This is a genomic window from Streptomyces sp. NPDC046122 (assembly GCF_056429965.1).
This window is the reverse complement of the sequence record NZ_JBWKLQ010000003.1, coordinates 163628-394313: the sequence shown is the minus strand read 5'-3', so window position 1 is coordinate 394313 and position 230686 is coordinate 163628. Positions and strand designations below refer to the sequence as shown.

At 73.1% G+C, this 230686-nt stretch carries 197 protein-coding genes, 6 pseudogenes and 1 riboswitch (2 of these 204 cut by a window edge); of the genes and pseudogenes, 93 read left to right on the top strand and 110 right to left on the bottom strand.

What is annotated here, in order from left to right:
• From AC07FK_RS11050 to AC07FK_RS10965, 18 genes are all read left to right on the top strand, one after another.
• A protein-coding gene (locus AC07FK_RS11050) for an aspartate aminotransferase family protein (protein WP_479104527.1) crosses the window boundary here: on the top strand, nt 1–1083 show its 3' portion. 186 nt of this gene lie to the left of the window's left edge; 1083 of the gene's 1269 nt are visible here — the last part of the coding sequence; its start codon lies beyond the left edge, outside the window; its stop codon occupies nt 1081–1083.
• Nucleotides 1080–2051: an inositol monophosphatase family protein gene (locus AC07FK_RS11045; RefSeq protein ID WP_479104525.1), complete on the top strand. Its 972-nt coding sequence runs from the start codon at nt 1080–1082 to the stop codon at nt 2049–2051. Before AC07FK_RS11050 ends, AC07FK_RS11045 begins: the two co-directional genes overlap by 4 nt.
• On the top strand, nt 2048–3085 hold the full coding sequence (locus tag AC07FK_RS11040; RefSeq protein ID WP_479104523.1) for a zinc-dependent alcohol dehydrogenase: 1038 nt from the start codon (nt 2048–2050) through the stop codon (nt 3083–3085). Before AC07FK_RS11045 ends, AC07FK_RS11040 begins: the two co-directional genes overlap by 4 nt.
• A complete protein-coding gene (locus tag AC07FK_RS11035) occupies nt 3082–4992 on the top strand; it encodes a beta-galactosidase (RefSeq protein WP_479104521.1) in 1911 nt (636 codons plus the stop codon). Before AC07FK_RS11040 ends, AC07FK_RS11035 begins: the two co-directional genes overlap by 4 nt.
• A 120-nt stretch (nt 4993–5112) precedes the next feature.
• Entirely contained in the window at nt 5113–7350 is a 2238-nt protein-coding gene (locus AC07FK_RS11030; RefSeq protein ID WP_479104519.1) for an aminotransferase class III-fold pyridoxal phosphate-dependent enzyme, read from the top strand.
• Nucleotides 7347–7772: a nuclear transport factor 2 family protein gene (locus AC07FK_RS11025; protein ID WP_479104517.1), complete on the top strand. Its 426-nt coding sequence runs from the start codon at nt 7347–7349 to the stop codon at nt 7770–7772. The genes AC07FK_RS11030 and AC07FK_RS11025 overlap by 4 nt, the downstream gene beginning before the upstream one ends.
• Nucleotides 7769–14080 (top strand): non-ribosomal peptide synthetase, encoded by a 6312-nt coding sequence (locus tag AC07FK_RS11020; RefSeq protein ID WP_479104516.1) that lies wholly within the window; start codon nt 7769–7771, stop codon nt 14078–14080. The genes AC07FK_RS11025 and AC07FK_RS11020 overlap by 4 nt, the downstream gene beginning before the upstream one ends.
• A complete protein-coding gene (locus tag AC07FK_RS11015) occupies nt 14073–15275 on the top strand; it encodes a cytochrome P450 (RefSeq protein WP_479104514.1) in 1203 nt (400 codons plus the stop codon). The genes AC07FK_RS11020 and AC07FK_RS11015 overlap by 8 nt, the downstream gene beginning before the upstream one ends.
• 50 nt (nt 15276–15325) lie before the next feature.
• Nucleotides 15326–15538 (top strand): ferredoxin, encoded by a 213-nt coding sequence (locus AC07FK_RS11010; RefSeq protein ID WP_479104512.1) that lies wholly within the window; start codon nt 15326–15328, stop codon nt 15536–15538.
• Nucleotides 15535–16941: an FAD-binding oxidoreductase gene (locus AC07FK_RS11005; protein ID WP_479104511.1), complete on the top strand. Its 1407-nt coding sequence runs from the start codon at nt 15535–15537 to the stop codon at nt 16939–16941. The genes AC07FK_RS11010 and AC07FK_RS11005 overlap by 4 nt, the downstream gene beginning before the upstream one ends.
• Nucleotides 16938–18164 carry an MFS transporter gene (locus tag AC07FK_RS11000; RefSeq protein WP_479104509.1) on the top strand — a complete coding sequence of 409 codons (1227 nt, stop codon included), beginning with the start codon at nt 16938–16940 and terminating at the stop codon, nt 18162–18164. The genes AC07FK_RS11005 and AC07FK_RS11000 overlap by 4 nt, the downstream gene beginning before the upstream one ends.
• On the top strand, nt 18146–18982 hold the full coding sequence (locus tag AC07FK_RS10995) for a TauD/TfdA dioxygenase family protein (RefSeq protein ID WP_479104507.1): 837 nt from the start codon (nt 18146–18148) through the stop codon (nt 18980–18982). The genes AC07FK_RS11000 and AC07FK_RS10995 overlap by 19 nt, the downstream gene beginning before the upstream one ends.
• Before the next feature lie 33 nt (nt 18983–19015).
• On the top strand, nt 19016–20290 hold the full coding sequence (locus AC07FK_RS10990; RefSeq protein ID WP_479104506.1) for an ATP-grasp domain-containing protein: 1275 nt from the start codon (nt 19016–19018) through the stop codon (nt 20288–20290).
• A 31-nt stretch (nt 20291–20321) separates the two neighbouring features.
• Nucleotides 20322–21413 carry a histidinol-phosphate transaminase gene (gene hisC / locus AC07FK_RS10985; RefSeq protein WP_479104504.1) on the top strand — a complete coding sequence of 364 codons (1092 nt, stop codon included), beginning with the start codon at nt 20322–20324 and terminating at the stop codon, nt 21411–21413.
• Between the two features lie 90 nt (nt 21414–21503).
• The gene (locus tag AC07FK_RS10980) at nt 21504–22286 is read left to right on the top strand and encodes an LppU/SCO3897 family protein (RefSeq protein ID WP_479104502.1); all 783 of its coding nucleotides are present in this window, start codon (nt 21504–21506) and stop codon (nt 22284–22286) included.
• Nucleotides 22287–22426: 140 nt separating this feature from the next.
• Nucleotides 22427–23419 (top strand): dihydroxyacetone kinase subunit DhaK, encoded by a 993-nt coding sequence (gene dhaK, locus AC07FK_RS10975; protein WP_479104500.1) that lies wholly within the window; start codon nt 22427–22429, stop codon nt 23417–23419.
• Nucleotides 23420–23526: 107 nt separating this feature from the next.
• The gene (dhaL, locus tag AC07FK_RS10970; RefSeq protein ID WP_479104960.1) at nt 23527–24108 is read left to right on the top strand and encodes a dihydroxyacetone kinase subunit DhaL; all 582 of its coding nucleotides are present in this window, start codon (nt 23527–23529) and stop codon (nt 24106–24108) included.
• Complete coding sequence (locus tag AC07FK_RS10965) at nt 24105–24515, top strand: PTS-dependent dihydroxyacetone kinase phosphotransferase subunit DhaM (RefSeq protein WP_479104499.1); 411 nt, start codon at nt 24105–24107, stop codon at nt 24513–24515. The genes dhaL and AC07FK_RS10965 overlap by 4 nt, the downstream gene beginning before the upstream one ends.
• Nucleotides 24516–24655: 140 nt before the next feature.
• Here the strand turns inward: AC07FK_RS10965 and AC07FK_RS10960 are convergent, their stop codons facing one another.
• Nucleotides 24656–28180 carry a phosphodiester glycosidase family protein gene (locus tag AC07FK_RS10960; RefSeq protein WP_479104498.1) on the bottom strand — a complete coding sequence of 1175 codons (3525 nt, stop codon included), beginning with the start codon at nt 28178–28180 and terminating at the stop codon, nt 24656–24658.
• A gap of 528 nt (nt 28181–28708) precedes the next feature.
• On the opposite strand from AC07FK_RS10960, the gene AC07FK_RS10955 reads away from it, so the two are divergent.
• Nucleotides 28709–30493, top strand: coding sequence for a bifunctional sugar phosphate isomerase/epimerase/4-hydroxyphenylpyruvate dioxygenase family protein (locus tag AC07FK_RS10955; RefSeq protein WP_479104497.1), 1785 nt, complete (start codon nt 28709–28711; stop codon nt 30491–30493).
• Here AC07FK_RS10955 and AC07FK_RS10950 read toward each other — a convergent pair.
• Nucleotides 30490–31455: a DUF4331 family protein gene (locus tag AC07FK_RS10950; protein ID WP_479104495.1), complete on the bottom strand. Its 966-nt coding sequence runs from the start codon at nt 31453–31455 to the stop codon at nt 30490–30492. The genes AC07FK_RS10955 and AC07FK_RS10950 overlap by 4 nt on opposite strands.
• Before the next feature lie 185 nt (nt 31456–31640).
• Here AC07FK_RS10950 and AC07FK_RS10945 point away from each other — a divergent pair, with 185 nt between their 5' ends.
• On the top strand, nt 31641–32600 hold the full coding sequence (locus tag AC07FK_RS10945; RefSeq protein WP_479104493.1) for a glycoside hydrolase family 16 protein: 960 nt from the start codon (nt 31641–31643) through the stop codon (nt 32598–32600).
• A 47-nt stretch (nt 32601–32647) separates the two neighbouring features.
• On the opposite strand, the gene AC07FK_RS10940 is transcribed toward AC07FK_RS10945, so the two are convergent.
• On the bottom strand, nt 32648–34120 hold the full coding sequence (locus AC07FK_RS10940; protein WP_479104491.1) for a UDP-N-acetylmuramoyl-L-alanyl-D-glutamate--2,6-diaminopimelate ligase: 1473 nt from the start codon (nt 34118–34120) through the stop codon (nt 32648–32650).
• Between the two features lie 389 nt (nt 34121–34509).
• On the opposite strand from AC07FK_RS10940, the gene AC07FK_RS10935 reads away from it, so the two are divergent.
• Complete coding sequence (locus AC07FK_RS10935) at nt 34510–35598, top strand: magnesium and cobalt transport protein CorA (protein WP_479104489.1); 1089 nt, start codon at nt 34510–34512, stop codon at nt 35596–35598.
• Here the strand turns inward: AC07FK_RS10935 and AC07FK_RS10930 are convergent.
• On the bottom strand, nt 35593–37245 hold the full coding sequence (locus AC07FK_RS10930; protein WP_479104487.1) for an amidohydrolase: 1653 nt from the start codon (nt 37243–37245) through the stop codon (nt 35593–35595). The genes AC07FK_RS10935 and AC07FK_RS10930 overlap by 6 nt on opposite strands.
• A gap of 53 nt (nt 37246–37298) precedes the next feature.
• A complete protein-coding gene (locus AC07FK_RS10925; RefSeq protein ID WP_479104485.1) occupies nt 37299–38690 on the bottom strand; it encodes a purine-cytosine permease family protein in 1392 nt (463 codons plus the stop codon).
• Nucleotides 38691–38841: 151 nt separating this feature from the next.
• On the opposite strand from AC07FK_RS10925, the gene AC07FK_RS10920 reads away from it, so the two are divergent.
• Complete coding sequence (locus AC07FK_RS10920) at nt 38842–39450, top strand: TetR/AcrR family transcriptional regulator (protein WP_479104959.1); 609 nt, start codon at nt 38842–38844, stop codon at nt 39448–39450.
• 69 nt (nt 39451–39519) lie between these two features.
• Here the strand turns inward: AC07FK_RS10920 and AC07FK_RS10915 are convergent, their stop codons facing one another.
• From AC07FK_RS10915 to AC07FK_RS10895, 5 genes are all read right to left on the bottom strand, one after another.
• Nucleotides 39520–40188, bottom strand: coding sequence for a response regulator (locus AC07FK_RS10915; RefSeq protein WP_479104483.1), 669 nt, complete (start codon nt 40186–40188; stop codon nt 39520–39522).
• Nucleotides 40185–41552, bottom strand: coding sequence for a sensor histidine kinase (locus AC07FK_RS10910; RefSeq protein WP_479104481.1), 1368 nt, complete (start codon nt 41550–41552; stop codon nt 40185–40187). The genes AC07FK_RS10915 and AC07FK_RS10910 overlap by 4 nt, the downstream gene beginning before the upstream one ends.
• Nucleotide 41553: 1 nt before the next feature.
• A complete protein-coding gene (locus AC07FK_RS10905) occupies nt 41554–42723 on the bottom strand; it encodes an acyltransferase family protein (RefSeq protein WP_479104479.1) in 1170 nt (389 codons plus the stop codon).
• Complete coding sequence (locus tag AC07FK_RS10900; RefSeq protein WP_479104477.1) at nt 42716–43702, bottom strand: alpha/beta hydrolase; 987 nt, start codon at nt 43700–43702, stop codon at nt 42716–42718. The genes AC07FK_RS10905 and AC07FK_RS10900 overlap by 8 nt, the downstream gene beginning before the upstream one ends.
• A gap of 151 nt (nt 43703–43853) precedes the next feature.
• The gene (locus AC07FK_RS10895) at nt 43854–45422 is read right to left on the bottom strand and encodes an MFS transporter (protein WP_479104475.1); all 1569 of its coding nucleotides are present in this window, start codon (nt 45420–45422) and stop codon (nt 43854–43856) included.
• A 314-nt stretch (nt 45423–45736) separates the two neighbouring features.
• Here AC07FK_RS10895 and AC07FK_RS10890 point away from each other — a divergent pair, with 314 nt between their 5' ends.
• Complete coding sequence (locus AC07FK_RS10890) at nt 45737–46432, top strand: type 1 glutamine amidotransferase domain-containing protein (protein ID WP_479104473.1); 696 nt, start codon at nt 45737–45739, stop codon at nt 46430–46432.
• An 84-nt stretch (nt 46433–46516) separates the two neighbouring features.
• Here the strand turns inward: AC07FK_RS10890 and AC07FK_RS10885 are convergent, their stop codons facing one another.
• The 4 genes from AC07FK_RS10885 to AC07FK_RS10870 form a co-directional block, all read right to left on the bottom strand.
• On the bottom strand, nt 46517–49366 hold the full coding sequence (locus AC07FK_RS10885) for an NHLP bacteriocin export ABC transporter permease/ATPase subunit (RefSeq protein WP_479104471.1): 2850 nt from the start codon (nt 49364–49366) through the stop codon (nt 46517–46519).
• A 1-nt stretch (nt 49367) separates the two neighbouring features.
• A complete protein-coding gene (locus AC07FK_RS10880) occupies nt 49368–51644 on the bottom strand; it encodes an NHLP family bacteriocin export ABC transporter peptidase/permease/ATPase subunit (protein ID WP_479104470.1) in 2277 nt (758 codons plus the stop codon).
• The gene (locus AC07FK_RS10875) at nt 51641–52447 is read right to left on the bottom strand and encodes a hypothetical protein (protein ID WP_479104468.1); all 807 of its coding nucleotides are present in this window, start codon (nt 52445–52447) and stop codon (nt 51641–51643) included. The genes AC07FK_RS10880 and AC07FK_RS10875 overlap by 4 nt, the downstream gene beginning before the upstream one ends.
• A 194-nt stretch (nt 52448–52641) precedes the next feature.
• Nucleotides 52642–52866 (bottom strand): type A2 lantipeptide, encoded by a 225-nt coding sequence (locus AC07FK_RS10870; protein WP_138895529.1) that lies wholly within the window; start codon nt 52864–52866, stop codon nt 52642–52644.
• Nucleotides 52867–53361: 495 nt separating this feature from the next.
• Between AC07FK_RS10870 and AC07FK_RS10865 the strand changes: the two genes are divergently transcribed.
• Nucleotides 53362–53802, top strand: coding sequence for a hypothetical protein (locus AC07FK_RS10865; RefSeq protein ID WP_479104466.1), 441 nt, complete (start codon nt 53362–53364; stop codon nt 53800–53802).
• A gap of 18 nt (nt 53803–53820) precedes the next feature.
• Here the strand turns inward: AC07FK_RS10865 and AC07FK_RS10860 are convergent, their stop codons facing one another.
• On the bottom strand, nt 53821–54546 hold the full coding sequence (locus AC07FK_RS10860; RefSeq protein WP_479104464.1) for a class I SAM-dependent methyltransferase: 726 nt from the start codon (nt 54544–54546) through the stop codon (nt 53821–53823).
• Between the two features lie 121 nt (nt 54547–54667).
• On the opposite strand from AC07FK_RS10860, the gene AC07FK_RS10855 reads away from it, so the two are divergent.
• From AC07FK_RS10855 to AC07FK_RS10840, 4 genes are all read left to right on the top strand, one after another.
• Nucleotides 54668–55156: an SPW repeat protein gene (locus AC07FK_RS10855; protein WP_479104462.1), complete on the top strand. Its 489-nt coding sequence runs from the start codon at nt 54668–54670 to the stop codon at nt 55154–55156.
• 150 nt (nt 55157–55306) lie between these two features.
• Nucleotides 55307–57658, top strand: a complete 2352-nt coding sequence (locus AC07FK_RS10850; protein ID WP_479104460.1) for an FHA domain-containing protein — start codon at nt 55307–55309, stop codon at nt 57656–57658.
• 11 nt (nt 57659–57669) lie between these two features.
• Nucleotides 57670–59007 carry a hypothetical protein gene (locus tag AC07FK_RS10845; RefSeq protein ID WP_479104458.1) on the top strand — a complete coding sequence of 446 codons (1338 nt, stop codon included), beginning with the start codon at nt 57670–57672 and terminating at the stop codon, nt 59005–59007.
• Nucleotides 59007–60014, top strand: coding sequence for a serine/threonine-protein kinase (locus AC07FK_RS10840; RefSeq protein WP_479104457.1), 1008 nt, complete (start codon nt 59007–59009; stop codon nt 60012–60014). Before AC07FK_RS10845 ends, AC07FK_RS10840 begins: the two co-directional genes overlap by 1 nt.
• Here AC07FK_RS10840 and AC07FK_RS10835 read toward each other — a convergent pair.
• Nucleotides 59985–61313, bottom strand: a complete 1329-nt coding sequence (locus AC07FK_RS10835; protein ID WP_479104455.1) for a streptophobe family protein — start codon at nt 61311–61313, stop codon at nt 59985–59987. The two genes, AC07FK_RS10840 and AC07FK_RS10835, sit on opposite strands and share 30 nt — an antisense overlap.
• A gap of 152 nt (nt 61314–61465) precedes the next feature.
• Here AC07FK_RS10835 and AC07FK_RS10830 point away from each other — a divergent pair, with 152 nt between their 5' ends.
• The 5 genes from AC07FK_RS10830 to AC07FK_RS10810 all read left to right on the top strand — a co-directional run bounded on the left by AC07FK_RS10830 (nt 61466) and on the right by AC07FK_RS10810 (nt 67256).
• A complete protein-coding gene (locus AC07FK_RS10830; RefSeq protein ID WP_479104453.1) occupies nt 61466–62710 on the top strand; it encodes a DUF6777 domain-containing protein in 1245 nt (414 codons plus the stop codon).
• 124 nt (nt 62711–62834) lie between these two features.
• Nucleotides 62835–64559 (top strand): aa3-type cytochrome oxidase subunit I, encoded by a 1725-nt coding sequence (ctaD, locus tag AC07FK_RS10825; protein ID WP_479104958.1) that lies wholly within the window; start codon nt 62835–62837, stop codon nt 64557–64559.
• Between the two features lie 33 nt (nt 64560–64592).
• Nucleotides 64593–64934: a hypothetical protein gene (locus AC07FK_RS10820; RefSeq protein ID WP_479104957.1), complete on the top strand. Its 342-nt coding sequence runs from the start codon at nt 64593–64595 to the stop codon at nt 64932–64934.
• Between the two features lie 114 nt (nt 64935–65048).
• Nucleotides 65049–66086, top strand: coding sequence for an NAD-dependent epimerase/dehydratase family protein (locus AC07FK_RS10815; RefSeq protein ID WP_479104451.1), 1038 nt, complete (start codon nt 65049–65051; stop codon nt 66084–66086).
• Nucleotides 66087–66191: 105 nt separating this feature from the next.
• Nucleotides 66192–67256 carry a SigB/SigF/SigG family RNA polymerase sigma factor gene (locus AC07FK_RS10810; RefSeq protein ID WP_479104449.1) on the top strand — a complete coding sequence of 355 codons (1065 nt, stop codon included), beginning with the start codon at nt 66192–66194 and terminating at the stop codon, nt 67254–67256.
• Here the strand turns inward: AC07FK_RS10810 and AC07FK_RS10805 are convergent.
• From AC07FK_RS10805 to AC07FK_RS10780, 6 genes and pseudogenes are all read right to left on the bottom strand, one after another.
• A pseudogene (locus tag AC07FK_RS10805) lies at nt 67177–67518 on the bottom strand (ATP-binding protein); the annotation flags it as partial. The gene AC07FK_RS10810 and the pseudogene AC07FK_RS10805 sit on opposite strands and share 80 nt — an antisense overlap.
• A gap of 98 nt (nt 67519–67616) precedes the next feature.
• A complete protein-coding gene (locus AC07FK_RS10800; protein ID WP_479104448.1) occupies nt 67617–68825 on the bottom strand; it encodes an FUSC family protein in 1209 nt (402 codons plus the stop codon).
• A 26-nt stretch (nt 68826–68851) separates the two neighbouring features.
• Nucleotides 68852–69559, bottom strand: a complete 708-nt coding sequence (locus AC07FK_RS10795) for an HAD family hydrolase (protein ID WP_479104446.1) — start codon at nt 69557–69559, stop codon at nt 68852–68854.
• Between the two features lie 233 nt (nt 69560–69792).
• Nucleotides 69793–69969: a CsbD family protein gene (locus AC07FK_RS10790; protein WP_479104444.1), complete on the bottom strand. Its 177-nt coding sequence runs from the start codon at nt 69967–69969 to the stop codon at nt 69793–69795.
• 107 nt (nt 69970–70076) lie between these two features.
• Nucleotides 70077–70271, bottom strand: coding sequence for a hypothetical protein (locus AC07FK_RS10785; protein WP_479104442.1), 195 nt, complete (start codon nt 70269–70271; stop codon nt 70077–70079).
• Nucleotides 70268–70657 carry a VOC family protein gene (locus AC07FK_RS10780; RefSeq protein ID WP_479104440.1) on the bottom strand — a complete coding sequence of 130 codons (390 nt, stop codon included), beginning with the start codon at nt 70655–70657 and terminating at the stop codon, nt 70268–70270. The genes AC07FK_RS10785 and AC07FK_RS10780 overlap by 4 nt, the downstream gene beginning before the upstream one ends.
• A 103-nt stretch (nt 70658–70760) precedes the next feature.
• On the opposite strand from AC07FK_RS10780, the gene AC07FK_RS10775 reads away from it, so the two are divergent.
• The 4 genes from AC07FK_RS10775 to AC07FK_RS10760 all read left to right on the top strand — a co-directional run bounded on the left by AC07FK_RS10775 (nt 70761) and on the right by AC07FK_RS10760 (nt 74763).
• Nucleotides 70761–71333 carry a 2Fe-2S iron-sulfur cluster-binding protein gene (locus AC07FK_RS10775; protein WP_479104438.1) on the top strand — a complete coding sequence of 191 codons (573 nt, stop codon included), beginning with the start codon at nt 70761–70763 and terminating at the stop codon, nt 71331–71333.
• Entirely contained in the window at nt 71330–72316 is a 987-nt protein-coding gene (locus tag AC07FK_RS10770; protein WP_479104436.1) for an FAD binding domain-containing protein, read from the top strand. Before AC07FK_RS10775 ends, AC07FK_RS10770 begins: the two co-directional genes overlap by 4 nt.
• Before the next feature lie 17 nt (nt 72317–72333).
• Nucleotides 72334–74439, top strand: coding sequence for a xanthine dehydrogenase family protein molybdopterin-binding subunit (locus AC07FK_RS10765; protein ID WP_479104435.1), 2106 nt, complete (start codon nt 72334–72336; stop codon nt 74437–74439).
• A gap of 147 nt (nt 74440–74586) precedes the next feature.
• Nucleotides 74587–74763 carry a hypothetical protein gene (locus AC07FK_RS10760; RefSeq protein ID WP_479104433.1) on the top strand — a complete coding sequence of 59 codons (177 nt, stop codon included), beginning with the start codon at nt 74587–74589 and terminating at the stop codon, nt 74761–74763.
• Between the two features lie 672 nt (nt 74764–75435).
• On the opposite strand, the gene AC07FK_RS10755 is transcribed toward AC07FK_RS10760, so the two are convergent.
• Nucleotides 75436–75855, bottom strand: coding sequence for a CBS domain-containing protein (locus tag AC07FK_RS10755; RefSeq protein WP_479104432.1), 420 nt, complete (start codon nt 75853–75855; stop codon nt 75436–75438).
• Between the two features lie 156 nt (nt 75856–76011).
• Between AC07FK_RS10755 and AC07FK_RS10750 the strand changes: the two genes are divergently transcribed.
• A complete protein-coding gene (locus tag AC07FK_RS10750; protein WP_479104430.1) occupies nt 76012–76239 on the top strand; it encodes a DUF6480 family protein in 228 nt (75 codons plus the stop codon).
• Nucleotides 76240–76254: 15 nt separating this feature from the next.
• On the opposite strand, the gene AC07FK_RS10745 is transcribed toward AC07FK_RS10750, so the two are convergent.
• Nucleotides 76255–77064: an SDR family oxidoreductase gene (locus AC07FK_RS10745; RefSeq protein ID WP_479104429.1), complete on the bottom strand. Its 810-nt coding sequence runs from the start codon at nt 77062–77064 to the stop codon at nt 76255–76257.
• Nucleotides 77065–77101: 37 nt separating this feature from the next.
• Entirely contained in the window at nt 77102–77851 is a 750-nt protein-coding gene (locus AC07FK_RS10740) for an SDR family oxidoreductase (protein WP_479104428.1), read from the bottom strand.
• A 614-nt stretch (nt 77852–78465) separates the two neighbouring features.
• Here AC07FK_RS10740 and AC07FK_RS10735 point away from each other — a divergent pair.
• The gene (locus tag AC07FK_RS10735; RefSeq protein WP_479104956.1) at nt 78466–79740 is read left to right on the top strand and encodes an MFS transporter; all 1275 of its coding nucleotides are present in this window, start codon (nt 78466–78468) and stop codon (nt 79738–79740) included.
• A gap of 83 nt (nt 79741–79823) precedes the next feature.
• On the opposite strand, the gene AC07FK_RS10730 is transcribed toward AC07FK_RS10735, so the two are convergent.
• From AC07FK_RS10730 to AC07FK_RS10680, 11 genes are all read right to left on the bottom strand, one after another.
• Nucleotides 79824–80744, bottom strand: coding sequence for a glycosyltransferase family 2 protein (locus AC07FK_RS10730; protein ID WP_479104426.1), 921 nt, complete (start codon nt 80742–80744; stop codon nt 79824–79826).
• A complete protein-coding gene (locus AC07FK_RS10725; RefSeq protein ID WP_479104424.1) occupies nt 80741–81823 on the bottom strand; it encodes a glycosyltransferase family 9 protein in 1083 nt (360 codons plus the stop codon). The genes AC07FK_RS10730 and AC07FK_RS10725 overlap by 4 nt, the downstream gene beginning before the upstream one ends.
• A 51-nt stretch (nt 81824–81874) precedes the next feature.
• The gene (gene rfaE2, locus AC07FK_RS10720; RefSeq protein ID WP_479104422.1) at nt 81875–83278 is read right to left on the bottom strand and encodes a D-glycero-beta-D-manno-heptose 1-phosphate adenylyltransferase; all 1404 of its coding nucleotides are present in this window, start codon (nt 83276–83278) and stop codon (nt 81875–81877) included.
• Nucleotides 83275–83943: a D-sedoheptulose-7-phosphate isomerase gene (locus AC07FK_RS10715; protein ID WP_479104420.1), complete on the bottom strand. Its 669-nt coding sequence runs from the start codon at nt 83941–83943 to the stop codon at nt 83275–83277. The genes rfaE2 and AC07FK_RS10715 overlap by 4 nt, the downstream gene beginning before the upstream one ends.
• 120 nt (nt 83944–84063) lie before the next feature.
• Complete coding sequence (locus AC07FK_RS10710; protein WP_479104418.1) at nt 84064–85326, bottom strand: glycosyltransferase; 1263 nt, start codon at nt 85324–85326, stop codon at nt 84064–84066.
• Nucleotides 85323–86288: a glycosyltransferase gene (locus tag AC07FK_RS10705; protein WP_479104417.1), complete on the bottom strand. Its 966-nt coding sequence runs from the start codon at nt 86286–86288 to the stop codon at nt 85323–85325. Before AC07FK_RS10705 ends, AC07FK_RS10710 begins: the two co-directional genes overlap by 4 nt.
• Complete coding sequence (locus tag AC07FK_RS10700; protein WP_479104415.1) at nt 86285–87367, bottom strand: glycosyltransferase family 9 protein; 1083 nt, start codon at nt 87365–87367, stop codon at nt 86285–86287. The genes AC07FK_RS10705 and AC07FK_RS10700 overlap by 4 nt, the downstream gene beginning before the upstream one ends.
• Complete coding sequence (locus AC07FK_RS10695) at nt 87364–88143, bottom strand: D-glycero-alpha-D-manno-heptose-1,7-bisphosphate 7-phosphatase (protein WP_479104413.1); 780 nt, start codon at nt 88141–88143, stop codon at nt 87364–87366. Before AC07FK_RS10695 ends, AC07FK_RS10700 begins: the two co-directional genes overlap by 4 nt.
• A complete protein-coding gene (locus AC07FK_RS10690; protein ID WP_479104411.1) occupies nt 88140–89213 on the bottom strand; it encodes a glycosyltransferase family 2 protein in 1074 nt (357 codons plus the stop codon). Before AC07FK_RS10690 ends, AC07FK_RS10695 begins: the two co-directional genes overlap by 4 nt.
• The gene (locus AC07FK_RS10685) at nt 89210–90883 is read right to left on the bottom strand and encodes a carbamoyltransferase family protein (RefSeq protein ID WP_479104409.1); all 1674 of its coding nucleotides are present in this window, start codon (nt 90881–90883) and stop codon (nt 89210–89212) included. The genes AC07FK_RS10690 and AC07FK_RS10685 overlap by 4 nt, the downstream gene beginning before the upstream one ends.
• A gap of 79 nt (nt 90884–90962) precedes the next feature.
• Nucleotides 90963–91925: a UDP-glucuronic acid decarboxylase family protein gene (locus AC07FK_RS10680; protein ID WP_479104407.1), complete on the bottom strand. Its 963-nt coding sequence runs from the start codon at nt 91923–91925 to the stop codon at nt 90963–90965.
• A 200-nt stretch (nt 91926–92125) separates the two neighbouring features.
• Here AC07FK_RS10680 and AC07FK_RS10675 point away from each other — a divergent pair, with 200 nt between their 5' ends.
• Both AC07FK_RS10675 and AC07FK_RS10670 read left to right on the top strand, forming a co-directional pair.
• Nucleotides 92126–92572: a DUF6098 family protein gene (locus AC07FK_RS10675; RefSeq protein ID WP_479104405.1), complete on the top strand. Its 447-nt coding sequence runs from the start codon at nt 92126–92128 to the stop codon at nt 92570–92572.
• Nucleotides 92573–92660: 88 nt separating this feature from the next.
• The gene (locus tag AC07FK_RS10670) at nt 92661–92846 is read left to right on the top strand and encodes a DUF2795 domain-containing protein (RefSeq protein ID WP_479104403.1); all 186 of its coding nucleotides are present in this window, start codon (nt 92661–92663) and stop codon (nt 92844–92846) included.
• Between the two features lie 49 nt (nt 92847–92895).
• Here AC07FK_RS10670 and AC07FK_RS10665 read toward each other — a convergent pair whose 3' ends face one another.
• A complete protein-coding gene (locus AC07FK_RS10665) occupies nt 92896–93420 on the bottom strand; it encodes a hypothetical protein (RefSeq protein WP_479104401.1) in 525 nt (174 codons plus the stop codon).
• A 128-nt stretch (nt 93421–93548) separates the two neighbouring features.
• Here AC07FK_RS10665 and AC07FK_RS10660 point away from each other — a divergent pair, with 128 nt between their 5' ends.
• Entirely contained in the window at nt 93549–94112 is a 564-nt protein-coding gene (locus tag AC07FK_RS10660; RefSeq protein ID WP_479104400.1) for a hemerythrin domain-containing protein, read from the top strand.
• A 91-nt stretch (nt 94113–94203) separates the two neighbouring features.
• Here the strand turns inward: AC07FK_RS10660 and AC07FK_RS10655 are convergent, their stop codons facing one another.
• Nucleotides 94204–94620, bottom strand: a complete 417-nt coding sequence (locus AC07FK_RS10655; protein ID WP_453405256.1) for a CBS domain-containing protein — start codon at nt 94618–94620, stop codon at nt 94204–94206.
• Between the two features lie 294 nt (nt 94621–94914).
• Between AC07FK_RS10655 and AC07FK_RS10650 the strand changes: the two genes are divergently transcribed.
• Complete coding sequence (locus AC07FK_RS10650) at nt 94915–95895, top strand: TIGR03557 family F420-dependent LLM class oxidoreductase (protein ID WP_479104955.1); 981 nt, start codon at nt 94915–94917, stop codon at nt 95893–95895.
• Nucleotides 95896–95991: 96 nt separating this feature from the next.
• Here the strand turns inward: AC07FK_RS10650 and AC07FK_RS10645 are convergent, their stop codons facing one another.
• The 3 genes from AC07FK_RS10645 to AC07FK_RS10635 form a co-directional block, all read right to left on the bottom strand.
• The gene (locus AC07FK_RS10645) at nt 95992–98211 is read right to left on the bottom strand and encodes an NADP-dependent isocitrate dehydrogenase (RefSeq protein ID WP_479104398.1); all 2220 of its coding nucleotides are present in this window, start codon (nt 98209–98211) and stop codon (nt 95992–95994) included.
• A 78-nt stretch (nt 98212–98289) separates the two neighbouring features.
• Complete coding sequence (gene pgm / locus AC07FK_RS10640; protein WP_479104396.1) at nt 98290–99930, bottom strand: phosphoglucomutase (alpha-D-glucose-1,6-bisphosphate-dependent); 1641 nt, start codon at nt 99928–99930, stop codon at nt 98290–98292.
• A 67-nt stretch (nt 99931–99997) separates the two neighbouring features.
• The gene (locus AC07FK_RS10635; RefSeq protein ID WP_479104394.1) at nt 99998–101209 is read right to left on the bottom strand and encodes a glycosyltransferase; all 1212 of its coding nucleotides are present in this window, start codon (nt 101207–101209) and stop codon (nt 99998–100000) included.
• Between the two features lie 203 nt (nt 101210–101412).
• Between AC07FK_RS10635 and AC07FK_RS10630 the strand changes: the two genes are divergently transcribed.
• Nucleotides 101413–102303 (top strand): SDR family oxidoreductase, encoded by an 891-nt coding sequence (locus AC07FK_RS10630; RefSeq protein WP_479104393.1) that lies wholly within the window; start codon nt 101413–101415, stop codon nt 102301–102303.
• A 15-nt stretch (nt 102304–102318) separates the two neighbouring features.
• On the opposite strand, the gene AC07FK_RS10625 is transcribed toward AC07FK_RS10630, so the two are convergent.
• Entirely contained in the window at nt 102319–103122 is an 804-nt protein-coding gene (locus AC07FK_RS10625) for an SDR family NAD(P)-dependent oxidoreductase (protein ID WP_479104391.1), read from the bottom strand.
• Between the two features lie 460 nt (nt 103123–103582).
• A riboswitch (cyclic di-AMP (ydaO/yuaA leader) is annotated at nt 103583–103744 on the top strand.
• A gap of 4 nt (nt 103745–103748) precedes the next feature.
• Between AC07FK_RS10625 and AC07FK_RS10620 the strand changes: the two genes are divergently transcribed.
• From AC07FK_RS10620 to AC07FK_RS10610, 3 genes are all read left to right on the top strand, one after another.
• Entirely contained in the window at nt 103749–104489 is a 741-nt protein-coding gene (locus AC07FK_RS10620; protein ID WP_479104390.1) for a LysM peptidoglycan-binding domain-containing protein, read from the top strand.
• Between the two features lie 103 nt (nt 104490–104592).
• Nucleotides 104593–107343, top strand: coding sequence for a SpoIIE family protein phosphatase (locus AC07FK_RS10615; RefSeq protein WP_479104388.1), 2751 nt, complete (start codon nt 104593–104595; stop codon nt 107341–107343).
• Nucleotides 107344–107436: 93 nt separating this feature from the next.
• Nucleotides 107437–108033, top strand: coding sequence for a Type-2Aa cytolytic delta-endotoxin (locus AC07FK_RS10610; RefSeq protein WP_479104386.1), 597 nt, complete (start codon nt 107437–107439; stop codon nt 108031–108033).
• Here the strand turns inward: AC07FK_RS10610 and AC07FK_RS10605 are convergent.
• The 13 genes from AC07FK_RS10605 to AC07FK_RS10545 all read right to left on the bottom strand — a co-directional run bounded on the left by AC07FK_RS10605 (nt 107999) and on the right by AC07FK_RS10545 (nt 123120).
• Nucleotides 107999–109318 (bottom strand): cytochrome P450, encoded by a 1320-nt coding sequence (locus AC07FK_RS10605; RefSeq protein WP_479104385.1) that lies wholly within the window; start codon nt 109316–109318, stop codon nt 107999–108001. The two genes, AC07FK_RS10610 and AC07FK_RS10605, sit on opposite strands and share 35 nt — an antisense overlap.
• An 83-nt stretch (nt 109319–109401) precedes the next feature.
• Nucleotides 109402–110148, bottom strand: a complete 747-nt coding sequence (locus AC07FK_RS10600; RefSeq protein ID WP_479104384.1) for a type 1 glutamine amidotransferase — start codon at nt 110146–110148, stop codon at nt 109402–109404.
• A gap of 34 nt (nt 110149–110182) precedes the next feature.
• The gene (locus AC07FK_RS10595) at nt 110183–111097 is read right to left on the bottom strand and encodes an amino acid ABC transporter permease (protein WP_479104382.1); all 915 of its coding nucleotides are present in this window, start codon (nt 111095–111097) and stop codon (nt 110183–110185) included.
• Complete coding sequence (locus tag AC07FK_RS10590) at nt 111094–111759, bottom strand: amino acid ABC transporter permease (protein WP_479104381.1); 666 nt, start codon at nt 111757–111759, stop codon at nt 111094–111096. Before AC07FK_RS10590 ends, AC07FK_RS10595 begins: the two co-directional genes overlap by 4 nt.
• Nucleotides 111760–111844: 85 nt before the next feature.
• The gene (locus AC07FK_RS10585) at nt 111845–112684 is read right to left on the bottom strand and encodes a glutamate ABC transporter substrate-binding protein (protein ID WP_479104380.1); all 840 of its coding nucleotides are present in this window, start codon (nt 112682–112684) and stop codon (nt 111845–111847) included.
• Nucleotides 112685–112742: 58 nt separating this feature from the next.
• Nucleotides 112743–113525, bottom strand: a complete 783-nt coding sequence (locus AC07FK_RS10580) for an amino acid ABC transporter ATP-binding protein (RefSeq protein ID WP_479104378.1) — start codon at nt 113523–113525, stop codon at nt 112743–112745.
• A 102-nt stretch (nt 113526–113627) separates the two neighbouring features.
• On the bottom strand, nt 113628–114233 hold the full coding sequence (locus tag AC07FK_RS10575; RefSeq protein WP_479104377.1) for a GTP-binding protein: 606 nt from the start codon (nt 114231–114233) through the stop codon (nt 113628–113630).
• Nucleotides 114220–114585 (bottom strand): DUF742 domain-containing protein, encoded by a 366-nt coding sequence (locus AC07FK_RS10570; RefSeq protein ID WP_479104375.1) that lies wholly within the window; start codon nt 114583–114585, stop codon nt 114220–114222. Before AC07FK_RS10570 ends, AC07FK_RS10575 begins: the two co-directional genes overlap by 14 nt.
• Nucleotides 114585–114989 (bottom strand): roadblock/LC7 domain-containing protein, encoded by a 405-nt coding sequence (locus AC07FK_RS10565; RefSeq protein WP_479104374.1) that lies wholly within the window; start codon nt 114987–114989, stop codon nt 114585–114587. The genes AC07FK_RS10570 and AC07FK_RS10565 overlap by 1 nt, the downstream gene beginning before the upstream one ends.
• Entirely contained in the window at nt 114986–117364 is a 2379-nt protein-coding gene (locus tag AC07FK_RS10560) for a sensor histidine kinase (RefSeq protein WP_479104373.1), read from the bottom strand. Before AC07FK_RS10560 ends, AC07FK_RS10565 begins: the two co-directional genes overlap by 4 nt.
• Before the next feature lie 246 nt (nt 117365–117610).
• The gene (locus tag AC07FK_RS10555; protein WP_479104372.1) at nt 117611–120427 is read right to left on the bottom strand and encodes a helix-turn-helix transcriptional regulator; all 2817 of its coding nucleotides are present in this window, start codon (nt 120425–120427) and stop codon (nt 117611–117613) included.
• 248 nt (nt 120428–120675) lie between these two features.
• Nucleotides 120676–121608, bottom strand: coding sequence for a bis(hydroxyethyl) terephthalate hydrolase (gene bdeA, locus AC07FK_RS10550; RefSeq protein ID WP_479104954.1), 933 nt, complete (start codon nt 121606–121608; stop codon nt 120676–120678).
• 282 nt (nt 121609–121890) lie between these two features.
• Nucleotides 121891–123120 carry a cytochrome P450 family protein gene (locus AC07FK_RS10545; protein ID WP_479104370.1) on the bottom strand — a complete coding sequence of 410 codons (1230 nt, stop codon included), beginning with the start codon at nt 123118–123120 and terminating at the stop codon, nt 121891–121893.
• A gap of 313 nt (nt 123121–123433) precedes the next feature.
• Between AC07FK_RS10545 and AC07FK_RS10540 the strand changes: the two genes are divergently transcribed.
• Nucleotides 123434–126169, top strand: a complete 2736-nt coding sequence (locus AC07FK_RS10540) for an AfsR/SARP family transcriptional regulator (protein WP_479104953.1) — start codon at nt 123434–123436, stop codon at nt 126167–126169.
• A 125-nt stretch (nt 126170–126294) separates the two neighbouring features.
• A complete protein-coding gene (locus tag AC07FK_RS10535) occupies nt 126295–126489 on the top strand; it encodes a hypothetical protein (protein WP_479104369.1) in 195 nt (64 codons plus the stop codon).
• Nucleotides 126490–126514: 25 nt separating this feature from the next.
• Here the strand turns inward: AC07FK_RS10535 and AC07FK_RS10530 are convergent, their stop codons facing one another.
• From AC07FK_RS10530 to AC07FK_RS10515, 4 genes are all read right to left on the bottom strand, one after another.
• Nucleotides 126515–126928: a response regulator gene (locus AC07FK_RS10530; RefSeq protein ID WP_479104367.1), complete on the bottom strand. Its 414-nt coding sequence runs from the start codon at nt 126926–126928 to the stop codon at nt 126515–126517.
• Nucleotides 126925–128025: a PAS domain-containing sensor histidine kinase gene (locus AC07FK_RS10525; protein WP_479104366.1), complete on the bottom strand. Its 1101-nt coding sequence runs from the start codon at nt 128023–128025 to the stop codon at nt 126925–126927. Before AC07FK_RS10525 ends, AC07FK_RS10530 begins: the two co-directional genes overlap by 4 nt.
• Nucleotides 128022–128678 (bottom strand): response regulator, encoded by a 657-nt coding sequence (locus tag AC07FK_RS10520; protein ID WP_479104365.1) that lies wholly within the window; start codon nt 128676–128678, stop codon nt 128022–128024. The genes AC07FK_RS10525 and AC07FK_RS10520 overlap by 4 nt, the downstream gene beginning before the upstream one ends.
• A gap of 84 nt (nt 128679–128762) precedes the next feature.
• Entirely contained in the window at nt 128763–129143 is a 381-nt protein-coding gene (locus AC07FK_RS10515) for an STAS domain-containing protein (RefSeq protein ID WP_479104363.1), read from the bottom strand.
• A gap of 464 nt (nt 129144–129607) precedes the next feature.
• Here AC07FK_RS10515 and AC07FK_RS10510 point away from each other — a divergent pair, with 464 nt between their 5' ends.
• Together AC07FK_RS10510 and AC07FK_RS10505 are read left to right on the top strand one after the other, a co-directional pair.
• The gene (locus AC07FK_RS10510) at nt 129608–132046 is read left to right on the top strand and encodes a glycoside hydrolase family 3 C-terminal domain-containing protein (RefSeq protein WP_479104361.1); all 2439 of its coding nucleotides are present in this window, start codon (nt 129608–129610) and stop codon (nt 132044–132046) included.
• A gap of 101 nt (nt 132047–132147) precedes the next feature.
• Nucleotides 132148–133191 (top strand): LacI family DNA-binding transcriptional regulator, encoded by a 1044-nt coding sequence (locus AC07FK_RS10505; RefSeq protein ID WP_479104359.1) that lies wholly within the window; start codon nt 132148–132150, stop codon nt 133189–133191.
• 129 nt (nt 133192–133320) lie between these two features.
• On the opposite strand, the pseudogene AC07FK_RS10500 reads toward AC07FK_RS10505, so the two are convergent.
• From AC07FK_RS10500 to AC07FK_RS10470, 7 genes and pseudogenes are all read right to left on the bottom strand, one after another.
• Nucleotides 133321–134378, bottom strand: a pseudogene (locus AC07FK_RS10500) (DUF1996 domain-containing protein).
• Nucleotides 134379–134521: 143 nt separating this feature from the next.
• A pseudogene (locus AC07FK_RS10495) lies at nt 134522–136424 on the bottom strand (discoidin domain-containing protein).
• Nucleotides 136425–136713: 289 nt separating this feature from the next.
• The gene (locus AC07FK_RS10490; RefSeq protein WP_479104357.1) at nt 136714–138912 is read right to left on the bottom strand and encodes a discoidin domain-containing protein; all 2199 of its coding nucleotides are present in this window, start codon (nt 138910–138912) and stop codon (nt 136714–136716) included.
• A gap of 166 nt (nt 138913–139078) precedes the next feature.
• Nucleotides 139079–140434: a GH1 family beta-glucosidase gene (locus AC07FK_RS10485; protein WP_479104355.1), complete on the bottom strand. Its 1356-nt coding sequence runs from the start codon at nt 140432–140434 to the stop codon at nt 139079–139081.
• 31 nt (nt 140435–140465) lie between these two features.
• Nucleotides 140466–141305, bottom strand: a complete 840-nt coding sequence (locus tag AC07FK_RS10480) for a carbohydrate ABC transporter permease (protein WP_479104952.1) — start codon at nt 141303–141305, stop codon at nt 140466–140468.
• A gap of 28 nt (nt 141306–141333) precedes the next feature.
• On the bottom strand, nt 141334–142332 hold the full coding sequence (locus AC07FK_RS10475; RefSeq protein ID WP_479104353.1) for a carbohydrate ABC transporter permease: 999 nt from the start codon (nt 142330–142332) through the stop codon (nt 141334–141336).
• A gap of 14 nt (nt 142333–142346) precedes the next feature.
• Nucleotides 142347–143666: an ABC transporter substrate-binding protein gene (locus tag AC07FK_RS10470; protein ID WP_479104351.1), complete on the bottom strand. Its 1320-nt coding sequence runs from the start codon at nt 143664–143666 to the stop codon at nt 142347–142349.
• 183 nt (nt 143667–143849) lie between these two features.
• Between AC07FK_RS10470 and AC07FK_RS10465 the strand changes: the two genes are divergently transcribed.
• Both AC07FK_RS10465 and AC07FK_RS10460 read left to right on the top strand, forming a co-directional pair.
• Nucleotides 143850–145172, top strand: coding sequence for an ROK family transcriptional regulator (locus tag AC07FK_RS10465; protein WP_479104349.1), 1323 nt, complete (start codon nt 143850–143852; stop codon nt 145170–145172).
• Nucleotides 145173–145499: 327 nt separating this feature from the next.
• On the top strand, nt 145500–146888 hold the full coding sequence (locus AC07FK_RS10460; protein WP_479104951.1) for an MFS transporter: 1389 nt from the start codon (nt 145500–145502) through the stop codon (nt 146886–146888).
• A gap of 63 nt (nt 146889–146951) precedes the next feature.
• Here the strand turns inward: AC07FK_RS10460 and AC07FK_RS10455 are convergent, their stop codons facing one another.
• From AC07FK_RS10455 to lnt, 4 genes are read right to left on the bottom strand one after another with little or no spacing between them, the layout of a single operon-like run.
• Nucleotides 146952–148862: a helix-turn-helix domain-containing protein gene (locus AC07FK_RS10455; protein ID WP_479104347.1), complete on the bottom strand. Its 1911-nt coding sequence runs from the start codon at nt 148860–148862 to the stop codon at nt 146952–146954.
• A 16-nt stretch (nt 148863–148878) separates the two neighbouring features.
• The gene (locus tag AC07FK_RS10450) at nt 148879–149676 is read right to left on the bottom strand and encodes a 3-hydroxybutyrate dehydrogenase (protein ID WP_479104345.1); all 798 of its coding nucleotides are present in this window, start codon (nt 149674–149676) and stop codon (nt 148879–148881) included.
• A gap of 55 nt (nt 149677–149731) precedes the next feature.
• Nucleotides 149732–150211 (bottom strand): NUDIX hydrolase, encoded by a 480-nt coding sequence (locus tag AC07FK_RS10445; protein WP_479104343.1) that lies wholly within the window; start codon nt 150209–150211, stop codon nt 149732–149734.
• Nucleotides 150212–150268: 57 nt separating this feature from the next.
• Nucleotides 150269–151885 (bottom strand): apolipoprotein N-acyltransferase, encoded by a 1617-nt coding sequence (gene lnt / locus AC07FK_RS10440; protein ID WP_479104341.1) that lies wholly within the window; start codon nt 151883–151885, stop codon nt 150269–150271.
• Between the two features lie 184 nt (nt 151886–152069).
• Here lnt and AC07FK_RS10435 point away from each other — a divergent pair, with 184 nt between their 5' ends.
• Nucleotides 152070–153179, top strand: a complete 1110-nt coding sequence (locus tag AC07FK_RS10435) for an O-antigen ligase family protein (protein WP_479104339.1) — start codon at nt 152070–152072, stop codon at nt 153177–153179.
• 198 nt (nt 153180–153377) lie between these two features.
• Here AC07FK_RS10435 and AC07FK_RS10430 read toward each other — a convergent pair whose 3' ends face one another.
• Entirely contained in the window at nt 153378–153947 is a 570-nt protein-coding gene (locus AC07FK_RS10430; protein WP_479104337.1) for a hypothetical protein, read from the bottom strand.
• A 69-nt stretch (nt 153948–154016) separates the two neighbouring features.
• Complete coding sequence (locus AC07FK_RS10425) at nt 154017–154802, bottom strand: glutamate racemase (protein ID WP_479104335.1); 786 nt, start codon at nt 154800–154802, stop codon at nt 154017–154019.
• 58 nt (nt 154803–154860) lie between these two features.
• Between AC07FK_RS10425 and AC07FK_RS10420 the strand changes: the two genes are divergently transcribed.
• Entirely contained in the window at nt 154861–156054 is a 1194-nt protein-coding gene (locus tag AC07FK_RS10420) for a glycosyltransferase (protein WP_479104334.1), read from the top strand.
• A gap of 17 nt (nt 156055–156071) precedes the next feature.
• Here the strand turns inward: AC07FK_RS10420 and AC07FK_RS10415 are convergent, their stop codons facing one another.
• A complete protein-coding gene (locus AC07FK_RS10415) occupies nt 156072–157373 on the bottom strand; it encodes a TerD family protein (protein WP_479104332.1) in 1302 nt (433 codons plus the stop codon).
• Nucleotides 157374–157631: 258 nt separating this feature from the next.
• Between AC07FK_RS10415 and AC07FK_RS10410 the strand changes: the two genes are divergently transcribed.
• From AC07FK_RS10410 to AC07FK_RS10395, 4 genes are all read left to right on the top strand, one after another.
• Nucleotides 157632–158099, top strand: coding sequence for a DUF6643 family protein (locus AC07FK_RS10410; protein WP_479104330.1), 468 nt, complete (start codon nt 157632–157634; stop codon nt 158097–158099).
• A 42-nt stretch (nt 158100–158141) separates the two neighbouring features.
• Nucleotides 158142–158972 carry an MOSC domain-containing protein gene (locus AC07FK_RS10405; RefSeq protein ID WP_479104328.1) on the top strand — a complete coding sequence of 277 codons (831 nt, stop codon included), beginning with the start codon at nt 158142–158144 and terminating at the stop codon, nt 158970–158972.
• A gap of 124 nt (nt 158973–159096) precedes the next feature.
• Entirely contained in the window at nt 159097–159699 is a 603-nt protein-coding gene (locus AC07FK_RS10400; RefSeq protein ID WP_479104326.1) for an Rv1733c family protein, read from the top strand.
• A gap of 132 nt (nt 159700–159831) precedes the next feature.
• Entirely contained in the window at nt 159832–162237 is a 2406-nt protein-coding gene (locus tag AC07FK_RS10395; protein WP_479104324.1) for a right-handed parallel beta-helix repeat-containing protein, read from the top strand.
• On the opposite strand, the gene AC07FK_RS10390 is transcribed toward AC07FK_RS10395, so the two are convergent.
• Complete coding sequence (locus AC07FK_RS10390) at nt 162207–164606, bottom strand: hypothetical protein (RefSeq protein ID WP_479104950.1); 2400 nt, start codon at nt 164604–164606, stop codon at nt 162207–162209. The two genes, AC07FK_RS10395 and AC07FK_RS10390, sit on opposite strands and share 31 nt — an antisense overlap.
• A gap of 169 nt (nt 164607–164775) precedes the next feature.
• Between AC07FK_RS10390 and AC07FK_RS10385 the strand changes: the two genes are divergently transcribed.
• Nucleotides 164776–165633, top strand: a complete 858-nt coding sequence (locus AC07FK_RS10385) for a DeoR/GlpR family DNA-binding transcription regulator (RefSeq protein WP_479104322.1) — start codon at nt 164776–164778, stop codon at nt 165631–165633.
• A gap of 113 nt (nt 165634–165746) precedes the next feature.
• The gene (locus AC07FK_RS10380; protein ID WP_479104321.1) at nt 165747–166226 is read left to right on the top strand and encodes an SRPBCC family protein; all 480 of its coding nucleotides are present in this window, start codon (nt 165747–165749) and stop codon (nt 166224–166226) included.
• Nucleotides 166227–166253: 27 nt separating this feature from the next.
• Here the strand turns inward: AC07FK_RS10380 and cds1 are convergent, their stop codons facing one another.
• Nucleotides 166254–167390, bottom strand: a complete 1137-nt coding sequence (gene cds1, locus AC07FK_RS10375; RefSeq protein ID WP_479104319.1) for an L-cysteine desulfhydrase Cds1 — start codon at nt 167388–167390, stop codon at nt 166254–166256.
• A 323-nt stretch (nt 167391–167713) separates the two neighbouring features.
• Here cds1 and AC07FK_RS10370 point away from each other — a divergent pair, with 323 nt between their 5' ends.
• Nucleotides 167714–168058: a hypothetical protein gene (locus tag AC07FK_RS10370; protein WP_479104318.1), complete on the top strand. Its 345-nt coding sequence runs from the start codon at nt 167714–167716 to the stop codon at nt 168056–168058.
• Between the two features lie 166 nt (nt 168059–168224).
• Nucleotides 168225–168755: an ATP-binding protein gene (locus tag AC07FK_RS10365; RefSeq protein WP_479104316.1), complete on the top strand. Its 531-nt coding sequence runs from the start codon at nt 168225–168227 to the stop codon at nt 168753–168755.
• A gap of 210 nt (nt 168756–168965) precedes the next feature.
• Here the strand turns inward: AC07FK_RS10365 and pip are convergent, their stop codons facing one another.
• Both pip and AC07FK_RS10355 read right to left on the bottom strand, forming a co-directional pair.
• On the bottom strand, nt 168966–169934 hold the full coding sequence (gene pip, locus AC07FK_RS10360; RefSeq protein WP_479104314.1) for a prolyl aminopeptidase: 969 nt from the start codon (nt 169932–169934) through the stop codon (nt 168966–168968).
• Nucleotides 169931–171163, bottom strand: coding sequence for an ROK family protein (locus AC07FK_RS10355; protein ID WP_479104312.1), 1233 nt, complete (start codon nt 171161–171163; stop codon nt 169931–169933). Before AC07FK_RS10355 ends, pip begins: the two co-directional genes overlap by 4 nt.
• Nucleotides 171164–171273: 110 nt before the next feature.
• Here AC07FK_RS10355 and AC07FK_RS10350 point away from each other — a divergent pair, with 110 nt between their 5' ends.
• The 4 genes from AC07FK_RS10350 (at nt 171274) to AC07FK_RS10335 (ending at nt 174138) form a co-directional block, all read left to right on the top strand.
• Entirely contained in the window at nt 171274–172536 is a 1263-nt protein-coding gene (locus tag AC07FK_RS10350; RefSeq protein ID WP_479104310.1) for an MFS transporter, read from the top strand.
• Nucleotides 172537–172724: 188 nt separating this feature from the next.
• On the top strand, nt 172725–172949 hold the full coding sequence (locus AC07FK_RS10345; protein WP_479104309.1) for an SCO4225 family membrane protein: 225 nt from the start codon (nt 172725–172727) through the stop codon (nt 172947–172949).
• 33 nt (nt 172950–172982) lie between these two features.
• A complete protein-coding gene (locus tag AC07FK_RS10340; protein WP_479104308.1) occupies nt 172983–173732 on the top strand; it encodes a maleylpyruvate isomerase family mycothiol-dependent enzyme in 750 nt (249 codons plus the stop codon).
• A gap of 133 nt (nt 173733–173865) precedes the next feature.
• Entirely contained in the window at nt 173866–174138 is a 273-nt protein-coding gene (locus AC07FK_RS10335; protein ID WP_479104307.1) for a DUF6332 family protein, read from the top strand.
• Here the strand turns inward: AC07FK_RS10335 and AC07FK_RS10330 are convergent.
• Nucleotides 174099–174329: pseudogene (locus AC07FK_RS10330) on the bottom strand (response regulator transcription factor); the annotation flags it as partial. The gene AC07FK_RS10335 and the pseudogene AC07FK_RS10330 overlap by 40 nt on opposite strands.
• Nucleotides 174330–174396: 67 nt before the next feature.
• Nucleotides 174397–175122, bottom strand: a complete 726-nt coding sequence (locus AC07FK_RS10325) for a TetR/AcrR family transcriptional regulator (RefSeq protein WP_479104305.1) — start codon at nt 175120–175122, stop codon at nt 174397–174399.
• Nucleotides 175123–175248: 126 nt separating this feature from the next.
• Between AC07FK_RS10325 and AC07FK_RS10320 the strand changes: the two genes are divergently transcribed.
• The gene (locus AC07FK_RS10320) at nt 175249–175698 is read left to right on the top strand and encodes a nitroreductase family deazaflavin-dependent oxidoreductase (protein ID WP_479104304.1); all 450 of its coding nucleotides are present in this window, start codon (nt 175249–175251) and stop codon (nt 175696–175698) included.
• Between the two features lie 92 nt (nt 175699–175790).
• Here AC07FK_RS10320 and AC07FK_RS10315 read toward each other — a convergent pair whose 3' ends face one another.
• Nucleotides 175791–177005, bottom strand: a complete 1215-nt coding sequence (locus AC07FK_RS10315) for a geranylgeranyl reductase family protein (protein ID WP_479104303.1) — start codon at nt 177003–177005, stop codon at nt 175791–175793.
• A gap of 162 nt (nt 177006–177167) precedes the next feature.
• Between AC07FK_RS10315 and AC07FK_RS10310 the strand changes: the two genes are divergently transcribed.
• Both AC07FK_RS10310 and AC07FK_RS10305 read left to right on the top strand, forming a co-directional pair.
• A complete protein-coding gene (locus AC07FK_RS10310) occupies nt 177168–178532 on the top strand; it encodes a M20/M25/M40 family metallo-hydrolase (protein ID WP_479104301.1) in 1365 nt (454 codons plus the stop codon).
• A gap of 93 nt (nt 178533–178625) precedes the next feature.
• Nucleotides 178626–179339 (top strand): MBL fold metallo-hydrolase, encoded by a 714-nt coding sequence (locus tag AC07FK_RS10305; RefSeq protein ID WP_479104300.1) that lies wholly within the window; start codon nt 178626–178628, stop codon nt 179337–179339.
• Here the strand turns inward: AC07FK_RS10305 and AC07FK_RS10300 are convergent.
• Complete coding sequence (locus AC07FK_RS10300) at nt 179298–180335, bottom strand: NUDIX hydrolase (RefSeq protein ID WP_479104298.1); 1038 nt, start codon at nt 180333–180335, stop codon at nt 179298–179300. The two genes, AC07FK_RS10305 and AC07FK_RS10300, sit on opposite strands and share 42 nt — an antisense overlap.
• Nucleotides 180336–180597: 262 nt before the next feature.
• Here AC07FK_RS10300 and AC07FK_RS10295 point away from each other — a divergent pair, with 262 nt between their 5' ends.
• Nucleotides 180598–180786, top strand: coding sequence for a hypothetical protein (locus tag AC07FK_RS10295; protein WP_479104297.1), 189 nt, complete (start codon nt 180598–180600; stop codon nt 180784–180786).
• 107 nt (nt 180787–180893) lie between these two features.
• Here AC07FK_RS10295 and AC07FK_RS10290 read toward each other — a convergent pair whose 3' ends face one another.
• Nucleotides 180894–181412, bottom strand: a complete 519-nt coding sequence (locus AC07FK_RS10290; RefSeq protein WP_479104295.1) for a tetratricopeptide repeat protein — start codon at nt 181410–181412, stop codon at nt 180894–180896.
• Between the two features lie 74 nt (nt 181413–181486).
• The gene (locus AC07FK_RS10285; RefSeq protein WP_479104294.1) at nt 181487–182443 is read right to left on the bottom strand and encodes an ROK family protein; all 957 of its coding nucleotides are present in this window, start codon (nt 182441–182443) and stop codon (nt 181487–181489) included.
• A 192-nt stretch (nt 182444–182635) separates the two neighbouring features.
• Between AC07FK_RS10285 and AC07FK_RS10280 the strand changes: the two genes are divergently transcribed.
• Nucleotides 182636–183625, top strand: coding sequence for a LacI family DNA-binding transcriptional regulator (locus AC07FK_RS10280; RefSeq protein WP_479104949.1), 990 nt, complete (start codon nt 182636–182638; stop codon nt 183623–183625).
• Nucleotides 183626–183691: 66 nt separating this feature from the next.
• On the opposite strand, the gene AC07FK_RS10275 is transcribed toward AC07FK_RS10280, so the two are convergent.
• The 6 genes from AC07FK_RS10275 to AC07FK_RS10250 form a co-directional block, all read right to left on the bottom strand.
• A complete protein-coding gene (locus AC07FK_RS10275; protein ID WP_479104292.1) occupies nt 183692–185503 on the bottom strand; it encodes a serine/threonine-protein kinase in 1812 nt (603 codons plus the stop codon).
• Nucleotides 185504–185586: 83 nt separating this feature from the next.
• Nucleotides 185587–186876, bottom strand: coding sequence for a DUF6986 family protein (locus AC07FK_RS10270; RefSeq protein WP_479104290.1), 1290 nt, complete (start codon nt 186874–186876; stop codon nt 185587–185589).
• A gap of 163 nt (nt 186877–187039) precedes the next feature.
• Nucleotides 187040–188002, bottom strand: a complete 963-nt coding sequence (locus AC07FK_RS10265; RefSeq protein ID WP_479104288.1) for an electron transfer flavoprotein subunit alpha/FixB family protein — start codon at nt 188000–188002, stop codon at nt 187040–187042.
• A 61-nt stretch (nt 188003–188063) separates the two neighbouring features.
• The gene (locus tag AC07FK_RS10260) at nt 188064–188849 is read right to left on the bottom strand and encodes an electron transfer flavoprotein subunit beta/FixA family protein (RefSeq protein ID WP_479104287.1); all 786 of its coding nucleotides are present in this window, start codon (nt 188847–188849) and stop codon (nt 188064–188066) included.
• Nucleotides 188850–189050: 201 nt separating this feature from the next.
• Nucleotides 189051–189590, bottom strand: a complete 540-nt coding sequence (locus AC07FK_RS10255; RefSeq protein WP_479104285.1) for a flavin reductase family protein — start codon at nt 189588–189590, stop codon at nt 189051–189053.
• A gap of 204 nt (nt 189591–189794) precedes the next feature.
• Complete coding sequence (locus AC07FK_RS10250) at nt 189795–190208, bottom strand: TlpA family protein disulfide reductase (protein ID WP_479104283.1); 414 nt, start codon at nt 190206–190208, stop codon at nt 189795–189797.
• 153 nt (nt 190209–190361) lie between these two features.
• On the opposite strand from AC07FK_RS10250, the gene AC07FK_RS10245 reads away from it, so the two are divergent.
• Entirely contained in the window at nt 190362–191084 is a 723-nt protein-coding gene (locus AC07FK_RS10245) for a lysophospholipid acyltransferase family protein (RefSeq protein ID WP_479104281.1), read from the top strand.
• An 8-nt stretch (nt 191085–191092) separates the two neighbouring features.
• Here AC07FK_RS10245 and AC07FK_RS10240 read toward each other — a convergent pair whose 3' ends face one another.
• The 5 genes and pseudogenes from AC07FK_RS10240 to AC07FK_RS10220 form a co-directional block, all read right to left on the bottom strand.
• Nucleotides 191093–191692 (bottom strand): transglutaminase domain-containing protein, encoded by a 600-nt coding sequence (locus AC07FK_RS10240; protein WP_479104279.1) that lies wholly within the window; start codon nt 191690–191692, stop codon nt 191093–191095.
• Nucleotides 191693–191767: 75 nt separating this feature from the next.
• Nucleotides 191768–192853 (bottom strand): threonine aldolase family protein, encoded by a 1086-nt coding sequence (locus tag AC07FK_RS10235; RefSeq protein WP_479104948.1) that lies wholly within the window; start codon nt 192851–192853, stop codon nt 191768–191770.
• Complete coding sequence (locus tag AC07FK_RS10230) at nt 192850–193611, bottom strand: SDR family NAD(P)-dependent oxidoreductase (protein WP_479104277.1); 762 nt, start codon at nt 193609–193611, stop codon at nt 192850–192852. The genes AC07FK_RS10235 and AC07FK_RS10230 overlap by 4 nt, the downstream gene beginning before the upstream one ends.
• Before the next feature lie 26 nt (nt 193612–193637).
• Entirely contained in the window at nt 193638–195035 is a 1398-nt protein-coding gene (locus tag AC07FK_RS10225; protein WP_479104275.1) for a DUF6421 family protein, read from the bottom strand.
• Nucleotides 195032–195364, bottom strand: a pseudogene (locus AC07FK_RS10220) (alpha/beta hydrolase fold domain-containing protein); the annotation flags it as partial. The gene AC07FK_RS10225 and the pseudogene AC07FK_RS10220, both read right to left, overlap by 4 nt.
• 499 nt (nt 195365–195863) lie before the next feature.
• On the opposite strand from AC07FK_RS10220, the gene AC07FK_RS10215 reads away from it, so the two are divergent.
• Entirely contained in the window at nt 195864–195989 is a 126-nt protein-coding gene (locus AC07FK_RS10215; protein ID WP_479104273.1) for a hypothetical protein, read from the top strand.
• 38 nt (nt 195990–196027) lie between these two features.
• Nucleotides 196028–196711 (top strand): glycerophosphodiester phosphodiesterase, encoded by a 684-nt coding sequence (locus AC07FK_RS10210; protein ID WP_479104271.1) that lies wholly within the window; start codon nt 196028–196030, stop codon nt 196709–196711.
• A 44-nt stretch (nt 196712–196755) separates the two neighbouring features.
• Here AC07FK_RS10210 and AC07FK_RS10205 read toward each other — a convergent pair whose 3' ends face one another.
• Nucleotides 196756–197307: a GNAT family N-acetyltransferase gene (locus tag AC07FK_RS10205; protein ID WP_479104269.1), complete on the bottom strand. Its 552-nt coding sequence runs from the start codon at nt 197305–197307 to the stop codon at nt 196756–196758.
• Between the two features lie 71 nt (nt 197308–197378).
• Here AC07FK_RS10205 and AC07FK_RS10200 point away from each other — a divergent pair, with 71 nt between their 5' ends.
• The 6 genes and pseudogenes from AC07FK_RS10200 (at nt 197379) to AC07FK_RS10175 (ending at nt 201157) form a co-directional block, all read left to right on the top strand.
• Complete coding sequence (locus AC07FK_RS10200) at nt 197379–197765, top strand: VOC family protein (protein ID WP_479104267.1); 387 nt, start codon at nt 197379–197381, stop codon at nt 197763–197765.
• 96 nt (nt 197766–197861) lie between these two features.
• Nucleotides 197862–198425: a DUF5134 domain-containing protein gene (locus AC07FK_RS10195; RefSeq protein WP_479104265.1), complete on the top strand. Its 564-nt coding sequence runs from the start codon at nt 197862–197864 to the stop codon at nt 198423–198425.
• 86 nt (nt 198426–198511) lie between these two features.
• A complete protein-coding gene (locus AC07FK_RS10190) occupies nt 198512–199447 on the top strand; it encodes a M56 family metallopeptidase (protein WP_479104263.1) in 936 nt (311 codons plus the stop codon).
• Nucleotides 199448–199505: 58 nt separating this feature from the next.
• Entirely contained in the window at nt 199506–200192 is a 687-nt protein-coding gene (locus AC07FK_RS10185; RefSeq protein WP_479104260.1) for a phosphatase PAP2 family protein, read from the top strand.
• 2 nt (nt 200193–200194) lie between these two features.
• Nucleotides 200195–200347, top strand: a pseudogene (locus AC07FK_RS10180) (hydrolase); the annotation flags it as partial.
• A gap of 168 nt (nt 200348–200515) precedes the next feature.
• Nucleotides 200516–201157: a TetR/AcrR family transcriptional regulator gene (locus tag AC07FK_RS10175; protein WP_479104258.1), complete on the top strand. Its 642-nt coding sequence runs from the start codon at nt 200516–200518 to the stop codon at nt 201155–201157.
• Here AC07FK_RS10175 and AC07FK_RS10170 read toward each other — a convergent pair.
• The gene (locus AC07FK_RS10170; protein WP_479104256.1) at nt 201145–202632 is read right to left on the bottom strand and encodes an LVIVD repeat-containing protein; all 1488 of its coding nucleotides are present in this window, start codon (nt 202630–202632) and stop codon (nt 201145–201147) included. The two genes, AC07FK_RS10175 and AC07FK_RS10170, sit on opposite strands and share 13 nt — an antisense overlap.
• 180 nt (nt 202633–202812) lie before the next feature.
• On the opposite strand from AC07FK_RS10170, the gene AC07FK_RS10165 reads away from it, so the two are divergent.
• Complete coding sequence (locus AC07FK_RS10165) at nt 202813–203493, top strand: DUF305 domain-containing protein (RefSeq protein WP_479104947.1); 681 nt, start codon at nt 202813–202815, stop codon at nt 203491–203493.
• An 8-nt stretch (nt 203494–203501) separates the two neighbouring features.
• On the opposite strand, the gene AC07FK_RS10160 is transcribed toward AC07FK_RS10165, so the two are convergent.
• Nucleotides 203502–203948: a DUF6214 family protein gene (locus tag AC07FK_RS10160; protein WP_479104254.1), complete on the bottom strand. Its 447-nt coding sequence runs from the start codon at nt 203946–203948 to the stop codon at nt 203502–203504.
• 189 nt (nt 203949–204137) lie between these two features.
• Here AC07FK_RS10160 and AC07FK_RS10155 point away from each other — a divergent pair, with 189 nt between their 5' ends.
• A complete protein-coding gene (locus AC07FK_RS10155; RefSeq protein WP_479104252.1) occupies nt 204138–205499 on the top strand; it encodes an FAD-dependent oxidoreductase in 1362 nt (453 codons plus the stop codon).
• Between the two features lie 99 nt (nt 205500–205598).
• On the opposite strand, the gene AC07FK_RS10150 is transcribed toward AC07FK_RS10155, so the two are convergent.
• The 4 genes from AC07FK_RS10150 to AC07FK_RS10135 all read right to left on the bottom strand — a co-directional run bounded on the left by AC07FK_RS10150 (nt 205599) and on the right by AC07FK_RS10135 (nt 208932).
• Nucleotides 205599–205952 (bottom strand): ArsR/SmtB family transcription factor, encoded by a 354-nt coding sequence (locus AC07FK_RS10150; RefSeq protein WP_479104250.1) that lies wholly within the window; start codon nt 205950–205952, stop codon nt 205599–205601.
• 131 nt (nt 205953–206083) lie between these two features.
• Nucleotides 206084–207181, bottom strand: coding sequence for an NADH:flavin oxidoreductase/NADH oxidase (locus AC07FK_RS10145; RefSeq protein ID WP_479104248.1), 1098 nt, complete (start codon nt 207179–207181; stop codon nt 206084–206086).
• Between the two features lie 135 nt (nt 207182–207316).
• Complete coding sequence (locus AC07FK_RS10140) at nt 207317–208165, bottom strand: SMP-30/gluconolactonase/LRE family protein (protein ID WP_479104246.1); 849 nt, start codon at nt 208163–208165, stop codon at nt 207317–207319.
• Entirely contained in the window at nt 208162–208932 is a 771-nt protein-coding gene (locus AC07FK_RS10135) for an IclR family transcriptional regulator (protein ID WP_479104244.1), read from the bottom strand. The genes AC07FK_RS10140 and AC07FK_RS10135 overlap by 4 nt, the downstream gene beginning before the upstream one ends.
• A 203-nt stretch (nt 208933–209135) precedes the next feature.
• Here AC07FK_RS10135 and AC07FK_RS10130 point away from each other — a divergent pair, with 203 nt between their 5' ends.
• From AC07FK_RS10130 to AC07FK_RS10100, 7 genes are all read left to right on the top strand, one after another.
• Nucleotides 209136–210284: a mandelate racemase/muconate lactonizing enzyme family protein gene (locus AC07FK_RS10130; RefSeq protein ID WP_479104242.1), complete on the top strand. Its 1149-nt coding sequence runs from the start codon at nt 209136–209138 to the stop codon at nt 210282–210284.
• Entirely contained in the window at nt 210281–211294 is a 1014-nt protein-coding gene (locus AC07FK_RS10125; RefSeq protein ID WP_479104240.1) for a zinc-dependent alcohol dehydrogenase, read from the top strand. The genes AC07FK_RS10130 and AC07FK_RS10125 overlap by 4 nt, the downstream gene beginning before the upstream one ends.
• Nucleotides 211295–211429: 135 nt before the next feature.
• Complete coding sequence (locus tag AC07FK_RS10120; protein WP_479104238.1) at nt 211430–212428, top strand: hypothetical protein; 999 nt, start codon at nt 211430–211432, stop codon at nt 212426–212428.
• A gap of 6 nt (nt 212429–212434) precedes the next feature.
• Nucleotides 212435–213538, top strand: a complete 1104-nt coding sequence (gene chvE, locus AC07FK_RS10115; protein ID WP_479104236.1) for a multiple monosaccharide ABC transporter substrate-binding protein — start codon at nt 212435–212437, stop codon at nt 213536–213538.
• Between the two features lie 35 nt (nt 213539–213573).
• Entirely contained in the window at nt 213574–215094 is a 1521-nt protein-coding gene (gene mmsA, locus AC07FK_RS10110; RefSeq protein WP_479104234.1) for a multiple monosaccharide ABC transporter ATP-binding protein, read from the top strand.
• A 5-nt stretch (nt 215095–215099) separates the two neighbouring features.
• Nucleotides 215100–216338, top strand: a complete 1239-nt coding sequence (gene mmsB, locus AC07FK_RS10105; protein ID WP_479104232.1) for a multiple monosaccharide ABC transporter permease — start codon at nt 215100–215102, stop codon at nt 216336–216338.
• Between the two features lie 21 nt (nt 216339–216359).
• Complete coding sequence (locus tag AC07FK_RS10100) at nt 216360–217508, top strand: aldose epimerase family protein (protein ID WP_479104231.1); 1149 nt, start codon at nt 216360–216362, stop codon at nt 217506–217508.
• A gap of 58 nt (nt 217509–217566) precedes the next feature.
• On the opposite strand, the gene AC07FK_RS10095 is transcribed toward AC07FK_RS10100, so the two are convergent.
• From AC07FK_RS10095 to AC07FK_RS10085, 3 genes are all read right to left on the bottom strand, one after another.
• Nucleotides 217567–220161 carry an alpha-L-arabinofuranosidase C-terminal domain-containing protein gene (locus tag AC07FK_RS10095; protein ID WP_479104229.1) on the bottom strand — a complete coding sequence of 865 codons (2595 nt, stop codon included), beginning with the start codon at nt 220159–220161 and terminating at the stop codon, nt 217567–217569.
• Nucleotides 220162–220283: 122 nt separating this feature from the next.
• Nucleotides 220284–220682 carry a hypothetical protein gene (locus tag AC07FK_RS10090; RefSeq protein ID WP_479104227.1) on the bottom strand — a complete coding sequence of 133 codons (399 nt, stop codon included), beginning with the start codon at nt 220680–220682 and terminating at the stop codon, nt 220284–220286.
• Between the two features lie 276 nt (nt 220683–220958).
• Nucleotides 220959–222020, bottom strand: a complete 1062-nt coding sequence (locus AC07FK_RS10085) for a hypothetical protein (RefSeq protein WP_479104225.1) — start codon at nt 222018–222020, stop codon at nt 220959–220961.
• A 268-nt stretch (nt 222021–222288) separates the two neighbouring features.
• Between AC07FK_RS10085 and AC07FK_RS10080 the strand changes: the two genes are divergently transcribed.
• The gene (locus tag AC07FK_RS10080; RefSeq protein ID WP_479104224.1) at nt 222289–223374 is read left to right on the top strand and encodes a WD40/YVTN/BNR-like repeat-containing protein; all 1086 of its coding nucleotides are present in this window, start codon (nt 222289–222291) and stop codon (nt 223372–223374) included.
• A gap of 62 nt (nt 223375–223436) precedes the next feature.
• Here AC07FK_RS10080 and AC07FK_RS10075 read toward each other — a convergent pair whose 3' ends face one another.
• Nucleotides 223437–224114, bottom strand: a complete 678-nt coding sequence (locus AC07FK_RS10075; protein ID WP_479104222.1) for a uracil-DNA glycosylase — start codon at nt 224112–224114, stop codon at nt 223437–223439.
• 487 nt (nt 224115–224601) lie between these two features.
• On the opposite strand from AC07FK_RS10075, the gene AC07FK_RS10070 reads away from it, so the two are divergent.
• Nucleotides 224602–225639: an N-acetylglucosamine kinase gene (locus AC07FK_RS10070; protein ID WP_479104220.1), complete on the top strand. Its 1038-nt coding sequence runs from the start codon at nt 224602–224604 to the stop codon at nt 225637–225639.
• A gap of 95 nt (nt 225640–225734) precedes the next feature.
• Nucleotides 225735–226658, top strand: coding sequence for a sirohydrochlorin chelatase (locus tag AC07FK_RS10065; protein ID WP_479104218.1), 924 nt, complete (start codon nt 225735–225737; stop codon nt 226656–226658).
• Between the two features lie 135 nt (nt 226659–226793).
• On the opposite strand, the gene AC07FK_RS10060 is transcribed toward AC07FK_RS10065, so the two are convergent.
• The 5 genes from AC07FK_RS10060 to AC07FK_RS10040 form a co-directional block, all read right to left on the bottom strand.
• A complete protein-coding gene (locus tag AC07FK_RS10060) occupies nt 226794–227882 on the bottom strand; it encodes a lactonase family protein (RefSeq protein WP_479104217.1) in 1089 nt (362 codons plus the stop codon).
• A gap of 121 nt (nt 227883–228003) precedes the next feature.
• On the bottom strand, nt 228004–229527 hold the full coding sequence (locus tag AC07FK_RS10055; RefSeq protein ID WP_479104215.1) for an FUSC family protein: 1524 nt from the start codon (nt 229525–229527) through the stop codon (nt 228004–228006).
• Nucleotides 229528–229810: 283 nt separating this feature from the next.
• Nucleotides 229811–230263, bottom strand: coding sequence for a gas vesicle protein K (locus AC07FK_RS10050; RefSeq protein ID WP_479104213.1), 453 nt, complete (start codon nt 230261–230263; stop codon nt 229811–229813).
• Entirely contained in the window at nt 230260–230544 is a 285-nt protein-coding gene (locus tag AC07FK_RS10045; RefSeq protein ID WP_479104211.1) for a gas vesicle protein, read from the bottom strand. The genes AC07FK_RS10050 and AC07FK_RS10045 overlap by 4 nt, the downstream gene beginning before the upstream one ends.
• Nucleotides 230541–230686, bottom strand: the 3' portion of a protein-coding gene (locus AC07FK_RS10040; protein WP_479104210.1) for a GvpL/GvpF family gas vesicle protein. The gene runs 709 nt beyond the window's last position; 146 of the gene's 855 nt are visible here — the last part of the coding sequence; its start codon lies off the right edge, out of view; its stop codon occupies nt 230541–230543. Before AC07FK_RS10040 ends, AC07FK_RS10045 begins: the two co-directional genes overlap by 4 nt.

The following is a 230686-nucleotide window of genomic DNA, read 5'->3' as shown; positions in this document are numbered from 1 at the left end:
GACAAGGTGGTCCACCTGACCTCCTCGTACCAGAGCGACCCGATCAACGGCCTGGCCCGGCGGCTGGTGGAGGTCTCCCCCGACAGCCTGACCAAGGTGCACCCCAAGGTGTCCGGCGGCTCGGCCGCGAACGAGGGGGCCATCAAGATGGCCCAGATGGCGACCGGGAAGTCCGAGGTCATCACGCTGTTCCGCAGCCACGTCGGGCAGACGATGATGATGACCTCGATGTCGGGCAACTCCTTCCGCCGCGAGCCGTTCCCCAACCTCTTCCCCGGCAGCCTCCAGGTGCCCGACCCGTACTGCTTCCGCTGCTTCTACGGGCAGCAGAAGGAGACCTGCGGGACGATGTGCGTGGACCGCCTCGAGGACTTCGTCGACTACGCGAGCTCGGGCCGCGTCGCCGCCGTCCTCATCGAGCCGATCTCCGGGAACGGCGGCAATATCGTGCCGCCCGACGGCTATATGCAAAAACTGCGGGCTTTCTGCGACGAGCAGAACATCGCCCTTATTTTCGACGAGATCCAGACAGGCATCGGCCGCACCGGCCACATGTTCGCCGCCCAGTACTTCGACGTCGAGCCGGATGCCATCACCACGGCCAAGGGACTCGGCGGATCAGGCGCGCAGGTCGCCGCGATCATTACGAATGAACGGCTCGCCGGCCTTCCCGCGAACCACCACTCCTTTACGTACGGTTCGAATCTCCTCGCCGCAGCGGCTGCGAATGTCACCCTCGATATCGTGCGCCAGCCCGAATTCCTGGCGAACGTCACGCGAACCGGCGACTACATCATGGAACGCCTCGAGGACATGAAGAGCCGCTATCCGGCCATCGTGGATGTCCGCGGTGTCGGCCTCATGATCGGGTTCGAGATCGCCGAGCCGGACGGCAAGCCGGCCGTGAAGCTCACCAACCACCTGGCCGAGAAGGCCATGGAGCACGGCCTGATCCTGCGCACCTCGCGCTACGGCTACGGCAACGTCCTCAAGATCCGTCCGCCGCTGATCCTCACCATGGACCAGGCCGAGGAGATCTGCGACAAGCTGGAGAACCTCTTCCTCGCGGAGCTGGCCCGATGAGCACACCCCATGCGATGAAGCAGCTCCTCACGTCACTCGGCGAGCACGTTCGCTCCGAGCTGCTGGCCTACGCGGACCAGGGCCGGGCCCGCCAGGTCCACGGCGACTCGCCCGGCGGCGACGCCCAGTTCGACGTCGACGAGGTGGCGGAGAAGGCCGTACTGGACTACCTGCGCGCCCACGCCGACGTTCCGCTGGCCCTCTACACCGAGGACGGGTCGTACGTCGAGCTCGCGCCCGACCCGCAGCTCCTGCTCGTCGTCGACCCGATCGACGGCACCCGCCCCACGTCGGCCGGCCTGGAGATGGGCATGGTGTCCATCGCCGCCGCCCCCTACGGCGACGGCGCGCCCACGCTCGCCGACGTCAGCGCCGCGTACCTGCTGGAGATCAAGAGCGGGGCGTGGATCTACGGGGACGACACCGAGGGGCTGACCAGCGGTGGCTTCACCACGCCGGTTCCCCGCCTGAGCCGCAACACCGACCTGACGCGGATGTTCTGGTCGATCGAGTTCAACGGCCACCCCATGCGCCTGATGGCCGACGCCTACGACCACCTCGTGGACCGGTCGGCCAACACCGGCGGCATCTTCGTCTTCAACAGCAGCACCTTCTCCATCTCCCGCATCATCACCGGCCAGCTCGACGCCTACGCCGACATCGGCAACCGCGTCCTGCGCGACCACCCGGACACCGAGGAGCAGTTCCTGAGCGTGGGGCGCGGGTCGATCCTGCACCTGTTCCCGTACGACATCGCCGCCGTCGTCTACCTCGCCCGGCTGGCCGGCGTCGTCATCACCGACGCCTACGGCGACGACCTCGGCACCACCTCCCTCGTGGACCTCGGCCCCATGAACCAGAAGTCGTGCATCGCCGCGGCCACCCCCGAGCTCCACAAGCAGCTCCTCGACTCGATTCGCTGGGACCTCGGCCGCGGCACCGCCGCGGCCGCAACGGAGGCATCATGAAGGCCCTGACGCTCACCGCCGACCGCATGCTCGCCCTCGTCGAGCACCCCAAGCCCGAGCCCCGCGCCGCGGACGACGTCATCATCCGCGTGACCCAGAGCGGGATCTGCGGCACCGACCGCAGCGTGCTCGTCGGCAAGTTCCCCGCCGAGACGGGTGTGGTCATGGGCCACGAGGCCGTCGGCGTGGTCGACTCCGTCGGTGACGGCGTCACCCGCTTCGCCGTCGGTGACCGGGTCATCGTCAACCCCACCCTGTACTGCGGGAACTGCCCCACCTGCCTGGAAGGCCACTGGAACTTCTGCGGCCGCAAGGCCGGCACCGAGGTCGGTCTGGACTACGACGGCTCCTTCGCGGAGTTCATCCGCCTCCCCGAGCTCTTCTGCCACGCCATACCCGACGGCATGAGCTTCGACCGCGCCGTCGTCGTCGAACCGCTCGCCTGCGCCCTCAACAACATCGAGGCCGGCCGGCTGGCCGCCGGTGAGACCGTGGTCGTCGTCGGCGGCGGCCCCATGGGCGTCGTCACCGCCATGGCCGCCCAGTTCTACGGGGCCCGGGTGCTGCTGGTCGAGCCCGACCCGGTCCGCCGGGACCTGGGGGGGGAGGTGTTCGAAGCCCCTGAGTTCGGTGGCCGCGTCACCCTGCACACCCCGGACGACCCCGCGCTCGTCGAGAGCGGCGACCTGGTCGTCGACTCCGTCGGCAACCTCCTGGAGCAGAGCATCGGTTACGCCGCGCTGCGCGGGCGCGTCGTCGTCATGGGCTTCAACAGCAACGCCTCGGCCACCGTCCGTCCGCTGACACTGCTTCAGCGGGGGCTGCAGATCATCGGCGCCGGGGACTACAACAGCATGATCTTCCCCAAGGCGGTGGAGCTGGCCCGCCGGCTGCCGCTGGAGCGGGTGGTCACCCACCGGTTCGACCTGGCCGACCACGAGGAGGCGTTCAAGGCCCTCGCCGCCGTCCCGGGCGCCGAGTACGCCGCGCTGAAGGTCGTCCTCGTACCGCCGCGCTCGGGGGCGGACGCGTGAACCACTCCCCACACGCCGGCCTGGCGCGGGCACTGGTGCCCGGCACGTCCCGTCCCGTGGTGGTCGGCGAGTACCCGTACTACCGGGCCGATCCGTCCAACTGGGCCTCCAACCTGCGGGAGCTGCGCCGACTCGGCGTCGACGTGGTCTCCTGCTACCTTCCCTGGCGCTTCCACGAAACCGGCGAGGGCGCCGAGCGCTCCTTCGACTTCACGGGGGAGACCGACCCCCAGCGCGACGTGGTCGGGCTGCTGGACCTGGCCGCCCGCGCAGGACTGGGCGTGCTCCTCAAGCCCGGGCCCTTCATCCACGCCGAGGTCCAGCTCGGCGGACTCCCCGACCGGTTGTGCGGGCCGCCGTACACCGCGTACCGGGGCCTGGACGGAAGTGTGCTCACCTCCCAGGGCAAGCCGCTGCCGAGCCTCCTCGACCCCGACGTGCGCAAGGAGACCGAGATCTGGCTGCGCGCCGTGGCCGACGAGGTCGTGGCCGGGGCCGCCGCTCCCGGCGGGCCGGTGGTCGCCCTCCAGCTCGGCAACGAGGGCACCGCCGGGGACGCCCACCTGCCCGTGGACGCCCAGGACGCCTCACCGGCCGCCCGCGAGTCGTTCGCCCGCTGGCTCACCGGACGCGGTCTGCCCGACGAGGCCGCCCGCGCCGCCGAGGACGTCGGCGGGTGGAGCAGCGCCCAGCGCCTGCTGTGGTCCGAGTGGTGCGGTCACGCCATCGTGGGGATGTGGGACGACATGTCCGCGCTGTTCCCCGACGGCCCGGCCCGGCTGGCCAACGTACCGCTCGCAAGCCTGGACTCCCCGGGCGCGGCGCTCGACGCCTGGGCCTCCCGGCAGCGCGCCGTCCGGAGCTCCGGGCACCTGATCGGCCACACCGAGTGGGTCGGCAACCCGGCCCGCGACACGACCGCCTTCGGTTCCCATCTGACCGGGATCCTGCTCGGCGGAACGGACGTGGTCGAGGCCAACTGGGGCTTCACCTGGACCGACGCCTCCTTCGCCCGGCCGGGCACCCCGGTGTTCAACGCGCTGCTGGCCCTGCTCCTCGGCTCCAGCACCGTCAGCGTCTACACCGCCTGCGCGACGGCCAGTTGGGGTCCCCTGGTGGACATGGACCCCGACGGGCTGCGTTCCGACGGCGTGGACCCCGCCCTGCACGCCCCGCCGTACACCCCGGGAGCGCCGCTGGCCGAAGGCGGCACGCACCAGGCCAACGCGGAGGGACTGCGACTGCTGGCCGCGTTCCTCGACCGCTTCGGCGACCTGCTGCTGGCCAGTACCCTCGACCGCGACGCGGTGGTCCTCCTCGACCGGGCGCTGCCCGAGGCCGGCGCCTGGCAGCGGACCAGCCGTACGGTCCTCGCGGAGCTCGCCGACGCCGTGCACGGGCAACTGGCCTCGTCGGGGCGGCTGATCGGCCTGGAGTGGCTGGACGAGCACTCGACCACCCCGGACGGCGGCGCCGCCGTCCCCGTCGCGGTGCTGCGCGCCGGGCACCCCGAGGGGCCGAGGCCGGCCGCCGAGCTGGCGGTCGTGGCCGGAGCCCCGGCCGACGGGGCGGTCGCGGACTTCGTCGCCTCCTTCGCCGCCGGGCTCCCGGCCCCGGACGGCCCGCGCTGGACGGCGGAGCACCGCCGGGCGCGCGTCCTGAGCCGCACCGGCCCGGGGGGCGTCCGCATCGTCGGCGCCTTCAACCCCACCGAAGGTGACGACCGGATCACCGGTGACGACGGCGCCTGGACGCTGGACCTGCCCGCGGGCAGCGCCGCCGTGACCGTCACCCGCGACGGCGCGCTCCTGGGGTGGCTGGCCACTCCGGAGGAGCCGTCCGGCACCCCCGTCGCCCTCACCTGGGGCGGCGGCGAGGCCGACGCGCGACGCGTCCTGGCCTCCTGAGAACGCGGGCGGCGGGAGCGCGTACCTGACAGCGCGCTCTCCCGCCGCCCGTCCCCCGCCCCTCCGCGTCCCGGCGGACCAGCTGCCCGCCGGGAGCCCTCCCACGAGCGAGACGGCGTCATGCACCGGAACTCCCCTCCCGCACCCGAAATCGAGCCGCACCTGCGACCTGCCGGTCCTCGGACCCTCGGCATACTGGACGACCTCATCGCGCAGGAGCGGCCGGTCTTCGCGATGCCGTCCTGGTTCGTGACGGCCGAGTCGGCCCAAGCGGGCCTCCTGATCAGCGAGTTCGTCCGTGAGCTGGCCGCCCTGCCGCCCGGCACCCACTACCGCAGTTTCTTCGCCAACTCCCGTTACGAAGCCCTGCACGGCGCGGTGAAGCTGCTGCGCCACCGCGCCGCCGCGACCTCGGCCGCCCACCGCGGCCGCGTTCTGGTCCTCGATCCCGACGGCACGCTCACCCGCCGCGCCGACCCGCTCGGCGAGGGCCCCGAACGCGCCCTGGCCCCCGGCCTCCTGGCGCACACCACCGTGGCGGCCGTCCGCGCGGCCCTGCCCGGAACCGCCGTGTGCGGCCTCCTCGTACGCGCCCCCGAGCTGCTCGACGAGAGCGCTCTGGCGGAGGTCGAGGCGCTGGCCCGCGCGGCCCGGTCGGCCGGCGCGCGGATCGCGCTGGACCTCAGCGACGTCGGGCCCGGCCACGCGCCGGCCCACCCGGTCGTCACGGCCCTGCGCCCGGACCTCGTCGTCCTCGGCGAGTCCCTGACCGGTGGGGAGGTCCCGTTCGGGGCGTTCACCGGCAGCGCGGACATGTTCGCGCCGTGGTCGACACCGCGGACCGGCTTCCTGCACTCGAACACCTACGGCGGCAACACCGTCGCCATGCGCGCCGTCGTCTCCCGGCTGGCGCCGCGCCGGCCGGGCACGAGCCCCGTGCACCGGGAGCTGGCCGCGGCCGCCGCCGACCGGCAGGCCGCCCTCGACCTGTACGCCCGTCACGTCAACCCCATGGCGGCCCGGATGCAGCGCAAGCTGCACGGCGCGCTGAACGTCGTCCGCGCCAAGGGCTCGCGCCTCACCGTGCGCCTCGACTCCGGCCGCGAGCTCGAACTCGTCGACGGCCTGTGCGGAGCGGGCCTCGGCGTGGCCGGCCACAACCCCGCCGACGCGCTGACCGAGGTCGCACGCGGCCACGACCCCGCCCGGGACTACGTCCGCGAGCTGGAGACGGTCCTGGCCGGGGAGACCGGACTCGACCGCGCGTTTCCCGCCGTCAGCGGGGCCTCGGCGGTGGAGAGCGCCCTCACGCTCGCCCGGCTGGCCCGCCCCCGCCGGCGCCGCATCGTCGTCTTCAAGCACAACTACGGCGGCAAGACGCTCGTCTCCCTGCTCGCCACCGCCGCCGACCGCACCCGGGCGCCCTTCGGCCCCCTGTACGACGACATCCGCTACATCGACCCCTTCACCCCGCACGCGGCGGACGAGTTCCGCGCGGAGGTGGCGGGCGGCGAGGTCGGACTCGTGTGGATCGAGCTGGTGCACGGCAGTTCCGACGCGTACGGCCCGATCCCCGCCGCGCTGCTCGACGCCGTCACCGAGGGCCGGGACGCACACGGTTATCTGATCGGCGTGGACGAGGTCCTGACGTCGTACTACCGCTGCGGCACCCGCTTCGCCCACCACGGGCGGCTGCCGCACATCGACCTCATGAGCCTGTCCAAGGCCCTGAGCTACGGGTGCTTCCCCACCGGCGCGGCGCTCGTGTCCCAGGAGGTGTACGACGCCGCCCGGCGCGCCAACCCGCGTCTGGTCGAGGAGCTGCGCACCCACCACGCCCACGGGCTGGGCGCCCACTTCGCCCTCCGGGCCGTCACGCAGGTCGACGCGCTGGGGCTCGCCGAGCGCGTGGCCGCCCTGTCGGAGGTGGTGCGCGACGGGATCGCCGCCCTGGACGCCGGCCCGCGCGGCGTGGTCGGCCGCCGCTTCGCCGAAGGGCTCCTGGGGCGGCTCGAACCGCGGGTGCCCGGAGTGCTGGGCCGCATCCTGGACCCCGAGGGCGAGCGGATGACGTACGCGCTGATCCTCTGGTGGATCACGCGCGCCCGGGCCTTCGTGGTCTACGACGTCTTCCTGCTGCCCCTGACAGCCACCGAACGCGAGATCGGACACGTGATGCGCGGCGCCCGGCGGCTGTCGCGCACCGGACCCGTGCGGCTGCTGGCGCAGGCGGCGGTCTTCCGCCTCGGGCAGCGGCTGTCCCGGGCCGTTTCCCTGCGCAACCCCACGACGAGGCGCGACGCCACCACGCACAAGGCCCCCACGCGCGCCGCCACCGACCAGAGGAGCACGACATGAGCGCGCAGAGCGTCGAAGTGGTCCGCCGCTTCTTCCAGTTGTTCGACGAGGGCCGGCTGGCCGACATCGAGGCGCTGCTCGCCCCGGACTTCGAGTGGGTGTACCACGGCCCCGCGTCACTGCCGTGGGCCGGGACCTACCGGGGCGTCGAGGGTTTCCGCGCGTTCTTCGACATCGTCCGCGAGCTGATCCAGGTGCAGGAGTGCGACGCGTACGACTACCTCGACGCCGGCGACCGGGTGGTCGTGCTGGGCGTGAGCCGGACCCGGGTGCTGGCCAACGACGCGCGCTACGAGGCGCGGTGGATGAACGTCTTCACCGTCCGCGACGGGCTCATATCCCGCTACCTCGACCTCTACGACACCGCGAGCGTCGTCGAGGCCCTGGGACGCGGCCGGCAGGAGGGGACCCCGGCGCCGTGAACGCTCCCGCCACCACCACGCTCGGCGCGGCCTTCACCGCCGTCGCCCGCGCCCACGCGCACCGCACGGCGCTCGTCCAGGGCGGGCTGAGCATCGGTTACGGCGAACTGGCCGCCCGCGCCGCCGCGGCCGCCGGCCTGCTCGGCCGGCTGGAGCCCGAGGAGCCGGTCGGGATCTGCGCCCACCGCTCCCCGGGCGTGATCGCCGCCGTGCTGGGCACGGTGCTGGCCGGGGGCGCGTACGTACCGCTGGACCCGGGGGCTCCCGCGGCGCGCCTGCGCGCGCTCGTCGGCGACAGCGGCGTGCGCACGGTGTTCGCCGCCGCCGGCGACGCGCAGCGGCTGCGCGGCGTGCTGCCCCCGGGCGTCGCGGTCCTGACGGTCGAGGAACGCGCGCCGGGCACCGGCGAGCCGCCCGCAGCGCCCGTGGCCGCACCGCCCGGGCAGGGGCCGGGCTCCCTCGCGTACGTGATGCACACCTCGGGCAGCACCGGTGCGCCGAAGGGCGTGGAGGTGGAGCACCGCTCGGTGCTCGACCTGGCGCACGCCCCCGATGCCGCTCTGGGGCCCGGCGACGCCGTCCTCCAGCTCGCCCCGCTGCACGTGGACCCCTCCGTCTTCGAGATCTGGGGAGCCCTGCTCAACGGGGCCCGGCTGGTGCTGCCGGAAGCGGTCCGGCCCGGCGTGTACGACATCGGCCGGGAGTGCGCCCGGCACGGCGTGACCGTACTGCGGCTGGCCGCGCCGCTGTTCCGGCTGGCGACCGAGCACATCACCGCCGACCTGCGCGGGCTGCGGCTGTTCATTTCGGGAGGCGACCGGGCGGACGCGGAAGCGGTACGGACCGCGCTGCGCGAGCTGCCCGGCTGCCGGGTCGTCAACGGTTACGGCCCCACGGAGGCCACGGTCTACGCGTGCTGGCAGGTGCTGGACGGGCCGCGGGCGTACGACACCGGCCGGCGGGACGTACCGATCGGCCGCCCCTTCGCCGGGGCCACCGTCCATGTCCTGCGTCCCGACGGCACACCGGCGGCGCCGGGCGAGGAGGGGGAGCTCTGCGTCGGCGGCACCGGCGTCGCCCGGGGGTACCGGGGGCAGGCGCGGCTGACCGCTGAACGCTTCGTTCCCGAGCCGGGGCGTCGGGAGCGCACCGCCTATCTGACCGGTGACCGCGTGCGGTCGCTGCCGGGAGGGGCGCTGGCCTTCCTCGGGCGCCTCGACGACCAGGTCAAGATCCGCGGCCATCGCGTCGAACCCGCCGAGACGGAACGGGCGTTGCTCGCGCATCCCGCGGTCGCGGAGGCGGCGGTCGTCCCGTACGGCGCGCCCGGCAGCCGCCGGCTGGCGGCGTTCGTGGTCCTGGCGCCGGACACCGCCGTCGGCGACCGGGACCTCGTCGACCACGCCGCCGCGATCCTGCCGGCGCCGGCGGTCCCGGCGACCGTCACCGCCCTGCCGGCGCTCCCCGCCACCCCCAACGGCAAGACCGACCGCCGGCTGCTCGCCGCACACGCCTCCGCCGCCGCTTCCGGCACCCGTCCGGCGTCCGCCGACGCGGGTACGGACGTGGCGGGCACGCAGCGGGAAGCCACGGGCGTCGGGCGGGACGCCGAACGTGAGGGCGGCGGGCCGCGGGAGCACCCCTCGGGGCACATCGGCGCGGCAGACGTCGTCCGCACGGTGGACTCCGGCACTCCGGCCGGTCGCGACGGCGCGCGTGCGCACGTCGCGCCGGGAAAGGCCGGGGCGGCCGGCGCCCTGCGGGCGGTCGCCGCGCACTGGGAGGCCGTCCTCGGCCGGCCCGTCGGCCCGGACACCGACTTCTTCACCGCGGGCGGGGACTCGCTGGCCGCCATGGCGGTCCTGGCGCGGCTCGAACGCGACGAGGGCGCGGCCCTCACGGTCGCGGACCTCTTCCGCGCGCCCACGGTCCGTGCCCTCGCGGCCCGCGTGGCCGCCGCCGCCGCGGTTCCCGCCGCGGCGGTGCCCCCGTACGAGGGCGCCGGGTGGACGCGGCTGACGCCCGGCCAGGAGGGCATCTGGTTCGAGCAGGAGGCCGCGGGGAGCAGGGAACGCTATGTCATCGGACGCGGTTTCCTCGTGCGCGGGCCGCTGCACCTGCCCCGGCTGCGGGCGGCCCTGACCCGGCTGGGCCGACGCCAGAGCGCCCTGCGGACCGTCGTACGGCGCGACGCGGACGGCTGGCGGCAGAGTCTCACCGCCGACCCGGGCGCCGCACTGCGCCACGTCGACCTGTCCGCCGGTCCGGCCGCGGACCGCGAGAGGCGGGTCCGGGAGCTGGTCGCCGAACAGGTCGCGGCGGGCCCGGACGCCGGCGGCACCCCGCTGCTGCGCACCCTGGCGCTCACGCTCGGCCCGTCCCGCACGCTCGTCCACTTCGCCGTCCACCACGCCGTGGCCGACGACTGGTCCCTGGACGTCTTCCTCACCGAGCTCTCCGCCCTCTACAGGGACCCGGACGCCGCTCTGCCGCCGTTGCGGCTGTCCTACCCGGACCACCTGCGCCACGCCCTGTCGCCCGACCCCGAACGCCTGGCCGCGGCGAGCGCGTTCTGGCGCCGCGCGCTCGACGGCGGGGCCGCCGCCCTCGACCTCGTCACCGACCACCCGCGCCCCGCCGTCCTCAGCGGAGCCGGCGACCGGGTGCGGCTGCGGATCGGCCGCCGGCAGACCGCGCGGCAGGCCGACGCCGCCCGCCGGCACGGCGTCAGCCCGTACATGCTCTGCCTGGCAGGCGTCCACACGGTCCTCGCCGCCCACTCGGAACGCGACACCGTCTGCCTGGGAACCCTCGCCGCCGGCCGCGACCGGGCGGGGAGCCAGGATCTCGTCGGCTGCTTCGTCAACCTCCTGCCCGTACGCGTCGAGGCGGACGCCGGCACGCGGGTCGGGGCACTGCTGGCCCGCATCCGGGCCGCCACGGCCGAGGCGCTGCGCCACCAGGACGTGCCGTTCCAGGCGGTGGGGCGCGAACTGGCCCCGGCCACCGCGGCCCGTGCGGCGGTGCCGTTCCAGGCCGTCGTCAACTACCGGCAGCGGCCGCCCGCGGCGCTGGACATCGGCGACGCGCGGGCCACACCCTGGACGGCCGGGGACCGCGCCACCGCCACCTTCGAGCTCGCCTTCACCTTCCAGGAGTCGGACGGCGCTCTCGACGTGGAGGTCGAGTTCAGCACCGACCTGTACAGCCGGGCCACGGCGCGCCGGCTGGCCGGCCAGCTGGTCGCCGTACTGGGCCGCCTGACGGACGGCGACCCGCCGCTGCGGGACGTGGAGCTGTACGAGCCCGGGGAGTACGAGCAGCTGCTCCGCGCCCCGGAGCCCTCTCCCGGCGGCACGGAGACCACCCTGCCCGCGCTCGTCGCCCGGCAGGCCGCCGCCCGGCCGCACAAGACCGCCGTGGCCGGCGCGCACTCCAGCCTCACCTACGCGGAACTCGACCGCCTGGCCGACACCGTGGCCGCCCGGCTCGCGGCGCGCGGGATCAGGCCCGGCGACCGGGTCGCCGTGTGCCTGGAGCGCTCCCCTCTTCTCGTCACGGCCCTCCTCGGCGTGCTCAAGACCGGCGCCGCCTACGTGCCGCTCGACTCCGCCTACCCGTCCGAGCGGTTGCGGCACTGCGTGGCGGACTCCGGGGCCGCCGCGCTGGTGTGCGGCAAGGAGGTCTCCGACACGCTGGTGCGGCACGTCCGGGGCCTGCCGTCCGGACCGCCGGTCCTGGACATCGACGCCCTCACCGCCCCCTCCGGGGACCCCGGCCCGCGCCCCGCGGGTCCGGCCGGCCCCGGCGCCCCCGCGTACGTCATCTACACCTCCGGCAGCACCGGCCGCCCGCGCGGTGTGACGGTCCCCCACCGGGCGGTCGTCAACACCCTCCTGGCGTGCCTCGCCCGGCATCCCTTCACCGAGGACGACGTCTGGCTGCAGCTGACGTCGCCCGGGTTCGACGTGGCCGCCTTCGAGCAGTTCACGCCGCTGGTCCACGGGGCCACCCTGGTGTACGCGGACGACGCCACCCGCGCCGACGGGCACGCCCTGACCCGCACCCTGCGCACCGCCGGTGTGACGGTCGTGGTGACCGTGCCCTCGCTCCTGCGCGCCCTGGACCGACCCGACCTGGCGGGCGTACGGGTACTGCTCGTGGCCGGGGAGCCCGCGGACGTGCACGACACCCGCTACTTCGCCCGGGACCGGGTCGTCCTGAACGGCTACGGTCCGACCGAGGCCGCCGTCCTGGCCACGACGCACCGGGCGGAGCCCGAGGACCGCCGGGCCCGGGTGCCGGTGGGGACGCCGCTGCCGGGCACGGCCGCGCACGTGGTGGACCGCCACGGACGCCTCGCCGCCACCGGTGTGCCGGGTGAGCTGTGGCTCTCCGGCGCGGGGCTCGGCGACGGCTACTGGAACGACCCCGAGCAGACCCGCAGGCTGTTCACCACCCACCCCGCTCTCGGCGCGGCCGGCCGCTGCTACCGGACCGGGGACCGGGTACGGCGGCTGCCGGGCGGGAGCATCGACTACCTGGGCCGTCTCGACCACCAGGTGAAGATCCGGGGCTTCCGCGTCGAACTCGGCGAGATCGAGGCCGCGTTGGCGGAGCACCCCGGGGTCCGGGAGGCCGTGGCGGTCCTGCTGGGCCCGGCGGCCGAAGGCGAACTCGCCGTCGGATACGTCGGGCGCGCCACCCCGGAGGAGGCCCGCGAGCACCTGGCGCGGCTGCTGCCGGCGCACATGGTGCCGCGCCTGGCCGTACCCGTGGACGCCGTCCCCACCGGAAGCCACGGCAAGGCGGACCGGCCGGCGCTCGCCGCCCGGCTGGCCGAGGGCCGGCGGCCGTCCCCCTCGGCCGGGGGCGGCGGTGCGCCGAGCCCGGCGAACGAAACCGAGCGGCGACTGCTCTCCCTGTGGCAGGACGTCCTCGACGGCCCGGCGGGCTCACCCGAGGACGACTTCTTCGCGCTCGGCGGGCACTCGCTGCGCGTGATCCGGCTCCTCGGCCGCATCGAGCGGGAGTACGGCGTCCGGATCGCCCTGCAAGACTTCCTGGCCGCCCCGACCGTACGGGCCGTGGCCCGCCGGCTGGTCGCGGCGGGGCCGGCGGTCACCGCCGCCGTGGTCGGGCCCGAGGACGCCAGGCTGGCCGGGGACGTGGTCTTCCCCGCCCGGCCCGCGCCCGCCGGCCCGCGGGACGCCGTGCTGCTGACCGGCGGCACCGGCTTCGTCGGCGCCCATGTGCTGGCCGAACTGCTGGAGCGCCGTCCGGGCCCCATTCTGTGCCTGGTGCGCGCCGCGGACGAGGACGCGGCCCGCCGGCGTCTTGCCGCCGCGCTGCGCCGGTACGGGCTCGGCCCCGGCGCGGACGACGCGCGCCTCGTGCCCGTCCCCGGCGACCTGGCCCTCCCCGGTCTCGGGCTCGCCGGCACCCGCTGGGAGGCGGCGGTGCGCGAGGCGGCCGAGGTGTTCCACCTGGGCGCCCAGGTGCACCACCTGTCGGGGTTCCAGCACCTGGCGGCCGCCAACGTCGGCGGCACCGCCGAACTGCTGCGGATCGCCTCGCGCGGGCGGCCCGCCCGCTTCCACCACGTCTCCACCCTCGGCGTGTTCACGGACGGCCCCGACGGCGCACCCCCGCGCACCGTCACCGAGGCCACCCCGACGGCCCGCGAACGCCACCCGCGCGGGCGCGGTTACGCGGCGGGGAAGTGGGCGGCGGAACAACTCGTCGTCCAGGCCCTCGAACGGGGCGCCGACGCGCGGATCTACCGGCTCGGCCGGGCGGGCGGGAGCACGACGGGCGCGATCAGCGAGGACGACTTCCTCAGCCGTCTGCTGATCACCTCCGCCGCTCTCGGCTGCCACCCCGACGACCCCCGGCTCGCCACCGACGCGCTCCCCGTGGACACCATGGCCCGTGCGCTGGTGGCCCTGGCCGGGGCCGGCGGCGAACCGGGCGCGGTCCACCACCTGCACCACCCCCGCAGGACCCCGCTGGCCGAGCTGGTCGCCGTACACGACCGGCGTACCGGCCGTACCACCGCACCGGTCCCGCTGGAGACCTGGCTGCGCCGCCTGGACGAAGCCGAGGCCGCCGGTGACGTCCTGCCCGCCCTGGCCTACCGCGAGCACCTGCGCGACCTGCTCGGCGGCCCGGCCCCGGGCCGCCTCGACCACCGCAACGACGCCACCCTCGCCGCCCTGCGCGGCCTCGGCGTCACCCCGCCGGTCCTGGACGACGCGCTCGTCGGCCGCTGGTGGGAGAACCTCGACCGGAGCACCCGCCATGACTGAACCCGCCGGCCTCCACTACCCCATGGCCCGCCAGTGCCCCTTCGCCCCGCCCCGGGAGGTCACGGACGTCCGCGACGCGGGCGCCGTGCCCCGGGTGACGCTGTGGAACGGGGTGCGGCCCTGGCTGTTCACCCGGTACGAGGACGCCCGTACGGTCCTGTCCGACCCGCGTTTCAGCGCCGACAAGAGCCGCCCCGGCTACCCGGTGTCCAGTGCCGTCGCCCTGGCCGAGACCGCCGTGGAACCGACTCTGCTCGTCATGGACAACCCCCGTCACGACGCCGTACGGCGCCTGGTGCTCGGCGAGTTCACCGTCAGGCGGGCCGAGCGGTGGCGGCCCGCCGTGCGCGCGGTGGTCGAGGACTGCCTGGACCGGATGCTCGAGGGCGACGAGGCCGAACTGGTCGACGACCTGGCGCTGCCCGTCGCCCTCACGTTCATCTGCGAGTTCCTCGGTGTGCCCGTCGAGGACCGTGCGCTCTTCCGGGACCTGACGCACACCATGAACCTCGTTTCCGGCAGCACGGACAGCGCCGCCGCCGCTCGCCAGTCCCTCCAGGACTACCTGGAGGACCTGGTGGCCGCCCGCGAGGTGCGCCCCCGGGACGACTTCATCAGCCGGACGGCGGCCCGGCACCTGGCCGACGGGACCATGGACCGCCGCCAACTGGCCGCGATGGCCCTGCTGTTGCTCACCGCCGGGCACGACACCACCGCCAACATGATCTCGCTGGGCGTGCTGACCCTCCTGCGCCATCCCCGGCACTTCGCGGCCCTCGGCGCCGGCGAGGACCCCGTACTGGTGGCCGACACCGTGGAGGAACTGCTGCGCCACCTCACCGTCGTACAGCGCGGCATCCGCCGGATCGCCGTCGAGGACGTGGAGGTCGGCGGGCACCTCGTCCGGGCCGGTGAGGGCGTGATCGCCGCGATCAACGCCGCGAACCGGGACCCGGAGCGCTTCCCCGCCGGGGAGGACTTCGACCCCCGCGCCCGCGCGCACGGCCACCTCGCGTTCGGATACGGCCCCCACCAGTGCATGGGCCAGTCACTGGCCCGGGTGGAACTCCAGGAGGTCTACGCCGCTGTGGCGCGCCGGATCCCGACGCTGCGCACGACGGTGCCGGTGGAGGAGATCCACTTCAAGTCCGACATGGCCGTCTACGGGGTGCACGCCCTGCCCGTGACCTGGTGAGCGACTCCCCGCCGCCCGCCCCCGCCCCGCGCTCAAGGAGCCGATCCCCCATGAAGGTCACGCTGGAAACCGACCGCTGCGTCGGCGCCGGCCACTGCGTGCTGTCCGCCCCCGAGGTCTTCGACCAGGACGACACCGACGGCGTCGTCCTGCTGCTCGACCCCGCACCGGTCGAAGCCCTGGCGGACGCCGTCCACGAGGCCGCCGACCTCTGCCCCGCCCGGGCGATCCTCGTCGCCCCGTCCGACGGGCGGCCGGCATGACGGCCGCTCTGCTGGCGGCCCTGCGGGCGGCGGTGGGCCCCGGCGGCCTGCTCACCGATCCGGAGGTCACCGCCGGGTACGCCCATGACATGATGCCGCTGGCCCCATACGGCCGGCCGCTCGCCGTGGTCGTGCCCACGGGGACGGACCAGGTGCGGGCGTGCGTGCGCGCCTGCGCGGCGGCCGGCGTCCCGGTCGTCGCGCGCGGCGCCGGGACCGGGCTGACCGGCGCGGCCAACGCCCTCGACGGCTGCGTCGTCCTGGTCACCACGCGGATGAACCGGATCGTGGAACTCGACGCGGACAACCGGCTCGCGGTCGTGGAACCGGGTGTGATCAACCAGGACCTGAAAACCGCCGCGGCGGCCCGGGGGCTCTTCTACCCGCCGGACCCGTCGAGTCTCGACACCTGCACCATCGGCGGCAATCTGGCGACCAACGCCGGCGGCCTGTGCTGCGGGAAGTACGGCGTCACCGGGGACTACGTCCTGGGCGTGGAGGCGGTGCTCGCCGACGGCTCGCTGCTGCGGACCGGCCGGCGCACCGTCAAGGGCGTCGCGGGCTACGACCTCACGCGGCTGCTCGTCGGCAGCGAGGGCACGCTCGGCATCATCACCCGGGCCACGCTGGCCCTGCGGCCACTGCCCGCGGCACCCGGCACCGTCGTCGCCGCCTTCGACTCCGTGAAGGCCGCCGGGGAGAGCGTCAACCGGGTGGTCCGGGCGGGCCTGGTGCCCTCCCTGATGGAGATCATGGACGCCACCTCGCTGCGGGCGTCGTCGGCCTTCCTGCGCACCGACCTGGCGGGCGCCGGAGACCAGGCGCTCCTGTTGTGCCAGTCGGACACCGGCGGCGTGGCCGGCGAAGCCGAACTCGACCGGATGGAGAAGCTGTTCCGGCAGGCCGGCGCGGTGTACACGCACGCCACCCAGGACCCGGCGGAGGGCGGCCTGCTGCTGCGGGCCCGCCGGGTGAGCCTCACCGCCCTGGAGGCGCAGGGCGCGTGCATGACCGAGGACGTGGCCGTGCCCCGGACCCGTATCGCCGAACTCGTCGACGGCTGCGCGCAGATCGGCGCACGGGCGTCGCTGACGGTCGCGGTCGTCGGCCACGCGGGCGACGGCAACATGCACCCCACCGTGCTGTACGACCGGTCGAGCCCGCGGGAGTACGCCCGCGCCCGCGTCGCCTTCGACGCGATCCTGGCCCTGGCGCTCGAACTCGGCGGCACCATCACCGGCGAGCACGGTGTCGGAAAGCTCAAACAGGAGTGGCTGGAGCGGGAAGTGGGGCCCGTAGGCATGCGTGTCCACCGGGCGGTCAAGGACGCGCTGGACCCGGCGGGCCTGTTCAACCCGGGCGGCATGCTCACCGTACGGCCGGACGCGCGGGACGCCCCGTGATCGCGACGACCTGGCGGACGGTGGCCGGGCTGCCGGCGCCCCTGCGGACGCTGTTCTCGACGACGCTGATCTTCCGCGCCGGCACCATGGCCTATCCCTTCCTCGCTCCGCATCTGCTGCTCGAAGGAGGGCTGGACGCGTCCGCGGCCGGACTGACCGTCGCCGGGTTCGGCATCGGCGCGCTGGCCGCCGATGTGGCGGCCGGGCCGCTGCTGGGGCGGCTGCGCCCGTACACCGTGATGCTGGGCGGCTTCCTGCTCGGGGCCGTCGTGGTCGCCGCGGTCCCTCTGCTGAGCGGCCTGCCGGCGCTCGCCGCCGGGGTCCTGGTGTGGGGGTTCGCGTACGAGATCGTCACCCCGGCGGCGTACGCGGCCACCCTCGCGCAGTCGCGGCCGGAGGAACGCAAGGTCGCCTTCTCCTGCTACCGCCTCGCCATCAATCTCGGCATGGCGGTGGGGCCCCTGATCGGCGCCCTGATCTTCGCGTTCGACCCGTACGCGGTGTTCTGGGCCAACGCGCTGGGCGTCGCGGCGGCCGCCGCGCACCTGTACGCGCGCCGCGACCGCACCGCGCGGGGAAGCGCGGCGCGCACGGGCCTCCGTACGAAGCCCCGGCGGCGGGCCAGGGCGACGCTGCCCGAAAGCACCCGGTTCTGGGCGGCCTTCGGCCTCTCGCTGCCCATTCAGCTGGCGTACGCGCTGCCGTCCGTCTTCGTCAGCACGTACGTCATCGTCGGGCTCGGCCTGCCCGGCTACTGGGCCGGCGTCGTGTTCACCGTCAACGCTCTCGGGATCGTCCTGTTCGAGGTCCCCCTGAACGTCCGGACCGCCGGCGTCGGCGACCTTCCCGCGCTGCTGATCGGATACATCCTGGCCGGCGCCGGCTTCCTGCTCATGGCGGTCGCCGAGACGGGTCCGGCGATGGTGCTCGCCACCGTCGTCTGGACAGCCGGGGAGATCGTCGTCTTCCCCGCGCTGCTCGACTACGTCAGCCGGCTCTCCGGGCCGGCGGCCGACCGCCGCATGGGCCTGTACTCCGGCGGCGTCAATTTGGCGTTCATCGCGGCCCCGCAGGTGGCCCTGCACCTCAGCGGCCCCGGCCACCCGGGCGCCCCGTGGGCCGTCGCGGGAGCGGCCGTCTGCGCCGCATGCCTGCTGCTGCTCGCCGCCCGCACCCACCCCTACACCTGGCACAAGGAGGAACCGTGCGAAAGCGCGACCTGACCCCCTTCATCGGCGTCGAATACACCGGACTGACACACGACGAGCTGACCCGACCCGAGGTGTTCGACGACATCGCCGCCTCGCTGCACCGGCGCGACCTGGTCGTCGTCCGGGGCGTCGACCTCACCCCGGGCCAGCAGATCGGCTTCGCCGCCCGGCTGGGCAGTCCGGTGCCCTTCGTGCTGGCCGACTGGCGCCACCCCGAGTACCCCGAGATCCTCGTCTCCTCCAACGAGCGCGAGGGCGGCCGGCCCGTCGGCATCGAGCGGGTCGGCCACTTCTGGCACCAGGACTCCTCCTTCGACGCCGACCCGTCCGCCTACACCGTGCTCCACGGCGTCAACGTGCCGCGGGACTGCGGCCACACCCTCTTCGCAAGCGCCGCCGACGTGTACGACCGGCTGCCGCCCGGGTGGCAGGCCCGCCTCGAAGGACTCACGGCGCTGCACACCCTCACCAAGCAGCAGCGCGTCGCCCCGGAGCACGTGGGCCTGTCGATCGCCGAGGTCCAGGAGCTGGTCGCCCGCCAGTACCCGCCCGTCGAGCACCCCGTCGTGCGCCGCGACCCGCACACCGGGCGCCGCTTCCTGTACGGCGCCCGCGCCTACACGGACCGGGTCGTCGGCCTCGACGCCAACGGCAACGAGGAGTTCTTCGACCTGGTGGACTCCCTCCTGGCCGACCCCGACCACACGTACACCCACCGCTGGACCCCCAACGACCTGCTGTTGTGGAAGACGGCGACCACCTATCACCTGGCGACCGGCCTGCCGCCCGGCGTCTCCCGGACCGTCCACCGGGTCAGCGTCGCCGCCTGAGGGCACCCCACCCTCCCGAGGAAAGGAACCGCTGTGCCCGTCACCGGCAACGGCGCCCCCGTCGGCGTGATCGTCGACGGCTACTCCGTCGGCGCGTACCTGCCCGCCGCCTTCCGGCGGCTGGGCGCCGACGTCGTCCATCTGCAGAGCACCCCGGCGTTCCTGGACTCCGTTCCGCCGCCGGACCTGCGCCCCTACCTGTCCAACACGGTGCTGGACGCGGCCGATCCCGCCCGCACCGCCAAGGAGCTGGCGGCGTACGGCCCCTGCGGAGTGCTGCCCGGCCAGGAGACCGGAGTCCCGCCTGCCGACGCGATGGCCGAGCTGCTGGGCCTGCCCGGCAACCCGTCCGCCACCTCCGCCCTGCGGCGCGACAAGTACCGCATGATCGAGGCGCTGCGCGCGGCCGGGATCCGCTGCGCCGACCAGCTGAAGTCCGCCGACGCCGACGAGGTGCTCGCCTGGGCGCAGACCACCGGCTACCCGGTGGTCGTCAAGCCGCTCAGCTCGGCCTCCACCGACAAGGTCTCCGTCTGCCGCGGCCCCGGCGGTGTCCGCGCGGCGGTCGCCGAGATCCTCGGCAGCCACGACATCTTCGGCCGTCACAACACCGAGGTCCTGGTCCAGTCGTTCCTGGACGGCACGGAGTACGTCGTCGACGTGGTCAGGGGGCCGGGCGGCGGCCGGCACGTGTGCGGCGTCTGGCGGTACGAGAAGACGTTCGTCGGGCCGCGGCCGGTCTACGACCGGGACGTGCTGCTCGATCCCGGCGCGCCGCCCGTCGCCGGGCTGGTCGCCTACCTGGACACCGTCCTCGACGCGCTGGACATCCGGTTCGGCGCCGCTCACGCCGAGATCATGCTGACCGCCGCCGGGCCGGTCCTGGTGGAAGTGGGCGCGCGGCTCAACGGGCTCATGAACCCCGGCCACCACGACTCCTGCCTCGACGGCAACCAGGCGGACCTGCTGGCACTGGCCTGCGTACGGCCGCGGGAGTACGACCGGGCGCACGCGGGCGACACGCTGTACCGCAAGCACCGGGAAGCGATGGTCGTGCACGTGCGGACCGGGCGCGAGGGTGTGGTCGAGGCCGTCGACGAGGACGCGCTCGCCCGGATCGCCGCCCTGGACACCGTGCACCTGGCCGTGCCGAGGTTGGCCCCCGGCGACCGGATGCGGCCCACCACCGACCTGCTGTCCAGCCCGCTGCGGGTCTTCCTGACCGGTGACAGCCAGGAGCAGCTCCTCGCCGACCATCGCCGGATCGGGCAGTGGGCGGACGACGTGTTCCGCCTGGCCCCGCACTGACCCGCCGCCCGCCCGCTCCCCGAGGAAACCCATGGCTGTCGCTGCCCGGGCCGACCTGGCCGCCGTTCCCGACTACAACATCCCGGGGCACGCCCCCGGCGCGATCCTGCTCAACTCCAACGAGGCGCCGCTGCCGCCCCCGCCATCGGTGGTGGAGGCGATCGCCCGCGCCGCCGCCGAGAGCCACCGCTACCCCGAGTGGTTCTCCGACACCCTCGTCGGCCGGCTGGCGGCGGACCTCGCCGTCCCCGGGGAGCGGATCGCCGTGGGCTGCGGGTCGGTCAGTCTCTGCCGCGACCTGATCCAGGCGTTCTGCGGTCCGGGCGACGAAGTCCTCTGCGCCTGGCGCTCCTTCGACGCCTACCCGGTCTTCGCCCGGGTCGCCGGGGTCCGGGCGCGTACGGTCCCGCTCGACGCGCAGCACCGGCACGACCTCGCAGCGATGCTCGACGCGGTCACCCCCGACACCCGGGTCGTGTTCCTGTGCACCCCGAACAACCCCACCGGCACCGCGGTGGGCGAAGCGGAGCTGCGGGCGTTCCTCCGCAGGCTGCCCGACCGGGTCCTGGTCGTACTGGACGAGGCGTACCGGGAGTTCGCCACCGGTCCCGGGGTGCCGGACGGGGTGGCGCTGGCCCGGGAGCACGGGAACGTCGCGGTGCTGCGTACGTTCTCCAAGGCGTACGGGCTGGCCGGGGTGCGCGTCGGCTACTGCGTCGCCGCGCCCGCCGTGGTGTCGGCGCTGCACAAGGTGGCGGTCCCGTTCGCGGTCAGCCGGCTCGCGCAGGCGGCGGCGCTCGCCGTCCTCGACCATCCCGGGGACGTACGGGAGCGCTGCGCGGCGGTGGTCCGGGAACGGGAGAGGCTGCGCGGCCGGCTGCTGGGGGACGGCTACCCGGTGCCGCGCTCACAGGCCAACTTCCTGTGGCTGCCGCTGGCGGGGCGCGCCGCCGGTTTCGCCGACTTCTGCGCCCGCCACGGCGTGCTGGTGCGCCCCTTCCCCGGGGAGGGCGTGCGGGTCACGGTCGGACTGCCTCGGGAGAACGACGTGTTCCTCCGCGCGGCCGGCCGGTTCGCCGCCGGTGACGGACCCGGAACGCCACCGGCCGTTGGGCCTGCCTGAGGCGGGGCCCCGGCGGCCGGTCCGCCCCGTACCGGGCCCGGCCGCCGGCGCTGGTTAGGGTGATCCGTCGTCAACTGCCAGGAGATCGCCGTGTCCACCCCGCCGCCACCCGGCTCGTACCCCTCCGCACCGTACGGCGCCCCGGCGCCACATGGGGGCGGCGCACCGTACGGCGCCCCGGCGCCGCCGTGGGGCGGCGCCCCCTACGGAGGCCCTTCGCCGTACGCGGACCCGGCGCCCCACTGGGGTGCTCCGCCCGGCGGCCCCGCCGGGCCCTCCTGCCAGGTGTGCGGTGCGCGGCCGGCCGCGCACGCGGTCATACGCGGCCACCAGGGCTTCCTGGTGATCATGCGCTTCCTCAAGCGGGAAGGCGACTTCTGCCGCGACTGCGGAACGTCGTTCTACCGGAGCATGACCGCCGCCACGCTGTGGCAGGGCTGGTGGGGTCCCCTGTCGGCCGTCATCACGCCCTTCACGGTGCTCCTCAACCTCGGCCCCCGCGCCGTGCTGCGCCGCCTTCCCGAACCGGTCGGCGCCGTGCGCCGCCCCCTGGATCCCGGCAAGCGGGTCCTGGCCAGGCCGCCGGCGCTCGTCCCCCTGGTCGCCGTCGGGCTGTCGCTCGCCCTGGTGACCGTGCTGATCGCCGTCGGCCTGGTGGCGGGCGCTGAGAACGCGACGGCGCGGGTGTCGGTCGGCGACTGCGTCCGCAACGACGCCGACTGGCCCGAGCAGGACATCGAACAGGTGGGCTGTTCCGGCGACGACAGCCAGTACCGCGTGGCGCCGAACGCGGACTGCGCCCCCGGCGCGTACATCCTCTCCCCGGAGTACAGCAGGGACGGCTCCGCCCTGTGCCTGGAGCCGGTGCGCTGACGGGCCGCCGCGCCTACCCTGGGCACCGTCGGCCGTCGCGGCTCCTCGGGCGCACGACAGTCCGTCATGATGCCCGCGAACGCGTCCTCCGAGCCCAGCCCCTGCCGGTATGCCCACGCCCACCTCGTCAGGAGATCCCGTTGAGAATGCTCATCAACGTCGCCGAGACGGTCGTCGCCGACGCGCTGCGCGGGATGGCCGCCGCGCATCCCCGGCTGACGGTCGACGTGGAGAACCGTGTCGTCGTGCGGTCCGACGCGCCCGTGGCGGGCCGGGTGGGCCTGGTCTCGGGCGGCGGCAGCGGGCACGAGCCGCTGCACGGCGGTTTCGTCGGGCCCGGAATGCTGTCCGCCGCGTGTCCCGGCGAGGTCTTCACCTCGCCCGTTCCGGACCAGATGGTGCGGGCCGCCGCCGCCGTCGACAGCGGGCAGGGAGTCCTCTTCGTCGTCAAGAACTACACCGGCGACGTGCTCAACTTCGACATGGCCGCCGAACTGGCCGAGGACGAGGGCATCCAGGTCGCCACGGTCCTCGTCGACGACGACGTCGCCGTGGCCGACAGCACCTTCACGGCGGGCCGGCGCGGTACGGGTGCGACGCTCTTCGTCGAGAAGATCGCGGGCGCCGCCGCCGAGGAGGGCGCGCCGCTGGAGCGGGTCGAAGCCGTCGCGCGCCGGGTGAACGCGTCGTCCCGGAGCTTCGGGGTCGCCCTCAGCGCGGTCACCACGCCCGCGAAGGGCACGCCGACGTTCGATCTTCCGCCCGGCGAACTGGAGTTGGGCATCGGCATCCACGGCGAGCCGGGGCGGGAGCGGCGGCCGATGATGACCTCGGGCGAGATCGCGGACTTCGCGGTCGACGCGGTGCTGGAGGACCTGCGGCCGACGCGGCCCGTGCTCGCACTCGTCAACGGCATGGGCGCCACCCCGCTGCTGGAGCTGTACGGGTTCAACGCCGAGGTGCAGCGCGTGCTGTCCGAGCGGGGCGTCGCCGTCGCCCGTACGCTCGTCGGGAACTACGTCACCTCCCTGGACATGGCGGGCTGCTCGGTGACGCTGTGCCAGGTCGACGAGGAGCTGCTGCGCCTGTGGGACGCGCCGGTCGAGACCCCGGCGCTCCGCTGGGGCCGCTGAGACGACGTACGCCCCTCATCCAGACCCCCTCATCCAGACCCCCTCAGCACGATCGCGCGCAAGGAGACCCCGTGCCTGTACTCGACACCGCGTTCTTCCGCCGCTGGATGTCGGCCATGGCCGCAGCCGTGGACCGTGAGGCCGGCCGGCTCACCGAGCTGGACTCGGCCATCGGCGACGCCGATCACGGCAGCAACCTGCAACGCGGCTTCGCGGCCGTCGCCGCCGCGCTGGAGAAGGAGCCGCCCGCCACGCCCGGCGCCGTGCTGGTGCTCGCCGGACGGCAGCTGATCTCGACGGTGGGCGGAGCCTCCGGGCCGCTGTTCGGGACACTGCTGCGGCGTACGGGCAAGGCGCTCGGCGAGGACGCCGAGGTCACGCCCGAGCGGCTCGCCTCGGCGCTGGGCGCGGGCGTCGACGCGGTGGCGCAGCTCGGCGGGGCGAAGGCCGGGGACAAGACGATGCTGGACGCGCTGATCCCGGCGGCCGGCGCGCTCACGGAGTCGCTCTCGCTCGACGCCGCGCGGCGCGCGGCCGACGAGGGGGCGCTCGCGACCGTGCCGATGCGGGCGCTCAAGGGCCGCGCGAGCTACCTGGGCGAACGCAGCGTGGGCCACCAGGACCCGGGGGCGACGTCGTCGGCCCTGCTGATCGGCGCGCTCGCCGGGGCGGCGGAGGCGGCGGCGTGAACGCCGGGAAGCTCGTCGGCGTCGTGCTCGTGTCGCACAGCGCGTCGGTCGCCTCCTCCGTCGCCGAGCTGGCGAAGGGGCTCGCCGGCGGCAGGGAGACCGCGCCGGTGGCCGCCGCGGGCGGCACGCCCGACGGGGGCCTCGGGACGAGTGCGGAGCTGATCTCCGAGGCGGCCCGGTCGGTCGACTCGGGGGCGGGGGTGGCCGTCCTGGCCGACCTCGGCAGCGCGGTGCTCACGGTGAAGGCGCTGCTGGCCGAGGGCGACGAACTGCCGGACGGGACGCGGCTGGTGGACGCGCCGTTCGTCGAGGGAGCGGTCGCCGCGGTGGTCACCGCGTCGGCGGGCGCGGACCTGGCGGCGGTGGAGGCGGCGGCCGGAGAGGCGTACGACTACCGCAAGACGTGAGCGGGCACGGCGTTGGCCCGCGCGCCAGGGCCCCGTCCCGGTCGCAACCGTCGTACGGACAGCGCACCGTCCGAGCGGGCCGCCCGTGCGGCAGGCCGGGGATCCCGCGTTTCGGAAGGGGCCCGGCCTGCCGCCGCGGGTCACCGTGAAGGTGCGGCCCCGGCCCGGTGCGCCGTCACCTCCCCGGCATCCGCCGGGGCGACGCGGACCTCGGCGCGCTGTGTCGTGCCGTTGACCGTCACCGCGAGGGTGACCGTGCCGGGGCGCAGGGCCGTCAGGGTCCCCGTCGCCGGGTCGAAGGCCGCGGTGTGGCGGGGGCGCGCGTCCCGCGCCGGACCGATGTGAAGGTTCGGGGAGCCCGTCCAGTCCGCGCTCAGCGGGAAGGCGACCGGCACCCGGCGCGTGCCCTGGGTGACGGTGGCCCGCACCGCCGCGTCGCGGCCGGGAGGCAGCGCCGACGGGGCGTCCAGCGCCAGCGCGTCCACGTGGGCGCGGGTCTGGACCGAGGCCCAGTCCGGGCCGCCTTCCCAGGGGCGCTGTCGGGCGGCCGCCTGTTCGGCGCGCGAGACCGCGTCGACGCCCACCAGCGACCAGCCGGTGAAGCCGCCCCGGTCCGGCGGGCCGGCCGGCGTCTTCCCGGTGTTGCCGTTGACCAGGTGGGGCACGCCGTCCACGCGGGCGGCGTGGAAGACCCCGACGTGGCTGCCGATCAGCCCCGCCCCCTTCCCGGTCGTACGGCGGAAGTCGGCCAGCCAGCGTTCGATCAGCGCCGCCTCCTTGCGGTCTGTCAGCCGGCTTCCCTGCTGCGGGGTCGGGTCGCGCGGCGGGACGTGCTGGATCAGCACGACCGAGCCGACACTGTCGTCGCCGGACGCCGCGTCGAGCTGCGCGCGCAGGTTCTTGATCTGTGCGAAGCCGCCGCCGCGCAGGCTCAGGCTCGACGTGTCCAGGGTGATGAACCGGGTGCCCCGGTGGTCGAACGTCCGGTGGGCGGGGCCGAATTCGGCGATGAAGTGGTCGATCTTCCCGCCCATCACCTCGTGGTTTCCCGGTACGTAGTACCAGGGCAGGGCGTCCCCGAGCTCCTCGGTCAGGATGCGGCGGGCGAAGGCGAGGTCGGCCGGTGAGCCCTCGTCGACGAGGTCTCCGTTGACGACGAGGAAGTCGGGGCCTGCCGCTCTGATCTCGCGCAGGGTGCGGCGCGTCCGCGTCACGATCGCGCTGTCCGGGTCGCGGGCGACGAACTGGGCGTCGGACATCACCGCGAACTGCCAGTCCCTCGCCTCCGTCCGGGCCGCCGGGCCGATGAGCGGATCGACGGGCACGGGCTGGTCCGGCAGGTCGACGGCGGGCGGCACCTGCGCGCCGAGCGTGTCGATGACGATCTCACCGGTGTACTGCTTGTCGGCCGCCGTCTCGGCGAGGTAGAAGCGCTGGACCGCCAGCGGCTGGGCCGCGCCCGGCGGTACGGCGAAGGTGACCTGCCGCCAGCCGGTCCAGGTGAGGAACGGCCCGCGCAGGAGCTGGTCGGAGCCCTCCGCGTCCTTCAGGTGCAGGGTCGGCCAGGCTCCCTTGCCGTCGCCCTTGATCCACAGAGTGAAGGACTGGGGCCGGCCGGCCACGGCGACCGGTGGCCGGGGCGGGTAGGCGTAGGCGGCGCGGGTCGCCGTCGACTGCGTGAAGTCGTACGTGAGTCTCAGTCCGGTGCCGGTGCGGCCTTCGGGGGTGGCCGCGACAGAGCCGCTCGCGCGCGCCTGGCCGAACGTCCAGGACGCGGCGTCGTCGAGCGCGGACACCGCCTGCTCGGTGAGCCCGACGCCGACGGCGAGCGAGGTGACCGCGCCGTCCACGGTGGCCGTGATCCGTCCGGCGCCCCCGCCCGTGCGGGAGGCGACGGTGAAGCTGCCCCGGCCGTCGTCGCGGATGTCGAAGAGTGAACGGTCGTAGTCGAGTCGTACGTCGCGCGGCTCGACGGGGGCGGTGGAGCCGTGGGTGTCGTAACCAACGATGCCGAACGTGCCGGTCGCCGCCGCGTCGGCGAGCCCGACGCGCCGGGTGGTCGGTTCGATGCGGGCGAGGTCGTCGAGGACGGTGAGCCGGATGGCGCCGTCGGCGGGTCCGCGGTGTGCGCGCACCCGCGTGGTCCCGCCGCGGCGGGCCGTGAACAGCCCGTTCCCGTCGACCGTGCCCACGGACGCGCGGGAGCTGCGCCAGCGCGGGTCGCCCTGGGCCGGACCGTACGTCTCGTCGTGGCCGTCGGCGGTGAGCTGCCGTGTCAGGCCCGGGAAGACCCGGTCGGGGTGGCCGCCCCTGACGGGGTCGGCGGTCGGTGCGCCGAGGGCGGGCGTACGCGTGCCGACCCAGTAGCCGCGCAGGTCTCCGCTGCCGTCGGGGGCGGTCAGGGCGAGGCCGTTGGGTACGGTGCGCTCGCTGCCGTCGGACGGGCTGTTCTCCACCCGCAGCGCGTCGCTGCCGGGGGCGCGGGCGGTCAGGGTCGACGAGCCGCCGCCATCGAGGTTCAGCGCGCTGTGCGATCCGGCGCGCTTCATCATCAGGGCGAGTTCGGTCAGTGTGACTCCGCCGCTGTCGGCCTGGCGGCCGTCGACGGTGATGACCTGCATCTCGCCGCCGTCCCTGGAGAAGCCGACGGCGGTGCGGGGAGCTGCGGCGTTGTTGCCCTGGCCGTCGTGGTTCTGCGGTACGCCGTCCACGACCAGCAGTTCGCGGCCGCCGACGGCGGTGCGCGGCACGGGGCCGCCGTCGGTGCGCGCCCGGTACTCCATCGCCACCGGGTCACCCGGCTTCAGCGCGCTCAGGACCGCTGCCCCGGCTTCCCGGCCGACGAGGACCGTGGTGCCCTCCGGGACGGGGCCGGTGCCGGGCCGGTCGTCGACCGCGACGACTCTGCCGTCCCGTACGGCCGCTTCGGCGACGGGGGTCGCGGCGTCCACGGTCAGCGCCCGGTCGGCGGCGCCCCAGCCGGAGGTGTACGCCCCCACTCCCCCGGCGGGCACGTTGGCCGCGTTGTACGCGGCCAGGGGGTGCGTCCCGGCGGGCAGGGTGAGCGTGCCCTCGAAGTACACCTGGAGCACGCGGCCCGCGCCGCCGGGGCCGATGCCGACGGCGCGGTGGGCGCCGGGGGCCGGTGAGTGGACGGGCCGGCCGGCCCTGACGCCGGGCCCCTGGGGAGCCCCGGTCTGGTTGATGTCGAAGAAGTCGGCGTTGAACGCGGCGACGGTACGGCGGCCCGCGCCGGGGTCGTGCGCGGCGGCGAGCGCGGAGACCGTGCGGCGGTCGGAGACCTTGCCCGAGTGGAGGTAGTCGGCCTGTACGCCGCCGCCGTCGAGGTCGACGGAGAGCGCGTCCACGCGGAGCCACTTGTCGGACTCGAGGCGGTCGTACGAGGTGAGGCGGACGCCCGGGGCGACCGGGCGGACGCTGCGGGCGGTCTCGATGCCGTCGCCGTCGACGACGGAACGGGGGCTCGTGTCCGGGGCGCTCGCGGGAGGCGGCGCGACGGGCCGGAGGATTTCGGCGGCGTCGCGGGGGCGGGGGTCGGGGGTCGTGCCGGCGGCGGCGGGGGCGGTCGCCCCGGCGGTCAGGGCGGCCACGGTCGTGAGGAGCACGACGGACCGTCCGAGGGGGCCGGCTGTGCCAAGTCCCACAAGTCCTCCCGGGTAACGGCATGTTGGAGGGGCGGCGGGCGGTGAGGGCCGCCGCCCACAGCATCGCCGCGCGCGCACCGGGGCACCAGGGGTCGCGGAGGCCCTTGGGGAAAACACGCGGCACCGCTGAGGTGACGGCGCATCAAGTGCCCACCGGGGTCCGCACGGTGACGGCCCCGTCCACGTTACGGCGACGGGCGCCCCCAGGACGGCAGCCGACGCGCCGGGGCTCCGGGCTCCGGGCTCCGGGGAACACCCGCGCAGCGGCGCCCCCGCTCCGCCCGACTGCTGCATCCGGGGTGCCGGGGCGCCGATGTGGTCGACCGGGCGCCCGACACGGGGCTGCCGCGCGGGCCGAGGGCGGCGGCTGTCGCACGCTGGACGGCGGACGGGCCGGCCGTCCGACGGCGGTGCACGCGTTTCCGGAGCGCGCGCGGACATGAGCCGGGGTCGGGCGCCCGCCCGCACGCGAGCCGCTGCGACCGGGCGGCCCGCCCGCCCCCGACGCCGCCCAGGCAGGAGCACCTCATGCGCAAGTCCATCGCCACCGTCTCCGTCAGCGGTTCCCTGACCGAGAAGCTGGAAGCCGTCGCCCGGGCCGGGTTCGACGGCGTGGAGATCTTCGAGACCGACCTGCTCGGCTGCCCGCTGCCACCGGAGCGGATCCGGGAGCGGGCCGAGGAGCTCGGCCTCGGCATCGACCTCTATCAGCCCTTCCGCGACTTCGAGGCGGTCGCCCCCGAGCGGCTCGCGGACAATCTGCGGCGGGCCGAGCACAAGTTCCGGCTGATGGAACGGCTCGGCGCGGACATGATGCTCGTGAGCTCGAACGTCTCCCCCGACTGCGCCGACGACGACGAACTCGCCGCCGAGCAGTTGCGCCTGCTGGCCGACCGGGCCGCCGCGCACGGCATCAGGATCGCGTACGAGGCGCTGGCCTGGGGCCGGCATGTCGCCACGTACCCGCATGCCTGGCGGATCGTCCGGGCGGCCGCCCGGCCGAACCTCGGCCTGTGCCTGGACAGCTTCCACATCCTGTCGCGCGGAACGGATCCGGGAGGCATCGAGGCGATCCCCGGCGACAAGATCTTCTTCCTCCAGCTCGCCGATGCGCCGCTGCTCGCCATGGACGTACTCCAGTGGAGCCGCCACTACCGCTGCTTCCCCGGCCAGGGCGGCTTCGACCTCGCCGGGCTGCTCGCCCGTGTGCTGCGCACCGGCTACACGGGCCCGCTGTCACTGGAGATCTTCAACGACGCGTTCCGGCAGGCGGACACCGGGCGGACGGCCCTCGACGGGATGCGGTCCCTGATCGCGCTGGAGGAGTCGGTGACGCAGGTGCTCGGCGCCCCTTCTCCCCTTCCCCCGCCCGTGCGGCCCGAAGGGTTCGCCTTCGTCGAGCTGGCGACCCGTGACCACAAGCGCCTGGGCGGCCTGCTCACCGCCCTGGGATTCGCCCGTACGGGACAGCACGAGACGAAACCGGTCGAGCTGTGGGAGCAGGGCGTGGCCAGGATCCTCCTCAGCCGCGTGCACCCCGAAAGCCCCACCGACACCTCCCTGGTGGCCATCGGGCTGGAGTCCGCGGACCCGGCGCTGTCCGCGGAGCGCGCCACGGCCCTGCTGGCGCCCGTGCTCGCCCGTCACCGTGGACCCGCCGAGGCGCCGCTTGACGCCGTCGTCGCGCCGGACGGCACCGAACTGTTCTTCTGCGGCGCCGATCCCACGGCGTGGCGCGAGCGCTTCGACGCCGTGACGCCGCCCGGTGGCCATGTGTCGCGCATCGACCACGTGGCGCTCGGCCATCCCTGGGAACGCTTCGACGAGGCGGCGCTGTTCTACCGCACGGTGCTCGGGCTGCGGCCGCACGAGAGCGTCGAAGTGGCCGACCCGTACGGTCTGGCGCGCAGCCGCGCCATGTCCGACGTCACCGGTGCGGTCCGCCTCGTCCTCGACATCGCGCGCGGGGGCGCGCGGGAACTGCCGGGGCAGCACATCGCGCTCGCCGACGACGACATCACCGCAACCGCGCGCCGGCTCCGGGCTCTGCCCGACGACGTGCTGCTGCCCGTCCCGGGCAACTACTACGACGACCTGCGGGCCCGCTACGACCTGGGCGAGGAGCGGCACCGCGAACTGCGCGAGCTGGGGCTGATGTACGACAGGGACGAGGACGGCGAGTACCTGCGCCTGTGCACGGTCACCGTCGGCCGGGTCTTCTTCGAGATCGTCCAGCGCGTCGGCGGCTACCGCGGCTTCGGCCTGGCCGACGCCCCCGTACGGCTCGCCGCCCAGCACGCCGCGCGGGGCTAGGGGGCCACGGGACCGGGGTGGGGCGGCCCCAGGTAGGGGAACTCGGGGAGCAGGTCCGTGTGCGGGCCGATGTGGTCGCCGGCGACCTTGCCGCCGGAGATCATGGCCAGGCGCGCGGACGTGACGTCGTCGGTCAGGGTACGGCCGTTCGGGTACGCGGCCGTGCGCCCCCGGTCGTAGATCAGGATGTCCGGCAGGACCGTGCGCAGCACCTCCTCGGCGGTGCGGGCGTCGTAGCCGCCGGTGTGCCGGAGCACCTCCGTCCACGCCTCGCGGTACGTGTCCCAGTCCGCCGCGGGCTCCCCCTCGTTGTAGGCGGTCTTCGTCTCCTCGGCGTTGAAGTACGCCGTCAGGGAGGGGTGGGCGCCCCGGTCGACGGACCTCAGCTGCCCGTCCTGACGCACGCTCACCCGCGCCCAGACGCCGATGGGGTCGGCGTCCAGTTCCTCGCTGGGGATCTCCAGCACGATGCCGAGGACGTTCTTGTCGGCTCCCCAGTCGACGCCGGTCCACTGGAAGTCCTTGACGATCCCGTCGAGGTCGGCGAAGAAGGGGTCGCTGCGCAGACCGGCGGAGAAGAGGTAGGGCCCGGCTTCGATCACGTTCGGCCGCACGCCGAAGGAGACCGGCGCCTCGGCGATGATCTGCTGTCCGCCCGGCTCCCGGCTGCGGGCCTGCGCCCCCGTCGCCCAGTACACACTCGCCGTCTGCTGACCGCCGGAGGGCGGGGAGAAGACGAAGCTGAACGCCGCGTCGGCCCGTTCGTCACCGTCGATGTCGACATCGATGCGGTAGACCGCGTCCGGATGGAACGCCGCACCCGTGGCCGGGGCGATCGGGTGGACGTTCATGATCAGGACGGTGCGGTCGCCGGGCACGGTGAACACGAACAGATCCGTCAGGTCCAGCCGGGCGTCGTCCATGGGCGACCGCAGGTTCGGTCCGCTGAGGTGATGAGACATGGACTCAGCGTCGGCCCCGTGCCCCTCGCGCGCACGCGCTGCCCGCCAAACGCGCCCCCGGTTCACTCGCCCGGCCACCGGTCCGCGCCGCGAATCCGCTCCGGCCGGTGTACGGCGCGGCGCGGCCCCCGTACGGTATGGGGCGCACCGTCCGGAACAGGTGTCGGCATCTGGAGGACCGGGCCATGACCGTACCCACGCACCGCCGTCCCCGGCGGCGTCCGCTGCCGGCCGCACTGGCTCTGGCTCTGGCCTCGGTGTCCTTCCTGTTCGCGTGGCTGATGCCCGCGTCGGGGGCGGCCGCGCCCTCGCAGGACGCCTGCCGCACGGTCGGCGACAGCATGCCGCGCGGCGACTGCGGACCCTTCCGCCAGGTCTTCGCGGAGGATTTCAACGGCGACACGGTGCCGCTCGGCTCGTTCAGCGACTGCGACCACCACGCCGACACGAAGGACGCGTACTGCGCCGGCCTGAAGGGCTCCTACCGCGAAGACTGGTGGGCGTACCCGAGCAGGTGGCAGGACACCGCGATGTCGGGCGCCGACGGCAACACGGGCAGGTCCGTGGGCGGCGCCTACCACCCCGAGGACACTGTCGGCGTCGGGCCCGCCGAGAACGGCGACGGGCGGATGAGCATCCGGATGTGGCGGCCTGCGGACGGCGGGCCGGTGCACGCCGCGGCCGTGGTGCCGAAGAAGCTGATGGAGCAGACGTACGGGAAGTTCAGCGAACGCTTCCGGGTCGTGAAGGCCGCGCCCGGCTACAAGTCGGCACACCTCTGGTACGGCGACGGGTGCGAGATGGACTTCCCCGAGCAGAACTGGACCGACACCATCACGGCGTTCACGCACCCGTGCGACGGCGGCCGGCAGGACATGTTCCCCACCGGCGCGCGCTGGACCGACTGGCACACCACGTCCGTCGAGTGGACGCCGCAGGAGGTCCGGTACTACCTGGACGGCGTGCTCGTCGGATCGAGCACGCGCGGCATACCGTCCGAGCCGCTGTCGTGGGTCCTGCAGAACGAGAGCTCGCTGTACGGCCCGCCCGCCGCGCCCGGCTCGTCGGCGCAGCTCGACATCACGTGGGTGACGGGTTACGTGTACGAGGAGCAGCCCGGGGCCGCGTACGGAAGTGCGGACTGACGGCGGGCCGGACTCCCGCCGGACGGGCCGTGGATGCCCGAGCGCACCTACGCCTCGCTCAGTTCGCGCACCGTGGCCATGTCGCTGAACGGGATCAGCCGCTCACCGACGATCTGGAACGGCTCGCTGCCCTTCCCCGCGACCAGCACGGTGTCGCCCGGGCCGGCGGCGGCCAGGGCGTAGGCGATGGCGGTGCGCCGGTCGGCGCAGCGCTCGAACGGGGTGCCGGTCGCGACGAGCCCCGGGGTGATCTGGTCCAGGATCTCCTCCGGGTCCTCGTTCCTGGGGTTGTCCGAGGTCACCACGCACAGGTCGGAGTGGGTGCCGGCGATCTCGCCCATCTCCGCGCGCTTGGTGCTGTCACGGTCGCCTCCGCAGCCGAAGACGGTGATGACCCGGCCCTCGGCGTAACCCCGGATGGTGGTGAGCACCTTCTCCAGCGAGTCCGGCGAGTGGGCGTAGTCCACGATCACGGACGTACCGCCCGGGGTCTCGAAGCGTTCGAAGCGGCCCGGGGCCGTCGGCATGCGGTCCAGCGCGCCGACCAGGCCGGCCAGGTCATGGCCCAGGACGTGGCAGGCCGCCACGGTGGCGAGGGCGTTGGCCACGGAGAAGCGGCCGGGCACGGGAATCGCCGCCGGGTACGTGCGGCCCGCGTGGTGGAGCGTGAACCGCGTTCCGCGGCTGTCCATGTCGAGACCGGTGGCCCGGTAGTCCGCTTCCGCGTCGAGGGCGTACGTCGTCACGCTGCCCGGCATCATCGCCACGATCGAGGCGCCGACGGCGTCGTCCACGTTGACGACCGCGCGACGGCAGAGCCCTTCGAACAGGCGCAGTTTGGCGTCGCGGTAGTTCGCCATCGTGCCGTGGTCGTCCAGGTGGTCCTGCGTCAGGTTGGTGAAGATGCCGACGTCGAGGAACGAGTCGTCCACCCGGTTGGTGAGCAGCCCCATCGACGTGGCCTCCAGGACCACGGTGGAGACCTCACGGTCGCGCATGCGCCCCAGCAGGTACTGGAAGTCGGGTGACTCCGGCGTGGTCAGCACCGACCTCGGCATGGGGATCACCTCGTCACCGATGCGGCTGCCGCCCGTTCCGATGACGCCGACCACGGCTCCCTCGGCGATCCGCAGCAGCGACTCGACCATGTACGAGACCGAGGTCTTCCCGTTGGTGCCGGTGACGGCCACCATGTCCATGGCCCGCCCGGGCTCCCCGTAGTACCGGGAGGCGACGGCCGCCGCGGCCTTCCTGGTGTCCGGCACGCGCACGACGCAGACGCCCGGGGCGGGCGCCTGGGCGGGCGGGTTCGCGGCGTCGACGAGCACGGCCACCGCGCCGCGCGCGAGCGCGGGTCCCACCGCCTCGGGTCCGCCGCCCACGTGCCCGGGTACGGCGATGAACAGGATGCCCGGGGTGGCCCGGTGAGCGTCGAAGCAGGTGCCGGCGGTGATCGGCGTGTCCGGATCTCCCGCGAGGACCTCGTGGTCGTGGCCGGCCAGCAACTCGCTCAACTTCACAGGGGTCCTCTCGGGCAGGGTGCGCCGACACCGGTCGTCCGGCGTCGGTCGGGGACGCTCGCGGCACGGCCGGGAGCGGGAAACGGGGAAGGCGGAGCACGCCGGAACGGCGGGAAGCAGGGCGTGCGCGCACGGGAAGGGAAGACGGGGGAACGCGGGGAGAAGGCCGGTGCGCGGGCCGGCGCCCAGCGGTGACGACCGCTAGCCGTGACCGTGCAGGGCGCGGCACAGGGCGTGGGGAGCCCGGTACGGGCATCCCCCTGCTTCACCTGCGCCGCGACGACCCATGCTCGGAGTGTACGGCCCCCTCGGAGCCCTCCGTACCCCTCCTGGACCGGCCCCGGGCGCCCAGTGGCACACTGGCCGCCGATTCGCCGAAGGAGCACTCCATGCCGTTGATCCGCACTCTCAGCCGGGCGGTTCGCCGCGCCTACCGCCCGAACGTGGATCTGAGCCACCCCACCCGCTCGCCGCTCGGAAGCGCGGTGGTGAACTGCGTGGTCTACGAGGCCGGCGCGCGCCGGCCCGGCGACTGCCCGGCGGAGGAGGCCATGCGGCGGGTCCGCAAAGCCGGCCAGGGGTTCGTCTGGATCGGGCTGCACGAGCCGTCCGAGGAGGAGTTCGCCGGTCTCGCCGAGCTCTTCGGGCTGCACCCGCTGGCCGTGGAGGACGCCGTGCAGGCGCATCAGCGGCCGAAGGTGGAGCGGTACGACGACGTGCTGTTCGCGGTCTTCAAGACCGTCCACTACGTCGAGCACACCGAGGTGACCACCACCAGCGAGATCGTGGACACCGGCGACCTCATGGTGTTCACGGGCCCCGACTTCGTCATCACCGTCCGGCACGGCGGCCGGGGCACACTGGGCCCGCTGCGCGAGGACCTGGAGTCGACGCCCGAGCGGCTGGCCATGGGTCCGGCCGCCGTGCTGCACGCCGTCGCCGACCACGTGGTCGGCGACTACCTCGTGGTGGCTCAGGCCGTGCAGCACGACATGGACGCCGTCGAGTCCGCCGTGTTCAGCGAGCCGGCGGGGCGCGGCGACGCCGGCCGGATCTACCAGCTCAAGCGGGAACTGCTCGAACTGAAGCGGGCCGTGGCTCCGCTGGCCGGGCCCCTGCGCCTGCTGGCCACCGAGCCCGTGCCGGCCGTAGGCCCGGAGATCCGTACGTACTTCCGCGACGTGGCCGGGCACCTGGCCAGGACGGCCGAGCAGATCGCGGCCTTCGAGGGGCTGCTCGACTCGATCCTGCAGGCCCATCTGGCGCAGGTGACGATCACGCAGAACGAGGACATGCGGAAGATCACCTCGTGGGCCGCGATCATCGCCGTACCGACCATGATCTGCGGTGTCTACGGCATGAACTTCGACCACATGCCCGAACTGCGGTGGACGTACGGCTACCCCCTCGCCCTCGTCGTCATGGCCGTCTCCTGCTTCGCCATCCACCGCGCGTTCCGCCGCAACGGCTGGCTATGACGCCGTGACCACCACCCGGCCGCCCACCACGACCGTCTCGGCGACGGTGCCGGGGATGTCCTCGGGCGCGACGCTCAGGATGTCGCGGGACAGGACGACGAAGTCGGCGAGCTTGCCCACGGTCAGCGAACCGCGCTCGTGCTCCAGGAAGTTGGCGTACGCCGATCCCATCGTGTAGCCGTGCACGGCGGTCGCCACGTCGACGGTCTCACCCGGCATCCACGGCTCCCCGCCGCCGAGCGGGCGCCGGGTCACGGCGGTGTAGATGCCCACCATCGGGTCCATCTCGGCGACGTTCCAGTCGCTGGAGAAGGCGAGCACCGCCCCGGCCTCGTGCAGGCTGCGCATCGGCCACGCCTTGTGCCAGCGGTCCTCACCGACGTTCGCCGCCCAGTCCTTGCCCGGCCCGGCGATCTCCGGAGCGCTGTGGCGCGGCTGCATGCAGGCGACCACACCGAGCTCCCGGAAGCGGGGGGTGTCGTCGGGGTCGAGGCACTCGACGTGCACGACCTGGTGGCGGGCGTCGCGCGGACCGTTGGCCTCGCGGGCGCGCTCGACAGCGTCGAGGACGGTGCGGATGCCCCGGTCGCCGGTGGCGTGCACGAAGCACTGGAAGCCGCGCGCGTCCAGCCGGGTCAGCAGTTCGGCGAACTCCTCGGGCGGGTAGAAGGTCTCGCCCCGGTGGTGGCCGCAGCCGGCGTAGGGCTCGAGCAGGGCGGCGGTGCGGGGCTCGACGACGTCGTCGATGTAGAGCTTGAGCGGGCCGACGTTCAGCAGGTCGTCGTCGAAGCGGCGCGCGGCCTCGGCGAAGTCGTCGAGATCGGCGCCGGTGGTGCCGCGCGGGTGGAAGAGGGCCGCGACGATGCGCGAGCGGAGCCGGCCCTCGGCGCGGGCCCGCTCGTACAGGGCGAGGTCGTCGAGCGAGTTCTGCGGCTCGACGATGGTGGTGATGCCGTACGCGATCGCGTCGTCGAGGCTGCGCGCGAGACGCCCGTACTGCCGGTCGGGCGACGCCCACGGCACGCCGAGCGCGCGCAGGGCGCGGTGGCCGTCGCGGGAGAGGCCCTTGACGGCGAAGTCCTTGACGAAGCCGGTGGGTTCGCCGGTCGCCGGGTCGGTCTCGGCCTCGCCGAAGGGCGGACTCGTACGGCCCCTGGCGATGCCGAGGCGGTGCATGGCCGCCGTGTTGAACCAGGCGGTGTGCACGTCGTAGCTGAGGACGAAGGCGGGGGTGTCGCCGGTTACGGGGTCGAGGTCTTCGGCGCGGGGCATCCGGCCGTCCGGGATCGCCGAGTAGTCGAAGGCCTCGGCCTCGATCCACTCGGCGTCGGGGTGGGCGGCGCGCCAGGTACGGATGCGCTCGTGGATGCCGTCGAGCGTCCGGACGCCGGCGAGCTGGACGCAGGCGTCGTCGGAGCCGAGCCTGACGTGGTTGTGGGCGTCGATGAAGCCGGGCAGCACCAGCCGGCCGCCCGCGTCGAGGACCTCGGTGTCCGGTCCGGTCCACCGCGCGGCGCCGGCGTCCTCACCGAGCCAGGCGATGCGCCCGTCCCGGACGGCCAGCGCCCGGGCGTGCGGCAGCCGGGCGTCCACGGTGTGGATGCGGGCGTTGACGAGGACCAGATCGGCCGGGGCGGTGCGGGTCATGAGGGATGCGCTCCTGTGCGTGCGGTGTGGGTGGTACGGGCTGGGCGGGCGGGTCAGCGGGCGGGACGAAGGGACGTGCGGGCGACCAGCGCCCCGTACGTGAGCGCGGAGACGACCGAGCCGAGGAGCGTGAGGTCCGCGCCGCCGAGGGGTGCGACCAGGGGGCCGGTCCACAGTTCGGAGTCGCAGGTGAGGGCGGCGAAGGCGATGCCGGTGAGGAGCGCGGCCATGCCCGCCGGGTGGTAGCCCGCCCGGTATCCGTACGCGCCGCCCGGTCCCGCGTGCAGGGCCTCGGCGTCGTACCGGCAGCGGCGCAGCACCATGTCGGCCAGGAAGACGCCGCTCCACGGGGCGAAGACGATGATCAGCAGGGAGAGGAAGGACAGCAGCGACTCGGTGAAGTCGGCGAAGAAGAGGGCCCAGAGCGAGCCGACGGCGGTGACGGCGGCGCTGATGAGGATGGCCCGCGACCGGCTCCAGGGGATGCCGAGCACCTGGAGGTTCAGGCTGGACGAGTAGAGCGTGATGATCGAGTTGGTGACGGACCCGAGGAGCACCAGGGCCAGGAACACCGGCTGGAACCAGCCGGGCAGGAGCTTCTCCGTCCCGGCGACCGCGTCCGTCATGTCCGTCTGGGTGGCGGCGGCGACACCGGCCACACCGAGCGCCACCGACGACAGGAAGCCGCCGAGCGCTCCGTACCAGGTGAGGGAGCGCAGTGAGGTGGTCCTCGGGAGATAACGGGTGTAGTCGGCGGGCATCGGCACGTACGAGAACGGGCTCGACAGCATGACGACGAACGCCAGGCTCCAGCCGGCCGCGCCGGGCCCGGCGGCGGGGGCGGCGGTGTCGGCGCCGGGCAGGACGAAGACGAGCAGGGCGGCGAAGCCGGCGGCCAGGGCGTACGCCATCCAGCGTTCGGCGAACTGCACGGTGGCGTGCCCCCACATGGCGACCGCGAAGGTGAGGGTCAGGGTCACCAGGAGGGCGAGGGCGCGGGCGGTGTCGCCGCCCTGCCAGCCGATCTCGGCGAAGAAGAGCTCGAGGGCCAGTGTGCCGACCACCGTGTTGACGATGGTGTAGCCGATGCTGACGATCCAGTTGAGCACTCCGGCGGGCCAGTTGCCGCGCGTGCCGAAGGCGGCGCGGGAGATGACGAGCGTGGCGGTGCCGGTACGGACTCCGCTGAGGCCCGCGGCGCTGATGACGAAGAAGGCCAGGCCGCCGACGACCACGACGGCGGTCGCCTGCCAGAAGGACAGTCCGAAGGCGACGGCGAGCGCGCCGTTGATGACATAGGTGAAGGTCAGGTTCGAGCCGAACCAGAGCCAGAAGAGGTCCTTCGCGCTGCCGTGCCGTTCGTCGTCCGGGATGCGGTCGATGCCGTGGGTCTCGACCCGGAACACCTCGTCGGTCTGCTGCTGCCCGGCCATGTGCGTCGCCATGCCACTCCCACCAGATCTTGAATGCCGTTCTAAGAGTTAGAACGGCATTCAAGATGCGGTGCCGCTCCCCCACCCGTCAAGACCCCCGCGCGAATCCGCGGCTAAGGTCGTGACATCGGTAGGAACGGCGGAGTCGGTGGAGGGGAATCGGGTGGCGGGAGCGGCGCGACGACGCGACGGGCACATCGCCCAGGAGCGGATGCTCGAGGAGGCCATGGCACTCATCGCCGAGCACGGCCTGGCTGCGCTCACCATGTCGGCGCTCGCCGAGCGGCTGGAGACCAGCGGCGGCCACATCCTGTACTACTTCGGCAGCAAGGACCGGCTGCTGCTGGAAGCGCTGCGCTGGAGCGAGAGCGACCTCGCCGGGGAACGCCGGCTCCTGCTGGGCCGCCGGACGACGGCGGAGCGCAAGCTCGACCAGTTCCTGGAGCTGTACCTGCCGCGCGGACCGCGCGACCCGCGCTGGATGCTGTGGATCGAGCTCTGGGCCCGTACGCCCGCGAACGAAACCCTGCGCCAGGCACAGGAGGAGATGGACCGGGGCTGGCAGGAGGATCTGGAGGCCCTGCTCACCAAGGGCGTGGAGCGCGCACGCTTCGCGCCGATGGACATACCGGCGCACGCCTCGCAGCTGCTGGCCCTCCTGGACGGCCTGAGCACCCGCGTCGTTCTGGGCCAGCCCGGCGGCGAACGCGGCCGGGCGCTGACGGCGGCGAGGTCGGCCGCGGGGCTGCTGATTCCCCGGGCGGCCGGGTAGCGGGACCACCGGCCCGGCGAGCAGGGCCTGGGGCGGTCATGGGGGCGAGTGGCGAGCGCCCTGCGGCTCTCAGTGTCCCGCCGGGCGCACCAGCCCCGTCTCGTAGGCGAAGACGGCGGCCTGGGTCCGGTCGCGCAGGCCCAGCTTGACCAGGATGCGGCTCACATGGGTCTTTACGGTCTGCTCCGCCACCACGAGCCGCACGGCGATCTCCGCGTTCGACAGCCCCTGCGCGATGAGCGACAGCACCTCCGTCTCCCGTTCCGTCAGGTCGCCCACCCGCTCCTTGCGCGGGGCGCGCGGCCCGTCGCTCAGCCGGGAGAACTCGGCTATCAGGCGCTTGGTGATGTTCGGCGCGAGCAGCGCGTCGCCGCCCGCCACCACCCTTACGGCCTGGGCGAGTTCGGCGGCGGAGGCGTCCTTGAGGAGGAATCCGGAGGCGCCGGCGCGCAGCGCCTCGTACACGTACTCGTCGAGGTCGAAGGTGGTCAGGACCAGGACCTTGACGGTGGCGCCGGGCGGTTCGGTGATGCGGCGGGTCGCGTCGATGCCGCCGAGCACGGGCATCCGGATGTCCATCAGGACGACGTCCGGGGCGAGTTCGGCGACCTTGGAGACGGCGTCGAGGCCGTCCACGGCCTGGCCGACGACCTCGATGCCGGGTTCGGCGTCGAGCAGCACCGTGAAGCCCTGGCGGACCATCATCTGGTCGTCGGCGATCAGCACGCGGATGGTCATGGACTGCCCTCCAGGGGAAGCGTCGCCAGAACTTCGTAACCGCCTCCGGGCATCGGCCCGTTGGCGAACTCACCGCCCAGCATGGCGGTGCGTTCCCGCATGCCGAGCAGGCCGTGGCCGGCGCCCTGCGAGGGGACGGCCGGCCCGACGGGCGCGGTGTTGGTGACCCGTACGGTGAGACCGGTCGCGTGGTGTCCGATCTCGACCCGCGCGTCGGCTCCGGGCGCGTGCCGCATCACGTTGCTCAGCGCCTCCTGCACGATACGGAACGCCGACAGCTCGACGCCCGGCGGGAGCGGGTGCGGCTCTCCGGTGGTCCGGAAGGTGACCGTGAGCCCGGCGCCGCGCACATTGCCGACCATCTCGTCCAGCAGGTCGAGGGTGGGCTGCGGGGCGTGCCGTACCTCCTGCGACACGGCGTCCTCGGAGCGCAGTACGCCGAGCACGCGGCGCAGTTCGGTGAGCGCCCCGACGGCGTTCTCGCGTATGCCCGCGAGGTTCTCCCTGAGCTCGTCGGACGGGTTCTCGACCAGGTGCGGGGCGACCTGCGCCTGGATGGAGATGACCGACATGTGGTGGGCGACGACGTCGTGCAGCTCGCGGGCGATCCGGTTGCGCTCCTCCAGGAGGGTGCGCCGGGACCGCTCCTCGGCGGTCATTTCCTCCTGGACGACCAGCTCCGTGCGGGCCACCTGGCGGCCGCGCAGCGAGCCGCCGACCACCACCGCGGCGGTGAGAATTCCGATGGCGCGGCCGACGCCGGCGAAGTGGCCCAGGGGAAGGAGCGTGCTGCAGGCCAGACCCGCCAGGAGGCTGATCGTCAGGGCCTCGACCGCGACGCGCGGGCGGACCCGCAGCGCCAGCATGAAGAGCACGCCGGCCTGCGCGGCGATCCCGGGGCCGGTCCAGGGGAACAACGGGTCCCAGGGGAACTGCGAGCCCGGGATCCCCTCGGCGATCCCGGAGGCGGTCCAGGGGAACGCCTCGTCACGGGAGGACGACCCCGAGAGCCACGCGACGACGACCATGGCGACGGTCACCATCCACCACGCCGGCAGCGGCCGGAACGCCGCGACGACGAGCGCCACCGACTGGGCCCCGCCGAGCAGCAGGGCGTACCTGGTGCCCAGTCCGTGGCCCCAGTCGAAGGCGAGATCGTTCACGTTGACCACGCCGAGGAGCGCCGCGCACGTCACCAGCAGCAACACGATGACCGGCTGCCACATCACCCAGCCGGGCCGTCCGCCGGGCGGCAGCGGGGCAGCGGCCCCGGTCCACAGGTCCTCGCGCAGGTTGCGCGGCACCGCCCGCACAGCCTTCAGCAGCCGCTCCACCACCATGCTCTCCCCCGTCAGAAGATCCACCCTAGGCACGCCGCACCACCGCCTCCCGGGCGGGATGCCCCTCGCGCACGATCCGGCTGCTCTTCGGCGGCCTCGGCCTTCCCTGTTCGTACGTGTGGAACGCCGCCCAGCACACCGCCAACGCCGCCACGAACACCGGCAGCCAGGTCAGCCGGGCGAGGACCCAGCCGGGGCCGTCGGGCACCGTGTGGAGGCCGGGCAGCGCCTCGTCCGTCAGCAGGCCGATCGCGGTGACCGCCATCATCGCGGTCTGGTGCCAGAGGAACACCGTCATCGCGGAGAGGTTGACCAGCGCGACCGCCGCCCAGGCGCCGGGCCGCCGCAGCATCCGCCGCAGCGGTCCGAGCAGCAGGACCGCCGCACCGCACTGGGCGAGGCCGAAGGTGACGGCGGCGAGAGTGGGCGGGTCGAGGTTGGAGATCTCGGCGCCGGGCACCCCGACCATGGCCGCCGGGTAGCCCGCGAACAGAACCAGGAGAGCGGTCACGATCGCGCCCCCGCCCAGCAGCACCCAGCCCGTCGCACGGCCCTTCAGGCCGCCCCGGGCCCAGGCCGCGCCCAGGCAGTACGGGACCAGCCACCCGGCGGCCACATTGATCCAGCCGAGCCACGAAGGCCCGCCCAGGCCGAACCGCACCAGATCGACGTGCAGTACGACAGCGAGCGGCCACAGCGGGTGAAGCCTGGCGACCAGCGGCGTCGCGGCCGTCAGCACCACGAAGACCAGCAGGAACCAGAGCGGCGACCACACCAGCTTCAGCATTGTTCGTACGGTCTCCAGCCCCGCCCCGGACCCGAGCATCACGCCCGCCGCCACGGCCCACACCACCAGCACGGCGGCGACCGGCCGGCTCAGCCGGGCCGTCCGGGCGGACAGCCACTGCCCGTACGTGGCGCCCCGGGCGCGGGCGGCGGCGTAACTCCTCGCGCCCACCAGCCCGCCCACCAGGAAGAAGACCGCCAGGGTCTGGAACACCCAGGACACGGGCGTGAGGTGCGGCAGGTAACGAAGCGGGCTCACGGCCCGCACCGTGCCGCTGTCCGCGACCAGTGCGGTCACCAGCCAGTGGCCGAGCACGACGCCGAGGACGGCGAGGGCGCGCAGCGCGTCGACGGCGCGGTCACGGCCGGGCGGAGTCGCGGAGTCGATCCGCCGGACGAGGTCACGCACGACGCTCCCCCTCCTCGGAACCGGAAGGGGCCCGGCCCGAGACGATCCGGGCGATGTTCTCCAGGGCTGTGGAACCGGGCTTGAGGTAGTCGCTGTGGCCGCCGTCGCCCGTCTCGAGAACCCGGGCGCCGAACTCCGGCGACATGGGATCCGCCCCCAATCCGATCGCCGCGAACGGGAGTTGCAGACTCGCATGCGGTACGTCGGCGATCCAGTCGGCGGCGCCCCGGCCCGCCCAGACGGTGGCCCGGGTGCCGAGCGCGGCGGCGGTGTCGCCCCCGGCGCCGGGGCTGCCGTACAGGATGACGTCCTGGACGTCACCCGCTGCCAGTCCGGGCGCGGCCCGGCCGCAGACCACGGAGCCGTAGGAGTGGCAGAGGAGGGAGGTACGGGCGTCCGGCCCGGCCACGCGCAGCTCCGCCAGGAAGCCGCGCAGGGCGGGGGCGGCGTCTTCCGCGCGGCCGGGTGTCAGCACCTCGGGGCTCACCGTGCCGGGCGTCCTGTACCCGAGCCAGGCGACGACGGCGGACCGGGCCCCCAGCTCCTCCTGGAGCGCCGCCGCGCCGGCCCGGAGCCTCCCGTACCGGTCGAGGCTGGTGTCCGCGCCGGGGACCAGTACGGCGATCCGCTCGGCACCGGACAGGTCACCGAATACTTCGGCGGTACGCCCGCCGTCGCGGCCGTCGAAGGTGAGGAAGTGGCGCGCCGGGTCCGCCATGGCCCGCAGCGCGGCTGCCCGCCCGTGGTCCCCGTGGCCGGTGGCCGCGCGCTCGGCGGCCCGGATGCCGTCCCGGTTGGCGGCGTACCGCTCGGCGAGGATCTCGGGGGTGGCCGCGTCCAACGGGGCCAGCGCCGCGGGGGCGGGCGCCGGGACGGCCGACGGACGGGCCGCTCCCGACACCGGCACGGCCACCGAGGCGACGACGAGTGCGGCGAGCAGGGCGCGGCGCGGGCGGCTGCTGCGTGGGCGGGACGCCATGGAGGGTGGTCCTTCCTTACCGGATGTCCTTCGTGCTTCCGGTAAGGAAGTTATGGATCACGCCTCGTGGTCGGCGTCCCACCAGGGAGGGCACTTCACGCGTAGCTCTGAAGTATTACCGGTAGGGGGTCGCCCTCCCCAGGGACACCGGTCAGTGCGCGTTCTCGGTCGGGCGGAGGTCCCCCGGGATCTTCGCCCAGGTGAGCGCCGCCGCCGCGAGGGGCAGTGCGGCGGCGAGCAGGAACGTCGGCGTCATGCCCGCGGTGAAGGCCTCGGAGACCTTCTCGAGCAGTGCGGCGCCGGCCGGTCCGCCGGTCTCTGCGGCCAGGTGCGCGGCCTCACCCACGGAGTCGCGTACCGCCGCTGTCTGCGCGCCGTCCAGGCCGAGTTCGGGCAGGTGCGCCCGGTACAGCGCGGCGGCCACGCTGCCCAGGATGGCGACGCCCATGGCCGCGCCGAGTTCGTAGCAGGTCTCCTCGATGGCGGCGGCGCCGCTGACGTCGCGCGCCGGGGCGGCCGCCATCAGGGTGACCGAGGCGACCGTGGTGGCGATGCCGACGCCGCAGCCGAGCACGGCCAGGGCGAACGCGACGGACGGGTAGTCGAGGGCGCCGGTCCGCTGGAACGTCCAGGGCAGGGCGAGACCTGCGGTCATCATCAGCAGTCCGCCGCCCAGGACGTGGCGGATCGGGAGCCTGTGCATCAGGGCAGGCGTCACCAATGAGGTGACGACCAGGCCGAGGGGCGCGGGAAGCAGCCGGACACCGGCCTCCAGCGGCGTGTAGCCCTCTCCGTACTGGAACCACTGCGTGATCAGGAACAGCGCCGAACCGAGCGCGATCATCCCGAGGAAGATCGCGGCGGCGGCGATGCTGAAGGACCGGTTCGCGAAGAGCCGTACCTGCAACAGGGGCTGTTCCAGCCTCAGCTGACGGCGTACGAACACGGTCATCGCCACCGCTGCGAGGACGAGCAGCGCCCAGGCGACCGGGTCGGCGGGGCCGCCCTTGCCGAGCTGCTTGATGCCACCCGCGAGGGCGAGCATGCCGACGATCGACTGGCCGACGCCCCACCAGTCCCAGCGTCCCTCCCTCGGCTGACGCGATTCGGGCAGCAGCCACAGGCCGAAGGCGATGACGGCCAGCGCGACGGGCACATTGAGCAGGAACGCGGACTGCCAGCCGTTCTTCTCGACGAGCAGACCGCCCACCACCGGACCGAGCGCCATGCCGCCGCCGAAGACCGCCGCCCAGACGGCGTACGCGAAGGCGCGCTCGCGGGCGTCGCTGAAGACGTGTCGCAGGATCGACAGCGTCGACGGCATGATGGCCGCGCCGCCGACGCCGAGCAGCGCGCGGGCGGCGATGACCTGCCACGGCGCGGTGGCGAACACGGCGATCAGCGAGGCCAGCGCGAAGACGCCGAAGCCGAGGAGCAGCATGCGCTTGCGTCCCCAGCGGTCGCCGAGCGCGCCGGCGGTGACCAGCACACCGGAGAGCGCCAGCGCGTACACGTCGATGATCCACAGCTGCTGGACGGAGCTGGGCGCCAGATCGGCGACGAGGGAGGGGAAGGCGACGTTGAGGATCGTGGTGTCCATCGCGATCAGCAGCAGGCTGCCGGAGAGGATCGTGAGGACGGCCCAGCGCCGGGGATCGAGCTGAGCCCGGGGGTCGTGCCGGGCGGGGGCGGGGTGCATGGGTTTCCTGTTTCTACTCATGGCAAGGGTGTCTGGTGACACCACACGGTCTCGCCTGAGACATCAGTGTCTCAAACAAGACGCCAATGCGCACATCCGTTGCACCGATGCGCCCCTATGCCCACTTATGGGCACTGCGCTGCGCCGGGCGGTGCACCCGTCAGGGGGCCTCGCTCGGGCCGGTGCGTAGAACCGGCGCCGCCGGGCTCCGCGACAGGACCTCGTGTCACGCTCCGCAGGGCAGGCCGGACTGACATAGCTTGAGCAACCGTCGAGGGCGCCGACGGGTGGAGCACGGCGGGTGCACTCGAGATCGACCGACAAGGGAGTGCTGCATGTCGAAAATCCTCTTCGTGGTGACCGGCGCCGACCACTGGACGCTGGCCGACGGCACACGCCACCCCACCGGCTTCTGGGCCGAGGAGGTCGTCGCCCCTCATGAGGTGTTCACCGCCGCCGGGCACGAGGTCGTCGTGGCGACGCCGGGCGGCGTCGTGCCCACGGTGGACCGGGCCAGCCTGGCGCCGGAGGTGAACGGCGGCCCGGAGGGCGCCGACCGGATGGTGCGGGCTCTGGCGTCCTTCGAGGGACTTCAGCGGCCGTTGAAGCTGGAGGAGGTGGACGCGGCCGACTACGACGCCGTGTTCTACCCCGGCGGCCACGGCCCGATGGAGGACCTGGCGGTCAGTGAGGAGTCCGCCAGGGTGCTGACCGACACGCTCGCCTCGGGCAGGCCACTGGGCATCGTGTGCCACGCGCCGGCGGCCCTGCTGGCCACGGAGAGCGGTCCGGGCGGCTCCCCGTTCGCGGGCTACCGGCTGACCGGGTTCACCAACGCGGAGGAGACGCAGGCGGGCTTCGGCGACAAGGCCCAGTGGCTGCTCCAGGACCGGCTCGTGCGGCTCGGCGCGGACTTCCGCGAGGGCGAGCCGTGGGCCCCGTACACCGTCGTGGACCGCAACCTGCACACCGGTCAGAACCCGGCGTCGTCCGGTCCCCTGGCGCGCGAGATGCTCAAGACGCTGGGCTGAGAGCCGCCCGCGCCGACTGCCCCGCCCGGCTGCTGGCCGACCCGGGCCGGCGTCCGGACCGGTTCGGGCGGGCGCCGGCCCGGTTCACGCCAGCTGGCGCCGCACCAGTTCGTGCAGCCGCCCGCCCGGGTCGGCCAGCAGCCGGGCGGGCGGCCCCTGTTCGACGATCCGGCCGTCCGCCATGACGAGCACCCGGTCGGCGTCCATGACGGTGGACAGCCGGTGGGCGATCACCAGGCGGCCGGCGCTCAGCCTGCGCGTGCTCTCCATGACGATGCGCTGCGTCTCGTTGTCCAGTGCGCTGGTGGCCTCGTCGAAGAAGAGGATGCGCGGGCGCCGCACCAGCGCCTGAGCGATCATCAGGCGCTGGCGCTGTCCGCCCGAGATGGCGCCGCCGCCGGAGATCATCGTGTGCAGCCCCATCGGCATGCGCCTGATGTCCTCGGCCAGGCCCGCCATCTCGGCGGCATCCCACACCTCCTCCTGGGAGAAGACCCCCGCGCCGCTGATGCACTCCAGGATCGACCCGTTGAGCGGCTGGGCGTTCTGGAGGACGACACCGCACTGGCGGCGTACGGCGGCCTGGTCGAGCGCCGCCAGGTCCTGGCCGTCGTACAGCACACTGCCCGAGACCGGCTTGTCGAAGCCGATGAGCAGCCGCAGCAGGGTCGATTTGCCGCAGCCGCTGGGGCCGACGATCGCCACGAACTCGCCGGGCCGCACGTCGAGCGACACGTCGTCGAGGACCAGGGGACCCTCGTCGGTGTAGCGGAACGAAAGCTTCCTGGCCTCGACTGCGCCGGACAGCGCGCCGGGCTGCGCGCTCGCGCCGCGCACCTCGGGAGCCTCGTCGAGGACCGGCTTGATCTGTTCGAACATCGGCAGGACGGCGGCGACCGAGATGAGCGCGCCGGTCAGCTGGGTGACCGACGTGAGCAGCATGGTGACGGCCGTGCTGAAGGTCAGGAAGGCGCCGGCCGACATGCTGCCCCGGGCGGGCCCCGCCAGCAGCATGAACATGATCAGCGAGCAGAGCGGGAGGTAGACGGCGTCGAGGACCGTGGTGAGGTTCTTGATGCGTCCCGCGCGCTGCTGGAGTTCGCGGGAGCGGGCGAACTCGCGGGCCCAGGCGGCGTACGCGAAGCTCTCGGCGGCGGCGACCCGCAGCTTGGGCAGTCCGCGCAAGGTCTGGAACGCCTGGTTGTTGAGCTTGTTGCCGAGCTCGACCAGCCGCCGCTGCCAGCGCACCTGCCACAGGCCCATCCCGAGGAAGACCGCGCCGATGACCACCAGCATCGCGAGCGCCGCGAGCGCCAGCGGCACGCTGAACCAGAACAGCAGCACGACGTTCATCGCGCCCACCGTGCCGGCCTGTACGACCACCGGGCCGAGCCCCGACAGCACCCGGCGGATGGCGCTGATCCCCATGGCGGCGCTCGCCAGCTCGCCGGTGGAGCGTTCGGTGAAGAATCTCGTCGGCAGCCGCAGCAGCCGGTCCCAGACGGCCGGCTGGAGAGTGGCCTCGATACGGCCCTCCATCCGCAGGATGGTGAGGTTCTGGAGCAGCATGAACGACGCCGTGACGATGCTGGTGATCATGACGGCGAGCGAGACCTGGGCGATGAGCCCGCTCTGGGCGTTCGGCACGTACACCCCGAGCACCTGGCCGGTCGCGATCGGCACCAGCCCGCCGAGGCCGACCGTCACCAGCCCGCTCAGCAGTAGGTTGCACAGGTCGAACCGGGTGTCGCGGAGGCTGAAACGCAGCAGCCCCCACGGGGTCGCCGGGCGGTCGGGCAGGGGGCGGTAGAACATGACCGCGCGCGGCTCGAAGTCCTGCGCGTTGTCCTTGCCGACGCGGATGCGCAGGCCCGAGGCAGGGTTCACCGCCTCGTACCGTCCGCGGCGCCACACCAGCGCGACGGGCGCGCCGGACTTGGCGCGGTGTCCGACCAGGGGGCCGGAGTTCGCCCGCCACCAGCGTCCGACGAGCCGGACGTCGCGGGTGCGGATCCGGGAGTGCAGCGCGATGCGTTCGACGGGGGTGACGCGGTCGTCGGCCGCGCCGCCCCTCGGTGGCTCGGTGAGGGTGATGCCCGCGGCCTCCGCGACCCGGCGGCAGACGGCGAACGTGGCGTCGTCGCTCGCGCGGTCGGCGGCCGTCGTGCCGCGCCCGGACCGGTCGGGGCGGCCGATGGAGGCGACCAGGGCCTGGTCGGCCCGCTCGCGGACGGCCGCGCCGGCCTTGATGCCGGCGGCCGTACGGTCCTCGTGGGCGCGCTCCAGCTCCTCGATCCAGTGGTCGACGGCCGACAGCAGCCGGTACTGCTGGTTCACCAGCTGCTGCCACATCGCCGTCTCGATCAGCAGATCGCCCGCGGCCTCGTGGCCGTAGGAGGCGCCGTACTGCACGCTGCCGGGCGACACCGGCATCCACAGCACGTCGTCGTCGGCCACCGCCCCCTCGATGTCCGGCCGGCCGTCCAGCGGGGCCTGGAAGAGCACGCCGAGGCCGCGTCCGACGCCGAGGGCGAAGGCGTGGTCCAGGGGGCTCTCGTACGCCGCCCCGGCGTCGCCGCAGCCGTAGCCGTCGGCCGCGGGCTGCCGGCAGAGCTCGCGCAGCGGGATCCGACGCAGCACGCAGTCCTGCGACGGCCGGCCGAGCAGGGTGTGCTGCGGGCCTTCCACGGGGCCGAGCAGCAGCGTGCCGGCTTCGAGGCGGCCGAGGAAGTGCCAGTGGCCCTGCTGCACGGCGTCGACCGCGAACAGGTCGAGCGCTCCGCCCACGACGAGCCACAGCACCTGCGGCCCCTCGAGAGGGAGGCTGCGCAGTCCGGAGCAGTCGACGGGCGCGCCGAGGCCGCCCAGCGCGTAGGTCACCGCGTCGTATCCGGCGGGAGCGCCCACGACGGCGCTCGGGTGTGCGGACGACATGTCAGTGCTCCTTGACGAGCTCGGCGTACGCCCCGCCGGCGGCGACCAGGTCTTCGTGGCGGCCGCGCTCGACGACCGAGCCGTGGTCGAGCACGACGATCTCGTCGCTGTCGCGCACGGTGCTCAGCCGGTGGGCGATGACGACACAGGCGCAGCCGCGCCGCCGCAGGTTGTCGATGATGATCCGCTCGGTCTCGGCGTCGAGGGCGCTCGTGACCTCGTCGAGTACGAGGATGCTGGGCCGCCTGACCAGCGCCCGGGCGATTTCGAGTCGCTGGCGCTGGCCGCCGGAGAAGTTCCGGCCGTCCTGCTCGACGCGGCTGTGGATGCCGTCGGGGCGCCGGGCGATCACGTCGTACAGCGCGGCGTCCCGGAGGGCGGCGACGACGGCCTCGTCCGGGATCGAGGGGTCCCACAGTGCCACGTTGTCCCGGACCGTGCCCTCGAAGAGGAAGACCTCCTGGTCGACGAAGGAGACCGAGGCGGCCAGCGCGCTGCGGGAGATGTCCTCCAGCCGCTGTCCGTCGATGCGGATCGTCCCCTCCCACGGGGTGTAGAGCCCCGAGATCAGGCGGGAGACGGTCGACTTGCCGCTGCCCGACCCGCCGACGAGGGCGACCTGCTGCCCGGGGCCGACCGCCAGCGAGAAGCCGGTGAGCAGGGGCTTGTCCAGAGGGCTGTAACCGAAGGTGACGTCGTCGAGCGTCACGTGCCCGGTGAGCCTGCGGGTGCTCTCGTCCGGCTCGCGGCGCGAGTACACCACGTCGACCGGGAAGCTCTCGACGTCCTTCAGCCGGGCCACGTCGGCGGCGAAGTCCTGGATGCGCCCCGCCACGCCGTTGAGCCGGCTGATGGGCGCGGTGAAGCGGGCCACCAGCGCCTGGAAGGCGACGAGAAGACCGATGGAGATGTGGCCCTCGACGGCCCGCAGGCCGCCGATCCACAGGATCAGCGCACTGTTGAGAGTCGCGAGCGTGGGCGCGACGACGGCGAGGAACGCGCTCGGCACGCCGAGGCGCTGCTGCACGTCCAGCGTGGTCGCGTGCTGTCCGGCCCAGCGGCGGAAGAACCCGTTCTCGCCGCCGGTGGCCTTCATCGTCTCGATCAGCTGGAGCCCGGTGTACGACGTGTTGGTCAGCCGGGCGCTGTCCGCGCGCAGCTTCTGCGTGTGGGTGGCCCGCAGCCGGATCACGACGCGCATGGCGACGACGTTGAGCAGCGCCACCACGACGCCGACGAGCGTCAGTTGCGGGTCGTACGTCCACATCAGGACGGCGTAGAGGATGACGACGACCCCGTCGACCCCCGCGGCGGCGAGGTCGCGCGCCAGCGTCTCGGCGACCGCGTCGTTGGACTGGAGGCGCTGGACGAGGTCGGCGGGGCTGCGCTGGGCGAAGAAGGTGACGGGCAGTCGCAGCAGGTGCCGCAGGAAGCGGGCGCTGCTGAGCGTGGAGGAGATGATGCGTCCGCGCAGCAGGTTCGCCTGTTGCAGCCCCGTCAGTACGGCGGTCAGCGCCACCATGGCCGCCATCGAGGTGAACAGCGGCCCCAGCATCGACGTCTGCTCGCCGATCAGGAACATGTCGATGTACGTACGGCTCAGCGCGGGCACCGCGGCGCCGACGGCGACCAGCAGGAGGCTGGCGAGCAGCGCGGCGAGCAGGGTTCCCGTCGTTCCGCGCATGCGGGCGGGGACGGCGCTCATCACGCCGGGCCTGCGGCCGCCGCGGCGGAACGACTCGCCGGGCTCGAAGACGAGGACGACCCCGGTGAAGCTGGTGTCGAAGTCCTCCGACGGGACGAAACGGCGGCCCTTGTCGGGGTCGTTGATGTGGACGCCGCGACGGCCGAACCTGCGCCCCGTGCCGTCGTAGACGACGTAGTGGTTGAACTCCCAGAAGAGGATGGCGGGCGCCTGGACCTCGGCGAGGGCCGCCGATTCCATCTGCATGCCCTTGGCCTGGAGGCCGTAACCGCGGGCGGCCTTGAGCAGGTTGCTGGCCCGCGAGCCGTCGCGCGAGACGCCGCAGGCGATGCGGAGCTCTTCGAGCGGCACGTGGCGGCCGTAGTGGGCGAGCACCATGGCCAGCGCGGCGGCGCCGCACTCCACCGCCTCCATCTGGAGGACGGTGGGCGTGCGGACGGCCCTGCGCTTCTTGACCTGGACGGGCCGTGCGCGGCGGCGCCCGCCGGCGGCCGGCTCGGGGCGGTGCCTGCGGCGGCCCGCCGGCGGCAGCTGCGGCTGGGGCGGGGCGGCGGACGGCTGGGGTGGGGTCACGGAAGCAGCCAATCGATCGGACGCTGCTCGGCGAGGTGGATGGCGCCGGTGGCGAGGGTCATGGACTCGACGGCGTACGGCGGTCCCTGGGAGGTCGACCAGGAGTAGCCGGAGCGGGAATCGGCCGACCGGTCCAGCGTCACGAGCACGGACACGGGCTGGCCCTGCTTCGAGAACTCCTCGCCGAGCTGGCTGCTGCCGAGGAAGCCGGTGATGCGCTGGCGGGTCTGGGCGGTCCTGCCGACGGCCTGGACCCGGCCGCGCAGGACGCCGTACCGCTGTGTCGCGACGGACTGGACCGTGAGGTCGACGGCCGCGCCGACGGGCACGGTGGAGCCGCGTTCGGCCGGTACGTACAGCATGGCCATGAGGGGATCGCCCGCGTTCTTCACGCGTTCCACGGCAGCCACGTCCGCTCCGGTGGTCACCACGGAACCGATCGCGGTGACGAGCGTCGTCACCCGTCCCGCCGCGATGGTGCGCACGACGGTGTCGCCCCGCGCGGTGCGGACCTTCAGAAGCGGCGCGTTCGCGGAGACCCGCTCGCCCTCGTCGGCGAGCACGGCGGTGACCTGGCCGGCGACGGGGCTCTGGAGGACGTAACTTCCCTGGGCGTGCGTGAGGATGCCGGGGGCGGCGACCGTGGCCGACACGGTCCCCTTCACGGCCCAGACGGCCGAGGCGATCATGACGACGACCGTGACGATCAGAACAAGCCGGCCCTGGGGCCGGGCGAATCGCACCGGCAGATCAATTTCTTCGGGCGATTGCAGCTTGGAAAGCGCCTGTTGGCGAAACTGCACGACACTCTTCCCTCAACCGCAATGGGCCGACTGCAATGATCCGGCAGCGCTCGGGCTGCCGGGAATTCGAGGCGGCCGTACGCCCCGGGCCCTGGGCGGGTCCGGGGCGGTACGGCCCGGCCGGTCGGCAGGGAGGGGACGCCGACGAGCCGTAGTCACCGCTGGTGACCGCGCCGCTCGGCGGCGCGGGCGGATCAGACGCCGGCGACCGTGGCGGTGGCGATGCCCGTGACCGCGCCCGTGTTGAGGCCGGTGACGCCCTCGACGGTGCCGAGGGCGGAGCCGACGGTGCCCGAGACGGGGACGACGGAGTTCAGGACGCCGGTGGCGTTGCCGACCACGCCGCCGAGGAGGCCGCCGGACACGTTGTCCAGGTCGTTGTCGGAGATTTCCTGGGTCGCAACCTGGGAGAAGTTCATGATGCGAGTTTCCCTTCGCGGTGAATATTCGAAATAACCGGGACCGCCCCTGACGGATAGGCCTCAGTGCGAAGGATCAAAGCACGTAAGCATGTTGGGCAGCCAGTCGGGCCATTGCCCGTCCGGTCACATCCCTGCGCGAAATTGCCGCGACGTGCACAGGCGTCCATGACTTGGTGACAGGTTCTTCACGGGATCGCCCGAGCTGAATACCGGGCGGGCTTCGAACATCGCGCGACCGATGGGGACATTCCCGCGCAGACAGCCATAACTGCAGGTCAGAGCGGGTGTCGCTATTTGAAGACGATGTGCCCCCTGCGCATTCGATGTGCAGATTCGCTGGTGTGACACGGTCATTACCGAAAGCCACTTCACAACGAGGGGAGAAACTGAGCGACTTCCTGCCGGAACGGGCCGCCTAGGTCATCGGCGACATGGGTAGGAAACCGGTCAGGAGAGAACGTCCGCCGCGAACGGCGGCAAGAGGGGACACCCATGGACCTGAGTGAGGTCACCTACCAGGATCCCGACGACGAATCCGGCGAGGCCGCCATGCGCACGTATGCGGAGCGGGCCTGCGAACTGACCGGCATGGACCCCGAGTTCGGCGTGCCCGCGCTCGCCACCATCGCGCTGCGCGAATCCGCGTCCAACCACCCGCGCTGGCGGGTGAACACCGGGGACTCCAACGCCCACGGCCCCGTCGTGGCGGACGGCCACCCCCGGAACTGCTCGCGCGGCGCGACACAGTGCATCCCGCCGACGTTCGCGCGGTACCACCAGGAGGGCACCGCCACCACGCCCTACGACGTGGTGGCCTGCATGTGCGCCACGATCAACTACGTCCGCGCCCGGTACGGCGTCAACCAGTCCGGCTCCAACTTCGCGGAGCGGGTCCAACAGGCCGACCCGGGCCGGCCGCCCAAGGGATACTGAACCCCCGCACCGGCCCGGTCACGCCTTCCGGGCGACCAGCAGCCGCCAGTGGGGGCTCCCGTCGGCACGCCGGCCGAACTCCTCCAGGGGCTGCGACCGCACCTCGAACCCGGCCCCCGCCAGGTCGTCCAGCACCCCTCGCAGCGGGAACGTCCGGTAGTACATGACGAACCTCGGCCGCCACAGCGCGTTGCGCACGCGCATCGCGGAGTCGAAGCCGAGCAGCGTCCAGTACAGCGGCGAACCGACGCGCGGGGGCGCACCGATGGGGAAGGCGAAGAGTCCGCCCGGCCGCAGCGCCCGGTGGACTCCGGCGAACAGTGCGGGCCGCTCGGCCGGCAGGAAGTGCCCGAACGCCCCGAAGCTCACCGCCAGGTCGAAGGCACCGCTGAACGGCAGCGCGCGGGCGTCGGCCCGCACCCACTGCACCGCGGGCCCGCCGCCCTCGCCGTACGCCTCCCGGGCGGCGGCCAGCATGCCCGCGCTGAAGTCGACCCCGGTCACCCGGCGGCGGCACAGCGGACGCAGCACGCGCGCGCCGGCTCCGGTGCCGCAGCAGACGTCGAGGCCCGCGTCGAACGGACCGAGGGGCTCCAGGGCCGCGGCGACCGCGTCCAGGAAACGGTCGGGGGTGCGGAAGGGAGTGTGGTCGAACTTCGGGGCCAGCAGGTCGTAGCCGCGCTCGATGGAGGACAGCGCCTGCACGGTCAGCTCGCGGAGGGTGGGGCCCTGGGAGGTGAACACGGCCCCAGCGTAGTCAGGGCCCTGTTTCCGGCCTCTCCGGCCCGTTGACCAAAATGGACGAATAAGCGTTAATTGTGACGTAAAGGGCAGATAAAGGCTCTCTTAGTGGAGGCAGCCTGTCATGACCACTCACCCCAGCATTGAGCAGCACCCCGACGTCGCCGAGATGCGCTCCCGGTTCGAGCGGGCCACCGCCACGCCGCGCGCCCAGGCGATCGAGACACTCGCCCTCCTCACGGGTCTGTACCTCGCGGCGTCGCCCTGGATCGCCGGGTTCAACGGCCTCACGACCCTGGCCGTGTGCAACCTGATCACCGGTGTTGCCTACGCCCTGTGCATGGGCGGGTTCGGCTCGGCGTACGAGCGGACCCACGCCATGGCCTGGGCTGCCGCCGCCATCGGCGCGTGGACGATCGTCTCCCCGTGGGTCGTGTCGGGCAATGTCGACACCACGCGCAGCGTCGTCAGCAACGTGATCGTCGGCTGCGTCGCCCTGCTGCTCGCCGTGGCCATGGCGGCCATGAAGAGCGACAGCCCCGGCGCGTCCCGCTCACGCGGCCGCGGCCGTGGCCGTGGCCGCCGCGACGCGGACGTCGGCGCGATGGGCTGACACCACCGAGGAACCCGACCCTCCGGGCCCCGGTCGCGGCGCGACCGGGGCCCGCCACGTCCATGGGTCCCGGTTCACGCGCCCGCCCGGCGAGCTCCGCCGACTCTCTCCGAGCGGCGGAAACCGGGACCCGTCGCTAGAATTTTGGACATGGGTGAACGGCCTGTCGCGCCGACGCCGCCCGAGCTCGTCCTCGAAACAGAGGCGGGCTCGACGCTGATCAGTCCGAGCAGGGACTACCACGTCGGGCGCGACCCACTGAGCGACATCGTCATCGACGACGCGCGCGTGTCATGGCATCACGCGGTGCTCCGGCCCGAGGCGGACCACTGGACCCTCGAGGACGAGCACAGCACCAACGGCACGTACGCCGAAGGCAGACGGATCCACGAATGGGACGTCGGCCCCGGCAGCGTCATCCGCTTCGGCAGCCCGGCGGACGGGCCGCGCGCGGTCCTTCTGGGCCACGGGCCGCCACCATCGGCGCGAGAACGCCCCTCCCGGGTGTCCATGCCGTCCGCGACGGGCACCTTCCGGCAGCCCACCACCGTACGGCCATTGCCGGCCCGTACCGTGCGCATCGGCCGCGCCGCCGACAACGACCTGGTCGTCGACGACCTGATCGTCTCGCGCCGGCACGCCGAGCTGCGGGCCCGCCCCGACGGCACGTACGAGATCGCCGACCTCGGCAGTCACAACGGCACCTACCTCAACGGCCAGCCCGTCTCCGTGGCCCGGGTCTCCGCCGGTGACATCGTCGGCATCGGGCACTCCGCGTTCTGCCTCGTCGGCGACACGCTGCAGGAGTTCGTCGACACCGGTGAGGTGTCGCTCGACGTGCAGAACCTCGCGGTCTCCGTGGACAAGGGCCGCAAGACACTTCTCGACCACGTCACCTTCCCCGTCGGCGAGAAGTGCCTGCTCGCCGTCGTGGGGCCGAGCGGCGCGGGCAAGTCGACCCTCCTCAACGCGCTGACCGGCCTGCGGCCCGCCGACCGGGGCACGGTCCTGTACGACGGCCGCGACCTCTACCGGGACTACGCCGAGCTGCGCCAGCGCATCGGCCTCGTACCGCAGGACGACATCCTGCACTCACAGCTGACCGTGCGGCGGGCACTCGGTTACGCCGCCGAGCTGCGCTTCCCGGAGGACACCGCGAAGAAGGAACGGCAGGCGCGGGTGACCGAGGTCATCGGCGAACTCGGGCTCGAACAGCGGGCCTCCCAGCCGATCCACAGCCTGTCCGGCGGCCAGCGCAAGCGGGTCAGCGTGGCCCTCGAGCTGATGACGAAGCCGTCGCTCCTGTTCCTCGACGAGCCGACGTCGGGGCTGGACCCCGGCATGGACCGCTCGGTGATGCACATGCTGCGGGGCCTCGCGGACGACGGCCGTACGGTCATCGTCGTCACGCACAGCGTGCTCAGCCTCGACGTGTGCGACCGGCTGCTGATGCTCGCCCCCGGTGGGAAGATCGCCTACTACGGGCCGCCGGAGGACGCGCTCGCCTTCTTCGGCTTCGAGCAGTGGCCGGAGGCGTTCGAGGCCTTCGAGAACGACCGCGAGCGCGACTGGGCGGGCCAGTACCGTGACTCCCCGTTCCACCGCCAGTACGTCACGAACGCCACCGCGCAGCCGCATCTGCCGCCGGAGACCTCGGCGCCCGCGGCCGTCGCGCCGCCGCCGCGCACCCGGAGCCGCGGTGCGCAGCTGCGGACGCTGGTGCGGCGGTACACGGCCGCGCTGAGCGCCGACCGGACCTTCCTGGCGATCATGATCGCCCTGCCGTTCGTCATGGGCGCGATGGCCCGGGCGCTGGCCGGATCGCGTCTGACGCAGGAGACGGCGATGAACGCCCTGCTCATCCTGTGCGTCGGCGGCGTCCTGACCGGTGCGGCGAACGCGGTGCGGGAACTGGTCAAGGAACGGGTGATCTACCAGCGGGAGCGTGCGGTCGGCCTGTCCAGATCGGCGTACCTGATGTCCAAGATCGTCGTACTGGGCGCCATCACGATCCTCCAGGCCGTCGTCCTGACGCTGGTCGCCCTGGTCGGCGTCGACCTCGGCGCGCCCGGCGGCGAGGGGGTGCTCATGCCGCCACTGGCGGAGATCACGGTGGCCGTCGCGATGCTGGCGTTCACGGCGATGATGCTGGGACTCCTGGTGTCGGCCCTGGTGCGCAAGGAGGAGGTCACCATGCCCTTGCTGGTCCTCCTCGCCATCGTCCAGGTCGTCTTCTGCGGCGCGCTGCTGAAGCTGAACGGGGTCGCCGGAATCGAGCAACTGGCGTGGCTGGTCCCCTCGCGGTGGGCGCTCGGCGCGATGGCCGGAACCATTGGCCTGGGCGACATCGTCCCCGGGGAACTGACCTCCGACCCCCTGTTCCAGCACTCCTTGGGCGTGTGGCTGCTCAACATGGCGATGCTGGTGGTGCTGTCGGTGCTCTTCGGATTCATCGTCTCGAGGCTGCTGCGCCGGCGCGAACCCGCCGTCATGCGGAAGTAGGAACGGGCCCCATGACGACTCCGGACTTCCGTCCCACGCATGTCGTCCCCCAGTTCGGGCTGCCCGCCTGGGAGGAACCGGACGTGAGCCGGCCGACCGAGCCGCTCGACCCGCTGCTGCCGGTGCGGCTGATCGGCCGGCGCGGGGACTGGGGGCAGGTTCTCTGCGCCAACGGCTGGTCGGCCTGGGTCGACGGCCGGCTGCTGGTGTCCGTCCCGCAGGAACCCCCGGCGGCCGGGCAGCCGATGGCCCGCACGGCGGACCCGCGGCCGCTGCTGGCACGGGTGGAGGAATCCTTGAGCCAGTACCGGCGCGCCGCGGAGGACCTGACCGCGGGCCGCACGGACGGAGAGGGCTTCCACCGCCGCACGCGCGGACTGCGGGTGGGGATGGTGGTCGACGGTGAGGCGGTGTGGCTGTACGACGCGGAGCACGAGCGGTGGGTGTACTGCGACGGAACGCGTCTCGCCACGTACGCGGCCTCCTCGTCACCCGCCGCCGATCAGCCGCCCCGCGAACCGACCCAGGTGACGGGGCGGCCGCCCGCCGCCCCGGCGCGGGCCCCCGAGCCGACACAGGTGGTCGCGCCGGGAGCCGCGGACGGCCCACGCCCGTCTCCGCCCGACCCCCCGCAGGTGGTCGCCCCGCTCGGTTCGGACCCCGTCGGGCCGCCGGACAGCGACGCGCCGGAGCCGGCCCCACCGGCGGACCGTACGCCGGTCGCCGCCGCCCGGCCGGAACCGACCCGGATCGCAGACCCGCCGGTGGGCACGGGAGCAACCGGACCCGAGGGCACGGGAGCGCCCGGGCAGCCCGGCCAGGGCCCCGGCGGCGCGCCCCCACCGGAACCGGAACCCACCCGCATCGTCACGCCGCCCGACGAGGGCCCCGCCGGCGGACGCGGCTCCCGCCACGACGACGCACCGCCCCCCGGACCGGACCGCCCGGCGGCCGCGGGACCGACGCAGATCGTCACTCCACCCGTCGCCGGGAACCCTGCCGGACGACGAGCGGGGAGCGGCGACGCGCCGGAACCGGAACCGGGCCCGGACCGACCCGCCCCGCCCGAACCCACACGCGTAGCCGCCCGGCCACCGGCCGGGCCGGGCGCGGACAGGAGCCCCGCCGGCGAGCGGGGGCCCGGTGACGGCCACGAGCCGCGCGGCGAGGCGTCGCCGGAGCCCACCCGGGTGGTCGCCTCCCCACCCGAGCCGACCCGCGCGCGAGCGGGCGAGGAGCGGCGGCCGCAGAACGACGGGGACGACGGCCGCGACCGCGAGGCCACCCGCGTCGTCCGGCCCGGCGACGGGGCCGCCCCGCATCCGCCCGCCCGGCCCGGTGACGGGTGATGGCGCGCACGCCGCACGAGAGCGGCCTGGCCGGCAGGCCGTCCGAACTGGTCGGCACCCAGATCGCCGGATACCGCGTGGAGAGCGAGATCGGCCGGGGCGGCATGGCCGTCGTCTACCGCGCCAAGGATCTGCGTCTGGACCGTACGGTCGCCCTGAAGCTGCTCGCACCGGAACTCGCGCGCAACGACACCTTCCGCCGCCGGTTCACCCACGAGTCGCGGGTGGCCGCCGCGATCGACCATCCGCACATCGTGCCGGTCTTCGAGGCCGGCGAGACCGACGGCGTCCTCTACATCGCCATGCGCTTCGTCGCGGGTCAGGACCTGCGCCATCTGCTCGACCGCCAGGGCCCGCTGCCGATCGCCACCGCGTCGCGGATCGCCGCGCAGGTGGCGTCCGCGCTCGACGCCGCCCACAGCCACGACCTGGTGCACCGGGACGTGAAGCCGGGCAACATCCTGGTGGCGGAGGGCACGGACAGCGACCACCCGGAGCACGTGTACCTCACCGACTTCGGGCTGACGAAGAAGTCGCTGTCGCTCACCGGCTTCACCACCGTCGGACAGTTCGTCGGCACCCTCGACTACGTGGCGCCTGAGCAGATCTCGGGACGCCCGGTGGACGGCAGGTGCGACGTCTACAGCCTCGCCTGCGTCGTCCACGAGACGATGGCCGGAGGTCCGCCGTTCCAGCGCGACGACGACATGGCGCTGCTGTGGGCCCATCAGTTCGACCCGCCGCCGCCCCTGACGGAGCGGCGCCCCGACCTCCCGGACGCTGTGGACGGCGTACTGGCGAAGGCGCTCGCCAAGAGCCCGGACGACCGGTACGGCTCCTGCCTGCAGTTCGTGGCCGCGCTGCGCGCTGCGGCGGCAGGCATCGGCCCGGGCGACAACGGCGCGGCGTACGCGGCGGCCCGCGCCGGCGGGCGGTCCTTCGCCCCCGAGGCTCCCCCCGCCCCGCCGCGCTGGGCGCTACCGGTGTTCCCGGGGCACGCGGGCTAAAGGGGTTTTCGGCGGGACCTCGCCGCGCCGGTGGACCCGGCGGGCGAGGAGGCCGCCCAGGAAGCCCGCCACCAGCCCCCAGAGGAGGGCGAGGCCGAGCGCCGTCCACAGGCGCGGCTGGAGCGACACCTCTCCGCCGAGACCGCCGCCGCCGTCGTCGAAGAGGTCACCGAGGCCGAGCAGCGAGAGTCCGAGCCGCGCGGAGACGCCGGCGACCAGACAGATCATCAGCACCGTGAGGGTGAGGGCCACGGCCATGTGCACGGCGTGCTGCCAGTGCCGCATCCGCGCGGGTGAGCGCACCGCCATCAGGAACGCGGCGGCGGGCACCAGGACCGCGGCGGCGACCAGCAGCCACCACGCCCGTCCGTCGTGCTCGGTGAGCGTGCCGAGGCTGAGGGTGGAGATGTCCTTCGTACGGAGCACCTCGTCCAGCACCTGCGGCATGGGCAGCCCGAACGGGCCGTTCACCTTCCCCTCCCAGGACGCCCCCAGGCCCAGGGTGAGGGCGATCCAGGCGAGGTTCGGCAGGCCGAGGAGGATCACGGCGAGCGTCTCGGCGCGGTGGTCGTGCGTCACCAGGACGACGAGCGCGATGAGGAGCACCACGGCGACGTACGCGAGCAGCAGCGCGACCATGGCGAAGGCCGCCGGCCGTACGGGCTCCTGGAAGCGCACCAGCCGGGCGGGGAGCGGGGCCCTGCGGGATACGAGGAGGGCGACGAACAGGAGCCCCGCCAGCCACAGGAGCCCGAACAGCACGGTGAGGGGGATGTCGGCCCGGAAGCCCACCTTGGGCGCCCCGTCGTCTCCCAGCAAGTCGTCGAGGAGGCCGCCCGTCGGGTCCTCCAGGGGGATGGTGAAGGTGTGCCGCGCGAGGAGCGCGAGGACGACGAGCCCCACCACCCACAGAACCGCCAGCCGGCCCGCCCGGCCGGCCAGTTCGCGGGTGCCGGCGACGGCCCGGTGCCGCAGCGGCCGCACGAAGAGCGTGGCGGTCACCAGGGCCCCGACGAGGGTCACCGAGAGCGGCATGACCGAGAGGTCGGCCTTGGTCTCGGCGAGCACGCCGGCGGCCCCGGACACGTCGACCGACCCGCCGACCGCCATCACGACGACGGCCGCGACGACGCGGGGGAAGGCGCCCGAGGGCAGTTCGGCCGCACCCGCGGCCCACAGTCCGAGGGCGGCCGTGGCGGCCATGGCCACCAGGCCGGCGAGCACCGCCACGAGGGCGTCCCGCCAGACGTGTGCGGCGCGCCCGGCACGGCTTCGGTCGCTGAATTTCTGCTGGCTCACCCTGCCACGCTAAGCACGGCAGCCGGTGTCCGCCGCCGGAGAGGGCCGACCGCGTCAGCTTGCGAGCCGTCCGGGTACGAGGCACACAATAAGCACGCAAGGCAGGCAAAGCGTACGCATAGCGACCGATCCCTAGCTGGGGAGTACCGCCCGTGAGTGCTGAACCGCCGCAGTCGTCCGGCCGCCCCACAGGTCCCCCCTCCGGCCCGCTCTCGGGTCCCACCCAACCGGGCCAGGGGGGCCGTCCCGCGCCCCCGCCCGAAACGCCTTCCGGTCCGCCGTCCGGCCCGCCGGGCAGCGGCGGCGGCACGGCGGGCGGGCCCGGCGGGCCGGGACAGCCCGAGGGCCCCGGCCACCCCTGGTGGCGGTCCGTGCCGAGGGTCGCGGCCATCGCCACCGTGCTCGTCGCCGCGGTGGTGGTGACCGTGGTCCTCACCCGGCCCGACGGCGGATCGGTGGCCGGCGGTGAGGTCTTCCTGGAGGCCGCGGGCTCGTCCGGACCCGATCCGTACACCGAGTCGACGGCGCGCAACACCTCGGCGGCGACGGCCGAGCCGACCTCGCCCCAGGAAGTGCAACCGAGCGTGTCGCCGACCCGGACGGGCGTCACCCAGGCGGTGGAGGGCTCCGAGCCCGGCGTGTACGGCGGCACCCAAAAGGTCGCCAGTTGCAACGTGGAGAAGCAGATCTCGGCGCTCACCGCCCAGAAGGACAAGAACCGGGCCTTCGCATCCGTCCTCGGGATCGAGCCGACGGGCGTCCCCGCGTACCTGCGGTCACTGACCCCCGTTCAGCTGCGGATGGACACCCGGGTCACCAACCACGGTTACCGCAACGGCTCCCCGACGCCCTACCAGTCGGTGCTCCAGGCCGGTACCGCCGTCCTGATCGACGACCGCGGGGTGCCGCGGGTGCGCTGCGCGTGCGGCAATCCGCTGCGTCCGCCGGTCGCGGTCAAGGGCGCGGCCAAACGCACGGGCAAGCCGTGGCCCGGCTTCCGCTCCTCGGACGTCGTGACGGTGAAGCCGGCGCCGAAGCCGGTCGACGAATTCCTCCTGTTCGACCCGGAGAGCGACGACTGGTTCAAGCGCGACGCGGGCGACACCGGCGCCGACGACGAGCGGACCGAGCCACCCGCCAAGGAGACGAAGTCCCCGTCCCCCGGCCGGACGTCGAAGTCGCCGCACACCGAGTCGCCCGACACGGATTCCCCTCCGGTGGACCCGCCGTCCGAGCAGGACCCCGACTCCCCGGCCCCCGACTCGCCCGCACCCGACCCCCCCGCGCCGGACTCGCCCGCCCCCGACTCCCCCGCGCCCGACTCGCCGGATCCGGGCTCCCCCGCGCCCGTGTCCCCGGCCCCCGAGGTCCCGGCCCCCGCGGGGCCGACCGGGTGAATTCGACGGCGTACCAGCCTTCTGGCTCACATCCTGCCCGCGTGACTGGTTTGCTCGCGGGCAGGGGGCCGGCGGGCCGCCACCGCACGCGATTTTCAACCGGAGGAACGTCGTAATGACGACGATGAACACCGCAGGACCGCCCGGATCGGAACCGGAGAGCTACGAGGACGAACTTCCGGTCCACCCGCACCAGCGGGGCAACGTCGTCATCAAGTGGCTGACCACCACCGACCACAAGACGATCGGTTCGCTGTATCTGACCACGTCGTTCATGTTCTTCATCATCGGCGGGGTGATGGCGCTGCTCATGCGGGCCGAACTGGCCCGTCCCGGCATCCAGATCGTGTCGAACGAGCAGTTCAACCAGGCTTTCACGATGCACGGCACGATCATGCTGCTGATGTTCGCGACGCCGCTGTTCGCCGGATTCGCGAACTGGATCATGCCGCTGCAGATCGGCGCACCCGACGTGGCGTTCCCCCGGCTGAACATGTTCGCGTACTGGCTCTACCTCTTCGGCTCGCTCATCGCGGTGGGCGGCCTGCTCACCCCGGACGGCACCCCGGACTTCGGCTGGTTCGCCTACTCCCCGCTGAACGACGCGGTGCATTCGCCGGGTGTCGGCGCCGACATGTGGATCATGGGTCTGGCCTTCTCCGGCTTCGGCACGATCCTCGGCTCGGTCAACTTCATCACCACGATCATCTGCATGCGCGCACCCGGCATGACGATGTTCCGCATGCCGATCTTCACCTGGAACATCCTGCTGACCGGTGTCCTCGTGCTGCTCGCCTTCCCGGTGCTCGCGGCGGCGCTCCTCGCGCTGGAGGCGGACCGCAAGTTCGGCGCGCACATCTTCGACCCGGCCATCGGCGGATCGATCCTGTGGCAGCACCTGTTCTGGTTCTTCGGGCACCCCGAGGTCTACATCATCGCGCTGCCGTTCTTCGGCATCGTCACGGAGATCATCCCGGTCTTCAGCCGCAAGCCGATCTTCGGCTACATCGGTCTGGTGGGCGCCACCATCGCGATCGCGGGCCTGTCCGCGACGGTGTGGGCGCACCACATGTTCCCGACGGGCGCGGTGCTGCTGCCGTTCTTCTCGTTCATGACCTTCCTGATCGCGGTGCCGACCGGAGTGAAGTTCTTCAACTGGATCGGCACCATGTGGAAGGGATCGCTCAGCTTCGAGACGCCGATGCTGTGGGCGACCGGCTTCCTCGTCACGTTCCTCTTCGGCGGCCTGACCGGCATCATCCTGGCGTCGCCGCCGCTGGACTTCCACGTCACCGACACATACTTCGTCGTCGCGCACTTCCACTATGTCGTCTTCGGCACCGTGGTCTTCGCGATGTTCGCCGGATTCCACTTCTGGTGGCCCAAGTTCACGGGCAAGATGCTGGACGAGCGCCTGGGCAAGATGACCTTCTGGACGCTGTTCGTGGGCTTCCACGGCACGTTCCTGGTGCAGCACTGGCTCGGCGCCGAGGGCATGCCGCGCCGTTACGCCGACTACCTGGCCGCTGACGGTTTCACCGCGCTGAACACGGTCTCGTCGATCGCCTCGTTCCTGCTGGGCATGTCGCTCCTTCCGTTCTTCTACAACGTCTGGAAGACCGCGAAGTACGGCAAGCCGGTCGCGGTCGACGACCCCTGGGGATTCGGCCGTTCGCTGGAGTGGGCGACCTCCTGTCCGCCGCCCCGGCACAACTTCGTCACCCTCCCCCGGATCCGCTCCGAGTCACCGGCCTTCGACCTGCACCATCCGCTGATCGCCGCGCTCGACCAGGCCCACAACCGCCCCGACGTCTCCGAGACCGTGGCGCCCGGGGACAAGCAGAGGTAAGTACGCCGCCAGGGAAGGAAATGAGGCGTGAGCGTGGAGCCCGAGAAGGAGAGCGCCCGCGGTCTGGCCCAGCTGGAGGGTTACCTCCTGTGGAGTTCGGAGGTGGCGGACGCGCGCCACCACGCCGCCCGTTTCGCCGAGCGGCTGCCGTGGCTGACCAGCGCGCAGCGCGAGGACGTCGAGCGGGTCTACACGGACGAGCGGCTGGCCGCCTCCAAGGCCATGCTGGTCCGCGTGGCGGCGCGGGCCACCTCCCTGCGTGCGGAGTACACCGAGCGCTACCGCCGCCTGCGGGCGCGGTGTGTGGCGGTGACCGTCGTGTGCGCGGGCGTCGCGGGCGGGGGGTGCGCGGCGTTCGCCCTGCTCGTCAGGTGACGGCCGTTTCACCCGGTCCGTTGTGGGGACCCGCAGGACGTCCGCCCGGTGCGGCAGCGGTGCGCAGGCTGGTTCGGAAGCACAGTCAGGACGAGCAAGGTCACGGAGTGCCTCATGAGCGAGAGAACAGGACTGCGAGTGGTCGTCACGGGCGCCACCGGGAACGTCGGCACCAGCGTGGTGCGCGCCCTCGCGGAGGATCCGCGGGTCGGATCCGTCCTGGGCCTGGCGCGCAGGGTGCCCGACCTGGCCTTCCCCCGGACCGAGTGGGCGGCAGTGGACCTGGGCGAGAATGCGGAGGGTGACGGGCTCGCCGGCTGGTTCGCCGGTGCGGACGCCGTGGTCCACCTCGCCTGGCGTTTCCAGCCGACCCACGACCCGGTGATCACCTGGCAGACCAACGTGCTGGGGTCGATCAGGGTCTTCACGGCGGTCGCGGCCGCCGGTGTGCCCGCGCTGGTCCACGCCTCGTCGGTCGGCGCGTACGCGCCGGGGCCGAAGGAGGCTCCGGGCGTCGACGAGTCCTGGCCCACCCACGGCTGGCCGGACGCGGCGTACTGCCGCGAGAAGGCGTATCTGGAACGGGTGCTGGACACCTTCGAGCTGGAGCACCCGCACGTCCGCGTCGTCCGCATGCGCCCGGCGTTCCTGTTCAAGGAGACGTCGGCGAGCGAGCAGCGGCGGATCTTCGCCGGGCGCTTCCTGCCCGGTCCGCTGGTACGGCCGGACCTGCTGCCCTGGGTGCCGGACCTGAAGGGGCTCGTGTTCCAGGCCATGCACACCGACGACGCCGCGCGGGCGTACCGGCAGGCCGTGCTGCGGGACGTGAGCGGAGCGTTCAACCTGGCCGCGGACCCCGTGGTGGACGCGAAGGTGCTGGGCGAGCTGCTGGGCGCGAAGGTGGTGAAGGTGCCCACCGGCGTGGTGCGCGCCGCGCTGGCGGCGGCCTGGAACGCGCGCCTCGCTCCCGCCTCGCCGCACCTGTTCGACGCGGTGCTCCGGCTGCCCGTGCTGGACTCGTCCCGCGCGCGCCGGGAACTCGACTGGGAGCCGGAGCGTACGTCCACCGACGCGATCCGGGAGTTCCTGGAGGGCGTGCGCAAGGGGAGCGGCGAGCAGACGGCGCCGCTGGCGGGCCGCAAGGCGAGCTAGTCGCGCACGGCGGAAGCGCCTGATAAAGCACTAAAACGCCCGTTTGGGTAAGATGTCGGCAGGACGCTCGAACGACGGTTTCTCCCAGCGCGTCGAAGGAGCCTCATGTCCAGCCGCCTGCGTACCCGTGAAACCGAATCCGGAGCCACCGAACCCGGCGCACCACGGCCGGGAGCGGCCGGCCTCCCGGACATCCCGGATCCCGCCACCCTCTGCACACTGGACGCGCGCACCCTCTCCGACTCCCTGTTCGAGCGGCTGGCGACGCTGAAGGAGGGCACGCCCGACTACGCGTACGTCCGCAACACCCTGGTGGAGATCAACCTCAGCCTGGTCAAATACGCCGCGGCGCGGTTCCGCAACCGGAACCAGCCCATGGAGGACATCGTCCAGGTCGGGACCATCGGCCTGATCAAGGCCATCGACCGCTTCGACCTCGGACGCGAGGTGGAGTTCCCCTCCTTCGCACTGCCGACGATCGAGGGCGAGATCAAGCGCTTCTTCCGCGACAACAGCTGGGACGTCCGCGTACCGCGCCGCCTCCAGGAACTGCGGATCGACATCGCCCGCGCCTGCGACACGTTGGAACAGGGGCTGGGCCGTGAGCCCACGGGCGCCGAGCTGGCCGCCCACCTGGGCGTGGACGAGGACGAGGTCCGGGAGGGACGGCGGGCCGCGAACGGCTACAACGCCCGCTCCCTGGACGTGGTCTTCGAGGACGCTCCCGCGGGCTTCACCCAGTGCTGTCTCGGCCAGGAGGTCCGCGCTTACGACACCGTCGAATGCGTCGTGGCGCTGAAGCCGCTGGTGACCGCGCTGACCGAGCGCGACCGGATGATCCTCACCATGCGGTTCGTGGAGGAGCTCACCCAGCGGGAGATCGGCGAGCGGATGGGCATCTCCCAGATGCAGGTGTCCCGGCTGCTCACGCGCATCCTGGCGACCCTGCGCGACGCGCTTCTCGCGGACGACGACGGCAGGCCCGCTACTCCGGCCGCCGCTCCCGGTGGCCGCGCGGCGCCGTCACCTCCACCCACACCGTCTTGCCGCCTCCCCGGGGCAGCGACCCCCAGCTCCGGGCGAGGCGCCGCAGCACCGTCAGACCGTGCCCGCCGGGCACGGCGACGCCGGACGGCCGGGGCCGCGGATGCACGGGGCTGCCGTCGCTGACCTCGATGCGCAGCCGGTCGGCCGTGCAGTGAAGTACGAACTCCCGCGGCCCGCCCGCGTGGAGACAGGCGTTGGTGACCACCTCGGACACGAGCAGGAGCACGTCGTCGACGACGGCCTGGTCCTCCTCGTCCGCGGCCGGCGTCCAGCGCCAGTCCGCCAGCGCCTCCCGGGTGAAGTCGCGACAGCGACCCACCACGTCCTCGGTGCCGCACAGGGTCAGGCGTCGGATCTGACCATGCGACTGGAGGACGTCGGCCATGACGCACCCCCTCGTCTCGATTGGGTCTCGGTACCCCGGACCCCGACAGCCTTCGGAACATTGAGGCTATGGCCACCGGGTGCCCCAAAAGTTGGGTTTTACCCCCTGTTCCGTTCGCCGCGTGCCGCGCGGTCGCCGTCGTCCACCGGGGCCAGCTCGTGCAGGAGTTGCTGGGCCTGGGCCACCAGGCCCCCCAGCGACGTGGCCGTCTCGCCGTCCTGCTCAGCCAGTTGCCGCTTCAGCCGCCGGTGCGCGGCCCAGGCGGCCTCCAGCTTGAGCGCCCGCTCCTCCCCGCAGCCGCCGCGCCCCTCGAGGTGGTCCCGGTCCTCCGCGCACACGTCGCCGGCCGCCCGCAGGAGATCCGACAGGGGTGCCACGGCGGCCTCGGGAAGCGGCGTGAGCGGGGGCCCGTCACTGGTCGTACTGGCGAGGGTGCGCATCAGGGCCGTCAGCGGGTCGGCGATCCGCTCCCATGCCTGGTCCCACGCGGGCGGGGGCAGCGCGGGTCCGGTACGGCGCAGCCGGCGGCCGGGGTTGAGACGGTAGCTCTCGCGGCTCCACCGCCGGGCGTCGCGCAGGTCGGCCAGGATGCCCCCGACCCGCCGCGCGCGGTCGTGCCAGCCCTCGGCCTCCTGGCGCCCGTACCCCTCCCGCAGGCCGTCGGCGACCGTGCGCAGCAGCTCGGCGCACTCCTCGGGCAGCCGGCGCAGGGAGTCGCGGACGCTGCGCAGGTGGACGGGCGGGAGGATCAGCGCGTTCACCGCGATGCCGATGACCGCGCCGACGGCCGATTCGAAGAGCCGGTGCAGGATGTCCAGGCCCGAGTACGAACCGTAGGCGAGCACGAAAACCGCAGTGGTGGGCGCGTACAGGCCGTGCTCGCCGAAGCGCGCGTAGTTGCCGATCAGGACCGCGACCGGCAGCACCAGGACCATCGCGGTCATGGTGTCGCCCGTCAGGTTGGCCGCCCCGGCCGCCAGGACGGTGCCCAGCGCGATCACGACGAGCTGTTGTGCCCCGGACCGCAGCGACCGGTAGACGGTGCTCTGTACGAGGACGACGGCCGTCCAGGGGGCCATCAGCGCCATCGGCGCGTTCCACCACCAGCCGGTCAGCGCCCAGGCCGCCGCCGCGGCCCCGGCGGCCTTCAGCGACTGGGTGACGACGTCCCGCTCCGGCCCCGGGCCCGCCGCCGCGCGGCGGGCGGAGCGGCCGATCGCGGCCACCTCCCCGGCCGCCCACCACCACGTACGGCCGAGTGCGGCGCCGCTCGTGCGCGAGCGCCGCCCGCTCTCCCCCACTGCCACTGCCGCCCCTCCGGAACCTTGCCTGCCTACGACGGGGGCCGGGTGCCCCCACGCGCGCCGCCCAATCGCTCCCGCAGCCGGGCGAAGGGGCTGTCGTCTAGGTGCGCGAGGAGATCGGCCGGGTCCTCGTAGACGGCCACCGCCCCGGCCTCCTCCAGGTCCCGGTGCGGGATGCCGCCGCACCGCAGCGCCACGCCGAGCACACCGGCCCGGGAGGCGGCCTCCATGTCCCACACCGTGTCGCCGACGAACACGGCGCGTTCGGCGGGCACGCCTGCCAGTTCCAGCGCCCGTTCGACCGGCTCGGGGGCCGGCTTGCCCTCGTCGACGTCCTCGGAACTCGCGGTGGCTGTGATCGCGTCGTCGGCGTCGAGGGCGCGGCGCAGTGCGTCGAGTTCGCCGCCGCTCGCCGACGTGGCGAGTACGACGGTCCAGCCCTCTTCCGCGAGGGTCCGCAGCAGCCGGCCGGCCTGCGGCAGCGCGGGCAGGCGGTCCGCGTACGTCGCGTACAGGGTCTTGTGCGCGGCGCTGACGGCGTCGTCCCGGACGGTGTCGCGGTCGTCGCCGAGCAGCCGGGCGACGAGGTCGTGGCCCGGCAGGCCGACGGCCCGGTGGATGTCGTGCATCACGACGTCGTGCCCGGCCTGGCGGAACGCCTCCCACCAGGACGTGACGTGCAGATGGTTCGTGTCGACGAGGGTTCCGTCGACGTCGAAGACGGCCGCGTGCTCCATGTCGCCGTTTCCTCCCTGATGGCTCGTGCCCGGGCCCCGTGCGTGGCGGCCGGTGCGGGGTGCTTCGCCTCCGGCTTCGTGACCGGTGCTGTGTCTCCGGTGCTGGGTGACCGGTGGTGTGTCTCCGGTGCTTCGTGACCGGTGGCGCGTGACCGGTGCTGTGTCCGTGCAGGACGACGGGCCGCGCCCGTCGTAGCGGCGCGGCCCGTTCTCCGTACCTGTGCGGTACCGGGTTACTTCTGGGGCGACTTCCTGACCCGCTCGCCGGTCTTGGCGACCGTCTCCTGGGCCTTGCCCCTCAGCTGCTCACCGCGGCCTTCGGCCTCCATCGACGGATTGTCGGTGGTCCTGCCGGCGGATTCCTTCAGCTTGCCCTTGACCTGCTTCGCCTTCGCCTTCGCCTTGCTCACGAGGGTGTTCCTTCCAGAGAGATCAGAGGTGACTGGTCCTGGCTCATCCACCTTGCGCCGGTCACCGTCCGCCTGCAATCCGGGACGCCGCGTCACGCCGGCCGCGTTCAGCCGGACGGCTCCTCCGGGACCGGCTCCTGCCCGGCGGCGGACGCCTCGTCGCCGCCGTCGCGACTGTCGTCCGGCGTACGGCCGCCGACCTCGTCCGCCGGGTCCTCGCCGGCCTCCGCCTGCTGGTCGGGCAGGTCGCGCGGGACAGGCGTCCCGTTGTCTTCCTGGTTCTGCGTACGGGGGTCGTTCATGATCCTTGTTCCTCCTGGGCGCGGCAGAGGCAGAACGGGTGGCCCGCCGGATCGGCGTACACGCGAAAGCCCCGACGGCCGCCCTCGTCCTCGAGGTCGAGCGGGGTGGCGCCGAGTGCGAGCACCTGCGCCTGGGCCGCCTCGATGTCGGGCACGTCGAAGTCCAGATGCATCTGCTGCGAGTCGGCGTCGGCACGCGGCCAGTCGGGCGGCCGGAAACCGGGCGCGCGCTGGAAGGCGATACGGGCCCCGCCGGGCACGTACAGGTCGTACCAGTCCTCGCTGTCCTTCTTCACGTCGCCGTCCAGCACGGCGGCGTAGAAGCCGGCCAGCGCCTGCGGGTCCGGACAGTCCACGGCCACGAGGCAGTACGTCGCGATGGCCATGCCTACCTCCTTGCTCGGGATGGCGTCCCACCCCAGTACCCCGCCCGGGGCCGCTGAACCGGAACGCGAACGGCTGAACATTTTGATAGGAAGAGGCGAAGCGATGCCTCCGGACCTGAAAGGCGGCGACGGAGTGGAGCCCACCGTCCAGCAGGAGAACGCGCACAGTTCGGTCCTCACTCTGCACGTCAACGGGACGCCGCACACCCTGACGCTCGACCACCGCACGACCCTTCTCGACGCCCTGCGCGAGCACCTGCGCCTGACGGGGGCCAAGAAGGGGTGCGACCACGGCCAGTGCGGCGCGTGCACCGTGATCGTCGACGGCCGGCGCGCCAACAGCTGTCTGCTGCTGGCCGCCGCCCACGACGGGGCGCGCGTCACCACCGTCGAGGGACTCGCCGAGGGCGACCGGCTCCATCCGCTCCAGGAGGCGTTCGTCGAGCGGGACGCCCTGCAGTGCGGCTACTGCACACCGGGGCAGATCTGTTCGGCCGTCGGGATGCTGGCCGAGGCCGTGGAGGGGCACCCCTCGTACGTCACGTCGCCCCGGCACTCCCCAGGCGGTCCCGCCGCCCTGACCCCGGACGAGATCCGCGAGCGCATGAGCGGCAACATCTGCCGCTGCGGCGCCTATCCGAACATCGTCGACGCGATCGGGGACGTGGCGCCGTGAAGCCGTTCGCGTACTTCCGGGCCGACAGCGCCGAGGAGGCGGTCGACGCCTTCGACACCCGTCGGCGCACGCAGTACCTCGGCGGCGGAACCAACCTCGTCGATCTGATGAAACTCGGGGTCGCGGCGCCCGATCTGCTCATCGACGTCAGCCGGCTGCCGCTGGACCGGATCGGCGAGACGCCCGACGGCGGACTGCACATCGGCGCGACCGTGCGCAACAGCGACCTGGCCGCCCACCCGGCCGTGCGCACGCGCTACCCCGTCCTGTCGCAGGCCCTGCTCTCCGGCGCGTCGGGTCAGCTGCGCAACGTGGCGACGACCGGGGGGAACCTGCTCCAGCGCACCCGCTGCACGTACTTCCAGGACACGTCGAAGCCCTGCAACAAGCGGGCCCCCGGCACCGGTTGCCCCGCCCGCGAAGGCGTCCACCGCGATCTCGCGGTGCTCGGGCACTCCGAGCACTGCGTCGCCACCCACCCCTCCGACATGGCCGTCGCGCTGGCCGCCCTCGACGCCGCCGTCCACCTCCTCGGCCCGCAGGGCGCGCGCACGGTCGCCGTCACCGACTTCCACCGGCTGCCGGGCGACCGCCCCGACCAGGACACCGTCGTCCGCACGGGCGAGCTGGTCACCGGCGTCACCCTCCCGCCCGCGCTGCCCGGCACGCGGTGCGGCTACCGCAAGGCACGCGACCGCGCCTCGTACGCCTTCGCCCTCGCCTCCGTCGCCGCCGTCCTGCGCGTCGAGGGCGGCATCGTGCGGGACGCCGCCCTCGCCTTCGGCGGCCTCGCGCACGTGCCCTGGCGGGCCCGCACGGCCGAGGAGGTACTGCGCGGAGCGCCGGCCACCGAGGAGACCTACGCCCGGGCTGCCGACGCCGAACTCGCCGCGGCCGAGCCGCTGCGCGACAACGGCTTCAAGGTGCCGCTCGCCCGCAACCTCGCCGTCAGCGTGCTGGCCGAACTCGCCTCCCGTACCTGAGGACGTGACACCCCGTCATGACGCACGCACACAGCCCCCTCGGCGCCCCCGCCGTCCGCGCGGAGGCCCGCGACAAGGTCACCGGCGCCGCACGCTACGCAGCCGAGCACACCCCGCCCGGCTGCGCCTACGCGTGGCCCGTCCCCGCCACCGTCGCGCGCGGCCGGGTCACCGCCGTGCACGCCGACGAGGTACTGGCCCTGCCCGGCGTGCTCGCCGTGCTCAGCCACGAGAACGCGCCCCGCCTCAAGGAACCGGACGACCCGATCCTGGCCGTCCTCCAGAACGAGCGGGTGCCGCACCGCGGCTGGTACGTCGCCCTGGTGGTCGCCGACACGCCGGAGAACGCCGTGTCGGCGGCCGGGGCGCTGCGGATCGAGTACGTGTCCGAGGAGCACGACGTACGGCTGACCACGGACCACCCGGGTCTCTACACGCCGGACGAGGCGAACAGCGGGGTGCCCGCCGTCAGGGAGCGCGGCGACTTCGACGCGGCGTACCCGGCGGCCGCCGTGCGCGTCGACGCGACGTACACGATGAGCGCGCTGCACAACCACCCCATGGAGCCGCACGCGTCGACCGCCTGGTGGGACGACGGGTGTCTGACCGTGCACGACTCCAGTCAGGGTTCGGGCAAGGTGCGCGACGCCCTCGCCCAGATCTTCGGGCTGGAGAAGCGCCGGATCACCGTGCTCTCCGAGCACGTCGGCGGCGGGTTCGGTTCCAAGGGCACTCCCCGGCCGCAGGTGGTGCTGGCCGCCATGGCCGCTCGGCACACCGGGCGGCCGGTCAGACTGGTGCTCCCCCGCCGCCAGCTCGCGGCCGTCGTCGGGCACCGCGCGCCGACGGTGCAGCGCGTACGGCTGGGGGCCGGCGCCGACGGCGTCGTCACCGCGCTGGCCCACGAGGTCGTCACGCAGACGTCGACGGTCAAGGAGTTCGTGGAGCAGGCGGCCGTGCCGGCCCGCGTCATGTACACCTCGCCGAACAGCCGCACCGGCCACCGCGTCGCCGCGCTGGACGTGCCGTCGCCGTCCTGGATGCGGGCTCCGGGCGAGGCGTCCGGGATGTACGCCCTGGAGTCGGCCATGGACGAACTGGCCGTCGCGGCCGACCTCGACCCGGTGGAGCTGCGGCTGCGCAACGAACCGGACACCGAACCCGACAGCGGCAGACCGTTCAGCAGCCGGCACCTGGCCGAGTGCCTGCGGGAGGGGGCGCGGCGCTTCGGCTGGGAGGGGCGCGATCCGCGGCCCGGTATCCGCCGGGAGGGCGATCTGCTGCTCGGCACGGGCGTCGCGGCGGCCACCTATCCCGTCCTGGTGAGCCCATCCGGCGCCACCGCGCACGCCGCCCCCTACGGCAGGTACGTCGTCCGGATCAACGCCACCGACATCGGCACCGGGGCCCGTACCGTGCTGGCGCAGATCGCCGCCGACGTGCTGGACGCGCCGCTGGAGTCGGTGCGCGTCGAGATCGGCAGCAGCGACCTGCCGGTGGCGCCGCTCGCGGGCGGTTCGTCGGGAACGGCCTCGTGGGGCTGGTCGGTGCACAAGGCGTGCACGCTCCTGGCCGAGCGGCTGCGGGAGGGCGGGGGCGGCGTACCGGCCGGGGGAATCACGGCGACGGCGGACACGGAGCGGGAGCTGGCGGAGGAACCGCCGTACGCGCGGCACGCGTTCGGCGCCCACTTCGCGGAGGTGCAGGCCGACACGGTGACGGGTGAGGTGCGCGTACGCCGCCTCCTCGGCGTGTACGCCGCGGGGCGCATCCTCAACCCGCGTACCGCGCGCTCCCAGTTCATCGGCGGGATGACGATGGGCATCGGGATGGCGCTGACGGAGCACAGCACCATGGATCCCGGCTTCGGGGACTTCGCGGAGCACGACCTGGCGTCGTACCACGTGCCGGCGTGCGCGGACGTCCGGTCGATCGAGGCGCACTGGGTCGACGAGGACGATCCGCACCTCAACCCGATGGGGAGCAAGGGCATCGGTGAGATCGGCATCGTCGGCACGGCGGCGGCCATCGGCAACGCCGTCCACCACGCGACGGGAGCGCGGCTGCGGGATCTGCCGCTGACGCCGGACAAGGTGCTGCCGCACGTCGGCCGGGCGAACTGAACGCGCCCGCCCGGGGGCGGGCGCGCCGCACGGCCGGCCGGCCCTCCGCGGGCGGGGCATGAGCGGTGGGCGGCGGGGCACAAGGCTGTCAGCGGCGCCCCACCACCCCCTGCGCGTGGCGCGCTGTCGAGCGGCAGGAGAAGAACAATGCTGGCAATCGCGGCGGCGGTGGTCTTCGTCATCGCCTTCCTCCTTCACGTGACCGAGACGTCGACGGAAACGATCTTCGGTACGACGAGCCTCATGCTCGTCGGCCTCGCCCTTCTCGCCCTGCACGTGGCGGGCCTGGGCGCCGGGTGGTCGGCCCGGGGACGGAGGCGCTGACGCCGAGGAGGCGAAACGGCCCGGGGCGGGACGCCATCCCCCGCCCCGGGCCGACCCGCGCGACCGCTGAGCGGCTGCGCGCACGGGCGTCCCCGCTGCGGTGGGACCGCTCCCCCACGTGACGGGTCGCCTCGACGGGGACGGTTCCGTTTGCCGCATGATCTCCGGGGCACCCGCCGGGAGGACGGACGACTCCCGCACGAATGGGTTTTCTCATGGGCACACCTCCGAACGACCCCGTCCCTCCCAACCCGACCCCCGCCCCGGGTCCCGGGCCCGCGCCGGGCCCCGCGCCCGGGCCGGTGCCTGCGCCGGGGCCCGATCCGGTGCCCCCGGCTCCGCCTCAGCCCGAACCGGATCCGCCGGCGCCGGTTCCTCCGCCGGAACCGAAGCCCGCGCCGGGCCCGCTGCCGGGCCCCGGTCCGGCGCCGGCGCCCGTGACCTGAGCACGACCGGCACGCGGCCCCGGGGGCCCGGCGGTCCAGGTCCGGACAAGCCGGAGCCCCCGGTGGCGTCCGGGGGCTCGGCTCGGCAACTCCGCTTCGGGGGCGCTCACTGAGTCAACGGGCCCAGCCTGCCCGAACCGGGCGGACAGGGCCCGTCACCGACGCTCGTACGGGGCAGAGCGCCACCCGTTCGGGCCCCTGCCGCGGACACGCGCCTGCGGACCCGTCAGATGTTGGGCGCGGCGGCGCTCACGTCCCCGAGGGCGGAGCCGGGATCGCGCTCGATCACCAGATCACCCAGGGACACGATGCCCACCGCGGCCGAGCCCTCGACCACGGGGAGCCGGCGCAGCGCCTTCTCCCGCATCAGGCGGATGGCGTGGTCGACCTCGTCGTCGGGGGCGACCGTGACGAGATCCGCACTGCACACGTCCCGGACCGTCGTCTCCCCCGGGTCCTTGCCCTCGGCTAGCACGCGCACCACCAGGTCCCGGTCGGTGACCAGTCCGCGCAGTTCGTCGCCCTCCGCGACCAGGACCACGCCGATGTCCTCCTCGCGCATGCGGTGCGCGACCTCGCTCACCGCCGTGAGCAGGCCCACGGTGACCGGGGTGCTCGTCATGATTTCGCGTACCTGCTGACCCATCGGGTCCTCCACTCGGACGTGCGGCGGTAGCCGCGGCCCCCACCGCCGCACGGGTACCCGCGCACGCCCCGGTTACGCGCCGGGATCCCTTACCGCCACACCGGACGTAATTCGTCGCATATATGTGATTCTGCCGAAATCGGGCACTCGCTCGGTATGAACACACCACTCAACCCAGATCCCGATCCGGACCGCACCACCGGTCTCGAACCGGGCGGCTCGGTGCCTCCCGGTGAAACGCCTCCCGGCGAGGCCAGTACCAGCTCCGGCACCGGCCCCCGCGTCGACCCGCCGCGCGGCTGGGCCAAGGGCCCGCTGATCGCCATCGGCGTGCTCGTGGTGCTGATCGCGGCCTTCTTCCTGGTCTACGCGATCCTCATCTGACCCCGGCCGCCGGGCTCAGGGGCGGCGCCAGGAGTCGTCGTCCAGGTGGGAGCCCGCCATGGGCCCCATGCGCAGCATGCCGCCGTCCACCTGCCACGAGGCGCCCGTGACGTACGAGGCGTCCGGGCTCGCCAGGAAGGCGATGACGGCGGCCACCTCCCGTGCGTCGCCGGGACGCCCCAGGGGGACGCCGCGGCGCACCTCGGTGGTGACGTCCGTGTCCTCCTGGCCGGTCATCGGCGTGGCGATCTCGCCGGGGGCGACGGCGTTGACCGTGATGCCGTACTCCGCGAGTTCGAGGGCCATCACCTGGGTGAGCAGGCCGAGACCGCCCTTCGCCGCGCAGTACGGCGCGGCGCCGACGCGGGGGGCCGTCTCGTGGACCGAGGTGACGTTGACGATCCTTCCGCCGTCGCCCTGCCGGATCATGCGCCGCGCCGCCCGCTGACCGCACAGGAAGGGGCCGATCAGGTCCACGTCGAGGACCTGGCGGACCGTGTCGAGGCCGAGTTCGAGGTACGGGGTGGCAGTGCCGGTCCCCGCGTTGTTGATCAGGACGTCGACACGGCCCAGCTCGTCCGCGAGCCGGTCGACCACGTCGGCGGCCTCGGGCAGGCGCGTCAGGTCCATGGCGGCCACGGCCGCCCGGCGCCCGTGCCCGCGCACCTCCCGGGCCGTCTCCTCGGCGCCCTCCCGGTCGGTGTGGAAGGTGATGCCGACGTCCATGCCCCGTGCGGCGAGACGGACGGCCGTGGCGCGCCCGATTCCCGAGTCCGCGCCGGTGACGACGGCGACTGGCGATGCTGCGTTCCCAGGGCTGGGCATACGGAAGGTCCTCCTCGTGGGACGGGCTGACGGGGGCTCAGGGCCAGGACGGTTCCTTGCGCGGAACGACGACCAGCTCGGACACCGCGCTGCCGGCCGGAACGGAGAGGGCGTACAGCACCGTGTCGGCCACGATGTCCGGGCTCTGCAGCATCGAGGTGTCGGCGTCGGGGAAGCGCTCCATGATGAACGGTGTCTCCATTCCGCCCGCGATGATGCCGGTGACGCCGATTCCCGGGCAGTCCCGCTGCGCCTCCTGGAACAGGGTGTGGGTGAACGCGCGCAGGCCGGACTTGCCCGCCGCGTAGGGTCCGGCCTCGGTCCAGGTGCGGTTCGCCGCCGTGGAGAGGATGTTGACGATGTGGCCGCCGCCGCGGGCGACCATGCGGCGGTAGGTCTCCAGGCACAGGTAGATCGGCCCGAGCAGGTTGGTGGTGACGACCCGCGTCACCTCGTCGGCCGTCAGGTGCTCGATGGGCTTGGAGACGTCCACGGCCGCATTGTTGACCAGGATGTCCACCGCCTGGCCCTCCGCCTCCAGGTCCTTGAAGACCTCCGCGACGGCCTCGGGGTCGCGGACGTCCATCTCCACGAACCGCGCGTCGCCGGGGCCCGTGGCGCCCAGCTCGCTGCAGAGGTCCCGTGCCAGGTCCTTGCGTATGTCCGCCACCAGTACGGAAGCCCCGGCCCCCGCCAGGCTCCGCGCGATCGAGGCCCCCAGCCCCCGCGCGCCGCCGGTGACCAGCGCCTGCCTGCCGTGAAGATCGACCCGCACTCCGCTTTCCATGCCGCTGCCTTCCGTTGCCTTCCGCGCCTGCCGGACGGGAGCGGTGTGCGCTCCGCGACCGCTCCGTCTCCCACTGTGAGCCCCGGGGGCGGGTGCGGCACGCCGGACTAGGCCGCCCCGCCCGGCCCGCCGCTGTGGTCGCGCTCACGCGTCCGGGCGGGCGGGCGGGAGCACGGCCCGGACCTGTGAGCAAGCCCACCAGAAGTGTCGGATCCCGTACGGGACAAGGGATCCCGGCTGCCGGGGACCACCGCGCGGGACGTTCCCGCCCGCAGGCGCCGAACCCTTCTGCCACGATGGTCCAGGCCGTGCCCGGCAGGACTCCCCCGCCGCCGACAGGCGTCCCGGGTCCGCAGCCGAGCGGAACGGCCCAGACCAGATCCGGTGGAGCGGCCGCGCAGAGCAGCCGGTGTTGTGAGCTCCCGCCGTTCCGCCACTTGAGCCCCGGCTCGTCTCCCGAGTAACTCACTGTGTCTTCCTTGCCTGCGGGCCTCGCGCCCTCCCCTGCCCCTGCCCCCGACGCCGCCTTGCCCGCCCGCCGCGGGCGGTTCGGCCGTCCCGCGAAGAGCGGGGCCGGCGACCACGCGCCGTGGCGTTCCCTGAAGTACCGCAGCATGCGCTGGTGGTCGGTCGCGAACTTCGTGTCCAACGCCGGTACCTGGATGCAGCTGACGGTCCAGAACCTGCTGGTGCTCCAGATCACCGGGTCCGCCGCCGCGACCGGGCTCTCGATGTCCGTCCAGGCCGCGCCAGGCCTGCTGATGAGCCTCGCGGGCGGCGCGGCGGTCGACCGCTGGCCCCGGAAGCTGACGGCGGCCGTCAGCCAAGGCCTGCTCGGCGCCGTCGCGTTCCTGACCGCGGTCCTGGTGGTGACGGACCAGCTCAACCTCGCGATCCTGATGGCGCTGGCCGCCGTGACGGGTCTCATCGCCACCGTCGACGGGCCGGCCTGCTCGCTGCTGGGCAACGATCTCGTCCGTACGGAGGACGTCCCCTCGGCCATCGGCGTGGGGTCGCTCGTCCACAACGCGGGGCGCCTCGCCGGCGCCGCGCTGGCCGGTGTCACCGTCGGATTCCTCGGCACGGCCGCCGCCTACGCGGCCAACGGCTTCTCCTTCCTGTTCGTCGCCGCCGTCATCCCCTTCCTGCGTCCCGTGCACAAGGCCGTACGGGCCGCCGCGACCGCCCCGGCGGCCGAGGAGCGTCCCCGGGAGACCGGCGGGCCGGAGGCCGGCCACGACATGACCGTGCGGCAGGGCGTCGTGTTCTTCCTGCGGCGGCCCCGGCTGGTCGCGCTCGCCGGCATCACGGGGATCAGCGCGGTCTTCGGACGCAACTACGGGCTCACCCTGGCCGTACTCGTCACCGGACCGCTCGCGGGCGGCGCGGGGGCTTTCGGCACCGTGTCCACCGTGCTCGCCGTGGGCGGCATCGTGGGCGCGGTCCTCGGGGCCCGGCTGCGCAAGCCGTCCGTGCGGCTCGTGGGAACGCTCGCGGCCGCCGGGGCCCTGCTCCAGGTGGTGGCGGGGTTCTCGCCGTCGCTCGCCGTACTGCTGGTGCTCGTCCTGCCGATGGCCGTGGTCGAGTCGGTATCCGACACGGCGGGGACGACCCTCCTCCAGACGGACCCGCCGGCCCACCTGCGGGGCCGGGTGCTCGGCGTCTGGGGCACCGTCAAGACGTCGTGGGGTCTCGCGGGCCCGCCGGCGCTCGGTCTCCTGATGGAGCTGGCGGGGGCGCGGGGCGCGCTGGTGTCCGGCGGCCTGATCATCGCCGGTGCGATCGGAGCGGGCTTCCTGCTGCGCCGCCGCCGTACGACCGGGGCCGTGATCGTGCGGACGGCGCAGCCGGTGCCCGCCGGTCGGCCGGCCCTGGGCACGGCCGCCTGACTCCGCCTCCGCACGCCGACCGCCGTCGCCCGTTCCACCGGGCGGCGGCGGTTTCGTCGTCACCGGCTCACGTCGTCACCGGCTCACGACGACCTCTCCAGCAGGCGCAGACGGCGTTCCACCCGGGCCGGCGTCCGGTGCCGGCGGGCCAGGGCGGCGGGCAGCCGGCGGCCGGTCTCGGCCAGCGCGCGCCGGGCCTGCGGGTCGTCGAGGCTGTCGAGGGCCAGCCGCGCCGACTGGGCGAGGGCCTGGCGCAGGGGCCGCCGCAGCCAGGCGGTGAGCAGTTCGTTGCGGCGCATCCGGGCCGCCCGGCCGGGGCGCGGGCCCGCGTCGGGGTCGTGGCGGGCGACGACGCCGGGACAGTGCGCCACTCCCCAGCCGTGCGCGTCGAGGTCGATGGCGAGCAGCTGCTCCTCACCGCCGACCCCGAGCAGCGGGTGGAAGCCGCCCACTTGGAGGTACGCCGCCCGGCGCACCACGGACGCGCAGGCGAGGAAGCCGAGGACGGAACGCCCGGGCAGGTCCGGCTCCTGGCCCAGCGGCGATTCGCGCAGTGCCCGGTTGAGCGGATCGGGGGACGCCTCCGGGCCGACGAGCGTGGTGGCGGCCACAAGCCCCAGCCGGGGGTGGCTGTCGAGCACGTCGGCGGCCCGGTCGAGGGCGCCCGGTTCCCACCACGAGTCGTCGTCGCTGAAGGCGATGTACGGCGTGTCGAGCACGGCGGCGCCGTGCGTGCGGCCGGCGGCGGCGAGGTTGCGGCCGGGGGTGAGCAGCCGAACGGCCGGGTGCCGGGCCCGCACGGCCTCCGCCGTGCCGTCCGTTGAACCGTTGTCGACCACCGCGACCGGTGGCCGTTCCGGCAGTGCGGCCAGGCGGTCCAGGGTGCGCAGCAGGCTCGTGCGCCGGTTCATGGTGATCACCACGATGCCGGTCCGCGGCGGGCCGGCCGGCCGCTCGCCGGCCGGGAGGCGGGTCCCGGCACGGTGCACGGTCTCCCCGCTCACCACGAGCCTCCGACCAGCGGCAGGTCCCTCTCCTTGCGGAGGTCCGGCTCAGGCAGTTCCCGTACCGCCTCGACGACCTCGTCGACGGTGATCCGCAGCAGCCGTTCGTCCGGCAGCGGGCCGTGGGCGTCGCCGGGGCGCGCCGAGTAGTCGCCGTCGGGGTGCCACAGCACCCGGTGGCGCGCGCGGGCTGGCGGCCCCCACAGGCGCGGGGCGACGGGGCCGAACAGGACGACGGAGGGGGTGGCGAGCGCCGACGCCAGGTGGGCGAGACCGGTGTCGCCGACGATCACGCAGCGGGCCCGGTCCACGAGCGCGGCGAGCCGGGCGAACGGCACGTCGCCCGCGCCGCCCAGGACCGCCTCCGGGGCGAGCCCCGCCTCCGCCGCCACCTGCCGGGCCGACGGGCCCTCCCCCGCACCGGCGGTCACCACGACCCGGTGACCCGCGCGGTGCAGCGCCTGGGCCACGGCCGCGAACCGCTCACGCGGCCAGCGGCGGGCGGCGGCGTCGGCGCCCGGGTGCACCACGACCGCGCCCGGCGCCGGTGAGGCGACGGCGGGCGGCGGGATGCGCAGGTCCTCCGGGTCCGCCGGGATGCCGTACCAGTCGAGCAGCCGGCACCAGCGGTGCCGTTCGTGTTCGTCGGGCCGCCACGTGGGGCCCGCGACGCCGGGCGTCCCGGGGTGGGCGTACGCGAAGAGCCGCTGCGGCCCGAGCCGCTGGAGCAGCAGGTGGCTCGGCGGGCCGTTGCCGTGCAGGTCCACGGCGACGTCGGGTGCGGGGCCGTCCCAGGCCAGTTCGGCGGGCACCGCCCGGCCGGGGGCGGACGCGGGCAGCAGCCGGTCCACCAGACCCGTCGCGGCCGCCGCCTCCGCCAGCCGCTCGGGGGCGGCCAGCACCACCTCGTGTTCCGGCAGGCCGCGCCGCAGCGCGCGCAGGGCGGGCACGGCGGTCAGCAGGTCGCCGAGCCCGAGGGCCCTCAGGACCAGGACTCGCGGCCGGGGTGCCGGGTCCGGGATCCGGTCCGTGGCCTCGCCGCCGCCCGTGAGCGGCGGTGTCCGCTTGTCGGCGCTCATGTCGCTGGGTGCCTCTCCTCGTTGGCGTGGGTGCGCGGGGCCGGGTCCGGCTCAGGGCGGGGACGGCTTCACCGGCACGGCGGCCTGCGCCGCGCGGTGGGCCAGCCGCGTGGTGGAGCGGCCGACCAGGTACGGGAGGACTACCGCCTGTCCGCCCCACGCGCGCAGCACCTCCGCCTCGGGGAGGTCCTCGACGGAGTAGTCGCCGCCCTTGACCCAGACATCGGGGCGCAGCCGGCTCAGCAGGGCCTCCGGGGTGTCCTCCTCGAAGACGGCGACGGCGTCGACGCTGCCGAGTGCCGCGAGCACCCGCAGCCGGTCCTCGACCGGATTGAGCGGGCGGCCCGGTCCCTTGCGGCGGGTGAGCGACGCGTCGGAGTTGAGGCAGACGATGAGGCAGTCGCCGATCCGGCGGGCGCTCTCCAGCAGCCCGACGTGACCGGCGTGCAGCAGGTCGAAGCAGCCGCCGGTGGCGACGACCGTGCCGCCGCGCGCCCTGACCCTCTCCGCGAGGGCGAAGGGGTCGGTCTCCGGGGCCTCCTCCTGCGCGCCGGGCCCGGCCGCAGTCCGCCACAGGGCCGGGTTGCCCGCACCGCCCGCCGCCACGAAGGCGGCGGCCTCGGCGGCGGCGCGCTGCACGGCCTCCTCGGGGAGCGCCCCGTCCGCGAGCGCCGCCGCCGTGGCGGCGGCGAAGCAGTCGCCCGCGCCGCACGGGTCGCCCTGGGCGCGGTACGGCGCCGGGACGAGCATCGGCGTACCGGCCCCGGGCCGGGTCAGCAGGACGCCGCGCTCGCCGAGGGTCACGGCGACGGCGGCGGCGCGCCAGCGCTCGGCCAGGTCGCCGCCACGCTCGGCGTAGGCCCGTAGGGACTGGCCGTCGGCGGAGCTGAGGGCGCAGGTCTCGGCGCCGTTGGGGGTGACGATCCTGGCCCCCGGCACCGGGTCGTCGCCGTGGGGGTGCGGGTCCCACACCAGGGGCGTGCGGCGGGCCACGGCCTCCAGATGGGGCCGCACGGCGCTCGCGGTGCCACGTCCGTAGTCGGCCACCAGTACGGCGTGGGCCTGCGCCAGCGCCTCGCGCACCGCGTCGTCGGGTTCGCCGGGCGTCCCGCCGCCCCGGTCGATCCGCACCAGGGGCCGGCCGCCGGCCAGCACCCGGGTCTTCACCGGCAGGGTGCCCTCCAGGGGGATCTCCAGCAGCCGCACCCGGCCGCGCAGGGCGCGGCGGACGGCTTCGCTCGCCGGATCGTCGCCGAGAGCGGTCACCAGCGTCACCTCGCGCCCGCCGCGGGCGGCGAGGACCGCGGCGAGCCCCGCCCCGCCGGGACGGCTCCGGCCGCCGGTGACGTCGACGACGGGGGCGGGCGCGTCCGGGGACAGCCGGGTGGAGACGCCTTCGATGTCCTCGTCGAGCAGGACGTCCCCGACGACCACCAGGGGCTTGCGCGCGGTCATGACATCCTCCGCTCGACGACGACCGGCCGGACCTCGGTCCTGGCCCTGGCCTCGCCCTCGGCCCCGGAGACGGCGGGAGCGGGCGCGCCGCCCGCCGCGTCGAAGCACTCGCACAGCACGTGCACGGCGACCAGATGGGCCTCCTGCACGGTCGCCGTGCTGTCGGCGTCGACGCACAGCGCCTCGTCCGCCGCCTCCGCCAGAGGGTTGGGGCCCGGTCCCGTCAGCGCCCAGACGCGCAGTCCGGCGGCCCGGCCCGTCACCGCGGCCGTGATGAGGTTGGCGCTGCGGCCGGAGGTGGACAGGAGGACGAGGACGTCGCCGGGGCGGCCGTGCGCCGACACCTGGCGGGCGTAGACCTGGTCGAACCCGTAGTCGTTGCCGATGGCCGTCACGCTGGACGTCTCGGCGTGCAGGGCGATGGCGGAGTAGGCGGGGCGCTCCTCGCGGTAGCGGCCGACCAGTTCGGCCGTCAGGTGCTGGGCCTGGGCGGCGCTGCCGCCGTTGCCTGCGGCCAGCAGCCGGCCGCCGACGGGCAGCACGGCGGCGAGTTCGGCGCCCCAGGCGGCGAGCCGGCCGAGGTTCTCCCGGCGGAAGCCGGTGAGCGCGTCCCGCAGCGACTGGCAGTGCCGGTGCGCGGCGTCGAGTACAAGGGATTCGTTCATGCTGGTCGGGCGTGCCGCGTCCGGGGGACGACGGCCGGACCCGCACCTCCTTCGGACATCGGTGCTGCGCGGATGACGGTCGGATACGCGACGGTCGCTGTGCGCCGGTGGGCTCACGGGTCAGACGGCCCCCGTCACGGCGGGCAGCGTCGCGAGCACCTCGCCGTACACGGACTCGGTGGACGCCGCGACGCGCGGCCAGCCGTAGCGGCTCAGCACCCGGCGGCGGCCCGCCTCCCCGCACGCCTCCCGCAGCGCGGGGTCGTCGAGCAGTTCTCCGACCGCGCGGGCGAGGGCCTCGGGGTCGCCGGGCGGCACCAGCCGGCCGGTGGCGGGGTCGCAGACAGTGTCGAGCTGCCCGCCGACGCCGCTGGCGACGACCGGCCTGCCGCAGGCCATCGCCTCCAGCGGCACGATGCCGAACGGCTCGTAGTCGCCGGGGCACAGCACCACGTCGGCGGTCCGCAGCAGCGGCGCGACCTTGTCGCCGGGCACCCCGCCGGTGAAGCGGACACGGTCGGCGACTCCGGCCTCGCGGGCGAGGGCGCGCAGCCGGCGTACCTCGGGGTCGTCGTCGAGCCGGTCCGCCGGCGGTCCGCCGACGACCAGGAGCTCGGTGCCGGGCAGGCTGCTCAGCGCGGCGATGGAGATCCCGGCGCCCTTGCGGGGCACCAGGCGGCCGAGCTGGATCAGCCGGTGCCGGTACGCCCCGTCGCGGTCGGCGACCGGTCCGCACGGGGTGAACTCGGCGGTGTCGACGCCGCACGGGACGACGCCGACCTTGTCGGCGGGGATGCCCATCCGGCCCAGCTCGGCGACCTCGTCGTGGCAGGTGGCGATGATGCGGTCGCAGCCGAGGCCCACCTCCCGTTCGCACGCGATCCGCGCGGGCGGGCTGGTGTCGGCGCGCCTCTGGTGCCGGCGCTTCACCGTTCCGAGCGCGTGGAAGGTGTGCACGAGCGGCAGCCGCAGTTCGCGTGTGGCGTGGAGCGCGGCGAGGCCCGACATCCAGAAGTGCGAGTGGACGAGGTCCGGGGGCCGGATCTGCCATTCGCGGGCCAGGTAGCGGCCGAAGGAGAGCATGTGGGGCAGCAGTTCGTCCTTGGGGATCTGTTCCGGCGGGCCGGCGGGCACGTGGTGCACCTCGACGCCCGCTCGCAGTGGCACCCTGTCCGGCAGGTCCCGCGCGTCCCGCCGGGTGAAGACGGTGACGCTGTGACCTCGGTCGGCGAGTGCGCCCGCAAGGCGCGCGACATGGACGTTCTGGCCGCCGGCGTCCACTCCGCCGAGGACCGCGAGGGGGCTGGCGTGCTCCGATACGAGCGCGATCGACAAGGCGCCGGCCTGGCCGACGCCCGCGCCGAGGGGGGCGAGGGATGTCATGAACGCACCTCCGTCATCACGCGCTCCCAGTCACCCAGGAAGCGCTTGAGCCCGTACCGTTCGAGTACGGCCTGGCGGCCGCGCGCGCCGTCCTCGGCCGCGGCCTCCGGTTCCTCCAGGTAGTGCCGGGCCGCGCGTGCGAGCACCTCGGGCCGGGTGGACAGCGTTCCGGCGCCGGGCGGGACCGCCTCGACCGCCTCGGTGGTGGCGAGTGCCACGACGGGCATGCCAAGGTGCATGGCCTCCAGCAGCGACAGCCCGAGCGACGTCCAGCGCACCGGGTGCACGTACAGGCGGCGTTCGGCGAGGGCGGCGTGCAGGTCGCTCTGCGGAAGGTCGGCGGTGTGGCACCGGTCGTCGGATATGCCGAGGTGTGCGGCCAGGCCCTCGGTGCGCATGCCGAAGACGTCCAGCGGCGTCGCCTCGGACAGGGCCGGCAGCAGGTCCGTCCCGGTGTAACGGCCGCGTCGGACCGGGTCGTTGACGACGACGGCGGCGCGCGGGAGCCAGCCGGTGTACTGGTGCCCGGGGTCGACGATGCCGTGCTCGATCACCTCGGTGCGCGTGGAGCCGTTGTCCCAGAACAGCCGGTTGAAGTGGGTGACGTGGACGAGCGTGAGGTCGTCGCGGTCCGCGAACGGGTGCCGGGTATTCGGAACGTCGCCGTCCGGGGCGTTGTGCTCCAGGTACACGGCGGGTACGTCACGGCCCGGGCGGCGCCCGCCCAGCCAGCGTTCGGCGAGTTCCAGCTCGTGCGGCCGCTGGAGGACGACGAGGTCGACCTGCGCGTCCCGCAGCTCCTCGGGTGTCAGCTCGCGCACGGAGTCGGGCCAGGTGAAGGTGCGGGCCCGGCCGAGGCCGTCGGGATCCCGGGCGGGGGTCACGGGAACGAGATAGGTGTGCGGTCCCTGGACGAACGCCGTGGTCCAGGAACCGTGTACGTGCCACAGCAGGATGTTCATGCGGTCGCTCCTCCTCGTTCCTTCTCGGATACGCCGCCCGGCACCGCCGGGCGGCCCGCTTCGGGCGGTGTCCCGCCGCCGAGTGCGGCCACGGCGGCGAGCACCTCCGCGTCGGCGACCCCGTCGAGGCAGGGGTGTCCCGGCGCCGGGCAGCGCCGGGCCCTGGTCCCGGCGCACGGCGCGCCCTGGTCGCCGAGCAGTACGTGGGGCACGCCGTACGGGCCCCACCGTTCGGCCGGCACGACCGGCGCGAACAGGGAGGCCACGGGCGTGCCGACGGCGGCGGCCAGGTGGGCGGGGCCGGTGTTGCCGACCACCGCGACGCGGGCTCCGGCGAGCACCCCGGCCAGCTGGTGCAGGTCGGTGACCCCGCCGAGGTCGAGGGCGTGCCGCCCCGCCACTTCGGCGGTCAGGTCCTTCTCCGCGCGGCCGCCGGTCACCACGACGCGGTGGCCCGCGGCGGAGAGGGCGGCGGCGGCCCGTGCGGCCCGCGCGGCGCTCCAGGCGCGGGCCGGGACGGCGGCGCCGGGGTGGAGCACGACGTACGGGCCGGGTCCGGTCAGGTGGGCGGTGGGCGGCGGGGGGCTGATGCGCAGGGTCCCGTCGTCGCCGGGCGGCAGGGGGAAGCCGGCGTCCCGCGCCAGGTCGAGGGCGGCCTCGGCCTCGTGGCGGTGGGGCAGCCGGTGGTGCCTCAGGTCGAGGAGCGCGCCGGGGTAGTCCTCGCTGTCGGCGGCGATCCGGCCCACGCCCGCGAGTTTCAGCAGCAGGGCGGCCGGGAGGGGGCTCTGGTGGTACGAGACGAGCACGAGGGCGCGGTCGAAGCGGCGGGCCGTCAGCTCCTCCAGCAGCGCGCCGGTGTCCTCGCGCGTCACGGGCGCGGGATCCAGCCCGACCCAGGGCGCGTCGTACACCAGCACCTCGTCGACGCCCGGGAGCAGCCCCGCCGCCTGTACGCCCAGCGGCCCGCAGAGCAGGGCGGTGTACGAGGATCCGGCCGCGACGGCCCGGACGGCCGGTCCGGCGAGCAGCACGTCGCCGGCGCTGTCCAGGCGGACGACCAGCGTTCGGGGCGCGGTCATCGCGGGCCTCCCGTCCGGCCGGCCGCGTCGGTGGCCAGTACGAGCCGCACGGCCGCCGGCAGGTCGGCGGCCGTCTCGGCGGCCGCGGCGGTCTCCTCGGGACGGGTGACGGGGGTCGGCACCAGCACGCCGCGCGCGCCGGCGGCGGCGGCCGCGCCCATGTCGGCCCCGATGTCCCCGACGACGACCGCGCGCGCGGGGGACACGCCGAGCCGGGCGCAGGCGGCCAGCACCAGGCCGGGCGCGGGCTTGCGGCAGCCGCAGCCGTCCTCAGGCCCGTGCGGGCAGACCGCCCAGACCGCGAACGGCCCGAGGAGCGCCTCCACCCGCTGCCGCACGGCTTCCACCTGACGCCTGGTCAGCAGTCCGCGGGCGACCCCCGACTGGTTGCTCACCACGCCCACCGGGATCCCGAGCGCCCGCACGGCGTCGACGGCCTCCCGCGCCGACGGCATGAGCTCCACCCGGGCCGGGTCCCCGTTGTACGGCACGTCGACGACGAGCGTGCCGTCCCGGTCGAAGAGCACCGCCTCGAGAAGCCCGCCGCCCTCGCCTCCCGGCAGCGGCGGACGCGGGGGCCCGGCGGCGGGAGCCGCCGCGCGATCGGAGCCCGGCGCGGCCCGGGGGGCGTCGCCGGGGCCGTCCGCGCGCGGATCCGGGAGCCCGCCGGCGCCGGGCCGGCCCGGCGCGGGGCGCCGGCCGGCGGACGGCGGGCCGTCGAACAGCCAGGGGCCGCTCGCGGGTTCCGGCGGAGCCGCCGTGGGGTGGCGGGTCACGGCCCCACCCGTACCTGTACCGGCTCGCGCGGGGCGCGCGGCGGGGCCGCCGCCTCGTGGGGGCCGAGCGGCAGGGCCCGGTGGTACTTGGCGTGGCCGCGCAGCCAGTGCCAGGTGGCGGCCGGCGGGATGAGGAGGCTGGTCAGGACCATCGTGGCGACCTCGTCGCGGGTGCGCGGCCCCGGTGCGATCCGGGCCCGGGCGAACTCCGCCGTACCGGCCAGCCACCCGGCGGCGCACAGGGCGGCCGCGCCCCGCCGTCCGGCGACGGCGCAGGACAGGGCCGTCAGCGCGGCGCCCGTCACCGCGAGGTGGCGGGGCAGGCGCCCCCGCGGCGCGTCCGCGCGCGTCCACCAGTCGCGGCCGTGCCGCCGGTTCATCAGGACGTCGTCGGCGTTGCCCCGCTGGAGGCGTACGGAGATCATGCGGTCGGCACGGCGGACCGGGTGGACCGTGGTGCGCTTTCCCGCGTCCACCGTCCAGCCCGCCGCCAGGACCCGCAGGGCGAGGTCCGCGTCCTCGCGGAAGGCCCTGCGGAACCGTTCGTCGAAGCCGCCGACGGCTTCGAGCGCCTCCCTGCGGTACGCCATGTCCGCGGTGATCCACCGCGCCGTGGCCAGCCCCGCCGTGTTGCGTTCCCAGTCGGTGGGCCGGCGGTCCGGCGGCAGCGGGACCTCGATGCGCGCGGTGACCGCGGCCGTCCGGTACGTCGCCGCCGCCAAATCCGCCGCGAGGTCCTCGGCCCACGTCGGGCCCGGCACGACGTCGTCGTCCAGGAAGACCGCCCACGGCACGGGTCCAGCCTCGCGCCAGCCCCTGTTGCGCGCCGCCGCCGGCCCGCGCGCCCGGCCGGCCACCACGGTGGTGACGGGCCGCAGCGCCTCGGGGACGACGACCGGCAGGGGCAGGCCGCCGGTCTCGCGGCGGTCGTCGACCAGGACCACCTGCGCGGGCTTCGGGCCCGTCCCGGCGGCGAGGGCCCGCAGGCACGCGTTCAGGCTGCGGCGTCCGATCGTCGGGATCACCACCGCGTACGCCGTGGCCGCCGTCTCCTCTCCGTACGCCGTCATCGCACCGCCCCGTCGTCGTACGTGTCCGACGAGTGGAAGAACTCGCCGCGCCGGATCGCGTACGGGCCGATGGCCAGGAGGTCCACCGGCGAGGAGCCGAAGCACTCCAGCGCGTCGCGCGGGTCGTCGACCATGGGCCTGCCCGCCGTGTTGAGGCTGGTGTTGACGACCACGGGCAGACCGGTGAGCCGTTCGAACTCGCCGAGCATCCGGGCGACCAGCGGCTCGGTCGCCGGGTCCACGGTCTGGATGCGGGCGGTGCCGTCCACGTGCACGACGGCCGGGATGCGCCCGCGCCACTCCTGCACCACGTCGTGGACGAACAGCATGTACGGGCTCGGCACGGGGCCGTCGAAGATCTCGGCGGCGCGGTCGGCCAGCACCATGGGGGCGACCGGCCGGAACTGCTCGCGCCCCTTGACGTCGTTCAGCCGCTCCAGGTTGCCCGCGTGGCCGGGGTGGGCCAGCAGCGAACGGTGGCCCAGCGCCCTGGGGCCGTACTCCGAGCGGCCCTGGAACCAGGCGACGATCGCGTTGTCCGCGAGGGCCCGGGCCACGGTCGCGGCGATGTCCGGCGGCCGGTCGAACGGCACTGCCGCCGTCTTCAGCCAGGCCAGGAGTTCCGCGTCCGACCAGTCCCGGCCGAGGTCCGCGCCGGCCATCGGCTCCGGGTCGTCCCCGGCGCCGGCGGCGAGCAGCAGGGCGCTGCCCAGCGCGGTGCCGGCGTCGCCGGCGGCGGGCTGCACCCACACGCGGGAGAAGGGGCCCTCGCGGGCGATCCGGGAGTTGGCGACGCAGTTGAGCGCGACGCCGCCGGCGAGGGTCAGCAGGCTGTCGTGCGTCTTGCCGTGCAGCCAGCGCACGAGGTCCAGCAGGGTCTCCTCCAGGACGGCCTGCGCGCTGGCCGCGACGTCCGCGTGGTCCTGCGTCCACGCCTCGTCGGCGCCGCGCGGCGCGCACAGTTCGCTCCAGGGGACCCCGGTGGCGTGGAAGCCGCCGTCGCCGGTGGGATACACGTAGCGGCGCAGCTCGGGCAGCATGCGCGGGGTGCCGTGCGAGGCGAGCGCCATGACCTTGAACTCGTCGGAGGAGCGCAGGAAGCCGAGGTGCTCGGTCAGCTCCTCGTAGACCAGTCCGAGCGAGTGCGGCAGGTCCTGCGCGTGCAGCGCCTCCAGGCGCCCCTTGATCCGGCGGGCCGCGAGGTGGGAGGCGCGCTCCCCCCGGCCGTCGAGGACCAGCACCGACGACGTCTGCGCGTCCGAGGCGGCGAACGCGCTCGACGCGGCGTGTGCCATGTGGTGCGGTACGAACCGGACGACGGCGGGGTCGAGACCGGGCAGGGCGGCCTTGAGGAACGCCGGGGCCTGCCGGGCGTACGTCAGCCGCAGGTGGTCCCAGGGGTCGTCCAGGCCCATCGCCTCGGCGGCCCTGGCGAGTTCCGGGTCGAAGGAGTAGGCCACCGCGTCGAGGTCCTGCGGGCGCAGGTTCGCGCGCTTCAGGCACCAGGCGGCGGCCTGCTCCGGCAGTTCCCAGGCGGAGAAGGGCACCGGTCGTTTGCCGTGCTTGCGCCGGGAGAACCGCTCCTCCTCCGCCGCGGCTACGGTCCGGCCGTCGATGACCAGGGCGGCGGCGGGGTCGTGGAAGAGAGCGTTGATTCCGAGGATGCGCATGGGGGTCCCAGGCCTTTCGGCGAATCGGGGCGAAGGCGGGCCGCGCCGGGGCGCGCGGCGGGGAGGGCGTTCGGCCGGATCAGCTGTCCGGGTGGGCGCGGTACCAGGCGATGGTGCGTCGCAGCCCTTCTTCGGCGGGAACCCGCGGCTCCCATTCGAGCTTGTCGTGGGCCAGGGTGATGTCCGGGCAGCGCACGGCGGGGTCGTCCGTCGGCCGTTCGATGAAGGAGATCTCGGAGCGGGATCCGGTGAGCTCGATGACGAGCCGCGCCAGTTCGAGCATGGTGATCTCGGTGGGGTTGCCGATGTTGACGGGGCCGCGCATGCCGTGGGCCGCCGCCGCGAGGATGCCGCGCACGGTGTCGTCGACGTAGCACAGCGACCGGGTCTGCAGTCCGTCACCGGTGACGGTGAGCGGCTCGCCGGCGAGCGCCTGGCGGATGAACGTCGGCACGGCGCGGCCGTCGTAGCCGCGCATGCGGGGCCCGTAGGTGTTGAACAGCCGCACGATGCCGGTGTCGGTGCCCTGGGCGTCGGCCTCGGCGGTGGTCAGGGCCTCGCCGAACCGCTTGGCCTCGTCGTACACGCTGCGCGGGCCGACCGGGTTGACGTTGCCCCAGTACCGCTCGTTCTGCGGGTGCTGCTGGGGGTCGCCGTAGACCTCGGACGTGGAGGCGAGCAGGAAGCGGGCTCCGGCGCGGTGCGCGAGGGCCAGGGCGTTGCGGGTGCCGAGGCTGCCGACCTCCATGGTGTGCAGCGGCAGCCGCAGGTAGTCGGCGGGCGAGGCGGGGGAAGCGAAGTGCAGGACCAGGTCGGGCTGCCGGGCGACGTCGAACGGTTCCGAGACGTTCTGCTCGACCAGCGTGAAGCCGGGTCGGTCGAGCAGCTCGGATATGTTCTCGGGCCGGCCGGTGCTGAAGTCGTCCACACAGGTGACTGCCGCGCCCGCGTCCAGCAGTGCGGTGCACAGATGCGAACCGACGAAACCGGCACCGCCGGTGACGACGGCGTGTTCCCAGTCGCGCGAGAAAGCGGCGTTCATTTCGATCTCCTCCGACCCGAGGGGCTGAACCTCCGATCAGCGTCGGCCCTCGTGGGGCGGACGGCGCGGTGATGTAGTGCAGCCGGGTGAGCCACGGAACGTGAGGAGCGCGGAGGCGGGCGCCCGTTTCCCCGCCGCCCACGGGAGTGCCCGCGCTTCTCTGCCGTGACAAGCGCGCGTGGTGAGGAATGTGTACGGACATGAGCACTCCGGAGGATCTGCCCCTGCTGCGCACCCTCGACGACCTGGCCCGACTCGTCGAGCGCGGCGATCACCTGTACGTGCGCTGGTCGCGCGGCCCCGCGGCGGACCTGCCGTCGGTGTCCAGCAGGGACGAACTGACGGGCGTGCCCATGCCGGGCCTGAGCGCGAACCCGCTCGACGTGGAGGCGTGGTGGGAGGACCGGCCGGTGCACGTGTGGGTGGCCCGCCGGCTCCACGACTACTCGCACCTGCCGCGCGAGAAGGGCCCGGACGTGCACCCCTGGGTGCTGCGCGGGCGTGAGAGGGGCCGCGGTCCGGACAACGAGCCGCTGGTCGGGGACGTGGAGCCGGTCGGCCGGATCGACCGCCGGGTGATCGAGGAGGCCGCCGCGGAGGTCGCCCGGCAGGAGGGCGTCTGGGGCCCGCTGCGGCGCCGGGACTGACGGGCGGCCCCCGGCGGCTGTGCTCCATAGCGGTGACAGGACCGGTGGGAGGCATGCGTGCCCGGCGGGGCGTGGCATGTATCGGCCCATGAAGGTGAACCCGATCGAAATGCAGAAGTCCCTCGGCGGCGTCAGCTACCCCGCCTCGAAGGAGCAGATCCTCGAGAAGGCGGAGAAGAACGGTGCCGGCCGCGAGGTCAAGGAGGCCCTCAAGTCCCTGCCGGAGAAGGAGTACGACTCCCCCGCTGCGATCAACAAGGAAGTCGGCAAGTAGACCGCCCCCACCGGGCCGGCGTGCCCGCCGGTCCGCGTCGGCCCGGGTCTCAGGCGATCAGCGCCGGCCCGGGCTTCAGGCGGTCGAGGAGCAGGCCGTGGTGGAGGTCGGCCACGGGCGCGAGCAGGTCGGGGTGGCGCAGCAGCACCGCGGCCCGCCGGTCGCGGGCGCCGGGGGTGAGCAGGCGCCGGAACCCGACCGGCGTACCGGACGTGTGCGGTGACTGTGCGAGCGCGCTCACCGCGGCCTCGGCCAGCGCGGGGGCGCCGAGCAGGCACGCCGCCCAGCTCGCCACGATTTCGTCGACCCAGGTGCGCCACGCGTACGAGTCGGGGTCGTCACCGGCGCCTTCGGACCCGGTGACCCAGTCGAGCCGGTCCGATCCCCCGGGGCCGGCCACCGCGACGAGCGCGGCGTCCATCGGGGTCGGATAGCGCAGCCACGCGGCGACCGTCACCGCCTGCCGGGCCTGCGCCTCGCAGAGAGCGGAGTCCATCGCGCCGCCGCCCGACGGGTAGGCGCGGGTGAGCCACTGCGCGGTCGCCGCTATCAGCGGGGAGAGATCTGCGGGCATGTCCGGGCCGTCCGAATACGTCGGGTTCGAAGACCGGAACGCTACCCCCCGCTTTCCGGCGGGGAAAGGGCACGGGTCACGACGAGGCCGTGGCCCGGGTCACACCAAACACAGCGAGGAGCGACACCATGGGACACGGCGGAGACGTCATCACGGAACTGACCACGGACCATCAGGAGGTGGAGGAGCTGTTCACCAACATCGAGGAGCTTCCGGCCGGCGACAGCCAACGGAAGGTGTACGCGGACCAGGCGACGATGGAACTGGTCCGCCACTCGGTCGCGGAGGAGGCGTACCTCTACCCGGCGGTCCGCGAGCACGTCCCGGGCGGTGACGCGCTGGCCGACAAGGAGCTGGAGGACCACGCCGAGGCCGAGCGGACCATGAAGGACCTGGAGAACTACGAGGCGGACGATCCGCAGTTCGACATGCTGGTGGGCAAGCTGATGACGGAGATCAGGACGCACGTCCTGGACGAGGAGAACAACCTCTTCCCCCGGCTCCGCGAGGCGTGCACGCCCGAGATGCTGAACGAGCTGGGCGAGAAGGTGCGGCAGGCCAAGAAGACGGCGCCGACTCGTCCGCACCCCTCCGCTCCCGACAAGCCGCCGGCGAACAAGCTGCTGGCTCCGGGGGCGGGACTCGTGGACCGGATGCGCGACGCCCTGTCGGGCCGGGGCAAGCAGTCCTGAGACCGCGCCGTGCGGGCCGCACACGACCGGGCCGGACGCGAGGCGACGCGTCCGGCCCGGTCGTGTGCGGGCCCGTGCGGGCGGCCGCCGGTCAGTCCGTGGACAGCGCCTGGAGGAGGTCGCCCACCTGCGGGTCGGGAAGCGCGCGGGCGACGTCGGCCTGCGCGACGATGCCGACCAGGTCGTGCCCGTCGATGACGGGCAGCCGGCGGACCTTGTGCGAGGTCATGGTCCGCAGGATCTCGTCGGCGTCGTCGTCGGCGCCGATGGTCACCGCCTCGCCCTGCGCGAGTTCGCCTGCGTTGGTCTGCGCGGGGTCCTTGCCGGCGCCCAGGACCTTCACGACGATGTCGCGGTCGGTCAGCATGCCCTTGAGCTTGTTGTCGGTGCCGCAGATGGGCAGGGCGCCCACGCCCAGTTCCGTCATCTTCCGGGCGGCGACCAGCACCGTCTCGTCCGCTCCGATGCACTCGGTGCCGGGGGTCATGATCTCTCTGGCTGTTGTCACGTCTCGTCTTCCCATCCTCGTGCCTCATGGCGAAGAGAGCCGCCCGGGGCTTCGCCACCCCGGGCCGGCTCCCTCCCACTTCCTACGCCCGCCCGGGGACGGCGGCCAACGCGCCACGGCGTCACCGGACCGGCGTCATCCGATTGCCCGGCCGCCGCCGGGCCGCGCTCCGCTTCCCGGGAGAGGACCGACCGGGTGAAAGCCGGGGCGCACCCCCGACGGAGGGGGTACCTCTGCGCGGACGACCGGTTGGTGCGCGAGGACAGCGCGAGGACACGTGAGGAAGGGGAGCAGATGCAGATCGGCTACAAGCTCGCCGCCGAGGCCTTCGGCCCGGCGGAGCTGGTGCGGCAGGCGGTGCTGGCGGAGCAGGCGGGTTTCGACTTCGTCGAGATCAGCGACCACTACCATCCCTGGCTCGACAACCAGGGCCATTCGCCGTTCGCCTGGAGCGTCCTGGGAAGCATCGCGGCGAAGACCTCGCGAATCGGCCTGGCGACCGGTGTGACGTGCCCGACCGTGCGCTACCACCCGGCGATCGTCGCGCAGGCCGCGGCGACGCTCGCCCTGCTGTCGGACGGGCGGTTCGTCCTCGGCGTCGGCTCCGGCGAGCGGCTCAACGAGCACGTCGTCGGCGTGGGGTTCCCCGACGCCGTCAGCACGCGCCACGAGATGCTCCGCGAGGCCCTGGAGATCATCCGGCTGCTGTGGCGCGGCGGCTACCAGTCGTACGACGGCAAGCACCTGCGGCTGGCGGACGCCCGGGTGTTCGACCTGCCCGAGGAACTGCCGCTGATCGCGGTGGCGGCGAGCGGCCCGGCATCGACGCGGATCGCCGCGGAGCTCGGCGACGGCCTGTTCGCCACCGAGGACAAGCCGGACATCGTGCGGCAGTACCGCGAGGCGGGCGGCGACGGCCCGCGCTACGCGGAGGTCCCGATGGCCTGGGCGGCCGACGAGCGCACCGCCGCCAAGGCCGCACTGGAGACCTCGCGCTGGGCGGTGACCGGGTGGAAGGTCATGAGCGAGCTGCCCAACCCGGTCAACTTCGACGCGGCGACCACGACGGTGCGGGAGGAGGACATCCTCCAGAAGTTCGCCTGCGGCACGGATCCGGCCCGGTACGTCGAGGTGGCGCAGCCGTTCGTCGACGCGGGCTTCGACCGGCTGGTCATGCAGAACGCGGGCCCCGACCCGGACGGTTTCATGGACTTCTTCCAGCGGGAACTGGCTGGCCGCGTACGCGAGTTGACGCCGGGCGACACCCAGGTCTGAGGCCGGTGGACACGGGTCCGCCCCGGCCCGCGCGAAGGCGGACCGGGGCGGCCCGTACGCCGGGGCGTACGGCGGGACGCGTCAGGCGCTACCGCGTCAGCCGAGCGTCGCGACGGCCTCGTTGAACGTCGCCGACGGACGCATGACGGCCGCGGCCTTCGCGGCGTCGGGACGGTAGTAGCCGCCGATGTCGGCCGGCGAGCCCTGCACCGCGATCAGCTCGCCGACGATGGTCTGCTCCTGCTCGGCCAGCGTCTTGGCGAGCGGCGCGAACGCCTCCGCGAGCTTGGCGTCTGCGGTCTGCCGCGCCAGCTCCTGGGCCCAGTACAGCGCCAGGTAGAAGTGGCTGCCGCGGTTGTCGATGCCGCCGAGGCGACGGCTCGGCGACTTGTCCTCCTCCAGGAAGGTCGCGGTCGCGCGGTCGAGGGTGTCGGCGAGCACCTGGGCGCGCGCGTTGTCCGTCGTCTGCGCGAGGTGCTCGAAGCTCACCGCGAGGGCGAGGAACTCACCCAGGCTGTCCCAGCGCAGGTAGTTCTCCTTGACGAGCTGCTGCACGTGCTTGGGCGCGGAGCCGCCGGCGCCGGTCTCGAACAGTCCGCCGCCGTTCATGAGCGGGACGACCGACAGCATCTTCGCGCTTGTGCCGAGTTCGAGGATCGGGAACAGGTCGGTCAGGTAGTCGCGCAGGACGTTGCCGGTCACCGAGATGGTGTCCTCGCCGCGGCGGATGCGCTCCAGGGAGAACGCGGTCGCCTCGACCGGGGACATGATCTCGATCTGCAGGCCCTCGGTGTCGTGCTCGGCGAGGTACGTGCGGACCTTGGCGATGAGCTGCGCGTCGTGCGCGCGGGTCTCGTCGAGCCAGAACACGGCCGGGACGCCGGTCGCGCGGGCGCGGGTGACGGCCAGCTTGACCCAGTCCTGGATCGGCAGGTCCTTGGTCTGGCACATGCGGAAGATGTCGCCCGCCCCGACGGCCTGCTCCAGGACGGCGTTGCCGGCCGCGTCGACGACCCGGACCGTGCCGGTGGCCGGGATCTCGAAGGTCTTGTCGTGGCTGCCGTACTCCTCGGCCTTCTGGGCCATGAGGCCGACGTTCGGCACCGAGCCCATCGTGGCCGGGTCGAACGCGCCGTTCGCGCGGCAGTCGTCGATGACGACCTGGTAGATGCCGGCGTAGCTGCTGTCCGGCAGGACCGCGAGGGTGTCGGCCTCCTGGCCGTCCGGGCCCCACATGTGGCCGGAGGTGCGGATCATGGCCGGCATCGAGGCGTCGACGATGACGTCGCTCGGTACGTGCAGGTTGGTGATGCCCTTGTCCGAGTCGACCATCGCGAGGGCCGGGCCCTCGGCGAGCTCGGCCTCGAAGGACGCCTTGATCTCGGCACCGGCCGGCAGCGAGTCCAGGCCCTTGAGGATGCCGCCGAGGCCGTCGTTGGGCGACAGGCCGGCGCCGGCGAGCGCCTCGCCGTACTGCGCGAAGGTCTTCGGGAAGAACGCGCGCACCACGTGGCCGAAGATGATCGGGTCGGAGACCTTCATCATCGTGGCCTTCAGGTGCACGGAGAACAGCACGCCCTCGGCCTTGGCGCGGGCCACCTGCGCGGTGAAGAACTCGCGCAGCGCCGCGACGCGCATGACGGCCGCGTCGACGACCTCGCCCGCGAGGACGGGCACCGACTCACGCAGGACGGTGGTCGTGCCGTCGTCGCCCACGAGCTCGATGCGCAGGGCGCCGGCCTCGGAGATGACGGCGGACTTCTCGGTGGAGCGGAAGTCGTCGGTGTCCATGTGCGCGACGTTGGTCTTGGAGTCGGCCGACCAGGCGCCCATGCGGTGCGGGTGCTTCTTGGCGTAGTTCTTGACCGACGCGGGGGCGCGGCGGTCGGAATTGCCCTCGCGCAGCACGGGGTTGACGGCGCTGCCCTTGACCTTGTCGTAGCGCGCGCGGACGTCCTTGTCCGCGTCGGTCTTCGGGTCGTCCGGGTAGTCCGGCAGCGCGTAGCCCTGCTCCTGGAGCTCGGCGATCGCCGCCTTCAGCTGCGGGATCGAGGCCGAGATGTTCGGAAGCTTGATGATGTTCGCACCGGGCGTCTTGGCCAGCTCGCCGAGCTCGGCGAGCGCGTCCTCGATGCGCTGGTTCTCCTGAAGGTGCTCCGGGAAGCTGGCGATGATGCGCCCCGCGAGCGAGATGTCGCGGCTCTCCACCGTGACACCGGCCGTCGAGGCGTAGGCCTCGACCACAGGCAAGAACGAATACGTCGCCAGGGCCGGGGCCTCGTCGGTGTGTGTGTAGATGATGGTCGAGTCAGTCACCGGGTGCTCCGCTCCACGTCTGCAACATTGCTTGACATCAAGATATCTCTAGACCGTACCTCTCTCGACAGGGGCCGGTCAGCCCGCCAGCGCCGTCGACACCACGGCCTTGGCCTCCTCCTGGACCCGCGCGAGGTGGTCGGGGCCGAGGAAGGACTCGGCGTAGACCTTGTAGACGTCCTCGGTGCCGGACGGGCGGGCGGCGAACCAGGCGTTCTCGGTGGTGACCTTGATCCCGCCGATGGGAGCGCCGTTCCCGGGGGCCTCGGTGAGTACGGCGGCGATCGGCTCCCCGGCCAGGGTGTCCGCGGTGACCTGCTGGGGCGAGAGGCGTGCCAGTACCGCCTTCTCCTCCCGCGTCGCCGGGGCGTCGACGCGGGCGTAGGCGGGCTCGCCGAAGCGGGCGGTGAGCGCCGCGTAGTGCTCGGAGGGCGACTTTCCGGTGACGGCGAGGATCTCCGAGGCGAGCAGGGCCAGGATGATGCCGTCCTTGTCGGTGGTCCACACCGAGCCGTCACGGCGCAGGAAGGACGCGCCGGCGGACTCCTCGCCGCCGAAGCCGAGCGCGCCCTTCGACAGCCCGTCGACGAACCACTTGAAGCCCACGGGCACTTCGACGAGTGCGCGCCCGAGGTCGGCGGCGACCCGGTCGATCATGCCGGACGACACCAGCGTCTTGCCGATCCCGGCGCCCGCGGGCCACTGGTCGCGGTGGGCGTAGAGGTAGCCGATGGCGGTGGCGAGGTAGTGGTTGGGGTTCATCAGGCCGGCGTCCGGCGTGACGATGCCGTGGCGGTCGGCGTCGGCGTCGTTGCCCGTGGCGATCTGGTAGCGGTCGCGCGCGTCGATCAGCGAGGCCATGGCGTGCGGCGAGGAGCAGTCCATACGGATCTTTCCGTCCCAGTCCAGCGTCATGAAACGCCAGGTCGGGTCGGTCCGCGGGTTGACCACGGTCAGATCCAGACGGTGCTGCTCCGCGATGCGGCCCCAGTACGCGACCGACGCCCCGCCCAGCGGATCGGCGCCGATGCGCACGCCCGCCGCGCGTACGGCGTCGAGGTCGAGGACGGAGGGCAGGTCGCTGACGTACTGGCCGAGGAAGTCGTGGCGGCCGGTGGTGGGCGCGGCGAGGGCGCTGGTGTACGGCAGCCGCCGTACGCCCTTCAGACCGTCCGCGATGATGGCGTTGGCCCGGTCCTGGATCCAGCCGGTCGCCTCGGATCCGGCCGGACCGCCGCTCGGCGGGTTGTACTTGAAGCCGCCGTCCACGGGCGGGTTGTGCGACGGGGTGACGACCACGCCGTCGGCGAGGCCGGACGTGCGCCCGCGGTTGTGGACGAGGATGGCGTGGGACACCGCCGGGGTGGGGGTGTAGCCGTCGGCCGAGTCGATGAGCACGGTCACGTCGTTGGCGGCGAAGACCTCGACGGCCGTCACCCGGGCCGGCTCGGACAGCGCGTGGGTGTCGGCGCCGAGGAACAGCGGCCCGTCGACGCCCTGTTGGCTCCGGTACTCGCAGATCGCCTGGCTGGTCGCGGCGATGTGGTCCTCGTTGAAGGCCGTGGCCAGCGAGGATCCGCGGTGCCCCGAGGTGCCGAAGGCGACCCGCTGGTCCGGCTCGCGTACGTCCGGGTGCAGGGCGTAGTACGCCGTCACCAGCCGGGCCACGTCCGTGAGATCGTCCGGTCCGGCCGGTTGTCCCGCTCGTTCGTGCGCCATCTGCCCACTCCTCCAGATCGTCGGTGCCGTCTCGGCTTCGGTCACCCGTACGTACCACACGCGCGTTTCATTGTGCGGCCGTGTGGTGGTTGACCAGGCTTTCCAGGTCACCGACGGCCGTCTCGACGGTGGGCAGAGCGAGGGAGGCCAGACGGGCCTGCTTCACCCGCCGCAGGACCGAGTCGTCCTGGAGCAGGCGGCGGCACGCCGACGCGATCCCGCCGGGGGTGGGATCCGTGACCTCGTGGCCGATGCCGAGCTCCGTGACGCGCCGGGCGTTCATGGGCTGGTCGGCCGTGCGGGGCAGCACCGCCATGGGGGTCGCGGTGCTGATCGACTCCCGTACGCCCGCGTAGCCGCCGTGGGTGAGGAAGAGGTCCGCCGCCTCCAGCAGGAGCGGCTGCGGCACGGAGTCGACGACGTGCACGTGGGGCGCGGAGTCGACGGCGCCGACGGCCACGCCGCTGGTCGACACGACGGCGTTGCAGTCGAGCCGGGAGAGTCCCTCGATCATCGACCGCAGGACGGTCGCCGGGTCCGGCCGCCCGGGCGGTGGGCGGTGCCCGTCCGTGGCGGGCAGGAAGAGCGGCATGGTGCAGCCGATCCCGGCGTACACCAGGGGCCGGTCGGTGGGCAGGCCGACGATCCAGCTGGGGAGCTTCGCGCGGGGCTCGGCGTAGGCGGGCTGCCGGTAGGCGAGCGGCCGCGGGAGATGCGGGGCGAACGTCCAGGCCGGCGGGAGGTAGTCGAGGTGCCCGTACGCCGTCAGGGATCCGGGGTCGCCCTGCGGCGGCAGACCCGCCGCGAAACGCCACTGGTCGAGAAGGGGGAGCAGGGCGACCGGGTCGGTGAAGCCCTTCGCGCCGGACGGCATCGCCACATGGGGCACGGCCAGTTTCTCGGCGACGAGGCAGGCGGCGACGTCCATCGCGTCGCGCAGCAGCAGATCCGGCTTGAAGTCGTGGGCCACCGCGTCCAGCGCCTTGAAGTGGCCGAGCAGGTGGGGGCCCGCCAGTACGAGCGCCGCCGTCCCGGCGGACGCGGTGCCGCTGTGGAGCAGGTCGACGGCCTCCCGGGTCTCCTCCCCGGCGGCCGTCGCGTCCCCGAAGAGGCTCGGCAGGCAGGCGGTCGCGCTCACGCCCTCGTCGAGGAACAGGCCGAGCAGGTGCTCCTCGGTGGCGACGTGCACGTGATGCCCCGCGCCGGACAGCAGGAGCGCGAAGCGCAGGGCCTCGCGGGTCTGGGAGGGGGAGAGCATCGCCGTACACAGGACGCGCATACCGAAGATCACCGTTTCGCCCGCTCGACAGCAGTTTCCCGTTCGAATCATCCCCGTGAACGCGCGCGCCCCCGGCCGCGCCGCGCCGGTGCGGAACGACCCCGCGGCACCCGCCGCCCGGCGGACGGGCGTTGCTCTGATTCGAGTCCGCGGCTTCGGGGAACCCAAGGTGGGTCACACCCCCGACCAGGCAGGAGAGCTGCATGAACGACGAGAACCGCGAGGTGAAGAACCCCGTCACGAAGCACCCGCGGCCGAAGCTGCCGGACCAGGAGCAGGAGCACCCGGGATGGACCGGTCCGATGGATCCGCCGCCGGACCACGGAGAGGAGTCGTACCGGGGGAACGGGCTGCTGCGCGGCCTCGCCGCGGTGGTGACCGGCGGCGACTCGGGGATCGGCCGGGCGGTGTGTCTGGCCTTCGCGCGCGAGGGCGCCGACGTGCTGTTCACGCATCTGCCGGAGGAGGACAAGGACGCGGCCGAGACCTCACGGCTGATCGAGGACGCGGGTCGCGAAGCCGTCGCGGTGGCCTGTGACATCCGGGAAGAGGAACAGTGCCGGTCGCTCGTCGAGCGGGCCGTCTCGGAATTCGGCCGCATCGACATCCTGGTGAACAACGCCGCCTATCAGATGTCCCAGCCGGACGGTATCGGATCCATTTCCACCGAGCAATTCGACCGCGTCATGAAGACGAATCTCTACGGCATGTTCTGGCTGTCGAAGATGGCGCTCCCTCATATTCCGGAGGGGGGCAGCATCATCAACTCCTCCTCCGTCCAGGCGTACAAGCCGAGCCCGCATCTGCTCGACTACGCCATGACGAAGTCCGCCATTGTCGCCTTCACCCAGGGGCTCGCGCAGATGGTGGCGTCCAGCGGAATCCGCGTCAACGCGGTCGCCCCGGGTCCGGTGTGGACGCCGCTTATCCCGGCGACCATGCCGGACACCACGGAGTTCGGAAAGCAGGCGCCGCTGGGGCGGCCCGCGCAACCGGCGGAAATGGCCCCGGCGTACGTGTTCCTCGCCTCCCCGCAGGCGAGTTACATCACGGCCGAGATCGTCAACGCCACCGGCGGCACGCCACTTCCGTGACGCCCGCCGGGGCGCTCACTTCGACGCGCCGGAACCGGGTTGCGCCGTCCTGCGGTGCGCGGCCGCCTTGAGGCTGTCGGGGACGAACCTGCTCACGAGCCCCTGCGCCTTGGTCTTCACGGATCCGGCGACGATCTTCCTCCGGCCGGCCATCAGCGCCTCGAAGCCCTGACGGGCCACCTCTTCGGGGTCGTCCTTCTTCTGCCGCCCGACCCGGGTGTCGTCCATGCCGGCGCGGTGGAAGAAGGGCGTCTCCGTGGCCCCGGGCATCAGGGAGGTGACCGTCACACCGGTGCCCCTGAGTTCGTCCCCCAGCGCCTGGGCAAACGACTGCACGAAGGACTTGGTGGCGTTGTAGACGGCGTGGAAGGACCCGGGCGCGGTCGCGGCGATGGACGACGTGAACAGCAGGCGGCCCCGGTCACGCGCCACCATGTCCGGCAGCAGGCCCTTCGCCAGCCGCACGGTGGCGGTGATGTTGAGGTCGATCACGCGCGCCTCGTCCTCGACGTCGGTGTCGAGGAAGGCTCCGCCCTGGCCGACGCCGGCGTTGAGCGCGGCGGCGTCGACGGGCCGCCCGGTCGCCGCGACGGCGCCGAGCAGGTGTTCGACACCTTCCCGGGTGGCCAGATCGGTCCGCACGGCGTGGACACCGGCTCCGAGGGCCCGCACCCCGTCCGCCGCCGCACCGATCTCCGAATTCTCGGCAGCCAGTACGAGATCGAATCCGTTTTCCGCAAATTGCTTGGCCAGCTCGAAACCGATTCCACTGGAGGCACCGGTGACGACGGCCAGCGGCCTATTCCTGTTCTCAGTCATGATCAGCGGGTACCCTCCCCGAGATTTTTATATCCATCTGCTCCTTTTTGCCCCACTTCTGGCGCGACCGATTCGGCCGAACCGAGTGCGGCGCACCCCGCGACGCCACCAGAGGGACACCAACTCCCTTCCACAGGAGGGTCCTTCACCTCACTGGACCGACAAGATGCCCGTTTCGGACAGGAAATGACCCACGTGGGTGGTTTGCCTGAAAGGCCGTCGCGTGCCATCGCTCGTGATACCAGTCACGTCCGCGAAGGAAAGCGGAAGTTCGGCCGATCGTCAGTTCCTGTCCGCAGAAAGAAAGTTGGGTTTTCCGCCCACGCACAGTGACAGGAGTTCCCACGCCCCCGATACGCGCTGCGATTGCTCCGGCGAATGCGGGGCTTGTTCTTCCCGGCCCCTCTCGCTTACGGTCACCCCCAATCCGGGTGGACCGCCGAATCCTGCCGCCGTCCGGAATCCAAACCCACTCACACTCACGTACGGCAGGAGCGGGGGACCCAGGTAAGCCGCCGATCCGGGAATCCGGAACGGCTCGGGGTGAAGTCGCACGGACTGTGCGACCGGGCATCTCCAGCCCGAACCCGACAGCTCACCTCGCAGGCGACGGAGAGGAATTCGTCATGCCCTCGAAGGGTAAGCACCGCCGTTCCCAGGTCAGATCGCTCCGCCGCGGCTTCATCGCCGCCGGCACCGGTGGCGCCGCGCTGATCCTGCCCCTGCTGGGCGCGACCACCGCGGGCGCGGCGCAGCCCGCCGCCGCCCCGGCCGCCGCGAAGGCCGCCCCCAAGACCTACACCGTGGTCGCGGGTGACTCCCTTTCCAAGATCGCCGACGCCCACTCGCTGAGCGGCTGGAAAGAGCTGTACGAGGACAACCGCTCGGTCATCGGCGACAAGCCCTCGCTGATCCACCCCGGCCTCGAGCTGACGATCGGCGCGAAGGCCAAGGCGCCCGCGAAGCCCAAGGCCAAGCCCACTCCGGCCGCCGAGCGCGCCGACCGCTCGCAGGCCCGTGCCGCCGTGGCCGAGACCACGGCGTACACGAACGACCTGGACGGCTGGATCAAGGAGTCGCTGGCCATCATGGCCAAGCACGGCATCCCCGGCACGTACGAGGGCATCCACCGCAACATCATGCGCGAGTCGTCGGGCAACCCGAGGGCCATCAACAACTGGGACTCCAACGCCGTGGCCGGTACGCCGTCCAAGGGCCTGCTCCAGGTCATCGCGCCCACCTTCGCGGCCTACCACGTGCCCGGCACCTCGATGGACAGCTACGACCCGGTCGCCAACATCACCGCCGCGTGCAACTACGCCGCCGACCGGTACGGCTCGATCGACAACGTGAACGGCCCGTACTAGAAGAACCCGCTGCCTGCCCCGGCGAGACCCTTGCGGGCGCCTCGCCGGGGCAGGCAGACCAATTGCACGCCCGACAATTCGCACAAAATGCTAAAAATGGGTCATGAGCGGACGTCCCGGACGACCCAGGGGTGTCGGGTCACCGCGCTCGTCTCGGCGAGGGGTGCGTTCCCGGCTGGAGGTACGCAGCGCCGCCGGTCAGGTGCTCGTCCTCCAGATCGTCGTCGCCGTGCTGCTCATCACGGCCGCCGTGGTCGCGCTCGCGTTCCAGACGCGCAACGACAGCGAGCAGGACGCCCGTAACCGCTCGCTCGCCACCGCGGAGGCCTTCGCGGACGCCCCCGGCACCGTCGAGGCGCTGCGCTCCCCCGATCCCACGTCCGCGCTGCGCGCACACGTGGAAGCAGCCCAGCGGGGTTCGGGGGTGGACTTCATAGCGGTGATGAGCCCGGACGGCACCCGGCTGGCCGACACCGACCCGACGCTGGTCGGCGGGCGCGCCGAGGGCGTCGACCGGGCCACGGCCGGAAAGCCCTTCACGGAGATCTTCGAGGGCGCCCCCAACGACGCGGCGCGGGCCGTCGTCCCCGTCACCGACACCGCCGGCACCGTCGTCGGGCTGGTCGCAGCCGGTGTGACGATCGACAACGTCGGGGACGCCGTCGACCGCCATCTGCCGATGCTCCTCGGTTCCGGGGCCGCCGCCCTCGCTCTGGCCACCGGCAGCGCCGTCCTGGTGAGCAGGCGTCTGCGGCGACAGACGCACGGCCTCGGGCCGACCGAGATGACCCGGATGTACGAGCACCATGACGCCGTTCTGCACGCCGTCCGGGAGGGCGTGCTCATCGTCGACGACGACGGACGGCTGACGCTGGCCAACGACGAGGCGCGCAGGCTCCTCGAACTGCCCCCCGGCGCGGAGGGGCGCCACATCACCGACCTGGGCCTCGACGACTCCATCACCAGGCTCCTGGTCTCCGGCCGCAGCGTCACCGACGCGGTCCATCTGGCCGGGGACCGGCTGCTGGCCGTCAACACCCGGCCGACCGCCCCGTACGGCGGATTCCCCGGCACCGCCGCCACGCTCCGGGACACGACGGACCTGCGGGCGCTGACCGGCGCGGCGGAGGTCGCCCGGGAGCGCCTGAAGCTGCTGTACGAGGCGGGAGTGCGGATCGGCACCACGCTGGACGTGGTGCGCACCGCCGAGGAACTGGCGGAGGTGGCCGTCCCCGGGTTCTCGAATTTCGCCACGGTGGAGCTGCTGGACCCCGTACTGCGCGGCGAGGAGCCGGACGGCGCCCACACCGAGATGCGCCGCGCCGCGGTGGTCGGCGGGCCCGCCGACCGCCCCTTCCAGCCGGTGGGCGACCTGATCAGGTTCGTGGTTCCCACGACGCCGATGGCGGCGGCTCTGTCGAGCGGACACGCGGTGCTGGAGGCCGATCTGACCGTCGCCCACGGCTGGCGGTCGCAGGACCCGGAGGGGGCCGACCGGGCCCTGGCCTTCGGCATCCGTTCCCTGGTCTCGGTGCCGCTGCAGGCCCGCGGGGTCGTCCTGGGCATGGCGAACTTCTGGCGCTCGGAATCCACCGAGCGGTTCGGTGAGGAGGACCTGGCCTTCGCCGAGGAACTCGCCGCCCGGGCCGCGGTCGCCATCGACAACGCCCGCCGCTTCAGTCGCGAGCACGCCATGGCCGTGACCCTCCAGCGCAGCCTGCTGCCGCGCGTCCTGCCCGAGCAGGACGCCCTGGACGTGGCCTACCGCTATCTGCCCGCGCAGGCCGGGGTGGGCGGCGACTGGTTCGACGTCATCCCGCTGCCCGGAGCCCGGGTGGCCCTGGTGGTGGGCGACGTCGTGGGACACGGTCTGCACGCCGCCGCCACCATGGGCCGGCTGCGGACCGCGGTCCACAACTTCTCCGCCCTCGACCTGGCGCCGGACGAGCTCCTGGGCCACCTCGACGAGCTGGTCTCGCGCATCGACGACGAGGAGGGGGACGACGGCGGCGACGGCATCTCGGGCGCCACCTGCCTGTACGCGATCTACGACCCGGTCTCCGGGGTGTGCTCGGTGGCCACGGCGGGGCACTTCGCGCCCGCCCTGGTCCGCCCCGACGGCACGGTGGAGTTCCTCGACGTACCGGTCTTCCCGCCCCTGGGCCTGCACGGCCTGCCGTTCGAGACCGCCGAAGTACGGCTGCCGGAGGGCAGCCGGCTCGTGCTCTACACCGACGGCCTGATCGAGCACCGCGAGCGCGACATCGACTCCGGCCTGCGCCTGCTGCGCCGGACCCTCGCGGACCCGTCGGACCCGACGCCCGAGGAGACCTGCCAGGCCGTTTTCGACGCGATGCTGCCGGCGCACCGCAGGGACGACATCGCGCTGCTGGTGGCCCGCACGCAGCTGCTGGACCGTACCCGGGTCGCCGACTGGGACGTCCCGGCCGACCCGGCGGCCGTCGCGCCGGTACGCGCCGCGTGCGGCCGTCAGCTGGAGACGTGGGGGCTCGAGGACATCGGGTTCACGACCGAACTCATGCTGAGCGAGCTGATCACCAACGCGATCCGCTACGGCTCGGAACCCATCCATGTGCGGCTGATGTACGAGCGCGGGCTGATCTGCGAGGTGTCCGACGGCAGCAGCACCGCGCCGCATCTGCGCCGGGCCGCCACGACGGACGAGGGCGGCCGCGGGCTGTTCCTCGTCTCGCAGTTCGCCGGCCGGTGGGGAACCAGGTACACGCCGACCGGCAAGGTCATGTGGGTGGAGCAGCCCCTGACCGACGGTCAGCAGCCCGCTCCCGAGCTGGATCTGGACGATCTGTCCTGGTTGCCCGGCGACCCCCTGTGACGGACCGGGACGAACCCTGCCCCGTGCGGCGGGCGGAAGGGCTCACGGCATACTTGCGCCGGGCGCGATCACTTCCGACTCACAGGAGCAACAATGGCTGACCAGATCGCCGCCGAGAAGACGACGTTCAAGACGGTCTTCGAGGTGGGGTCGTCTTACACGGACCGGGTGCGGAGCATCGAGGCCGGGTTCCAGCACGCGATCGCGCCGGCGACGGTGGACTTCGACTTCGGTGAGATCAGCCGGGCGGCGAGCGGAATTCCGGACTGCTCGACGGTGAAGATCGTCCGGGGCTGGGGGCTCCAGGAGACCGCCCCGGTCAGCGTCATGATCCTGTCCCTGAAGGAGGCCGTACGCCAGGCTCTTCCCCTGCCGTCGGCCGGTGACGCCTTCTGGGAGGCGGTCGAGGGGGCGCTCACTGGAGCGTTCGTGGGTCTCGGCCGGCAGGAGGGCACCCACCTCTCCTTCTACCGGGAGGACGCGGACCGCACGAGCTACTACTACAACCTGCTGTTCGCCCTCCAGGACGAGGAGAGCGGGGACGCGCTCCACGCCGTCGCCTTCTGCGCCAACATCACGGTGGCGCTGGGCCCCGAGGAGGTCCGGGCGCTCACGGTCGGGGACACCGCGCGGTACACGATCCGCCTCAACGCGATCACCGTGCGGCAGGACCCGCCGGCCGCCGTCTGATCCGGGCCGCCGCGTCCCACCCTCCGCCGGGGTGGGACGGGGCGCGCTCCACCGGAACGTGCAGCGGCGCGCGGAAGGACAGCAGCCCGAGCATCGGGGGCGGCGACGAGGGGTGCGCGAGCCGCAGGCCGGGCAGTCGCGCCGCGGTCATCCGCAGCACCACTTCGGCCTCGGCCCTGGCCAGTTCGGCCCCGGAGCACCTGTGCCGCCCGACGCCGAAAGCGAGGTGCTCGCGCCGGTTGGGGCGGTGCGGGCAGAGCTGTTCGGGGTCGTCGAACACCTCGGGGTCCGAGCCGGTCGAGGCCAGCATCAGCAGCAGGGGCGCGCCGGCCGGGAGGTCCACGCCGGACAGCGTGACGGGCCGGCCGGTGACGCGCCGCCAGGTGGTGATGGGGGGCTCCCGCCGGAGCACCTCCTCGGTCCAGGGCGCCACGTCGGCCGGCCGGTCCGCGAAGCGCCGCCACAGCCCGGGCTCCCCCAGTGCGCGCCGGTACATGATGCTCAGCATCTGCCGGGTGGTCGCCTGGCCCGCGATGACGATGAAGTAGAGGACCGCGGCCCTCTCGGCCGTGCTCAGCGGCGCGCCGTCCGGGAGCCGGTGCGCGGCCAGCGCTTCGAGCAGCGTGCCGGGCCCGGCGTCCGGCCCGGTCACCAGGTCCCGGAGCCAGGCGTAGAAGTCGGCCGCTTCGCCGGCGAGCTCGATCTGCCGGGCGCCGTCCGGCCGCCCCCAGAAGAGTTCGAGCGAGGCGTCGCTCCACCGGGTCAGTGTGTCCATGCCCACCCCGTCGCCCGCTCGGAGTCCGAGCAGGTTCAGCAGGACCCGCAGCGGAACGTCCCGCGCGAGCGTGGTGGCCAGGTCGCAGACCCCGTCGGCGTCGAGCCGTCGTTCGACCTCGTCCAGGCACTCCCCCGTCACCCGCTCGATCATCGGCACGGCCGCGGCGACGGCCCGGGCACTGAGGAACCGGGTCATGACGCGCCGATACCCCGCGTGGCTCTCGCCGCCGTTGCTGGCGAGGGTGGGCGGCAGGGCGAACCGGACGCCGGCCAGGACGCGCAGCGTCGCCACCGAGAAGCGGCCGATCGCGTCCATGGCGTTGTCCACCAGGAAGGTGTCCGTGTCGAGCAGTACGGCGCGTACGTCGTCGTACCGGCTCACCAGCCACAGACCGGTGTCCGGTTCGTAGCGCACCGGCGCGTTCTCCCGCAGGCCGTCCCACACCGGGAAGGGGTCGAGTACGTACTCCTGGTCGAAAAGATCCACGGTGCCCATGGGTGTCGCCATGACGGAACCCACCCCCCTTCCTCGCGCCGGCCCTGCTCAGCCGCCTCTCGGCCGCAGAATATAGCCCGCCGGGACGGCGCCGCTCACGAGGGCGGCGGGCCGCCCGCGCACCCGCCGACGAGGGTGGCCCAGCGCAGGGCGACGGGACGCCAGGTCCGTTCCGTCTCGGCCCGGGCGACGGCGAGCTGTGCGACGATCTCGTCCGCACCGGCCCCCGCCCTGCGCAGGACGTCGCTCTCCCCGGCCCACTCGGCGACGATCCCGGGTGTGGCCTCGGGATGGAACTGGGTTCCCCACGCGTGCGCGCCGACCCGGAAAGCCTGGTGCGGGGATCCGGTGCCGCCGATCAGCGGGACCGCTCCCGGCGGCAGTACGGTCATCTCCTCCAGGTGCCAGAGCATGGCCGGCGGGCCGTCCGCCAGACCCCCGAAGACGGGGTCGCCGGCCGCCGCGGGCAGCACCTTCAGCTCGTACACGCCGACCTGGGGCGTGCGGCGGCGGCCGACACGACCGCCCAGCTCCACGGTCATCAGCTCGGCGCCGAGGCAGATGCCGAACGTGGGAACGCCGCGCTCGAACGCCGCCCGCAGGAGAGCGCGGGTGGCCGGCAGCCACGGGTGGCGCTCGTCGTCCAGCGGCCCGGGCGACCCCCCAAGGACGAGCAGGCCGTCGTACGGACGGATGTCCTCGGGCAGCGCATCGCCCCGGTAGGGCCGTACGACGTGCAGCCGCAGACCGGCTCCGGTCAGCCAGCCGCCCCAGAGTCCCGGCGGGCACTCGGCCTCGTGCTCGACGACCAGGACCCGGGGCGGTTCGGGGATCTCGACCATGGCGGCATTGTCGCCGCCGTGCCCGGCCGTTCGCTCAGCTTTTCGGGCGATCGGGGCCGTGCGGGGCGATGTGCTCGCCCGGCGTCGCGAGGTCCGCGACCGCGTCGGCGCCGACCACCGCGCCCGTGGACTTCCTGCCGCGCCGCAGCCGGCCTTCGAGCCAGGCGGCGAAGGTGGTGAGCGCGAAGTTGAGCAGGACGAAGATCACGGCGACGACGGTGAAGCTGGCGATGGTGTTCGCGCCGTAGTTCGCGCTCATCGGGCGTACCGAAGCCAGCAGCTCGGAGAAGCCGAGCAGCGCGCCGCCGAGCGCGGTGTCCTTGACGATGACGACGAGCTGGCTGACGAGCGCGGGAAGCATCGCGGTGACCGACTGCGGCAGCAGGACGAACCGCATCATCTGGCCCTTGCGCATGCCGACGGCCTTGGCGGCGTCGGTCTGCCCGGCCGGCAGGGAGAGGATTCCGGCGCGCACCACCTCGGCGAGCACCGAGGCGTTGTAGAGGACCAGGCCGGTGACCACGGCGTACAGGGGCCGGTTGTCGGGGCTGACGTCGGTGAACTCCGAGTAGGCCTCGTTGGCGAAGAGCATGAGGATCAGCACCGGGATGGCGCGGAAGAACTCCACGACCGTGCCGGCCACGCCGCGCATCCACCAGTGGTCGGAGAGCCGGGCGATCCCGAAGAGCGCTCCGAGGGGCAGCGCGATGACCATGGCGAGGGCGGAGGCGATCAGGGTGTTCTTGAGCCCCGGCAGGATGTACGTCGTCCAGGCCCGGCCGTCGGTGAAGAACGGCTCCCACTTGATCCATTCCAGCTGCTGCTTGTCGAGGAGGCTGCGCACCACCCACCAGATCAGCACCGCGAGCGCGACCAGGAAGACGAGGGTGAACAGGAGGTTGCGCCGCCTGGCGCGGGGTCCGGGGAGGTCGTACAGGACGGACGTCATCGCCTCACCGCCACCTTCTTGCTCACCCAGCCGAGGAAGAGTCCGGTCGGGAGGGTGAGGCAGATGAATCCGAACGCGAAGATGGCCGAGATGAGGATGAGCTGCGCCTCGTTCTCGATCATCTCCCGCATCAGGGTCGCTGCCTCGGCGACGCCGATGGCGGCGGCCACCGTGGTGTTCTTCGTCAGGGCGATCAGTACGTTCGCGAGCGGGCCCACGACGGAACGGAACGCCTGCGGAAGAACGATGAGCGACAGCACCTGCGGGAAGCTCAGGCCGATGGCGCGCGCCGCCTCCGACTGACCGACAGGCACCGTGTTGATGCCGGAGCGCAGCGCCTCGCAGACGAACGCGGAGGTGTAGGCGATCAGGCCCAGCACGGCGAGCCTGAAGTTGATGGTTTCGAAGTCGTCGGCGCCGAGGCTGACTCCGAGCGTCTGGAAGAGACCCAGCGAGGTGAAGACGATGATCACCGTCAGCGGGATGTTCCGCACCACGTTGACGTAGCCGGTTCCGAAGCCGCGCATCAGGGGGACGGGGCTGGCCCGCATGGCGGCCAGGAGCGTTCCCCAGATCAGGGAGCCGACGGCCGAATAGACGGCGAGCTGCACCGTGACCCAGAAGGCTCCCAGCAGGTCGTAACCTTCGAGAAAGTCGAACACGGGTCTCCCGCACTTTCGCGTGGGTGAGGGCGCGGCGCGCCGCGAGGTGGTGCGGCGCGCCGGGCGTTCCGGTCGGTGAACTGCGTCAGCTGACGACGTTCCCGATCTCCGGGGCGGGCTCGTTCTTGTAGTCGGCGGGGCCGAAGTTCTTCTCCACGTACTTCTGCCAGGAGCCGTCCGACACCATCTTTTCGAGCGCGGTGTTGATCCGGTCCTTGAGGTCGCTGCCCTTCTGGACACCGATGCCGTAGTTCTCGTTGCTCATCTTGAAGCCGCCGAGCTTGAACTTGCCCTGGTGCTCCGGCTGGGAGGCGTAACCGGCGAGGATCGAGTCGTCGGTGGTCAGGGCGTCGATGACCTTGTTCTCCAGGCCGGTCAGGCACTCGGAGTAGCCGCCGTACTCCTGGAGCTGCGCCTTCGGCGCGAGCTTCGTCTTGACGTTCTGCGCGGAGGTGGAGCCGGTGACGGAACAGAGCTTCTTGTTGTTCAGGTCCTCGGGCTTCTTGATGGAGTCGTCGTCCGCGCGAACGAGGACGTCCTGGTGGGCCAGGAGGTAGGGACCGGCGAAGTCGACCTTCTTCTGCCGCTCCTCGTTGATCGAGTAGGTGGCCGCGATGAAGTCGACGTCGCCGCGCTCCAGGAGCGTCTCGCGGTCGGCGCTCTTGGCTTCCTTCCACTCGATGTCGCCGGGTTCGTGGCCGAGTTCCTTCGCGACGTACGTCGCGACGTCGACGTCGAAGCCGGTGTACTTGCCGTCCGGGGTCTTCAGGCCGAGGCCTGGCTGGTCGAACTTGATGCCGACGGTGATCTTGTCGCCGCCACTGCCCGAACCGCTTTCGTCGCCGTCGCCGGAACCACAGCCCGCGGCGGTCAGGGACAGCGCGAGCGCCGTGGCGGCCGCGGCGGTGACCTTGAGCATCTTCATGGTGATCATCCCTGGGGATTTGGTGTGGGGGGAGTCGGTGGATCCCGTGCGGGCGGCCTCAGTGGTGAAGGATCTTCGACAGGAAGTCCTTGGCCCGGTCGCTGCGGGGGTTGGTGAAGAACTGGTCGGGGGTCGTCTCCTCGACGATCCGGCCGTCCGCCATGAAGACCACACGGTTGGCGGCCGACCGGGCGAAGCCCATCTCGTGGGTGACGACGACCATGGTCATGCCGTCGCGGGCGAGCTGCTGCATCACCTCCAGCACCTCGTTGATCATCTCGGGGTCGAGGGCGGAGGTCGGCTCGTCGAAGAGCATGACCTTCGGTTCCATGGCCAGCGCCCGGGCGATCGCCACGCGCTGCTGCTGGCCGCCGGAGAGCTGGGCGGGGTACTTGTCCGCCTGGGTGGTCACGCCCACCCGTTCGAGGAGCGCGCGCGCCCGGTCCTCGGCTTCCTTCTTGTCCTTCTTGCGGACCTTGATCTGGCCCAGCGTCACGTTCTGCAGCACGGTCTTGTGGGCGAAGAGGTTGAACGACTGGAAGACCATGCCCACGTCGGCCCGCAGCGCGGCGAGCTCGCGTCCCTCGGCCGGCAGCGGTTTGCCGTCGATGGCGATCTCGCCGGAGTCGATGGCCTCCAGCCGGTTGACGGCGCGGCACAGGGTGGACTTGCCCGACCCGGACGGCCCGATGACGACGACGACCTCGCCCCGGCGGATGGTCAGGTCGATGTCCTGGAGCACGTGCAGCGCACCGAAGTGCTTGTTGACGTTCTTCAGTACGACGAGGGCATCGTCCGTGCCCGGCGCCGTGTTTCCCTTGGTCACAGCTACTCCGCTCATCGGCTTCATCGTCCGTCCGACTCCGGCCGGGCGCACGCCGGGAGGGCCAAGCGGGAAGGGACGCCCGCAGGGCCGGAGGAACGGTGATGCCGGACGGCGGGGTTAGAGCGCCGTGGCCTCCCGCGCCTTGGCGATGAGCAGGTCGAGGAGCGAGAGCAGAGCGTCGCGGACGTCCTCGCGCGAGCGGGCGTCGAGCATGAGGACGGGCGTCTCCGGGTCGCGCAGGTGCAGCGCCGCCCGGATCTCCCCGGCGGTGTACGGCTGCTCGCCGTGGAAGCAGTTCGCGCCTACGACGAACGGAAGCCCGCGGCTCTCGAAGAAGTCGACGGCCGCGAAGCTGCGGTCCAGGCGCCGGGTGTCGACCAGGACGACGGCGCCGAACGCGCCGTTCAGCAGGTCGTCCCACATGAACCAGAAGCGCTCCTGGCCGGGGGTGCCGAAGAGGTAGAGGACGACGCCGGCGTCGGCGAGGGTGATGCGCCCGAAGTCCATCGCCACGGTGGTGACCGTCTTGGACTCGATGCCGTCGAGGTCGTCGACGCCCACCCCCGCGGCCGTGAGGCGTTCCTCCGTCCGCAGCGGCTCGATCTCGGAGACCGTCTCGACGAGGGTCGTCTTGCCCACGCCGAAGCCGCCCGCGACGAGGATCTTGACGGGGGACGCCTCGGTCGCGGCCGCTTCCCGGGCAGGGGTGTCATAGGTGGGCAAGGCTGTCCCTGATTCTCATGAGCAGGTGGACATTGCTGGTCTCGGCGCCCGACAGGGGCGGCCGGTGGTGGATCAGCCCGCGGTCCACGAGTTCTCCGAGCAGGACCGTCATGGGGGTGAGGCGCATGTGCATCCGGGCCGCGATCTCCGCGACCGCCCGGCCGTCCGGGGACGGGCACATGGTGAGGATGGCCTGCCATTCGGTGGGCAGACCGCCGAGCGCTTCCCCGGCCACCGCCGCTGTGATCATCGTGTCCATGGTCAGGACGGTGTGCGGAGCGGCTGTACGGCCGTCGGTCAGGGCGTACAGCCGCGTCCGGCGGCGGCCGCGGGGCAGCGGGTCGTCCGGCATTACGACGGCAGTGCCTGGGTGCGCTCGGGTGTGCCCAGCCATTCGCCGAGGGCCTGGGCGGTCCGTACCGCCTCGCCGCCCAGCTCGCCCAGCCGCGCCTTGCGTGAGGTCACGACGATCAGCGTGCTGCCCTCGCCGCAGCCCACGATGCAGAGATAACGGTCGTCCATCTCGACGAGCTGGCGGATCACCCCGCCGCCTCCGATCTCGCGGGATATCGCCTTCATCGTGGCCGCGATGCCCGAGGACGCGGCGGCGATGCGCTCGGCCCGGTCGCGGTCCAGGAGGTAGGCGCTGAGCCTGATCCCGTCGTTGGACAGGAGTACGGCCCCCTCGATGCCCGCGATCCTGCTCAGGTTGTTGTCCAGGATGCTGTAGATCATGTCGTTCGGTGTGGTGGTCATGCCTGATCCTGTCGGAGCTCTGCTTCCACTTTCTGGGTCCCTTGTTCGTAGTCGGCCCAGGCGTCGGCCACCTCTTCGGGTGTCGCCGCGTCCTGGCCGGCCGGTGCCTCCGCCGCACGCGGCTCGCGGAGCTGCTCGGCGATGTGGGTGTGCGGTACGCGCTCGGGCAGGGCGGGGCGCGAGTCGCCGGCCGGCGCCGCGAGCGGGGTGACCGGCGCGTCCTCGGGGGCGGCCCCGGGCGGGCGCTCGGGCCTGCGCCGGCTCGGCAGCTCCGGTTTTCCCTCCGGGAGAGCCCCGGGCCCCTGCCCGGCGGGGCGGCCGGACGCGGCGGGCCGCGGGGCGGCCGGGGCGGGAACAGCCGCCGCGACGGCGGGCTGCTCCGGCTCGAGCGCCGGTTCCCGCTCCGTCGGTACGAGCAGCTCGCCGGGGATGATCACCACGGCCGACGTACCTCCGTAGACCGAGCGGCGCAGGGTGACCGTGGCCGGGAGCCGGTCCGCGAGGTGGCCGACCACGAAGAGGCCGAGCCGGTGCGCGTTCTGCGCCAGGACGGCGTACGGCGGCGCCGAGTGCAGCCGCCGGTTCATCTCCTCGTAGCTGGCCGGTGTCACCCGGGGGCCCCGGTCCTCGATCTCCACCGAGAGGCCGTCGGCGACCAGTTCGGCCCGGATGACCACCTTGGACCTGGGCGGGGAGAACCGGGTCGCGTTGTCCAGGAGCTCCGCCAGGAGGTGGCTGATCTGGCTGATCACGCGCGGTTCCACGCTGATCTCGTCCAGGGCCTGGCGCTCGATGCGCCGGAAGTCCTCGACCTCGGCGGCGGCCTCGCGCAGCAGGTCGGCGACGCGCATGGGCGCGGTGTGCGGGTCGGGGATCTCGCCGCCCGCCAGGATGAGCAGGTTCTCGATCTGCCGCCGCATGCCCACCGTCAACTGGTCGGAGCGCATCAACTGGGCCAGCAGCGCCTCGTCGTGGCCGAACGTGTCCTGGAGGTCCTCGGTCAGGCTCAGCTGGCGGCTGACCAGGTTCCCGGTGCGCGAAGCGATGCCCGCGGCGAACAGGCCGAAGCCGTGGCGCTCGTCCGAGAGCTGCCGGTGCCCGTCGACGGACACGGCGACGACACGCGCGAACGCGTCGCTGATCCGTCCGACTTCGTCCTGGGCGCCGGTGGCCCGGGGCAGCGCGTCGGCGTCGACGGGCTGCCCGCGCTGCAGCCGTGCCACGACGTCCGGCAGCGTCTCCTCGGCGACGGCCACCGTGCGCTCGTGCAGGCCGTGCAGGCGGCGCAGGACCGAGCGCGTGGCGAACACGACGACGCCCGCGACGACCAGCAGCGCCCCTCCGCTGCCCCCGATCAGCCAGGCGACCTCCGTCTCCAGCTCCGCCGCCTTGGCGTCGGCGCGTGCCAGCACGCCGTGCGAGCGGGCGGAGTTGAGCGAGGCCAGTCGGTCGCCCAGCGTGTCGTGCGCGGTCCGCCAGCCGGCGGCCTTCAGCGGCAGCTTCACGCCGGACGCGATGTCCTCGTGGTCGGACATCACGGCGTTCTCGACACGGGTCTTCGCCTGCCACGCGCCCGAGCCGGTGATCTCCTCGTACGCCGCCCGGTCCCCGGCGGGCAGATACGGCACGATCGACGTGTCGTACAGATAGCGGTGGGCCCCGACGGCGTTGACGTACGCGGCGAACCGCGAGGCCGTCAGCTCCCTGGCCGGACCGGCCGACGCGAGGATCGTCTCCTCCAGGGCGACCAGCTCCGACGCCGCGAACATGGTGGCGACCAGCCGGCTCTCCTGGGTCAGCTCGGCGTCCTGCGTGTGGCTGAACTCCTGCTGGTAGACCTGGATCGTGCTGCCGATCACGTCGGTGTAGTAGCCGATCGTGCGGTCGGCGCCGCCGCTGCGGGCGTCCGCGCGTTCACGGTGGGCGTCCAGGTCTTCGAGGCTGTCGCTCACCTCGGCGAGATGGTGGTTGTGCTTCCCGGGGGCGTCGGAACCGGTGGACGTCGCCCTGCGGAACGCGTCGGCCGCCCGGTCCGTCGCCGCGCGGCGGGCGCGCAGATCATTTCCGGACACTTCGGAGCCCGCCCACCGCGCGGCCGTCGTCGTCCGCTCGGCCTGCAGCCGGAGCATGAGCTCGTACGCGGGTACGCCGATGCGCTCACCGGCCGCCACATCGCCGCGCAGGTGCCTCGACTGTTCCAGCAGCCGTTCCGCGGTCACGGCGACCTGGGCGCCCATCGCGACGGTGGGGACGACCGCCAGGCAGATGAGCAGGGTGCGCAGACGGACGGTACGCCGACGTCGACTTCGCGGCGCCCCGGACTCGGGTGACGCGGGCGGCGTGTCGCGTGCGTCTTCGGGTTCGGTGGGAGACATCGGTCCTCGGGGACGGAGGGGAGAGCGGGGGCAGGCCGGCGGCCGGGCCGGCGCAGGGCGGGGAGCGGAACGTGGGAAGGCCGGACCGACGGGGTGAGACGGACGTGGGGGATGCAGATCATAACCAGCCACGCCGTGAAATGGAGTAGTTGCCTCCATGATCAGTACGTGGTAATTGCGGCGGACGACGTTGCGGACCGGAAGCCGTATCGGAGTTGAACCGATACGCACCGCACTCCGCCGCCCCTAGGACGGCGTCTCCCCGGCCCCGGCCCGGTCCACCAGCCGGGACAGCTCCACCCGGGAGCGCACCCCCAGCTGTGCGAAGACGTTGCGCAGGTGGTGGTCCACCGTGCGGTGGCTCACGGACAGGCGCTGCGCCACCTCGCGGTTGGTCGCCCCCTCCGCGACGCAGTGCGCGATCCGCAGCTGCTGCGGCGTCAGGCAGGACAGCGCCCCGGCCGGTTCGCCGCCGGCCACGTCCCCGGTGGCCCGCAGCTCCGCGCGCGTCTGGTCCACCCAGGCGAGTGCCTCGGACCGTTCGAAGGCCACCAGCGCGTCCCTCAGCCGCCCCCGCGCCTCGAGCGGACGGCGCCGGCGCCGCAGCCACTTCCCGTACAGCAACTGGGTGCGGGCCCACTCGAAGTCGCCGTCGGCCAGGGCGTGCCGGGTCAGCGCGTGGGAGTACAGGGCGTCGGCCTCGTCGGGGTCCGCGAGCAGCGCCCGGCAGCGGGCGAGCAGCGCGGGCGCCTGCGGGTCGCCGCCGTGAGCGGCCCAGGCCGCGAACTCCTCGACGACGTCGCGCGCTTCGCACGGCTGCCCGGCCAGCGCGGCGGCCTCGACGAAGCAGGGAACGGCCAGCATGCGGAGGGCGAAGTGCCCCCGGCGCGGTCCCACCCGGACCAGCGGGCCGAGCCGCGCGGCGGCCTCGGCGGCCCGGCCGCGTCCCAGGTCGGCTCTCGCCGAGGCCCATTCGGCCAGGGTGGCCGCCTGGGCCAGGCCGTGCGGTCCGGCGATCGCCATCGCGGCGCCCACGTGGCCGCCGACGGCCGCGGCGTCGCTCTCGACCGAGGCGACGAGGGCGAGGATCGCGTGCAGATGGGCGGCGGCGTTGCGCTGGCCGGCGCGGTGGGCGGCGCGCAGCCCCGCGCGGGCGTGCGCTCCGGCCCTGGCGTGCCTCCCGGCCCGTAACTCGGCGTACGCCAGGTGCTCCAGGAGCCGGGGCACGAGGGCGACGAGGTCCCGGGCCCGGCCGAGGGCCAGGCCCCGCGCGGTGACGCGGCAGGCCGCCGCGATGTCGCCGAGGACGAGCGCGGCTGCCCCTGCGCGCAGCAGCCGCTGCGGTTCGTCGTCGTCCGCGGCCCGTTCCACCACCCGCCGCAGCGGGCCCCGCGCGTCGTCGGGCCGTGCCCGCAGGGCGGCGAGCAGGCCGGCCCGGTAGTCGTCGTACGCCCCGTCGGTCCCGCCTGGGACGCCCGACGCGGTGCGCACCGGCGGCGCGTGCGGGCACGAGGTCTGCCCGCCGGGGTGTGCCGGGGTTCCGGCCAGCGCCGGGTCGTCCGCGCCGAGCGCGGCCAGGCATCCCGCGGCGTCACCGGCGGCCCAGGCCGCGTCCATGGCGGCGAGGCGGGCGGCACGGGCGTGGTGCGGGTCGTACGGACCGAGCAGGCCGGCGGCCACCAGCAGCGCCCCGTGGGCGTCGGCGGCGGGACCGTCACCCATCGCCAGGAGGCCGGAGACGAATTCGGCCCGCCCGCGTACGGCGTCTGGGGCGCGGCCCGTACGGGCGGCGGTCAGCAGCTCCCGCGCCCGGTGCGGATGGCCCGCCAGCCGGGCGAGTTCGGCGGCGGCGGTCAGGCGTGCGGTCCGCGCGCCGTCGTCCGCCGTGGCCAGTTCGGCGGCTGCGGCCAGGGCCGCGGAACGCTGGAGGCCCGGCACCCCCGGGTCCGCCGCGGCCGCCGCCAGGCCGGCGGCGAGTCCAGGATCGGGGGCGTCGGCGGCCAGGGCGCGGTGCAGGAGGCGGGGCAGGCGGCGCCGGTCGCCGGCGAGGGCGGTCGCGAGCAGGTGGTGGGCGGCCCGCCGCCGGGCCGCCGGGGCGCCGGCGTGGACGGCGCGACGCAGCAGCGGGCTCTCGAAGCGGATCAGGTCGCCGTCGGCGCGCGCCACTCCCGCCCACGCGTCGGCGTCCAGGGCCCGCGCGCCGATGCCGGCGGCGCGGGCGGCGCGCGCCACCAGCGCCGCGTCCGCTCCCCCGGATCCGGGCGTCTGTTCCTGCGCGGCCGCCGCGAGGAGCAGCACGAACGCGGCGTCCGGCGGCAGCGCGGCCGGCCGGTCGCCGGCCGTGCGCAGCAGGGTCTCGCCGTCGGCGAGCGGCCGGGGCAGCGGCGCGTGCCCGGAGAGCTGGGACGGTGAGAGACGGCCGGCCAGTGCCGTCAGCAGGGCCGGATTGCCCTCGGACTCGTGCAGCAGCGCCTGCCGTACGGCCGGGTCCGTCCCCTCCCCCGCCAGCTCGTCCAGCAGTTCCCCCGCGGCCCGTTCACCGAGCGGGCCGAGGCGGACGACGGGCAGCCCCGCGAAGTCGGGGTCGTACGCCCGGTGCGCGGCCGTGGTCAGCAGCAGCCCGACGCCGCGCAGGGCCTCGGGGCGGCGGGCGGCGAAGCCGAGGGCGGCGCGCGACCGGTCGTCCCACAGGTGCGCGTCGTCGACGCAGACGAGCAGGGGCCGCCCGTCGGCGCGTGCGCGCAGGGCCTCCAGCAGGCCGCCCGGCGGGAGCCCGGACCGCAGGACGCGGGAGGGCGCGGGGTCGCCCGGCGCGTCGCCGGCGGCGCACAGCAGCGCGTGCGCCCCACTGTGAGGGAGGCCGCTCTCGGCCGGTACGGCCCGGGTGTGCAGCACCCGTCCGTCGAAGTCCGCCGCGGCGCGGCACACAAGCGCGGTGCGGCCGAGTCCCGGCTCGGCGGCGAACAGCACGGCGCCCCCGCTGCCGGAGCGCATCCGGTCCCACAGCGCTGCCACGGCTGCCAGTTCGGTGCGCCGGCCGTGCAGCCGGACGGCGGCGCTCACGGTCGTCCTCCGCTCACACCCGTCACGTTACTTCCGCGTAAGCGGTTACGGAAGCCTCGCGTCCAGTACCGCACGGGGTCTGGACAACTCATCTGACCTGCAATAACGACGAGTTGCGAGGACGACGCTGGGCGCGTGAACAGCGTCGGCGGGTGAAATCTGTGCGCACGCACACGGCCCGGGGAAAGCGGCGTGCCGGTGCCTGGCCGCGAGCGCGCGACCGGCACCGGCACGGAGGGGGGTGAACGTCAGGAGGCGTGCGGACAGTTGCCCCGGTACTCCTCGATGGTCAGGCTCGGACGGGGCAGCGGGCACAGGAACTGCTCGTAGCGGGTGTCGTTGTCGATGAACCGCTTGAGCCAGGAAATGCTGTACTTCGCGATGGTGGTGTTGGAGGTGTTGGGCGTGAAGTGCGACGCGCCGTTGAGTTCCAGGTACGCCTTGTCCAGGGTGGACGGCAGGCTCTCGTAGAAGGGCTCGGAGTGCGAGCCGACCGGCGCGACGGTGTCACCGTCGGCCCCCACGACCAGCGTCGGCGTGCGGAGTTCGGGCCACGTCTTGTCGGTGTTCCACCCGGTGAGCGGGATCGCCGCCTGGAGGGACGGACGGCTCTTGGCCGCTTCCAGCGTGCCGCCGCCGCCCATCGAGTGGCCCATCACACCGAGTCTGCTGCTGTCGATCCTGCCGCGGACGGTGCTGCGCTCGGTCAGGTGGTCGAGCGCGGAAAGGAGCTGGCGGCCCCGGCTGTCGGGCTGGTCGTACCGCGTGAGGGTGTCGATGGTGAAGACGACGAAGCCCTGGGAGGCGAGCCGGGGGCCGAGCCAGGCGATGGACGACTGGTCGGCGGTGAAGCCGGGCGAGACCACCACCGCGCCGAAGGTGCCGTCGCTGGTGGAGGTCGGGTAGTAGACGGTTCCGCCGCCGAAGCCGGTGACGGCCAGGGAGGAGACGGTGGTCCGCGAGACCGCGTAGGGGCCGGTGGCCGCCTCGATGCTCGCGGTGGTGGGCGCCGGGCCGCGCTCGTACGGGTTGTCCGCCGCCTGGGCGGCGGGGGTCAGGGCGGTGCCGAGTCCGCCGACGGCCAGGAGCGCCGCCAAACCGGCCACGAACGACCGCACGCGGCCGTGGCCACGCCGGCGGTGGGCCGGGGCCGCGAGGTGCGCGCCGGTGTTCTCACTGATGTTCTGCTGCACGACTGAGTCGTCCTCTCGGTCGTGACGGAGCCACCGGGCAGGCCGGACGCCGCACTCGTCTCCGAGGGCCGCGGCCGGCCGTACGCCCGGCGGGCACCGCCGTTCGCTGGGAGGTGTCACTGTCGCGGTACGCCCCGCGCGGGGGCATCGGTGGAATCACCTGCCTCCCCCGCCGCCGCCCGCCGCGCGGCCGCGTGCGCCGGCACGGCCGCAGGGGGAGGGCGCTCGGCTCCCGGCGGCCCTCCTCCGCGGGCGGGCCGCCGGCCGGGGTCAGCCGGTCAGGCGGGCGGGAAGGCTGCGGTGGCCGTTGGAGATGAAGGACTCCACCGGCAGCAGGCCCTGCGACGGCACGGCCGGCGCCAGAGCGGGGAAGCGCTCGAAGAGCGCGGGGAGCGCGATCTGCGCTTCGAGCCGGGCCAGGGGCGCCCCGAGGCAGAAGTGGACGCCGTGTCCGAACGCGAGGTGCTCCTTGTTCGGCCGGGTGACGTCGAACCGGTCCGCGTCCTCACCGTGGTGGGCGGGGTCGCGTCCGGCGGCGGCGTAGGCGGCGAGGATCGCGTCGCCCCGCCCTATGGTCACGCCCCCGGCCTCGATGTCCTCCACCGCGTAACGCAGCGGCAGGCTCGCCACCGGTGCCTGGACGCGCAGCGTCTCCTCGATCACGTCGTTCCAGCCGGCCCTGCCGGCCCTGACGAGTTCCAGCTGCTCGGGGTGGGTCAGCAGGGCGTGGATCGCGTTGTCCAGCAGATTGACCGTGGTCTCGTGCCCGGCGCTGATCACCAGGAGCAGCGTGTCGACCAGTTCGGCCTCGGTGAGCCGCTCGCCGTCCTCCTCGCGGGCGGCGATCAGGACGCTGGTCATGTCGTCGCCCGGGGTTTCGCGCTTGCGGGCGACGAGTTCGGACAGCACCCGGTGGATGCCCTGGAACGTGGCCGATGCCTCCTCGGGCGTGATGGCGGTGTTGAAGATGCTGTCCACCAGGCGGCGCAGCTCCTTGCGGGTACGGTCGTCGTCGACCCCGAACAGCTCGCAGATCACCTGGATCGGTATCGGGTAGCAGTACTCCTCACGCAGGTCCACGACCTGCCCCGCAGGAGCCGCCGCCAGGTCGTCGAGGAGGTCGGCGGTCATCCGCGCGATGCGCGGCCGCAGGGCCTCGGTGGCGCGCGGGGTGAACGCCGTCGAGACCAGTTTCCGCAGGCGCCGGTGGTCGCTTCCGTACGCGGTGAACATGTTGGTCACGGCGACCCAGGTGAACAGCGGCCAGTCCGGCGTGATGTCCCCGTTGATCCACGCGGACCAGTGCCGGCGGGGGTCCTTCGACACGCGGGGGTCGGTGAGAAGTTCCTTGAGTAACGCGTGATCGCTCACTGCCCAGGCCCTCACCCGGCCGGGGAGCTCCACCAGCGCCACCGGCCCCCGTTCCCGGATCCGGGCTGCCTCTCCGTGGATGTCGGCACCGGCCGGGTCGATGACGACAGGACAGGTTTCGTGTTTCATCTGCTTGCTCCAGAGGGTTCGTTCACGGTGACCGGCCGGTGGCCGGTGAAGAGCACACGGGGAAGGCGGCCGACACCCGGTGGAATGGGCCCTTCCGCCCTCGACCGGCCTACCCCGACGGCCCGTCCGATATCCGGGTGGCGGCCGGGCAGTTCGGTCGGACGCGCCGCGGCCGGCGGTCCGCGCCTGCCCCCGGCCCGCCCACGGGGGCCGTGCGGGCGTTTCCCCTACGCCCGTACGCCCGGACGTCCGGCCGCCGGAGGTCCGAAACCGTCCGGTAACCTGGCTCCTTCGCCCAAAAGGAGTTGTGTCAGTGGAATTCCGGCTGCTCGGAGCGGTTTCCGTCGCCACCGAGGCCGGCGAACTGCCCCTCGGTCCCGCCAAGCGGCGCAGCCTTCTCGCCGCACTCCTGCTGCGGCCCAACTGCCCTGTGCCGGTCGACCGGTTGACGGACACCCTGTGGGACCGCGAACCGCCGCGGCATGCCCGCAGCGTCATCCAGGGCCATGTGTCGCGCCTGCGCGTGCTGCTCTCCGGTGCGGACGCCGGCATGTACGGTGTCGAGCTCGTCACGCAGGGCACGGCGTACGTCCTGCGCATGCCGGAGACGCTGCTGGACGCCCACCGCTTCGAAGAGCTGGTGACGCTGGCCCGTGGGCAGCGCGCCGCGGGCGACGCCGTGGCGATGTACCAGGAGGCGCTGTCGCTGTGGCAGGGGCCCGCACTGACCGGCGCGTATCCGAGTCCGCCGCTCCAAGCCGCCGCCCACGCGCTGGAGGAACTGCGGCTGGCCTCCGTGGAGTCGCTGGCGGCGGCGTACTCCCGGCTGGGCGAGCACGCGCGCGCCGCCGCGGTGCTGCGCGCCGAGGCCGGGAACCATCCGCTGCGCGAATCGCTGTCCGCCGCGCTCATGCGGGCACTGCGGCGCGCGGGTCGCCGCTCCGAGGCGCTCGACTGGTTCCACCGCACCCGGCGCCTGCTCGCGGACGAACTGGGCGTCGACCCCGGCCGGGAGCTCGCCGACGCCTACGCCCTGGCGCTGCGCGGCGAGGACGACGAGGCGGAGGAGACCCCTGCTCCGGCTCCGCCGGCCGCGCCCGCCGCCGTCCACGGGCCGGCTGCCGCCGTGCCCGCGAACACGGTCGATCTGCTGCCGCGTGTGCCGCGCGGGTTCCACGGGCGGGCCGCCGAACTCACCGCGCTGTCCCGGGCGGCGGCCGGTGAAGCGCCCGTCTGCCTGGTCACCGGGCCCGCCGGCGTGGGCAAGACGGCGCTCGTGGTGCACTGGGCCCATCGCAACCGCGCCGCGTTCGCCGGCGGCCTCCTCTACGCCGACCTGCGCGGTTTCAGCGACACGGGCGAACCGTCCCACCTGGAGGTGCTGCGCGAGTTCCTGCTGGCCCTGGGCGTCGCGCCGCGCCGTGTCCCCGAGACGACGACCGGCGCCGCCGCGCTGTTCCGGTCCCTCGCCGCCGACCGCCAGCTGCTCGTCGTGCTCGACAACGCCCGCGGTTCCGACCAGGTCAGAGAACTGCTGCCGGGCGGCGCGCGGTGCGTCACCGTGGTCACCAGCCGGTACCGGCTGCGCGGCCTGATCGCCTCCGACGCCGCCCGTCCGGTGCCCGTGGACGTCCTGGAACCGGAGGACAGCACGGCGCTGCTGGCCGCGGTGCTCGGCAAGGAGCGGGTGCTGGCGGAGACGGTGGCCGCCCGGCGCCTCGCCCAGCTGTGCGGGGGGCTTCCCCTGGCGCTGCGGGTGGCCGCCGCGAGGCTGGCGGACCAGCCCGACTGGTCGCTGAGCGCGATGAGCGGCGAACTGTCCGACGAGTCACGCCGGCTGAGCCTGCTGGACGTGGAGGACACCGGCGTACGGGCGGCGCTGCGGCTCACCGTGCGCCGGCTGCCCGAGGAGGTCGCACACCACTTCGCGTACCTGGGACGCCACCCCGGAACGCACGTCGACCGGTACACCGCGGCGGCCCTGGCGGGCACGGACCCGGTCGCCGCAGAGGCCGCGCTGGACCGGCTGACCGCCGCGCACCTCGTCACCCGGACCGCCCCGGACCGCTGGACTCTGCACGATCTCGTACGGCTGTACGCGCGTGACCTGGAGGCCGGGCCCGACGCCCTGGTCCGGGTGCTCGACCACAGCGTGGCCACCGCGCTCGCCGCGGCCGGCGCGGCGGAGCCCGGCGACGAGTCGTGCTTCGCGCTTCCCGCCGACTTCCGTCCGCCGCGGGCGACTCGGAAGTTCGCGGACCGGGACCGGGCCATGGCCTGGTACGCGGCCGAACGGGACGACCTGGCCCTGGCGGCGGCCGCGGCCGGCGCCGCCGGCCTGCACGGCAGGACCTGGCGCATCGTCCTCGCGCAGTGGCCGCAGGTGGTGTGGCGCGTCCTGGACGGATGGACGCCTCTGCTGGAGACGGCACTCGACGCGGCGGTGGCCGACGCCGACGAGCGCGCCGAGTCGCGGGTGAGGGCGCTGCTCGGCTGGGTGCTGACCGAAGAGGGCCGCACGGACGAGGCGTTGCTCCACCTGGAGGCCGCCCCGGCGCTCGCCGCCCGGGCCGGTGACCGGAGCGGTGAAGCGACCGCGCTGGTGAACCTCTCGCTGGCCCAGGCGTCGCTCGGCAGCCCGGAGGAGGCGGCCGAAGGGTGCGTACGGGCCGCGCGGCTGGCGCGCGAGGCCGATTCCCCGCACACCGAGCGGCTCGCCTTGTACCACCTCGCCCGGCACCGGCTGGAGGCGCGGCAGTGGCAGCCGGCCCTCGACACCTCCGTCACCGCCCTCGCCCTGGACGGCGGCTCGGACGCGTCGGCGGCGTCGCGGGTGCTGTTGCTCACGGTGGCCGGGGAGGCGCTGCTGGGGATGGGCCAGGAGGCCGAGGGCATCCGCCGCCTGGAGGGCGCGGCGCGCGAGGCGGAGTCGTCCGGCTACGACGAGGGCGCCGTACGGGCGCTGGGCGCGCTGCTCCGGGTCTCGGCGGACGTGGGCCTGCGGGCCCGGTACGACACGGCGATGCTGCGCCTCATGGCCCGGACGTGAGCTGCGCTCCCCGCCGGGCGGCGCCCGGCGCCGGGCCGGCTCGGAGGGCCACCCGGCGGCAGGGCGACGTACGTTCGAACGGTCCATCGTCGTGACGTCCGGCCGGACCTGCAGTTGAGCAGGGCATGAAGAAGCGCAGCATGCTCGCCGTCGCGTCCCTCGCCGTCGGAGCGGCCATCACCGCCCTCAGCCCCGCGCCGCCGTCCGCCGAAGGGTCGGCGGCCACGGACGGCGCGCTCAACAGCGTCGACGTCGTCGATGTCGTGGACTCCGGCGGCAACGGGGAAGACCGGGACGAGAACGCCTCAGCGAGGGCGTAGTCCCGTCCCGTACAGGTGTCGCAGTTCAGGAATCGTCCGGCGCGGCCCTGCCGACACGGCGCAGGGCCGCGAGGAACTCCCGGTTGGTGACGCCCTTGAGCACGTACGCGCGGACACCCGCACGCCGCATCTCCTCGACGGAGCCCTTGTCGTCGTACGCGGAGAACGCCACGATGCGACTGCCCGGCGACCATCGCGCGATCTCTCTCGCGACGTGGCAGCCGCCTCCCGGGAACCGGACGTCCAGTACGACGAGGTCCGGTTCATGACGGCGAGCCAGTCGGATCGCCGGCTCGGCGCTGACCGCGGTGCCCACGACCTCGAAGTCGGGCTGCGCCTGGACGACCTCGCCCAGGGCGTCGAGGAGCATCAGGTTGTCGTCGCACAGGAGCACGCTCAGCGGTGCGCCGGCGGAGTCGCCGGTCCCCGTCGCGGTCACGCCGGATCGTCCGTGGGCGCCGGGACCGGTTCCGGGTTCGGCACCCAGAACTCGACCGTCGTCCCCACTCCCGGTTTGCCGTGCATGGACCACCAGCCTCCCGCCGTCTCGGCTCTTTCGCGCATCTCGATGACTCCGAAGTGCTCGTGCACGCCGTCCACGGCCATCGACGCCCCGACGCCGTCGTCCTCGACCCGTGTCAGGATGCCCGAGTCGGCCGACACCACGCGGAGCGCGACCGCGCTCGCCTGCGCGTGCTTGCGTACGTTCAGAAGGGCCTCCTGAACGATGCGGAATACCGTGATGGCCGTCTCGGGCGTGGGCTCGCGGTCCAGCGAGTGGTCGAACGAGCAACCGATCCCCCAGGCACCCGCCACGTCCTCCAGGTGGTTGGAGAGCGCCTCGACGAGGCCGTGCCGGTCGATGCCGGGCGGATGCAGGCGGAACGTCAGGTTGCGGAGGCGGCTGATCGCCCCGCGCACCGACGTGTCGAGCCGCTGCAGTTCCTCGGCGCACGACTGCGGCACCCGCTCCGCGAGCAGCTCGAGCCGCATGCCCACGGCCACCATGGCCTGGATGGTGTCGTCGTGGACGTCCCACGCGATGCGACGGCGTTCCGTCTCCTGCGCCTGGACCAGGTGGTCGAACAAGCGGCGCCGCTCGCTGAGGGCGTGCTGCGCGGCGCGCCGTTCGGACATGTCACGGGTGACCTTGCCGAATCCGCGCAGCCGGCCCTCGTCGTCCCACAGGGCGGTGATGACGACGTTGGCCCAGAACCGGGAGCCGTCCTTGCGGATGCGCCAGCCCTCGTCCTCCAGCCGGCCGTCGGCGATGGCCGTCTCCAGTTCCCACTCCGGCTTGCCCGCCGACTTGTCCTCCGTCGGGTAGAAGACGGAGAAGTGCTGTCCCAGGATCTCCGCGGCGCTGTACCCCTTGATCCGCTCGGCTCCCGCGTTCCAGCTGATGATGTAGCCCTGCGGATCGAGCATGAAGATGCCGTAGTCCAGCACTCCCTGCACCAGCAGGGTGAAGGCGGCCTCGGACAGGGGCTCCGCCTGCTTGCGCGCGTACTCCTGCGGTTTCTTTTCGGGCCTCACTTCAGGAGTCCCTCACGGCGTGCGATCGTCACGGCCTCCAGCTGGGACCTCGCCCCCAGCTTCTCCAGCACCCGCTGGACATGGTTGCGTCCCGTGTTGAGAGCGACCCCCAGCCGGTCGCTGAGCTCCGCCGTGGTGAAGCCCTCTCCCAACAGATCGAGCGTCTCGCGCTCCCTTGGCGTCAGCTTGGCGCCGGGCCCGGGGGTCCGGCCGGTCAGCTGCCCGAGCACGTCGCCCAGCAGGTCCTGGCTGAACACCACCTCGCCCGCGGCGACGCGGCGTACGGCGTCCTCCAGCTCGCTCAGGCCGCTGGCCTTGAGGATCAGCCCGGCTCCGCCCGCCTCCGCCACGCGGGCCGCCACCGACGCGCTGCCCTCGCCCGCCAGGACGAGGACGCGCACATGGGGCACGAGCGCCGCCAGATCGGAGATGGCGGCGACCCCGTCACCGTCCGGCAGCCGCCGGTCCATCACGACGACGTCGGGCTCGTACCGGCCGGCGTCGTCCAGCGCCGACGCCACCGTCGCCGACCGTCCCACGATCTCCAGACCGGGTGAACGCTCGAGGGCCAGGCATATCGCCTCGGCCACCATGTCGTGGTCCTCGACCAGCAGGATCCGGACCGGTCGACTGCGCGGGAGCGTTGAAGGCATCAGAGCATCCTTGCTGGTGGCGGACGGCACGATCATGCCAGAGGACCCCGGCGCGGCGGGACGGCGGTGGCCGCTGCCCGCGCCTCATTCGCGGCGGGTCGATACCGCGCCCACCTCTTCGGTCCCGCCTGCCCTGCTGGTCCCGCCCGTCCCGCCGGTCAGGACGTCGTCGGCCCCGATCATGGCAAGCAGCCGGGCCGGCTGGGGTCCGACGCCTTCAACGACCAGATCGACACCCGCCACCAGGGCGGAGATCCGGGCGCGCAGAAGGGCGTTGACGCCGGCGCAGTCGCAGAACGAGATGCCGGTCAGATCGAGGCACAGGCTCTTCGGCTGCTCCGCCAGACAGGCGGCGACCGCCTTCCGCAGGTACGGAGCGGTGTCCAGATCGAGTTCGCCGACGAGGGTCACCCGGGCGGCGCCCGACTGGGCGAAGGCGTACGACTCGAACGCGCGCAGGCTCACGGCGACGCACACCTCCCCCCGCCAGGCCGCACCGCACACCGCGGATTCCTGTCGGGTGCCCCTTCTGCCGACGGGCACCCTGTGACCAGCTGTCGCATCCCAACCTCAAGATAGTGCGAGGACACCAGTGTCCATCTAGTGAATCTGCACTAGGTGGGCAAGTCAACGCGCACGTTGCCACTTTCGGCCGCGCTACGGGAGCCGCCCGGCCGGGACTCCGCCGGAACACACCGGGCGTCGGCGTCGGCGCGGCGACCCCAACAGGCTCGCCGCCCTCACGCGGGCCATCACCTCCCTGCGCGGACATGGCTCGATCATGTTCACCCTTCGGCGTGAACCTCCGGTCGCAGAGCCCCGTCGCGGCCGTGAGCCGCCCGGACGCCCTCTGCGCATTGACAGGAGCCGGGTCACGTCACCATGCTTGGAGAGCGCTCTCCCACGGTGCGCACCGAGGAGGCAGCAGGATGAACGAAGCGGAACGCGCGCGGCTGCTCGACAAGTTGGATCCGGCGCAGAAGGTACGGCTCCTCACCGGGTCCACCACCTGGCGCACCTCACCGGAGCCCGCGATCGGCCTGGAGGCGATGACGGCCTCGGACGGCCCCGTCGGGGTGCGCGGGGAGTCCTGGGACGAGCGGAGCACCTCCGTACTGCTTCCCTCGCCGTCCGCTCTCGCGGCAATGTGGAGCGACGAACTGGTGGAGCGGCTCGGGGGTCTGCTCGCGACCGAGGCACGGCGCAAGGGGGTCGACGTGCTGCTCGCGCCCAATCTCAATCTGCACCGCTCACCGCTGGGCGGCCGCCACTTCGAGTGCTTCGCGGAGGATCCGGAGCTGACCGGGCGTACCGGAGCCGCGCTGATCCGCGGCATCCAGGCCCGAGGCGTCGCCGCCACCGCCAAGCACTACGTCGCCAACGACTCCGAGACCGAGCGGCTCACCGTGGACGTCCGGGTGCCCGAACGCGTGCTGCGCGAGGTCTACCTGGCGCCGTTCGAGGCCGCCGTCGCGGCCGGGGTGTGGCTCGTCATGGCCGGCTACAACGGCGTCAACGGGGTCACGATGACCGAGAGCCCGCTGCTCGCCGAGCCGCTCAAGGGCGAGTGGGGGTTCGACGGGGTCGTCGTGTCCGACTGGGGGGCGGTGCGCTCCACCGCGGCCGCCGCGCTCGCAGCCCACGACCTCGCCATGCCGGGACCGGAGAGCAGCTGGGGAGACGCGCTGGTACGGACCGTGCGCCGGGAAGCCGTGCCGCTGGAGGCCGTCGACGACAAGGTCCGCCGGATGCTCCGGCTCGCCGGCCGGGTGGGGGCGCTCGGTGCGCCCGGGGCGGCCCGTACGAAGCCGGCGCCTCCTGGCGACGAGCGGCCGCTGCTGCGCCGGGCCGTCGCCGCGGGATCGGTCCTGCTGCGCAACGACGGCGTGCTGCCCCTGGAGCCCGCCGACCTGCGGACGCTCGCGGTGATCGGGGAGTACGCCACACGGCCGAGGGTCCAGGGCGGCGGCAGCGCCGGGGTGTTCCCGCAGCGTGTCGTCCCGCCGCTGGAGGGGATCCGCGAAGCGTTGGGCGACGGTGCGCGGGTGCTGCACGTCCCCGGTCCCGCTCTCGCCGCGGCTCCCCCTCCGCTCGACCCGGCGCTGTGCCGCGACCCGCGCGACGGCGCGCCCGGCGTGCTGGTCCGGGCGCTCGACGCGGACGGCCGCGAACTCCACGCCGAACACCGCCTGTCCGGGCGTCAGGCGGAACCGTACGTGCCACCGGGCGCGCGCAGTGTCGAGATCAGCGCTCTGCTGACACCGGGAACGGGCGGTGAGTGGACCTTCGGCGTGGGTGGCTTCGGCCGTACGACCCTCACGGTGGACGGGCGTGCCGTCGTCGACGGTACGTTCCCCCGGCTGACCGACGACCCTGCCGTCGTCCATGTGAACCCGCCGTGCCACTACGGCCGTGCACGGCTGACGGGCGCTCGCCCCGTGCACGTGGTGGCGCGCCGTGAACTGACGCCCGGCACGGGCCGCGCCGTCGTGGTGAGCGCCGCCCCGCCCGCACCGGATCCCGTCCCGGCGATCGCCGAGGCCGCCGAGGCCGCGCGGAACGCCGACGCGGCGGTCGTGTTCGTCGGCACCACGCAGGACAGCGAGTCCGAGGGCCGCGACCGGACCGGTCTGGCTCTCCCCGGCCGCCAGGACGAGCTCGTGCGGGCCATGGCGGCCGCGAACCCCCGTACCGTCGTGGTCGTCAACGCCGGCGGGCCGGTGGAACTGCCGTGGCACGAGGAGCCGGGGGCGGTCCTGCTCTCCTGGTTCCCCGGCCAGGAGGCGGGGACCGGCCTGGCCGACGTGCTGTTCGGCCGGGCGGAACCGGGCGGACGGCTGCCGACCACCTGGGGCGCGGCCCTCGGCGACGTGCCGGTCGCCGGCACCCGGCCCGATGCCGGCGTACTGGAGTACTCCGAGGGGCTGCACATCGGCTATCGGGCGTGGCTGCGTGCGGGGCGTACGCCGGCCTACTGGTTCGGGCACGGCCTCGGCTACACCACGTGGGAGTACGAGCGGCTGGACGTCCCCGCGTCCGTGCCCGGCGGCGCCTCCCTCACCGTGCGCGTCCAGGTGCGGAACACGGGGGGCCGGCCCGGCCGCGAAATAGTGCAGGTGTACCTGGCGAAGCCGGACTCGGCGGTGGAGCGTCCGCGGCGCTGGCTCGCCGGGTACGCCGCCGTCGGGGCGGGCCCCGGCGACCGGGTGACCGCGACGGTTCAGGTGTCCGCCCGGGCCCTGCGGCACTGGTCCGAGACACAACGCGGATGGTGCGCCGAGCCCGGCGCGTGGCGGGTGCTCGCCGGCCGGTCGGCCGGTGAGCTGCCGCTGACCGCGGCGCTGCACGTAGGTGAGCGCGGGATGTGAACCTGGCCCTCAAGAGGGGACGCGGGCGCCGGACGTGCGCACGCGACAGGACGGCGGAGAGCGCTCTACCGGCTCCGTGACCACCCGATAGGGTGCGGGGCATGACCAGACACCTGCCGACTCTGGAGGACGTCGCCCGGGAGGCGGGCGTCTCGCGGGCGACCGTCTCCCGGGTCATCAACGGCATACGGAACGTCGATCCCGCCATCCAGGAGGTGGTGCGCGGTGCGATCGAGCGGACGGGCTACACGCCGAACCGCGCCGCGCGGTCGTTGGTGACCAGGCGCGCTGAGACGATCGCCCTCGTCGTATCCGGCGCGGGCGACGACGACTCCGGGAGCGAGAACCCCTCGTTCGCGACGCGGGTGTTCGCCGACCCGTTCTTCGGACGGGTGGTCGGCGGAGTGGTCAACTACCTGCGGCCGAGGTCGATGCACCCGGTACTGATGTTCGCCGAGTCGGAGGCCGCCCGCCGTCAGGTCCTCGCGTACCTGAGGCAGGGCAGCGCGGACGGGGCGCTGATCTTCTCCACGCACGCCGAGGACCCGCTTCCGGCGCTCCTCGCGGCGGAGAGACTGCCGTGCGTACTGTTCGCCCGGCCGGCCCTGGCGGCGCCGGTCAGCTACGTCGATCTCGCCCACCAGGACGGCGGGCGGCTGGCCGCCGAGCACCTGCTCGCGCGCGGCTGCCGGCGGATCGCGACGGTGACGGGGCCGTTGGGCCTGCCCGCCGCACAGGACCGGCTGGCCGGCTTCCGCGACACCATGGCGCGCCACGGTCACCCGTACCTCCCCATAGCCGAGGGAGGCTTCACACTCGACAGCGGCGCGACGGCGATGGCGCGGCTGCTGGGGGAACACCCCGCCGTCGACGGGGTGTTCGCGGCGAACGACCTGATGGCGCAGGGGGCCTGCCAGGCGCTGCGGGAGCACGGCAAGCGGGTGCCGGACGACGTGGCGGTGATCGGCTTCGACGACTCCGTCACGGCGACCACGTGCCGTCCGCCACTGACGACGGTCCGCCAGCCGATGGAGGAGATGGCCGCGACGATGGCGCGCCTCCTCCAGGAGCACATCGAGGGGACCCGGCCCGAGCCCACTTCGGTGATCTTCGAACCGGAGCTGGTGGTGCGCGAGTCGGCGTAGCGGGCCGCCGTGCCCTGGGACCGAGCCGCCCGGAGGAGCGGAACGCAACCGGAAGCCGCCGGGGGCCCGTCCCGCCCTCCCCGGTGCGGGGACGGCGGGGCGGGCCCGGGGAGCGGGTGGAACGCAAGGTCAGGGCAGCCGGTGGTCGGGGCCCAGGGCGGCGCCCTCCTGCGGGTGGTTCTGGTCGTAGCCGCGAGTGTCGCACTGCAGGCCGCCGACGACGCAGTGGTCGACCAGGGCCTTGAGCGTCGGCTCGTTCCACGCGTTGAAGAAGTCGTAGTGGAACGAGTATCCGCGCCCGCTGGCGAGCTTGACCTGCGACATGTCGCCGTCCACGGGGAACGCCATCTTGAACTCGATCATGGGCAGCGCCACGGGGTGGCTCGCCGGGCAGACGTTGTCGTTGGTGCCCGGCTTGACGACCGGATAGGCCATGTGGCTCTGGTGGTCGGGGGTGTCCAGGTGCAGACCGGTCCAGCAACTCGGGGCCTGCATACGGAGATTGAGCTGGGATCCGGCCGGGCAGCTCTGCGGGAAGTCGACGTTCTTGAAGCTCTCACCGCACTCCCACCCTTCCACCCAGCCCGGGTGGTTCCGGAAGTCCTGGGCGCTTTGGGCGGGGTTGCCGACGACGTAGCGCAGACCCTTGGGGAAGGGGCGCACGCTGGTGTAGTCGGTGACGCCCGCCTTGTAGTAGATGACCTGGGGGCCGGCCGGCAGGATCTTCTTGTCGCCCTTGTAGAGGGAGGGCATCCAGTAGGCACTGGCGTCGCCGGGGGCCTTGCACGCGGTGGCGCCGCCGTACAGCGTCGCAGTGGTGCTCGTCGCGTTCGTCGACGTATTGCCCATGAACGTGTGGTCGTGGGACCTGCCGGGCTGCGCCGGGTAGACGTGTGGGTGACCGCGCAGTTGGCCTGGAACTCATGGAAGTAGCGCGGCGCCGGTTCCCTGTCGGACGGGGTCACGCCGGTCACCGGCGGGTTCGCGGGGATGTAGCCGTCACCGTCCGGGTCGTCTCCCGACGGCAGCGCGGACACCGCCGCGGTGTGGCCCGCGTGCGCCGAGGCCGGTGCGCCGGTGGCGGGGACGGCATCGGCGGCCGCCGTGATCGATCCGATGCCGAAGACCGTGGTGGCGAGAGCGGTGCAGACGAGTAGCGCGGAAAAGCCTCTGGAACTCCGTTTCACGGGGACCTCCTGGTGGGGGTGGACGATCGTCTCGCGGGGGGACATCCGGCTTGGGGCGGACGCGGCGAGGAAGAGCGCTCTCCGTATCGGGATGGCGGGGCCCGCCCGGTGCCGGGGAGGCCCTCCCTCGCCGTACGCGCGGATCAGCTGTAGACGCCGAACTCGTGGAGCGAGTAACCCCAGCCGGTGCCGCGTGCGGCGAGGTGCAGCCGCACGTGGCGGGCGGTCGCCGTCACGTCGATGGTGTCGATGTCGCCGTTGCCGGTGGTGGTGGAGTACACCGGCCGCCAGGTCCGGCCGTCGTCGGACACCTGCACCTCGTAGGACTTGGCGTAGGCCGGGTCCCAGGCCAGCTGGAGTTTGCGGACGGCGGTCGGCGCGCCCAGGTCGACCTGGATCCACTGCGGGTCGCTCCAGTCGCTGGCCCAGCGGGTGCCCGGGTCACCGTCCGTCGCCTTGGCGGGCGTGCAGGGGCAGTCGCCGTACTGGGCCTGGTAGGAGGAGGCGGTGGTGGGCTTGTTCAGCGCCACGTTCGTCCCGGTGACGGGAGGGGCGACGACCTTGACCGACTTGGTCTCGACACCGGCGTTGCCGCGCCCGTCCGTCGCCTCGATGTAGACCTTCCAGACCCCGGGCTTCTCAAGCGCGGTGACGGCGAACACGCCGTTGCCGGTGGCCCGCCACTTGGCCTCGACCAGACCCTTGTCGCCGTTGGCGTAGTTGCCGCTGAGGAAGATCTTGTACGTGAGCGGATCGCCGTCCGGGTCGCGCACGTCGGCCCGTACGGTGAACTCACCGCCGGCCGGTGCGGCCGAGGCCGGGGAGACGGCCATGTTCGTGATCACCGGCGGCGTGTTGTCCCCCGCCGTCGAGCCCGCGTACGCCTGCTTGACGGAGTAGTACGACAGCCTCTTGAGCCCGCCGGACAGGAGGTTGAACCAGATTCCGCCGAAGTCGTGCTCGGTGCCGTAGTGGAAGAGGGTGGCGCCGAGCGCGACGCCCTTGTGGCCGGTGACGCAGTCCCATGCCTTCGTGTAGCCGTCGCGCTTCTGTACGTCGGTGGGCTCGTCCGGGATGCCGTTCGCGTCGTCCGGGACCTCCCACTCACCGGCCGGCCCGCCCTCGGTGATGATGTAGGGCTTGGTGTAGCCGCCCTCCTCCCAGTCCTCCTGGACGCCGCAGATGTCGCCGTAGGAGTTCATCGCGTACAGGTCCAGGTCCGGCGCGTTGCGCTTGTAGTACGGCCAGGCGCCCGTCCAGGCGTCGGTCGAGGTGACCGGGTGGTCCGGATCAATGGAGTGGATCTTCTTCGCGGCGTCGTTGACGAAGGCAGCAGCGGCTTGGTGGAACCGTCGGTGCCCCAGGTGCGGATGGTGTTGACGCCCATCGACTTCAGATCGGGCAGGTACTTCGGGGCGTCCGCGACGGACGGGCCCCAGGTGAGGCCCCGGTGTACGGCTGGCCGCCCGCCCGCAGTTGCCAGTCGCCCGCGGAGCCGGTGACCTCGACCGCTCCGCCGGTGGGCGGCGTGGTGCCGTCGGCGGAGCCGTAGACCTGGAACTCCCACAGGCAGTAGCCGTAGCCACTGGAACGCGCCGTGCCGAGCATGCGCACGTAACGGCCGGACCCCGTGACGGAGAGGTCGTCGGTGCCGCCATCGCCGCCCGTGACGGTCTTCAGGGTTCTCCAGTCCGTGCCGTTGTCGGACGCCTGGATCTCGTACGACGTGCCGTAGGCGGTCTCCCAGGTGAGCACGACCCGGCTGAGGTCGGAGGTCTTGCCCAGGTCGACCCTGAGCCACTGGGGGTCGCTCCACCGGCTGGCCCACCGGGTTCCGGCCAGGTCGCCGTCCACAGCCGCGGAGACGGCGGTCCCGTCCCCTTCCTGCGAGGAGGCGGTGGCCGGCTTGCCCTGCGACAGCAGCGCGTCGGCGGCGTCGGCCTCGGGCGCCGCGGCGAGGGAGAGGGACGACGCGAGCAGGGCGCCGAGGGTGACGAGCAGCGTTGCGGGCCGCGAGCGGCCGGAGAGGACAGCGGGTCTGAACACGGGGGCTCCTGGCGGAAGGGTGTAGGGAGGGGCGGGGGCCGGCGTGCCGCGCCGAACGGGAACCGGGAGAGCGCTCTCCAAGGAGATTGGGCGGTGGGCGTGGGCCTGTCAACGCTTCCGGTGCCAACTCTTCCGGCGGCCGGGGCTGTTGGGGGCTGGCAGCCGGCCGCTGCCGCCGGTCGTACACGCCTCGGACGAACGCACGGAGCCCGGCGTCCTCGTGAGGAGAACGCCCGGGCCCCGGGACCAGCAGGTCACGCCCATGAGGGCGGACCGCCGAGTCAGCGCGTCAGGGGAAGGAGACCACCGTGGAGGGGACGGTGGACGTGCCGCCGGGCACCGTGGAGGCGCCGGTGTCGTTGATGACGTGGTTGTAGTGGCCCATGCCGCCGAGGGACACCACCAGCAGGCTGTGGAACTTCACCCCGGGTTTGACGGGGGTCTTGAAGCCGTGGTCCTGCCGGATCGCCGGGTCCACGTTGTAGTTGCAGTAGCTGCCGAGTCCCCACGCCTCGTGGGTGTCCACCGAGTCGTCCACCCGGTAGGCGGCGTAGCCCTTGGTGTCACCGTTCTGGATCGCGGCCTGGCTGGGGGCGTCGTACGCCTTCTCGTTCTGGTAGAAGATCGTCCGGCCCCGCTCGCCGTACCACTCCACGTCGTACTTGTTGAAGTGCTCGACGAACAGACCGGTGGCCAGGACGTCGTCACCGTTGACCCGCACGCCGTAGTCGGCGCGGTTCGTCTCCCAGCCCACGCCTTCGCCGTGGTCGGCGCGCCAGACCCAGGTGTGGTCGATGATCGTGTCGTCGCTGTTGACCACCATGCTGGTGGTGGCCTTGCCGGGGCCGGCGCCGCCGATGCGGATGTAGACGTCCTGGACGGTGGTGGGGTTGGCGGCGTGGTCCGCCGACGCCCCCTGCGGGCCCACTTCGAGCAGCGTCGTGGAGTTCACGGGACCGGCGTCGATGAGGAACCCGGCGAGCTTCACACCGTCGACGTCGGCGACCTTCATGGCCGTGACCCCGTTGTCGGGGATGATCGTGGCGAGGCCGAGGCCCAGCACGACCGTGTTCACGCGGTTGACCTCGATCGTCCGGTCCACGTGGTAGACGCCGGGCGTGAACAGCAGGTGCAGGCCCTGTGCGAGCGCGGCGTTGATGGTGGCGGCCGTGGCACCGGGCTTGACGACGTAGAACCTGCTCAGCGGGATCGACTCGCCCTGCGGGGTGCCGCTCGACCAGGTGGTGCCGCGCGCGTTGGTGCGCTTGGCCGGGGCGAACACCTTGTACTCGTTGCCGTCGAGGTACAGGAACGGCTTCTCGCGGGAGACCGGCGTCGTGGCGAGCGTGGTGTAGCGGGGCTCGGGGAAGCTGGTGGCCGGGGCGCCCTCGACGCCGGAGAAGACCTGGTTCCAGACGGAGTTGGACCAGCCGCCGATGGCGCTGTCCCGGGTGTACCACTGCTGTTGCGAGTAGTTGCCGATCTGGCCGTCGACCTTGCTGTCGGCGATGTAGCCGCCGCTCGCCCAGCCGTAGCCGTTCGGCGCCAGGTTCAGGCCGCCCTTGACGTGCATGCGGCGGAAGGACGCGGCCTGGGACACGGCCCAGCGGTTGGTCCCGCTGACCGGGTTGAGGGCGAGGTTCTCCGCCGAACGCCAGAAGTTCTGGGTCGCGTTGCCGTTGAACCAGCCGGCGTCGACCGTCACGTCCCCGTTGATGGTGGTGTCGTCGGGCCGCAGGCCGAGGCCGGAGATCGAGGTGTAGAAGCCGATCTGCGCGTTGAGGTTGTCGTACGTGCCCGGCTTGAAGAAGAAGGCGTGCCGGTCGTTGCCGAACTGGGCCGATTCCTGCTCCTTGAACACCTCGTCCAGCTTGGCCTGGATGCCCGGCGAGGAGGGGTCGAAGACGTGCACGTTCGGGCCGAGGTCTCCCCCGCCCGGCAGGGTCGGGCCGCCGCCGTCACCGGTGGTGCCGTACACCTGGAACTCCCAGAGCGAGTAGCCGTAGCCGGTGGCGCGGGCCGTCCCGTGCATGCGCACGTAGCGGGCGGTGCCGGACGCGTTCAGCGTCTCGGTGCCGCCGCTGCCCGCGGTGGTCGTGTGCGCGGTCGACCAGGTGGTGCCGTCGGTCGAGAATTCGATGCGGTACGCCTTCGCGTACGCGGTCTCCCAGCGCAGCACGATCTGGCTGACGGCCGCGGACGCGCCGAGGTCGATCCGTATCCACTGCGGGTCGGAGGCGGCGCTGGACCAGCGGGTGCCGGTGTCGCCGTCGACGGCGGCGGTGGCGGGTGTGCCGTAGTGCTCCTGACTGGACGCGGTCACCGGCTTGCCCTGCGACAGCAGGACGGGGGCGGCCTGGGCGGCGCCGGCGGGGACGAAGAGCAGAAGCGTCGCGACGAGGGCGGTGACGAGGGCGCCGGCCGTGGTCCGCCCGTAGGAGGGCGAGCGTCTGCGCGACGCCGGTGGACCGGTGGGGGGAGCGAGCATGGTGTGTCTCCTGGGTTGGGGGCGAAGAGAGCTGGAGAGCGCTCTCCCACGCAGGAGATGCTCGCGTGCTCTCATGGGAGGGTCAAGGGGGGTGCACGGCCTGGCCGTTGGGCACATCGGCCGGACGGGGGGCCGCCCGCGGGCCGCGGCCCGGGGGGCGGCGGGGTCAGAGAGTGTGGTGCCGGTGGTCGCGCAGGAGTCGCGCGAACCAGTGACCGCTGGCCTTGACGGTGCGCCTCTGGGTGGCGTAGTCGACGTGGACCAGGCCGAACCGCTTGTCGTAGCCGTACGCCCACTCGAAGTTGTCCAGGAGCGACCAGGCGTAGTACCCGGCGAGCGGAACGCCCTTGCGGATGGCGCGGGCGCACGCCGCCAGGTGCTCCTCCAGGTAGCGGGTCCGCTCCAGGTCGTCCACGGCGCCGTCGGGACCCACCGCGTCGGGGAAGGCGGAGCCGTTCTCGGTGACGTACAGCCTGCGGATTCCGTAGTCGTCGGTGAGGCGCAGCAACAGCGCTTCGAGCCCGCCGGCGTCGATCTGCCAGCCCATGGCGGTGCGCGGGACGTCGGGGACGACGACTTCCCGGGCGTACGGAACGGGCCCGGCGGGGTCGTCGGTGACCGTCGCCGGGAAGTAGTAGTTGAGGCCGTGCCATTCCAGGGGCGCGGCGATGACGTCCGCGTCACCGCTGCGTTCGGGCAGTTCGACGCCGTAGAGCTCGCGCATGTCGGCGGGGAAGCCGCGCCCGTAGAGGGGGTCGAGCCACCAGCGGTTGGTGTGGCCGTCCATGCGCGCCGCCGCCGCGATGTCCTCGGGACTGGTACTGGCCGCTTCGACGGTGGAGTGGTTGGTCACGATGCCGACCTGGGCGCCGGGCGCCGCCGCGCGAATGGCCTGGGCGGCGAGGCCGTGGCCGAGCAGCAGGTGGTACGAGGCCCGTACCGCGGCGGTCAGATCGGTGAGTCCGGGAGCCATGCGCCCTTCGAGGTGGCCGATCCATCCGGAGCACAGGGGTTCGTTCAGCGTGGCCCACTGCGTGACGCGGTCGCCGAGGCGCCCGGCCACGGCGCTCGCGTACGCGGCAAGGTGTTCGGCCGTGTCGCGCTCGGTCCACCCGCCCCGGTCCTGGAGGACCTGCGGGAGGTCCCAGTGGTACACGGTGATCGAAGGAGCGATGCCGGCGTCGAGCAGTGCGTCGACCAACCGGTCGTAGAAGGCGAGTCCCTCGGCGTTGACCGGACCGTCGCCGCCCGGGACGACGCGGGGCCAGGCGATCGACATCCGGTACGCGTTGGTGCCCAGACGCCGCATCAGGGCGATGTCCTCGGGCCAGCGGTGGTAGTGGTCGCACGCCTCGTCACCGTGATCGCCGTTGTCGGTCTTGCCGGGCGTGTGGGAGAACGTGTCCCAGATCGACGGCGACCGGCCGTCCTCGGCGACGGCTCCCTCGATCTGGTAGGCCGACGTGGCGGTGCCCCAGGCGAAGTCACGCGGAAAGGCGGCGAGGTCTATCGGTTCGGACACAGGGATCCTCTCGGGAACGGGCGGCAGGGGTTCACTTGACCGCACCGGCCGTCAGACCGGTGACGAGGTAGCGCTGGAGGAGGAGGAATCCGGCGACGACGGGCACGCTCACGACGAGCGAGGCGGCCATGACCTGGTTCCAGTAGACGTCGTTCTGGCTGGCGTAGCTCTGGAGGCCGACGGCGAGCGTGCGGGTCGTGTCGTTGGTCATGACGGAGGCGAAGAGGACCTCGCCCCAGGCGGTCATGAAGGCGTACACGGCGACGGCCACGATGCCGGGGATCGCGGCCGGCACCACGACCCGGAAGAGCGCGCCGAGCGGGCCGCAGCCGTCGACCTTGGCGGCTTCGTCCAGGTCTCTGGGGACCGAGTCGAAGTAGCCGATCAGCATCCAGATGGAGAACGGCAGGGAGAAGGTGAGGTAGGTGAGGATCAGGCCGCCGCGCGAACCGAAGAGGGCGATGCCGGTGGCGTTGCCGATGTTGACGTAGATGAGGAACAGCGGCAGTAGGAACAGGATGCCGGGGAACATCTGCGTCGACAGGACCGTCACGGTGAAGACGCGTTTGCCGCGGAAGGCGTAGCGGCTCACCGCGTAGGCCGCGAAGACGGCGATGACGACCGAGCAGACGGTCGCCGCCCCCGCCACGATCAGCGAGTTCACGAAGTAGTCCGCGAGCGGGACCGTCTCCCAGATGTCGAGGTACGGGCGGAAGGTCAGCCCGGACGGGACCCACTGGAACTTCCCCGACACGTCCTCCAGCGGCTTGAGGGAGCTGGAGACCATCACGACGACCGGAAGCAGGACGAACGCGGTGAGCAGGGTCAGGAAGATCCGCCGGCTCCAGACGAACGAGCGGGGAGCGGCCATGGGCGAGCGGGGCCGCGGCCGCTGCGGGTCAGTGGGCATCGGTGGCCCGCCTTCCACGGGAGGTGAACAGGAGGTAGCCGCCGGTCACGACGAGCAGGAACAGGAGCAGCAGGACCGACATGGCCGACCCGGTGCCGAAGTTCCACGTCTGGAACGAGGACTGGTAAATGTGGACGGAGATCAGGTCCGCCGCCTCCGGCGCCGCCTTGCCGAACAGGACGAACGGCGTGTTGAAGTCGTTGAACGTCCACAGGAACAGCACCAGGACCAGGACCTGGTTCACCGGCCGCAGCGACGGCAGGGTGATGCGGCGTATCTGCTGCCACATCCCGGCGCCCTCCAGGGCGGCGGCTTCGTACATCTCGCGGGGGATGTTCTGCAGCCCGGCCATCATGATGAGGAAGGCGAAGGGCCAGCCCTTCCACACGGACACGACGAGCAGGGCGATGAAGCTGTTGTCCCCGAGCAGCCAGAAGGGCGGGCTGTCGGTGAGACCGAGCTGGTCGTGCAGCACGTGGTTGATCAGGCCGTTGTCCCGCTGGAACATGAAGGCCCAGGTGATGACGGCGGCGTAGACGGGCAGTGCGTACGGGATGAGGAAGACCGTGCGCAGGAATCCCCGGCCCCGGAACGTCTCCTGCATGAAGATCGCGGCGGCCGTGCCGAGCAGCCAGCAGAGGCCGACCGACAGGACGGTGAACCAGCAGGTGGTGAAGAACGACCGCAGCAGCGCGTCGCCCACCGGGGCGTCGAAGTCGACAACGAGCGCGTAGTTGTCCGCGCCGGCCCAGGGGGCGGCGCCCCAGTCGCGGATGTAGAACTGGGTGAGCTCCTTGAAGCTCATGACGATGCCGATCAGCATCGGTATCAGGTGGACCAGGAGTTCCAGGACCAGGGCGGGGAGCAGCAGCAGATACGGCAGGCCGATACGGCGCAGGCGCCCGGAGCGGCGCGGGCCGCGCGCCGCTCCGGGGCCGGTCTTCACTGCTGTCCGCCTCCCGGTGGCCGGGGCAGCGGTGGTGGTCATCGTGACGTCCGTGCTCACTTCTTCGGCATCTGCTGCTGGGCCTTTTCGAGCTCGGCTCTGACCGAGGCGGTGGTCACCGGGCGGCCGCCGGCCGCGTCGGCGAAGAGATCCTTCACGGCGGTGCCCACGACGGTCTCGAACTGGGATTCCTCGGGGACCTGGGGCAGCGCTTCGGCGCTGGACGCGAGGGTCTGCAGCAACGGGGCGAGCGCGGGGGTGTTGAAGGCCGGGTCCTGCTGGGCCGACTTGACGGGCGGTATGGAGCCGTAGGCCTTGTTCAGGGTCTTCTGCTCCTCGTCGCTGGTCATGAACTTCACGAATTTCATGGCCCCGTCGACGTTCTTGGAGTTCTTGAACACGGCCAGGTTGATGCCGGCGACCATGGAGTTCGTCGCCCTGCCCTTGCCCGGCGCTCCCGACTGGACGGGCGCCGGGGCGATGCCCCACTCGTCCTCGCTCATGCCCTGGCTCTTGAAGGTGGCGGCGGCGGTCTGCCACAGCACCATGCCCGTCTTGTCCTTGGCGAAGTCGCTGAGGGACTGGTTCTGGGCGTATTCGGCGTTGCCCTTGGCGACGATGCCGTGCTTGGCCATGAGGTCGACGTACTGCTTGACGGCGGCGACGGCGCCGTCGGAGGTGAAGTCCGGCTTCCCGTCGGCGGTGAAGAAGTCCGCGCCGTGCTGCTTGCCGAGGACGAAGACCTGGTGGATGTTGTTGGAGAGGTTCGAGCCCTCGACGCCGAGCCCCGCCTTGCCGTCCTTGGTCAGCTTCTTGCCGGCCGCGACGACCTCGTCCCACGTCGCCGGCGGCTTCTCGATGCCGGCGTCCGCGAACATCTTCTTGTTGTAGTAGAGCGCGTACGCCATCGAGTACAGCGGTACGGCGCCCGGCTCCTGGCCCTGGACACCGGTCGAGCCCAGGGCGGACTCGACGAACCGGTCCTTGCCGCCGATCTTCCCGAAGTTCTCGGCGTCCCACGGCAGGAGGGCTCCGCTCGACTGGAGCGAGGCGGTCCAGGTGTTGCCGATGTTGAGGACGTCCGGCCCCTGACCGGAGGTCGTCGCGGTGAGGATGCGGTTGAGCAGGTCGGACCAGGGGACGACCTCCAGCTCGACCTTGATGCCGGTCCGCTTCTCGAACCTGTCGAGTTCCGGCTGGAGGACCTTCTTGTCCACCTCGATGTTCGCGCCCTGGTTCGAGGCCCAGTACGTCAGGGTCTTCGGCTGCGCGTCGGATGATCCGCCGCCACCCGACGAGCCGCCTCCGCAGGCGGCCGCGGTCAGGACGAGGGAGAGGGTGACGGCGCCGACGGCTGCGGCTCTGCTTCTGCGCATGACTCCAGGGGCCTTTCGTGGAGTTACGGATCGCCGGGAAGGGAGGGCCGGAGCAGCGCCCACGTGCGGCCCCGGACTCCCTCATGGCTTAATTTAGGATGTGAGTTAAACCTCGAGCCAAGTGCGCGTCAAGAGGTGTCGCAGAGGTATGTTGCGGGCAAGGACTTCAGGAAGAGGTGCAGGGTGAGCATGCGCGGCGGCCGTACAGTGCGTGACCTGCGGCGGGAGAACCGCACCGCTGTTTTGCGACGGTTGTACTTCGACGGGCCGCTGAGCCGGTTCTCGCTCGGGCCCGCCACGGGCCTCAGCTCCGGCTCGGTGAGCAATGTGGTGGCCGAGCTGGTCGCCGAAGGGCTGGTCGAGGAGGCGGGCAGCGTCGACTCCGCGGGCGGACGCCCCCGTACCCTGCTGCGCATCCGGCCGCAGAGCGGTTACATGATCGGCGTGGACGTCGGCGAGACCCGGATCCGCATCGAGCTCTTCGACCTCGTACTCACCGAGCTGGCGAGGGTGGAGAAACCGCTGGCGGCGGAGACGCGGCGACGCGTCGACCGGTACGACGTCGCCACCGTCGTCGGGCATCTGCGGGACGGTATCGCGGAGGTGCTCGCCACCGCCGGCGTTCCGCCCGAGCGGCTCCTCGGTGTCGGGATCGGCGTGCCGGGCATCGTCGCGCGGACCGCCGAGGACGGCGCCGTCGTGCACGGCCAGACCATCGGCTGGGACGCGGTGCCGCTCGAACGGCTGGTGCGCGCCACGGGTCTCCTGCCCGAGGAGGTGCCCTGTTTCATCGACAACGGCGCGAAGACGCTCGGGCAGGCGGAGATGTGGTTCGGGGCGGGTCGCGGCGCCCGCAGCGCCGCGGTCGTGCTCTTCGGGTCGGGAGTCGGCGCGTGCGTCGTCGCCGACGACATGGGACCCGGCCGGGCCGTCGAGTGGGGCCACCTCACCGTGCGGGTGCGGGGGCGCCGGTGCCGGTGCGGCGCGCTGGGGTGCCTGGAGGCGTACGCGGGGGCCGAAGCCCTGCTGGAGCGCTGGCAGGAGGCCGGCGGGCGGCCGCCGGCCGACGCGGACGAGGAGGCCGCCCTCACGGCCATGCTCGCCGCCGCGTATCCCGCGCCCGGCGCCGACGGCGGCCTGCCCGAAGCCGACGCGACCGCGGTGGCCGTGCTGGAGGAGACGGCCGAGTACCTCGGCGCCGGCTTCTCCGACCTGATCAACCTCTTCCAGCCCGAACGCATCCTCGTGGGCGGTTGGGCGGGACTGCAGCTCGGCAACCGGTTCCTGGAGTCGGTGCGCGCGCACGCCACGTCGTACGCGCTGGCCTATCCGGCCGCCCGGGTCGAGATCGGCCTCGGCACCCTGGGGCCGGACGCCGTCACCGTGGGCGCGGGCATCCTCCCGCTCGCCGAGTTCTTCGCGCGCGGCGGGCGCCGCCCGGAGCGGGACGCGCAGGAGCCGCCGCCCGCCTGGCAGACGGCCCTGCGGGACCGCGCCGTGCAGTGAACGGGGGCGCGGCGGATGAGGGGGAGCGGTGAGTGAGAGGGCGCGCCTCGAAACTCGCCGCTCCCGTGAACTCGCCGTCCCCGTGAACTCGCCGTCGTGACCGGGCGCGGGACGGGTCGTGTCCGGGTGCGGAACGGGTCGTGACCCGGCGTTGAAAGGGGCGCGGCCCGGCGTGGAAGGGGGTCGTGGCCGCCGTCAGCCGCATGGTGGTCGCGCGCACCTGCGCGCCCCGAACTATGGTGTCCCGCCACATGTGCCGGTGACCTGCGGATTTCTACGGTGTGGCGACACGTGAACGTCCCCGTCGACCGCCAGGAAGTGGTACCGATGTCCTCCCCCGCGACCGCTCCACCAGCCCCGTCAACTCTCAAGCGCATCGTCGCCGCCAGCCTCATCGGGACCACTATCGAGTGGTACGACTTCTTTCTGTACGGATCCGCCGCCGCGCTGGTCTTCAACCAGCTCTTCTTCCCCGAATCCGACCCCCTCGTCGGAACCCTGCTCGCCTTCCTGACGTACGCGGTCGGCTTCGCCGCCAGGCCGCTCGGGGCGCTCGTCTTCGGGCACTACGGTGACCGGCTGGGCCGCAAGAAACTCCTGGTGCTGAGCCTGCTGCTGATGGGCGGCGCCACCTTCGCCATCGGTCTGCTGCCGACGCATGCCAGCATCGGCTTCGCCGCGCCCGCGCTGCTCACCCTGCTGCGGCTCGTCCAGGGCTTCGCACTCGGCGGCGAGTGGGGCGGGGCGGTCCTGCTTGTCTCCGAGCACGGTGACGCCGAGCGGCGTGGTTTCTGGGCCTCCTGGCCGCAGACCGGTGCGCCTGCCGGGCAGTTGCTCGCGACCGGTGTGCTGTCCGCCCTGACCGCGCTGCTGTCGGACTCCGCGTTCGTGGCGTGGGGCTGGCGCATACCGTTCCTGCTGTCCGGTGTGCTGGTGCTCGTCGGACTGTGGATTCGTCTGTCCGTCGACGAATCGCCTGTCTTCAAGGCCGCGTTGGCCCAAGCCGAGGCTCGCAAGAGCGTCTCCACCGTCGCCGAGAAGATGCCGCTGGTGGCCGTCCTTCGTCACCACTGGCGCGATGTGCTCGTCGCGATGGGCGCCCGTATGGCCGAGAACATCAGCTACTACGTCATCACCGCCTTCATCCTCGTCTACGCCACGACGGAGGTGGAGTTGAGCAAGCAGACGGCGCTCAACGCCGTGCTGATCGCGTCGGCCGTCCACTTCGCGGTGATCCCCGCGTGGGGCGCCCTGTCGGACCGGCTCGGGCGACGGCCGGTCTACCTGCTGGGCGCGGTCGGCGTCGGTCTGTGGATGTTCCCGTTCTTCATGCTCATCGACACCGGGACCTTCGGGAACCTGCTGCTCGCCGTGACGGTCGGACTGGTCTTCCACGGGGCGATGTACGCACCGCAGGCGGCCTTCTTCTCCGAGATGTTCGCGACCCGTATGCGCTATTCCGGCGCTTCGATCGGCGCGCAGTTCTCGTCCGTCGCGGCCGGCGCCCCGGCGCCGCTGATCGCCACGGCCCTCCTGGCGAACTACGGCAGCGCCACTCCCATCGCCCTGTACGTCATCGCAGCCGCGCTCGTCACGGTGCTCGCCGTCGTGTGCGCGAAGGAGACGCGGCACCGGGACCTGGGGGACATCGCGGCGGAGCCGGGTGAGAAGGAGGACGCTGTCGTACGGGCCGGCGGCGGCGCCCGTACCGTCTGAGCGGACACACGGAAGAGCCGTTCCCGGGAACGTCCGCGGACGTTCCCGGGAACGGCTCTTGTCTCAGTGCCTCATCGCCGACGACAGCCCGTGCAGCCGCAGCGCGAGCTGCAGCTCCAGGGCCCGCTCCGGCGACTGCCAGTCGGCGCCCAGCAGCCTGCCGATGCGCTCCAGGCGCTGCGCCACCGTGTTGACGTGGACGTGCAGCGCGTCCTTCGTACGGGCGGGGCTCATCCCGCACGCGAAGTACGCGTCCAGGGTGCGCACCAGATCGGTCCCTCTGCGCCGGTCGTACGCGACGACCTCGCCGATCGTGCGCTGGACGAACGCTTCGATGGCGCCCCCGGAACGGCCGTCCCGGCTGTCCGCGAGCAGCAGGCCCAGGAACCCGAAGTCCTCCGCCGCCGCTCCTTCCCCGGAGCGCCCCAGCAGCCGCAGGGTGTCGACGCAGCGGCGTGCCTCCTCGTACGCCCCCGCCACAGCGCCGGGCCGGGCGGCGGGGGCGTCCACGGGCCCCGAGGCGCCGACCGTGACGGGCTCGCGCAGGGCGCCGCCCAGGTGTTTCGCCGTCCGGCGGGCGAGCGCTGCGGCGCTGTCGCCGCTGCCGCACGGCAGCAGCAGCACCGTGCCGCCGTCGCGCGCCGCCGCCAGGCCGTGCCCGGTCGCCGCCAGATGCGACGCGGCGGACCACAGCCGCCCGCGGTCCGCGCTCTCCCGCTCGACGGTGGCGGCCCGGGGAGCCTCGATGCGGGCGGCCAGCACCACGTGGGGCGCGTCGAGGTCGGCGCGCAGCCGGGCGGCGCGTTCGCGCAGCAGGCGGGGGTCGCGGTCGGGGGCGTCGAGGAGATCGTCGAGGAGTTCGCCGCGCACCCGCTGCTCGGCCTCGCCGGCCGAGCGCCGGGCCAGCAGCAGCAGCGACGTCACCATGGCGGCGCGTTCGAGCGTGCGCTGGTCGACGGGGTCGAGCTCCGGCTGTCCGTGCAGGACGAGCGCGCCCAGGAGCTCTCCCCCGGCCGAGACGCTCACCACCCAGTCGTCGCCGCGACGTACGGCGTGCCCTTCCGCTCCCTCTGGCTCCCCGCCGGCCTCCCGGAACTCGACGTTCCCGTGCAGCACTTCGGACACCGCGCTCGCCACGTCGTGGACGCCGCCGCCTCGCAGCACGAGTTCGGTCAGCCGGTCGTGCACCTCCGAAGCACGCTCGATGACGCCGCTGCGGTCGCGGATGATCTCGTTGGCCTTCTCCAGTTCGGCGAGCGCGGACCGCGTCTCCGCGAGCAGGTTCGCGGTGTCGATCGCGACGGCCGCGTGCGCGGCGAACGAGCCGAGCAGCGCGATCTGCTCGCGCTCGAAGACGCGGGCCCGCCGGTCGGCGGCGAAGAGGACGCCGATCACCTGGCTGCCGAGCGTGAGCGGTACGCCGAGGATCGCGACGAGCCCTTCGTCGCGTACGCCGGAGTCGATGGTCCAGGTGTGCTGGAAGCGGGGATCGTCGAAGTAGCTCTCGGTCGCGTAGGGGCGTGCGGTCTGGGCGACGAGCCCGCCGAGCCCCTCCCCCATGCCGAGCCGCAGCTGCTGGAACCGCGCCGACACCGACCCCTCGGTGACCCGCATGTACGTGTCGCCCGCCACCGGATCGTTGAGGCTCAGGTACGCGACCTCCGTGCCGAGCAGTGATCGCGCCCGCTGCACGATCGCGGCCAGTACGGCGTCGAGGTCGCGCAGCCCGGCGAGGTCGTGAGCGGTCTCGTAGAGGGCGGACAGCTCGGCCTCGCGCCGCCGGCGCCCCTCCAGTTCGGCCCGTACCCGCAGGGCGTGCATCTTGGCGGTCTCGAGGGCGGCGAGCGTCTCGGGCGGCGCGCCGTCCGCGCGGGCGACCAGCACCGGCCGCTCGTAGGCGTCGGCGGCCGCCCCACGGGCGAGAAGTTCCAGGTACGGGACTTCGCTGCCGCTCTGCGGCTGATCGTGGGACATGGAGACACTCAACCAGCTAGTGAGCGGTCCAGCCGCCGTCGAGGGGCAGCGACGTTCCCGTGACGAACGACGCGTGGGGGCCGCACAGGTACGCGACCGCCTCGGCGACCTCGTCGGGCTCCAGGAGACGCTTGAGTGCGGAGTCCTTGAGCAGTACGTCGGCGAGTACGCGTTCCTCCGGCAGCCCGTGGGCGGCGGCCTGGTCCGCTATCTGCCGTTCCACGAGCGGGGTGCGGACGTACCCGGGACTGACGCAGTTCGAGGTGACGCCGTGCTCTGCGCCCTCCAGGGCGGCCGTCTTGGAGAGCCCTTCGAGCCCGTGCTTGGCCGCGACGTACGCCGACTTGTACGGGGAGGCACGCAGCCCGTGCACGGAGGAGATGTTCACGATGCGCCCCCAGCCCTGCCCGTACATGTGCGGGAGCGCTCCCCGGATCAGCCGGAACGGCGCTTCGAGCATCACGGTCAGCACGGTGTGGAAGACGTCGGGGGGAAAGTCCTCCAGGGGGCGGACCAGTTGCAGGCCGGCGTTGTTCACGAGGATGTCCGTGCCCGCCGCCACCTGCTCCGCGGCGTCGAGGTCGGTGAGGTCGAGGGTCCGCGGCTCCACCACGCCGGTGAGGCCGCGCGCCTGTTCCGTGAGGGCCTCGAGCCCTTCGGCGTCCCGGTCGACGGCTCTGACCTTGGCCCCGGCGGCCGCGAGCCGCAGCACGCAGGCGCGGCCGATACCGCCGGCCGCGCCCGTGACGAGCGCGGTACGGCCGTCGAGGTGTGGTCCGGGTGCGGACGTGGGGTGTGTGGTGGGCGCGGTCATGCCTCCGACCCTAGGCAGCGCTCACCCGGCCACCGATGTGGTCACCACCCATACTTCACAGCTGTGCGGTGGGCTCGAACCATGTGGGTTCGTCGGTGAGGGCCTGCTTGATCCGCATCAGGGCGAACTCGTGCAGGTCGGGGAGCGCGTCGACCGAGAACCAGGCCACATCGAGCGACTCGTCGTCGTTGACCCGTGCCTCACCGCCGACGGCACGGCACCGGAAGGTGATGTCCATGTACTGGCACCGGTCGCCGTTCGGGTACTCGACCGGCTTCAGCGCCTGCACGAGAACGACGCGTTCCGTCACGCACTCCACTGCGGTCTCCTCGTACACCTCGCGCACGGCCGCCGCCGCAGGCTGCTCGCCGGGCTCCGGGATGCCCCCGATGACCGACCACCTGCCGGTGTCCGCGCGGCGGCCGAGGAGCACCCGGCCCGTCTCGTCGAAGACGATGGCGCTGACGCCCGGCAGAAAGAGCAGCTGATGGCCCGCGGTGGCCCGGAGCTCGCGGATGAAATCGGGAGTTGCCATGATCAGAACCCTAACGGGCCCTGCCGGCACGGAACTCGCACCGGACGCGCCGCACGCTCATGCGGACGTTCCCCTGCGAGCCCGTACGCCCCGGAACACGGCCCACCCGAGGCCGGCCCCCGCGAGCAGCACCAGTGCGCCCTCGGGGACGGTGCCGAGGCGCGTCGCGGGAGTCAGCGAGGAGCGCAGCGGCACCTCGGCGACGAGCGCGTCCGGCGTGAACATCGCCGTCTTCTGTGCGACCTTGCCGTCCGGCCCGATGACGGCGCTGACCCCGCTGGTCACCGGAACGACGACGGCCCGGCTGTGCTCGACGGCCCGGACCCTGGACATGGCGAGCTGCTGGTACGTCATCTCGCTGCGACCGAAGGTGGCGTTGTTGCTGGGTACGGTGATCAGCTGGGCCCCGCCCGTGACGGTGTCGCGCACCGCCCAGTCGAAGGCCGCCTCGTAACAGGTGGCGAGTCCCACCTTCGTGCCCGCGAGGTCGAAGACGCCCACCTTGTCCCCCGGGCCGAAGTCCCTGCGTACCCGGTCGACGTCCGAGCTGAAGAGCCGTACGAAGGAACGCATCGGGATGTACTCGCCGAACGGCTGGACGTGCCGCTTGTCGTACGTCGCGACAGGGCCGCGTCCCGGGTCCCACTCGATGAGGGTGTTGCGCAGCTTGCCCGTGTCCGGCGTGAGGACCGCTCCCACGACCGTGGGGGCGCCGATCGCGCGCACGGCCCGGTCGATCACCGCGCGGGCGTCGCTGTTGCGGTAGGGGTCGAGGTCGGAGGAGTTCTCCGGCCACAGGACGAAGTCGGGCCGGGGCGCCTTGCCGGCCTCGACGTCGGCGGCGAGTTCCTCGGTGCGCCGGGCGTGGTTGTCGAGCACGGCGCGGCGCTGGTCGTTGAAGTCGAGGCCGAGCCGGGGCACGTTGCCCTGGATCGCGGCGGCCGTCGCGGTGCCGTCCTGCGCGGAGGCGTCGACGAGGGGCAGCGCCGCGAGTGCGGCCGTCACCGGCACGAGGACCGTAAGCGCGGCGAGGGCCGCGCCCCTGCGCGGTACTTCGCCCGTCGTGCGCCGGGCACGGAACTGCCGCACCGCTTCGCACAGGCCGAAGCCGCACAGCACGACCGCGAACCCGAGCACCGGGGTGCCGCCGACGGCGGCGAGCGGCAGGAAGACGCTGTCCGCCTGCCCGAAGGCGATCTTGCCCCAGGGGAAGCCGCCGAACGGCACGCGCGCCCGCACCGCCTCTCCCAGGATCCACACGGCCGCGCCCCACACCGGCCACAGCGGCAGCCGGGTCACCATCGCGATGCCGACGCAGCACACGGCGACGAACAGCGCTTCGGCGGTGGCCAGCGCCAGCCACGGCACCGGCCCCACCTCCTCGCCCGTCCAGCTGAGCAGCGGCAGGAGGAAGCCGAGCCCGGAGAGGAGCCCGAGCCCGAAGGCGGCCCGCGCCCGCCGCCCGTACAGACACGCGGCGAGCAGCGCGAAGCCGGGCAGCACGAGCCACCACAGCGGACGCGGCGGGAAGCTCGCGTACAGGAGCAGACCGGAGAGTACGGCGGCCGCGGGGGCCGCGAGCCGGGTCAGCATGCTTCTCCCGCGAGACGGGTCGGCGGAGTGCGGGGCCGGCTGCTGTGCGGGCCGGTCGACGGCGGTGGGGGTGGCGCTCACCTGGCGGAGTCTACGGTGACCCGGCGCGGTACGGAGAGGTCGGTTCCGGCAGGAGAAGCAACGTTCCTGCGCAATTCGCGCACAAGGCACCGTGCCTCCCGTTACCGTGTCCGCCAGTCCCTGACGCCCGGCCCGTCTCCGGCCGCGGCGGGCGGGGCCCGTCTCAGTTCGGGGGGTCGACGGGATGGCCGCACCGGCCGTACGGTCCGGCGCGCGTGAACGCGGTGCGTTCACCGATGCCGTCGGCGTCGTAATCCTCGGCGGCTGCGCCGTCTGGTCGCTGGCCGCCGCCGCCGGGCGGGAGGCCAGGCCCGAGGGTGTCCTGCTGGCCGTACTCGTGGTGGCGGGGAGTTACGCGTGCGGCCGGATCTGCGGCTCGCTGCTGCCGGTCGCGGCCGCCTCGGCCTCCGCGTGCGCGGCGCTCGCCCTGGCCGTCCACCCGCATCCGGAGCACGGCCTGACGGGCGAGGTGGCGGGCGCGGCGGTGACGGGACAGAGCTCTGGCAGCACGGGCGCGACGGCGGCGCTGCTGGCCCTCGCCTCGGGCGCGGCCTGCTGCGCGGCGTGGGCGGCGCGGCCGTATCCGCTACGCCTCGCTCTGCGGCTGCTGGCGCTGACGGTCGCGGTCACGGGGCTGGTGCTCGGTTCCGTCGCTGGGTTCGCGGCGGCGCTCGGCGTGCTGCTGTGCTCGCTGGCGGTGGCGCGGGTGCGCCGCCGGGCGGCGGGTCTGGCGGGGTGCGCCCTGGCCGCGGGGCTCGTGGTGGGCGGTTCGTGGGCGGTGGCGGAGGAAGCCCTGCCGGACGGGCTGACCGTTTCGCTGGAGGGACAGCTCACGGTGAACCGGGTGCTGCTGTGGCGGGACGCGGTCGCCATCGCCGAGGAGCACCCGGTGCGCGGCGCCGGCCCCGACCGGTTCGGCAGGCTCAGTCCCGCCGCGCTGCAGACGCCGTACTCCGCGGGCAAACCCCACTCGGCTCCGCTGCAGCTCGCCGCCGAGCAGGGCGTGGTGGGCGTCGTACTGCTGGGCGGGGTCTTCGGCTGGCTGCTGTACGGGCTGTGGCGCTCGCCCCGCGACACCCCGGTGGCCCTGACCGCGGCGGCGGCGCTGACCGCCGTCGCGGCCCTGGCGGCCATCGGCAACGCGCTCAGCTTCACGGCGGTGACGGCGGGCGCGGGGGTGCTGGCGGGACTGGCGACGGCTCGGCGCCTGCCGGACGACGGAGGGGGCGGCGGCCCACGGAAGGGTGGGCCGTCGGGCAGCCGGGACGGGACCCTCGGGCGGAGGGCTCCCTAGGGCGGCGGAGGTGGCGGTACGCGGGCGGAGGCGTCCCGGGCCGACGGACGGTGCGATCGGCAGGCGGAGGTGCGCCCCGGGCCGACGGGACGTGCGCCCCGCAGACTGTCCGGCGAAGGCGTCTCGGGTCCACGATGTGGCAGCCGCGCAGGAGCCGTCCCGGGCCGGCAAAAAAAAGGGGGCCCCGCAGGCGGCGGCTCAGGGGTGTCGGCCGCCCTTGCCGCCGCCCGTCGCGGCCGCGTGCAGGCGGGCGCGGATCACGCGTACGGCCGTCTCGGCGTCGTCCACCGTCACGGTGAAGATCCGGCCGTCGCCGAGCCGGAGCACGACTCCCTCGCCCTTGCGGACGATCACGGCCATGCCCTTGCCGGGGCGCCAGCGGTATCCCCAGCCGCCCCAGTGGCGCGGCGTCACCTTCGGCGCGAACTCCGCCCGCACTACATGGGCGAGCGGGATTCGGCGACGGGGCAGGCCCATGTGACCGCAGCGGACCTCCAGCGCGTCGCGGTCGACCTTGACCGCCACGTGCACGAAGGCGAGCGTCCCGAAGAGGATGAGCAGGCCGGCCGCCAGGCAGCCCACGACCGACATGACGAGCGGGGCGAGGCCGGAGGCCCATGTCGAGTCGACGGCCAGCTTCACACCGAGCGCGAGGCATCCCGCGCCGACGGCCGCGAGCAGCCACTGTGCGCGGTTCGTCGCGCGTCCGGTCCAGATCACGGGGAGGGGCTCCGTGCTACGCCCCTCGCCGCGGGGGTGCTCCCTCATGCGTAGCAGCGTACGCACGTTCCGCGGTCGCGGCAGCGCCGAGCTGCTCCCGCCTCGGCCGTACGGTGGTCAGCGCGCGGCGTCGACCGTCTCCAGCAGGCGCCCCTCGGCGTACGCGAGCGCCGCGGCGGGCAGCGCGGAGTCCCGGCCACTGAGCAGAACGGTGAGGGTGGCGGCCGGGGCGGCCGCGGGGGCCGGCGCGGCTCCGATGCGGCGCAGCGCCTGGGCGGCCACGGCTTCGGCGGATCCATGGAGCACGACGCGCGGGAGTGCGGGCGGCTGGACCGCGGCGCGGATGCGCTCGGCGACCAGTTCGTAATGGGTGCAGCCCAGGACGACGGCCCTTACATCACGCGGGGTGAGGGCGGCGGCCGCGGCGATCGCGCGGTCGATGGCCTCTTCGTCGGCGTGCTGCACGGCGTCGGCGAGGCCGGGGCAGGGCACCTCGGTGACGGCCGCGCCGTCGGCGAAGTCCCGGATGAGGCCGCGCTGGTAGGGGCTGCCCGTCGTGACCGGCGTGGCCCAGATGGCGACGGAGCCGCCGCCCGCGGCGGCCGGCTTGATCGCGGGGACGGTGCCGATGACCGGAAGACCGGGCTCGAGCTCCGCGCGGAGCGCGGGCAGCGCGTGCACGGAAGCGGTGTTGCAGGCCACGATCAGCGCGTCGGGCCGGTGCTCCGCGGCGGCCCGCGCCACGGCGAGCGCGCGCTCGGTGACATCGGCCGGCGTACGCGGCCCCCACGGCATGCTGTCGGGGTCGGAGGAGAGGACCAGATCGGCGTCGGGCCGCAGTCGGCGCACCGCGGCGGCCGTCGGCAGCAGGCCGATTCCGGAGTCCATGAGCGCGATCTTCACCCGGTCACCATAGTCGACCGCCCCTCGGCGGCCCTCGGGGTGGGGCAGACTGCGACGAATGAGTGCTGTTGCCTGGATTGCGGGCTTTTCGCTGGCCACGTGGCTGTGGATGCTGCTGGGACAGGGGTTCTTCTGGCGTACGGACCAGCGGCTGCCGCGCCGCGAGGAGCCCGACGCGTGGCCGGACGTCGCCGTGGTCGTACCGGCGCGCGACGAGGCCGGGATGCTTCCGCTGACTCTGCCGTCGCTGCTCGCGCAGGACTATCCGGGGCGTGCGGAGATCGTCCTGGTGGACGACGGCAGCACGGACGGCACCGGCGCCCTGGCGCGGCAGCTGGAGCGCACGCACGGCGGGCTGCCCCTGACGGTGGTCTCGCCCGGCGATCCGGAGCCCGGCTGGACGGGGAAGCTCTGGGCGCTGCGGCACGGCATCGCGCTGGCCCGCGCGCGGGGACGTGAGGAGTGCGGGCGCGAGCCGGAGTACCTGCTCCTCACGGACGCGGACATCGCACACGCTCCGGACAGCCTGCGGGAACTGGTGGCCGCGGCCGGCACCAACGGCCTCGACCTGGTCTCCCAGATGGCGCGGTTGCGGGTCGCCGGCGGGTGGGAGCGTCTGATCGTTCCCGCGTTCGTGTACTTCTTCGGGCAGCTCTACCCGTTCCGGTGGGTCAACACGGCGGGGGCGCGCACCGCGGCCGCCGCGGGAGGCTGCGTACTGCTGCGGACGGAGGCCGCGGCACGCGCGCGCGTGCCCGACTCGATCCGCCAGGCGGTCATCGACGACGTGTCACTCGCCGGAGCGGTGCAGCGCTGCGGCGGCACGATCTGGCTGGGGCTCGCCGATCGGGTCGACAGCGTGCGCCCGTATCCCCGGCTCGCGGACCTCTGGCGGATGGTCTCGCGCAGCGCGTACGCCCAACTGCGGCACAGTCCGGTGCTGCTCACGGGAACGGTCGCGGGGCTCGCGCTCGTCTACCTCGCGCCCCCGCTCACTCTCTGCGCCGGTGTGCTCTCGGTTGACGCGGCAGCGGCCTGGGCGGGTGGCCTGGCATGGGCGGTAATGACCGCTACGTACCTTCCCGTACTGCGCTACTACGGCAGGCCGCCGTGGCTCGCGCTCTCCCTTCCGTTCACCGCCGTCCTCTACCTGCTGATGACCGTCGACTCCGCCGTACAGCACTACCGGGGGCGCGGCGCGGCCTGGAAGGGACGGACGTACCCGCGTCCCGAAGCCGCGCCGGAGCACTGAGCCGCCGCCCCCTGCGGTCATTTCCTGCCGGGCGACCAGTTCATGCCCCAGCCGTAGGCGTGGTCCACGGTGCGCTGCGGGCTGACACCGCGCTCCGGTACGAGGTAGCGCGCTTCGCGGCGCACGGTCAGATCACCGCCCTCGTTGGTGATGAGGGCGAGCGCCGCGACGGTGGAGGGCACAGTGCACTCGTCGAGGGAGAAGTCGACGGGCGCACCGTTCTGCGGCGTGAGCGTGACCGTGGCGTGCAGGTCGGCGAAGGAACGGGCCCCTTCGTAGACGGCGACGAAGATGACGACGCGGCGGAGCTCGTCCTGGTGGTCGAGGTTGATGGTCAGGTTCTCCCCGGTGTTCGACGATCCGGTGCGGTCGTCGCCGTCGAGATGGATGTACGGCGGCTGCTGGAGCGAGCCGAAGGCGTTGCCGAGCGCCTGGACGACGCCTTTGCGGCCGTCGGCGAGTTCGTAGAGGGCGCACAGGTCGAGGTCGAGGTCGCCGTGCTGGGCGACGGCCCGCCCGAGTTTGGCCGCCCAGCCCTTGAACTGCTTGCGCACCTCCCAGTTGAGGTTCACGCGCATCATGCCCGAGGTGCCTCCCTGTTTGGTGAGGGAGACGGCGGGTGCTTCCTTCGTGAGGGTGATCTTGCTGAGGCGTACGGGGGCCGAGGGCCGGACGGGGGGCGCGGCCGGCGCGGTCACCACGGGGGCCGGCGGGGAGACCGTGACGGGTGCGGCAGCCGGGACCGGCGCCGTGCCCCGCGGCTGCGCCCCGGGCTGCCGCTGCGGCTCGTCGACGCTGATGCCGAAGTCCCCGGCAAGCCCTTCAAGTCCGGTGTCGTAGCCCTGACCCACGGCCCGGAACTTCCAGGCGCCCTGTCGCCGGTAGAGCTCTCCGAGGACGAAGGCCGTCTCGACGCTCGCGTCCCGGCTGTCGAACCGCGCGATCTCCGTGCCGTCCGCGGCGTCCAGCACGCGCACGTAAAGACCGGGCACCTGCCCGAAGTTGCCGCCGTCCGCCGACGCCGCGACGACCACCTTCTCCACGGCCGCCTCCACCTGCGCGAGGTCGACCCGCAGCGTGTCCGTCACACCGTCCCCCGACGGCGCCTTGCCCTCGTGCCGCACCGCGCCCGACGCGTGCGCGGGCTGGTTGTAGAAGACGAAGTCCGCGTCGTCGCGGACCTTTCCCGAAACCAGCAGGAGGGCGGAGGCGTCGACGTCCGGCACACCGGCGCCCGAACGCCATCCCAATTCGACGCGCACCGCCTGCGCCGGCACCGGCACATTGGTTCCTTTAAGCATGGACATGATCGCCCCCATCGCGACTGCGGGTGTCCGAGGATTTCCGTACGGCCAACCTATTCCCCGCGTTCCCCGACCCCTTCGACGACGGGCTCAAGATCACCCGGCGACCTCGGGTAACCCATGGCCAGGGCGCTCTTACACGATCTCGGCGCCGAGCGGCGACCGTTTTTGCCAAGTTCGCTCGGATTAGGGATCCGCCGCCACTCGCAACCCGTAAAACAACCCTCTTATCGGGCTCCCCAACCAGAACATCTTCGGCTTAACTTAGGTGCCATGACCTCCCCCCGCGCCACCTACGGCGGCGGTTACTACTCCGCCCCGTCCTTCCCGGACACCCCGATCTACGACTCCCTCGTCGCAGAGCGGGGCACGCCCCAGATCGCTCCCATCCGGGTACCTGCCGCGTACGACACCGGAAACAGCTATCTGCCGGCCCTCCCGGCGGCGCTTCCCGCTCTTCCCGCCGCGCCCTCCTACTACTCCCCCGCCCCTTCCTACGGCTATCCCCAGCAGGCGCAGCCCCAGCCGGCTCCCCTGCAGCACGCTCCGGCGCCGTACATCCCGCAACAGGCTTCCGGCCCGCGGGGCTACCCGGGTCCGCAGCAGTACCAGCAGCAGCAGCCGCGCCAGGCCGCCGCCACCGGGTACGAGGCCATGCGCCCCGCGGCGCCGCGTCCGGTGCAAGCCGCCACGCCGTACGACGACCCGTACAACCACCAGTACCAGAGCCGGGGGTACTGACCGGGCGCACGACTGTCGGACCCGGCTGGCAGGATTGGCCGCATGCCGAACTCGCTGCTGCACGCGGTCCACGTCTACCCGGTCAAATCGGTGGCCGGGTGCGCGCCGGGCGAGGTGGACGTCGAACCGTGGGGCCCGGCCGGAGACCGCAGATGGATGCTGGTCGACCCGGCCGGGAAGGTGGTCACGCAACGCCCTCAGCCGCGTCTGGCGCTGGCACGGGCCGAGCTCCTGCCCGACGGCGGGATACGGCTGTCCGCGCCCGGCCGCGAGCCGCTGGTGGTGGCCGTGCCCGAGCCCGGTCCGGCGGGCAGGGCACACGTGCAGCTCTGGAAGGACACCGTGGAGGTGGTCGAGGCGGGCGCGGGGGCGCACGCCTGGTTCAGCGCGTACCTGGGCGCCGAGGTGCGCCTGGTGCATCTCGACGACCCGGCGCGCCGCCGTCCCGTCGCGCCCGCGTACGGGAGGCCCGGCGAGACGGTGAGCTTCGCCGACGCCTATCCCCTGCTCGTCACCACCCTCTCGTCCCTCGACGCGCTCAACTCCCTCGTCGCCCAGGGGGACCACGCCGGCGAGGGCCCGCTCGCCATGAGCCGGTTCCGGCCGAACGCCGTCGTGGACGGCACCGCTCCGTGGGCGGAGGACGACTGGAAGCGCGTCGCGATCGGTGACGTGACCTTCCGGGTCACCGAGCCCTGTGCCCGCTGCGTCGTGACGACCACCGACCAGCGGACGGCCGAGCGCGGCAAGGAGCCGTTGCGCACGCTCGCCCGGCACCGGCGGGCCGGCGACAAGCTGCTCTTCGGACAGAATCTGGTGCCCGAGGGCACCGGAACCATCCGCGTCGGCGATCCGGTGAGAATCCTCGAATAGATGCGCCGGCCGCGGGAACCCGCCGGAGCGGCGGACCCGTTGAAGGAGCGAGCGAGCGGGCGGACGTGGTCGCGGGCCGGCCGAGCGGGTCGGGCCCGAGACGGCCCGGAAGGGGGTGCGGACGGTGCGGACGGCATTCACGGTGTGGCGCCGGCGGCACAGCCCGCTGTGCCGACCGACCGATCTCGTCGAGGCACGGGTGACGCTCACCGTCGTGCTCCTGATCGCCCTCGCCGCCCCCGCCGCGGGGTGGATCTGCGGCACGCTCACCCACGACGCGCTGCGCGAGTCGGTGCGCGCGCAGCACGAGCAGCGCCACCGGACCACCGCCCACGTCGTCGCCACCAGCGAGCCGGTCCTGCTCCGCGACCCCGAGACGCCGGCGGAGCGCGCGACGCACACCAGGGTCCTGGCCCGCTGGACGGCGCACGACGGCACGCGGCACACCGGCGCGCTGACGACCTCCCAGCGCGTCGCGCAGCCCGGCGACCGCTTCCGGATGTGGACGGACGACGCGGGCCGGCCCGTGGGCCGCCCCATGGACGACGCCACCGCCTCCACCCATGCCGCCATCGCCGGCATCGGCGCGGCGACGGCGGCGGCCGCGCTGTTCGAGGGCGGCAGGCGCCTGGTCGTACGGCGGCTCGTGCAGCGGCGGTACGCCCGGCTCGACCAGGCATGGGCCGAAGCCGGTCCCGACTGGGGACGTACGGGCGCCGGCAGCTGACGACCCGCCCGGCGGCGCCACGGACCGGCCCGCCGGCTGCGGCTGACCGGTCAACTCCCCTGCCTCACGCGCGCTACGGTGGAGCGGCCAGTTCGTCAGCACGTCGGCACAAGGTGGGGGCACAGCAACGCCATGGCACAGGGCACGGTCCAGGTGACGTACACCGGCACGTCGCGGTGGCGGCGCCGCACAGGCGAATACGCCTCCCTCGCCGCAGCCCTGGAGGCCGCGGGGGACGGTGACGTGCTCACCGTCGCCCCGGGAACGTACCGGGAGAACCTCGTCGTCGAGCGCGCCGTGACCCTGCGCGGCCCCGAGGGGACGGTCGGGTCGGTACGGATCGCACCGGTGGACGGCGTGGCCCTGACCGTGCGCGCCTCCGCGGTGGTCCAGGACCTGCACGTCGAGGGACAGGACGCGGCGTCCCCCGCCCTGCTCGTCGAGGGCGGCGCCCCCGAACTCGTCGACCTGCGCGTCGTGACGCGCTCCGCCGTCGGCATAGAGGTGCGCGGCGCGGCCCGGCCGACCGTGCGGCGCTGCACGGTCGACAACCCGGCCGGCGTCGGCATCGGCGTGACGGACGGCGCGGGCGGCGTGTTCGAGGAGTGCGAGGTGGTCGCGGCCGGACAGTCGGGCGTCTCGGTGCGCGGCGGCGCCCACCCCCGTCTGGACCGCTGCCGGGTCCATCACGCCTCGGGCGCGGGCCTGTCGGTGACCGGCGAGGGCAGCGGCCTGGAGGCCGTCGGCTGCGAGGTGTACGAGGTCAAGGGCACCGGCGTACAGGTCGCCGCCCGCGCCTCCGCCCACCTCACCGACTGCACGGTCCACCGCACCTCGGCCGACGGTGTCACGCTCGACACCGACGCCGTACTGACGCTCTCCGACTGCGACATCCACGACATTCCCGAGAACGCGATCGACCTGCGCTCGCGCGCGGTCCTCACCCTGACCCGTTCCACGGTGCGACGCTTCGGCCGCAACGGGCTGTCCGTCTGGGACCCCGGTACGCGCGTGGACGCCCACCAGTGCGAGATCCACGACAGTACGGGCGACTATCCGGCGGTCTGGATCAGCGACGGCGCGACCGCCGTGCTGGAGGGCTGCCGGGTGCACGACGTCCCGGACGCGCTGTTCGTCCTCGACAGGGGATCGCGCGTGGACGTGGTGGACAGCGACCTGTCCCAGGTGCGGAACACGGCGGTGTCCGTGAGCGACGGCGCCACCGCGCAGCTCGACGACTGCCGCATCCGGGAGGCGTCGACCGGCGCGTGGTTCCGCGACCACGGCAGCGGGGGCACGCTCTCCGGCTGCACCATCGACGCGGCGCAGACCGGTGTCATCGTCACCAAGGGCGCCGACCCGCGCCTGGAGCGCTGCACGGTCACCTCGCCCGCGGAGGCGGGCTTCTACGTCTCGGCGGAGGGCCGCGGCACGTTCCACGGCTGCCGGGTCACGGGAAGCAGCGGTTACGGCTTCCACGTGATCGACGGTTGCCGCACGACGCTGACGCGGTGCCGCACCGAGCGCTGCGCGCGCGGCGGCTACGAGTTCGCCGAGGACGGGCCGCTCGTCGAGGACTGCACCAGCGACGAGAGCGGTGTCCGCGCGCCCGTCCCGGAGGCCACCGCCGTACTGACGGCCACGCAGACCACCGGGCTGCTCGGCGCGGTCCCCGGACAGCGGGCCACCGAGCCCGTGGCCGCCCCTGTGCCGGACGCGGAGCCCGCCCGCACGCCGAAGGCCGTGCTCGGCGAACTGGACGCCCTGGTGGGCCTGGAGAGCGTCAAGCGGGAGGTGCGCGCGCTCACCGACATGATCGAGATCGGCCGCCGCCGGCAGGAGGCCGGTCTCAAGGCCGCCTCGGTCCGCCGCCACCTGGTGTTCACGGGCTCCCCCGGCACCGGCAAGACGACGGTCGCGCGCCTGTACGGCGAGATCCTCGCCTCGCTCGCCGTACTGGAGCGCGGTCACCTCGTCGAGGTGTCCCGGGTGGACCTGGTCGGCGAGCACATCGGCTCGACGGCCATCCGCACGCAGGAGGCCTTCGACCGGGCGCGCGGCGGTGTGCTGTTCATCGACGAGGCGTACGCCCTGTCCCCCGAGGACTCAGGGCGCGACTTCGGCAAGGAGGCGATCGACACCCTGGTGAAGCTGATGGAGGACCACCGGGACGCGGTCGTCGTCATCGTCGCCGGGTACACGGCGGAGATGGAGCGCTTCCTCAACGTCAACCCCGGCGTGGCCTCGCGCTTCTCGCGCACGATCACGTTCTCCGACTACGCCCCGGAGGAGCTGCTGCGGATCGTGGAGCAGCAGGCCGAGGAGCACGAGTACCGGCTGGGCACGGGAACGGCCGAAGCGCTTCTCAAGTACTTCACCGCGCTGCCCAAGGGACCCGCGTTCGGCAACGGCCGTACCGCGCGGCAGACGTTCGAGTCGATGGTGGAGCGGCACGCCGGCCGGGTCGCCCAGCTCACCGAGATGAACACGGACGACCTGACCATCCTCTACCCCGAGGACCTGCCCGAACTTCCCTGACCGAGCGGGGCGTCGGGCCGCTGACGGGGCACCGCGCACGGCGGCAGCCGGTCGAGCAGCGCGGTCCTCTCCCGGTCGAACGCGGGATCGGCCTGGTAGTCGGAATGGCCGAGCACGGGAGCGGGCAACGGCTGTTCCCGGGTGCGTCCGTAGGCGAGCGGGTCCTTGAGCGCTTCCGTGTCCACACCGGGCGCCTGTCCGCCCTGTACGCGCACGGGTCCGCCGATGGGGTCGGTACGGCGCCACAGGTTCCGCCAGCAGTGCACCTCGTGGCTCAGGGCCTTGAGGCAGTTCGTTCCGAAGAACGCCGGGAACCACCGCCCGTACAGACGCTCAAGGGGCGATCCGTACGTGAGAAGGGCGACGCGGCGGCGGGTGCGCGGCGGCAGCTGCCAGACGGCGGCAGCGGCGAGCACGCTGCCCTGCGAGTGGCCGGAGATGACGAGCCGTCCGCCGGTGCGTTCGGTCCAGCTCGCCATCCGCCACGTCAGGTCGGGCACGGCGCGCTCGGCGTAGCAGGGCGGTGCGAAGGGGTGGGCCGCGCGCGGCCAGAAAGTGCCGACGTCCCAGAGGATCCCGATGGTGCGGCGGGCCGCGGGATCCCGGTAGGCCCGCCGGCCCCAGGTGACGAACAGTATGAAGCCGACGCCGATCAGCCAGGAACCGAGCGCCTGCGCGGCCTGCGCCGCCGACGCGACGAAGTCGTGGGTCCCGGCGGCGGCCCTGCCCGGCACCTTCCCGGTCGCCCATGCGCCCGTGAGGGCGGCGGCGCCGAGCAGCAGCGTGGCGGCCGAGGTGACGCCGAGGAGCGCGGGAGCCCGGTCGGTGAGCGCGGCCATGGCGCGGATACGGGCGATGCGGCGGGTGCGTACGAGGTCCGGCTCGGCGTCCGGGTACTCCGCCTCGATGCCGTCGGCCATGGCGCGCCGGGCCCGATAGGTGCGTACGGCGAGGAGGGCGCCCAGCGCCAGCAGGAGAACGAGCAGGGGCGGGATGACGGAAGCCTGCCAGGTGAGCAGTACCGGGGGCCCCGGGATCTCGCCGCCGGGCTCCCCCGGTGTGCCCCCGCCGTCCAGCCAGTCGGCGACGCGCTGTGCGACACCGCCGGTCATGACACCGCCCAAGGCGCAGGCGAGCATCGCGGTGGCGGGGCCGCCGAGTCCGCGCATCGCCGTACGGGCGTCGGGAACCCGCCGGTACATCGTGAGCGCCACGGCGGCGAGCGCGACGACGAGGCCGCCCTGGCCCAGCGTGATGACGCCGAAGGCGCGGTCGCCGGGCAGCCGGCCCTGGGAGACCCAGCCGGGCCGGGTCCAGGCGGCGTACAGGGCCGTGAACGCCAGCAGGGCGAGCGCGGAGCCGGGCAGCAGGGTGGTGACGGCCTTGTCGAGCCGCACGTCGAGGCGGCTTTCGCTGCGCCCCCTGCGGCAGACCACCCACACCACCAGGGAGGCGCCGCCGAGCAGCGCCAGTTCGAGGAGCAGGCCGATCGCTTCGAGCAGCGGTCCCGAGGCGCGGCGGTCGTACCGCGCCCCCGCTTCGGCGAGGACGGCGGCGACGGTGAGGAAGCCGGCGGCGGTGTGGGCGGCGCGCAGCCGGGCGACGAGGCGGCGGCCGTACCAGAACCCCGGCATGCCGAGGGCGGGGCGGGCGGTCGGCTCGTCCGGGTCGGGCTCCGCTCCGGCGGGCAGGGGGCGCTGGGACTCGTACGCGCTCCAGGTGCGGTTGGACAGGTACCAGAGCAGGCCGGTCACAGCGGCGGGCACGAGGGCGGCCAGGGCGAGGCGCCGGCCCGGCTGGGACCACCAGCCGCCGCGGTCGGCGGACAGGAAGCCGAGCCACGACTTGTCGCCGGAGCAGCGGGCGGAGCCCGCGCACTGCCAGGCGGTGAGGTCGAGCGCGACCTCGCAGGCCGCGGCGATCAGCAGCACGGTGAGACTCAGCGCGAGGAGCCGCACCAGCACGCCGTACGTGCGCACGGTCCTGGTGAGGCCGCGGGTCGTGGGCTGCATCCAGTGGGCCAGGTTGGCGACCATGAACGGCAGGAGGAGCAGCCACAGGGCGCGGGCGCCGTTGCCGGAGGTGAGGTTGCACCAGACGTACGCCTCGGGGACCGGCCGGTCGCGGGTCTGCCCGGGGCCGGCCTCCTCGGCACCGTCCGCGTCGGCGTCCTCGGTGCGGCGGTAGACGGCGGCGGTCTCGTCGCCGGTGATCCGGACCGTGCGCGGATCACCGAGCATGTCCTGGGGAGTGGTGCCGCCGACCCCGTGGACCAGGAGTTCGAGCGCGGGGCCGCCTTCGTCGTCGCGAGGCGGTGTGACACGGGGCACTTCTGTGGCTCGCTCTCGTGGTGGGAGGATCGGGAGGATCGTCTTCCGCGCACGGCGCGGCCGCTCAAGGATCCCGGATCAGGGGCGGCCGTCGCACGGCTCCGGCCGAATCTCACGGAATCTCCCCGAGGTCCGGTCGTCGCGCACCCGTGCGAGGATGAGCAACCCCTCCATGCCTGTACCCCGAAACGAAGGGACCGGACCGCCCGTGACCGACAGTCAGAACCTGCTCGCGGAGCAGCGTCGTGCCTTGATCCTGGACGAGGTCAGGCGGCGCGGAGGTGTCCGGGTCCAAGAGCTGACCAGGAGGCTCAACGTCTCCGACATGACGGTCCGGCGGGACCTGGACGCGCTGGCGCGGCAGGGCGTCGTGGAGAAGGTGCACGGCGGCGCGGTGCCGGTGGTCGAGGCCAGTACGCACGAGCCCGGGTTCGAGGCGAAGTCGGCCCTCGAACTGAGCGCCAAGGAGGACATCGCCCGGGCGGCGGCGGCGATGGCGGTGCCCGGCAGCGCGATCGCGCTGTCCGGCGGCACGACGACGTACGCGCTCGCCCAGCACCTGCTGGAGGTGCCGGACCTGACGGTGGTGACCAACTCGGTGCGGGTCGCGGACGTGTTCCACACCGCGCAGCGCGCGGGTGGGAAGGGGCCGCGTCCCGGGGCGGCCACGGTGGTGCTCACCGGCGGCGTGCGGACGCCGTCGGACTCGCTGGTGGGTCCGGTCGCCGACCAGGCGATCCGCTCGCTCCACTTCGACGTGCTGTTCCTCGGGGTGCACGGGATCTCGGTGGAGGCGGGTCTGTCGACCCCCAACCTGGCGGAGGCCGAGACGAACCGGCGTCTGGTGCGGTCGGCGCGGCGGGTCGTCGTGGTCGCGGACCACACCAAGTGGGGGACGGTGGGGCTGAGTTCCTTCGCCACGCTCGAAGAGGTCGACGCCCTGGTGACGGACCGCGGGCTGTCGGCCGGCGCCCGTGCGGAGATGGCGGAGCACCTGCCGGGTCTCGTGGTCGCCGGCGAGCACGGGTCCGGTGAGGCCGGGGACGGCGAACCGGCGGACATCTGACGGACCGCCGGTTACGGTGTGCGGGCTCGGTCCGTGCGCGGGCCGCGGGCCTGCGCGCGAGCGGGCCCGACGCCCGCTCGGCCACCGCCGGAACCGCTGGGAGTACAGGTCACATGCCACGCCGACTCCGCCCCGTGGGACTCGACTTCGTCGCCACCGCTCCGACCCGCCTGGTGTTCACCGCCGGGGCCGCCGCACCGCCCGCGGCCCTCTACCGGGCGCTCGCCGAGGACGTCACCGGCTGGCCCGCCTGGTTCGGCGCGGTGACGCTGTGCCGGCCCACGGCGGGCGGCGCCGGGCGCGAGGTGCGCCTCAGGGGCGGCATCCGCTTCCGGGAGACGGTCCTGGCGGCCGAGCCCGCCGAGCGGTACGCGTACCGCGTCGACGTGACCAACGCTCCCGGTGTGCGCGCCCTCGCGGAGGAGTGGCGGCTCACGCCGGCCGGGACCGGCACACGGGTGCGGTGGACGTTCGCGGCGGCGGGACCCGCCCCGCTCGGGCCGGCGCTGCGTCTGCTGCGCCCCGGCCTGGGGCGGGCCTTCCACGACGCGGTGCGGGCCCTCGACCGGCGGCTGGCCGCCACGCGCGCGTAGACACCGCTCACCGCACGCCTCGGCCGCTCAGCAGGGCCACTCCCCCGTCGCCAGGAACCGTTCGATCGCCGCGCTGTACGGAGCGATGTCCAGGCCCTGTTCGGCGAGCCAGGCGTCCGAGTAGTACTTGTCCAGGTAGCGGTCGCCGGGGTCGCAGAGCAGCGTGACGACGCTGCCCTTCTGTCCGTTCGCGACCATCTCCGCGACGATCTTCAGAGCGCTCCACAGCCCGGTTCCGGTGGAGCCCCCCGCCTTGCGGCCGATGGCCCGGTCCAGTGCTCGTACGGCCGCCACGCTCGCCGCGTCCGGAACCTTCATCATCCGGTCGATGGCGCCCGGTACGAAGCTCGGCTCCATGCGGGGCCTGCCGATGCCCTCGATGCGCGAACCGCAGTCGCTCGTCGCGCCCGCGTCTCCCCGGGTCCAGCCGTCGAAGAAACAGGAGTTCTCCGGATCGGGTACGCAGATGCGCGTGTCGTGCTGCATGTAATGGACGTAACGGGCGATGGTCGCGGAGGTGCCGCCCGTCCCGGCGGTGGCGACGATCCAGGCCGGTTCCGGGTACCGTTCCAGCCTCAGTTGCTGGTAGACGGACTCGGCGATGTTGTTGTTGCCGCGCCAGTCGGTGGCGCGTTCCGCATAGGTGAACTGGTCCATGTAGTGGCCGCCGGTCCGGGCCGCGAGGGCGGCCGACTCCTCGTACATCTTCCGGGAGTCGTCGACGAAGTGGCACTGCCCGCCGTGGAATTGGATGAGCCGGATCTTCTCGGGGCTCGTGGTGCGCGGCATCACCGCGATGAAGGGCACGCCGATCAGCTTGGCGAAGTACGCCTCGGAGACCGCCGTCGACCCGCTGGACGCCTCGATGACGGGCTTGGTGGGCCTGATCCAGCCGTTGCACAGGCCGTACAGGAAGAGCGAGCGGGCAAGGCGGTGCTTGAGGCTGCCGGTCGGGTGGGTCGACTCGTCCTTGAGGTAGAGGTCGATGCCCCACGCGTCCGGCAGGGGGAAGCGCAGCAGGTGCGTGTCCGCGGAACGGTTGGCGTCCGCCTGCACCTTGCGGACGGCCTCTTTCAGCCAGGCCCGGTACTCCGGATCGGTGCGGTCCACGTCGATCGTCGGCGTGGCGCCACTGCCGGTACGTGCCTGGTCGGTGGTGCTCATGCGGGCCCACTCCTCGTCGTAGCGCTCACGGGCTGCCGGTGCTGCCCGGGAACTCCGGTCCCCGGCTGCCACTCTAAGCCCCTCACCTGCACAAACGTTGACTTTGGGCAGCCATAGGGATCGCTTGTGGGGCGCGCGGGTACGGGCCTGCGCGCGCCCCCGCGCCGCCTCACGCGGTCGTCGACGTGCTCTGGTGCGCGGGCCCCGCCTTCGGCAGACTGCGCACGAGGACATCTGCGCGAAAAGGACATCCGCGCGGAGGGGCGTCCGCGCTGAAGGGCGTCCGCGCGAGGAGGACACGTGCGCGAAGGGGGCGAAGTGGAATGGCGGAGCCCGAGTTCAGCGCCACGGGTGTACGGATAGGGTGCTGGCCCCGCTCACTGACCAGGGCCGGCCAGGTGCTGGTCCAGGACGGCAGGCTGGTCCTGCTGACCAGCGACGGCCGGCAGATCGACAACGCGCCGCTGGACTCGGTGTCCGCGGCCAGGCCGTGGTTCGCCGGGGAGGACAGCACCGTCGCCACCGTCAACGGCACCCGGTACCGGCTCACCATGGGGCAGCGCGGTCAGGCCAAGGACGGCGAGGAACTCGCCGAGCGGTTCCTCGAAACGGTCCGTGCGGCGCAGGACGCGTACGGCCTTCCGGGCGTACGGGACGCGCGGGAGTGATGTGGCGCGAGTTGCGCGGCCGCACCGCCTGGGCGACCCTGGTCTCACATCACTCAGGGTGCAACGGCGGTGACGCTGCGAACCAGCCCCGCCGGACCAATCAGCAGACAGCCACTGCTGGATCCGTTCTTCGTCTTCTTCCGGACCTATTCGGGGAGTCGCAGCCGTGATCAGCGAGCCAAGCAGGCACTGCACGGTGGAGCTCCAGGCCCTGCCGTCGCGGATCGGTCAGGTCCGCAGAATCATTTCGGCCCAATTGCGCTACTGGCATTTGGATCCCTTGATAGACCCGGCGGCGCTCGGCGTCACCGAATTGCTGACCAACGTCCACCGGCACGCAGAGCCGGACAAGATGTGCACCGTGGAGATCGAGCTGCTGCTCGACCGCCTGACGGTGTCCGTCCACGACCACGATCCGCGTCTGCCCACCGTCCGTGCGGCCGGCGCGTCCGACACGAGCGGGCGCGGGCTCGCTCTCATCGAGGCGGTCAGCGAGAGCTGGGGCGTACGCCCGCAGGGCGACGCCGGGAAGGTCGTGTGGTTCACACTGCCCACGCCCGTTCCCGCCGTGACGTTGCCGCCGTACCCCGTGTACGGAGCGACGACCGACGGCCCGTTCTCGCACGCCGGGGCTGATCACGAGGTCATCCCGGCGACGCACGCTCCGGCCGCCGCCCGGTCCGCCGCGGTGGGCTGACCGGACGCAAGGCTTCCCGCCACCTGTGGGCCCGGTTCCGGCACGCGCCGGTGACCGGGCCCGCCGGCATGCGGCGCGGTGCCCCAGTGCGCCGCGCGCCGAACCGCTCGTCCGGCCGGCGGCGGTGCGCTTACTCAGCGGGGAGCAAGGTGGGGCCCATGCGGCCGCTCCGGCCGACGGGCCGGGTGCGTCGCCGGGCCGGTACGCGCTTCAGCGGCCGGGCGTCCGGGCGAACCGGTCGAGCGCGCCGATCACCAGTCGGCGCATCGTGTCGCTGCCCTTGTGCCCCGCGTCGTCGACGACGGTGAGCTCGGCGTCCGGCCATGCCCGGGCGAGCTCCCAGGCCGTGCCGTGGGGGCTGCTCAGGTCGTGCCGGCCGTGCAGCAGTACGCCCGGAATCCCGGCCAGCCGCCCCGCTTCCTGCAGCAGCCGGCCTTCCTCCAGCCAGGCGCCGTGCGCGAAGTAGTGGGAGGCGAGGCGCACCAGGGCGACGCGGTCGGCGTCGGGGCGGTCGCCGTACGGGTGGGCGCCGCCGCTCGGTTCGAGGGAGAGCACCGCGTCCTCCCAGGCGCACCAGTCGACGGTGGCCTTCTCGCGTACGGCCGGATCGGGATCGGAGACGAGCCGTGCGTACGCCGCCACCAGGTCGCCGTCCGGGACGTTCCCGGGAACGCCCGCACGGAAGTGCTGCCATGCCTCGGGGAAGAACCGCGCGACACCCCGGTACAGCCAGTCGATCTCCGAGCGGCGGGTCGTGGTGACCCCGGAGATGACGATCTCGGAGACCCGGTCGGGGTGGCTCTCGGCGTACGCGAGGATCAGCGTCGACCCCCAGGAGCCGCCGAAGAGCAGCCAGCGGTCGATCCCCAGACGCTCCCTCAGCCGCTCCATGTCGCGGATCAGGTGGTGGGTGGTGTTGTGGGTGAGGTCGGTGGCCGGGTCGCTCGCGTGGGGGGTGCTGCGACCGCACCCCCGCTGGTCGAAGAGGACGGTCCTGTAGCGCTCGGGGTCGAAGTACCGGCGGGCGCCGGGGGCGCAACCGGAGCCCGGGCCGCCGTGGACGACCAGCGCGGGTTTGCCGGCCGGATTGCCACAGACCTCCCAGTGGACGAGGTTTCCGTGGCCGACGTCGAGCATCCCCTCGTCGTGGGGCTCGATGGCCGGGTACGTCGCGCTCACGCGGGCCCCTGCGAGGCCGCGAGCGCGGCGAGCGGATCGTCGAGCACCGGCTGCCACGCCAACTCGGCTGCTCCGACCAGGCTGTTGTGGTCCAGCGTGCACGGCAGGATGGGTACGCCGCCGCTGCGCCCCCACAGGCTGCGGTCGGCCACCACGGCGCGCAGCCGCTGCGGGTCGGCGTCGAGCAGTTCGCGGTGGAGGCCGCCGAGGACGATGCGGTCGGGGTTGAGGATGTTCACGAGTCCGGCGAGGCCCAGGCCCAGCCGGTCGATGAGCTCCTCGCACGCCGTCCGGACCTCTGGGTCGCCGTACTGTCCGCGCAGCAGCTCGCGGGACTGCTGGAGCAGCGAGGTCTCGGGGCCGGGGGCGCGGCCGGCCGCGGTGAGGAAGGCGAGCGGGTCGGTCTCCACGTCGAGGCAGCCGCGGCCGCCGCAGTAGCAGGGGCGGCCGTCGGGATTGACGGTGAGGTGGCCGACTTCCAGGGCGAGGCCCGAACTGCCGGTGTGCAGGCGGCCGTCGACGACCAGCGCGCCACCGACGCCCCGGTGGCCCGTGGCGACGCAGAGGAGGTGCTGTGCGCCGCGGCCCGCGCCGTGCCGGTGCTCGGCGAGCGCGGCGAGGTTGACGTCGTTGCCCGCGAAGGCGGGGCCCGCGATGCCCGCCTCGCGCACCTGGCCGGCGAAGATGTCGCGGACCGGGGAACCGGCGGGCCAGGCGAGGTGCAGCGGGTTGAGCGCCGTGCCCTCGGGCTCGGCCACGGCGGACGGCACGGCGAGGCCCGCGCCCACGCAGCGGCGGCCGCTCTCGCGCAGGAGTGCGGCGCCGGCGTCGACCACCGCCCCCAGGACCTGCGCCGGGTCGGCGGACACCGTCTTGCGGCCGGGGGCGGTCGCGACGATGCGGCCGCCGAGGCCGACGAGCGCCGCCCGGTAACCGTCGGCGTGGATCTGGGCGGCGAGGACGACAGGGCCCGAGTCGTTGACTGCGAGGCGGTGCGAGGGGCGGCCCTGCGAACCTGCCGCCGCCCCGGGCCGGGAGTCGACCTGGATCAGCCCGAGCGCCTCCAGTTCGGCGGCGACCGCCCCGGCGGTGGCCCTGGTGACGCCGAGTTCGGCGGTCAGGACGGCGCGGGTCGGCGCCCGTCCGGTGTGCACCAGTTCCAGGGCGGGCCCGAGCGCGCTCCGGCCTCTCTCCAGCCGCGTTCTGATGGTGGTCGCCTTCCCGTTCATGAGGGCGAGTCTCGCATGCCGGTGAAGATCGTCCGGGCCCGGCTCCGGTGGCCCGCGGCGGCCGGCCACCTGGGTTGTCCGGATCGGGGGGCCGCCCCTATGCTGAGTTTGTGCCGAGCCTAAACAAACTACGGACGGCCGAACGGGGAAGCGAGGGCGGAAACACCGCCGCAGCCTCCCTGTCCCGCCTCCGCACCGCCCTGACCGTGTTCTTCGCCCTCGACGGCTTCCTCTTCGCCGGCTGGGTGGTCCGCATCCCCGCCGTCAAGGAGCAGACCGGGGCCTCCGCGAGCGACCTCGGCCTCGCCCTGCTCGGCGTCTCCGGGGGCGCGGTCGTGACGATGATGCTCACCGGGCGGCTGTGCCGGCGCTTCGGCAGCCACCCCGTGACAGTTGCCTGCGGCGTACTGCTGTCGCTGAGCATCGCGCTGCCCGCGCAGACGTACTCGACGCTCGCGCTCGGTCTCGTACTGCTGGTGTTCGGCGCCGCGTACGGCGGCATCAACGTCGCGATGAACAGCGCCGCGGTGGATCTCGTCGGATCCCTGCGGCGTCCTGTCATGCCGAGTTTCCACGCCGCCTTCAGCCTCGGCGCGATGACGGGGGCCGGTCTCGGCGGCCTGGTCGCGGGGCAGTTGTCCGCGCCCTCGCATCTCCTGGCGCTCACCGGCGTCGGGCTCCTCGTCACCGCCGCTGCCGCGCCCACTCTGCTGCGCCACCCCGCGCCCGGGCCGGCGCGTTCCCCGGAGCGTGCACCCGAACGTTCCCGGGAGCGCCTGCAGGACGCACCCGGGAACGTCCCGAAGCCGCTCCGGGGAACAGCCCGTAAAGCCGTCGCGCTCTTCGGTGTGATCGCCCTGTGCACGGCGTACGGCGAAGGGGCGCTCGCCGAGTGGGGCACCCTTCACCTCCAGGAGGACCTCCACGCCCACCCGGGCGTCGCCGCTGCCGGGTACTCCCTCTTCGCACTGGCCATGGCCGTGGGCCGGCTCAGCGGCACCACCCTGCTCGAACGGCTCGGTCAGACCCGCACTCTCGTCACGGGCGGGGCGCTCGCCGCCGTCGGCATGCTGCTGGGCGCGCTCGCACCCGTCGCCTGGCTCGCGCTCGTCGGCTTCGCCGTGACGGGGCTGGGCCTCGCGAACATCTTCCCCGTGGCGGTCGCGAGGGCGGGCGCGATCGCCGGCCCGAGCGGCGTCGCGGCGGCGTCCACCCTCGGCTACGGCGGCATGCTCGTCGGGCCGCCCGTGATCGGCTTCCTCGCCGACTGGTTCTCGCTTCCGGTCGCACTGACGACGGTGGCAGTGCTCGCCGCAGCCGCCGCCCTGCTCGGGTACGCGGCCCGCGACGCGTCGGCGCACCGGCACGGCTGAGCAGGCGTACTCAGATGCGCCCGACCCCCCTGGGCGCACCCGGGGGACCACCCGGACGGAGCGACCACCATGACCGCTCGACGCCTGCCCACCGTCGCACTCCTGACGTTCCGCAACCCCGCCTCGCCGGCCTGCCTCGGGCTGGTCGCGGCCACCGCGCTGTTCGTCACCGTCGATACGCTCTTTTCGTGGCTCACGAGGACGCCTCGTTCGCCGGGGTCTCACTGCTTCTCGTGAGCGCGCCGACGCTCGTCGCCTTCTTCCTCGGCGGCGACGTTCTCGGGGCAGATGTGATCGGTTCCGACGTGTTCTTCTCCACCGCCCTGCCGCTCCCGGTGCTCATCCAGTCGTTCGCGCTCGGGTGGATCCTCCGGCTTCTCCGCCGCGCCTCGGCCCGTCCGCAGGGCGCGTGATCGCCGGCGCGGGCCGTTGTCACAATCTCCCGTATGGACACAGCCGAATTCATCGAATCGCTCGCCACCGAGGGCCAGTTGCTGGCCGCCGCCGCCGAGAAGGCGGGACCGGACGCCGACGTGCCGACCTGCCCGGACTGGCAGGTCCGCGACCTCCTGCGGCACACCGGCGTGGTCCACCGGTGGGCCACGGCGTTCGTCACGGCGGGGCGTACGACGTTCCACCCCGAGGAGAGCGAACCGGACCTGGACGGTGACGCGCTGCTCGCGTGGTTCCGCGACGGCCACGCCTCACTGGTGGCCGCACTGCGGGCCGCCCCCGAGGACCTGGAGTGCTGGACCTTCCTGCCCGCGCCGTCGCCCCTCGCCTTCTGGGCCCGGCGGCAGGCGCACGAGACGGCGGTCCACCGGGTGGACGCCGAGTCGGCGCTGGGCGCGCGACTGGCCCCACTGTCGAGCGAGTTCTCCGCGGACGGCATAGACGAGTTGCTGCGCGGCTTCCACGCCCGGGACCGCAGCCGGGTGCGCACCGCTGAGCCGCGGCTCCTGCGCGTACGGCCGACCGACTCGGCGGACGTGTGGACGGTCGGCCTCGGCGACGGGCCGCCACGCACGGAGCGGACGACGCGGGACGACGCCGACGGCGCCGCCGACTGCGAGGTGAGCGGCACCGCCGAGGCGCTCTACCTGACGCTGTGGAACCGGCTGCCGCTGTCCGCGATCACGGTGTCCGGTGACGAGGCCATCGCCCGCCTGTGGCGGGAGAAGTCGCACATCGTCTGAACGGCGCGCTCGTCGCGACGCGGACCGCGGCACCGCTGCGGCAAAGGCGCGGCGGAGCGGGCCGGCGCGCGAACGTGTGCGGCCGTCGGGTGTCCCTTGCCCTCCGGCCGCGCTCGCTGTGAGACTGGGCCGCATGGGCACGAGGACGCCGGCGCAGCGGGACGCGATGACGATCGAGATCGGTTACGCCGTGCTGAGCGCGGCGGTCCTCGCCGCCGTCACCTTCGCCGCCGTCACCGCGCCGTGGCTGCTCACTGCCCCGGGGCCCGGCCGGGCCGTGCTCCTGGCCGGCGGCGTGGCGGCCGCGATCGTCTTCGTCGTACGGGTGGTGCACGTGCTGTGGGGCTATCGCGGCGCGCCCGGCACTCAGCCGAGCCAGCCGGGGCGCACGAGTCCCGACTCGTAGGCCCGTACGGCCGGTTGCGCCCGGTCGCGGGCACCGAGCCTGCCCCTGGTGCGGCCGACGTGGGTGCGGCCGACGTGCGTCTTCGCGGTGAGCGGGCTGACCACCGGACGGCGGGCGATCTCCTCGTCGGACAGGCCGATGCCCGCCCGCGCCATCACCTCCCGCTCGCGGTCCATCAGTTCCGCCAGGGCCGTTCAGCACCTCGTCGCCGAGGCCCTCGCGGTACCTGGACCCCCCCGGCCACCGGCGCCGGCCGGGTCAGGACCCGGAGCCGGCGGGTGCGGCGCCGGTGCCGGCGATCAGACCCACGGCGTTCGCAAGGGTGGCGGCGGAGTGCGTGAAGAAGGCGTCGCGGTCCTCGACGATCCGGTTGAACTGGCCGAAGACCTCGAAGGAGACGAGGCCGAAGAGCTGCGACCAGGCGGCGACGAGGGCGGCGACGACCGGCGGCGGCAGGTCGGGCGCCACCTCGGCGGCGAGCCGCCGGGCCTCGGCGCCCAGGGCCGCGTGGAGGGGCGGCACGGCGACACCGCTGTCCCGGTGGGCGTCGCGGACGACGGAGACGAGAGCCAGTCCGACCCGGGAGGCGGGGCCGACCGTCGTCATCGGGGCGGTGTAGCCGGGGACGGGCGAGCCGTAGATCAGGGCGTACTCGTGCGGGTGCGCGAGCGCCCAGCGCCGTACGGCATGGCAGACGGCGGTCCAGCGGGCGGTGTGGGCGGCGCGGGCGGGCTGCTCCGCCAGGGCGGCCTCGGCGGCTGCGCCGACGGCGTCGTACGCGTCGACGATCAAGGCGGTCAGGAGGTCGTCGCGGCTCGGGAAGTAGCGGTAGAGGGCGGAGGACACCATGCCGAGTTCGCGGGCGACGGCACGCAGGGAGAGCTTGGCGGCGCCCTCGGCCGCGAGTTGTCTGCGGGCCTCTTCCTTGATGGCGGCCGTGACTTCGGCCCGGGCTCGCTCTCTGGCTCCGCGCGTGGTGCTCATGGGAGAACAGTGTGCCATGAGTGAGATCAGTGCCCCACAACAAGAGCAGTGCTCTTGCTCTGGATCGCCGATCACGTGCACACTGCTCTCAAGCGTGAGCAGCGCTCACAAAACAAGAGGGAAGCCATGTCCGCACACGTGCGGAAGCCCGGCTGGTTCACGGTAAAGATCCTCAACCGCACCGTCGCCTGGCTCACGCGCCGCGGCCTGAGCGTCCGAGGCGCAAAAGAACTGGCGGTGCGCGGCCGCAAGAGCGGCGAATGGCGTCGCACCCCGGTCAATCCGCTGGTCGTCGACGGAGCGACGTACCTCGTGGCGGCCCGCGGGCACGTCCAGTGGACGCACAACATGCGCGCCGCCGGCGGCGGTGAACTCCACCTCGGCAAGAAGGCCGAAACGTTCACGGCCACCGAGGTCCACGACGACGAGAAGCCCGAACTGCTCCGCGCCTACCTCGAGCGCTGGAAGGCGGAGGTCGGCGTGTTCTTCGGCGGCGTGGGCCCGGAGTCCTCCGCCGAGGAGCTGCGCCGCATCTCCCCCGACCACCCCATCTTCCGCATCACCGTGCGGCCCTGACCGGGAAGCACAGGCCGCTCCCCGGCAGTCGGCGCGGTCGCCGCAGCGTCTGCTGCCGCCACCCACGCCGCCCTTGCGCCGCCCCGCGCCCCCTACGCCTTGTCCAGCGCGCTCAGCGCGCGCTGGACGACCGGGCGCGTCCGTACGATCTCGCCCAGGGTCGTCGACCCGCGCGTGATGCCGGCGAACATCTTCCAGGCGGGCCGGAATCCGGTTATGGCGGCGTGCAGCAGCCCCGGCCGCCGCTCGAACAGCGCCAGCATCCGCCGTCCGACGCCCATCTCCACCCCGAGGCCGGCCTTGATGGCGAAGGCGTAGTTCAGCGCCTGCCGGCGGGCGTCCACGGCATCCTGCGCCTCAGCGATCCGCACCGCCCACTCCCCCGCGAGCCGCCCGGACCGCAGCGCGAAGGAGATCCCCTCGCGGGTCCACGGCTCCAGCAGCCCCGCCGCGTCCCCGCACACCAGCACCCGGCCGCGCGACAGCGGCGAGTCGTCGCTGCGGCAGCGCGTCAGGTGCCCCGAGGAGACCGCCGGCTCGAAACCGGCCAGCCCCAGCCGGGCGATGAAGTCCTCCAGGTACCGCTTGGTGGCCGCTCCGTCGCCGCGCGCCGAGATGACCCCGACCGTCAGCGTCCCGCCCTTGGGGAACACCCAGCCGTAACTGCCGGGAAGCGGCCCCCAGTCGATGAGCACCCGCCCCGCCCAGTCCTCGGCGACCGTCTCCGGCACCGGGATCTCGGCTTCCAGGCCGAGATCCACCTGGTCGAGCTTCACCCCGACGTGTGCCCCTATCCGGCTCGCGCTGCCGTCCGCGCCGACGACCGCCCGCGCCAGCACCGTCTCGCCGCCGGCCAGGACGACGGCGACCGTGCGCCGGTCCGGCACGGCCGCGCCGTGCTGCTCGACGCGCGCCACCGTCGCTCCGGTACGGACCTCGGCACCAGCCTTCTGCGCCTCCGCGACCAGCGCGGCGTCGAACTCCGGCCGGTTGATGAGCCCGAAGAGCATCGTCTTCGACCGGCGTGTCCGCGAGAGCTTCCCGCCCAGCGAGAACGTCACGGCGTGCACCCGGTCCTTGAACGGCAGTTCGAAACCGGGCGGCAGCGCGTCGCGCGAAGGCCCGATGATGCCTCCGCCGCAGGTCTTGTAGCGGGGGAGCTCCGCCTTCTCCAGGAGGAGTACGCGCCGTCCCGCGACCGCCGCCGCGTATGCCGCCGACGCCCCGGCGGGCCCGGCACCGACCACGACCACGTCCCACACCGGCTCGTCGCGCTCACGTCCGGCGTCTGCGTTCTCGCTGCTCACGATGTGCTTCTGCTCCTGATCCGCCCGGTGATCCGTACTGCTGAGGCATCCTACGGCGCAGGAGCCGCCGATCTCGCTGTGGGAGGATCGGGCGGTGCTTGTCGGCCACCCCGTACGAACACATACACGCACTACAACGTCGCACTCACGAGGAGCGTGCCCATGACCGCCGAACCGATAGCAGAGACCATCGCCTCGCTGATGCCCCGCGCGCGGACGGAGCTCGCGGAGCTGGTGGCCTTCCGGTCGGTGGCGGACCCCGCTCAGTTCCCCAGGAGCGAGTGCGAGGCGGCCGCCGCCTGGTGCGCCGACACGCTGCGTGCCGAGGGCTTCCAGGACGTCGCGCTGCTCGACACCCCCGACGGCAGCCAGTCGGTGTACGGATTCCTGCCCGGCCCGGCGGGCGCGCCGACCGTGCTGCTGTACGCGCACTACGACGTGCAGCCGCCGCTCGACGAGTCCGCGTGGGTCTCGCCGCCCTTCGAGCTGACCGAGCGCGACGGCCGCTGGTACGGGCGCGGCGCCGCCGACTGCAAGGGCGGCTTCATCATGCACCTGCTCGCGCTGCGCGCCCTCAAGGAGAACGGCGGCGTACCGGTCTCGGTGAAGGTGATCCTGGAGGGGTCGGAGGAGCAGGGCACGGGCGGTCTGGAGCAGTACGCCGAGGCGCACCCCGAGCTGCTCGCCGCCGACACGATCGTCATCGGCGACACCGGGAACTTCCGCGTCGGTCTGCCGACGGTCACCGCGACGCTGCGCGGCATGACCATGCTCCGCGTGCAGGTGGACACTCTCGAAGGCAACCTGCACTCGGGCCAGTTCGGCGGCGCGGCCCCCGACGCCCTCGCCGCGCTCATCCAGCTGCTGGCCTCGCTGCGGGGCGAGGACGGGACGACGACCGTGGACGGGCTGACCGCCGACTCCGCGTGGGACGGTCTGGAGTACCCCGAGGAGGAGTTCCGCAAGGACGCGCGGGTCCTCGACGGGGTCGGCCTGATCGGCGGCGGCTCGGTCGCCGACCGCATCTGGGCGCGCCCCGCCGTCACCGTCATCGGCATCGACTGCCCGCCGGTGGTCGGCGCGACGCCGTCCCTCCAGGCGAGCGCGCGGGCACAGATCAGCCTGCGCGTGCCGCCGGGCCAGGATGCGGCAGAGGCGACGAAGCTGCTCACGGCGCACCTGCTGGCGCACACGCCGTGGGGCGCGCGGGTCGCGGTGGAGCAGGTGGGCCAGGGCCAGCCGTTCAAGGCGGACGTGACCAGCCCCGCGTACACCTCGATGGCGCGGGCGATGCGCGTGGCGTACCCGGGCGAGGAGATGCAGACGTCCGGGATGGGCGGCTCGATCCCGCTGTGCAACACGCTCGCAGCGCTCTACCCGAAGGCCGAGATCCTGCTCGTCGGACTGAGCGAGCCGGAGGCGCAGATCCACGCGGTGAACGAGAGCGTCTCGCCGCAGGAGCTGGAGCGGATGTCCGTCGCCGAGGCGCTGTTCCTCGTCAACTACGCACGTTCGAAGCAGGGTTGACGGCCGCGGCGCTCAGGGGGTTCAGCGCTCGGCGGACATCGCCGACAGCGTAGATCCGTGCGGCGGGCGGCCGGCCCGTCGTACGTTCGCCGCATGGATCTCGTCGAAGTAGTCCCCGACCGGCTGCACATGTTCCGCTTCCGCGTCGGCCAGGCGTACCTCTGGCGCGACGGCGCCGAGCTGACTCTCGTCGACGCGGGCGACAAGGACGCCGCGGCCGACGTCGAGGAGGCGATACGGAGCCTGGGGCTGCGCCCGCGGGACATCCGCCGGATCGTCCTCACCCACTGCCACCGGGACCACGTCGGCGCCGCCGGCGAGCTGGCCGACCGGTACGGCGCCGAGGTGATCGCGCACCGGCTGGACGCCCCGGTGATCCGCGGCGAGCAGCCGGTGCCGGAGCCCGTGCTGCTGGATTGGGAACGTCCGCTGTACGCCCATGGGCTGACGGTTCCGCCGGCCCCGGCCACCCGGGTGGACCGGGAGGCCGAGGACGGCGACCTGCTCGGGTTCGGCGACGGCGCGCGGGTCGTCCACGCTCCCGGTCACACGGACGGGAGCATCGGCGTGCACCTGCCGCGGCACGGGGTGCTGTTCACGGGCGACTGCGTGGCGGGCGTCGGCCAGGTCATGCTCGGCGTCTTCAACACGGACCGAGACCGGGCCCTGGCGTCCTTCCGCCGCCTGGCGGCGCTCGCTCCCGCCGTCGCCTGCTTCGGCCACGGAGACCCCCTGACCGAGGACACGGCCGCCGTTCTGCGGGCATCAGCCGACCGGGACTCCGGCCTCCAGATTGAGCACGGCTGACCTCTCCCGGGCCCGCAGCGCCCAGCGCAGCCGCGCGTAGCGGATCGGCGGCAGCAGCCCGCCGGCCTCCTCCTCGGTGACGAAGCGCCAGCCGCGCAGTTCCGAGCCGGGCAGGACCAGCCGGCCGGCCGCCGCACTGTCGAGCCTGCCGCCGTCGAAGATCAGGCGCAGGCCGCCGTACGCGGGCGGCCTCGGCGGCTCCCAGTCGACGACCAGCAGCCTCGGCACATCCGCGAGTTCTATCCCGACCTCCTCCTCGACCTCGCGCATACCGGCGCGCGCGGGCGCCTCCCCGCGCTCCACGATCCCGCCCGGGAACTCCCAGCCCGGCTTGTAAGTGGGATCCACGAGCAGCACCCGGTCCGCCTCGTCGAAGAGCAGGACGCCCGCGGCGACGGTCTCGGCCGTCGGCTCGGGCGTCTGCACGATCTCGCAGCTCCCCGCGGCCCCGGTCCGTACCGCCTCGGCGATCCGTACGGCCGTCTCGGCGGGCGTCAGCGCGCTGGTGTCGACGACATGCGCGTCGGCGGCCAGCCAGGAGAGCGCGGCGCGGTACGGCTCGATGTGCTCGTACGACCACTGCCGTACGCGCTCGCTGCCCTCGGGGTCGTCGGGCAGCTCCTCGCGGGCGGCGATCCGTCCGCGGAGGATCGTTTCGTCTGCCGAGAGCAGTACGTGGCGGACGGGAATGCGGCGCGCGGCGAATCCGCCGAATATCTCGTCGCGGTACTCCTGGCGCAGGAGTGTCATCGGCACCACCAGCATGCCGCCCACTTCCGCCAGCAGCGCGGCCGCGGTGTCCACGACCAGCCGGCGCCAGATGGGGAGGTCCTGGTAGTCGGTGACCTCCGCCAGCCGCTTCTGCGGCAGTAGGTGTCGCAGTCCCCCGCCGATCAGTTCGGGGTCGTAGAAGGTGCTGTTCGGGATCAGATCGATCAGTTCGCGCGCGGCGCTGGTCTTGCCCGCACTGAACGCACCGTTGATCCAGACGATCACGGTTCCCCCTCTTCCGTCGCCCCCTGTGGCCTGCCCGCGACACCGTGCCACGGAAACCCGGGGTCACCGCATGGTGCCCGCGACCGTTTGGGCACACAACCGTGCCCTTGCTGTTGCATGCCAGGGGCAACGGTCCGGGGCACCGGCGGCGTCGAACAGGGAGAGGGCGCCCCGCCGGGACGCGGGACCGTGACGCACGCGCGCGGAGTCTCGTTGGGGCAACTGGAGCAGGAGTTCGGCAGACATGGGAGCGGGGTGCGCGATGAGTCGCACGGTGTTGGAACAGTTCCCGGCCGGCGGCCCCCGGGGCAGCTGGCCGGCCGAGGAATTCGCCCTGGCCCGGCGGGCGGAGGGGTGCCCGGCTGAGGTCGTGATGGACCTGGAGGCGGACGCCTTCCTGGTGGTCGTGGCACAGCGCGCGACGGAAGCGGGCACGCAGGGGCGGGGCTAGAGGGCCGCGGCGGCGGAACACCGGTCGGCGCGGCCGAGACAGTCCGGCCGAGACGGCCGGGGGCCGCGGCGGCACAGTCGGGCGGGGACGGCCGGGAGCGGCGGCGGTCAGGCCTGCGGCGCCCGCTCCGTGGCGTCGAGGTCGTCGGCGTACTGCTCGATAGCCCGGCGGTAGCTCCGCACGCGCGGGTCGGCGCTCGTGGCCGTCAGGGCCCTGAGCAGCGTCCGTACGGCTTCGCGGCCCTGGCCGGTGTTGTAGAGGGCCATGGCCAGGAAGGACTTCAGAGCCGGATCTCCGGGGAACTCCGCCAGGCCGAGGCGCAGCGTGCGCAGGGCCTGTTCGTACTCGCCCAGCACGCGGTAGGTGCTGCCGAGGCCGAGGAAGACGCCGTGGCGGTCCTCGGCGGGCAGGCCGGGGACGCCCAGCGCCCGTTCGTAGAACGGGACGGCCTCGCGCTCCAGGCCGAGCACGTCGTGCGCCCACGCGGTCTGGTACGCGATCCCGGCGTCCCGGGGGAACCGCTCGGCCAGCGCCACCAGCAGGACGCGGGCCTCGTCCGCCCGGCCCTCCTCGCGCAGCCCTACCGCCCGCGCCAGGCTCGCGTCCCGCTCGTGATCACCGTTCACGGGGCCACGCTCGCACGGCGCAGGCGCCCCCTGCAAGGCCCGGCCGTCCCCGCTCCGGCGGGCCAGACGCGCGGTCAGCCGACGTACGCCGCCTCGCCCGGCTTCCCGCCGAGCACTGCGGCGGCCGCCGCGCCGACCAGTCCCGCGTCCGTTCCCGTCAGGGCCGGGGCGACGCGCAGGCGCTGTACGAACGAGAGGGCCGCGTACTCGCGCAGTGCGCGGCGCAACGGTGCGAACAGCACGTCGCCCGCTCCCGCCACTCCCCCGCCGACCACCGCGATGTCGATCTCGACGAGCGTCGCGGTGGCGGCGATGCCGGCGGCGAGGGCCTGGGCGGCCCGCCCGTACGACGCCAGGGCGACGGGGTCGCCGGCGCGGGCGGACGCCGCCACCGCGGCGGCGGTGGCGTCCCCGTCGGGCCCCGGGCGCCAGCCCTGTTCGAGCGCCCGGCGCGCGATGTTGGGGCCGCTGGCGATGCGTTCGACGCAGCCGCGCGATCCGCAGGGGCACAGGTCGCCGTCGAGGTCGACACTGATGTGGCCGATGTGGCCCGCGTTGCCCGTCGGGCCCGGGTGCAGCCGGCCGTCCAGGACGAGGCCGCCGCCGACGCCGGTGGACACCACCAGGCACAGCGCGTTGTCGTGCCCGCGCGCCGCGCCCTGCCAGTGTTCGGCGGCCGTCATCGCCACCCCGTCGCCGACCAGCGTGACCGGCCGGCCGCCCGCCGCCCGGTACACCCGCTCGACCAGGGGGAAGTCCCGCCAGCCGGGAACGTTGACCGGGCTGACGGTGCCGGCCGATGCGTCCACGGGCCCCGCGCTGCCCACGCCGACGGCCGTGGCGTGCTCCCACAGCGGGGACGCGGTCAGCTGGTCCAGGACGCTCGAGACGGCACGCATCACGCTCTCGCCGTCCTCCTGGGCGGGGGTCGGCCGCTGCGCGCGCGACAGGATCCGGCCGCCGCCGTCCACGAGCGCGCCGGCGATCTTGGTGCCGCCGATGTCGAGAGCGGCGACGAGGTCGGTGTGCATCGGTGTCGGATCTCCAGGCGCGGCGGGGGTGTGGCAGGTCAGAGCCAGTCTCCAGCCAGGTGACAACGTTGTCCAGGGCCTATGCTCGACGCCACACCCTCACTCACCGACCGCACCCGACTACGAAGAGGACATCACACTGTGGCCGAGACCGAAAGCCGCTCCGAGCTCCGTTACGGCAACCGGCCGACCATGAAGGACGTCGCCGCCCGCGCCGGTGTCGGCCTCAAGACGGTCTCGCGTGTGGTGAACGGCGAACCGGGCGTGACGCCCGACACCGAGAGGCGCGTGCACGAGGCGATCGAGGCGCTCGGCTTCCGCCGCAACGACAGCGCCCGCGTTCTGCGCAAGGGCCGCACCGCCAGCATCGGCCTGGTCCTCGAAGACCTCGCGGACCCCTTCTACGGGCCGCTGAACCGCGCCGTCGAAGAGGTGGCCCGGGCCCACGGCGCCCTGCTCATCAACGGATCGAGCGCCGAGGACCCCGCGCGCGAGCAGGAGCTGGTGCTCGCGCTCTGCGCCCGGCGCGTCGACGGGCTGATCGTGATCCCGGCCGGGGACGACCACCGCTACCTGGAACCGGAGATCGCGGCGGGCGTGGCCACCGTGTTCGTGGACCGTCCCGCCGGGAGGATCGACGCGGACGTGGTGCTCTCCGACAGCTTCGGCGGCGCGCGCGAGGGCGTGGCCCACCTGATCGCGCACGGCCATCGCCGTATCGGCTTCATCGGCGACCAGCCGCGCATCCACACGGCGGCCGAGCGCCTGCGCGGCTACTACGCCGCGATGGAGGACGCCGGGCTGGCGACCGACGACGCGTGGGTGTCGCTCGGCAGCACGGCCCCCGACCGCGTGCGGGACGCGGTGACGGCGATGCTGGACGGCCCGGAGCCCGTCACCGCCGTCTTCGCCGGCAACAACCGGGTGACGGTGACGGTGGTACGGGTCCTCGCCGGACGGGAGCACCCCGTCGCCCTGGTCGGGTTCGACGACATCGAACTCGCCGACCTGCTCCGGCCCGGCCTCACCGTCGTCGCACAGGACGCCGCCCTGCTGGGCCGCACCGCGGCCGACCGCCTGTTCCGCCGCCTCGACGGCGCGAACGACGCACCGGCGCGCGTGGAACTGCCGACCCGCCTGATCGTGCGCGGGTCGGGCGAGATCCCGCCGTGGACGCGCTGAGGCGGTGGACCGAGGACGTCGGACGGGGGGCGGGCACTCGGGTCGGGCGGCCGAGGGCCCGCAGACTCAGCACACCGGCAGCCCCGGGACGGGTGCGTCGTTGGCGCCGCCCTTGATGTAGACGTCGCTGACGAACACCCCGGCGTTGCCGCTGTCGTCGTCGGTCTTGGCCCACCAGACATTCGTCCACTGGCCGTCGGTCTCCCTGCGGCCGAGATTCTGCTGGCAGTAGAAGTAGTTGGTGCCCGCGTTCAGCACGCCGGCCTCGGCCCCGGCCGCCGTGTACGACTTCGCGGTCTTCCAGACCGTGCAGTTGTACTTGCCGCCGCCGATGCCGTGGCAGACGGGCTCCGGGTCGGGTGCGCCGCTGCCGCCGTTCGCAGCCGTCGAGCCGCTGCCGGACGCGCCCGATGCCGAGCCGTCCGGGTCGCCGTCACCGCCGGTGCCCGTCGAGCCGTCGGAGGAGCCGGTCGCACCGGAGGCGCCTTCGTCGGAGTCCCCGCCGGTGGAGTCCTTGCCGTCGGGCCCCTCCGCGCCGGCGTCCTTGTCGCCGTCCGCCGGCGGCTTCGCGTCCGGTCGCGCGCTCTTGTCGGCGGCCTGCCCGGTGGGCTGCGTTCCGGCCGGCTTCTTCGTGGTGGACGGCTCGCCCGCCACCGGGATGCCGTCGAGACTGCGCGCCGCCTCGCTTGCCCCCGCCTCCTGCGCCCGCGCGCCGGTCGTCTGCCCTGTGCCGCCGGTGAGGACGTACGTCGCCCCGCCGCCGGCCAGCAGGACCGCCGCGACGCCGGCCGCCACCAGCGCCGCCCGGCCGCGCCCCGCCCGGCGTTCCGGGCCAGCGGGGCCGGACGCGGCAGCCTGCGCGGCGACCGCTACGGGCTCGCCGGGCTGTGCGGGATGCGCGGGCGGCACCGGCTGGGCGGGCGGCGGGCCGGGCGTCGCGGGGCCGAAACCCTCCGGCCGGTGCGGCAGCACGTCGCGGACCGTCTCCTCGCGCGGCAGCCCCGCGCCCCGGACACCGCCCGAAAGGGCCGTCGTGTCCTCACCGGCGGCCACGGCGGCGAGCAGCCGGGCGGCCTGCCGGGCGTCGGGGCGGCGCGCCGGGTCCTTGTCCATCAGCTGCTGGAGTACGGGCCCGAGCGGCCCGGAGCGACGCGGCTCGGGCAGCGGATCCACGACGATCGCGGTCAGCGTCGACCAGGTCGACGTACGGCGGAACGGAGAACCGCCCTCCACCGCGGCGTACAGCGTCGCGCCGAGCGCCCAGACGTCGGACGCGGGCCCCGGTTCCTGCCCCTGGGCGCGCTCGGGGGCCAAGTAGTCGAGGGAACCGACCAGTTCGCCGCTGCGGGTGAGGTGCGTCGCCGAACCGTCGCCCGGGTCGTCCATCGCGGCGATTCCGAAGTCGGTCAGCACGACCCGGCCGCTGGTGCGGTCCAGCAGCACGTTCCCCGGCTTCACGTCGCGGTGCAGCACCCCCGCCTGGTGGGCGGCGGCCAGTGCTTCAAGCACCTTGGCGCCGATGGACGCGGCCTCGCGCGGGTTCAGGAGTCCCCGCTCGGTCAGGACGTCGTCCAGGGAGGGCCCGTCGACGAGTTCCATGACGATGACCGGGCGGCCGTCGTGCTCGGCGACGTCGTGGACGGCGATGACTCCGGGGTGGCGCACACGGGCCGCGGCCCGCGCCTCCCGCTGCATCCGGATGCGGAGGCCGTCGAGTTCGGGCGCCGACGAGTCGTTGTACGTCCGCAGTTCCTTGACCGCGACCTCGCGGCCCAGCACCTCGTCGACGGCCCGCCACACGACGCCCATGCCGCCGCGCCCGAGCTGCTCGACCACTCTGTAGCGGCCGGCCAACCGCTCGTTCTCCCCCGTAGCCACCGCTGCCCCGTTCCTGTGTTCCGACTGAGATCGGCTACAGCGTACGGGGCGGCGGCGACGGCGACGGACGGCGTCCGGGGCTGTTACTTGGCCGTTGCCGTGAGGTCTCCCCGGCGCGGCGAGGCGAAACCGTCGAGGTCCGCGCGGGTGAGTCCGGTGAGCCGGGCGACCTCGGCGGTGTCCAGGGCCCCGCAGTCGATGCCGCGCAGCAGGTAGCCGCTCAGCGCCTTGGCGGTGGCGGGCTCGTCCATCACGTCGCCGCCCGCGTGGTTGACGTACGCGGCGAGGCGCGCGGCGGCCTGCTCGTAGCCCTCGCGGTAGAAGGCGAAGACGGCCGCGTAGCGGGTCGGGATGTGGGCCGGGTGCATGTCCCAGCCCTGGTAGTAGGCGCGGGCCAGGGCGCGGCGGGTGAGGCCGTAGTGGAGGCGCCAGGCCTCGTGGACGTGCTCGGTGGTGCCGACCGGCAGGACGTTGGTGGAGCCGTCGGAGACGCGTACGCCGGTGCCGGCCGCCGCGACCTGCATGATCGCCTTGGCGTGGTCGGCGGCCGGGTGGTCGCTGGCCTGGTAGGCGGCGCTGACGCCGAGGCAGGCGCTGTAGTCGAACGTGCCGTAGTGCAGACCGGTGGCCCGGCCCTCGGCGGCGTCGATCATCCGGGCGACGGCGGCGGTGCCGTCGGCGGCGAGGATGGACTGGCTGGTCTCGATCTGGATCTCGAACCCGATGCGGCCGGCGTCCAGGCCCCGCGCCTTCTCGAACTCCTCTGCCAGGCGCACCATCGCGGTGACCTGCTCCGGGTACGTGACCTTGGGGAGCGTCAGGACGAGGCCGTCGGGGAGGCCGCCGGCCTCCATCAGGCCGGTGAGGAAGATGTCGAGCGTGCGGATGCCGCGGTCGCGCACGGCCGCCTCCATGCACTTCATCCGGATGCCCATGTACGGGGCGGCCGTGCCGTTCGTGTACGCCTCGCCGATCAGCCGGGCGGCGCGGGCGGCGTCCGCGTCCTCGTCGGCGCCGCTGTACCCGTCCTCGAAGTCGACGCGCAGGTCCTCGACGGGCTCGCGCTCCAGCTTGGCCCGTACGCGGTCGTACACCGGCCCGGCGAGGTCGTCGGACAGGCCGAGCACGGCGGCGAAGGAGGCCGCGTCCGGGGCGTGCTCGTCGAGCGCGGCGAGAGCCTGGTCCCCCCAGGAGCGGATCGTGTCGGCGGCGAAGACGTCACCGGGCACGTAGACGGTGTGGACGGGCTGGCGGGTGCCGGGGTCTCCCGGGTAACGGCGGGCCAGCTCCTCGTCGACCGGTACGAGGGAGGCGCTGATGCCCTCGCTGACCGCGCCCGCGAGGCTCGTCGCCACCTTCTCCTGCTGACCCATGACCAACCCTCCAGTTTTCCGCTGCGCGGAAGCAACAATCCGCATGGTGAAGTTAACGGCCGGTCGTGACCTGCGTCAATGGTCTCCCGAAAGCGGCCGGGGCCGCGCGGTGAAGACCACCGCGCGGCCCCGGGCGCACTGTCGCTCACTGCTGCCGACCAGGTCAGCCCTTGCGGGCGTTGACCTCTTCGGTCAGCTGCGGGACGACCTCGAAGAGGTCGCCGACCACGCCGTAGTCGACGAGGTCGAAGATCGGAGCCTCGGCGTCCTTGTTGATGGCGACGATGGTCTTCGACGTCTGCATGCCGGCCCGGTGCTGGATCGCGCCGGAGATGCCGGACGCGATGTAGAGCTGCGGGGAGACCGACTTGCCGGTCTGGCCGACCTGGTTGGAGTGCGGGTACCAGCCGGCGTCCACGGCGGCGCGCGAGGCGCCCACGGCGGCGCCGAGCGAGTCGGCGAGGGACTCGATGACGTGGAAGTTGTCGGCGCCGTTGACGCCGCGGCCGCCGGAGACCACGATCGCGGCCTCGGTCAGCTCGGGGCGGCCGGTGGACTCGCGCGGGGTGCGCGAGACGACCTTGGTGCCGGTCGCGGTCTCACCGAAGGAGACGGTGAGCGCCTCGACGGCGCCCGCGGCCGGGGCGGCCTCGACCGGCGCCGAGTTCGGCTTGACGGTGATGACCGGCGTGCCCTTGGAGACGCGGGACTTGGTGGTGTACGAGGCGGCGAACACGGCCTGCGTGGCCACCGGGCCCTCGTCCCCGGCCTCGAGGTCGACAGCGTCCGTGATGATGCCGGAGCCGATACGGACCGCGAGGCGGGCCGCGATCTCCTTGGCCTCGGCGGAGGACGGTACGAGGACGGCGACCGGGGACACCGCGTCGTACGCGGCCTGGAGCGCGTCCACCTTCGGTACGACGAGGTAGTCGGCGAACTCGGGGGCGTCGGCGGTGAGGACCTTGACGGCGCCGTGCTCGGCCAGCGTCGCGGCGGTGGCCTCCGCGCCCTTGCCGAGCGCGACCGCGACCGGCTCGCCGATGCGGCGGGCGAGGGTCAGCAGCTCGAGGGTGGGCTTGCGGACGGCGCCGTCCACGTGGTCGACGTAGACGAGAACTTCAGCCATGGGACTTCAATCTCCTGCGAGTGCGAAGAATTCGGGGGGCGTGTGAGGGGCCGCGCGGGGCCTAGATGAACTTCTGGCCCGCGAGGAACTCGGCCAGCTGCTTGCCGCCCTCGCCCTCGTCCTTGACGATCGTGCCCGCGGTGCGCGCCGGGCGCTCGGTGGCCGACTCGACCTTGGTCCAGGAGCCCTCGAGGCCGACCTCGTCGGCGTCGATCTCCAGCTCCTCCAGGTCCAGGGACTCCACCGGCTTCTTCTTGGCGGCCATGATGCCCTTGAAGGACGGGTAGCGGGCCTCGCCCGACTGGTCCGTCACGGAGACGACGGCCGGCAGCGCGGCCTCGAGCTGCTCGCTCGCGGCGTCGCCGTCACGGCGGCCCTTGACCGTCCCGTCCTCGACGGAGACCTCGGAGAGCAGCGTGACCTGCGGGACGCCCAGGCGCTCGGCCAGGATCGCCGGGAGGACGCCCATGGTGCCGTCGGTCGACGCCATGCCGCAGATGACCAGGTCGTAACCGGTCTTCTCGATGGCCTTGGCGAGCACCAGAGAGGTGCCCATGACGTCGGTGCCGTGCAGGTCGTCGTCCTCGACGTGGACGGCCTTGTCGGCGCCCATGGACAGCGCCTTGCGCAGGGCGTCCTTGGCGTCCTCGGGGCCGACGGTCAGCACGGTGATCTCCGCGTCGTCGGCCTCGTCGGCGATCTGCAGCGCCTGCTCGACGGCGTACTCGTCGAGCTCCGACAGCAGGCCGTCGACGTCGTCGCGGTCGACGGTCAGGTCATCGGCGAAGTGCCGGTCGCCGGTGGCGTCGGGCACGTACTTCACACAGACAACGATCCTCAAGCTCACGCCGGCTCTCCTACTGCATCGTCTATTTCTTGACTGCCTCGTTGCAGGCAGCATAGGCGCCTGAAGGGGCGGATCCCGGTCGGGGCCAACCCCGCTCCGACTGGAATATTACTCGTCAGTACATCCAGAGCGTTCCCCGTAAGCAAGCGCTTTGAACTGTGACCTTGCCAACGCTGAGTAATCGGCGGCCACGGGGAACTCTCAGTCCCTGAGCGCGTTGAAGCGACCCTGGTGGTACAGCAGCGGCCGGCCGGCTCCCGTCGGGTCTCCGGCGACGACCTGGCCGAGCACGATCCGATGATCCCCCGCGGGGACGCGAGCCACCACACGGCACACCAGCCACGCCAGCACTCCGTCCAGTACGGGCACTCCCTCGGGCCCCGTACGCCACCGGGTCGGCGGCGCGAAACGGTCGGCGCCGCTGCGGGCGAAGGTGGCGGCCAGCTCCCGCTGGTCCTCGGCGAGTATGTGGACGCCGACGCATTCGGCCTCGGCCAGCACCGGCCAGCTGGACGAGCCGGCGCCCACACCGAAGGAGATCATCGGCGGATCGGCGGACACGGAGCTGAGCGAGGTGGCGGTGAAACCGACCGGGCGCTCACCCCGAGCCGTGATCACGGCGACGCCCGCGGCGTGCTGCCGGAAGACCGACCGCAGCAGCTCGGGAGAGCCCGCGAGAGGCTGGAGCAGGGTCCCGGACCGCTTCTGGCGCGGTACGGCGAGGTCGGGAGAAACCGTCATGGGGATGTCCTTCGTGTCCTTCTGCGGGGGGTGCGTGCGGGCCCGTGCATGCTCAGACACCGGGACAGCGCGCGCTCGCGGTGCGGGCCAGGTCCACGTGGACCCGCTTGTGAAGGAGGAGTTCTGACGGCACGCGGTCAGACTGGCGACCCGTAACCGGTGCGGTCAAGCCGGATCCGCGGGATGGGACCGGCGTCACGGCGCTCATACGGCGCGCCCGAGCGCGGCGATGACGTCGGCCCGGCGCGGCTGCCCGGCGGCCCGGCGCACGATCCTGCCGCCCGCGTCGAGCACGAGCACGGTGGGGGTGGCGAGGATGCCGAGCTCGCGTACGAGATCGAGCCGCGCCTCGGCGTCGATCTCCACATGGGCGACGCCCTCGACCATGTCCGCCACCTCGGCCAGCGTCCTGCGGGTGGCGCGGCAGGGCTGGCAGAACGCGCTGGAGAACTGCACGAGCGTCGCCCGCGCTCCCGTCTCCGCCCCCAGTTCGGCCGCGCTCAGCCGTTTACCGCCGTCGTGCCCCGGCACCTGCCGCCTCCTGTCCGCCGCCGTTCTCTCCTGCTCTTTTTCCCACACCTTCCCTGCAGCGTTCACCACAGAGCGACGATTCCTCATGTTTCCGTACGTGACGAGAATCTCGCGCATGAACGCCGTCAGGACTGGCTACTCGGCCGCTCATGGGGCACGATCTGCCCAACGCGACTAAACCTACGGCCGCGTAACCTCGCGGGGAGAGCCCTCCCCGGGAACAGAAGGGTCCCCCCTGACATGGCAGAACTCGTCTATCGACCGGTCATCGGTGCCGCTCTCACCCTGTTCAAGGCGCTGGACCTGAAGATCGACACGCAGGGTTCTGAGAACATCCCCCGTACCGGCGGCGCGGTGCTGGTGAGCAACCACATCAGCTACCTGGACTTCATCTTCTCGGGCCTCGGCGCGTTGCCGCAGAAGCGTCTCGTGCGCTTCATGGCGAAGGACTCGGTCTTCCGCCACAAGGTCTCCGGTCCGCTGATGCGCGGCATGAAGCACATCCCGGTGGACCGCAAGCGCGGCGAGGCGGCGTACGCGCACGCCCTCGACTCGCTGCGCTCCGGCGAGATCATCGGCGTCTTCCCGGAGGCGACGATCTCCGAGTCGTTCACGCTCAAGAGCTTCAAGTCGGGTGCAGCGCGCATGGCCCAGGAGGCCGGCGTCCCGCTGATCCCGATGGCGCTGTGGGGCACCCAGCGGATCTGGACCAAGGGCCGGCCGCGCAACTTCGGCCGCAACCACTTCCCGGTGACGATACGGGTCGGCCAGCCGATGGAAGCGCCCACGGACGAGTTCGCGGGCGCCATCACGCGCCGGCTGCGCGGCCGCGTGCAGGAGCTGCTCGAAGCCGCCCAGCGCGCATACCCCGTACGCCCGAAGAACGCCGAGGACACCTGGTGGGTCCCGGCCCACCTCGGCGGTTCGGCGCCCACGCCCGCGCAGGTGCGCGAGGCCGGCTGACCGGGCGGTCAGAGGGCGGTCGGGAGAGTCCGCCAGAGGTACGGCCGGTCCGGGGCGGCCCGCAGGGCGCCCAGGACCGCCGGGTGCGGCGCGGCGTACAGCAGTGGGTAGTCCACTTCGCCGAGCTCCGGGCGGGCCGTGAAGGCCAGCCGTTCGCCGTCCACGGAGAACCGCGCGTCCACGCCGGGCTTGTTGCCCCGGGGGTCCTGGCGCAGCCAGTCGGCGCGCCCGGGGAGCCGGACCGCGACGAGGCCGTGGATCACGGGACGGGAGCCGTCGTCGTCCGTGAGCCGCTGGTAGCACAGGGCGGTCGGGATGCCTTCCGCACGCAGCAGTGCGGCCAGCGCGTGGGCCTTGGCACAGCAGATGCCGGTGCGCAGCGCGAGCACGTCCGAGGCGCGCCACGTGACACGCGCGTCGCCCGCGTCCTGTGAGTGCGGGATGGTGTCGCGCACGAATGCGTACGCCGCCTCGGCGTATGCGTATGCACTGGACGCCTGGGCGCGCAGCCGGGCGGCCGCCTCCCGCACCCGTGGGTGCTCGTGGTCGATGGCGTCGTCGGCCGCCAAGTAGGCGGAAATCTCCGGGTGTTCCTGGATCAGCTCCATAGGGCCAGAGCGTAGATATGCGGCCGACCGGAAGTCAATGACTTTCCGGTCGGCCGCATATCTATGCGTCGGGCTCTACCTGGCCATCTCTTCCTTGAGCGCCTGCACGAAGCCGTCCACGTCGTCCTCCGTGGTGTCGTAGGAGCACATCCAGCGGACGTCCCCCGCGGCCTCGTTCCAGAAGTAGAAGCGGTAGTGCTTCTGCAGCCGCTCGCTGACGTCGTTGGGCAGGCGCGCGAAGACGGCGTTGGCCTGGACCGGGTAGAGGATCTCCACGCCGTCCACCTGGCGTACGCCGTCGGCCAGGCGCTGCGCCATGGAGTTGGCGTGGCGGGCGTTGCGCAGCCACAGGTCGCGCGCGAGCAGCGCCTCCAGCTGCACGGACACGAAGCGCATCTTGGAGGCGAGCTGCATCGACAGCTTGCGCAGGTGCTTCATGGCGCGCACCGCGTCCGGGTTGAGGACGACGATCGCCTCGCCGAACAGCATGCCGTTCTTCGTCCCGCCGAAGGACATGATGTCCACGCCCACGGCGTTGGTGAAGGTCCGCATCGGTACGTCGAGCGAGGCCGCCGCGTTGGATATCCGGGCCCCGTCGAGGTGCACCTTCATCCCGTGGGCGTGTGCGTGCTCGCAGATCGCGCGGATCTCGGCGGGCGTGTAGACCGTGCCCAGCTCGGTGTTCTGGGTGATCGAGACGACCTGCGGCATCGCGCGGTGCTCGTCCTCCCAGCCGTACGCCTGCCGGTCGATGAGCTCGGGCGTGAGCTTGCCGTCCGGCGTCGGCACGGTCAGCAGCTTCAGGCCGCCCATCCGCTCCGGGGCGCCGCCCTCGTCCACGTTGATGTGCGCGGACTCGGCGGCGATGACCGCGCCCCAGCGGTCGGTGACCGCCTGGAGGGCGACCACGTTGGCGCCGGTGCCGTTGAAGACGGGGAACGCCTCGGCCGCCCCGCCGAAGTGGCTGCGGATGATCCGCTGGAGGTTCTGGGTGTAGTCGTCCTCGCCGTACGCGACCTGGTGGCCGCCGTTGGCGAGCGCCACGGCGGCGAGCACCTCGGGGTGCGCGCCCGCGTAGTTGTCGCTGGCGAAGCCGCGCACCCGCGGGTCGTGGTGCCGGCGTGCGTCGGTCTTCGCCGCGTGCGTCGGATCCGGGTTCACGGCTTGGGAGTCAGCCACAGACGCTGTCCATTCACTTCACTGGCGGGCTGGTCCCAGACCCCGGCAATGGCCTCGGCCAGTTCCTTGACGTCCGTGAAGCCCGCGAACTTCGCGTTCGGGCGCTCGGCGCGCATCGCGTCGTGCACCAGTGCCTTGACCACCAGGATCGCAGCCGCCGTACGGGGGCCCTCCTCGCCCCCCGCCTTGCGGAAGGCGTCGGCGAGCGCCAGGGTCCACGCCTCGGCGGCGGCCTTGGAGGCGGAGTACGCGGCATTCCCGGCGGTGGGCTGCGACGCGCCCGCAGCGCTGATCAGCAGGTAACGGCCGCGGTCGCTGCGCAGGAGCGGCGCCTGGAAGGCGAGGGAGGTGTGCTGGACGGTGCGGATCAGCAGCTTCTCCAGCAGGTCCCAGTCCGCGAGGTCCGTCTCGGCGAAGGTCGCGCTGCCGCGCCAGCCGCCGACGAGGTGGACCATGCCGTCGATGCGGCCGAATTCCTTCTCGGTCTTGTCCGCCCACTCACGGGTGGCGTCGAGGTCGAGCAGGTCCACGGTGTCGCCCGTGACGGTGGCGCCCCCGTGGGCGTACCGGGCGGCGTCGACCGCCTCGGCCAGACGCGCCGGATCGGCGTCGGAGCCGACCACGATCGCGCCCGCCTCGGCCAGCCGGAGCAGCGTGGCGCGGCCGGCCGGCCCGCCCGCTCCGGCCACCGCGACCACAGCGCCTTCCAGCGGTCCCCCGTTGCCGTTGCTGTTGGTCATGGTCGTCGCCTCCTGGTCGCGATGGCTCACGCGGCCACCCGCTCGGCATTCGTCGCGGTGATCCCCTTGGTGGAGGCGATCACGTTCTTGAGCTTCTTGGAAAGGGCCTCATAGAACATGCTCAGCGGAAACTCGTCCGGAAGCACATCGTCCACGAGCTTGCGCGGCGGCAGCGACAGGTCCAGGGCGTCCGGGCCCTTGGCCCAGCGCGATCCGGGGTGCGGGGCGAGGTACGCCGACACCAGGTCGTAGGCGGCGAACCAGTGGACCAGCTTCGGGCGGTCGATGCCGGCCCGGTAGAGGTCCTCGATCTCGGCGCAGAGCTGGTTGGTGACGTGGGGGGCGCGCTCCCAGTCGATCTTCAGCGTGTTGTCGGTCCAGCGCACCACGTCGTGCTTGTGCAGGTACGCGAAGAGCAGCTGGCCGCCGAGACCGTCGTAGTTGCGGTTGCGGTCACCGCTGACCGGGAAGCGGAACATGCGGTCGAACAGCACGGCGTACTGGACGTCACGGCCGTGCGTGTTGCCCTCGGCCTCCAGCTTCACGGCCTCCTTGAAGGCGGTGAGGTCGCAGCGCAGCTCCTCCAGGCCGTACATCCAGAACGGCTGGCGCTGCTTGATCATGAACGGGTCGAACGGCAGGTCGCCGTGGCTGTGGGTGCGGTCGTGGACCATGTCCCACAGGACGAACGCGTCCTGGCAGCGCTGCTGGTCGGAGACCATCGCGCGGATGTCCTCCGGCAGCTCGAGGCCGAGGATGTCGACGGACGCCTCGGTGACGCGGCGGAAGCGGGCCGCCTCGCGGTCGCAGAAGATGCCGCCCCAGGTGAAGCGCTCGGGGGCCTCGCGCACCGCGATCGTCTCGGGGAAGAGCACGGCGGAGTGGGTGTCGTACCCGGGCGTGAAGTCCTCGAAGGTGATGCCGAGGAACAGCGGGTTGTCGTAGCGCGAGCGCTCCAGATCCGACAGCCACTCGGGCCACACCATGCGCAGCACGACCGCTTCGAAGTTGCGGTCCGGGTTGCCGTTCTGCGTGTACATGGGGAAGACGACCAGGTGCTGGAGGCCGTCCGCGCGCTGCTGGGCGGGCTGGAAGGCGAGCAGCGAGTCCAGGAAGTCTGGCACGACGAAGCCGCCGTCGGCCCACTTGCGCAGGTCGGCGACGAGAGCGCGGTGGTACGCCGCGTTGTGCGGCAGCAGCGGCGCGAGCTCCTCGACGGCGTTGATCACGCGGTCGACGGTCGCCTCCGCCGTGGCACGCGTCGGTGCGCCCTCGGCGTCGAAGTCGATGGAGCCGTCCGCCGACTGCCAGGGCCGGATCGCCTCCACGGCATTCTTGAGCTCGAGCCAGGCAGCGTGCTCGACCACGCGCCGGGCACCGGATATGCCGTCGGCGACTGTGTCCTGCACAAGAATTTCCGTCATGTCACTTCCTCCACGGGAGAACCTCGCGTCAAGGCACCGTATAGGTCTTCCGGTCTCCCATTCAAGCCCACCCTCAGTAAATTATCCTGCCAAGCCCCCTTGATCGCCGCCATTCTTCCTGCCTCGCGCCATACGGGCGATTGCTTCTGCCACACCATGCAGCGCGTCCCGGGCGTCATCGGGCCGCCGCGCTCCCTCGCCACGAGCGGGGCGACGGCCGCCAGGGTGCCGCCCGCGCCGCCCCCCGCCACGACCAGGGCCCGCGGGTCGCCGCCGAGCTTCCCGGCATGCCCGGCGGCCCACAGCAGGGCGGCGTACGCGTCGTCGAACCGCGGCGGGGAACGGGGACTCCGGAGCGAGCCGGTAGCCGGCGGAGACCACCACGGCCCCCGAGGCCCGGCACAGCTCGCGCACCGAGGCGTCGTGGCCGCCGAGGACCCAGCCGCCGCCGTGAAAGTAGACGACGGTCGGGCGCGGGCGGAGGCCGGAGGCCGGTAGATCCTCACCGGGATGTCCCCCCGCGCGCCCGGCGCCGTGGCGTCCGTCACCCGACCGCCCAGATCCGGTCGAAGCCCATCTCCTCGGCCAGCACCGCTCGACAGTGGGGTCGGCCAGCTAAGCCTCGAAGATGACGGAGAACTTCACGGTGCCTCCAGGGGGTGCGGCCGAGCGGTGCGTCCATGGCGCGCTTGTTTCGATTAGGTATGTGGCTAGTCGTCATGCCGTGACGAAGCAGGACGCGCGGCACCGCGTCAACGTCCGCCGGGACCCGCCACACACGGGTGACGCAGTTCGCGCGACACCGCCCCGCGGGGGTAGGACGGACGGGTGAGCACCCGCGCAGTCCTCGTCGCCGCCCTGATCACCGGTCTGATCCTCGGAATCGCCGGCACCCGAGCGGAGCACTCCGCTTCTCCGCGCGAGACGGGTTCCCTCCTGGAAGCGGGCCGTTAGGCTGCCGGGGAGCCACTGTCGACGGAAGCGAGACTGCCTTGAGTTTCCTCACCATTGGTCACCGCGGGGTCATGGGTGTCGAACCCGAGAACACCCTCCGCTCCTTCGTCCGCGCCGAGCAGGCCGGCATGGACGCCATCGAGCTGGACCTGCATCTGAGCAAGGACGGCGCGCTCGTGGTCATGCACGACGCCGAGGTGGACCGTACGACCGACGGCCGGGGCGCGATCGCCGACCTGACCGCCGCCGAACTGCGCGGGCTCGACGCCGGCCAGGGCGAGCGGGTCCCGTTCTTCGAGGAGGTCCTCGACGCGGTGCGCTCGCCGCTCCAGGCGGAGATCAAGGACGTGGCCGCGGCGCGGGCGCTCGCCGAGGTGATGCACCGCCGAAACCTGGCGGGCCGGGTGGAAGTGTCCTCGTTCCACGACGAGGCGGTCGCCGAGATCGCGTCGCTCGTCCCCGGCGTGCGCACGGTCCTCGTCGCCAGCCGCTACGGCACCGACGTGGTGGACCGCGCCGAGGCGGTGGGGGCGGCGACGCTCGCGCTGAACATCCGACGGCTGACCCTGGAGACCGTGGAGCGCGCCCACGCCCGGGGACTGCGGGTCATCGGCTGGGTGGTGAACACGCAGGACCACCTGCGGCTGGTGCGGGCGCTCGAGCTGGACGGCGCGACGACCGACTATCCGGAGATCCGCCGCACGGGCCGCTTCACGGCGTAGGCCCGACACGCGGGGCGCCCGCGGGACGGCTTCCCCTGCCTCCTCTAGCCCAGCGCCTTGACCAGCAGCTCGAACTGCAGGTCGTCGCGCTGCGGGACGCCGAAGCGCTCGTCGCCGTACGGGAAGGGGGTCATCCGGCCCGTACGGCGGTAACCGCGCCGCTCGTACCAGGCGATGAGGTCCTCCCGCACCGAGATCACCGTCATGTGCATCTCCCGCGCGCCCCAGACCTCCCGGACCGTCCGCTCCGCCTCGGCGATGATCACCTTTCCGAGGCCGGCGCCCTGCATGCGGGGACGCACGGCGAACATGCCGAAGTACGCTGCCTCGCCCCGGTGTTCGAGCTGGCAGCAGGCGACCAGCTCGCCGTCCCGCTCGACCGTGAGCAGCCGGCTGTCCGGTGACTCGATCACGTCGAGCACGCCCTCGGGGTCGGTCCGCTGCCCCTGGAGGATGTCCGCCTCCGTGGTCCAGCCCGCGCGGCTGGCGTCCCCGCGGTACGCCGACTCGATGAGCGCGACGAGCGCGCCGGCGTCGGCCTCCGTCGCGTCGCGGAAGGTGAGCTCTGCGGCGGCCGGGCGCGGGGTGGTCTCCATGAGGGGCGCTCTCCAGATCTGTACGTCGGGTCGGGCGACCCCGAGCCTAACCCGCGCTAGTGTCCGGGTGCATGGTGCATGTACTGAGCGGCAGAACGCTGCTGCGGCCCACGGATCCGGAACGTTCCCGCGCGTTCTACGGCGAGGCCCTGGGCCTGGCGGTGTACCGCGAGTTCGGCACGGGCCCGGAGCGCGGAACGGTGTACTTCCTCGGCGGCGGCTTCCTGGAGGTCTCCGGCCGCTCCGACACCCCTCCCGCCCCCGGTCTCCGGCTGTGGCTTCAGGTCGCGGACGTGGCGGCCGCGTACGAGGACCTGTCGGCGCGCGGCGTGGACGTGCTGCGCCCGCCGGTGAAGGAGCCGTGGGGGCTGATCGAGATGTGGATCGCCGACCCCGACGGAGTGCGCATCGCGGTCGTCGAGGTTCCCGCGGACCACCCCCTGCGCCACCGCCCCTGACCCCGTCGCGCGCCCCCCGCACCCCTGTGCGCTCGCGTACACGGCCGCGCGCGTGGGCATCGACGGGACGGACACCGTCGATGGGGGAGGTACGCCGTGCACGGACAGGCGATGTCCGGCTGGCTGCTCGTGGCCCTGTGCGCCGCGACCGGCGCGTACTGCCTGCTGCGTCTGCGCAGCGGCGGGGCGCAGCACCGCGAGGAGGCGGCCGGTGAGGCGCTGATGGGGTTCGGGATGGCCGCGATGGCGGTGCCGGCCGCCGTGCTGGCGCCTCCCGCGTGGGGGTGGGCGCTGTACGCCGCCGTGTTCGGCGGGGCGGCCCTGCGGGGGCTGTGGCAGGCGCGGACGGGCTCCGTTCACGCGCACCACGTGGTCGGGTCGCTGGCCATGGTCTACATGGCTCTGGTGATGGCGCCCGGGGGCGGGGCCGGGCACCCGCACGCCGCCGGGTACGCGGCGGGCGGCGTCCCGGCGCTGACCGGCGCGCTGCTGCTGTACTACGCCGCGTACGTACTGCGCTCGGGCGTGTGGCTGATGCCGGCCGGCGCGGGACGGGCGGGACCCGGCGGCGTGGTCGCCTGGGGTGCGCGGCCCGAGCTCGTGCTGGCCTGCCGCGTCTCCATGGGCCTGGGCATGATCGCGATGCTGGTCACGCTCTGAGGGACGCGGCGTCGCGGGCGTGTGCTGCGTCACTTGCGGGCCGCGACCATACCCGGGAGTAGGGCCGCGCTCATAGGCTGACGGCCATGACGGTTGCCCTCGCACTCCTGCTGCTCGGTGTCGTCGCCGCCGTCGCGGCCCCGCGGCTGATGTCGCGCGCCGACTGGCGGGAGCGGGAACCCGTGGTGGCCCTGTGGGTGTGGCAGTGCGTCGTGGCCGGGGTGCTGCTGTGCTTCGGCCTGTCGATGACGTTCAGCGCGGCCGCCGCCTGGCAGGCCGTGCGGGGCCGGATCTTCGCACCGGCCCCGCACGGCGTGATGGAGGCGTACGCCCTTGCCGCGTACGGGCCTTGGTCGGCGGTCATCGCGGTGCTGCTGGCCTGCGGCGGGGCCTGGACCGCCGCGATGCTGACCCGGGAGATCCGCCGGGCGCGCGTACGGCGCGCGCAGCGGCGCGCGCAACTGCTGGTGCGCGCTCCACTGCTGCCGGGTGAGGAACCCGGTGGCGACCGGCTCGTCGTGCTCGAGGGCGAGCGCCTGGACGCGTGGTGGCTTCCCGGGGCCACGCCCCGACTGGTCGTCACGACGGCGGCGTTGCGGCGTTTGAAGGGGCACCAGCTCGACGCCGTACTGGCGCACGAACAGGGTCACGTGCGGGCCAGGCACGACTGGCTGCTGCACTGCGCGTCCGCGCTCGCGATCGGCTTCCCGCAGGTTCCGGTGTTCGCGGCGTTCCGGGACGAGATGCACCGGCTGGTGGAGCTGGCCGCCGACGACGTGGCATCGCGGCGCTTCGGGCGGCTCACGATCGCGCTCGCGCTGGTCGAACTCAACGAGGACCGCGGCGTGTTCGGCCCGTGCCCGACCCCGCACGCCGAGCTGCCGCAGCGCGTCGACCGGCTGCTGGCGGCGGCGCCCCGGCTGACGGCGGGACGCCGGCTGCGCCTGACGGCCGCCGCCTCGCTCGTCCCGGCCGTACCGCTGCTGGTGGCGTTCGGTCCGGGGCTCAGCGCGCTGGGGTAGCGCCGCCCGACGGCGGGCGGGCTGGCTTCCGGCGACGGCCGTGGGCGAGGATCTTCCCATGCGCTCCTCCCAGCTCGCCCCTGCCTCCCGTCCCGCCCGTTCCCCGGCCGTACTCGCGGCCGTCGTCCTCACCGCGCTCTCCGTCGTCCTGCTGCTGCTCGTCGCCGTGGAGTGGCGACCGCTCGTCTCGATGGACCGCGCGGCCGGGGACGCGCTGCACGACTCGGCGGTCGAACATCCCACCGTGACCCACACCAACCGGATTCTGTCCGACTGGGTGTGGGACCCGTGGACGATGCGCGCCCTGGTGGCCGTCGTGTGCGTATGGCTGATCCGCCGCGGGGAACGGCTCCTCGCGCTCTGGATCGCCGTCACCAGCCTGGTCGGCGCGCTCGTGCAGCAGGCCCTCAAGGCGGCGGTCGGCCGGGAGCGGCCGGTGTGGCCGGATCCGGTCGACTCGGCCCACTTCTCGGCCTGGCCGTCCGGCCACGCGATGACGGCGATGATCACGTGCGGGCTCCTGGTGTGGCTGCTCGGGGTGCTGGGCGCGGACCGCAGGCTGCGGATCGCCGTCCTGGTGGTGGGGACGGTGTCCTGGACCGGCGTCGGTCTCACCCGGGCGTACCTCGGGGTGCACTGGGTGACCGACGTCCTGGGGGGCTGGCTGCTGGGGGCGACCGTCGTGGCGCTGTCGGTGGTGGCCTACGGCCGCCTGGCCGCTTCCCGGGAAGCGCCGTCCGCATGACCGGCCATGATCCGCGCGACGTCCTGATGGTCGGCGACAGCCGGCGCGCCGACGGCGGCGCGGCGGAACTCGGCGGCGCCGTGCACTTCGTGGACCACCTGCCGGCCGGGGAGCGGCCCGCGGGTCTGCTGCCGGTCCTGCGGCTCGTGGGCTGAGAGCGGCGCGCGGCGTACGGCCTGCCCGCACGCGAAAGCGTCTGTATCCGGCGGTCCCCCGCGCCGCCGGATACAGACGGCCGTGCCCACGAGCCAGGCCCGGCGAGGCGCCTGTCGTGGGACCACTGAGTATATTGGCTCCGGGCCAGTCAACGCAGGAGTTACAGGATGTCCCCGCGCAGCGCGTCGGTCAACGAGGAATTGCGTCGCCGTTCCCGGGAACGGCTGCTGCAGGCGACCGTGGAGCTCGTCGGGGAGCGGGGCTACGAGGCGACGACGCTCGGCGACATCGCGGACCGGGCCGGATCGGCGCGCGGACTGGTGTCGTACTACTTCCCCGGCAAACGGCAGTTGCTGCAGTCCGCCGTCCACCGTCTGATGCACCGGACGCTCGAATCGGCCCTGGAGCGCGAACCGCGCACTGAGGACGGCCGCGAGCTGCTCGCCCGCGCGATCGACGCCGTCCTGGGTCTCGCCCGCGACCACCCGGTGCTCATGCGCACGCACATGGCGGGCATCCTCCAGGCCGAGGGCTTCGTGCGGTGTCCCGAACAGCAGCGGCTCGCGGAGCTGTTGCGGGGCGCCGTGGCGCGCTACGGATCGGCGGACGTGGACGCCGACTACCGGCTGCTGCGCGCGCTGCTGATGGGCGCGGTGTTCGCCGTGCTGCTGCCGGGTGCGCCGATGCCGCTGTCCAGCCTGCGCGCCGAGCTGTTCCAGCGGTACGGGCTGGACTGGGAGCTCGGCGTGCCGCCGGGCGGAGAACCGCCCGGCGGCACGCGTACGCGGACCGTGGGTCAGCGGCGGTAGTCGGGCTGCGTCTGCACGTTGAGCTCGTGCAGCCGGACCTTCCTGGCGCCGTCGGTGCGCTTGTCCTTGAGCTTCAGGACGTCGAAGCCCTTGGCCATGTCGTTCGAGTAGATGTAGCCGTTGTAGTAGTACGCCGACCAGGAGCCGGCGGTCACCGCGGAGTCCGCGCTGACCGGGCCGCGCTCGAAGAAGGCGATCTCCTTGGGCTTGGCCGAGTCGGTGAAGTCCCAGACGGAGACGCCGCCCTGGTACCAGGCCTGGACCATGATGTCCTTGCCCTTGACCGGGATCAGCGACCCGTTGTGGGCGACGCAGTTCTCGGTGGCCGCCTGGTGACGGTCGATCTTGAAGTAGCTCCTGAAGACGAGCTTGCGCTGGTCGCCCTTGCCGGTGATGTCGTAGATGCCGTCGGCGCCGCGCGTGGGGCCGGTGGCCTCGTTGCAGGTCGCGCCGGCGCCGCCGCCGAGCTCGTCGGTGAAGACGACCTTGTTCGCCTTCTGGTTGAACGTCGCCGAGTGCCAGAACGCGAAGTTGACGTTGTCCTGGACACGGTCGATGACCCGCGGCTTCTCCGGGTCCTCGATGTCGAAGATGATGCCGTCGCCCATGCAGGCGCCGGCGGCCAGGTCCTTCGAGGGGAGCACGGTGATGTCGTGGCAGCCGGTGGTCTTCGAGACGCCCGGGTTGGTGGGCGCGCCCGGGTTTCCGCCGTCGGGGAAGAGCACCGGGAAGTCGACGATCGCCGACTTCTCCGGGGCGCCGCGCGGCACCTTGATGATGGAGATGCCGTCGTGCGGCGGCCGGCAGTCAGGGAACGTGTCGCTGGGCGAGTACGACGAGACGTACACGTAGACGTTGCGGCGCTCGGGCACCAGGGTGTGCGTGTGCGAGCCGCAGGCGGTCTCGACGGCGGCGACGTACTGCGGGTTGCTCTTGTCGCTGATGTCGAAGATCTTCATGCCCTCCCAGGAGGACTTCTCCGTCGCCGGCTGCGAGGTGCTCGCGCAGGAGTCGTCGTTGCGGGAGGAGTCCGTGGAGAGGAAGAGCAGGTCCCCCGAGACGGAGATGTCGTTCTGCGCTCCGGGGCACAGCACCTGCGAGACCGTCTTCGGGGCCTTCGGGTTGCTGATGTCGAAGATGCGGAAGCCGTCGTAGTTTCCGGAGAAGGCGTACTTGCCCTGGAACGCCAGGTCCGAGTTGGTGCCCTTGATGGCGTCCTTGGGCACGTTCACCAGGTGCTCGATGTTCTTGCTGTGGACGATCTCGTCCACGCCGGGTATCTCGCCGCTCTCGATGGCGGCCCTGGCTTCGGCCTGCTGCGAGGTCGTCAGGCTCTTCTTCTTCGCGGGCGCGTCTCCCGGGTCGGGGGTCGCCGCCGCGGGGCCGGCCGTCAGCAGCGTGGCGATGAGCCCTGCCGCGGCTGTTGCCACGCCCAGGCGTCTGCGCCGCACGCGGGTGATGTGCAACGAGGTCACTGCGTCCTCCCTTGTATCCGTTCGCAGTTGAACGGTTGATACACCCCGGCAGTATCGTCGTTTGCATGCACATCTCAACAGGTGGCAACGACAACGTAATGAAAGTTTTTGATCACTGCTGTTCGGAAGCGTGCTAAGAACGGACATCACCCACCCCATGTGCCCCAGGAGGACGCCGTGCTGATCCGCCCCCAGACCACACGCGCCCGCAGACCCGGGATCGGCCGCGCGGCCGTCCCCGTCGCGTGGGCGGCGGTCGCCGTCCTGGGCCTCGGCGCGTGCGACGCGGACGGCTCGGCGGACGCGCCGAAGAGCAGGGCGGGCGGCGGGCCTTCGGTCGTCGCACCGGGCAGGCCGGGCGAGCCCGCCCGGACCATGTCCGCGCAGGAGGCGGCGAAAGCACTGCCCGACGGCTCCCCCAACGGAGCGGACTTCCGCTACGCGCGCATGATGATCGAGCACCACGCGCAGGCGCTCGAGATGACGGAACTCGCCCCGAAGCGGGCCCGGTCGGCGCCGGTCGAGCGCCTCGCCGAGCGGATCACGGCGGCCCAGCGCCCGGAGATCGACGCCATGCGGGGCTGGCTCGCCAACAACGGCGGCGAGAAGCACAAGGGCGGCCACGACCACGGGGCGATGCCCGGAATGGCCACGGACGAGCAGCTCGCGCAGTTGCGCGCCGCCGAGGGCGAGCAGTTCGACCGGCTCTTCCTGAAGCTGATGACCGTCCACCACGAGGGCGCGGTCGCGATGGCGACTGAGGTCCTCACCCAGGGGAACAACGTCCAGGTCGAGGAGATGGCGACGGACGTGATCGCGCAACAGACCGCCGAGATCGGCCGGATGCGCGACATGCGGTAGCCGGGCGCCTAACGGCGGTTGTGGCGCGGGGGCAGACTGCCTTCGTCGCGCGCGCTCGCGATCAGCCGCAGGGATCTGCGCCTGCTGCGCCCCGTCGCGCACATCACGGCGAGCACCGGGTCCTGCCCGGCCTGCTGCGCCGCACGGTACGCCTCGGCGGCGATGCGGCGTCCGGCCCGGCCGCCGGGCCAGGCCGGACGGGCCCGCCCCGCGGGCGGCTGCTTCGGCGCCGGCGCCGCCTCCCCGGCCGGCCGGGGAGCCTCGGCGACCACGCGGCGGGCGCCGCCCAGCGGCCCCTCGACCCACTCGGCGGACGCCGTGAAGCCGTCCAGCGGCAGGTCCGCTCGCACCTCCTCGACCGTGATCCGCCGCTCGGACACTTCGGCGAGCACGTCGATCCGGGCGCCGTCGGCGAAGGTGAGGCGGACGGTGAACCAGGCGGGCCGTTCCGGCACGGCCGCATTCGGTTCATAATGGTTGTTAACGTCAAAAAAGGTACTTTCCAGCACGGTGAGAACGTAACCCCACCCCGCGCGGGCCTCGCCGCGGCGCGCACGCGGAACGCCGCAAGGCACTCCCTCAGAGCATCTCCCCCGGCCCGCCGATCGGTGCCATGCTGGAGACCCTTGCGGGAAGGAGCCCCTGTGCTTCGCGTCGCAGTGATCGGCTCGGGCCCCAGCGGCGTCTACGCCGCTCAGGCCCTCGTACAGCAGGAGACCGTGCCCGACGTGCGCGTGCACGTCCTGGACCGGCTGCCGTGTCCGTACGGACTGGTGCGCTACGGCGTCGCACCGGACCACGAGAAGATCAAGTCGCTCCAGGGAAGCCTGCGCACCGTTCTGGAGGACGAGCGGATCACCTTCGTCGGCCATGCCGAGGTGGGTGCGGCGGGCCTCACCTGCGCACGGTTGCTGGAGCTGTACCACGCGGTCGTGTACTGCGTGGGGGCGGCGACCGACCGCAGGCTCGGCATCCCCGGTGAAGACCTGCCGGGGAGCTGGTCCGCCACCGACTTCGTCTCCTGGTACAGCGCGCACCCGGACGCGTCCGCGAACGGCTTCGCGCTGGCCGCGCGTTCGGCCGTCGTCATCGGCGTGGGCAACGTGGCGGTGGACGTGGCCCGGATCCTGGCGCGCGGCGCGCACGAGCTGCTGCCCACCGACGTGCCCCAGCCGGCGCTCGACGCCCTTGCGAACAGCCGGGTGCGCGACGTGCACATGGTGGGGCGGCGCGGCCCTTCGCAGGCGAAGTTCACCACCAAGGAGCTGAGGGAACTCGGCACGCTGCCGGACGCCGGCGTCGTCGTACGGCCCGACGAGCTCGCCCTGGACCCGGCGTACGCCGATCCGGAATCGGCCGCCGCCGCGGGCCTGCCCGCCGTGAACCGGCGCAATGTGGAGGTCCTGAGGGCCTGGGCCGCCGGGGGCGGCGAGGCGCGGGCGCGCCGCGTCCGGCTGCGGTTCTTCCTGCGGCCGGTGGAGGTGCTGGAGGAGAGCGGGCGGGCGGCGGGCGTGCGCTTCGAGCGCACGGTGCCCGACGGCAGCGGCGGCGTCCGGGGCACGGGAACGTACGAGGACATCGAGGCGCAGCTGGTGCTGCGGTCGGTGGGCTACCGGGGAGCGCCGCTTCCCGGGCTGCCGTTCGATCCCGGGAACGGCACGGTGCCGCACGCCGCGGGGCGCGTGCTGCGGGACGGTGTGGCGTCACCGGGCGAGTACGTGGCGGGCTGGATCAAGCGGGGGCCGACCGGAGTCATCGGCACCAACCGGCCGTGCGCCAAGGAGACGGTGGCCTCGCTCCTGGCGGACGCGCGGGCGCTGGCCGCGCGCCCGGTCGCGGACGACCCGCTGGCCGCGCTGCGGGAGTCGGGCGTCCGCCCGGTGGTGTGGGACGACTGGCGGGCGATCGAGGCGGCGGAGGCGGCGCTGGGCGTCTCACTGGGCCGGCGGTCGGTGAAGCTCCACGACTGGGCGGGCCTGCTGGCCGCCGCGCACGGCGGCGGCTGACGGCGGCGGCGGAGGGCAGTGCCGAGCGACGTGTGGATGGGGCGGCCCGGCACGCCGCCGCGATCACGTCCCGGCCGTACCCCCGCAGCCGCGCCGTCGTCAGCCGTCGGTGCCGAGCCGGTCCGCTTCCAGGGCGGCCGCTTCCAGAACCCGTTCGATGAGGCCGGGGAAGAGCGCGTCCAGGTCGTCGCGGCGCAGCCCGTTGAGCTTGGCGGTGCCCCGGTACGCCTGGTGGATGACGCCGCTCTCCCGCAGGACGCGGAAGTGGTGGGTGGTCGTCGACTTCGTGACGGGGAGGGTGAAGTACGAGCAGGCCAGGTCGGTCTCGGCCACCGCCATCTCCCGCACGATGAGCAGACGCATCGGGTCGGAGAGCGCGTGGAGCACCCCTTCGAGACGGATCTCGTCGCGCGTCGGGTGCGCGAGTTCACGCGTGCTCGTGGCGGTGGTCACGACGTCTCCAGTTCGTCCGGGGCACCTATCGTACGACGCCCTTCGTAATTACGGGCCCGGTCGCAGGGCGCGTGCCGGGGACGGCCGGACCGGTGCGGCGGAGGCACCGCACCGGCCCGCTCGCGCCGTTCTCAGATCGCCCACCGGTACTGGTCGGGCGTGCGCACCTCGCCGCCCAGCGCGCGGGCGGCGTGGAGGGCGAACGAGGGGTCGCGCAGCAGCTCCCTGCCGAGCAGGACGGCGTCCGCCCTGCCGTCGGCGAGGATCTTGTCGGCCTGCACCGGGTCGGTGATGAGGCCGACCGCGGCGACGGGCATACCCGTCTCGTCACGCACCCGCTCGGCGAACGGCACCTGGTAGCCGGGGCCGACGGGGATCCGCGCGCCGGGCGCGAGTCCGCCGGACGAGACGTCGAGCAGGTCGACGCCGTGCGCCTGGAGTTCGCGGGCGAAGCGGACGGTGTCGTCGCCGGTCCAGCCGCTCCGCTCGTCCTCGGCGTTATCGGTCAGCCAGTCGGTGGCCGAGATGCGGAAGAACAGCGGCAGTTCGTCGGGCCACACGGCACGCACCGCGTCCACGACCTCCAGGGCGAACCGCGTGCGGTTCTCGAAGGAACCGCCGTAGCGGTCGGTGCGCCGGTTGCTGTGCGGGGAGAGGAACTCACCGATCAGGTAGCCGTGCGCGCCGTGGATCTCGGCCACCTTGAAGCCGGCCGCGAGGGCCCGCCGCGCCGCGTCGGCGAACAGGCCGACGATCTCCTCGATCCGCTCGGTCGTGAGCTCGCTGGGCACCGCATGCGCCTCGTCGTACGCCAAGGGGCTCGGAGCGACGGGCTGCCAGGCCTCGGGGTCGTCGACGAGGGGCGCCCCGCCGCGCCAGGGCCGGTCCGTGGACGCCTTGCGTCCGGCGTGGGCCAGCTGGATTCCGGGGACCGTGCCCTGCTGCTCCAGGAAGGACGTGATGCGGCGGAGCGCCGCCACCTGGCGGTCGTTCCAGATGCCCAGGTCGGCGGGGCTGATGCGACCCTCGGGGCTCACCGCCGTGGCCTCGACCAGGATCAGTCCGGTGCCGCCGGCGGCGCGGGCCCCGTAGTGGGCGAAGTGCCAGTCGCCCGCGACCCCGGCGTCCGGCCCGGACACGTCCGCGCTGTACTGGCACATGGGCGCCATCCAGAGGCGGTTGGCGACGGTCAGCGAACGCAGGGTGACGGGCTCGAAGAGGGCACTCACGAGAAGGGCTCCGTTTCAGCGGGGTGCGGCTGGATCGACGGCCAGGTACGGTTAGTACGAAGCACGCCGTACTACGAAACACACCGTACTACGACACCCATCAAATTACGAAGCCCTTCGTACAAGGAGGTTCGCTCAGCCTCCGAAGGGCGTGCCGGGAAGACCACGGCCCGCGTCCGGGAGGACCAGCAGGGAGCCGGCGAGCGGCTGGGGGCGGGCCAGGCCGGTGCGGGCCGTGGTGACGTACAGGTCGCTCAGGCGGGCGCCGCCGAAGGCGCAGGCCGTCGGGCGGCACGCGGGCAGCGGGAAGACCCGGTCGAGCCGCCCGTCCGGCGTGTAGCGCCGGATCGCCGCGCCGTCCCAGAGCGCCACCCAGACGCACCCGTCGGCGTCGACGGTCAGGCCGTCCGGGTAGCCGGCGCCCTCCTCGACCGTCACCCACGCGTGCCGGTTCACCGCGTGCTCACCGGCCATGTCGAAGACGTCTATGCGGCGGGTGGGCGAGTCGGCGTAATACATGAGACGTCCGTCGGGGCTCCAGCCGGTGCCGTTGCTGACCGCCGCGGTCGCGACCCGCGTCGCCGTGCCGTCCGGCGCCATCCGGGTCAGACCGCCGCCCCCGGGAGCCTCGTCGTACCGCATGGTGCCCGCCCACAGCGCCCCGTCGGGGGCGACGGCCGCGTCGTTGCCGCGGCGGCCGGGCGCGGGGTCGCGCACCAGCCAGGAGAAGGACAGGTCCGGACCGTACAGGCCCACTCCGTCGCGGAGGTTGACGACCAGGCCGCCGCCCGCGCGCGGCTTGGCCGCGCCGACGTGCTGCTCGGTGGCCATGACCGTACGGCGGCCGCTCACCGGGTCGTAGGTGTGGACGCGCGCGGACAGGATGTCCACCCATATCAGCCGGCCCGCCGCCGCGTCCCAGGTGGGCCCCTCACCGAGGGACGCCCGCTCCCGCACCGCGACCCGTACGGCCTGCGGTGTCACGGCCGGACCCGGTGACCCAGGCGGACCGACAGGTCGGCCGCGCCCTTTGCGGCGAGCTCGGCCAGCTCCGCCTCGCGCGCATCGCTCCACCGGATCATGGGCACGGAGATGGAGAGCGCGGCGACGACGCGCCCCGCGCTGTCGCGCACCGGCGCGGCTACGCAGCTCACGTCCGGGTTCGACTCCCGGTGCTCGAAGGCGAGCCCGCGTTCCCGGATCTCGGCGAGGGCGGAGCGCAACGCACCCGGATCGGTGATGCTGTTGGGCGTCATGGCGGCGAAGGACCGTCCTGCGACACGCGCTTCGAGTTCCGCCTCCGGCAGCGAGGCGAGCAGCATCTTGCCGACGGAGGTGCAGTGCGCGGGCAGCCTGCGGCCGGCGGCGGAGACCATCCGGACGGCGTGCGTGGAGTCCACCTTCGCGATGTAGATGACGTCGGCGTCCTCCAGGATCGCGACGTGCACCGTCTCGTCGCAGGTCTCGGCCACCTCGCGGGCGACCTGCTGCCCCTCCGCCGCGAGGTCGAGCTGTTCGGCGTACCGGCTGCCCAGCTGGTACGTGCGCACCCCGAGCCGGTAGCGGCCGGGCTGGTCGGGGACGGGCACCACGTATGAGCGCGCGGCGAGAGTGGTGAGCAGTTCGTGCACGGTGGTGCGGGGCAGTTGGAGCTTGCGCGTGACGTCCGGCGCGGACAGGGTGCCGTCCCCCTCCAGGAACAGCTCCAGTATGTCCAGCGACCTCGTCACCGCCGGGACCAGTCGTCCCATGATCGGCCACCCACCCCTTCCGTTCGAAACCCCGACCATTGGCCGGTATGACGAACACAGGCTAACCACAGGTCCGTTCACCGGGCAATGGCCGGAGCTTCACCCCGCTCAAGCCATTGACACCCCCTGGAGGCGCTGATTACGGTCACGCCAGCATTTCGAACGTGTGACGAAATCTCGAACAGATCCGAAGGGCAACTGCCTTGCGTATTACGGGAATCAGCACGCATGTCGTCGGGACACCCTGGCGCAATCTCACCTATGTCGTCGTCCACACGGACGAAGGCCTTACCGGCGTCGGCGAGACCCGGATGCTCGGCCGCACCGACGCGCTGGTCGGCTACCTGCGGGAGGCCGAGGCCAACCACATCGCGGGGTCGGACCCCTTCGCCGTCGAGGACCTCGTCCGCCGCATGAAGTACGGCGACTACGGGCGGGCCGGCGAGATCGTCATGTCGGGCATCGCCGTCGTGGAGATGGCCTGCTGGGACATCAAGGGCAAGGCGCTCGGCGTCCCGGTCTGGCAGCTGCTCGGCGGGAAGGTCACCGACAAGGTGAAGGCGTACGCCAACGGGTGGTACACCACGGAACGCACCCCCGAGGCGTACCACAAGGCCGCGCGGGCGGTCGTCGAGCGGGGATACCGCGCACTGAAGATCGACCCGTTCGGGACCGGTCACTACGAACTGGACCACGCCGGGACGCTCTACGCGGTGTCGCTCATCGAGGCCGTACGGGACGCGATCGGCCCGGACGCCGAGCTCATGCTGGAGATGCACGGGCGCTTCTCCCCCGCCACCGCCGTCCGCCTCGCCCACGAGCTGGCCCCCTTCCGGCCGGCCTGGCTGGAGGAGCCGGTTCCGCCGGAGAACCTCAAGGCGCTGGAGAAGGTCGCGGCCAAGGTGGACATGCCCGTCGCCACCGGGGAGCGCATCCACGACCGGATCGAGTTCCGCGAGCTGTTCGAGTCGCAGGCGGCCGACATCATCCAGCCCGACCTCGGCCACATCGGCGGCATCCTGGAGGCCCGGAAACTCGCCGCGACCGCCGAGACGCACTACGTGCAGGTCGCGCCGCACAACGTGGGCGGTTCCGTGCTGACCGCCGCCAGCCTCCAACTGGGCGCCTGCACGCCCAACTTCAAGATCCTGGAGCACTTCAACGACTTCGCGGACGCGGAGATCAAGAAGGTGGTGCGGGGAGCGCCCGAAGTGGTCGACGGGTACTTCGAGGTGTCCCACGCCCCGGGCCTCGGGGTCGAGCTCGACGTGGCGGCGGCCGCCGAGTTCCCCCAGCAGCAGGCGCGGTTCGACCTGTGGGCCGAGGGCTGGGAGCAGAGGCGGCCGAAGTGAGCAGCCGTTCCCTCGTGATCGAGCGGCCCGGCGAGCACCGGCTGGCGACCGGGCCGCCGCCCGAACCTGGGCGCGGCGAGGTGCTGGTGCGGGTGGCCGCCGCCGGGATCTGCATGAGCGACCGGGAGGTGTACGACGGCCACCGTGACGCGGCGTACGTGCGCTACCCGGTGGTTCCCGGGCACGAGTGGTCCGGCACGGTGGAGGCGGTGGGGCCGGGCGTCGACGGCGGGCTCGTGGGACGCCCGGCGGTGGCCGAGGGGTTCCGGACGTGCGGCACGTGCGCACGGTGCCGGAGCGGCGACACGTCGCTGTGCACGGCCGGGTACGACGAGACGGGCTTCACCCGGCCCGGCGCGTTCGCCGACCATGTCGTCGTGCCGGCCCGGCTGCTGCATCCGCTCGCCGACGACGCGGACCTGCGGGCCGCCGCGCTGCTGGAGCCCGCCGCGGTGGTGGCCGCCGCCGTGCGGGCCGGGAGCGCCGAGGCGGGCGAGCGGGTGGCGGTGGTGGGGGCGGGGACGCTCGGACTGCTGGCGGTCCAACTGCTGGCCGCCGGGAGCCCCGGCGAGCTGGCCGTGGTCGACCCCCGCGGGGAACGGGGCGTACGGGCACTGGAGTTCGGGGCGAGCGATGCCCTCTCGCCGGAGCAGGCCGACGAGTGGGCGGGACGGTACGACCTCGTCATCGAGACCGCCGGAGCGCCCTCCACCGCGGCGTCGTCGTGCCTGCTGGCCCGGCGGGGCGGCCGGGTCGTCCTCACCGGGATGTTCGCGCCTGGGGCGACGGGCATCGATCCGGTGCACCTGTCGCTCAGCCAGCTCACCGTGCGGTCCGTCTTCGGCGCGCCGTCCTCGGCCTGGTCGTTCGCCGTACGGGCCTTCGGGGCCGGTCTGCTCGACCCCGCGCCGCTGATCACGCACGAGTTCCCCCTGGAGGGGTTCGCGGACGCGATCGCCCTCGTCGGCGGCGGCGACCCGAAGACGGGGAAAGTGCTGCTCCGCCCGTAAGGGGGGCACGCGCCCCGCCCTCGCACGTCCCACGCTCCCGTTGCGGACGGCCCGGGCGGGCCCGCCCGGCGAGCCCGCCCAGCCGTACTCACGCATCCGAACCTCGTCCGAAATACCGAACCGCCAAGGAGTCCCGTGACAGCCCCGTCCCCGTCGACCCCCCGCCGTCCCGGCGCCGACGCCCTTGCCCGTCTCGGGCACCCCGCCCCGGACGACAACCCCGCCGACGCCTCCCCGCACGCCTTCCCCGACGGGGGCGCCTGGCGCACGGAGATCCCCTCCGTCGAAGGCCCCGAGGCGCTCGCCGTCGTACTCAAGGAGAGTGCGCGCCTGGACGTACCGGTCCACCGGGTCAGCCAGGGCAGCGGCGTCTGGATGCTCACCGACGACGACATCACCGAGATGGTGGAGTCCTGCGCCGAACGCGACATCGAGCTCTGCCTGTTCACCGGGCCGCGCGGCACGTGGGACATCGGCGCCGCCACCCGCAGCGACTCGGGCGGCGCCGGGCTGCGCGCCCGTGGCCACGACGCGCTCGCCGGGTGCGTCGAGGACGCCCTGCGGGCCACCGCGCTCGGGGTGCGGTGCCTGCTCGTCGCGGACGAGGGCGTGCTGTGGACGCTGCACCGGATGCGCGCCGACGGGCTGCTGCCCGCCGACACCACCCTCAAGGTGTCCGCGCTGATCGGCCCCGTCAACCCGGCCTCGTACGCCGTCTACGAGCGGCTCGGCGCCGACTCGGTCAATATCCCCTCCGACCTCGCACTCGCCCATTTCACGGAGATCCGCCGGGCCAGCCGCGCCCCCATGGACCTCTATGTGGAGGCGCCCGACGACCTCGGCGGCTACATCCGCATGTACGAGACGGCGGAGCTGATCCGCCGCGGCGCGCCCCTCTACCTCAAGTTCGGGCTGTCCAGGTCGCCCGGCATCTACCCGTACGGCGCGCAGCTGCGCGACACCGCCCTGGCCGGCGCCCGCGAGCGCGTCCGCCGCGGCCGTCTCGTACTCGACCTCCTGGCCCGCCACGGCGCCGACGGCGGCATGTCGCCGCTCGGCTCCCGGCTCCCCGGGCCCCTCCAGCGCTTCCCCGCCACCACGACCGCCGCCACCACCCTCCCCGCGAAGGACTGATCCGTCATGATGCGACGCACATCCCGGGCCGCGACCGCCCTCACCGCCACCGCACTCGCCCTCTCCCTCGCCGCGTGCGGCCAGAACGCCGAGGGCGGCAGCAAGGAGAAGAAGTCCGCCGGGGACGGCACGATCGGCATAGCCATGCCGACGAAGTCCTCGGAACGGTGGATCGCCGACGGCGACAACATGGTCGAGCAGTTCCGGAAGCTCGGCTACAAGACGGACCTCCAGTACGGCGAGGACGACGTCGACCAGCAGGTGTCGCAGATCGAGAACATGATCACCAAGGGCGTCGACGTGCTGGTGGTCGCCGCCATCGACGGCCGCGCGCTGGGCGACGTCCTGCGCCAGGCCGCCGACCAGGGCGTCAAGGTCATCAGTTACGACCGTCTCGTCCTCGGCACCCCGAACGTCGACTACTACGCCTCCTTCGACAACGAGAAGGTCGGCGTCCTGCAGGCGACGTACATCATCGACAAGCTGGGCCTCGACGGCGGCAAGAAGGGCCCGTTCAACGTCGAGCTGTTCGCCGGCTCGCCCGACGACAACAACACCCGCTACTTCTTCCAGGGCGCGTGGAAGACCCTCAAGCCGTACATCGACAGGAAGCAGATCGTCGTCCGGAGCGGCCAGACCAAGCTCGACCAGGTCACGACCCTGCGCTGGGACGGCGGGACGGCGCAGAAGCGCATGGACGACCTGCTCACCAAGGCGTACGGCTCGGAGGACGTGGACGCCGTCCTCTCCCCGTACGACGGCATCTCCATCGGCATCCTGTCCGCGCTCAAGTCGGACGGCTACGGTACGGCGGCCAAACCGTACCCCGTGGTCACCGGTCAGGACGCCGAGGTCGCCTCGGTGAAGTCGATCATCGCGGGGCAGCAGACGCAGACCGTCTACAAGGACACCCGGGCGCTCGCCAAGCAGGCCGTACAGATGGCCGACGCCGTGCTGAACGACAAGAAGCCCGAGGTCAACGACACCAAGACGTACAACAACGAGACGAAGGTCGTCCCCGCCTTCCTGCTCGACCCGGTGAGCGTCGACAAGACCAACTACCGGTCCGTTCTCGTCGACTCCGGTTACATCAAGGCGAGCGACCTGTGACGGCGGGGCCCACAACGGCGCCGCCCGTCCTGGAAATGCGCTCGATCGTCAAGACGTTCCCCGGCGTGAAGGCCCTGTCCGACGTGACGCTGACGGTGGCGCGCGGCGAGGTGCACGCGGTCTGCGGGGAGAACGGCGCAGGGAAGTCGACGCTGATGAAGGTCCTCAGCGGCGTGCATCCGCACGGGAGTTACGAGGGGGACATCCTCTTCGACGGCGAGCACTGCGCGTTCAAGGACATCCGGGCCAGCGAGGCGCACGGCATCGTGATCATCCATCAGGAGCTCGCCCTGGTGCCGTACCTCTCCCTCGCCGAGAACATCTTCCTCGGCAACGAGCACGCCCGGCGCGGGGTCATCAGCTGGAACGAGACGCTGAAGCACGCGGCGGCGCTGCTCAGGCGCGTGGGTCTGCGCGAGCATCCGCAGACGCGGGTCGCGGACATCGGGGTGGGCAAGCAGCAGCTCGTCGAGATCGCGAAGGCGCTGGCCAAGGAGGTGAAGCTGCTGATCCTCGACGAGCCGACGGCCGCGCTGAACGACGCGGACTCGGCCCAGCTGCTGCGTCTGATCAAGGAGCTCAAGGAACAGGGCATCACGTCGATCATCATCTCCCACAAGCTCAACGAGATCGCGGAGATCGCCGACTCGGTCACCATCCTCCGCGACGGCAGGACCATCGAGACGCTGGACGTCAGGGCTCCGGAGACCACCGAGGAGAGGATCATCCGCGGCATGGTCGGCCGCGACCTCGACCACCGCTTTCCCGAACGGACCCCGTACGAAGGGGACCCTGGCGCGCACCCCGCCCTCGAAGTCCGTGACTGGACCGTGCACCACCCCATCGACCAGCAGCGCAAGGTCGTCGACCAGGTCTCCCTGCGCGTGCGCCGGGGCGAGATCGTCGGCATCGCCGGGCTGATGGGGGCCGGGCGCACCGAACTCGCCATGAGCGTCTTCGGACGGTCGTACGGCAGGAACATCAGCGGTACGGTCCTGAAGGACGGCGAGGAGATCCGCACCAGGACCGTTCCGGAGGCCATCGGCCACGGCATCGCGTACGTCACCGAGGACCGCAAGCACTACGGCCTCAACCTCATCGACACCATCGGCCGCAACATCACCCTCAGCGCCCTGCCCAAGGTGGCCCGGCGCGGCATCGTCGACGAGCACGAGGAGACGCGCGTCGCCGAGTCGTACCGCCGCAGCATGAACATCAAGGCGCCGACCGTGTTCGAGCAGGTGGGACGGCTCTCCGGCGGCAACCAGCAGAAGGTCGTCCTCAGCAAGTGGATCTTCGCCGGGCCGGACGTGCTGATCCTCGACGAGCCGACCCGGGGCATCGACGTCGGCGCGAAGTTCGAGATCTACAGCGTGATCGACCGCCTCGCCGCCGACGGCAAGGCCGTCGTCTTCATCTCCTCCGAACTCCCCGAACTGCTCGGCATGTGCGACCGCGTCTACACGATGTCCGCCGGCCGGCTGACCGGCGAGATCGCGCGCGCGGACGCGACCCAGGAAGTACTGATGCGTCACATGACCATGGACAAGAGGTAAGAGAGATGGGCAGCCCGGTCACCACCGAGAAGCCGGGGCGGCAAGCCGCTCCGCCCGGACCGCGCGGTTCCGCGGTCAGCACGCTGCTGCTGGACACCATGCGCCGCAACATGCGCCAGTACGGCATGCTCATCGCTCTCGCGCTGATCGTCGTACTCTTCGCGATCTGGACCGACGGCGTACTCCTCCAGCCGAACAACGTCACCAATCTGGTCCTCCAGAACAGCTACATTCTGGTCCTCGGCATCGGCATGATGATCGTCATCATCTCGGGCCACATCGATCTGTCGGTCGGCTCGCTCGCGGCGTTCGTCTCCGCCGCGTGCGCGGTGATGATGGTCGAGCACGACGTCCCCTGGGTGCTCGCCACCGTGATCGCGCTGATCATCGGGGCGGTCGCCGGCGCCTGGCAGGGCTTCTGGATCGCGTACGTCGGCATCCCGTCGTTCATCGTCACGCTGGCCGGCATGCTGCTCTTCCGGGGCGGTACGCAGATCTTCCTCGGCTCGCGCTCCATCGGCCCCTTCCCCGAGGGCTTCCAGAAGATCTCCACGGGCTACCTCCCCTCCCTCGGACCGGACACCGACTACCACAACCTCACCCTGCTGCTGGGGCTCGTACTGCTCGTCTTCGCACTGGCGCAGGAGGTGCGCGACCGGCGCAGGCAGCTCAGTTACGAGCTGGACGTGCTGCCGCGCTCGCTGTTCCTCGCCAAGTGCGCGGCCATGGCGGCGGCCGTGCTCGCCTTCACCCTGACGCTGGCCAGCTACCGGGGCGTGCCCGTGGTGCTGCTGCTGCTCGCGGTGCTGCTCATCGGTTTCGGTTTCGTGATGCGCAACGCGGTCGTCGGACGGCATGTGTACGCGCTGGGCGGCAACCAGGCGGCGGCGAAGCTGTCGGGTGTCAAGGACAAGCGCGTCACCTTCCTGGTCTTCGTGAACATGGGCGTGCTCGCCGCCCTGGCCGGAGTCGTGTACGCGGCCCGGCTGAATGCGGGCGTGCCGCAGGCCGGCGTCAACTTCGAACTGGAGGCGATCGCGGCGGCGTTCATCGGCGGCGCGTCGATGAGCGGCGGCGTCGGAACGGTCTTCGGCGCGATCATCGGCGGTCTGGTGCTGGGCGTGCTGAACAACGGCATGTCGCTGGTCGGCATCGGCACGGACTACCAGCAGGTCATCAAGGGTCTGGTGCTGCTGGCGGCGGTCGGCTTCGACGTGTGGAACAAGCGCAAGGTCGGTTCATAACTCCCCGAAGGGATCATCACGATGAACACGAGCAGACGCACGGTACTGGCGGGAGCGGCAGCCGCCGCGGGCCTGGCCGCGACGGGCACGGCGTACGCGGCCCCCTCCGCACGGCCCGCCTCTCGGGAGCTCTTCGGCCGGCTGGCCGACGGCACGAAGGTGCACCGGTGGACCGTCGCCAACGGCGGGACCCGGCTGAAGGTCCTCTCGTACGGCGGGATCGTCCAGTCCCTGGAGGTACCGGACCGGCACGGGCGGGCGGCGAACGTCTCGCTGGGCTTCGACAACCTCGACGACTACGTCGCCGGGTCGCCGTACTTCGGAGCGCTGATCGGGCGTTACGGCAACCGCGTCGCCAAGGGCCGGTTCACGCTCGACGGGCGCACGTACCAGCTCCCCGTGAACGACGGCCCGAACAGCCTGCACGGCGGCGACCAGGGCTTCGACAAGCAGATGTGGGACGTGGAGCCCTTCAGCAGGGGGTCCGACCGCGGGCTCGTGCTGCGGCGGACCAGTCCGGACGGCGAGATGGGCTACCCCGGCACGCTGAAGGTGAAGGTCACGTACACGCTGACCGCGCGCGGCGCCTGGCGGATCGACTACGAGGCCACCACGGACCGGGCGACGGTCGTCAACCTCACCAGTCACACGTACTTCAACCTCTCGGGCGAGGGCAGCGGCTCCGTCGACGGTCACACGCTGGAGCTGGCCGCCGCCCGCTACACGCCCGTCGACTCGACGCTGATACCCACCGGTGAGCTGGCGCGCGTCGCGGGAACGCCCTTCGACTTCCGGCGGGCGAGGACGATCGGCGAGCAGGCCCGGGTACCGCACCAGCAGGTGCGGTACGGGAAGGGGCTCGACCACAACTGGGTGCTGGACAAGGGCATCACCGCCACGCCCGGATACGCGCTGACGCTCACCGATCCGGGGTCGGGGCGGGTGATGAGGATGCACACGACCGAGCCGGGGATGCAGTTCTACAGCGGCAACTTCCTCGACGGCACGCTCGCGGGAACGTCGGGACGGCTGTACCGCCAGGGCGACGGGCTGTGCCTGGAGTCGCAGCACTTCCCGGACTCGCCCAACCAGCCCTCGTTCCCCTCGACGGTACTGCGTCCGGGAACGGCGTACCGCTCCACCACGGTGCACGCCTTCTCGGCACGCTGACCCGCGCGCCGAAGCCCCCTGCCGGCCGGCGGCAGGGGGCTTCGGCGTGCACGGGGTCTCAGTCGGTCCTGATGCGCATGAAGGTGACCGAGTGCGCGGGGAAGGTGTGCGTGAACGTGGTGTCCACCCCGTCGAGGGTGGACCGCTCGGGTTTGATCGGCCGGTCGGTCGGGGTGTTGACGGCGTCCGGCGCGCCCCGGAGCGTGGTCAGACGCGCCTTGGGCGAGACGACGGTGGTCTCCCGGCCGAGGTCGATCCTCGTACGGGCGGGCGCGTCCTGGGCGTTGACGACCTTGACGACGAGTTCGCCGGCGGCCCTGTCGCGGGTGACGACCTGGCGGAACGGTTCGGCCACCTTGTCGTCGGTGAAGCTCCCCCACTCCTGGCCGTCCAGGAAGAGGGTGACCTGCCGGCCGCGTACCTGGACCTTGACGTCGTACGTGCGGCCGGTCTCGATCGTCGTACCGCGCTCCACGAGGGTCTGCTTGGCGCCGCCCACGGCCTTCTCGACGACGGAACGGGTGTTGTTCCAGCCACCGAGGTTCCACCAGTAGTAGTTGCCGGTGTCCTTGACCCCGAAGGCGATCAGGAAGCCCTCCTTGCCGGACTGCTTCGTGGCCTCGAGTTCGAGGTCGTAGTCGTGCCAGGAGGGGTCGCCCGCGGTGACGAGAGTGTTCTCGGCCGACGCGTCGGACTGGACGTACGCGCCGTCCCGCACGGACCAGGAGCCGGCGCCGGCCGCCCTGGTCCAGCGGCTGTCGTCGCCGGAGAAGTCGTCGGCGAAGAGGCCGACCCCGGCCGCCGACGTGACGCTCACGTCGTCGTACGCCGCCGCCGTGGCCCAAGTGGACAGGCCCACGGCGCCGGTGATCGGGCCGGTCGCGGCGGGGGTGCCGGACGCCCTGCTCGGTACCACCTCGTCTCCCACGTTGTTCATGAACAGCTTCTGCGTCTCGTAGCTGGCGCTTCCCCAGGAGGCGGTGTTGTCGAACCAGATCATGTTCGGCCGCCACTGCGCGTCGTTGGTGTCGGCGAGGACCGGGGCGTACGAGGCGAGCTTGACGACGTCCGCGTTGCGTTCGAGGCCGGTCATGTACGCGGCTTCGGCGAGGGCGTTGGAGAAGCGGTTGTCCAGCGAGGCGTACTCGCCGAGGAAGACCTTGGGGCCCTCGCGGTCGTAGGCGTCGTACCGCGCGTTGTTCTCCAGGAACCACTGCGGGCTGTTGTAGTAGTGCTCGTCGACCATGGCGACACCGGCGTCGCGGTTCAGCTGCCAGGCGCGGTCGAAGACGGTCCCGCTGTCGTCCGGGCCGGAGTTGCTGATGACGGTGATGCCGGGGTGCTCGGCCTCGATGGCCTCGCGGAACTCGGTGAAGCGCGCGAAGAACTCGTCGGGGAGGTTCTCTTCGTTGCCGACCTCCAGGTGGGTGAGGCCGAAGGGCTTGGAGTGGCCCATCTCCGCCCGCTTCCCGCCCCACGGGGAGGTCACCGGCCCGTTGGCGAACTCGATGAGGTCGAGCGTGTCCCGGATGTGGCGGCGGAGCAGTTCCGGGTCGTCGGTCGCCCTGTTCTGGCCGCAGCCGGTGACGAGAGCGGGGACCACGGGCAGGGCCATCGCGCCGATGTCCTCGGCGTACTGGAAGTACTCGTAGTAGCCGAGTCCGTACGTCTGGTTGTAGCCCCAGAAGTTGGCGTTCACCGGCCGCTGCTCGACCGGGCCGACGGTGTCCTTCCACTGGTAGGAGCGTTTGCGCTCGAAGTCCGGCGCCTCGTACGCCTCGTGGCTTCCGGTGTTCACCAGGCAGCCGCCCGGGAAGCGCAGGAAGCCGGGTTTCAGGGCGGCGATCTTCTCGGCGAGGTCCTTGCGCAGCCCGTTGGGCCGGCCCTTGTAGGTGTCGCGGGGGAAGAGCGAGACCATGTCGAGCCGTACGGTGCCGCCGCCGGCGGCGGTGACGGCGAGCCGGCCCGCGCCGCTGCTGGTGCGGGCGGTGAGCGTTCCCGTGTACTGCGTCCAGCGGTCGCCGCGTGCGGTGATGCGCAGGGGCTTCGCCAGCGGGGTGGCGCTGCCGTCCCCGGCGCGCAGTTCGACGCCGAGCGGCGTGCCGTTGCCGGGCCGGTCGGTGCGGGCCCAGACCGAGAAGTCGTACTTCTTGCCGGCGCGGACGGCGATCCCCTCGTTGTAGCCCGTGTTCGCGACGCCGAAGGATGCGCTGCCGCCGCCGTTTCCGGCCAGGTCCAGCCGCAGGTAGCGGCGGTTGCGCTCGTTCAGGCGCTCGCCGTCGTCCACGACGCGCGCCGTACCGGTCGCTCCGCCGCTCGCGGTCTCCTTCCACGAGGTGAGCGGGGTGTAGGCGCGGTTGTCGGCGGGGTCGTACTCGAAGGAACGATTCTGCACGAGTTCGGCGTACAGCCCGCCGTCGGCCGCGTGGTTGATGTCCTCGTAGAACACGCCGTACATCGAGTCGTCGATCGCCGGCCCCGCACGGGTCGGGTCGACCTTGATGGAGTAGTCGACGGCCTCCGCTTCGGCGGCTGCCTCCACTGCCGCGGCGGCCGGCCTCTCGGCGGGCGCGACGACGAGGGCGGCCGTCAGGCCGGTGAGAACGGCGGACGCGACGGCTAGTCGGCGTCCGCCCCTTCCCTTGCTGCGCATACGGGCTCCTGGTGTTGTTCGTTCGAAATATCGGACGTTGACCACAATCCCGAACGAGAACATAGGCAGGTGCGCATGACAGGTCAACTCCCCTGCGGGAGCGGGATTTTCGGCGGTGTGACTTACGCGCGTCGCCGCAGGGCGATGTCGGTGTCCGCCGCGTAGCTCTGGGTCCACTGGCGTCCGCCGTCCGACGCCCAGGTGACGTGGACGGTGTCGCCGTCGGCCCGGACGCGTTCCACGGTGATCGCGCGCTCCCCCGTCCTCACGTCTCCGCGCCGCAGCTCGCCCGCCTTGACGGTGGGGAAGGTGTCCTTGAGCCGTGCCTCGGCGTCGTCGGCCGCCCGCAGCAGGGCCGCGGCCAGTTCCCGCGCCTGCGCGGGCGTGGCGACGAGGGGGACGTACCGCCCGGCCCGTACGCCGATGTGGACCCGTCCCGCCTCCGCGTCGTCGGCCGGGCCGGGGGCGACCTCCACGAGGGCCGCCGGATCGTCCGGCGTGTGCAGGCGGATGTCGGGCATGTTCGCTCTCCTCAGACGTGCGCGCCCACGGCGACCTCGCCGATGGCCGCTTCAGGACCGGCCTCCATGATCCCCCGGGTACGCCTCGGGGGGCGGGCGGGGGCGCGGGGTCGTGGTGGGCCGCGCGGCCGGGCGGTGGCATGGCGCGGGGCTGCCGGCTCGGAGTACGGGACGGCAGCACTCCGAGCCCTGCCCCGCCGGGCCGGGCTCCCCGCTCCTCGGCCGCTTCTCAGCCGCTCGGCCGCCTGGCCGCCTGGCCGCCTGGCCGTTCAGCCGCTACCAGTCGCCGTCCGCCACCGGCTTGCCCGGTGCGTCGCCGAGCGGATGCACCTGGTGCGGGGACGGCTGCTGCCACGGTGTGTGGTCGTCGCCCAGCCACTCACCGACCGGCTTCACGCCGCCCAGCGCGTCCGTCGGCGCCACGTCCTCGCCGTCCGCGTCGTAGTAGTCGAACCACGGCAGCCCCGCCCGGGTGTACGCCGCCCGGTCGACGGGGGACGGCGGCGGCTCCTCCCCGGTGATGCGTCGCCACTCCGGCGGGGTCACCAGGTGCACGAAGACCCGGCCCGACGGCTCGGCGGCCCAGTCGGAGGCGGGCCGGTCGTCCTTGTAGACCTCCTGGCGCATGGAACCGCCCACGCCCAGCCCCATCGCCGCCGCGGCCCGCGGCGCGGGTGCTCCGCCATGACCGCCCATGGGGGCGGACATCATGGCCGGGGGCGGCATCGGGGCGCCCGGAGCGGGCGCTCCGTACAGCGCCTGCGGCGGCATCGCGGCCCTGCGCTCCGCCGCCCTCCGCTGCTCCTCCCGCCACGCGGCCAGGGGCCCGTCCGCGAGCGGCCACGACTGGAGTTGCAGTCCGCCCCACTTCTCCTCGCCGGTGACCTGGCCCTCCACGGTCGCCCCCAGTCCGAGCGGCACCGCGACGAACTGCCGCACCGTTCCCGTGCCGGAGTTGATGCCGTCGAGCCAGGGCTGGCGCGGCAGCACGAGGTAGTTCTGCGGTCCGCGCGACAGGCGGCTGTTCCACGGCTTGCCCGAGACCGCGCACACCTTACCGACCGCCACCTGGAGGGCGCCCGGCTCGACGGTGCCGGCGAAGCTCAGCCACATCGCCTCGCGCAGGTACACGGGCAGCATCACGCCGCCTCTGGCCAGCCACTCCTGCGGCACCGTCGCGGCGTGGTCCTCGACCCTGCGCAGCGGGAAGTTGCCCAGGCCCGGCGGGAGGGAGTGCGTTCCCTTCTCGGGCAGGCGCAGCGTACGCACGAAGCGCACCCGGACCCCGCCCGGCAGCAGCAGACTGTCCCCGTCGATCCGTACCGCACCGTTGGTCACCGGCGCACTCCCCTCGCTTCGGTACCACTGATCGCTCCCGCTGTTATAAACGATCGTTCCGTACCGTGCGGTTCCATTTCCTCCGGCCCGGCCGGCCGGCAGGTCGTTCTCCGGCCCCGACGCACAGGTACGCCGCCGTGGCGGTCCGCTCCGTCCGCGCCCCCAACGTGCCGTCCGACCTGCGGTGACGCGCTGGTGGGGCCCACTGTCAGTGGTCGGGTGCACACTGGCCCGTATCTGAGACAACGGCGTCCTGGAGGTGTCGGCCATGACCGACGTACTGCTCACCGTAGGCACGCGAAAAGGGCTCTTCATCGGCCGCGGGCGCGGCGGCGAATGGGAGATCGACGGGCCCCACTTCAACGCGCAGGCCGTGTACTCGATCGCCATCGACACCCGGGGCCCGGTCCCCCGGCTGCTGGTCGGCGGGGACAGCGCGCACTGGGGCCCGTCGGTCTTCCACTCCGACGATCTGGGCGCGAGCTGGGTCGAGCCGAGGCAACCCGCGGTGAGGTTCCCCGAGTTCACGGACACGTCGCTGGAGCGGGTCTGGCAACTGCGTCCGGCCGGGGCCGAGGCGCCCGACGTGGTGTATGCGGGAACGGAACCGGCGGCGCTGTTCCGGTCCGAGGACCGGGGAGAGTCCTTCGAGCTCGTCCGCCCGCTGTGGGAGCACCCCACGCGCTCGCGGTGGGTGCCGGGCGGAGGCGGCGAGGGGCTGCACACGATCATCACGGACCCGCGCAACGCCCGGGCCGTGACGGTGGCCGTCTCCACCGCCGGGGTGTTCCGCTCGCTGGACGGCGGGACGAGCTGGACGCCGTCGAACAAGGGGGTGTCGGCGGTCTTCCTGCCCGATCCGGACCCGGAGTTCGGCCAGTGCGTACACAAGATCGCCCAGGACGCGGCCGATCCGGAGCGGCTGTACCTGCAGAACCACTGGGGGGTGTTCCGCAGCGACGACGCCGGGGCCAACTGGTCGGACATCGGGGCGGGGCTGCCGTCGACCTTCGGCTTCGCCGCCGCCGCGCATCCGCACCGCGCGGACACGGCTTACGTCTTCCCCATCACGGCGGACTCCGACCGGGTGCCGGCCGGCAACCGGTGCCGGGTCTACCGCACGCGGGACGCCGGGGCGAGCTGGGAGCCGCTGTCGGACGGGCTGCCGCAGGAGGCGCACTACGGAACGGTGCTGCGCGACGCGCTGTGCACGGACGACGCGGATCCGGCGGGGGTCTACTTCGGCAATCGCAACGGCGAGCTGTTCGCGAGCGCGGACGACGGCGACAGCTGGCGGATGCTCGCGTCGCACCTGCCGGACGTGCTCTGCGTACGGGCCGCCGTCATCGGCTGAGCCACCGTGGTACGCGCACGGGCCTCCCCGTGCGCGCCGTGGCTCCGAGACGCGCGCCCGGCCTAGGGGAGCTGCCAGTTCACCGGCTGCGCGCCCTGGCGGACGAGGAGGTCGTTGGTGCGGCTGAACGGCCGCGAGCCGAAGAAGCCGCGGTCGGCCGACATGGGTGACGGGTGCGCGGACTCGACGGCCGGGAGGTCGCCGAGCAGGGGCCGCAGGTTGCGGGCGTCACGGCCCCACAGCACGGACACCAGCGGCTTCCCTCGCGCCACCAGGGCGCGGATGGCCTGCTCCGTCACTTCCTCCCAGCCCTTGCCCCGGTGGGCGGCGGGTTTGCGGGGAGCCGTGGTCAGCGCGCGGTTCAGCAGCAGCACGCCCTGCCGGGTCCAGGGCGTCAGGTCACCGTTGGAGGGGCGGGGCAGGCCGAGGTCGCTGTGCAGCTCACGGAAGATGTTCTCCAGGCTTCCCGGCAACTGGCGCACGTCCGGCGCGACCGAGAAGCTGTGCCCCATGGCCATGCCCGGGGTCGGGTACGGGTCCTGACCCACGATCAGCACCCGCACCTCGTCGAAGGGCTGCTGGAAGGCGCGCAGGACGTTGGGGCCGGCGGGCAGGTACGTCCGGCCTGCCGCGATCTCCGCACGCAGGAAGTCGCCCATGGCCGCGATGCGCCCCGCCACAGGGTGAAGGGCGTCCGCCCAGCCGGGCTCGACAAGTCGGTTCAACGGTAGTGCTGCCACGGCGCGTCACTCTACTGGTGCAACCTGCCCGCTCCCCAACCCGCCCGTCGCGGTACGGAGGCCCCCGGTCGGCCGGCGCCCCGCGCGGCCCTCCCGAGCGACCCACCCGCCCGCCACGACCGCCGTGCCCGGCCGGCCGCCCGGGCCGCACCACCGCCTGCCCTGCCCGGTTTCCGGCTGGCGCCGACCGCCGTGCCCGCAGGCCCGGTCGGCCCCGCACGACCACCGACCCGCACGACCACCGACCCGCACGACCACGGGGCCCGCGACCGCTGGGCCGGCTGGATCGCGGGTCCGCGTCCGACCGGAAGGCCGGCCCGACGGCATCACCGGTCCGACCACATCGCGAGTCCGCCGACACTGCCGGGCCGACCGCATCGCCGACCCGGCCGCAGCACTGGGCACCGCCCCGCCGTTGGCCCGGTCCGGTGCGTCGGTCGCGGGATAGGGTGCCGTCGATGCCGCTCGTCTGCCTGGAGTTCGGTCCATGAGGCTACGTCCCCGCACCACCGGCCCCGCCGTGACGCCCTGGGTGCTCGGGGTCGACTCCGGCGGTTCGGGGCTGCGGGTGGCCCTCGCGGACGCCTCGGCCCCGGAGGGCGCCAAGGTCACCGCGTCGCGCGAGCCGGTGCGCACGAGCCCCGCCGGGATCGACGCGGCGCACCTGCTGGAGCAGTTGCTGCCCATGGCCCGTGCGCTGCTCGGCGAAGCCGGCGACGGGGACGCCGCCGCTCCCCCCGTCGCGGTCGGCGCCGTCGCCATCGGCGCGGCGGGCATGGCGACGCTCGGCGACGACCTGCGGGCCCGGCTGCCCGGGGCCCTGGCGAGCGCCCTGGGCGTACGGCGTCTCGCGCTGGCCGCCGACGCGGTCACGGCGTACACCGGGGCGCTCGGCATGCGCCCGGGCGCGGTGGTCGCGGCCGGCACCGGCATGATCGCGCTGGGGACGGACCTGACCGACTGGCGCAGGGCGGACGGCTGGGGGCATCTGCTCGGCGACTGCGGCGGCGGCGCCTGGATCGGCCGCGCCGGACTGGAAGCGGCGATGCGCGCCCATGACGGGCGCCGCGGGGGCTCGCCCGCACTGCTGGCCCGCCTGGAGGCTGTGTTCGGCCCCGCGCCCGGCTTGCCCAGCCTGCTCTACCCGCGCGCCGACCGCCCCGCCGTGCTGGCCTCGTTCGCGCCGGAGGTGGCCCGCTGCGCGACGGCCGCACCCGCGGATCCGGTCGCCGTGCGCATCCTGCGGGAGGCGGCCGGGCACATCGCCGACGCCGCCGTCGCGGTCTGTCCGCCGGCCGGGGTGGGCGAGGTCGCCCTCACGGGTGGCCTGTTCAAGATGGGCGAGCCACTGCTCGTACCGCTGCGGGCGGCGCTCGCCGAGCGGCTGCCGCACGCGCGGACCGTCCCGGCGGCAGGAGATCCGCTGGCGGGGGCGGTGCGCGTCGCCGCCGCGCTCGCCACGGACGGCCTGCGGCTGCCCGTCGACGGGCGGCTGCTGCACGTACCGACAGAGCAGGGCAGTTGAACGCATAGCGACTCACGGGAGAAATACGGACAGACACCGCTGCAACGCCCCCTCCCCGAACAGCCGAGCACACAAACCCAGTAGCATGCGGCGCCATGAGCTCCCCCACTGGGCCCGCATCCGGCCTGCCTGTACGAATGCCGCGACCACGACAGTCCGGACGGCACCGCCGGCCGGAACCCGTGGTGGCACCCGAGGGCGCGCCCGCGCTTGTCCTCGCCGTCCCCGGCACCCCGGGCAGCGCGTCGCGCAGCCTGGCGGAGGAAGTCGTCAGCATCGCCCGTTCCGAGTTGCCCGGCCTCGACGCCAGGATCGGGTACCTCGACGGCGACAACGACGAGTACCCCGCCCTCGAAAGCGTGCTGGCGCACACCGCCGCCGAGCGCACGGCCCGCTACGAGCAGGCGCGCGCAGCGGGCCGTGAGGCCGCCGAGCCGCAGGGCCCCGCGGCGGTCGTGGTGCCGCTGCTCGCGGGCCCGGAGAACGCCCTGATGCGCCGGATACGGCAGGCCGTCATGGACAGCCGCGCCGCCGTCGAGCTGACCGACGTCCTCGGCCCGCACCCGCTGCTCGCGGAGGCCCTGCACGTGCGCCTCTCGGAGGCCGGTCTGTCCCGCGCGGACCGCGCCAGGCTGTTCACGGTGGCGACCGCGGCCGACGGCATCATCCTGGCGACCGTGGGCGGCGACGAGGCCGTGCAGGCCGCCGGGATCACCGGCATGCTGCTGGCCGCGCGGCTCGCAGTACCGGTGATCGCCGCCGCGCTCGACGAGGAGGGCTCGGTGGCCGCGGTGGCGGAGCAGCTGCGCGGTTCCGGTTCCACGCAGCTCGCCCTGGCGCCTTACGTGATCGGTCCCGAGGTGCCCGACAGCCTCCTGGACGCGGCCGTCAAGGAGGCCGACTGCGCGACCGCCGAGCCGCTGGGCGCCTACCCGGCCATCGGCAAGCTGGCCCTGTCGCACTACACGACGGCGCTGGGCATCGCTCCGCAGCCTGCCCAGGGCATGCCCGCCCACTGAGCGCGGCCACGAGCGCCCAGGAGCGACGCCCGAGGGCCCGCACCGGACGACCGGTGCGGGCCCTCGGGCTTTCCCCACGTGCCCCCGTTCCGCGCTCTCGCACCGTCCCCGGCGGACGCGGCTCGCGGTCAGGTCTCAGCCGAAGACGACGCAGGACGCCGCCGGCGCCTCCACGGAGCCCGCGCGGCGCGGTATGCCGGTCTCCTCGTCGATGTCGAACCAGGTGACGTCACCGGAGCGCTCGTTGGCGGCGTAGAGCCTGCGCCCCGACGGATCGAGGGCGAGGTCGCGCGGCCAGTGCCCGCCGCATTCCACAGTCGTCACGAACTCCGCCACGGCCCCGCTCGGGGCGAGCGCGAGCACGGCGATGCTGTCGTGCCCCCGGTTCGCCACCCAGAGGAAGCGCCCGTCGCGGGCGACGACGACCTCTGAGGGGTACGTCGCCCCCTCCGTGCCCGGCGCCACCACGGGCGTCTCACGCAGCGGTACGAGCACTCCGGACTCGGCGTCCCAGCGGCAGACGGTGACGGTCGGCTCCAGCTCGCCCACGACGTACGCGTGTCCGCCGCCGGGGTGGAAGGCGAGGTGACGGGGGCCGGTGCCGGGCCGCAGCGCGGTCTCGGTGTGCACGCGCAGGGTGCCGGTGGGCGCCGTGAGGGCGCAGACCCGTACGGAGTCGGTGCCGAGGTCGACGCTGAGCACCCACCCTCCCGTGGGATCGGGCAGCACCTGGTGTGCGTGCGGCCCGGCCTGCCGGTCCGGGTCGGGGCCGTTGCCCCGGTGGTGCAGTACGCCGGTCGCGGCTTCCGGGCCCCCCTCCGCGCCGACGGGGAGCACCGTGAGGCTGCCGGACCCGTAGTTGGCGGTCACCACGTGCCCGGCGGCGAGCGCGAGGTGGGTGGGCGCGGCGCCGCCCACGGGAACCGGCTCGCCCGCGGGGAGGGGGGCGCCGTCGCCGGACACGTCGAAGGCCGCGACGGCTCCGTCCTCCGTCTCGCTGACGGCGTACAGAATCGTTCCGCCGGGCACGAGGGCCAGGAACGACGGGTCGGCGACGGCGTCGGTCGAGCCGAGCGGGGTCAGCGCGCCCGTCCGCGGGTCGACGTGCGCGGCGGTGACCCCGCGGCCGCCCGCCGAGGTGAACGACCCGATGAACGCCCGGACCGGCCGGCCGGCCCCCTGCGGCCCTGCGACAGCCGGTTCCGCCTCGTTGCTGCTGCTCACCGTGGAGCCCCTTTCCGCCGTGTGATCGCGCACAGCCGTGCGGGCTGTGAGAGCCCGGAGGCCCAGTCACATTCTCCCGGGCGGCGCGGCGGGTCGGGACCCGCCGGGGGAAGTCCCCGGTTCAGGACCCGACCAGCGGGGAGTCCGGGGAGCTGTGCAGGGGCGCGGCGAGTTCGGTCAGCACCTTCTCCAGGCCGTGGAGGTGGCGCAGGGCGGCCTCCGCGGTCGGGTGGTCGTTCCGCTCGGCGGCCGTCCGGGTCGCTGGGTCGGGCGCGGCGGCCGGCCGCCCGCCGGGCGACACCAGGGCCTGGACCGCGGCCTCCACGCGCCAGCAGGCCGCTGCCAGGCGCGCGTCGTGCGACGCCTGCGGGTCGGCGGCGACGGAGGCGAGTCCGCGCACCTCACGGGCGCAGTCGTCCAGCAGGGCGAGGACCTGGCGGGCACGGGCCTTGCGGGCGCGCAGCGGGTTGAGGGGGTGCACCAGAGGAGCCAGCGAGAGCCGCGCGCGGCCGATCACGACCTCGAGCTGAGCGGCGAGCGGCGCCGGGTCGGCGTCCGGGTCGCCCGCCAGCCGGCGGGCCGCGGTGGTGGTGCAGTCCTGCACGCTGCGCACGGCGCGTTCGATCCAGGCGTGGGTGGTGGAGTGCGTCGTGACGGGCAGGACGAAGGTCACGGCGAGCGCCGCGCCCAGGGCGCCGACACCGGTCTCCGCGAGCCGCAGGGCGAGCAGGCTCGGCTCCAGGGCACCCAGCAGCCCGTACAGCAGGGAGACCATCAGGGTGACCGCGAGCATCATCCAGCTGTACGACACCGGCGCGGTGTAGAAGATCCCGAAGACGCACACCGCCACGAGGGCCGCCGTGGGGGCGACCGCCCCGTGCAGCGGGAGGGCGAGGAGCAGCCCGGCGACGATGCCGACGACCGTGCCGAGGAGCCGGCGGAAGCCGCGGAGCAGGGTCTCGCCGCGCGACGAGGTGTTCACGAAGATCCACCAGGCGGCGCCGACGGCCCAGTACCAGCGTCCCTCGGAGAGCACTTGGCCCACCACGAGGGCGAACGCGCCGGCCACGGCGACCTGGACAGCCTGGCGGGTCGTGGGGCGTGCGAGGCCGGTGCCGCCGGGGAGCGCGGGGGCGGCGGGCGGCGGGAGGCGCCGCTCGTAGCACCACAGGCCGAAGCGGACGCCGGAGGAGGCGAGCAGGGCGAGGGCGACCGCGGTGTACAGGCCGGGCAGCTGCCCGGGGACCGTGTGCAGGAACTGCGCCACGAAGAACATCATGAAGGCGAACACGCCCAGCGCGTGGCCGCGCGGGCCCCAGCGCCGGGCGTACACCCCGAGCCCGGCGACGGCGAGGAACGCCGCGTCGCGCAGCAGTGGGGTGTCGTGCAGCCCGGCCGCGAGAGCGAGGACGGGGAAGCCGACGGCGGGCAGCAGGGCGGTGCTCAGCACCTGGGAGCGGACCGTCGCGTCGGTGACCGTGAACAGGGCGAGGAGTGCCGCGAGCCCGCCGGTGATGACCGCGGGGAGGGTGTGACCGGTGAGGCCGCAGACGGCCACGGCCAGCCCGACGCCGAGGACGGACCGGGTGGCGCTGCGCAGCCGCAGCCGTCCCGGGTCCGGCACCACGAACATCCTCTTCAGCACTGCTTTCCGCCCCGCTTTCGCTCTGACATCGCACGGATGTCGCACTGATACCGCACCGGCATGAAAAAGGCGCCACGGAGTCCGCGGCGCCATCGACCCGTCCATCAGAACATCTGATGCCCCCATGGCTCAAGTCAGGCGTCAGACACTGTGCCATTGGCCCAGCGAAATGCGGTGATCACCGCCCGCGCGCGGGCCAACGGACCACGGGGACGAGGGAGGCGTCCGACCCGGTCGCCGCAAGCCCGCCGTACGCCGCGCCCGCAAGCCCTTTCGTACGCCGTCACGCGGGCGGCTCGGCGGGTGGGAGGAGGGTGCCCAGGGGGCCCAGGTCCAGGTTGAGGTCCTGCATGGTCAGGCCGTAGCGGGAGCAGAGGTCCGTCATGCGGTCGTGGAGGAGCATCAGCGTCATCCCCAGGCGCTCTTCCTCGTCCTCGGTGAGATCACCCGCGTCCACACGGTGCATGGCCTGGCGCTCCATCAGCTGACGCAGGAGTTCGACGAGCGTGAGCACCAGTTTCATCAGGTCCCGTTCGACGGTGTCCGGGTCGGTGTTGATCCGGGCGCTCGTCCGGTGGGCCCGCTCGTGACCCGGCCGGGGCAGGTCCTGCGGAGCGGCGGGGAACAGGCGGAACGCCCGGCCGGCCGCGTCGGCCACCTCGTCGTAGCGGCTGCGGGCGTCCGATGCCCCGCGTGCGTCCCGGGGGTCGGGGGCGTCCCGGGCGTCCGGTGTCATGGCGGGAGGGGCCGGTCGCCCGGCGGCAGAGCGGGGACGGGGCCACCGCCGGGCCAGGGCGCCGGCATCTCGGCGGAGATGGAGGTAATGAGTGAGCGCAGGGAGATGCGTACGAGATCGATGTCGGCGATCGACAGCGTGATGTCACCCGTGATGACGGCCCCACCGGTGAGCAGGCGGTCCAGCAGGTCGATGAGCGCGACCTGGCGGTCGGGCAGCGGAGGGCGTTCCAGCGGGCCGGGCTGCGCCGGGCCGGGCACGGGGCGGCCGGCCGTGGTCACGTCATCACCGCCCGGTCCTGCGCGCCGCTGTCGTCCGGCCCGGACGCGGCGAAGGAGTACGGCGCCCACGGCCCGGTGATCTCGACGCGGATGGCGCCGGACTCCGCCGCGGCCCGTTCGACCGCGAGCCGGAAGTCGTCGG

Excerpts from the sequence above, each read along its gene's own strand:
- AC07FK_RS11045 (WP_479104525.1), top strand. The coding sequence starts at position 1,080 with ATGAGCACACCCCATGCGATGAAGCAGCTCCTCACGTCACTCGGCGAG.
- AC07FK_RS11040 (WP_479104523.1), top strand. The coding sequence starts at position 2,048 with ATGAAGGCCCTGACGCTCACCGCCGACCGCATGCTCGCCCTCGTCGAG.
- AC07FK_RS11030 (WP_479104519.1), top strand. The coding sequence starts at position 5,113 with ATGCACCGGAACTCCCCTCCCGCACCCGAAATCGAGCCGCACCTGCGA.
- AC07FK_RS11025 (WP_479104517.1), top strand. The coding sequence starts at position 7,347 with ATGAGCGCGCAGAGCGTCGAAGTGGTCCGCCGCTTCTTCCAGTTGTTC.
- AC07FK_RS11015 (WP_479104514.1), top strand. The coding sequence starts at position 14,073 with ATGACTGAACCCGCCGGCCTCCACTACCCCATGGCCCGCCAGTGCCCC.
- AC07FK_RS11010 (WP_479104512.1), top strand. The coding sequence starts at position 15,326 with ATGAAGGTCACGCTGGAAACCGACCGCTGCGTCGGCGCCGGCCACTGC.
- AC07FK_RS11005 (WP_479104511.1), top strand. The coding sequence starts at position 15,535 with ATGACGGCCGCTCTGCTGGCGGCCCTGCGGGCGGCGGTGGGCCCCGGC.
- hisC (WP_479104504.1), top strand. The coding sequence starts at position 20,322 with ATGGCTGTCGCTGCCCGGGCCGACCTGGCCGCCGTTCCCGACTACAAC.
- dhaL (WP_479104960.1), top strand. The coding sequence starts at position 23,527 with ATGTCGGCCATGGCCGCAGCCGTGGACCGTGAGGCCGGCCGGCTCACC.
- AC07FK_RS10955 (WP_479104497.1), top strand. The coding sequence starts at position 28,709 with ATGCGCAAGTCCATCGCCACCGTCTCCGTCAGCGGTTCCCTGACCGAG.
- AC07FK_RS10950 (WP_479104495.1), bottom strand. The coding sequence starts at position 31,455 with ATGTCTCATCACCTCAGCGGACCGAACCTGCGGTCGCCCATGGACGAC.
- AC07FK_RS10945 (WP_479104493.1), top strand. The coding sequence starts at position 31,641 with ATGACCGTACCCACGCACCGCCGTCCCCGGCGGCGTCCGCTGCCGGCC.
- AC07FK_RS10935 (WP_479104489.1), top strand. The coding sequence starts at position 34,510 with ATGCCGTTGATCCGCACTCTCAGCCGGGCGGTTCGCCGCGCCTACCGC.
- AC07FK_RS10930 (WP_479104487.1), bottom strand. The coding sequence starts at position 37,245 with ATGACCCGCACCGCCCCGGCCGATCTGGTCCTCGTCAACGCCCGCATC.
- AC07FK_RS10925 (WP_479104485.1), bottom strand. The coding sequence starts at position 38,690 with ATGGCGACGCACATGGCCGGGCAGCAGCAGACCGACGAGGTGTTCCGG.
- AC07FK_RS10915 (WP_479104483.1), bottom strand. The coding sequence starts at position 40,188 with ATGACCATCCGCGTGCTGATCGCCGACGACCAGATGATGGTCCGCCAG.
- AC07FK_RS10900 (WP_479104477.1), bottom strand. The coding sequence starts at position 43,702 with ATGGCGTCCCGCCCACGCAGCAGCCGCCCGCGCCGCGCCCTGCTCGCC.
- AC07FK_RS10895 (WP_479104475.1), bottom strand. The coding sequence starts at position 45,422 with ATGAGTAGAAACAGGAAACCCATGCACCCCGCCCCCGCCCGGCACGAC.
- AC07FK_RS10890 (WP_479104473.1), top strand. The coding sequence starts at position 45,737 with ATGTCGAAAATCCTCTTCGTGGTGACCGGCGCCGACCACTGGACGCTG.
- AC07FK_RS10885 (WP_479104471.1), bottom strand. The coding sequence starts at position 49,366 with ATGTCGTCCGCACACCCGAGCGCCGTCGTGGGCGCTCCCGCCGGATAC.
- AC07FK_RS10870 (WP_138895529.1), bottom strand. The coding sequence starts at position 52,866 with ATGAACTTCTCCCAGGTTGCGACCCAGGAAATCTCCGACAACGACCTG.
- AC07FK_RS10865 (WP_479104466.1), top strand. The coding sequence starts at position 53,362 with ATGGACCTGAGTGAGGTCACCTACCAGGATCCCGACGACGAATCCGGC.
- AC07FK_RS10855 (WP_479104462.1), top strand. The coding sequence starts at position 54,668 with ATGACCACTCACCCCAGCATTGAGCAGCACCCCGACGTCGCCGAGATG.
- AC07FK_RS10850 (WP_479104460.1), top strand. The coding sequence starts at position 55,307 with ATGGGTGAACGGCCTGTCGCGCCGACGCCGCCCGAGCTCGTCCTCGAA.
- AC07FK_RS10845 (WP_479104458.1), top strand. The coding sequence starts at position 57,670 with ATGACGACTCCGGACTTCCGTCCCACGCATGTCGTCCCCCAGTTCGGG.
- AC07FK_RS10840 (WP_479104457.1), top strand. The coding sequence starts at position 59,007 with ATGGCGCGCACGCCGCACGAGAGCGGCCTGGCCGGCAGGCCGTCCGAA.
- ctaD (WP_479104958.1), top strand. The coding sequence starts at position 62,835 with ATGAACACCGCAGGACCGCCCGGATCGGAACCGGAGAGCTACGAGGAC.
- AC07FK_RS10815 (WP_479104451.1), top strand. The coding sequence starts at position 65,049 with ATGAGCGAGAGAACAGGACTGCGAGTGGTCGTCACGGGCGCCACCGGG.
- AC07FK_RS10810 (WP_479104449.1), top strand. The coding sequence starts at position 66,192 with ATGTCCAGCCGCCTGCGTACCCGTGAAACCGAATCCGGAGCCACCGAA.
- AC07FK_RS10795 (WP_479104446.1), bottom strand. The coding sequence starts at position 69,559 with ATGGAGCACGCGGCCGTCTTCGACGTCGACGGAACCCTCGTCGACACG.
- AC07FK_RS10785 (WP_479104442.1), bottom strand. The coding sequence starts at position 70,271 with ATGAACGACCCCCGTACGCAGAACCAGGAAGACAACGGGACGCCTGTC.
- AC07FK_RS10780 (WP_479104440.1), bottom strand. The coding sequence starts at position 70,657 with ATGGCCATCGCGACGTACTGCCTCGTGGCCGTGGACTGTCCGGACCCG.
- AC07FK_RS10775 (WP_479104438.1), top strand. The coding sequence starts at position 70,761 with ATGCCTCCGGACCTGAAAGGCGGCGACGGAGTGGAGCCCACCGTCCAG.
- AC07FK_RS10765 (WP_479104435.1), top strand. The coding sequence starts at position 72,334 with ATGACGCACGCACACAGCCCCCTCGGCGCCCCCGCCGTCCGCGCGGAG.
- AC07FK_RS10760 (WP_479104433.1), top strand. The coding sequence starts at position 74,587 with ATGCTGGCAATCGCGGCGGCGGTGGTCTTCGTCATCGCCTTCCTCCTT.
- AC07FK_RS10755 (WP_479104432.1), bottom strand. The coding sequence starts at position 75,855 with ATGGGTCAGCAGGTACGCGAAATCATGACGAGCACCCCGGTCACCGTG.
- AC07FK_RS10750 (WP_479104430.1), top strand. The coding sequence starts at position 76,012 with ATGAACACACCACTCAACCCAGATCCCGATCCGGACCGCACCACCGGT.
- AC07FK_RS10745 (WP_479104429.1), bottom strand. The coding sequence starts at position 77,064 with ATGCCCAGCCCTGGGAACGCAGCATCGCCAGTCGCCGTCGTCACCGGC.
- AC07FK_RS10740 (WP_479104428.1), bottom strand. The coding sequence starts at position 77,851 with ATGGAAAGCGGAGTGCGGGTCGATCTTCACGGCAGGCAGGCGCTGGTC.
- AC07FK_RS10735 (WP_479104956.1), top strand. The coding sequence starts at position 78,466 with ATGCGCTGGTGGTCGGTCGCGAACTTCGTGTCCAACGCCGGTACCTGG.
- AC07FK_RS10725 (WP_479104424.1), bottom strand. The coding sequence starts at position 81,823 with ATGAGCGCCGACAAGCGGACACCGCCGCTCACGGGCGGCGGCGAGGCC.
- rfaE2 (WP_479104422.1), bottom strand. The coding sequence starts at position 83,278 with ATGACCGCGCGCAAGCCCCTGGTGGTCGTCGGGGACGTCCTGCTCGAC.
- AC07FK_RS10715 (WP_479104420.1), bottom strand. The coding sequence starts at position 83,943 with ATGAACGAATCCCTTGTACTCGACGCCGCGCACCGGCACTGCCAGTCG.
- AC07FK_RS10710 (WP_479104418.1), bottom strand. The coding sequence starts at position 85,326 with ATGACATCCCTCGCCCCCCTCGGCGCGGGCGTCGGCCAGGCCGGCGCC.
- AC07FK_RS10705 (WP_479104417.1), bottom strand. The coding sequence starts at position 86,288 with ATGAACATCCTGCTGTGGCACGTACACGGTTCCTGGACCACGGCGTTC.
- AC07FK_RS10700 (WP_479104415.1), bottom strand. The coding sequence starts at position 87,367 with ATGACCGCGCCCCGAACGCTGGTCGTCCGCCTGGACAGCGCCGGCGAC.
- AC07FK_RS10690 (WP_479104411.1), bottom strand. The coding sequence starts at position 89,213 with ATGACGGCGTACGGAGAGGAGACGGCGGCCACGGCGTACGCGGTGGTG.
- AC07FK_RS10685 (WP_479104409.1), bottom strand. The coding sequence starts at position 90,883 with ATGCGCATCCTCGGAATCAACGCTCTCTTCCACGACCCCGCCGCCGCC.
- AC07FK_RS10680 (WP_479104407.1), bottom strand. The coding sequence starts at position 91,925 with ATGAACGCCGCTTTCTCGCGCGACTGGGAACACGCCGTCGTCACCGGC.
- AC07FK_RS10675 (WP_479104405.1), top strand. The coding sequence starts at position 92,126 with ATGAGCACTCCGGAGGATCTGCCCCTGCTGCGCACCCTCGACGACCTG.
- AC07FK_RS10670 (WP_479104403.1), top strand. The coding sequence starts at position 92,661 with ATGAAGGTGAACCCGATCGAAATGCAGAAGTCCCTCGGCGGCGTCAGC.
- AC07FK_RS10665 (WP_479104401.1), bottom strand. The coding sequence starts at position 93,420 with ATGCCCGCAGATCTCTCCCCGCTGATAGCGGCGACCGCGCAGTGGCTC.
- AC07FK_RS10660 (WP_479104400.1), top strand. The coding sequence starts at position 93,549 with ATGGGACACGGCGGAGACGTCATCACGGAACTGACCACGGACCATCAG.
- AC07FK_RS10650 (WP_479104955.1), top strand. The coding sequence starts at position 94,915 with ATGCAGATCGGCTACAAGCTCGCCGCCGAGGCCTTCGGCCCGGCGGAG.
- pgm (WP_479104396.1), bottom strand. The coding sequence starts at position 99,930 with ATGGCGCACGAACGAGCGGGACAACCGGCCGGACCGGACGATCTCACG.
- AC07FK_RS10635 (WP_479104394.1), bottom strand. The coding sequence starts at position 101,209 with ATGCGCGTCCTGTGTACGGCGATGCTCTCCCCCTCCCAGACCCGCGAG.
- AC07FK_RS10630 (WP_479104393.1), top strand. The coding sequence starts at position 101,413 with ATGAACGACGAGAACCGCGAGGTGAAGAACCCCGTCACGAAGCACCCG.
- AC07FK_RS10625 (WP_479104391.1), bottom strand. The coding sequence starts at position 103,122 with ATGACTGAGAACAGGAATAGGCCGCTGGCCGTCGTCACCGGTGCCTCC.
- AC07FK_RS10620 (WP_479104390.1), top strand. The coding sequence starts at position 103,749 with ATGCCCTCGAAGGGTAAGCACCGCCGTTCCCAGGTCAGATCGCTCCGC.
- AC07FK_RS10615 (WP_479104388.1), top strand. The coding sequence starts at position 104,593 with ATGAGCGGACGTCCCGGACGACCCAGGGGTGTCGGGTCACCGCGCTCG.
- AC07FK_RS10610 (WP_479104386.1), top strand. The coding sequence starts at position 107,437 with ATGGCTGACCAGATCGCCGCCGAGAAGACGACGTTCAAGACGGTCTTC.
- AC07FK_RS10605 (WP_479104385.1), bottom strand. The coding sequence starts at position 109,318 with ATGGCGACACCCATGGGCACCGTGGATCTTTTCGACCAGGAGTACGTA.
- AC07FK_RS10600 (WP_479104384.1), bottom strand. The coding sequence starts at position 110,148 with ATGGTCGAGATCCCCGAACCGCCCCGGGTCCTGGTCGTCGAGCACGAG.
- AC07FK_RS10595 (WP_479104382.1), bottom strand. The coding sequence starts at position 111,097 with ATGACGTCCGTCCTGTACGACCTCCCCGGACCCCGCGCCAGGCGGCGC.
- AC07FK_RS10585 (WP_479104380.1), bottom strand. The coding sequence starts at position 112,684 with ATGAAGATGCTCAAGGTCACCGCCGCGGCCGCCACGGCGCTCGCGCTG.
- AC07FK_RS10580 (WP_479104378.1), bottom strand. The coding sequence starts at position 113,525 with ATGAGCGGAGTAGCTGTGACCAAGGGAAACACGGCGCCGGGCACGGAC.
- AC07FK_RS10570 (WP_479104375.1), bottom strand. The coding sequence starts at position 114,585 with ATGCCGGACGACCCGCTGCCCCGCGGCCGCCGCCGGACGCGGCTGTAC.
- AC07FK_RS10565 (WP_479104374.1), bottom strand. The coding sequence starts at position 114,989 with ATGACCACCACACCGAACGACATGATCTACAGCATCCTGGACAACAAC.
- AC07FK_RS10560 (WP_479104373.1), bottom strand. The coding sequence starts at position 117,364 with ATGTCTCCCACCGAACCCGAAGACGCACGCGACACGCCGCCCGCGTCA.
- AC07FK_RS10545 (WP_479104370.1), bottom strand. The coding sequence starts at position 123,120 with ATGAAACACGAAACCTGTCCTGTCGTCATCGACCCGGCCGGTGCCGAC.
- AC07FK_RS10535 (WP_479104369.1), top strand. The coding sequence starts at position 126,295 with ATGAAGAAGCGCAGCATGCTCGCCGTCGCGTCCCTCGCCGTCGGAGCG.
- AC07FK_RS10520 (WP_479104365.1), bottom strand. The coding sequence starts at position 128,678 with ATGCCTTCAACGCTCCCGCGCAGTCGACCGGTCCGGATCCTGCTGGTC.
- AC07FK_RS10510 (WP_479104361.1), top strand. The coding sequence starts at position 129,608 with ATGAACGAAGCGGAACGCGCGCGGCTGCTCGACAAGTTGGATCCGGCG.
- AC07FK_RS10505 (WP_479104359.1), top strand. The coding sequence starts at position 132,148 with ATGACCAGACACCTGCCGACTCTGGAGGACGTCGCCCGGGAGGCGGGC.
- AC07FK_RS10490 (WP_479104357.1), bottom strand. The coding sequence starts at position 138,912 with ATGCTCGCTCCCCCCACCGGTCCACCGGCGTCGCGCAGACGCTCGCCC.
- AC07FK_RS10480 (WP_479104952.1), bottom strand. The coding sequence starts at position 141,305 with ATGGCCGCTCCCCGCTCGTTCGTCTGGAGCCGGCGGATCTTCCTGACC.
- AC07FK_RS10475 (WP_479104353.1), bottom strand. The coding sequence starts at position 142,332 with ATGACCACCACCGCTGCCCCGGCCACCGGGAGGCGGACAGCAGTGAAG.
- AC07FK_RS10470 (WP_479104351.1), bottom strand. The coding sequence starts at position 143,666 with ATGCGCAGAAGCAGAGCCGCAGCCGTCGGCGCCGTCACCCTCTCCCTC.
- AC07FK_RS10460 (WP_479104951.1), top strand. The coding sequence starts at position 145,500 with ATGTCCTCCCCCGCGACCGCTCCACCAGCCCCGTCAACTCTCAAGCGC.
- AC07FK_RS10455 (WP_479104347.1), bottom strand. The coding sequence starts at position 148,862 with ATGTCCCACGATCAGCCGCAGAGCGGCAGCGAAGTCCCGTACCTGGAA.
- AC07FK_RS10450 (WP_479104345.1), bottom strand. The coding sequence starts at position 149,676 with ATGACCGCGCCCACCACACACCCCACGTCCGCACCCGGACCACACCTC.
- AC07FK_RS10445 (WP_479104343.1), bottom strand. The coding sequence starts at position 150,211 with ATGGCAACTCCCGATTTCATCCGCGAGCTCCGGGCCACCGCGGGCCAT.
- AC07FK_RS10435 (WP_479104339.1), top strand. The coding sequence starts at position 152,070 with ATGGCCGCACCGGCCGTACGGTCCGGCGCGCGTGAACGCGGTGCGTTC.
- AC07FK_RS10430 (WP_479104337.1), bottom strand. The coding sequence starts at position 153,947 with ATGAGGGAGCACCCCCGCGGCGAGGGGCGTAGCACGGAGCCCCTCCCC.
- AC07FK_RS10420 (WP_479104334.1), top strand. The coding sequence starts at position 154,861 with ATGAGTGCTGTTGCCTGGATTGCGGGCTTTTCGCTGGCCACGTGGCTG.
- AC07FK_RS10415 (WP_479104332.1), bottom strand. The coding sequence starts at position 157,373 with ATGGGGGCGATCATGTCCATGCTTAAAGGAACCAATGTGCCGGTGCCG.
- AC07FK_RS10410 (WP_479104330.1), top strand. The coding sequence starts at position 157,632 with ATGACCTCCCCCCGCGCCACCTACGGCGGCGGTTACTACTCCGCCCCG.
- AC07FK_RS10405 (WP_479104328.1), top strand. The coding sequence starts at position 158,142 with ATGCCGAACTCGCTGCTGCACGCGGTCCACGTCTACCCGGTCAAATCG.
- AC07FK_RS10395 (WP_479104324.1), top strand. The coding sequence starts at position 159,832 with ATGGCACAGGGCACGGTCCAGGTGACGTACACCGGCACGTCGCGGTGG.
- AC07FK_RS10380 (WP_479104321.1), top strand. The coding sequence starts at position 165,747 with ATGCCACGCCGACTCCGCCCCGTGGGACTCGACTTCGTCGCCACCGCT.
- cds1 (WP_479104319.1), bottom strand. The coding sequence starts at position 167,390 with ATGAGCACCACCGACCAGGCACGTACCGGCAGTGGCGCCACGCCGACG.
- AC07FK_RS10370 (WP_479104318.1), top strand. The coding sequence starts at position 167,714 with ATGGCGGAGCCCGAGTTCAGCGCCACGGGTGTACGGATAGGGTGCTGG.
- AC07FK_RS10355 (WP_479104312.1), bottom strand. The coding sequence starts at position 171,163 with ATGAACGGGAAGGCGACCACCATCAGAACGCGGCTGGAGAGAGGCCGG.
- AC07FK_RS10340 (WP_479104308.1), top strand. The coding sequence starts at position 172,983 with ATGGACACAGCCGAATTCATCGAATCGCTCGCCACCGAGGGCCAGTTG.
- AC07FK_RS10335 (WP_479104307.1), top strand. The coding sequence starts at position 173,866 with ATGGGCACGAGGACGCCGGCGCAGCGGGACGCGATGACGATCGAGATC.
- AC07FK_RS10325 (WP_479104305.1), bottom strand. The coding sequence starts at position 175,122 with ATGAGCACCACGCGCGGAGCCAGAGAGCGAGCCCGGGCCGAAGTCACG.
- AC07FK_RS10320 (WP_479104304.1), top strand. The coding sequence starts at position 175,249 with ATGTCCGCACACGTGCGGAAGCCCGGCTGGTTCACGGTAAAGATCCTC.
- AC07FK_RS10310 (WP_479104301.1), top strand. The coding sequence starts at position 177,168 with ATGACCGCCGAACCGATAGCAGAGACCATCGCCTCGCTGATGCCCCGC.
- AC07FK_RS10305 (WP_479104300.1), top strand. The coding sequence starts at position 178,626 with ATGGATCTCGTCGAAGTAGTCCCCGACCGGCTGCACATGTTCCGCTTC.
- AC07FK_RS10295 (WP_479104297.1), top strand. The coding sequence starts at position 180,598 with ATGAGTCGCACGGTGTTGGAACAGTTCCCGGCCGGCGGCCCCCGGGGC.
- AC07FK_RS10285 (WP_479104294.1), bottom strand. The coding sequence starts at position 182,443 with ATGCACACCGACCTCGTCGCCGCTCTCGACATCGGCGGCACCAAGATC.
- AC07FK_RS10280 (WP_479104949.1), top strand. The coding sequence starts at position 182,636 with ATGAAGGACGTCGCCGCCCGCGCCGGTGTCGGCCTCAAGACGGTCTCG.
- AC07FK_RS10270 (WP_479104290.1), bottom strand. The coding sequence starts at position 186,876 with ATGGGTCAGCAGGAGAAGGTGGCGACGAGCCTCGCGGGCGCGGTCAGC.
- AC07FK_RS10265 (WP_479104288.1), bottom strand. The coding sequence starts at position 188,002 with ATGGCTGAAGTTCTCGTCTACGTCGACCACGTGGACGGCGCCGTCCGC.
- AC07FK_RS10255 (WP_479104285.1), bottom strand. The coding sequence starts at position 189,590 with ATGACGGTTTCTCCCGACCTCGCCGTACCGCGCCAGAAGCGGTCCGGG.
- AC07FK_RS10250 (WP_479104283.1), bottom strand. The coding sequence starts at position 190,208 with ATGAGGAATCGTCGCTCTGTGGTGAACGCTGCAGGGAAGGTGTGGGAA.
- AC07FK_RS10245 (WP_479104281.1), top strand. The coding sequence starts at position 190,362 with ATGGCAGAACTCGTCTATCGACCGGTCATCGGTGCCGCTCTCACCCTG.
- AC07FK_RS10240 (WP_479104279.1), bottom strand. The coding sequence starts at position 191,692 with ATGGAGCTGATCCAGGAACACCCGGAGATTTCCGCCTACTTGGCGGCC.
- AC07FK_RS10230 (WP_479104277.1), bottom strand. The coding sequence starts at position 193,611 with ATGACCAACAGCAACGGCAACGGGGGACCGCTGGAAGGCGCTGTGGTC.
- AC07FK_RS10225 (WP_479104275.1), bottom strand. The coding sequence starts at position 195,035 with ATGACGGAAATTCTTGTGCAGGACACAGTCGCCGACGGCATATCCGGT.
- AC07FK_RS10205 (WP_479104269.1), bottom strand. The coding sequence starts at position 197,307 with ATGGAGACCACCCCGCGCCCGGCCGCCGCAGAGCTCACCTTCCGCGAC.
- AC07FK_RS10200 (WP_479104267.1), top strand. The coding sequence starts at position 197,379 with ATGGTGCATGTACTGAGCGGCAGAACGCTGCTGCGGCCCACGGATCCG.
- AC07FK_RS10190 (WP_479104263.1), top strand. The coding sequence starts at position 198,512 with ATGACGGTTGCCCTCGCACTCCTGCTGCTCGGTGTCGTCGCCGCCGTC.
- AC07FK_RS10185 (WP_479104260.1), top strand. The coding sequence starts at position 199,506 with ATGCGCTCCTCCCAGCTCGCCCCTGCCTCCCGTCCCGCCCGTTCCCCG.
- AC07FK_RS10175 (WP_479104258.1), top strand. The coding sequence starts at position 200,516 with ATGTCCCCGCGCAGCGCGTCGGTCAACGAGGAATTGCGTCGCCGTTCC.
- AC07FK_RS10135 (WP_479104244.1), bottom strand. The coding sequence starts at position 208,932 with ATGGGACGACTGGTCCCGGCGGTGACGAGGTCGCTGGACATACTGGAG.
- chvE (WP_479104236.1), top strand. The coding sequence starts at position 212,435 with ATGATGCGACGCACATCCCGGGCCGCGACCGCCCTCACCGCCACCGCA.
- mmsA (WP_479104234.1), top strand. The coding sequence starts at position 213,574 with ATGCGCTCGATCGTCAAGACGTTCCCCGGCGTGAAGGCCCTGTCCGAC.
- mmsB (WP_479104232.1), top strand. The coding sequence starts at position 215,100 with ATGGGCAGCCCGGTCACCACCGAGAAGCCGGGGCGGCAAGCCGCTCCG.
- AC07FK_RS10100 (WP_479104231.1), top strand. The coding sequence starts at position 216,360 with ATGAACACGAGCAGACGCACGGTACTGGCGGGAGCGGCAGCCGCCGCG.
- AC07FK_RS10095 (WP_479104229.1), bottom strand. The coding sequence starts at position 220,161 with ATGCGCAGCAAGGGAAGGGGCGGACGCCGACTAGCCGTCGCGTCCGCC.
- AC07FK_RS10090 (WP_479104227.1), bottom strand. The coding sequence starts at position 220,682 with ATGCCCGACATCCGCCTGCACACGCCGGACGATCCGGCGGCCCTCGTG.
- AC07FK_RS10080 (WP_479104224.1), top strand. The coding sequence starts at position 222,289 with ATGACCGACGTACTGCTCACCGTAGGCACGCGAAAAGGGCTCTTCATC.
- AC07FK_RS10070 (WP_479104220.1), top strand. The coding sequence starts at position 224,602 with ATGAGGCTACGTCCCCGCACCACCGGCCCCGCCGTGACGCCCTGGGTG.
- AC07FK_RS10065 (WP_479104218.1), top strand. The coding sequence starts at position 225,735 with ATGAGCTCCCCCACTGGGCCCGCATCCGGCCTGCCTGTACGAATGCCG.
- AC07FK_RS10050 (WP_479104213.1), bottom strand. The coding sequence starts at position 230,263 with ATGACACCGGACGCCCGGGACGCCCCCGACCCCCGGGACGCACGCGGG.